The sequence below is a fragment of the Capilliphycus salinus ALCB114379 genome (assembly GCF_047276495.1).
Lineage (GTDB): Bacteria > Cyanobacteriota > Cyanobacteriia > Cyanobacteriales > Microcoleaceae > Capilliphycus > Capilliphycus salinus.
In genome coordinates, this window is the sequence record NZ_CP178543.1 from 3,847,642 (window position 1) to 4,078,327 (window position 230,686).

The 230,686-nt window shown below is 42.9% G+C and carries 189 protein-coding genes, 5 tRNA genes and 1 pseudogene (2 of these 195 running past the window's edge); 96 read left to right on the forward strand and 99 right to left on the reverse strand.

Annotation, left to right across the window (positions count from 1 at the left end; genetic code table 11):
* Positions 1 to 2,313, reverse strand: the 5' portion of a protein-coding gene (locus ACL6C3_RS15970; protein WP_413168224.1) for a GAF domain-containing protein. The gene continues 993 nt to the left of window position 1, outside the view; only the first 2,313 of its 3,306 coding nucleotides appear in the window; the start codon lies at positions 2,311 to 2,313; its stop codon lies beyond the left edge, outside the window.
* A gap of 431 nt (positions 2,314 to 2,744) precedes the next feature.
* Between ACL6C3_RS15970 and purD the strand changes: the two genes are divergently transcribed.
* The 3 genes from purD (at position 2,745) to ACL6C3_RS15985 (ending at position 7,713) form a co-directional block, all read left to right on the forward strand.
* Positions 2,745 to 4,016: a phosphoribosylamine--glycine ligase gene (gene purD / locus ACL6C3_RS15975; protein WP_413168226.1), complete on the forward strand. Its 1,272-nt coding sequence runs from the start codon at positions 2,745 to 2,747 to the stop codon at positions 4,014 to 4,016.
* A 165-nt stretch (positions 4,017 to 4,181) separates the two neighbouring features.
* Positions 4,182 to 6,347 carry an ATP-binding protein gene (locus tag ACL6C3_RS15980; RefSeq protein WP_413168227.1) on the forward strand — a complete coding sequence of 722 codons (2,166 nt, stop codon included), beginning with the start codon at positions 4,182 to 4,184 and terminating at the stop codon, positions 6,345 to 6,347.
* Between the two features lie 163 nt (positions 6,348 to 6,510).
* A complete protein-coding gene (locus ACL6C3_RS15985; RefSeq protein ID WP_413168229.1) occupies positions 6,511 to 7,713 on the forward strand; it encodes an RNA-guided endonuclease InsQ/TnpB family protein in 1,203 nt (400 codons plus the stop codon).
* An 89-nt stretch (positions 7,714 to 7,802) separates the two neighbouring features.
* On the opposite strand, the gene ACL6C3_RS15990 is transcribed toward ACL6C3_RS15985, so the two are convergent.
* Positions 7,803 to 8,162, reverse strand: a complete 360-nt coding sequence (locus tag ACL6C3_RS15990; protein WP_413168230.1) for a zinc ribbon domain-containing protein — start codon at positions 8,160 to 8,162, stop codon at positions 7,803 to 7,805.
* Positions 8,163 to 8,298: 136 nt separating this feature from the next.
* On the opposite strand from ACL6C3_RS15990, the gene ACL6C3_RS15995 reads away from it, so the two are divergent.
* Together ACL6C3_RS15995 and ACL6C3_RS16000 are read left to right on the forward strand one after the other, a co-directional pair.
* Positions 8,299 to 8,625 carry a phasin family protein gene (locus ACL6C3_RS15995; protein ID WP_413168231.1) on the forward strand — a complete coding sequence of 109 codons (327 nt, stop codon included), beginning with the start codon at positions 8,299 to 8,301 and terminating at the stop codon, positions 8,623 to 8,625.
* Positions 8,626 to 8,688: 63 nt separating this feature from the next.
* Entirely contained in the window at positions 8,689 to 9,252 is a 564-nt protein-coding gene (locus ACL6C3_RS16000; protein ID WP_413168232.1) for an FKBP-type peptidyl-prolyl cis-trans isomerase, read from the forward strand.
* Between the two features lie 169 nt (positions 9,253 to 9,421).
* Here ACL6C3_RS16000 and dnaB read toward each other — a convergent pair whose 3' ends face one another.
* Positions 9,422 to 11,344 carry a replicative DNA helicase gene (gene dnaB, locus ACL6C3_RS16005; RefSeq protein ID WP_413159929.1) on the reverse strand — a complete coding sequence of 641 codons (1,923 nt, stop codon included), beginning with the start codon at positions 11,342 to 11,344 and terminating at the stop codon, positions 9,422 to 9,424.
* A 75-nt stretch (positions 11,345 to 11,419) separates the two neighbouring features.
* Positions 11,420 to 11,878, reverse strand: a complete 459-nt coding sequence (rplI, locus tag ACL6C3_RS16010) for a 50S ribosomal protein L9 (RefSeq protein ID WP_413159930.1) — start codon at positions 11,876 to 11,878, stop codon at positions 11,420 to 11,422.
* A 367-nt stretch (positions 11,879 to 12,245) separates the two neighbouring features.
* Between rplI and ACL6C3_RS16015 the strand changes: the two genes are divergently transcribed.
* Together ACL6C3_RS16015 and ACL6C3_RS16020 are read left to right on the forward strand one after the other, a co-directional pair.
* Positions 12,246 to 13,088, forward strand: coding sequence for a DUF1206 domain-containing protein (locus ACL6C3_RS16015; RefSeq protein ID WP_413159931.1), 843 nt, complete (start codon positions 12,246 to 12,248; stop codon positions 13,086 to 13,088).
* A 310-nt stretch (positions 13,089 to 13,398) separates the two neighbouring features.
* Positions 13,399 to 14,199 (forward strand): hypothetical protein, encoded by an 801-nt coding sequence (locus ACL6C3_RS16020; protein WP_413159932.1) that lies wholly within the window; start codon positions 13,399 to 13,401, stop codon positions 14,197 to 14,199.
* A gap of 77 nt (positions 14,200 to 14,276) precedes the next feature.
* Here the strand turns inward: ACL6C3_RS16020 and ACL6C3_RS16025 are convergent, their stop codons facing one another.
* Positions 14,277 to 15,011 (reverse strand): GUN4 N-terminal ARM-like repeat domain-containing protein, encoded by a 735-nt coding sequence (locus tag ACL6C3_RS16025; protein ID WP_413159933.1) that lies wholly within the window; start codon positions 15,009 to 15,011, stop codon positions 14,277 to 14,279.
* Positions 15,012 to 15,092: 81 nt separating this feature from the next.
* On the reverse strand, positions 15,093 to 15,605 hold the full coding sequence (locus ACL6C3_RS16030) for an adenylyltransferase/cytidyltransferase family protein (RefSeq protein ID WP_413159934.1): 513 nt from the start codon (positions 15,603 to 15,605) through the stop codon (positions 15,093 to 15,095).
* Between the two features lie 274 nt (positions 15,606 to 15,879).
* On the opposite strand from ACL6C3_RS16030, the gene ACL6C3_RS16035 reads away from it, so the two are divergent.
* A complete protein-coding gene (locus ACL6C3_RS16035) occupies positions 15,880 to 16,719 on the forward strand; it encodes an HpsJ family protein (RefSeq protein WP_413159935.1) in 840 nt (279 codons plus the stop codon).
* A gap of 137 nt (positions 16,720 to 16,856) precedes the next feature.
* Positions 16,857 to 17,759 carry a glycosyltransferase family 2 protein gene (locus tag ACL6C3_RS16040; protein WP_413159936.1) on the forward strand — a complete coding sequence of 301 codons (903 nt, stop codon included), beginning with the start codon at positions 16,857 to 16,859 and terminating at the stop codon, positions 17,757 to 17,759.
* A 168-nt stretch (positions 17,760 to 17,927) separates the two neighbouring features.
* On the opposite strand, the gene ACL6C3_RS16045 is transcribed toward ACL6C3_RS16040, so the two are convergent.
* The 4 genes from ACL6C3_RS16045 to ACL6C3_RS16060 form a co-directional block, all read right to left on the reverse strand.
* A complete protein-coding gene (locus ACL6C3_RS16045; protein WP_413159937.1) occupies positions 17,928 to 19,118 on the reverse strand; it encodes an RNA-guided endonuclease InsQ/TnpB family protein in 1,191 nt (396 codons plus the stop codon).
* Between the two features lie 163 nt (positions 19,119 to 19,281).
* Positions 19,282 to 20,160 (reverse strand): RNA-guided endonuclease InsQ/TnpB family protein, encoded by an 879-nt coding sequence (locus ACL6C3_RS16050; RefSeq protein WP_413159938.1) that lies wholly within the window; start codon positions 20,158 to 20,160, stop codon positions 19,282 to 19,284.
* Positions 20,108 to 20,464: a helix-turn-helix domain-containing protein gene (locus tag ACL6C3_RS16055; RefSeq protein WP_413159939.1), complete on the reverse strand. Its 357-nt coding sequence runs from the start codon at positions 20,462 to 20,464 to the stop codon at positions 20,108 to 20,110. Before ACL6C3_RS16055 ends, ACL6C3_RS16050 begins: the two co-directional genes overlap by 53 nt.
* A 149-nt stretch (positions 20,465 to 20,613) precedes the next feature.
* On the reverse strand, positions 20,614 to 23,607 hold the full coding sequence (locus ACL6C3_RS16060) for a calcium-binding protein (protein ID WP_413159940.1): 2,994 nt from the start codon (positions 23,605 to 23,607) through the stop codon (positions 20,614 to 20,616).
* Between the two features lie 1,109 nt (positions 23,608 to 24,716).
* Here ACL6C3_RS16060 and ACL6C3_RS16065 point away from each other — a divergent pair.
* Positions 24,717 to 26,495: a glycosyl hydrolase family 28-related protein gene (locus ACL6C3_RS16065; RefSeq protein ID WP_413159941.1), complete on the forward strand. Its 1,779-nt coding sequence runs from the start codon at positions 24,717 to 24,719 to the stop codon at positions 26,493 to 26,495.
* Between the two features lie 91 nt (positions 26,496 to 26,586).
* Here ACL6C3_RS16065 and fba read toward each other — a convergent pair whose 3' ends face one another.
* The 5 genes from fba to ACL6C3_RS16090 form a co-directional block, all read right to left on the reverse strand.
* Entirely contained in the window at positions 26,587 to 27,666 is a 1,080-nt protein-coding gene (fba, locus tag ACL6C3_RS16070) for a class II fructose-bisphosphate aldolase (protein WP_413159942.1), read from the reverse strand.
* Between the two features lie 338 nt (positions 27,667 to 28,004).
* Complete coding sequence (locus tag ACL6C3_RS16075) at positions 28,005 to 29,399, reverse strand: cytochrome c biogenesis protein (protein ID WP_413159943.1); 1,395 nt, start codon at positions 29,397 to 29,399, stop codon at positions 28,005 to 28,007.
* A gap of 32 nt (positions 29,400 to 29,431) precedes the next feature.
* Complete coding sequence (locus tag ACL6C3_RS16080; RefSeq protein ID WP_413159944.1) at positions 29,432 to 30,169, reverse strand: cytochrome c biogenesis protein CcdA; 738 nt, start codon at positions 30,167 to 30,169, stop codon at positions 29,432 to 29,434.
* A gap of 60 nt (positions 30,170 to 30,229) precedes the next feature.
* Positions 30,230 to 30,913, reverse strand: a complete 684-nt coding sequence (locus ACL6C3_RS16085) for a pentapeptide repeat-containing protein (protein WP_413159945.1) — start codon at positions 30,911 to 30,913, stop codon at positions 30,230 to 30,232.
* A 189-nt stretch (positions 30,914 to 31,102) separates the two neighbouring features.
* A complete protein-coding gene (locus ACL6C3_RS16090) occupies positions 31,103 to 32,491 on the reverse strand; it encodes a peptidylprolyl isomerase (protein WP_413159946.1) in 1,389 nt (462 codons plus the stop codon).
* 176 nt (positions 32,492 to 32,667) lie between these two features.
* On the opposite strand from ACL6C3_RS16090, the gene ACL6C3_RS16095 reads away from it, so the two are divergent.
* Positions 32,668 to 33,216 (forward strand): peroxiredoxin, encoded by a 549-nt coding sequence (locus ACL6C3_RS16095; RefSeq protein ID WP_413168343.1) that lies wholly within the window; start codon positions 32,668 to 32,670, stop codon positions 33,214 to 33,216.
* Positions 33,217 to 33,258: 42 nt separating this feature from the next.
* Here ACL6C3_RS16095 and ACL6C3_RS16100 read toward each other — a convergent pair whose 3' ends face one another.
* From ACL6C3_RS16100 to ACL6C3_RS16110, 3 genes are all read right to left on the reverse strand, one after another.
* Positions 33,259 to 33,828 (reverse strand): metal-dependent hydrolase, encoded by a 570-nt coding sequence (locus ACL6C3_RS16100; RefSeq protein WP_413159947.1) that lies wholly within the window; start codon positions 33,826 to 33,828, stop codon positions 33,259 to 33,261.
* A gap of 573 nt (positions 33,829 to 34,401) precedes the next feature.
* The gene (locus ACL6C3_RS16105) at positions 34,402 to 35,886 is read right to left on the reverse strand and encodes a M16 family metallopeptidase (RefSeq protein ID WP_413159948.1); all 1,485 of its coding nucleotides are present in this window, start codon (positions 35,884 to 35,886) and stop codon (positions 34,402 to 34,404) included.
* Between the two features lie 83 nt (positions 35,887 to 35,969).
* Positions 35,970 to 37,553, reverse strand: a complete 1,584-nt coding sequence (locus ACL6C3_RS16110) for a M16 family metallopeptidase (RefSeq protein WP_413159949.1) — start codon at positions 37,551 to 37,553, stop codon at positions 35,970 to 35,972.
* 242 nt (positions 37,554 to 37,795) lie between these two features.
* On the opposite strand from ACL6C3_RS16110, the gene ACL6C3_RS16115 reads away from it, so the two are divergent.
* Positions 37,796 to 38,419, forward strand: a complete 624-nt coding sequence (locus ACL6C3_RS16115) for a TetR/AcrR family transcriptional regulator (protein ID WP_413159950.1) — start codon at positions 37,796 to 37,798, stop codon at positions 38,417 to 38,419.
* 107 nt (positions 38,420 to 38,526) lie between these two features.
* Here ACL6C3_RS16115 and ACL6C3_RS16120 read toward each other — a convergent pair whose 3' ends face one another.
* The 3 genes from ACL6C3_RS16120 to glyS all read right to left on the reverse strand — a co-directional run bounded on the left by ACL6C3_RS16120 (position 38,527) and on the right by glyS (position 42,985).
* The gene (locus ACL6C3_RS16120; RefSeq protein WP_413159951.1) at positions 38,527 to 38,964 is read right to left on the reverse strand and encodes a DUF4332 domain-containing protein; all 438 of its coding nucleotides are present in this window, start codon (positions 38,962 to 38,964) and stop codon (positions 38,527 to 38,529) included.
* A 366-nt stretch (positions 38,965 to 39,330) separates the two neighbouring features.
* Positions 39,331 to 40,707 (reverse strand): UDP-N-acetylmuramoyl-L-alanine--D-glutamate ligase, encoded by a 1,377-nt coding sequence (murD, locus tag ACL6C3_RS16125; RefSeq protein ID WP_413159952.1) that lies wholly within the window; start codon positions 40,705 to 40,707, stop codon positions 39,331 to 39,333.
* Between the two features lie 124 nt (positions 40,708 to 40,831).
* Positions 40,832 to 42,985 carry a glycine--tRNA ligase subunit beta gene (glyS, locus tag ACL6C3_RS16130; protein ID WP_413159953.1) on the reverse strand — a complete coding sequence of 718 codons (2,154 nt, stop codon included), beginning with the start codon at positions 42,983 to 42,985 and terminating at the stop codon, positions 40,832 to 40,834.
* 122 nt (positions 42,986 to 43,107) lie between these two features.
* On the opposite strand from glyS, the gene ACL6C3_RS16135 reads away from it, so the two are divergent.
* The 4 genes from ACL6C3_RS16135 to ureG all read left to right on the forward strand — a co-directional run bounded on the left by ACL6C3_RS16135 (position 43,108) and on the right by ureG (position 45,610).
* Positions 43,108 to 43,740, forward strand: coding sequence for a restriction endonuclease subunit R (locus ACL6C3_RS16135; protein ID WP_413159954.1), 633 nt, complete (start codon positions 43,108 to 43,110; stop codon positions 43,738 to 43,740).
* Between the two features lie 11 nt (positions 43,741 to 43,751).
* Positions 43,752 to 44,189 carry an urease accessory protein UreE gene (gene ureE, locus ACL6C3_RS16140; protein ID WP_413159955.1) on the forward strand — a complete coding sequence of 146 codons (438 nt, stop codon included), beginning with the start codon at positions 43,752 to 43,754 and terminating at the stop codon, positions 44,187 to 44,189.
* A gap of 23 nt (positions 44,190 to 44,212) precedes the next feature.
* Positions 44,213 to 44,911, forward strand: a complete 699-nt coding sequence (locus ACL6C3_RS16145; RefSeq protein ID WP_413159956.1) for an urease accessory protein UreF — start codon at positions 44,213 to 44,215, stop codon at positions 44,909 to 44,911.
* A gap of 102 nt (positions 44,912 to 45,013) precedes the next feature.
* Entirely contained in the window at positions 45,014 to 45,610 is a 597-nt protein-coding gene (ureG, locus tag ACL6C3_RS16150) for an urease accessory protein UreG (RefSeq protein ID WP_413159957.1), read from the forward strand.
* Here the strand turns inward: ureG and ACL6C3_RS16155 are convergent.
* Positions 45,569 to 46,225, reverse strand: a complete 657-nt coding sequence (locus tag ACL6C3_RS16155; RefSeq protein WP_413159958.1) for a hypothetical protein — start codon at positions 46,223 to 46,225, stop codon at positions 45,569 to 45,571. The genes ureG and ACL6C3_RS16155 overlap by 42 nt on opposite strands.
* Before the next feature lie 185 nt (positions 46,226 to 46,410).
* Here ACL6C3_RS16155 and ACL6C3_RS16160 point away from each other — a divergent pair, with 185 nt between their 5' ends.
* From ACL6C3_RS16160 to ureC, 6 genes are all read left to right on the forward strand, one after another.
* Positions 46,411 to 47,052: a hypothetical protein gene (locus ACL6C3_RS16160; protein WP_413159959.1), complete on the forward strand. Its 642-nt coding sequence runs from the start codon at positions 46,411 to 46,413 to the stop codon at positions 47,050 to 47,052.
* A gap of 153 nt (positions 47,053 to 47,205) precedes the next feature.
* Complete coding sequence (locus tag ACL6C3_RS16165) at positions 47,206 to 48,048, forward strand: urease accessory protein UreD (RefSeq protein WP_413159960.1); 843 nt, start codon at positions 47,206 to 47,208, stop codon at positions 48,046 to 48,048.
* Positions 48,049 to 48,072: 24 nt separating this feature from the next.
* A complete protein-coding gene (ureA, locus tag ACL6C3_RS16170; RefSeq protein ID WP_413159961.1) occupies positions 48,073 to 48,375 on the forward strand; it encodes an urease subunit gamma in 303 nt (100 codons plus the stop codon).
* Between the two features lie 40 nt (positions 48,376 to 48,415).
* The gene (locus ACL6C3_RS16175) at positions 48,416 to 48,721 is read left to right on the forward strand and encodes an urease subunit beta (RefSeq protein WP_413159962.1); all 306 of its coding nucleotides are present in this window, start codon (positions 48,416 to 48,418) and stop codon (positions 48,719 to 48,721) included.
* 25 nt (positions 48,722 to 48,746) lie between these two features.
* On the forward strand, positions 48,747 to 49,421 hold the full coding sequence (locus tag ACL6C3_RS16180) for a Coq4 family protein (protein ID WP_413159963.1): 675 nt from the start codon (positions 48,747 to 48,749) through the stop codon (positions 49,419 to 49,421).
* Between the two features lie 118 nt (positions 49,422 to 49,539).
* Positions 49,540 to 51,258 carry an urease subunit alpha gene (gene ureC, locus ACL6C3_RS16185; RefSeq protein WP_413159964.1) on the forward strand — a complete coding sequence of 573 codons (1,719 nt, stop codon included), beginning with the start codon at positions 49,540 to 49,542 and terminating at the stop codon, positions 51,256 to 51,258.
* Between the two features lie 203 nt (positions 51,259 to 51,461).
* On the opposite strand, the gene ACL6C3_RS16190 is transcribed toward ureC, so the two are convergent.
* On the reverse strand, positions 51,462 to 53,042 hold the full coding sequence (locus ACL6C3_RS16190) for an ABC transporter substrate-binding protein (RefSeq protein WP_413159965.1): 1,581 nt from the start codon (positions 53,040 to 53,042) through the stop codon (positions 51,462 to 51,464).
* 300 nt (positions 53,043 to 53,342) lie between these two features.
* On the opposite strand from ACL6C3_RS16190, the gene ACL6C3_RS16195 reads away from it, so the two are divergent.
* Positions 53,343 to 55,019 (forward strand): ShlB/FhaC/HecB family hemolysin secretion/activation protein, encoded by a 1,677-nt coding sequence (locus tag ACL6C3_RS16195; protein ID WP_413159966.1) that lies wholly within the window; start codon positions 53,343 to 53,345, stop codon positions 55,017 to 55,019.
* Between the two features lie 30 nt (positions 55,020 to 55,049).
* Positions 55,050 to 55,121, forward strand: a tRNA-Thr gene (locus tag ACL6C3_RS16200).
* A gap of 39 nt (positions 55,122 to 55,160) precedes the next feature.
* On the opposite strand, the gene ACL6C3_RS16205 is transcribed toward ACL6C3_RS16200, so the two are convergent.
* A tRNA-Thr gene (locus tag ACL6C3_RS16205) sits at positions 55,161 to 55,232 on the reverse strand.
* A gap of 92 nt (positions 55,233 to 55,324) precedes the next feature.
* The gene (locus ACL6C3_RS16210; protein ID WP_413159967.1) at positions 55,325 to 55,705 is read right to left on the reverse strand and encodes a c-type cytochrome; all 381 of its coding nucleotides are present in this window, start codon (positions 55,703 to 55,705) and stop codon (positions 55,325 to 55,327) included.
* A gap of 292 nt (positions 55,706 to 55,997) precedes the next feature.
* Here ACL6C3_RS16210 and petG point away from each other — a divergent pair, with 292 nt between their 5' ends.
* The gene (petG, locus tag ACL6C3_RS16215; RefSeq protein WP_413159968.1) at positions 55,998 to 56,111 is read left to right on the forward strand and encodes a cytochrome b6-f complex subunit V; all 114 of its coding nucleotides are present in this window, start codon (positions 55,998 to 56,000) and stop codon (positions 56,109 to 56,111) included.
* Between the two features lie 309 nt (positions 56,112 to 56,420).
* Here the strand turns inward: petG and ACL6C3_RS16220 are convergent, their stop codons facing one another.
* Positions 56,421 to 56,960, reverse strand: a complete 540-nt coding sequence (locus ACL6C3_RS16220) for a DUF2062 domain-containing protein (protein WP_413159969.1) — start codon at positions 56,958 to 56,960, stop codon at positions 56,421 to 56,423.
* Positions 56,961 to 57,359: 399 nt separating this feature from the next.
* Here ACL6C3_RS16220 and trpS point away from each other — a divergent pair, with 399 nt between their 5' ends.
* The 9 genes from trpS to ACL6C3_RS16265 all read left to right on the forward strand — a co-directional run bounded on the left by trpS (position 57,360) and on the right by ACL6C3_RS16265 (position 63,126).
* Positions 57,360 to 58,370, forward strand: a complete 1,011-nt coding sequence (gene trpS / locus ACL6C3_RS16225) for a tryptophan--tRNA ligase (protein ID WP_413159970.1) — start codon at positions 57,360 to 57,362, stop codon at positions 58,368 to 58,370.
* A gap of 124 nt (positions 58,371 to 58,494) precedes the next feature.
* On the forward strand, positions 58,495 to 59,385 hold the full coding sequence (locus tag ACL6C3_RS16230; protein ID WP_413159971.1) for a methylenetetrahydrofolate reductase: 891 nt from the start codon (positions 58,495 to 58,497) through the stop codon (positions 59,383 to 59,385).
* A 128-nt stretch (positions 59,386 to 59,513) separates the two neighbouring features.
* On the forward strand, positions 59,514 to 60,047 hold the full coding sequence (locus tag ACL6C3_RS16235) for a DUF1349 domain-containing protein (protein WP_413159972.1): 534 nt from the start codon (positions 59,514 to 59,516) through the stop codon (positions 60,045 to 60,047).
* 233 nt (positions 60,048 to 60,280) lie between these two features.
* Complete coding sequence (locus tag ACL6C3_RS16240) at positions 60,281 to 60,568, forward strand: RNA recognition motif domain-containing protein (RefSeq protein WP_413159973.1); 288 nt, start codon at positions 60,281 to 60,283, stop codon at positions 60,566 to 60,568.
* Positions 60,569 to 60,703: 135 nt separating this feature from the next.
* The gene (gene rpsU, locus ACL6C3_RS16245; RefSeq protein WP_413159974.1) at positions 60,704 to 60,916 is read left to right on the forward strand and encodes a 30S ribosomal protein S21; all 213 of its coding nucleotides are present in this window, start codon (positions 60,704 to 60,706) and stop codon (positions 60,914 to 60,916) included.
* A gap of 143 nt (positions 60,917 to 61,059) precedes the next feature.
* Positions 61,060 to 61,323 (forward strand): class I SAM-dependent methyltransferase, encoded by a 264-nt coding sequence (locus ACL6C3_RS16250; RefSeq protein WP_413159975.1) that lies wholly within the window; start codon positions 61,060 to 61,062, stop codon positions 61,321 to 61,323.
* Between the two features lie 261 nt (positions 61,324 to 61,584).
* Positions 61,585 to 62,034 carry a GFA family protein gene (locus tag ACL6C3_RS16255; protein ID WP_413159976.1) on the forward strand — a complete coding sequence of 150 codons (450 nt, stop codon included), beginning with the start codon at positions 61,585 to 61,587 and terminating at the stop codon, positions 62,032 to 62,034.
* Between the two features lie 26 nt (positions 62,035 to 62,060).
* Positions 62,061 to 62,585: a hypothetical protein gene (locus tag ACL6C3_RS16260; RefSeq protein ID WP_413159977.1), complete on the forward strand. Its 525-nt coding sequence runs from the start codon at positions 62,061 to 62,063 to the stop codon at positions 62,583 to 62,585.
* Positions 62,586 to 62,895: 310 nt separating this feature from the next.
* Positions 62,896 to 63,126: a helix-turn-helix domain-containing protein gene (locus ACL6C3_RS16265; RefSeq protein ID WP_413159978.1), complete on the forward strand. Its 231-nt coding sequence runs from the start codon at positions 62,896 to 62,898 to the stop codon at positions 63,124 to 63,126.
* Between the two features lie 449 nt (positions 63,127 to 63,575).
* Here ACL6C3_RS16265 and ACL6C3_RS16270 read toward each other — a convergent pair whose 3' ends face one another.
* Entirely contained in the window at positions 63,576 to 65,534 is a 1,959-nt protein-coding gene (locus ACL6C3_RS16270; protein WP_413159979.1) for an alpha-amylase family glycosyl hydrolase, read from the reverse strand.
* Positions 65,535 to 66,102: 568 nt separating this feature from the next.
* Here ACL6C3_RS16270 and ACL6C3_RS16275 point away from each other — a divergent pair.
* Positions 66,103 to 67,365: a family 10 glycosylhydrolase gene (locus tag ACL6C3_RS16275; protein ID WP_413159980.1), complete on the forward strand. Its 1,263-nt coding sequence runs from the start codon at positions 66,103 to 66,105 to the stop codon at positions 67,363 to 67,365.
* A gap of 202 nt (positions 67,366 to 67,567) precedes the next feature.
* On the opposite strand, the gene ACL6C3_RS16280 is transcribed toward ACL6C3_RS16275, so the two are convergent.
* Entirely contained in the window at positions 67,568 to 68,734 is a 1,167-nt protein-coding gene (locus ACL6C3_RS16280; RefSeq protein ID WP_413159981.1) for a zinc-dependent alcohol dehydrogenase, read from the reverse strand.
* 197 nt (positions 68,735 to 68,931) lie between these two features.
* Positions 68,932 to 69,744, reverse strand: coding sequence for an SRPBCC family protein (locus ACL6C3_RS16285; RefSeq protein WP_413159982.1), 813 nt, complete (start codon positions 69,742 to 69,744; stop codon positions 68,932 to 68,934).
* A gap of 411 nt (positions 69,745 to 70,155) precedes the next feature.
* Between ACL6C3_RS16285 and ACL6C3_RS16290 the strand changes: the two genes are divergently transcribed.
* Positions 70,156 to 71,211, forward strand: coding sequence for an AI-2E family transporter (locus ACL6C3_RS16290; protein WP_413159983.1), 1,056 nt, complete (start codon positions 70,156 to 70,158; stop codon positions 71,209 to 71,211).
* Between the two features lie 269 nt (positions 71,212 to 71,480).
* Here the strand turns inward: ACL6C3_RS16290 and ACL6C3_RS16295 are convergent, their stop codons facing one another.
* The gene (locus ACL6C3_RS16295; RefSeq protein WP_413159984.1) at positions 71,481 to 72,005 is read right to left on the reverse strand and encodes a DUF4112 domain-containing protein; all 525 of its coding nucleotides are present in this window, start codon (positions 72,003 to 72,005) and stop codon (positions 71,481 to 71,483) included.
* 153 nt (positions 72,006 to 72,158) lie between these two features.
* Here ACL6C3_RS16295 and ACL6C3_RS16300 point away from each other — a divergent pair, with 153 nt between their 5' ends.
* Positions 72,159 to 72,935: a DUF1350 family protein gene (locus tag ACL6C3_RS16300; RefSeq protein ID WP_413159985.1), complete on the forward strand. Its 777-nt coding sequence runs from the start codon at positions 72,159 to 72,161 to the stop codon at positions 72,933 to 72,935.
* A gap of 26 nt (positions 72,936 to 72,961) precedes the next feature.
* Here the strand turns inward: ACL6C3_RS16300 and ACL6C3_RS16305 are convergent, their stop codons facing one another.
* Positions 72,962 to 73,429, reverse strand: coding sequence for an ATP-binding protein (locus ACL6C3_RS16305; protein WP_413159986.1), 468 nt, complete (start codon positions 73,427 to 73,429; stop codon positions 72,962 to 72,964).
* Positions 73,430 to 73,612: 183 nt separating this feature from the next.
* Here ACL6C3_RS16305 and ACL6C3_RS16310 point away from each other — a divergent pair, with 183 nt between their 5' ends.
* Positions 73,613 to 74,755, forward strand: coding sequence for a PP2C family protein-serine/threonine phosphatase (locus ACL6C3_RS16310; RefSeq protein WP_413159987.1), 1,143 nt, complete (start codon positions 73,613 to 73,615; stop codon positions 74,753 to 74,755).
* 178 nt (positions 74,756 to 74,933) lie between these two features.
* Here the strand turns inward: ACL6C3_RS16310 and ACL6C3_RS16315 are convergent, their stop codons facing one another.
* The 4 genes from ACL6C3_RS16315 to ACL6C3_RS16330 all read right to left on the reverse strand — a co-directional run bounded on the left by ACL6C3_RS16315 (position 74,934) and on the right by ACL6C3_RS16330 (position 77,010).
* Positions 74,934 to 75,263 (reverse strand): STAS domain-containing protein, encoded by a 330-nt coding sequence (locus ACL6C3_RS16315; RefSeq protein ID WP_413159988.1) that lies wholly within the window; start codon positions 75,261 to 75,263, stop codon positions 74,934 to 74,936.
* Between the two features lie 147 nt (positions 75,264 to 75,410).
* Positions 75,411 to 76,064 carry a helix-turn-helix domain-containing protein gene (locus ACL6C3_RS16320; RefSeq protein ID WP_413159989.1) on the reverse strand — a complete coding sequence of 218 codons (654 nt, stop codon included), beginning with the start codon at positions 76,062 to 76,064 and terminating at the stop codon, positions 75,411 to 75,413.
* Between the two features lie 14 nt (positions 76,065 to 76,078).
* On the reverse strand, positions 76,079 to 76,642 hold the full coding sequence (gene dps / locus ACL6C3_RS16325) for a DNA starvation/stationary phase protection protein Dps (RefSeq protein ID WP_413159990.1): 564 nt from the start codon (positions 76,640 to 76,642) through the stop codon (positions 76,079 to 76,081).
* A 107-nt stretch (positions 76,643 to 76,749) separates the two neighbouring features.
* Positions 76,750 to 77,010, reverse strand: coding sequence for a ParB N-terminal domain-containing protein (locus tag ACL6C3_RS16330; protein WP_413159991.1), 261 nt, complete (start codon positions 77,008 to 77,010; stop codon positions 76,750 to 76,752).
* A 236-nt stretch (positions 77,011 to 77,246) separates the two neighbouring features.
* Here ACL6C3_RS16330 and ACL6C3_RS16335 point away from each other — a divergent pair, with 236 nt between their 5' ends.
* The 3 genes from ACL6C3_RS16335 (at position 77,247) to sds (ending at position 81,557) form a co-directional block, all read left to right on the forward strand.
* Positions 77,247 to 78,299: a hypothetical protein gene (locus ACL6C3_RS16335; RefSeq protein WP_413159992.1), complete on the forward strand. Its 1,053-nt coding sequence runs from the start codon at positions 77,247 to 77,249 to the stop codon at positions 78,297 to 78,299.
* Positions 78,300 to 78,568: 269 nt separating this feature from the next.
* On the forward strand, positions 78,569 to 79,423 hold the full coding sequence (gene murI, locus ACL6C3_RS16340; RefSeq protein ID WP_413159993.1) for a glutamate racemase: 855 nt from the start codon (positions 78,569 to 78,571) through the stop codon (positions 79,421 to 79,423).
* Positions 79,424 to 80,585: 1,162 nt separating this feature from the next.
* Positions 80,586 to 81,557, forward strand: coding sequence for a solanesyl diphosphate synthase (sds, locus tag ACL6C3_RS16345; protein WP_413159994.1), 972 nt, complete (start codon positions 80,586 to 80,588; stop codon positions 81,555 to 81,557).
* A 226-nt stretch (positions 81,558 to 81,783) separates the two neighbouring features.
* Here sds and ACL6C3_RS16350 read toward each other — a convergent pair whose 3' ends face one another.
* Entirely contained in the window at positions 81,784 to 82,263 is a 480-nt protein-coding gene (locus tag ACL6C3_RS16350) for a hypothetical protein (RefSeq protein ID WP_413168344.1), read from the reverse strand.
* A 182-nt stretch (positions 82,264 to 82,445) separates the two neighbouring features.
* Here ACL6C3_RS16350 and hetZ point away from each other — a divergent pair, with 182 nt between their 5' ends.
* From hetZ to nadB, 6 genes are all read left to right on the forward strand, one after another.
* Positions 82,446 to 83,606, forward strand: a complete 1,161-nt coding sequence (hetZ, locus tag ACL6C3_RS16355; RefSeq protein WP_413159995.1) for a heterocyst differentiation protein HetZ — start codon at positions 82,446 to 82,448, stop codon at positions 83,604 to 83,606.
* Positions 83,599 to 84,600 carry a hypothetical protein gene (locus ACL6C3_RS16360; RefSeq protein ID WP_413159996.1) on the forward strand — a complete coding sequence of 334 codons (1,002 nt, stop codon included), beginning with the start codon at positions 83,599 to 83,601 and terminating at the stop codon, positions 84,598 to 84,600. Before hetZ ends, ACL6C3_RS16360 begins: the two co-directional genes overlap by 8 nt.
* Positions 84,601 to 84,738: 138 nt before the next feature.
* Positions 84,739 to 87,105 carry a DUF3488 and transglutaminase-like domain-containing protein gene (locus ACL6C3_RS16365; protein WP_413168345.1) on the forward strand — a complete coding sequence of 789 codons (2,367 nt, stop codon included), beginning with the start codon at positions 84,739 to 84,741 and terminating at the stop codon, positions 87,103 to 87,105.
* 28 nt (positions 87,106 to 87,133) lie between these two features.
* Complete coding sequence (locus ACL6C3_RS16370; protein ID WP_413159997.1) at positions 87,134 to 88,018, forward strand: hypothetical protein; 885 nt, start codon at positions 87,134 to 87,136, stop codon at positions 88,016 to 88,018.
* A 216-nt stretch (positions 88,019 to 88,234) separates the two neighbouring features.
* Positions 88,235 to 88,663 carry a photosystem II complex extrinsic protein PsbU gene (gene psbU / locus ACL6C3_RS16375; RefSeq protein ID WP_413159998.1) on the forward strand — a complete coding sequence of 143 codons (429 nt, stop codon included), beginning with the start codon at positions 88,235 to 88,237 and terminating at the stop codon, positions 88,661 to 88,663.
* 365 nt (positions 88,664 to 89,028) lie between these two features.
* Positions 89,029 to 90,729 carry an L-aspartate oxidase gene (gene nadB / locus ACL6C3_RS16380; protein WP_413159999.1) on the forward strand — a complete coding sequence of 567 codons (1,701 nt, stop codon included), beginning with the start codon at positions 89,029 to 89,031 and terminating at the stop codon, positions 90,727 to 90,729.
* A 33-nt stretch (positions 90,730 to 90,762) separates the two neighbouring features.
* On the opposite strand, the gene ACL6C3_RS16385 is transcribed toward nadB, so the two are convergent.
* The 4 genes from ACL6C3_RS16385 to btpA all read right to left on the reverse strand — a co-directional run bounded on the left by ACL6C3_RS16385 (position 90,763) and on the right by btpA (position 95,964).
* Positions 90,763 to 90,984 (reverse strand): hypothetical protein, encoded by a 222-nt coding sequence (locus tag ACL6C3_RS16385; protein WP_413160000.1) that lies wholly within the window; start codon positions 90,982 to 90,984, stop codon positions 90,763 to 90,765.
* Positions 90,985 to 91,457: 473 nt separating this feature from the next.
* Positions 91,458 to 93,581 (reverse strand): CHASE2 domain-containing protein, encoded by a 2,124-nt coding sequence (locus ACL6C3_RS16390; RefSeq protein WP_413168346.1) that lies wholly within the window; start codon positions 93,579 to 93,581, stop codon positions 91,458 to 91,460.
* 439 nt (positions 93,582 to 94,020) lie between these two features.
* Entirely contained in the window at positions 94,021 to 94,938 is a 918-nt protein-coding gene (locus ACL6C3_RS16395; RefSeq protein WP_413160001.1) for a vitamin K epoxide reductase family protein, read from the reverse strand.
* A 165-nt stretch (positions 94,939 to 95,103) separates the two neighbouring features.
* On the reverse strand, positions 95,104 to 95,964 hold the full coding sequence (btpA, locus tag ACL6C3_RS16400; RefSeq protein WP_413160002.1) for a photosystem I biogenesis protein BtpA: 861 nt from the start codon (positions 95,962 to 95,964) through the stop codon (positions 95,104 to 95,106).
* Positions 95,965 to 96,257: 293 nt separating this feature from the next.
* Between btpA and ACL6C3_RS16405 the strand changes: the two genes are divergently transcribed.
* Together ACL6C3_RS16405 and ACL6C3_RS16410 are read left to right on the forward strand one after the other, a co-directional pair.
* A complete protein-coding gene (locus ACL6C3_RS16405; RefSeq protein ID WP_413160003.1) occupies positions 96,258 to 97,211 on the forward strand; it encodes an SGNH/GDSL hydrolase family protein in 954 nt (317 codons plus the stop codon).
* A 198-nt stretch (positions 97,212 to 97,409) separates the two neighbouring features.
* A complete protein-coding gene (locus ACL6C3_RS16410; protein WP_413160004.1) occupies positions 97,410 to 99,506 on the forward strand; it encodes a DICT sensory domain-containing protein in 2,097 nt (698 codons plus the stop codon).
* Positions 99,507 to 99,710: 204 nt separating this feature from the next.
* On the opposite strand, the gene ACL6C3_RS16415 is transcribed toward ACL6C3_RS16410, so the two are convergent.
* Together ACL6C3_RS16415 and ACL6C3_RS16420 are read right to left on the reverse strand one after the other, a co-directional pair.
* Positions 99,711 to 105,164, reverse strand: coding sequence for an AAA family ATPase (locus tag ACL6C3_RS16415; RefSeq protein WP_413160005.1), 5,454 nt, complete (start codon positions 105,162 to 105,164; stop codon positions 99,711 to 99,713).
* Between the two features lie 69 nt (positions 105,165 to 105,233).
* On the reverse strand, positions 105,234 to 105,371 hold the full coding sequence (locus ACL6C3_RS16420; RefSeq protein ID WP_413160006.1) for a hypothetical protein: 138 nt from the start codon (positions 105,369 to 105,371) through the stop codon (positions 105,234 to 105,236).
* Positions 105,372 to 105,789: 418 nt separating this feature from the next.
* On the opposite strand from ACL6C3_RS16420, the gene ACL6C3_RS16425 reads away from it, so the two are divergent.
* Entirely contained in the window at positions 105,790 to 106,086 is a 297-nt protein-coding gene (locus ACL6C3_RS16425; RefSeq protein WP_413160007.1) for a hypothetical protein, read from the forward strand.
* A 35-nt stretch (positions 106,087 to 106,121) separates the two neighbouring features.
* A complete protein-coding gene (locus tag ACL6C3_RS16430; protein WP_413160008.1) occupies positions 106,122 to 108,749 on the forward strand; it encodes a CHAT domain-containing protein in 2,628 nt (875 codons plus the stop codon).
* A gap of 31 nt (positions 108,750 to 108,780) precedes the next feature.
* On the opposite strand, the gene ACL6C3_RS16435 is transcribed toward ACL6C3_RS16430, so the two are convergent.
* The 7 genes from ACL6C3_RS16435 to ACL6C3_RS16465 form a co-directional block, all read right to left on the reverse strand.
* Positions 108,781 to 109,482 (reverse strand): hypothetical protein, encoded by a 702-nt coding sequence (locus tag ACL6C3_RS16435; RefSeq protein ID WP_413160009.1) that lies wholly within the window; start codon positions 109,480 to 109,482, stop codon positions 108,781 to 108,783.
* A 310-nt stretch (positions 109,483 to 109,792) separates the two neighbouring features.
* Positions 109,793 to 110,515 carry a hypothetical protein gene (locus ACL6C3_RS16440; RefSeq protein ID WP_413160010.1) on the reverse strand — a complete coding sequence of 241 codons (723 nt, stop codon included), beginning with the start codon at positions 110,513 to 110,515 and terminating at the stop codon, positions 109,793 to 109,795.
* 91 nt (positions 110,516 to 110,606) lie between these two features.
* A complete protein-coding gene (locus ACL6C3_RS16445; RefSeq protein ID WP_413160011.1) occupies positions 110,607 to 110,876 on the reverse strand; it encodes a hypothetical protein in 270 nt (89 codons plus the stop codon).
* Between the two features lie 91 nt (positions 110,877 to 110,967).
* Positions 110,968 to 111,177, reverse strand: a complete 210-nt coding sequence (locus ACL6C3_RS16450) for a hypothetical protein (protein ID WP_413160012.1) — start codon at positions 111,175 to 111,177, stop codon at positions 110,968 to 110,970.
* A gap of 45 nt (positions 111,178 to 111,222) precedes the next feature.
* Positions 111,223 to 113,616, reverse strand: a complete 2,394-nt coding sequence (locus ACL6C3_RS16455; protein ID WP_413160013.1) for a CHASE2 domain-containing protein — start codon at positions 113,614 to 113,616, stop codon at positions 111,223 to 111,225.
* A gap of 45 nt (positions 113,617 to 113,661) precedes the next feature.
* The gene (locus ACL6C3_RS16460) at positions 113,662 to 114,789 is read right to left on the reverse strand and encodes a DUF1822 family protein (protein WP_413160014.1); all 1,128 of its coding nucleotides are present in this window, start codon (positions 114,787 to 114,789) and stop codon (positions 113,662 to 113,664) included.
* A 44-nt stretch (positions 114,790 to 114,833) separates the two neighbouring features.
* Positions 114,834 to 116,153: a hypothetical protein gene (locus ACL6C3_RS16465; protein ID WP_413160015.1), complete on the reverse strand. Its 1,320-nt coding sequence runs from the start codon at positions 116,151 to 116,153 to the stop codon at positions 114,834 to 114,836.
* 513 nt (positions 116,154 to 116,666) lie between these two features.
* Here ACL6C3_RS16465 and ACL6C3_RS16470 point away from each other — a divergent pair.
* Complete coding sequence (locus ACL6C3_RS16470) at positions 116,667 to 117,149, forward strand: GUN4 domain-containing protein (protein WP_413160016.1); 483 nt, start codon at positions 116,667 to 116,669, stop codon at positions 117,147 to 117,149.
* Between the two features lie 129 nt (positions 117,150 to 117,278).
* Here the strand turns inward: ACL6C3_RS16470 and ACL6C3_RS16475 are convergent, their stop codons facing one another.
* The gene (locus tag ACL6C3_RS16475) at positions 117,279 to 117,524 is read right to left on the reverse strand and encodes a hypothetical protein (RefSeq protein WP_413160017.1); all 246 of its coding nucleotides are present in this window, start codon (positions 117,522 to 117,524) and stop codon (positions 117,279 to 117,281) included.
* A 92-nt stretch (positions 117,525 to 117,616) separates the two neighbouring features.
* Positions 117,617 to 117,748, reverse strand: coding sequence for a hypothetical protein (locus tag ACL6C3_RS16480; protein ID WP_413160018.1), 132 nt, complete (start codon positions 117,746 to 117,748; stop codon positions 117,617 to 117,619).
* Between the two features lie 344 nt (positions 117,749 to 118,092).
* Here ACL6C3_RS16480 and ACL6C3_RS16485 point away from each other — a divergent pair, with 344 nt between their 5' ends.
* Positions 118,093 to 118,623: a dihydrofolate reductase family protein gene (locus tag ACL6C3_RS16485; protein WP_413160019.1), complete on the forward strand. Its 531-nt coding sequence runs from the start codon at positions 118,093 to 118,095 to the stop codon at positions 118,621 to 118,623.
* A 75-nt stretch (positions 118,624 to 118,698) separates the two neighbouring features.
* Here ACL6C3_RS16485 and ACL6C3_RS16490 read toward each other — a convergent pair whose 3' ends face one another.
* From ACL6C3_RS16490 to ACL6C3_RS16500, 3 genes are all read right to left on the reverse strand, one after another.
* Entirely contained in the window at positions 118,699 to 119,232 is a 534-nt protein-coding gene (locus ACL6C3_RS16490; protein ID WP_413160020.1) for an HD domain-containing protein, read from the reverse strand.
* A 41-nt stretch (positions 119,233 to 119,273) separates the two neighbouring features.
* Complete coding sequence (locus ACL6C3_RS16495) at positions 119,274 to 120,623, reverse strand: TIGR03985 family CRISPR-associated protein (protein ID WP_413160021.1); 1,350 nt, start codon at positions 120,621 to 120,623, stop codon at positions 119,274 to 119,276.
* Positions 120,624 to 120,816: 193 nt separating this feature from the next.
* The gene (locus ACL6C3_RS16500; RefSeq protein WP_413160022.1) at positions 120,817 to 122,694 is read right to left on the reverse strand and encodes a tetratricopeptide repeat protein; all 1,878 of its coding nucleotides are present in this window, start codon (positions 122,692 to 122,694) and stop codon (positions 120,817 to 120,819) included.
* A gap of 349 nt (positions 122,695 to 123,043) precedes the next feature.
* Between ACL6C3_RS16500 and ACL6C3_RS16505 the strand changes: the two are divergent.
* The 3 genes and pseudogenes from ACL6C3_RS16505 to ACL6C3_RS16515 all read left to right on the forward strand — a co-directional run bounded on the left by ACL6C3_RS16505 (position 123,044) and on the right by ACL6C3_RS16515 (position 124,701).
* Positions 123,044 to 123,509: pseudogene (locus ACL6C3_RS16505) on the forward strand (glutathione peroxidase).
* A 148-nt stretch (positions 123,510 to 123,657) separates the two neighbouring features.
* Complete coding sequence (locus ACL6C3_RS16510) at positions 123,658 to 124,302, forward strand: hypothetical protein (RefSeq protein ID WP_413160023.1); 645 nt, start codon at positions 123,658 to 123,660, stop codon at positions 124,300 to 124,302.
* Between the two features lie 168 nt (positions 124,303 to 124,470).
* On the forward strand, positions 124,471 to 124,701 hold the full coding sequence (locus ACL6C3_RS16515; protein ID WP_413160024.1) for a helix-turn-helix domain-containing protein: 231 nt from the start codon (positions 124,471 to 124,473) through the stop codon (positions 124,699 to 124,701).
* 405 nt (positions 124,702 to 125,106) lie between these two features.
* On the opposite strand, the gene ACL6C3_RS16520 is transcribed toward ACL6C3_RS16515, so the two are convergent.
* The 4 genes from ACL6C3_RS16520 to ACL6C3_RS16535 form a co-directional block, all read right to left on the reverse strand.
* Entirely contained in the window at positions 125,107 to 125,601 is a 495-nt protein-coding gene (locus tag ACL6C3_RS16520) for a hypothetical protein (protein ID WP_413160025.1), read from the reverse strand.
* 378 nt (positions 125,602 to 125,979) lie between these two features.
* Positions 125,980 to 128,457 (reverse strand): FG-GAP-like repeat-containing protein, encoded by a 2,478-nt coding sequence (locus ACL6C3_RS16525; RefSeq protein ID WP_413168347.1) that lies wholly within the window; start codon positions 128,455 to 128,457, stop codon positions 125,980 to 125,982.
* A complete protein-coding gene (locus ACL6C3_RS16530; RefSeq protein WP_413160026.1) occupies positions 128,432 to 130,693 on the reverse strand; it encodes an Ig-like domain-containing protein in 2,262 nt (753 codons plus the stop codon). Before ACL6C3_RS16530 ends, ACL6C3_RS16525 begins: the two co-directional genes overlap by 26 nt.
* Positions 130,694 to 130,738: 45 nt before the next feature.
* Entirely contained in the window at positions 130,739 to 131,143 is a 405-nt protein-coding gene (locus ACL6C3_RS16535) for a hypothetical protein (protein WP_413160027.1), read from the reverse strand.
* Positions 131,144 to 131,473: 330 nt separating this feature from the next.
* Here ACL6C3_RS16535 and ACL6C3_RS16540 point away from each other — a divergent pair, with 330 nt between their 5' ends.
* Genes ACL6C3_RS16540 through ACL6C3_RS16550 form a run of 3 tightly spaced genes read left to right on the forward strand, consistent with a single transcriptional unit; the run spans position 131,474 to position 135,470 of the window.
* On the forward strand, positions 131,474 to 132,100 hold the full coding sequence (locus tag ACL6C3_RS16540; RefSeq protein ID WP_413160028.1) for a hypothetical protein: 627 nt from the start codon (positions 131,474 to 131,476) through the stop codon (positions 132,098 to 132,100).
* 53 nt (positions 132,101 to 132,153) lie between these two features.
* Complete coding sequence (locus ACL6C3_RS16545; RefSeq protein WP_413160029.1) at positions 132,154 to 133,074, forward strand: DUF1822 family protein; 921 nt, start codon at positions 132,154 to 132,156, stop codon at positions 133,072 to 133,074.
* A gap of 32 nt (positions 133,075 to 133,106) precedes the next feature.
* The gene (locus tag ACL6C3_RS16550) at positions 133,107 to 135,470 is read left to right on the forward strand and encodes a CHASE2 domain-containing protein (protein ID WP_413160030.1); all 2,364 of its coding nucleotides are present in this window, start codon (positions 133,107 to 133,109) and stop codon (positions 135,468 to 135,470) included.
* Positions 135,471 to 135,562: 92 nt separating this feature from the next.
* Here the strand turns inward: ACL6C3_RS16550 and ACL6C3_RS16555 are convergent, their stop codons facing one another.
* The gene (locus ACL6C3_RS16555) at positions 135,563 to 136,438 is read right to left on the reverse strand and encodes an SHOCT domain-containing protein (protein WP_413160031.1); all 876 of its coding nucleotides are present in this window, start codon (positions 136,436 to 136,438) and stop codon (positions 135,563 to 135,565) included.
* 770 nt (positions 136,439 to 137,208) lie between these two features.
* Between ACL6C3_RS16555 and ACL6C3_RS16560 the strand changes: the two genes are divergently transcribed.
* Positions 137,209 to 138,711, forward strand: a complete 1,503-nt coding sequence (locus tag ACL6C3_RS16560; RefSeq protein ID WP_413160032.1) for a hypothetical protein — start codon at positions 137,209 to 137,211, stop codon at positions 138,709 to 138,711.
* Positions 138,712 to 138,878: 167 nt separating this feature from the next.
* Here the strand turns inward: ACL6C3_RS16560 and ACL6C3_RS16565 are convergent, their stop codons facing one another.
* From ACL6C3_RS16565 to ACL6C3_RS16595, 7 genes are all read right to left on the reverse strand, one after another.
* The gene (locus ACL6C3_RS16565; protein WP_413160033.1) at positions 138,879 to 139,310 is read right to left on the reverse strand and encodes a hypothetical protein; all 432 of its coding nucleotides are present in this window, start codon (positions 139,308 to 139,310) and stop codon (positions 138,879 to 138,881) included.
* Positions 139,311 to 139,701: 391 nt separating this feature from the next.
* On the reverse strand, positions 139,702 to 150,552 hold the full coding sequence (locus ACL6C3_RS16570; protein WP_413160034.1) for a CHAT domain-containing protein: 10,851 nt from the start codon (positions 150,550 to 150,552) through the stop codon (positions 139,702 to 139,704).
* Between the two features lie 369 nt (positions 150,553 to 150,921).
* A complete protein-coding gene (locus tag ACL6C3_RS16575) occupies positions 150,922 to 152,523 on the reverse strand; it encodes a TROVE domain-containing protein (RefSeq protein WP_413160035.1) in 1,602 nt (533 codons plus the stop codon).
* A 27-nt stretch (positions 152,524 to 152,550) separates the two neighbouring features.
* Entirely contained in the window at positions 152,551 to 152,730 is a 180-nt protein-coding gene (locus ACL6C3_RS16580) for a hypothetical protein (protein ID WP_413160036.1), read from the reverse strand.
* 64 nt (positions 152,731 to 152,794) lie between these two features.
* Positions 152,795 to 152,915 (reverse strand) — tRNA-OTHER (locus tag ACL6C3_RS16585).
* Positions 152,916 to 152,954: 39 nt separating this feature from the next.
* Positions 152,955 to 153,081, reverse strand: a tRNA-OTHER gene (locus tag ACL6C3_RS16590).
* Positions 153,082 to 153,135: 54 nt separating this feature from the next.
* A tRNA-OTHER gene (locus tag ACL6C3_RS16595) sits at positions 153,136 to 153,262 on the reverse strand.
* Between the two features lie 163 nt (positions 153,263 to 153,425).
* On the opposite strand from ACL6C3_RS16595, the gene ACL6C3_RS16600 reads away from it, so the two are divergent.
* Positions 153,426 to 156,383, forward strand: a complete 2,958-nt coding sequence (locus ACL6C3_RS16600) for an NACHT domain-containing protein (RefSeq protein ID WP_413160037.1) — start codon at positions 153,426 to 153,428, stop codon at positions 156,381 to 156,383.
* A gap of 76 nt (positions 156,384 to 156,459) precedes the next feature.
* Positions 156,460 to 157,125 (forward strand): SDR family oxidoreductase, encoded by a 666-nt coding sequence (locus ACL6C3_RS16605; protein ID WP_413160038.1) that lies wholly within the window; start codon positions 156,460 to 156,462, stop codon positions 157,123 to 157,125.
* Positions 157,126 to 157,158: 33 nt separating this feature from the next.
* On the opposite strand, the gene ACL6C3_RS16610 is transcribed toward ACL6C3_RS16605, so the two are convergent.
* The gene (locus tag ACL6C3_RS16610; RefSeq protein ID WP_413160039.1) at positions 157,159 to 158,079 is read right to left on the reverse strand and encodes a pyridoxamine 5'-phosphate oxidase family protein; all 921 of its coding nucleotides are present in this window, start codon (positions 158,077 to 158,079) and stop codon (positions 157,159 to 157,161) included.
* A 201-nt stretch (positions 158,080 to 158,280) separates the two neighbouring features.
* Here ACL6C3_RS16610 and ACL6C3_RS16615 point away from each other — a divergent pair, with 201 nt between their 5' ends.
* Positions 158,281 to 159,642, forward strand: a complete 1,362-nt coding sequence (locus tag ACL6C3_RS16615; RefSeq protein ID WP_413160040.1) for a mechanosensitive ion channel family protein — start codon at positions 158,281 to 158,283, stop codon at positions 159,640 to 159,642.
* 283 nt (positions 159,643 to 159,925) lie between these two features.
* Here the strand turns inward: ACL6C3_RS16615 and ACL6C3_RS16620 are convergent, their stop codons facing one another.
* Positions 159,926 to 160,468 carry a hypothetical protein gene (locus ACL6C3_RS16620; RefSeq protein WP_413160041.1) on the reverse strand — a complete coding sequence of 181 codons (543 nt, stop codon included), beginning with the start codon at positions 160,466 to 160,468 and terminating at the stop codon, positions 159,926 to 159,928.
* Between the two features lie 337 nt (positions 160,469 to 160,805).
* On the reverse strand, positions 160,806 to 160,967 hold the full coding sequence (locus ACL6C3_RS16625; RefSeq protein WP_413160042.1) for a hypothetical protein: 162 nt from the start codon (positions 160,965 to 160,967) through the stop codon (positions 160,806 to 160,808).
* Between the two features lie 230 nt (positions 160,968 to 161,197).
* On the opposite strand from ACL6C3_RS16625, the gene ACL6C3_RS16630 reads away from it, so the two are divergent.
* Genes ACL6C3_RS16630 through ACL6C3_RS16650 form a run of 5 tightly spaced genes read left to right on the forward strand, consistent with a single transcriptional unit; the run spans position 161,198 to position 169,678 of the window.
* Complete coding sequence (locus tag ACL6C3_RS16630) at positions 161,198 to 162,547, forward strand: AAA-like domain-containing protein (RefSeq protein WP_413160043.1); 1,350 nt, start codon at positions 161,198 to 161,200, stop codon at positions 162,545 to 162,547.
* 1 nt (position 162,548) lies between these two features.
* Positions 162,549 to 166,451 (forward strand): Swt1 family HEPN domain-containing protein, encoded by a 3,903-nt coding sequence (locus ACL6C3_RS16635; RefSeq protein ID WP_413160044.1) that lies wholly within the window; start codon positions 162,549 to 162,551, stop codon positions 166,449 to 166,451.
* Positions 166,452 to 166,496: 45 nt separating this feature from the next.
* Positions 166,497 to 167,477 carry a TRAFAC clade GTPase domain-containing protein gene (locus ACL6C3_RS16640; RefSeq protein ID WP_413160045.1) on the forward strand — a complete coding sequence of 327 codons (981 nt, stop codon included), beginning with the start codon at positions 166,497 to 166,499 and terminating at the stop codon, positions 167,475 to 167,477.
* 17 nt (positions 167,478 to 167,494) lie between these two features.
* Positions 167,495 to 168,349 carry a hypothetical protein gene (locus tag ACL6C3_RS16645; protein WP_413160046.1) on the forward strand — a complete coding sequence of 285 codons (855 nt, stop codon included), beginning with the start codon at positions 167,495 to 167,497 and terminating at the stop codon, positions 168,347 to 168,349.
* Positions 168,350 to 168,355: 6 nt separating this feature from the next.
* A complete protein-coding gene (locus tag ACL6C3_RS16650; protein ID WP_413160047.1) occupies positions 168,356 to 169,678 on the forward strand; it encodes a vWA domain-containing protein in 1,323 nt (440 codons plus the stop codon).
* 320 nt (positions 169,679 to 169,998) lie between these two features.
* Here the strand turns inward: ACL6C3_RS16650 and ACL6C3_RS16655 are convergent, their stop codons facing one another.
* Entirely contained in the window at positions 169,999 to 170,772 is a 774-nt protein-coding gene (locus ACL6C3_RS16655; RefSeq protein WP_413160048.1) for a ferritin-like domain-containing protein, read from the reverse strand.
* Positions 170,773 to 170,910: 138 nt separating this feature from the next.
* On the opposite strand from ACL6C3_RS16655, the gene ACL6C3_RS16660 reads away from it, so the two are divergent.
* Positions 170,911 to 171,330: a hypothetical protein gene (locus ACL6C3_RS16660; protein ID WP_413160049.1), complete on the forward strand. Its 420-nt coding sequence runs from the start codon at positions 170,911 to 170,913 to the stop codon at positions 171,328 to 171,330.
* A 256-nt stretch (positions 171,331 to 171,586) separates the two neighbouring features.
* Here the strand turns inward: ACL6C3_RS16660 and ACL6C3_RS16665 are convergent, their stop codons facing one another.
* A complete protein-coding gene (locus ACL6C3_RS16665) occupies positions 171,587 to 173,845 on the reverse strand; it encodes a GAF domain-containing protein (protein WP_413160050.1) in 2,259 nt (752 codons plus the stop codon).
* 324 nt (positions 173,846 to 174,169) lie between these two features.
* Here ACL6C3_RS16665 and egtD point away from each other — a divergent pair, with 324 nt between their 5' ends.
* From egtD to trpB, 4 genes are all read left to right on the forward strand, one after another.
* Entirely contained in the window at positions 174,170 to 175,216 is a 1,047-nt protein-coding gene (gene egtD, locus ACL6C3_RS16670; RefSeq protein ID WP_413160051.1) for an L-histidine N(alpha)-methyltransferase, read from the forward strand.
* Between the two features lie 323 nt (positions 175,217 to 175,539).
* On the forward strand, positions 175,540 to 176,100 hold the full coding sequence (locus tag ACL6C3_RS16675; protein ID WP_413160052.1) for a TRAP transporter small permease subunit: 561 nt from the start codon (positions 175,540 to 175,542) through the stop codon (positions 176,098 to 176,100).
* A 282-nt stretch (positions 176,101 to 176,382) separates the two neighbouring features.
* Entirely contained in the window at positions 176,383 to 177,711 is a 1,329-nt protein-coding gene (locus ACL6C3_RS16680; protein ID WP_413160053.1) for a TRAP transporter large permease, read from the forward strand.
* 750 nt (positions 177,712 to 178,461) lie between these two features.
* Entirely contained in the window at positions 178,462 to 179,700 is a 1,239-nt protein-coding gene (gene trpB / locus ACL6C3_RS16685) for a tryptophan synthase subunit beta (RefSeq protein ID WP_413160054.1), read from the forward strand.
* Positions 179,701 to 180,064: 364 nt separating this feature from the next.
* Here trpB and ACL6C3_RS16690 read toward each other — a convergent pair whose 3' ends face one another.
* The 3 genes from ACL6C3_RS16690 to ACL6C3_RS16700 all read right to left on the reverse strand — a co-directional run bounded on the left by ACL6C3_RS16690 (position 180,065) and on the right by ACL6C3_RS16700 (position 182,980).
* Entirely contained in the window at positions 180,065 to 180,214 is a 150-nt protein-coding gene (locus ACL6C3_RS16690) for a hypothetical protein (protein ID WP_413160055.1), read from the reverse strand.
* Between the two features lie 290 nt (positions 180,215 to 180,504).
* Complete coding sequence (locus ACL6C3_RS16695; protein ID WP_413160056.1) at positions 180,505 to 180,762, reverse strand: LysM peptidoglycan-binding domain-containing protein; 258 nt, start codon at positions 180,760 to 180,762, stop codon at positions 180,505 to 180,507.
* Between the two features lie 517 nt (positions 180,763 to 181,279).
* On the reverse strand, positions 181,280 to 182,980 hold the full coding sequence (locus ACL6C3_RS16700; protein WP_413160057.1) for an AAA-like domain-containing protein: 1,701 nt from the start codon (positions 182,978 to 182,980) through the stop codon (positions 181,280 to 181,282).
* A 350-nt stretch (positions 182,981 to 183,330) separates the two neighbouring features.
* Here ACL6C3_RS16700 and ACL6C3_RS16705 point away from each other — a divergent pair, with 350 nt between their 5' ends.
* Positions 183,331 to 183,756, forward strand: coding sequence for a CAP domain-containing protein (locus ACL6C3_RS16705; RefSeq protein ID WP_413160058.1), 426 nt, complete (start codon positions 183,331 to 183,333; stop codon positions 183,754 to 183,756).
* Positions 183,757 to 183,786: 30 nt separating this feature from the next.
* Complete coding sequence (locus tag ACL6C3_RS16710) at positions 183,787 to 184,413, forward strand: ribonuclease H-like domain-containing protein (protein WP_413160059.1); 627 nt, start codon at positions 183,787 to 183,789, stop codon at positions 184,411 to 184,413.
* Positions 184,414 to 184,650: 237 nt separating this feature from the next.
* Here the strand turns inward: ACL6C3_RS16710 and ACL6C3_RS16715 are convergent, their stop codons facing one another.
* Entirely contained in the window at positions 184,651 to 185,121 is a 471-nt protein-coding gene (locus tag ACL6C3_RS16715; RefSeq protein WP_413160060.1) for a hypothetical protein, read from the reverse strand.
* A 220-nt stretch (positions 185,122 to 185,341) separates the two neighbouring features.
* On the opposite strand from ACL6C3_RS16715, the gene ACL6C3_RS16720 reads away from it, so the two are divergent.
* The 3 genes from ACL6C3_RS16720 to ACL6C3_RS16730 all read left to right on the forward strand — a co-directional run bounded on the left by ACL6C3_RS16720 (position 185,342) and on the right by ACL6C3_RS16730 (position 188,286).
* Positions 185,342 to 185,941 (forward strand): phycobilisome protein, encoded by a 600-nt coding sequence (locus ACL6C3_RS16720; protein WP_413160061.1) that lies wholly within the window; start codon positions 185,342 to 185,344, stop codon positions 185,939 to 185,941.
* A gap of 66 nt (positions 185,942 to 186,007) precedes the next feature.
* The gene (argS, locus tag ACL6C3_RS16725) at positions 186,008 to 187,765 is read left to right on the forward strand and encodes an arginine--tRNA ligase (protein ID WP_413160062.1); all 1,758 of its coding nucleotides are present in this window, start codon (positions 186,008 to 186,010) and stop codon (positions 187,763 to 187,765) included.
* 104 nt (positions 187,766 to 187,869) lie between these two features.
* Complete coding sequence (locus ACL6C3_RS16730) at positions 187,870 to 188,286, forward strand: hypothetical protein (RefSeq protein ID WP_413160063.1); 417 nt, start codon at positions 187,870 to 187,872, stop codon at positions 188,284 to 188,286.
* Positions 188,287 to 188,402: 116 nt separating this feature from the next.
* Here the strand turns inward: ACL6C3_RS16730 and ACL6C3_RS16735 are convergent, their stop codons facing one another.
* The 3 genes from ACL6C3_RS16735 to ACL6C3_RS16745 all read right to left on the reverse strand — a co-directional run bounded on the left by ACL6C3_RS16735 (position 188,403) and on the right by ACL6C3_RS16745 (position 190,798).
* A complete protein-coding gene (locus ACL6C3_RS16735) occupies positions 188,403 to 188,822 on the reverse strand; it encodes a hypothetical protein (RefSeq protein ID WP_413160064.1) in 420 nt (139 codons plus the stop codon).
* Between the two features lie 173 nt (positions 188,823 to 188,995).
* Positions 188,996 to 189,862 (reverse strand): zinc metalloprotease HtpX, encoded by an 867-nt coding sequence (locus tag ACL6C3_RS16740; RefSeq protein ID WP_413160065.1) that lies wholly within the window; start codon positions 189,860 to 189,862, stop codon positions 188,996 to 188,998.
* Positions 189,863 to 190,096: 234 nt separating this feature from the next.
* Positions 190,097 to 190,798, reverse strand: coding sequence for a leucine-rich repeat domain-containing protein (locus tag ACL6C3_RS16745; protein ID WP_413160066.1), 702 nt, complete (start codon positions 190,796 to 190,798; stop codon positions 190,097 to 190,099).
* A 177-nt stretch (positions 190,799 to 190,975) separates the two neighbouring features.
* Between ACL6C3_RS16745 and crcB the strand changes: the two genes are divergently transcribed.
* The 5 genes from crcB to ACL6C3_RS16770 all read left to right on the forward strand — a co-directional run bounded on the left by crcB (position 190,976) and on the right by ACL6C3_RS16770 (position 196,131).
* Entirely contained in the window at positions 190,976 to 191,428 is a 453-nt protein-coding gene (gene crcB / locus ACL6C3_RS16750) for a fluoride efflux transporter CrcB (protein WP_413160067.1), read from the forward strand.
* 302 nt (positions 191,429 to 191,730) lie between these two features.
* On the forward strand, positions 191,731 to 193,206 hold the full coding sequence (locus ACL6C3_RS16755) for an alpha-amylase (RefSeq protein ID WP_413160068.1): 1,476 nt from the start codon (positions 191,731 to 191,733) through the stop codon (positions 193,204 to 193,206).
* A 541-nt stretch (positions 193,207 to 193,747) separates the two neighbouring features.
* The gene (locus ACL6C3_RS16760) at positions 193,748 to 194,041 is read left to right on the forward strand and encodes a hypothetical protein (RefSeq protein WP_413160069.1); all 294 of its coding nucleotides are present in this window, start codon (positions 193,748 to 193,750) and stop codon (positions 194,039 to 194,041) included.
* 373 nt (positions 194,042 to 194,414) lie between these two features.
* Entirely contained in the window at positions 194,415 to 195,530 is a 1,116-nt protein-coding gene (locus ACL6C3_RS16765) for an acyltransferase family protein (RefSeq protein WP_413160070.1), read from the forward strand.
* A 217-nt stretch (positions 195,531 to 195,747) separates the two neighbouring features.
* Positions 195,748 to 196,131 (forward strand): endonuclease domain-containing protein, encoded by a 384-nt coding sequence (locus ACL6C3_RS16770; protein ID WP_413160071.1) that lies wholly within the window; start codon positions 195,748 to 195,750, stop codon positions 196,129 to 196,131.
* Positions 196,132 to 196,308: 177 nt separating this feature from the next.
* On the opposite strand, the gene ACL6C3_RS16775 is transcribed toward ACL6C3_RS16770, so the two are convergent.
* The 7 genes from ACL6C3_RS16775 to ACL6C3_RS16805 all read right to left on the reverse strand — a co-directional run bounded on the left by ACL6C3_RS16775 (position 196,309) and on the right by ACL6C3_RS16805 (position 200,442).
* Complete coding sequence (locus tag ACL6C3_RS16775) at positions 196,309 to 197,565, reverse strand: transposase (protein ID WP_413160072.1); 1,257 nt, start codon at positions 197,563 to 197,565, stop codon at positions 196,309 to 196,311.
* Positions 197,566 to 197,812: 247 nt separating this feature from the next.
* Positions 197,813 to 198,040 (reverse strand): hypothetical protein, encoded by a 228-nt coding sequence (locus tag ACL6C3_RS16780; RefSeq protein ID WP_413160073.1) that lies wholly within the window; start codon positions 198,038 to 198,040, stop codon positions 197,813 to 197,815.
* Positions 198,033 to 198,281 carry a hypothetical protein gene (locus ACL6C3_RS16785; protein WP_413160074.1) on the reverse strand — a complete coding sequence of 83 codons (249 nt, stop codon included), beginning with the start codon at positions 198,279 to 198,281 and terminating at the stop codon, positions 198,033 to 198,035. The genes ACL6C3_RS16780 and ACL6C3_RS16785 overlap by 8 nt, the downstream gene beginning before the upstream one ends.
* A 2-nt stretch (positions 198,282 to 198,283) precedes the next feature.
* Positions 198,284 to 198,508 (reverse strand): hypothetical protein, encoded by a 225-nt coding sequence (locus ACL6C3_RS16790; RefSeq protein WP_413160075.1) that lies wholly within the window; start codon positions 198,506 to 198,508, stop codon positions 198,284 to 198,286.
* A 163-nt stretch (positions 198,509 to 198,671) separates the two neighbouring features.
* Positions 198,672 to 198,875 carry a hypothetical protein gene (locus tag ACL6C3_RS16795; protein ID WP_413160076.1) on the reverse strand — a complete coding sequence of 68 codons (204 nt, stop codon included), beginning with the start codon at positions 198,873 to 198,875 and terminating at the stop codon, positions 198,672 to 198,674.
* A 2-nt stretch (positions 198,876 to 198,877) separates the two neighbouring features.
* A complete protein-coding gene (locus ACL6C3_RS16800; protein ID WP_413160077.1) occupies positions 198,878 to 199,627 on the reverse strand; it encodes a hypothetical protein in 750 nt (249 codons plus the stop codon).
* A gap of 239 nt (positions 199,628 to 199,866) precedes the next feature.
* The gene (locus ACL6C3_RS16805; protein ID WP_413160078.1) at positions 199,867 to 200,442 is read right to left on the reverse strand and encodes a hypothetical protein; all 576 of its coding nucleotides are present in this window, start codon (positions 200,440 to 200,442) and stop codon (positions 199,867 to 199,869) included.
* A gap of 152 nt (positions 200,443 to 200,594) precedes the next feature.
* Here ACL6C3_RS16805 and ACL6C3_RS16810 point away from each other — a divergent pair, with 152 nt between their 5' ends.
* From ACL6C3_RS16810 to ACL6C3_RS16820, 3 genes are read left to right on the forward strand one after another with little or no spacing between them, the layout of a single operon-like run.
* Positions 200,595 to 200,963, forward strand: a complete 369-nt coding sequence (locus ACL6C3_RS16810) for a hypothetical protein (RefSeq protein ID WP_413160079.1) — start codon at positions 200,595 to 200,597, stop codon at positions 200,961 to 200,963.
* A gap of 45 nt (positions 200,964 to 201,008) precedes the next feature.
* Positions 201,009 to 201,758, forward strand: coding sequence for a hypothetical protein (locus ACL6C3_RS16815; RefSeq protein ID WP_413160080.1), 750 nt, complete (start codon positions 201,009 to 201,011; stop codon positions 201,756 to 201,758).
* Positions 201,709 to 202,263: a hypothetical protein gene (locus tag ACL6C3_RS16820; protein WP_413160081.1), complete on the forward strand. Its 555-nt coding sequence runs from the start codon at positions 201,709 to 201,711 to the stop codon at positions 202,261 to 202,263. The genes ACL6C3_RS16815 and ACL6C3_RS16820 overlap by 50 nt, the downstream gene beginning before the upstream one ends.
* A 113-nt stretch (positions 202,264 to 202,376) precedes the next feature.
* Here the strand turns inward: ACL6C3_RS16820 and ACL6C3_RS16825 are convergent, their stop codons facing one another.
* The 9 genes from ACL6C3_RS16825 to ACL6C3_RS16865 form a co-directional block, all read right to left on the reverse strand.
* Positions 202,377 to 202,940: a recombinase family protein gene (locus ACL6C3_RS16825; RefSeq protein WP_413160082.1), complete on the reverse strand. Its 564-nt coding sequence runs from the start codon at positions 202,938 to 202,940 to the stop codon at positions 202,377 to 202,379.
* A 302-nt stretch (positions 202,941 to 203,242) separates the two neighbouring features.
* Positions 203,243 to 204,844: a hypothetical protein gene (locus tag ACL6C3_RS16830; RefSeq protein ID WP_413160083.1), complete on the reverse strand. Its 1,602-nt coding sequence runs from the start codon at positions 204,842 to 204,844 to the stop codon at positions 203,243 to 203,245.
* 3 nt (positions 204,845 to 204,847) lie between these two features.
* Positions 204,848 to 205,909 carry a hypothetical protein gene (locus ACL6C3_RS16835; protein WP_413160084.1) on the reverse strand — a complete coding sequence of 354 codons (1,062 nt, stop codon included), beginning with the start codon at positions 205,907 to 205,909 and terminating at the stop codon, positions 204,848 to 204,850.
* Positions 205,906 to 206,358 (reverse strand): hypothetical protein, encoded by a 453-nt coding sequence (locus ACL6C3_RS16840; protein ID WP_413160085.1) that lies wholly within the window; start codon positions 206,356 to 206,358, stop codon positions 205,906 to 205,908. Before ACL6C3_RS16840 ends, ACL6C3_RS16835 begins: the two co-directional genes overlap by 4 nt.
* Positions 206,359 to 206,366: 8 nt before the next feature.
* Positions 206,367 to 208,328 (reverse strand): hypothetical protein, encoded by a 1,962-nt coding sequence (locus ACL6C3_RS16845; RefSeq protein ID WP_413160086.1) that lies wholly within the window; start codon positions 208,326 to 208,328, stop codon positions 206,367 to 206,369.
* Positions 208,329 to 208,332: 4 nt separating this feature from the next.
* Positions 208,333 to 208,890, reverse strand: a complete 558-nt coding sequence (locus tag ACL6C3_RS16850; protein WP_413160087.1) for a hypothetical protein — start codon at positions 208,888 to 208,890, stop codon at positions 208,333 to 208,335.
* Positions 208,890 to 209,249, reverse strand: a complete 360-nt coding sequence (locus tag ACL6C3_RS16855) for a hypothetical protein (protein ID WP_413160088.1) — start codon at positions 209,247 to 209,249, stop codon at positions 208,890 to 208,892. Before ACL6C3_RS16855 ends, ACL6C3_RS16850 begins: the two co-directional genes overlap by 1 nt.
* The gene (locus ACL6C3_RS16860) at positions 209,249 to 209,830 is read right to left on the reverse strand and encodes a hypothetical protein (RefSeq protein WP_413160089.1); all 582 of its coding nucleotides are present in this window, start codon (positions 209,828 to 209,830) and stop codon (positions 209,249 to 209,251) included. The genes ACL6C3_RS16855 and ACL6C3_RS16860 overlap by 1 nt, the downstream gene beginning before the upstream one ends.
* A 280-nt stretch (positions 209,831 to 210,110) precedes the next feature.
* Positions 210,111 to 210,353: a hypothetical protein gene (locus ACL6C3_RS16865; protein ID WP_413160090.1), complete on the reverse strand. Its 243-nt coding sequence runs from the start codon at positions 210,351 to 210,353 to the stop codon at positions 210,111 to 210,113.
* A gap of 107 nt (positions 210,354 to 210,460) precedes the next feature.
* Between ACL6C3_RS16865 and ACL6C3_RS16870 the strand changes: the two genes are divergently transcribed.
* The gene (locus ACL6C3_RS16870; RefSeq protein ID WP_413160091.1) at positions 210,461 to 210,688 is read left to right on the forward strand and encodes a hypothetical protein; all 228 of its coding nucleotides are present in this window, start codon (positions 210,461 to 210,463) and stop codon (positions 210,686 to 210,688) included.
* An 86-nt stretch (positions 210,689 to 210,774) separates the two neighbouring features.
* Positions 210,775 to 211,386 (forward strand): ATP-dependent Clp endopeptidase proteolytic subunit ClpP, encoded by a 612-nt coding sequence (gene clpP / locus ACL6C3_RS16875; protein ID WP_413160092.1) that lies wholly within the window; start codon positions 210,775 to 210,777, stop codon positions 211,384 to 211,386.
* A gap of 157 nt (positions 211,387 to 211,543) precedes the next feature.
* On the opposite strand, the gene ACL6C3_RS16880 is transcribed toward clpP, so the two are convergent.
* Entirely contained in the window at positions 211,544 to 212,377 is an 834-nt protein-coding gene (locus ACL6C3_RS16880) for a hypothetical protein (RefSeq protein ID WP_413160093.1), read from the reverse strand.
* Between the two features lie 445 nt (positions 212,378 to 212,822).
* On the opposite strand from ACL6C3_RS16880, the gene ACL6C3_RS16885 reads away from it, so the two are divergent.
* From ACL6C3_RS16885 to ACL6C3_RS16905, 5 genes are all read left to right on the forward strand, one after another.
* The gene (locus ACL6C3_RS16885) at positions 212,823 to 215,129 is read left to right on the forward strand and encodes a ribonuclease R family protein (RefSeq protein WP_413168349.1); all 2,307 of its coding nucleotides are present in this window, start codon (positions 212,823 to 212,825) and stop codon (positions 215,127 to 215,129) included.
* Between the two features lie 269 nt (positions 215,130 to 215,398).
* Positions 215,399 to 216,013 carry a flavin prenyltransferase UbiX gene (locus ACL6C3_RS16890; RefSeq protein WP_413160094.1) on the forward strand — a complete coding sequence of 205 codons (615 nt, stop codon included), beginning with the start codon at positions 215,399 to 215,401 and terminating at the stop codon, positions 216,011 to 216,013.
* A 52-nt stretch (positions 216,014 to 216,065) separates the two neighbouring features.
* Positions 216,066 to 216,968 (forward strand): hypothetical protein, encoded by a 903-nt coding sequence (locus ACL6C3_RS16895; RefSeq protein ID WP_413160095.1) that lies wholly within the window; start codon positions 216,066 to 216,068, stop codon positions 216,966 to 216,968.
* A gap of 75 nt (positions 216,969 to 217,043) precedes the next feature.
* Positions 217,044 to 217,631 carry a shikimate kinase gene (locus ACL6C3_RS16900; protein WP_413160096.1) on the forward strand — a complete coding sequence of 196 codons (588 nt, stop codon included), beginning with the start codon at positions 217,044 to 217,046 and terminating at the stop codon, positions 217,629 to 217,631.
* Between the two features lie 36 nt (positions 217,632 to 217,667).
* On the forward strand, positions 217,668 to 218,096 hold the full coding sequence (locus tag ACL6C3_RS16905) for an NUDIX domain-containing protein (protein WP_413160097.1): 429 nt from the start codon (positions 217,668 to 217,670) through the stop codon (positions 218,094 to 218,096).
* Between the two features lie 368 nt (positions 218,097 to 218,464).
* Here the strand turns inward: ACL6C3_RS16905 and ACL6C3_RS16910 are convergent, their stop codons facing one another.
* Positions 218,465 to 222,307, reverse strand: a complete 3,843-nt coding sequence (locus ACL6C3_RS16910; RefSeq protein ID WP_413160098.1) for an EAL domain-containing protein — start codon at positions 222,305 to 222,307, stop codon at positions 218,465 to 218,467.
* Between the two features lie 266 nt (positions 222,308 to 222,573).
* Entirely contained in the window at positions 222,574 to 223,434 is an 861-nt protein-coding gene (locus tag ACL6C3_RS16915; protein ID WP_413160099.1) for a segregation/condensation protein A, read from the reverse strand.
* Between the two features lie 266 nt (positions 223,435 to 223,700).
* Between ACL6C3_RS16915 and ACL6C3_RS16920 the strand changes: the two genes are divergently transcribed.
* The 3 genes from ACL6C3_RS16920 (at position 223,701) to ACL6C3_RS16930 (ending at position 228,105) form a co-directional block, all read left to right on the forward strand.
* A complete protein-coding gene (locus ACL6C3_RS16920) occupies positions 223,701 to 226,100 on the forward strand; it encodes an ATP-dependent helicase (protein ID WP_413160100.1) in 2,400 nt (799 codons plus the stop codon).
* Positions 226,101 to 226,842: 742 nt separating this feature from the next.
* Positions 226,843 to 227,415, forward strand: coding sequence for a Uma2 family endonuclease (locus tag ACL6C3_RS16925; RefSeq protein ID WP_413160101.1), 573 nt, complete (start codon positions 226,843 to 226,845; stop codon positions 227,413 to 227,415).
* 75 nt (positions 227,416 to 227,490) lie between these two features.
* Positions 227,491 to 228,105 (forward strand): chorismate lyase, encoded by a 615-nt coding sequence (locus tag ACL6C3_RS16930; RefSeq protein WP_413160102.1) that lies wholly within the window; start codon positions 227,491 to 227,493, stop codon positions 228,103 to 228,105.
* Between the two features lie 259 nt (positions 228,106 to 228,364).
* Here ACL6C3_RS16930 and prmA read toward each other — a convergent pair whose 3' ends face one another.
* Positions 228,365 to 229,255: a 50S ribosomal protein L11 methyltransferase gene (gene prmA, locus ACL6C3_RS16935; RefSeq protein WP_413160103.1), complete on the reverse strand. Its 891-nt coding sequence runs from the start codon at positions 229,253 to 229,255 to the stop codon at positions 228,365 to 228,367.
* A 316-nt stretch (positions 229,256 to 229,571) separates the two neighbouring features.
* Positions 229,572 to 230,686, reverse strand: the 3' portion of a protein-coding gene (serA, locus tag ACL6C3_RS16940; RefSeq protein ID WP_413160104.1) for a phosphoglycerate dehydrogenase. It continues 469 nt past the right edge of the window; 1,115 of the gene's 1,584 nt are visible here — the last part of the coding sequence; its start codon lies off the right edge, out of view; the stop codon is at positions 229,572 to 229,574.

The window sequence follows — 230,686 nt, forward strand, 5'->3', positions numbered from 1 at the left end:
ATAAGCGACTAACAAACCCCAGAGTTTACGCCCTACAAAAATCGGAGTAATCAAGTAAGCTTTTACCTTAAGTTTCTCCAGCATTTCGAGATAACACTGGGAATGTTGAACCTTATAAATATCATTAACCGAGAGGGTTTTTCCTTCTTTAAAACGTCCCCCTTCCGTTTCTTGTAAACAGGTATCTGCCCAATTTGTTACCCCCAGACTCACCAAACTTTCCCAGGGAGAAATCACAAATTCATAATCGTGAATAAATTCCCCGCTCCAGTCTTCTTTAAAGCGATAAACAACCACCCGATCCGCTTGTAAGACTCGTCCCGCTTCTTGAGTTGTTGTCTGAAAGATTTTCTGAATATTCAGAGAATCGCGCATTTTGGTCACGACATCAAACAAGACTTGTTGTTGTTTTAAAGTTCGTTGACTTTCGATGGCGGCTTGTCTGAGTTTTAGGGTTTGTTTGCGAGTTTGAAGTAACAGTTGAGCTTGCTGAATCGCCACTCCTAATTGAGTCGCCACTTGAGAAATAAACTGAACTTCTGACGTTTCCCACTGACGAACATGAGTGTGTTGATAAGCCGCCAAAATTCCCCACAACTTTTGTCCGACAAAAATCGGCGCCGTCACAAATGCTTTGATGTGAAATTGATTGAGAATATCAACATGACAATGGGTTAAACCCGCCCGTTCAACATCATTGACAACAAAGCTTTCACCATTGCGATAACGTCCGCCTTTCGTTTCTTGTAAATAGGTGTCATCCCAGACCGTATTTACCCCAATTTGGAGATTAGACCATTCGGAATCAACAAACTCATAATCCCCAACAAATTCGCCCCCCCAGTCACTATTAAAGCGATAAACGGAGACTCGTTCAGTTTGTAAAGATTTGCATAACTCTTTGGTTGTGGTGCGAAAAATCGTCTCTAAATTGAGTGAATTTCGCATCTTTGTGACCACATCAAACAGCACTCGCTGTTGTTCGGTGGCGGTGCGAAGATTATTCGCTGTTTCTTCTAATTTTAAGGTTCGTTCCTGAACTTTGACTTCTAAACTCGCATTAATATCCTGCATCTGTTGACGCATTTGATATTGATAAATCGCCGAAGAAAACTGATTTCCGAGCGATCGCGCTAATTCCAATTCATTCTCCGCCCATTTCGGGGGTTCAACTCGTCTTTGATCCCGCCAAACTTCAAAAGAAATCTGAGGATAAAGCTGTCTTTTATCATTTTCAACCCGTCCCGCCCAGAGCTTTTCCGTTTCCATTTCCTCGCGAAAAACACTCAAATAACCGAGCAATTCCTGACGATAATGGAGCGGAATCATCAATAAACTGCGTATTTTTGTTTGAAAAAAAGCCGATTGTAAATTTCTGAGTTTATCTTTTTTAAAAATATCTGAAATCGCCCAAATATCGTAATTTCCCGATTGATAATGGTTTTGCCAAACACTATATTGTTCCATCAGCGGATAGAGGGCCAGTTCGGGAATTTGCGGTTGTGTCCCGCTTGTATAAACCTGCACGCTACCACTTTTCAGACAGTCTTGAAAACTTTTAACCGTACCATCTTTGATGTTATAAAAATTTGCTTTAATACACAGCCTTCCGCCCGACCCTTCCAAAGTCGAAATGATTTCTTCTAAAGCGGGTTGCAACTCAATATTGACGCTCGAATGTAAAAAACTATTAATTCGATTAATACAAGCTTGTAAATTCGCTCTTTCTTCAGCTTGAGTCAACAGTTCTGAATGAACAATCGCCACCGAAAGCTGATCGACAACCGTCTGTAAAAGTCGCAATTCGCCATCGGGAATCGTGCGAGATTCACTATGATGAGAAACCAGCAAACCCCAAAGTTCATCTTGGTTAATAATCGGGACGACAACCGAAGATTTTACCCCCATTGCCGTTAGATATTCTAAATGACAAGGATCGAGGGGACGGTAGCGAATATCTTCGCCGCGAGTTGTCCCATCATCGAGTTCCTCAAAGTGACTCTGGCCAATTTCGCGAGTTTCGGTATTCGTAACAGATCGGACTCGCGATTTAATAAACAATTCTCGGGCTTCGGGTGGAATATCTCCAACCGGAAAATTCAACCCCAAAAGCGAGGGTAAACGGTTATTAAAAATCGATTCGGCAACCACCTGACCGCTACCATCGGGATGGAACTTATAAATTTTCACCCGATCCGTTCCCAACAGTAAGCGAACTTCTGCGGCCGTTGCTGCTAAAATGTCAGTCAGCTTTAGCGATTGTCGAATGCGATTGGTAATGCGATGCAACACACTATCGTGTTCTAAATTCACTGGTAGTGTTTGTACCTTTGAAATCTCCACGCCCAACCTCTCAAATTTCTAAAAAGACTAAATTGAGACCTTCCCCGAACATGATGAACTCTAGAATGTTTCGTTGATCGATAGAGACAACTTTAGCGCCCGCGATCGCTTTAAATTTAATCCAATGACGCCACGCTTTCAACCCGCCAGTATCTGTCGTCTACAATCCCATCAACTCCGACAAAACAGTAAGATGCAGAAATCAGGAGTCCACCTGATTAGATTCTAACGTTTCTTAACCTGACCGAAACCGGATTAACATCCCCAAATTGCAGTTTGATTTTTCCATCCTCCGGGTCAAATGTGATCAAACTCTTGAGATCTTGACTCGCACATTCCATCTACCCAGTATCGTATAAGATAATCAAACTACAATCGGTAAATTCTCGAGCCTACGAACAGTGAATGTTTTAGTTGTTGGAAATGGAGGCCGCGAACACGCCCTCGCCTGGACCTTACTGCGCGCGCCCAATGTCAAACAGGTGATCTGCACCCCCGGAAACGGAGGAACCGCCACCCTCAAAGGCTGCCATAATGAACCCGTCGCCGTTGATGACTTTGAGGGCATCAGACGCATTGCCCAAAAGTATAACGTTTCTCTGGTCGTTGTGGGGCCGGAAGTGCCGCTGTCTTTGGGGATTACGGATTATTTACAGCAGTACAATCTGACCGTATTTGGCCCCAACCAAGCCGGGGCGCAACTCGAAGCCAGTAAAGCTTGGGCCAAAGCGTTAATGCAGCAGGCCAATATTCCCACCGCCCAAACTGCGGTTTTTACCGACGCGGCGGCGGCGAAAGCCTACATTCAAACCCTGCCTATTGTGATTAAAGCCGACTGTTTGGCCGCCGGAAAAGGGGTGACGATTGCCGATCGCCCAGAAATCGCCTATGCTGCAATTGATGCTATTTTTGCCGGCGAATTTGGCCGAGAAAATCAAACCGTTGTCATTGAAGAATACTTAACCGGTCAAGAAGTCTCTGTACTCGCCCTCACAGACGGTCAAACCATTCGTCCGTTAATTCCCGCCCAAGATCACAAAGCGATCGGCGAAGGCGATACAGGCCCAAATACGGGGGGAATGGGCGCCTACGCTCCCACACCGATTTTAACCGATTCTCTCAGTCAACGGATTCAAACCGAAATCCTTGAACCCACCCTGGCTACCTTGCAAAAGCGGGGAATTGACTATCGAGGCGTCATTTATGCCGGGTTAATGATTACCCCCGATGGCGAACCCAAAGTTTTAGAATTTAATTGTCGCTTTGGCGATCCGGAAACTCAAGCGGTTTTGGCGTTGTTAGATACGCCTCTCGATGAAGTCATACTGGCTTGCTGTCAACAACGGTTAGCCGAGTTTCCGCCCTTATCCTGGAAGCCTGGAGTTGCCGTCTGTGTCGTTTTGGCTTCTGCTGGCTATCCCGGATCTTATCAAAAAGGTTACGCTATTACTGGAGTTGAACAAGCAACTGCCAAAGGAGCAACCGTTTTTCACGCCGGGACGAAGTTGTCTGGCGATCAAGTCATTACCGATGGCGGGCGGGTTTTGGGCGTCACTGCTGTGGGTTCGACCTTTGAAGCCGCGATCGCTTTGACCTATGAAGCCGTAGACTGTATCGGGTTTGAGGGAATGTATTGTCGGCGCGATATTGGTTTTCGTCTCGCCCAAGGTTAGAACAAAATCGACAATTGGTCCGGCATTGTAAAATAATTATGGCAGTTTAACAAAACTTAACTTAAGATCGGCAGTGGGCATGATAGGGAATAGTTCGGTACACTAACCCTATGATTGGCTGAACCGTCCCAACTTCAAAAATCATAAATCTCAAACCGTCGGGAGATGCTGGCAATTCTGAAAAAAATCGGTGAAATTATCGCGAATTGGTGGTCGGAGTTTACCCTCCAGACCCGGCTAATGGCCGGAGCAACTTTGGTTGTTTCGCTATTAATGAGTGGTTTAACCTTTTGGGCCGTTAACACCATTCAAGAGGATGCTCGTCTCAATGATACCCGCTACGGTCGAGATTTAGGCTTACTCTTGGCCGCCAATGTCGCCCCGCTGATCGCCGAAAATCAACGGGATGAAGTCGCCCGTTTTTCTCGACAATTTTATACCAGTACCTCCAGCGTTCGGTATATGTTGTACGCTGACCCAGACGGGGATATTTTTCTGGGTTTACCCTTTTCCGATTCTGCCGTTCAAAATTCTCTCACCCTCCGACGCCGGATGCAACTCCCGGATAATTTTATTACCAGTGTTAAAGCGGGAGATTTTACTTCAATTCCGATGGTCCGCCAACACACCACCCCCGCCGGACAGGTGACAGATGTGTTTGTTCCGTTGATGCACGAAGGACAATATTGGGGAATTTTAGCGATTGGAATTAATCCGAATCCCACCGTTGTTGTCTCCTCAAATTTAACCCGAGATGTCACTTTGGCGGTGTTTGTGTCAATTTGGGTGATGGTGATTTTAGGGGCGGTTTTTAATGCGTTAACCATTACCCAACCCATTAAAGAACTGTTGAGAGGGGTGCAGAATATTACCGCCGGCAATTTTAACCAACGGATTGATTTACCCTTTGGCGGGGAACTGGGGGAATTAATCATTAGTTTTAATAAAATGGCGGAACGACTCGAACGCTACGAAGCCCAAAATATTGAGGAGTTAACCGCCGAAAAAGCCAAGCTGGAAACTCTGGTTTTAACCATCGCAGATGGGGCTTTATTGCTGGATGCTCAGTTGAATTTAATTTTAGTTAATCCCACAGCCAGACGTCTGTTTAATTGGGATGGAAGAAGTGTGATCGGGGAAAATGTGATTCATCATTTACCCCAACAAATTTTACAAGAAATTTCCCAACCGTTACAACAAATCGCCACCGGACATCAAGAAGGCGGAGAATTTCGCTGTTCTTTGAATGAACCCACCAACCGCACCCTGAGAATTCTGTTAAATACCGTTTTATTACATAAAGCACCCGGACTCGATCCCTTGTGTGCCACTTGCATTCACCAAGATAATCATACTTGCAGTTCTCCCGAACATCCCAACGCTAAAGAATGTACTTTGTATGAAGAAAATGATCACTTAAAATTAGACGATAAATATCGGGATAGTCTCAAGGGAATTGCGATGACCATTCAGGATATTACCCGAGAAGTCGAGTTAAATGAAGCAAAAAGTCAGTTTATTAGCAATGTCTCTCACGAACTGAGAACCCCGTTATTTAACATAAAATCTTTTATTGAAACCCTCCATGATTACGGCGAAGATTTAACCGAAGCCGAACGTCGAGAATTTCTGGAAACCGCCAATCACGAAACCGACCGTTTAACTCGTTTGGTTAATGATGTACTTGATTTATCCCGCTTAGAATCCTGTCGAATTTATCACTTTGAACCGATAGATATTGCCCAACCCATTGAACAAACCTTACGCACCTATCAACTCAACGCCAAAGATAAAGCCATCGAATTGAGTCAGGACGTTGAATCAGACTTACCCCCCGTCGTTGGTCATTACGATTTATTGTTGCAAGTTTTTGCGAATTTAGTTGGGAATTCTCTGAAGTTTACCGAAGCCGGAGGACGGGTGATTATTCGCGCCTATCTTTTGAACGACCAACCGACATTTGTCAGTAAAGAAGCCGAAGAAATTGAAAAAGGAGGTTGGATTATTTCACCACCCCCACCCCGGCCGTTAGATGAAAAAATTGGGTTAGAAATTCCTTCGCCACTTCAATATGTGAGAATCGAAGTTTCAGATACCGGAAGTGGAATCGCACCCGAAGATCAAGAAGCTGTATTTACTCGGTTTTATCGGGTCGAAAATCGGGTTCATACCCTAGAAGGAACGGGTTTGGGATTATCGATTGTTCGTAATATTATGGAAAAACATCACAGTCAAGTTCACCTGATTAGTGAATTGGGAATTGGAACCACATTTTGGTTTGATTTGGCCGTTTATCAAGAAAGTTTAGATTCCCATGTTGTTAATAATTAAACATTTTTATCCTCGGGTTGAATTGTACTTGAATTGTACATTTACCGAAAATTGCCTTATATCCCCCAGATTTATCTGTGGGGATATAAGGCGAGTGAGCGTAGCGAACAAATCTTGCACTACCCAATGTTTTATCTACATTTTTCTGTGATAAGATAGCAGAATGCTAGTAAGAGAAGCCAAGCTATTGACGGGGCTAAAGGAGCAATACAAAGCTCTTGATGAAGCCATTCGCACCGCACAGTTCATTAGAAACAAGTGCGTTAGATACTGGATGGATAACCGGGGAGCAGGAAAACCGTCTTTGTACGTTCACTCCAAAGACCTAGCCAAAGAGTTTGATTTTGCTAAAAAACTCAACTCAACAGCCCGTCAAGCCAGTGCAGAGCGTGCTTGGAGTTCTATATCTAGCTTTTATTCTCGTTGCCGTAAAGGAGACAAGAAAAAGGGGTATCCCCAATTCAAAAAACATTGTCGCTCTGTTGAATACAAGCAATCTGGCTGGAAGTTATCTGGTGATTGTATGCAAATCACATTCACCGATGGCTTCAAGGCTGGAACATTTTCTGTATTCTGTAACGGAGAAACAAGGGAAGACCTACACCGATTAAAAATTAATCGTGTCAGGGTAGTCCGTCGTGCCGATGGGTATTACGCTCAATTTTTGTTTGATGGAGATCGCAAAGAGGAAGGCGATTTTACCGGAAATGTCATCGGACTAGATCTGGGTTTGAGATATTTTTATAAAGATCAAAATGATAACGCCGTTGAATATCCTAAGTTTTTGCGGAAAGCTGAAAAACGGTTAAAGCGTCAACAGCGAAGACTTAGCAAAAGGTTCGCTCTAGGTGCTAAACCTCAATCAAATAACTACCATAAAGCAAGAATTAGACTGGGTAAATGCCATTTAAAGGTTCAACGCCAACGCAAAGACTGGGCTGTGAAGTTAGCCCGGTGCGTAGTGACATCTAACGATGTTGTGGTATATGAAGACCTCAAGATACAAAACATGGTCAAGAACCATCATCTAGCTAAGTCAATTTCAGACGCGAGTTGGTATCAATTCACCCAATGGTTAGACTATTTTGGAAAAATCTGGGATAAAGCGGTAGTCTCTGTTAGTCCAAATTTCACATCTCAAGATTGTTCTAACTGTGGATTTCGAGTAAAAAAAACACTCAGTACCCGTACTCATAAATGTCCGAAATGTCATACAGAAATTTGCCGCGATACTAATGCGGCACTTAATATTCTGAAGAAGGGCATGAGTATTCTGGGTAGCGAGTATCAACAATACAGTACCCAAGGGCATTGGGAAACTGCATCGAAAGATGAAACGCGAGGGCGTGACTTCCGCCTCTGTTAATGAGGAGAAATCTGAATTAATAAGTGGTGTCACTGAACCAGGAATTAACTGTAGTTAAGAATCCCCTAGCTTTAGCTATGGGGAGTATGTCAAAAAACAGATAACAGCAAACTGACGCCAAGCAAACCCAACAGCACCAACCAAACCCCATGATTTTGTACCCAGTATTTTATTCCTGCGAAACCTTGACGAGAAGATTTCACAGGGGAAGGCGGTAAAATTGGTTCAGAGCGATCGTGGTATAATGTGCATTCTTTAGCATAGGGACGTTGAGGAAAATTGCAAGTATCATCCTCATGGTAGAGACAACTGCTACACAAATAACTATCTTGACTCGCTCGATGTAGGGGGATACCCGGATGACCAAACGCTTTAAGCTGATATTTACAATGGGGACAGGCGATCGCCTGAGAATCAACGGGTTGATGACAGCGGGGACATTCTGACATTGTGAATTTTAGATGATATCTAGCAGGAGATGGAGGCGAAAGATCGCACAATAGAAGATGAGCCAGGACAAATTACAGTATAGAGTTGAATGATTTCACTCTCACTGACCATTTTAGCGAAACACCAATTTAAAAGATGGACAATAACAACAACCTACTCAAGCAACTCCTAATGATCGGTATCGGAACCACTTCCCTGGTTGCGGAGAAACTTCAGGAAGTCACCGATCAGTGGGTCAAAGAGGGTACGCTCAACTCCGATCAAGCTAGAGTGTTTATGGATGACATGATGCAGCGACTCAAGCTAGAACAAGGAAACTTTGAGGAACTGCTTCAGCGACAAATGCGAAATGTGATGCAGGATGTCGGGGTTCCCCGTCAGTCGGAACTCGACGAGTTGCGGGGAAGACTCGATCGCTTGGAACGTCAAATTCGAGATTTAGAAAATCGTCTCTGGCGTTAGGGACTCCCAACAGGGTAAAGTAAGGGGTGGGTTTGTTCTGATGCAGACTGAGGAGAGTTAACCGTGAGAGAAATATTAGTTAGTCTGGGTATCGCTGTTGTTTGTGCTTTTGTCTTGCTGGTTGCTCAAATCACAACCGGTGGAAAACAAGCAACAGCATCCAATATCCAAACCACTCAACAGAGTAGCGCTCTGGAGGTAAAAACTTCGAGTAACCCTCTGTTATCCCAAGGCATTGCTCCCAAAGCTAATGTCACTGTAGCTCAAAATATGGATAGTGAAAACAAGATGGTGACAACTGACTCCGGTTTACAGTACGAAGTGATCAAAGAGGGAGATGGCGCCTCTCCTCAAAAGGGTCAAACGGTTGTAGTTCACTACACGGGGACTTTGGAAAATGGCAAAAAGTTTGACAGTTCACGCGATCGCGGTCAGCCGTTTTCCTTTAGAATTGGTGTCGGTCAGGTGATCAAAGGTTGGGATGAAGGCGTCGGTTCGATGAAGGTTGGCGAACAACGCAAACTGATCATTCCCCCGGATTTGGGTTACGGTGCGCGCGGCGCCGGCGGTGTGATTCCTCCCAATGCCACTTTGGTTTTTGATGTGGAATTGTTAGATATTAAATAATCGCTTTTCTGCTTCTCAAAATCAGGGGAAAGGGGAAAGGAGCAGTTATCAGTTTACACTTATCAGTTATCAGTTATCAGTTTTCTTGGTACTCTTGACTGGTCACTGGTCACTGGTCACTGTAAACTGTTCACTGTCTCCCCACCTCCCCCTGCACCCGATTTGCGATTTAATGAGCGGGGGGTAAACCATGAGAAGATTGACTTCCGGGTAAATAGCGATCGCCTCCCGCCAAGTTTCGGAATTTGGTAAACTGAGGATCGAACAGGAGTTTAATGGTTCCGGTCGGTCCGTTGCGGTGTTTGGTAATAATCACTTCGGCAATTCCGCGATCGGGTGAATCCGGGTTATAATAATCATCTCGATACAGCATAATCACTAAATCGGCGTCCTGTTCGATTGAATTATGAACAACGATATTATTAGCAATAAAATTATGTAACCCCGGAACGGTTAAATCATAGACTTCTGTTTCTCCAATCGGTTCAATTGCAACAATTTCATCCCAATAAATATCACTTTCTGCAAGCAAGGCTACTGTTTTGGATTTAACAACTTGAGCTAATTTTCCTGTTCGTTCAGCTAGAAAACCTAACTCAGTATCGCTCATCAATTGTAAATCAGAACTCGCCAAACATCTGGGTACAGCAATAGCACAACCCAAATTTAACTCATCTAAACGTTGCCAACCGTAAACGGTTAAAAATTGATGATTTCCCGTCGCTTTAACAGTACGACCCAAACGAGTTTTTAATCTAAAAACGGGCTTAATTCCTGTTGAAAAAGCATTGCTAACAACTGCCTTTTCTAACTTGAGAGTTGCTTGATTAATCGCCCAAACTAAAAAGCCAGATTTCCCGACTAATTCCCGAATAGGAACTTGTAAACCCCGATAGGCCAATGTGATTAAACTATCTCCTGCTAAACAGCCAGATTCTCTTAAATCGGACATCATCGGGCGCTTATTTGTCCGAGATTCAACGCTCCGACTCAACTGAGAAAGGGCGATCACCGGGGTGTTTAATTCCCTCGCCAACCCTTTCAATGATCGCGTAATTCGTGAGAGTTCCTGCACCCGATTATCGCTATTACTCCCCTCCATTAATTGCAAATAATCAATTAAAACTAACCCCATTGCGCCCCCCTGTTCCGCTTGTAAACGGCGCACCTTTGAGCGCATTTCTGTTACCGTAATATTGGGCGTATCATCAATAAAAATCTGCAATTCTGATAGCGTACCAATGGCAACGGTTAAAGGTTCCCATTCGGTTTGACTAATTCGCCCGGAACGTAAACGATTACTTTCGATTTTTGCTTCGCTAGAAAGCAATCTTTGTACTAGCTGTTCTTTTGACATTTCCAAGCTAAAAATCGCCACCGGCAGCCGATGAATTTTAGCAATATTATAGGAAATATTCGTACAAAGTGCCGTTTTTCCCATCGAAGGGCGACCCGCAACAATCACTAAATCCGAGCGCTGAAATCCCCCCGTCATCGCATCCAAATCATAAAAATCGCAGTTTAAACCGGGAAGGGCGACGCCTTCGTGACGGTCTTCAATATCCTGAAACGTATTAATTAGTGTTTCAGCAATAGAAATCAAATTTTGTTGCGGACGAACTTGAGTAATATTAAAAATCTTTTGTTCGGCCCGATCTAATACATCTTCGATATCAATGGTTGTATCGTAACCCAAATCAATCGTTTCGTGTCCGGCTTGAATCAAATTCCGGCGCATCGCTTTTTCGATCACCAACAGCGCATATTGATCGATATTTACCGCAGAAACCGTGCGATCGACCAACTGCGCTAACTTCATTTGTCCGCCCACTTCTTCTAACTGATTGTGATCGTCCAGCCAAGTGGTAACGGTCATTAAATCGGTGGGTTTTCCTTGAAAATGTAAATTTAATGTTGTCCGATAAATGGTTTGATGGGCTTTGATCGCAAAACAACTCGGATCTAACAATTCGGCGACGCGACTAATGGCTTCGGGGTCGAGTAAAATCCCCCCCAAAATTGCCTCCTCCGCTTCAATATTTTGGGGCGGTAGGCGATCGCTCGGCAGTTGAAAGTTAGATCGATTCGTCATAATTTCAGGATGGATAAAAACAATCCTTTTTAGCCGCTTCAGACGTTCATCGGGAACGTCTGATCGCCATTTAAACTAGCTAGGAACAACGTGAACTTCAACTTCTGCGGTAACTTCAGGATGAAGCTTAATTTGCGCTTTGTAAAAACCAATGCGACTGATATCGGGTAAAGTAATACCCCGACGATCGACTTCTTGGTTGGTCGCCGCTTGAATGGCTTCCGCCAATTCGCGATCGGTTACGGTACCAAAAATCGCTTCATTTTCGCCCACTTGTTTTTCAATGGTAAACCGTCCAATGGTTTCCAGAGCGGTTTTCCGCGCCATCGCTTCTTCCTTAAGAGCGATTTGTCTTTGACGTTCTTCTTCCCGACGACGTTCAACCTGTTTGAGGACCCCCGGAGTGGCGCGAACTGCTAAACTTCTCGGTAACAGATAGTTACGAGCATAACCCGGAGCGACTTCCACTAAATCCCCATTTCGACCGAGTTTGCTAATGTCCTGTCTGAGGACGACTTGCACACGCTTTGCCATGATCGTTCCTAATTATCTTTTAACCCAAACACTCTATAATAGCGAGATTTGTTATGCGATCGCAAGATCAACACCCGGAAAATTTATGCAGTCACTCATTACCACTGTGGTAGGGGCGGGTTCAAAATCAATGTTTGTCATCTTACACACAACTTCTGTAAACCCGCCCAACTGATCAGTTTTTTCTCGACTCCCACCTCCGGGGCGGGTTTATGGGGGTTATTGGTCAGAAGCATAAATCAATGCGGAGGCGCGCCCCTACATCGCCTGGGCGGGTTTATATCAGTTATTGCTGGGAAACATAGATTCATTCCTGAACCCGCCCCTACTGAACTTCTGAACTCCTTTCCTGTCAACTCCTAACTTTATGTCTAAACAAATTAATCTTCTTTCTGAAATTAAACAACGAGTCAAACCAATCATAGTTTATCGGTGGATTATCGGTCTAATTCGCTTTGGTTTTGTGGCCAAAGGTAGCATCTATGGAACCATTGGGCTAGTTGCAGTATTCGCCTTAGTTAACAGGGATCAAGAAATTCTGGGAACTCATGGAATTTTAGTAGAAATTGCGGAAGAACCCTTAGGAAGATTGCTGATTGGGATTTTAATGATCGGTTTAATGGGTTATGTTTTGCGACGGTTTATTCAAGCCGTATTTGACCCCAAACATCCGGGAGAATTTAATCTAAAACGCCTGATTCATCGCTGCGGTTATTTAATGAGCGGGTTGACCTATAGCGGTATAGTTTACACAGCCAGTCAATTGTTTATTGGTTTAGATGCAGAAGATGATGATACGATAGAAGATTTTGCCGATCAATTATTCGAGCATCCTTTTGGACTGTGGTTGATTATTATCGCCGGAATCTTTACCGTTGGGGTCGGACTTTCTTACCTGTACGGTTCCGTTAGCGAGAGTTATATTAGCGAGTTGAAGTCCGATCTCAATCCCCACCTGAAAACCTGGGCGACGGGTCTCGGTAAAGTTGGAATTGCAGCCAGAGGAATTAGTTTTATTATTATTGGAATTTTATTACTAGAAGCGGCGTTTCTGCTGCGATCAGATTTTGCAGGTGGACTCGCAAACGCATTAAAACACCTGGACAATCTACCTTTCGGTGAGTTGGGGTTGGCTGCGATCGCCTTCGGTTTCATCGCTTATGCTATTTATATGTTAGTGGTGGCATTGTATGGGCGAAATTGGATTTAATCGCTGTTTGTATGGCTTGGGAATACATCCCAAAAACTCGGTCACTTTCGCGCAACCGGGTTTTAAATCAAATCAAAATCAAGTCAATACCAGAAAGACAAAAAACAATCTCATCCTTTTGAAAGAGTCAAATCCTTCTTATGAGAGAAGCATCTGTTTAAATAAAATTGATACACTTACCTATAATTAACGTTTAAAAACAACTTTGCACCCGTTGAGGATCTCTCTTAATTCTCAAGCTGAGTAAGAAGTGAATTAACCGGTGTAGATGGCGTTAATTAAGTTAATGTAATTGAAAAGAATGATTCCTATGTTACACAATTCCAGTTTAAAAAATCCTAAAAACATTCGTTTAGGAGCGATCGCATTATCCTTAATGGCTATATTGCTACCGGCTTGTACAAACGAAACCACAACGAGAGAACAAGCTTTAGAAAACGTCACCACCCAACAAGTTTCCGAGGAAACCTCCAATTATGTTGGTCAAACCGTTACCATTCGAGGCGATATTAATGACGTGGTTGGCGACGCATCATTTCTAATGGATGATGAACAACTCTTGGGCGGCGAAGAAATTCTGATTGTGAATGCTTCTGGCGAAGGAATTACCCTTCCTCGAGGAGAAGGAAGCCAAGTACAAGTAACCGGAGAAGTGCGGAATTTTGTGATCGCCGACCTCGAAAGAGAATATGGTTTAGACTTCGATCCAAATCTTTATGCAGAATACGAACAACAGCCTGCGGTAATTGCCCAGTCTATTGCATTGTCCCCCGATCCGGGTGAGATCACCGAAAACCCCGAAAACTACTACTATAAACGGATTGCGGTACAAGGAGAGATCGAAGAAATCAGACAGACCGGAGTCTTTACTATCGATGAAGAAGAACTTTTCGGCGGCGAAGATTTATTAGTAATTACGAACAACCCCGATCCGAGAGTGAACGAAGATGAAAGCGTGACCGTTGTCGGAACGTTGCGTCCTTTTGTTAAAGCCGAATTTGATCGCGATTACGATCTAACTTGGGATTTAGATTTTCAACAAGAAATCGAAGCCGAGTATCAGAATAAACCGGTATTTGTAGCCGACGAAATTTATCCTTCCGCCCTATAAACCTTGAGAAAACACTCAGTCTTTGTCAAGATTTCAGACGAACCCGCCCGGAAAATCAGGGCGGGTTTTCACTCAAATTAACCTTGTTGATTTGACCAAGCCGGATGAGAGAAGATCGCCTCAATCACCCGTACTCCTCGAAGCTGGTTTGATAGAGGTAAATGACCAACCGGGGCGGTTAAATCCCAGGTAAACCCTTGAGGATAGCGAGTCCAAGTTCCATTTTGACGCCAGCCAATTTTCGGCCAAAGTTTCTCCCAATTTCTGCCGACGCCAAGCCAAAGTTTTCGCTGTACAGAATAGCCAAATTTCCCTTCTGAATAAATTTGCCACAGCAGATCAATTGTCTGTAAATCGGTAGTCGAGAAGCGTTTGACCTCAGAAAAATAGATCCATTTGCGATCAATTGCAGTCTCTCCTGCAAGTTCACACAACTTTTGTAGGGTTAATTTGTCAGCTTCGAGAAAATTTTGTTCGGCGAGGAGTTGTTGTAGAGGAGAATAGTCCACCTCAGCTTCAGAAGCAACAGAGAGTAAACCGTCTTGAAAATGGGTTTTGAGAAAATCCTGCACCGGTTCGGAATTAACCCGATAAAGGATCTGATAAACTTTACCCTCAACGGGGGTGATCGAAGCCGATCGGCGTTCTAGCAAAAACTCCATTAACACGGGTAAACCGACTTCCCCCGCCTCGGCTAATGCTTGAATGAGTTTGAGTTTTGTTTCTGTCGTTCCCGAGTTCAGTTGAGAACGAACTTCATCCGGGTTGAGAGAGGCATCCTCAGCTTTGAATGTTGTGATCGAATCAGTCATAGGAGGCGTTTGGGGGTGAGCAAGCGGCTGAATACTGGTGTGCAGATCCTCAACTATTGTACAGGTCATGGGTCTACAATTCTACGATCGCCCTAAAATCCGATTGACAATAGCGGTTGTGGAGGCGGGAACTTCGATTTTGATCAAACTCACTTGACCGCCATAGGCTAAAATTGCAGGGGTTTCGGGTAGGGTTTCGAGGGTGTAGTCGCCGCCTTTGGCGTAAATTTCCGGCTTTAAGGTTTCGATCAGGGTCGTCGCCGTCGCTTCAGTAAAGATGACTACAGCATCGACCGGTTTGAGGGCGGCTAAAACTTCGGCTCGCTGCATTTGCGGTACAATTGGACGGGGAGGAAGTCCGGGTTTGGCAGGTTTGATCGTTTGAACTGAAGAATCGCTATTTAACCCAACGACCAGCGATCGCCCTAAGCTTTTAGCTTGTTGTAAGTAGCGAATATGTCCGGCGTGGATCAGATCAAAACAACCATTGGTCAAAACCATTGGACGCCAAGCCCCCGGATCGGCAGCGATCGCCTGTTGTAACTGTTCTAAGCTGTAAAGATTTTTAATCTTTGAGAAGTCGAGATCGGCCATGAATTTGTATCTGCGATAATCAGAGTCTGAAGTTTAAATTTCATCAGGGAGTTCAAATTGGTATGCTAGGCTAGCGTTAATAAACTCATACGGTTAGCTAATGCCATTGAACCCCGACATTAAGCTAACACGATAGATTCCCCTGTCGATCTCCAACCCCTTAAAAATCAGCATTCTCCTCCTGCGGGTTTGAGAAGCCAAAACCTGTCTTGACTCGCCCTTTTTTATTTAACCCTGCTGTTTACGCAGATGATCACTGAGTTCACTCAATCCTATGAAAGCAACTACTAGCCGTCAATTTCCTTCGCTCGCCGCTTGGAGTGTTAAACTGATCGGGACAATTTTAATTGTTTCTTCCTTAGTAGACTATCTGATTTTATTAATTCCGCCCAATTTACTCAATCGCGGATGGCAACTCAATGTTACCAGCCAATTGGTAGACCGGGGTATTGTCCCGATGGTTGGAATGGGTTTGATTTTGATTGGTTTTTGGATGGATAGCGTCGCTTCGGGGGGAAGTCAAAAGCCGAGTAAACCTTTAACTGATTTGAGATTTTGGGTGGGAATTTTAGCCAGTGTACTGGGATTACTTTATCTGTTGTTATTCCCCCTGCATCTCAATAATACTCGCATCGCCCGGGCTGAAGCTTTATCCCAAATTAATCAACAGGCGACCCAAGCCGAAACTCAACTCAGCACTCAATTGGGAAGCGATCAGTTTCAACAACAGGTTGAACAGCGGAAAAATCTGCTGAGAAATCAGTTTGGTAGTTTGATTCAAAATGAAGATCAGTTGAATCAATTATTAGCCCGAGAAGATCTTCCCGAACAAGTCAAACAAGTTCTCGAAGAATCGAAAACAAATCCTCAAGCTCTCGACCAGTTTTTAGAACAACAAGCTGATAATTTACCGACTCAGCTTTTAACTCAAATTCGCGAACGAAAGCAAGAACTCGAAGAACAAGCCAAAACTCGTTCTTTGAAGTCTAGCTTACAAACCGGAATTAGCAGTTTATTACTGGCGATCGGTTATATTGGAGTCGGTTGGACTGGCTTGAAAGGGGTCGGAATTTTGGGTGGTGGCGGTGGTCGTCGCAAACCTTCTGCGGGTTAACCCAACAGGAGTTTTTCAACAGTAATCAGTATCGGAATCTTTCTTTGAGAACCGATCGCTGATTACTGAAGATTCCCTCGGATTTTTCAGTCGATTTTCTGGGCGAATTTACGAGTTTTTAACTTTTTGACAAACCGATGTTTTCAATTTATATTCTGACCTATAATGATGAAATTGATATTGCCGCTTGTATTGAGTCGGCAATGCTTTCGGATGATATTATCGTTGTAGACTCTTTAAGTAGCGATCGCACGGTTGAAATCGCCAAAAGTTATCCGGTTCGAGTCATTCCCCACGCTTTTGAAAGTCACGGACGTCAGCGAACTTGGATGCTGCAAGAAGTTCCAACCAAACACGAATGGGTTTATATTCTCGAATCCGATGAACGCATGACTCCCGAACTTTTTACCGAATGTTTGTCAGCGATGAAAAGTTCAGAATATGTTGGTTATTATGTCGCCGAACGGGTAATTTTTCTGGGGTCTTGGATTCGTCGCAGCACCCAATATCCCCGCTATCAAATGCGTTTATTTCATAAGGAAAAAGTCTGGTTTAGCGACTACGGTCACACCGAACGGGAAGAATGTCTCGGACCGACCAGTTTTTTAAAAGAAACCTATCCCCATTATACCTGTAGTAAAGGGTTATCTCGCTGGCTGGAAAAACATAACCGTTACTCGACCGACGAAGCCAATGAAACCGTCAAACAGTTAGAATCGGGAACAATCAACTGGCGAAATTTATTTTTGGGAAAATCGGAAGTTGAACGCCGACGAGCCTTAAAAGATCTTTCTCTGCGCTTACCCTTTCGACCGCTAATCCGGTTTATTTATATGTATATCATACTCGGGGGCTGGATGGACGGTCGTTCGGGCATTGCCTGGTGTACGCTGCAAGCCTTTTATGAATATCTAATTGTACTAAAAACCTGGGAAATTCGCAACCTACCCGTTCCCCAATTAACCCCATCCAATGTTCCTCCGGTTGAGATGAACGAAACCCCAGTTTCTTCTCAAGTTGTTACCTCCGAAGAACAATAACCCGGTGAAGTTGGATGAGTTAGCACTCTGGCTAACCCACCCATTAGCAAAAACCAATTGATGTTAGATCGGTTGTTGTTCTGCTGAGTGACATCCTCCCGACGCTGACCCTTCGGGTACAGCGCGGGCTTCCCAAGATCGCTCTTGATTGACACTCCTCGCAATAAATTACGAGGATTCTTCTTTCAACGAGTCGGCTTTCATTGACTGGTTAAAACCAGCCAACAAAGAGGTCGTCTCTCCAGAAGCGTTTTGCTCCGAAAGCAAGGTTCCGATATGACCTACCGTACCTAATCCTTTTTTCAAAATATTCAATGCCGCATTGTGGTCACGTTGCAATTCACATCCACAACTGCATTTATGAGTTCGAGTTGAAAGAGATTTTTTGATTATCTTTCCGCAACTTGAACATTCTTGCGAAGTGAAATGAGGTTCGACAGCGACAGTAATTTTGCCAAACTTTTTACCAAAATATTCTAACCAACATCTAAATTGATACCATCCAGCATCACTGATTGACTTGGCGAGACTGTGATTTCTTATCAAGTTTCTGACCTGCAAGTTTTCATAGACAATCACATCGTTAGAGTGAACTACGCAACGCGCTAGTCTCTTAGCGTGTTCTATACGCTGTCTACTTATCTTAAGGTCAAGTTTAGCCAGTTTTTTTCTGGCTTTAACTCTATTGTTTGAACCTTTCTGAGTTCGAGAAAATCTTCGATTTAGGCGAGAACGTTTTTTCTCGTTTTTGCGATAAAATCTAGGATTTTCTTCGTGATTACCATTAGAGTCGGCGTAGAAATATTCTAGCCCTACATCTAATCCAATTACCTGTTTAGAGGGTTCAATTTCTTCGGTCACATCAATCTTGATGCAGAACTGAATGTAGTAGCCATCAGCGCGTCTAACAACTCTGACTCGCTTTATTAACTCGGTTGAGTAAAAAGCTAAGTCGTAGGTTCCGAGAAGTTTAAGTGTCCCAAATTCTTTAAAATGAATTCGCTTAGGACTCAACAACTTCCAACACTGAGTTTTATATTCGACTGAGCGAGAATGCTTTTTAAACTTCGGATAACCAGTGGGTTTTATACCCTTTTTACAGTTGTTATAAAAACGTGCGATAGCAGACCACGCTCTTTCAGCAGAAGCTTGACGTGACATCGCATTTAAGTTCTTGGCAAAGGTAAATTGCCGAGCCAACACCTTTGTATATTTACTCAAATCAGCTTTGCTCACGCCTCTGTTATCCATCCAGTAACGAATACATTTGTTTTGGATGAATTGAGACGTGCGAATCGCTTCGTCAATAGCCTGATATTGACTGGCTTTTCCTTTTGCTTTGAACTCAAGTACAATCATAGTAGCTATATCCTAACACACTGCGGATATACACAGCAGATTAAAATCTGCCGTGTCGCCTTTCTACCATGCCTTCAAAGGCATGGCTATCATGCTCCCGCGTCCTTTTCCTGTATTCCTGCCCCACGCCACTTATCTAGGTCATAGACCCCCGACAGTTCGACTAATTGACAAGCGGTTTCCGTTCCCCAAAGCCCTTGGGTACTAATTCTAATCCTCGTAATCTGACTACACGCGCCGCAGCATGATCTCTGTGCGTTTTGTAGCCACATTCTGGACAGATATGCTCTCTTTCTTGGAGAGGTTTCTGTACAGTTGCACCACACTCTGGGCAGGTTTGACTGGTTCCGCGAGGGTCTACTTTTTGAAAGTAGTTTCCTCGCTTCCAACAGACCCACTTGAGTAAGTCGAGAAACTGACCAAACGAAGCATCAATACACTCTTTTCTGAGCATTCCTCTGTTGAGCGCGACTGTATTGAGATCTTCTGCGAAAATGGTTTCTGCTTGGTCACAGAGAAGATGTGCAGTTTTCAGGTGGAAATCTTTACGAGTATTGGCTATTTTTAGATGAAGTCTTGCCACTTTGACCTGAGCTTTTTCCCAGTTTTTAGAACCCTTCTGTTTTTTAGAAGCCCTATGCAGCAGCAATTTAAGCTTGCCTTTAAGATCTTTTAAAAACTTGGGGCGTTCCACTGTGAAATTGTCAGATGTTGTCAAGAACTTTTCCAGTCCGACATCTATTCCGATTGCACGACCAATTGGAGGGTTTTCAGGGGCTTCTACCTCAAGGGCAATCGTGATAACCACATACCATTGAGTGTGCCTAGCTCTTGATAAAACCCTAACCTGCTTGATCGTAAATCCATCTGGGATTGGTCTATGCAGATTGATTGTTACCTCGCCTATTTTCGGAAGCTTGATACATCCATTTTTTAATGGATTCTCTTTGAACTGAGGATACAAAAATGATTTGTATTGCCCAAACTTCTTAAAACGAGGAAACCCAAAACCACGAGAGCGAAAAGCGCACCCTCGTATCATGCAACCTTCTTATAGTTGTCTGTAACACTTGGGAGTGTACCTCTTTCAGTTTTGGGTTTATTTTTTTTGCTTTAGGTAGGTTGTTTTGCTGAAGATGATAACTGGGAAATGGCACGTCAGACGGAATAATATACTCCCTCGATAGTGAACATCTATCCACATCACATTTTCGACTCGCAATCCAGTCTTTCAACTCCCGCAAAGCGTAGTTATAGACTCCCCTGCAAGTCTCCAACCACTCAAGTATCTTCGCTTGCGCTTCTGTGCTTGGATAGATTCGGTATCGATAGTTCATTATCAGCATACACAACAGTCTACCACAACTTTCTAGAGTTGGTAGATGTATTTTTATCGCCCCATAAAGGGTTCAAAAATACCTGGGGAGTCCATGTATCCCGACACCAAAACTTCGTCTATGGTGCGGGACTTATTGCTCCCCAAGCCCCTCGTTAGTTAAATCATAGAGGCAGAAACAAAGCTAAAACCGCTATTAAAGTCACCGATCTCAACACCCATCACCAGACCCACCCGGTCGGAACCGAGAAGAATCTCCGTATTGCCATCTACGGCGTTGAGGGTATAATCCGATTGAGAGCCAGACAGTTGAATGATGTCTTCGGCCGCATTAAACGTGCGAACCTCAGCATAATCGGCCGCATCACCCCCCAAATAGTAGGCGGTGAGTTCATCTCCGAGAACAAAGAGATCGGCACCTTCACCGGCTTGCAGGGTATCAACTTCTCCGGTTCCGGGATTAGCAGCATCGGGGTCAACGCCGATAATGGTATCGTTACCATTCCACCCCGTGACCAAATCATTACCGCCACCGCCAATAACGGTATCATTACCGCCACCGCCACCAACGGTATCATTACCCTCGCCACCGTTGAGAACGTCGTTTCCGGCCTGTCCTTCGAGGAAGTCATCGCCGCCATCGCCGTTGAGGGTATCGGCATCATTACCGCCTCGGAGGGTGTCCGCATCATCCCCACCGTTGAGGAGATCGTTACCATCGCCCCCCTGTAGGATATCATCCCCAGAACCGCCATTAACCACATCGTTACCCGTCCAGCCGGTGAGGAAGTCATTTCCGCCATCCCCATTGAGGATATCGTCACCTTCGCCCCCGCCAAGCGTATCGTCACCATCGCCGCCGAAGACGGTATCATTTCCGGCCAAAGCTTTAATATCCTCAGCAACAGAAGTCCCGGTGAGATTATCATCCCCATCGGACGGGGTAGAAGGGTTCACCGCTTCGGTTTCATTGCGATCGCCAGACTCAGAAGCCGATTGTAGGGGAATAAACTTAATCGTGTCAATGCGAGCGTGTTCCCCCTGACGACCTTGACCAAAAATTTCAAAAGCATCTCCCGGTTGCAACTGTATCGCTTCGTGGGTCACGCGGCTCATTAACGAGGACGGTTCGGCGCCAAAAGAAGGGGAATCTGCATCCAAGTCGAAACTGCTGCTTTCCCCTGCAACGGTAACGCTCACGGAAGAAACGCCATCTTTTTCATCAAAGTAACTGACTTCTACCCGATAGGTTCCCGCTTCACCCTCAAAGGTTCCCGAAGCCGTTCCCCTTCGACCAGAAACGCCTTGAACGGTAATATTTTCACCGCCAGAAGCGCCGGAACCGCTCACCGATTCGACCTTGTAACCGGCCAGTTGAAGGTCTTCGGCTTCGATTACGATCGCTCCGGAATTAGAACTATCGGGAACTTCTGTATCTCCATTATCGGGGTCAGAAGTCGAATCATCTGGCTCGTCTGGGGTGTTGTCCTCATCGGGGTCAGAAGTCGAATCATCTGGCTGGTCCGGGGTGTTGTCCTCATCCAAATCGGGATCGTCAACCACCACATCGTCGCCCGAGTCAGAATCATCAGGGTCAGGATTATTGGGGGTAGAACTTCCCGTTAAAAGGGCTTGAATGGCGGCAAATTTGGGAGAACTTTCCTGATAAATACTTTCTCTGGCGCCCCAACTTCCCCATCGGGTCGCAGTTCCCACATCGCTGAAGTGAGCAAACAAACCTCCGCCGAGTTCAAACCATTTTTCAAAATATTCGGTGTAAATTTCTCCCATGCGAGGATCGCGGTTCGCCGTAATAAACAAATCGGCGATCGCTTCGTTATTCAAAACGCTGCGAACTCCCGCCAAGTGCTGTCCGCCTTCGTAAGCGACCATCTTCAAGCCTTTTTCTTGGGCGAGTTCGGCGTATTCTTCCATCCACTCGTAGGCTTTCCCCAAAGCGCCGCCTTCTGGTCCGTTGGTGAGAACTCCGCCTTGTGTAATTTCTTGGAACAGTTTACTCAAACCGCCATCGGGTTCTTGTGTCCAGCTTTGGACTTCGGCTTCATGTTCGGCGCGACCTATATAGCTCCCAAAATAGGGCGCCATTGTGATCGCATCAATTCCGACTTCTTCAAAGCTTAAGCCGGTTGATTCGATCTGTTCTAAGGACTTAGCCGCCGTCCAAACATTCGCCCCCTGAGCGCCCAAAACTCCGATGACGCGCTCTTTGTCGGCGCCAAAAACATCATCCCAAATTTGGGTAATTTCTGCGGTTCGTTTTCCAAACCAACGACGACCTTTTTCGTTATCGGTGACGTTCAAATCGGCGAATTCTTCTTTTCCCCGTTCGATCACATAATTCGCCTGAGTAAACATCGGGTTCCAAACTTCGTTGGAAAACTCAACGTAAACATTGAGATTGGGGTTGAGATTTTCTTTGACGTATTCGGCGAAGTTGCGAACGTATTCGTCTGTTGCTTGATGGGGTAGGGTAAACCAAGGATCGATTCCGGTAACGTTTGCTAATTCTACCAAAACTTCGACGGCTACTCCTTCGTCACCAAAATAGTTCGCATCTTCGACTTTTGGGCGATCGCTCCATTCTTTTTGCGGGGAATCATTCGTGTTCATCCAGTCCATAAATCGCAGGACTTTATAATTTTCCAAACTTTCGATAAAGTCGGGGTTAAAGGTTTGGGTTTCGTAGATGTCGAGATACTCTTCTGGAATGACGCGAATGTTGCGAATATAGTCGCCCGTGTTGTTGGGATCGGTTTCGGTAATTCTTAGGTTTAATTTGGCGCCGGGTGGAGCGTAGAAAACATCTCGTCCGGTTTGGGATGCGGCTTCATCTTTTTTCGCTCCCAATTGGTACTCTATCGTTCCTTCTCCGTCGTAGAGAACAACAAATCGACGTCCTTGATCGTCGTTGGGAAGCATGGTTCCTACACTGGTAAATTCACCGCCATTGAGCGACTTTACCCAACCGTTTTCATCGAGATCGAGTTTCTGATCTTCGTTGGTATCCCAAGTTTTAGAACCGTGAGTGATCCAATCTCGGGTACTTTTGAAAAAATCGATGAATGGATATTGTGTAGACCAATCGTTGATTCCGTTGAGATTGGTTCCGATTTGAGCGGTGTTATTCTCCATGTTTTGCTGCTTAGGGTTTAAGTTTGGAATGGTTTTTGTAGAGGCTCCCTTGGTTGAAATCTAAATGTTTTTGTCCGGACTTGACAATGGTTGAATTGACAAGTTTTGTACTTCTAGAGAAATACATCGTCAATTATTTACCATCATACAATACCTCAAGCTTTTGGATTTTGTCAAAACAAAATCTTTACAGATTTGAACTCATATTTTATGAGAACGCACTTATTTTAAGCTTAAACGATGAAGCCATCAAATTTAAACTGTGACGGTATTTTATCTGGAACATATTGTTTTTTGTTCAGCATAATTTACATGGCTTTTTTGAAAAAAAGTCACGGGTTAATTAGAAGTATTTGCGGAAATACTTCAAGACTTACTGATGTTTGGGTTGCGGGTGATAGCCGCAGTTTTTTCACCCAAAATTCATGGGTTTTACGTTGATTTTTTCATGTTTTGACATCATAAAATCTGAGTAGTTACAGGTGAAAAACTACCCGGTTAGATGTAATCGTTTTGTGTTCGAGTCCGACGAGGACAAGAATCCCCCTAAAATATAAGCAAAACCCAGATTTTATGTAGCGATAGGACGTGGTTAAAATCTGATTGGTCAGGATTCAAAATACCGCAAAGTATTCTCGTACCGCTATCGAATATTGAAAAAGTTTGACTCGATGAACAATCTTGGTGACAAGATTGATTTGAAAAATTCCCAAAATTTGGTTGTTGGTTTTCATGCTAAAATCACCTCAGCGATTGCTTACAACAACTTTTCAGCAACCCCCAATAAAGATGAGTCAAACTTTGACTCACCCTTATGTGGAAATGTTTCTCAGACTTCCCTCGGTCAAGGGATGAACCCGATTCTGAGGGTCTGACTTTCCAACACCCAACTCTCTCTACAGAGATATTTTCTCGGTTCCGGAAAAATTCAACGATTTTGTGAGAAGTTCTTAAACTACACCGCAGACAGAAGTGAAGATTGTCCCAGATGTTTGGTTTTCGGGTCCGCTCCTTCCCCCTGGGAAAGAACAGTTAGAGAAGTGTCCCGCTGAATTACTCCGATCCGGATCTAAAATAGAGTTAGGGTAGTTTACCAATAATTATTATACATGAATAAACGCAGAACAATCAACCCCCGATGGAAAAAGTTCTCGATAGTGTTTCTGGGAACTATTGCTGTTATTGGTTTTGCGGTTTCTGTCTTTGCTTTTATCGGAATTTTTACCGTACAACCTCCCGAATCTGCTGTTAATTCTGTCTCGGTTCAAAACCCAGTAGAAACGGCTGTTTCTCCCGACAATTCCGAGTCTGTTTCTGACAATCAATCCTCTGAAAATAAACAACCTGAAAATAAACCCACACTTTTTTCTCAGGTGAATCGTTCATCGGGTTGTAATCCAACCCAGGGGGAACCTGTAGATAATCCCATCGCATCTTTTTATGGAAAAGAGGCTTATCCTTGGACGAATCAACTTCGTTGGGATTGCGTTTATAATATTAATAACTTCTCCGGTTCAAATTTAATTGAAAAATTCAATAAAGCCAGAGATGCAGCCGCAGCCAACGGAGGCGGTGTGGTTTATTTTCCAGCCGGAACTTATACTTTTTCCGATAATATTAAACTGAAAGACGGCGTAATTCTCCGGGGGGAAACTCCCTCAGTAAAAGATGCAAAATCGGCGAATTATTCTCCGCCTTCTAAATTCGTTTTTCCGAAATACGAACCCAAATTATCAGGAAATGGCACCCCAAACGATACAGCTTTCAAGAAAATCTCAACAGAAAACCCCTTGAAAGATAGCAATTTTGGCTTGGTTAATTTAGATATAAATCGGGCGTCAATTTCCATTTTAGCAGAGATGGATAACCAGAAAAATAAAAATATTGTCGTGTTTGGAATTCGCAGCAATAACGTCGCAGAACCCGATCCAAACGTTCCCGATATTTCCTTTCAAGAACCCTGGCAAAGATACAGTTATCGGTTTGCAGCCAATATCGAATTAACGGCATCTGAGAATATTTTAGCCGCCAATAATCGCGTTAACGATGAAATTACCGATAATTTTGAACAGCCCGGATATAAACTGAAAACCCGAGATAGAAAATCAGTTTTAACCTATACAGACGGCAAAAAAGCCATCTTTCACTATGGCAATCATTACGGTATTGTTGTCAACCGTTTTGGCAAAGGAGGCGAAGGATTTCAATTAGCGGCAACCCCCCAAACCGAACCCGGATTATTTCGTCCTGGGGTTGTAATTCGAGATAATTGGGTTTATCATACCATGAGAGTTGCAATTCACGCTTCCGGTCAAGGTTTAATCATTAAAGACAATGAAATTAAAGACCAAGCCAAGAAACAATGGTGGTTACATCCAACGGGAATGCTAGAAGCAAGCGGCGCCGTAACCCTTGAAAACCGGGGAATTGATTGGTCGGGATGGGATGTTTTAGTCGAAGGAAATAATTATGAAGTTTACCGTCATTTGGTGGGAGAGACGGGGTATTTAAGCGTAGATGGCGAAGGAATTTTAATTCAAGAATGTTGTGGGGGAACGATAGTAAAGGGGGCGACCATTCGTAACAATCAAGGCAATGCTTATATTGGCTTTTATAAAGTTCAAGAGATGGAAAATGTCACCATTGAAAACAATCGGGTAAACAACGCCGATATTTTAGTTCTCGCGGATACGAATAACCGCCCCTACGCCATGAAAAATGTAAAAGTGTTGAATAATAACATCGGCGGGAATATTGTGGCGAAAGCCAGCGCCGGGGGGAACGGAAATATTATTCAAGGAAATGTGGGGAATGGCGGAAAAATCGAACATACTTGTTCGGTTGAGGTGAAGAATAATCAAGGTTTTGACGTGAAACCTTGCCAATAAAAAGCCCGGTTTCGCTGTGAAACCGGGTTTGATGCTGTTGGTTGGGTTGGGCTATCGCTTCACCCAACAAAGGCAATTTCTACTTCAGATGTTATACTGCAACAGTAGACTTGGTGCTAGCGCTGAGTTCGCCTTTAGCGTACTTAGCAGCGAAGTCATCAAGCGTAACAGCCTTGATTTTGCTTGCATTTCCAGCAGCCCAGAATTGCTGATAACGTGCTGCACAAACTTCTTGCATCTTGGTGATGGAAGGCTTCATGAAGTGGCGGGGGTCAAAGTTAGAAGGATCTTTAGCCGCAGCTTCACGGATAGCAGCCGTAATTGCTAAACGGTTGTCGGTGTCGATATTGACTTTGCGAACACCACTCTTGATACCTTTTTGAATTTCCTCAACGGGTACACCGTAGGTTTCAGGAATTTTACCGCCGTACTGGTTGATAATGGCGATCAGATCTTCGGGAACAGAAGAAGAACCGTGCATTACCAGGTGAGTGTTCGGTAAGCGGCTGTGAATTTCTTCAATGCGGCTAATGGCCAATACTTCACCAGTCGGCTTGCGAGTGAATTTGTAAGCGCCGTGACTGGTACCAATAGCAACCGCCAAAGCGTCTACTTGAGTTTTTTCAACGAACTCAACCGCTTCATCGGGATCGGTCAACAATTGATCGTGAGAAAGCTTTCCTTCCGCACCGTGACCATCTTCTGCTTCACCCATTCCAGTTTCGAGAGAACCTAAGCAACCCAGTTCTCCTTCAACACTTACACCAATGGAGTGAGCGACTTTAACAACTTCAGCCGTAACATTAACGTTATACTCAAAGCTGGCGGGAGTCTTTGCATCTGCTTCGAGAGATCCGTCCATCATAACGCTGGTGAAACCATGACGCATGGCGGAGTAGCAAGTTGCAGGAGAGTTACCATGATCTTGGTGCATGGCAATGGGGATGTGGGGATAGGTTTCAATCGCCGCCAGAATTAAGTGGCGCAGGAAGCTTTCACCCGCGTACTTGCGAGCGCCGCGAGAAGCCTGTAAAATCACGGGGCTATCGGTTTCGTGGGCAGCCTGCATGATCGCGATGATCTGCTCCATGTTGTTAACGTTGTATGCAGGAATACCGTAGCCATTCTCTGCCGCGTGATCCAGTAGCAACCGCATGGGTACGAGCGCCATATAGTCTCCTCCTAAACTGTGTTGTCTGTGAGTTTTTTCTTAGACTGTCTTCTTGAGATAATCTTAAGACAAAATCTTAAGTTATTGTGAATTGTATCAGAATTAGGCACCCAGGAAAACAGGCAAGTCAGTGATCCTTGAAATTTTTTCTAGGCAAGAGGCAAGAGGGAATAGGGGACAGGGGTAAGGGGACAGGGGTAAGGGGGAAGGGGTAAGGGGCAAAAGGCGCTCTTGCAAAAGGTAATTCTGAACTCCTGAACACAGCAACTCCTGAACTCCTGAAATTCTGACTTCTTTCCTCCCCACCTCCCCATTTCCCGACTGCTGTCTCCTAAAGGTTAAACGTTGGCGGTTTTTGATTGGGCTTGGCTGTCGGATGTCGGTTGAATTTCATCTAAAATTGCAATCACTTCTCGTTCAAATACCACTTTGGCGCGATTGGTTTTTCCTCCGAGATAGAGACGATTATCCGCTTCTAAAACCCAAATTTGGGAGTGAGAAACATAACTCATCAATACACTCACCATCAACAACCCAAACCCCAAATAAACAATAGGAATTCCGGGGTCGGCTTTAATTTGCAATCCGGTACTTCCGACGACTTCATCAACAAATAACGTCACGCCGTTGACTTCGGTAGACATTCCGGGGCGCAAGGTTGACACCAGTTGACCTTCATTATCATAAAGTAATAAAGTTCCTTGTAAATCCCTCGCTAACAAGGAAACCCCCGCACTTAAATCGGGTTTTGTGGGAATCCAAGTTCCCCAAATACGACCGTTTCCGCCCGGATTTAATTGCGCCATTGGCAGTTGTAAAACGGGACTTCTATTAATCCGAATTCTGATGCCGGCGATTCCCCAATCGGCTTGATAAAAGGTTACGCCGTTGTGTTTGAGGGGTTTATTAACGTGAATGGTTTGACGGTCAACTTCCGAACCGTTATTATCCAAAACGGATAAGTCGGAATAAAATTGATCGATTGTTCCATCGGGAGTGTAATCAATCCAAAATTTATTGACTCGCACCGACCAATCTTGAGGAATTTGAGACGCCGCAAATGGCCCCGCATCAATAATTCTTCTAACTTGAAAGGTTTCTCCACTGGGTACTATTTCTTGGGCGATAAATCCCGTTAAGGAACCAACTGTTGAACCGATTAAAATTACAATCATACTCGCGTGAACGATAATCGGTCCGATGCGTCCAATTAATCCTTTTCGCGCATAGAGTTTATGGTCTTCTTGAAAAATTCGATAGCGACGTTTTTCGAGTAGCGTTTTCAAGGTTTCTAGGGAACCGGTTTCTATTTCTGCACTTAAAGCCAGGTTTTTAAATTGTTTCGGACTTTGATAATAATTCCAGCGTCGGGCCGATTTTAAGTTGGGGAGTTGTCGGGTAAAGGTACAGGCGATTAAGCTACTCCCAAACAGCAACAAAAGCGCGAGAAACCACCAAGTTCGATAAACATGATCTAAGCCTAACAGCAGAATGACTTTCCAGGTGAGAAAGCCAAATAAAGCCGGATGTTCGGGGTAGTTTTGTTGATAAAATTGCAGGGATTCACCCTGTTCGATAACGGTTCCAGAAACGCTAAAAACCGCGATAACCAGCAATAAGACAATGGCTAATCTTAAGTTGGCGAGTAGGGGTAAAACTTCTTTTTTCCAAAGGTTTAGAGGCTTGGTTCCCCAATCAGAAAGTTTAGATAAAAATAATTCTTTTGCCGTCATTTTAGATTTTTTTTCTGTGTTTGAATATCAAGCTAAACGATAGGAACGAATCGAGATAACAGCGAAAATACACCAAATCCCACCAATAACGCCCCGCTCACCGGAGTAATCCAACCCGACCACTGTCGCAGAGAAAGCAGTTTTTTGATGCTGGCGGTAAAGGTTCCGGCTAACACTAAAGGCGCTACATATCCGGCTGCATAAGCTAGGAGTAGAACCCCTCCTAAAACCCAATCTTTTGATGTAGAAACCCAGGCTAACAATGTTGCTAAAACTGGAGTGCTACAGGGAGACGCGACTAAACCAAAGGTTAATCCTAAAAAATAGGAACGAACTCCATTGGGAATGTTTTGAGGAATCCATTTCATTGTATCAAAAGCGGGTAAAGGAATCGGCAAAGCTTCCAATAAATTTAACCCCATTAAAATCGCAATAATGCTGACAATTATGGGCAAGCCGATGCCAATTTGACCGTAAACTTGTCCGACAACGGTTGCTAGAATTCCCAAACCCGCTAATGTTGTCGCCAGTCCCAACGCAAACCAAGTGGATTGGGCCGCCGCTTGTAGGCGATTTTGGGTTTCGTAGCCGCCAATATAGCCGATGGTAATCGGTAGCATAGATAGCATACAAGGTGTCAGGCTCGTCAGCAAGCCCGCCAAGAAAATAATCCCCACACTCACCCAACTGAGTTCCGTTAGTTGGGTTTTGACGAGGGTGTTGGCGTATTGGGCAATCTCGTAGAGTTGGGTTTGCAGGGTATCAAACATGAGTTCGGATGCAGTTCGCGCTTCATCACAAATTGTAACGCTTTCTCAGTCTGACTCTGCCTATTCGTTAACGTGACCGTCTGGCATAATGGTTCCCCGCAGCAGGACGCCTCTTAAATTTGTGTCTTTTAAATTTGCCCCTTCTAAGTTCGCATTGCTGAGATTGGTGACTTTTTTATCTTCTCTAAAATAATAGCTATGTAGGTCAGCTTTACTGAGGTTACTATTGGCTAAATTCGCATATTGTAGATTGGTTCCGTGTAAACTAGCTTGACTTAAATTGGCTTTTTTTAGGTCGGTTCCCCAGAGTTTTGCTTCTAATAAATTGGCATTTTCTAAGTTAACTTCGGCGAGGTTGGCTAAGGTTAAATCTGCCGCCCACAACCCGGCTTCTCTGAGGTCTGCCCCTTCTAAATTTGCCCGACGCAAGTTGGCTTTAAATAAGTTGGCTTTGGAGAGTTTAGCGCCTCTTAAATCGGCATCGGATAAATCTGCATATTTGAGGACGGCATTGGTTAAGTCTGCGCCTCTTAAATTCGCCCCGGAAAGTTGGGCTTTCGATAACGCTAAACCTCGCAAATCGGCGTTACTCAAATCGCAGGTTTTCCACAGAAAGGTTTGACAAGAATTGGTTTTCAGCAGTCGATTGATATCTTGAGAATTTGAGGCGCGAACGGATGTCATTCCTCCGCCTAGAAATCCAATGACTAACAATAGGATGATTGCCAATTTCTTCAGATTCATACCTTTTCTCAACTGGGGCTATTGAGGACTACCGATTTCAAAACCTGCTGATTTTACCCGAAATAAAATAGTTGGTTTGTCGTTGGGCTTGAGCGCCTTAAAGAAGGGCTAAAGCCCAACTACAAGCTTTTGGAAATTGAGTTGTTGACTTAGATGGGATTTTAAATCTTTACTAAGTTTACCGAATGTCTATCCAATTGTCAAACCCAAATCGTTGGCAGAAACGACAAAAACTGAGTTTTGAACCGCATCCGGGGCGACGTTCTCCACCACACCTAAAAAGTCACCATTGTTGCCCAAAATCTGGGTATTCTGACCGACGAGATTAAAGCTAAGTTCCGATATACTAATCTCGCCAATAATAGCAATGCGATCGCCTTCACCCGCATTAAAATCAAGAATGCGATCGGCGAGATTAACATCTTGAACTCCAACGGATTCATCAACTCTGAACATAAACGTATCGGCGCCGGTTCCACCCGTTAAAGTATCGATTCCTAAATCCCCAATTAAATAATCATTTCCTGCACCCGCATCAATCAAATCGTTATCTTTTCCACCCCGAAGAAAATCATTTCCCGCTCCTCCAGAAATCGTATCATTGCCTTGATTTCCATTAACAATATCATTGCCATCACCGCTATCGATCAGATCGTTATCTTGATCGCCAAAAATATAGTCATCTCCCGCATCTCCGGTAATGGTATCATTGCCTTGATTGCCATTAACAACATCGCTACCAACCGAACCGATAACGCTATCATTTCCCCCGCCCACAAACACTCCCGAAGGCGCTTGTTGAGCCAATTCCGGTGTCAAAGTGACCGTATTATCCGCATCAAAATCCCGAGTCACTAAAAATTCTAAGGGCAAGTGGGTGAGATTAATTGTATTAATAAAAACGTTTAACAGCCCGACATCACCAATTAAATCGGATTCGCGACCCGGAATAATTCCCCCGACAATTTCTGCATCTTCAATGCGATCGCCCTGTTGAATTTGATCGACGACTTCAAACCCTTGAACGACCTCACCAAAAACGGCATAACTCCCGTCCAAAAAGTCAGAATCGGATAAATTAATATAGAATTGTGAGGAGGCGGAATCGGGGTCATTTGTGCGAGCCATTGCGATGGTTCCCTGAGTATTTTGTAAGAGGGGGGGAACCGTAATTCCGGCTTGCTGAAAGGTTTGACTATAAATCGGTTCTGTCGCACCTTCGGGTTTAATTTCTAGGGGAATTATTCGTTCTTCACCCGTCGCCGGATCGATAAAACCGCCACTTCCAAGCTGTTCGGGTGGGAAATTTGGATCTAAACTATTAGGATCTCCCGCTTGCACAACAAACGGATTCGGTTCGCGGACAACCCGATGAAATGAAATTCCGTCATAAAAATCTCGCTCAACTAAATCGACAAAATTTCCCGCTGTAATTGGGGCGTTATCACCATCAATTTGAATATAAATTGGCTGTCCATTGACAACCATAACGGCAACAGCAGAACCAGTTAATAGAGGTAAATCTTCCATTTTTTCAGATGAATTGTTTGCAGTTTCACTCGTAAATTTGTTCAGCATTCCCAAGTTGCAAAAAAAATCAACTTGATAGGGTTAACGCCAGGATTCTGACCGTAAACAGAGCGATTAAGTTCCTCAATTCTGGAGAAACGATCATCAACCGCAAAATTCGGATTGAGTTTGTTCTCCTGAATTATGTAAACTTATGTAAAGTACCCTGATCATTTTTAGTGATGATGTCCCGTCGAACCATAATCCGTTTATTTCTAGCCGCTTGTTTGGCGCTCTTAAGTTTCAGTGTAACTTCTCCTGCGTTGGCTTTGGGAGGAACCCTACCCCCGTTAAACCAACCCGCACCCGATTTTACATTACCCACGAATACCGGAGACGGAGAAATTTCTCTTTCCGATTACCGGGGTCAGTGGGTGGTGGTGTATTTTTATCCCAAAGATTTTACCTCAGGATGTACATTAGAAGCCCAAAGATTTCAACAAGATCTGCCAAAATATTTGGATCGAAATGTACAAATTTTGGGAATTAGTGCCGATGATGTTGATTCTCATGCCGAGTTTTGTGATGCGGAAGGGTTAAAATTTCCCTTGCTTGCAGACACGGATGGTACTGTGAGTAAAGCTTACGGTTCTTGGCTGAACTTTTTCTCGATGCGACATACTTTTATTATCGATCCTGAAGGTCAATTACGAGAAACTTTTGTAAAAGTTAGACCTGCAATTCATAGCGCCGAAGTTTTAGCGCGTTTGGAAGAATTGCAAGCCGCATCTTAATTGAATTGAATCCAATTTCTTCACTGGGTCAAGTCTATCTGTTTAGATAGGCTTTTTTTTTCTCCGATATTTTTCCCACAGCCAGGTTAACCAAATACAGGGGGCTAAAATGACAATTTCCTGCAAGATAAAAATCAGATTTTGAAACGTAAACAGGGAAAACAAAAAGCCAAATAATCCCGAACCTCCATAATTAAAACCGCCAAAAATAGTTAGGGGAAAAATGAAGTAATCGGAAGTAAACGGCCAAAACGCTTGCACTCCAAACGGTGAGGAATCATCGGCAACCATTAAATCTAAGAAAATATGGCTGGCGTAGACTCCACCTGTCCAGAAACCGAGCCAATTCCATTCTTTTAATTTCACAGAACGAGCGATCAAAGCGGTTAATAAACCGATCAGGATTGCTACAATTAAACTGTGAGTGGCTTGACGATGAAAAATTCCCGGATCTGCGCGTAAAAGGATTCCCGCAAACATATCTAAATCGGGTGCATTGGCAATAAAAACGGAGGCAAATAAAACAGAAAGCCGATGACGTTTGGGGATGTGGGGTTGGGCGAGAATATATCCACAAACGCCTGCAAGTGAATGTCCGACGGGTGATGGCATTGGAAAGACTAGGCAACAGTTAAACTACAACAGAGTGGAATCAATATTCCTGCTCTGAATATAAGTTAACAAAAATAATTCATTATATGAAATACAGAAAATAATCCTACACAAGGCAAGAGGCGTTAGTGATGTAGGGGCGGGTTCTGCAAAAATCTATATCTCTCATCAATAATTGATATAAACCCGCCCCATCTTTCCCTGAACCCTATAAGGGCGGGTTAATTAAGGTAGTTGGTGGGAAATCTATATTTATTGCAGAACCCGCCCCTACAAAATTCCCCAACGATCATCTGTAGTGATGACAATTTTTTTTCAATTGGGAAAAATAAAGATAAAAAAAGAGGTAGAGACGACACAAGAAAAGAGGCTCTAGTGATATGATATCCGCTTGATTAATTCTGTTATGGGGGGGCGAACAACAGTGAACAAGTACCGTGCAGCGAACAGTTATAGCAGGTAAAACTCACGCACTGATAACTGATAACTGTAAACTGATAACTGTAAACTGTAAACTGTAAAAACCCGCCCCATCTTTCTGTGAACTACTCAGTTCAAACCCGGTATTTACTGTTAACTGGGTTCGGGAATGCTAATATCAATCGAAGTAATTTTGGTATCGCCATCTAAAGCCGTTAGCGGGGGCTGAATTTCGGCTTCATTTCCTACCACTAAAGTCACCATTTGGTCGGGTTTGAGATACTTTTGGGCGACCCGTTGAACATCCTCAATTGTTGTGGCTTCCACCTGACGCTGATAGTCAAAGATAAAATCTTGAGGATAATCATAATATTCATACAACATCAGACGGGATAAAGTTTGATCGGGGGATTCAAAATTGAAGATAAACGAGTTCAAGGTTGACTCTTTGGCGTAGGCTAATTCTTCGGGTTTAACCGGTTCATTGCGAACCCGATCCAATTCAACCCGAACCGCTTTTAAAAAGTCAACCGTTGCATCGGATCGAGTTTGTCCGCCTGCAATAAATACACCGGGATAGTCATAATTTGCGTTCCAAATTCCATAGACCGTATAAGCCAACCCTTTATCGGATCGAATTTGGTTAAACAACCGCCCACCAAAACCATTTAACACCCCATTCAGCACGCTTAATTCGGGAAAATCGGGATTATTTCGTTCTCCTCCGATGTGACCCATTTCGATATAACTTTGGGTTAATTGAGGTTGATTAATGAAATATATTCCGCTTTGATGGGCTTGGGAGGCGTTGGGTTGGGGCGGAATTTCGGCGGTGTTTGCGGGTTTCCAATTGCCAAATTTTTCAGCAATTAACGCTTTCATTTCATCGGTTTCAAAATCTCCCACAATTCCTAAAATCATATTTTCGGGGTGGAAAGATTTCTGATAAAAATCAACCAAATCTTCTCGTTGAATATTGTTGAGCGTCTCATATTCAACGGTGCGAGCGTAGGGACTATCTTCGCCGTAAATTAACTTCTGAAATTCTCGTCCGGCGATCCGTTCGGGGCTATCATTTCGCCGTGCAATTCCGCCTTTTTCTTGCGTTTTGGCTAACTCCAATTTTTGAGCATCAAAAACGGGTTTCTTTACCACTTCTGCAAACAGTCCGAAGACGGTTTCTAAGTCTTCACTCAACGCGCTAAAACCCGCACTTCCGGCGGTTGTACCAATTCCCGTTTCAACGGCTGCGGCTTTTTTTTCGAGAATTTGATTTAATTGATCGGCGCTATGATCGGCTGTTCCTCCGGTTCGCATCACTTCCCCGGTTAAGCTGGCGAGTCCAACTTGATCGGCGGGTTCGTATCGGCTTCCGGTGCGAAATAATGCGGTTCCTCCAACTAAAGGAAGTTCGCGATCGGGCATTAAAAAAACGGTAATCCCATTATCAAGTTGATAGCGGGTGTATTCGGGCAATTCGACTTCGGGTAGAGGCGGAAAATTCAATTCGGTGTAATGTTTTGCAGTAGATGCGACTGCGGGCGATCGCCAGGTTGTCAATAAAAACATGGTGGCGAATAGCAGTCCGAATAGAATTCGTTTTGATTTTCTCAAGTTAAATCTGGCTTGGGCTTGCATAATTGATGAGTCGTCGAAATCTGTTGGGTGAGTCTGAGTTATTTTTTAACCCAAACTGGGGGTAAATTGTGGCTGTGAACGGCCTAAGAATCTTGGGATAATAATTTACCAATGGTGCGATTTTCGGGGCGAAACGTTTCTTGGGCGACCCGTTGAATATCAGCCGGAGTAATTTTAGAAATCGCATCCAACTGCTTAAATAAATTCATCCAATCTCCGGTTTTCACCTCGTATTCTAGCAAAGCAAAAGCCATCCCCATGTTAGAATCTAGCGATCGCAATAAACTCGCCCGAGCCTGAGTTTTCACCCGTTCTAATTCCTCTGGAGAAACGGGTTCAGTTTTCAACCGTTCGATCTGATTTCGCAGGGCCACCGCCACTTCTTCGACGGTATGACCGGGAGCAGTTAGGGCGTAAAATAACATTAAATTGGGATATTTATCACCGGGATAACCGCTAAACCCTTCGGCTGCCAAAGCGATTTGTTGCTTTTGAACCAAACTTTGATAAAGGCGGGAGGTGCGACCATTGCTGAGAATGCTGGCGATCGCTTCATAAATAACATGATCGGGGTGAGCCAGTGCGGGTCGATGATAACCCTCAAAATACCAGGGTTGAGAGGGCAATTTCATCGTCACTTCTCGGGTTTCCTGTTGAGGCGGTTCTACCTCTTGAATTTTAGGCGGTTCGGGGCCTGCTTTGTAGCGTCCGAAATAAGTTTGGGCGAGTTGTTTAACTTGAGTCGGGTCAACATCGCCAACGATCGCAACGGTGAGATTATTCGGAACGTAGTAAGTCTCAAAGAAATCTTGTACATTATCTCGATTAAGACCCTTTAAATCTTCTACATAACCGATCACAGGACGGCGATAAGGATGAACTTTAAACGCTTCTGCGGTAAATTTCTCAATCATCTGACCGACGGGTGAATTATCAGTTCGGAGCCGTCTTTCTTCTAAAATTACCTGTTTTTCTTTAAAAAATTCTCGGAAAACCGGTTCGAGAAAACGTTCGGATTCTAAAGACATCCACAGTTCCAATTTATTGGCAGGTAAACTGTAAAAATAAACGGTTGAATCTGTAGAAGTTGCGGCATTTAATCCAACCCCGCCCGCCCGTTCAACAATTTTAGAAAACTCATTCGGTTCAACCAACTTTGAAGCTTCAGCTTGTACCTTTTCAAATTCGGCAACCAACTGAGAAACTTCTTCAGATTTTCCTTGTTTTTCGGCCGCTTGAATTTGGGCAAAAAGCCGATCCATGCGTTCAAGTAACGGCTGTTCTTGCTGATAATTGGTTGTGCCGATCCGCTTGGTTCCCTTAAAAGCCAAATGTTCTAAATAATGAGCCACTCCGGTTTGACCAACTGGTTCGTTGGCGCCGCCGACATCGGCATAAATTAAAAACGAAACCACCGGGGCTTTATGACGTTCGAGGACAATAAATTTCATCCCATTATCAAGGCGAAATTCGCTCACCTCATCCATCACCCGATCGAGATAGGGCTGAATGGAACTTTGAGGACGAACGGGCGTTTCATCGGCCAGTAAAGGGTTTGTAGAAATTCCCCAAAATAAACAGATCAATAGGGTTAAAATCAATCCCCGCCAAATTCTCCGGCCTAAGATATGCTGAAGATCGGGGGGAACACGCCAACTCGGAAACATAGGCTTCAGTCTCGTGAGGAATACTTTCAGACGAATTTTAACATTCAAAGCATGAAGACTTTTGTCATTTAAGCGATCTGCCCGATGACAAATGATAGGCTAAGACAGCCAACTCAAACCTTGAGAACACAGAACCCTAGCTGAATGCGCTCGTCGGTATCATTCGATCTTGACTGACCGCGACTGATAACGGTTCCGAATCTCTCCTTGGACAAAACATCAGATATTGAACGGTTAGAACGATGAAAACTTTAAATCACACTCCTCACTTGGAAACGGAAACTTCTGCTCGGATTTTAAAGGCCGCACAGCGATTATTTGCCCGTAAAGGTTATGATGGCACAACGACTCGCGATTTGGCACAGGCCGCCGGTGTTGCTGAAGGAACCATCTTTCGCCATTTTCCCAACAAAAAGGCGATTTTAATTGAAGTGGCAACGGAAGGATGGATTGAAATTCTCACCGATTTGTTGACCGAATTGAGTGAAATGGGCAGTTATAAAGCGGTGGCTCAAGTGATGCGCCGCCGAATGTTAAGTTTACACGAAAATACCGATTTGATGCGGGTTTGCTTTTTAGAGGCTCAATTTCACCCGGAATTGCGCGATCGCATTCAATCGGAAGTGATTGCAAAAATGACCGATGTTGCTGAAGCTTTTTTTGAAACGGCGATGGAAAAAGGGGTTTATCGTCAGATGAATCCCCGGATTGTGGCTCAGGTGTTTTTGGGAATGTTTGCCGTATCTGGATTTAGTTACACGACGTTAATTGAACCGGGAGCGCGACCAAAAGCCATGCAGGAAATTGCCGAAGGTTTGGCCGATATTTTTCTCAATGGGGTGTTAAATACTGAAGCCAATTCTTAACGGATTTTTTCATCGAAATCGTCAGGAAATATGGGATCAATTTTGGGCAACCCAAACGGGTAAAATTGATGACTCAGGTTCAATGCGTTGGGTTTGCCCCGAATTGTTTAAAATGATTGCGCTTCCCGCACCCATCGTTGCACGAGGGCTACAGACGGACACAAATCGCGCCGTTGCATGGTGATGACGTGCAGGCGGAGAATTTGTTGGTGCAGTCGATGAACGGGCATTTGAGCTAACTGAGTCACCGATCCAATTCCGGCGTGAAGCAACAGTCCGCAATACTGACATCCGACGCTGGGAATTCGTGCTAAATCAGCCATTGCTACCCATTTACTGACTTCTCTGAGGGTGGTTTGCAAAAGGTTCGCCAGCATCATTTTTTGGGCTTGGGTGCGGCCTTTTTTCAGCAATTCTGCGGTGGTGGTAATTTCACATTTTTCGCTGAGAAGTTTTTGATTGCTTGAGGTTAGTCCCGGAAGTTGAGAAATCGGCCAATCACAAGCGGAAATTGAACTTTGGGGTTTTGATGGAGATATTGCCATAAGATCATAAATCAATGCGAGAGAACAGCAATTTTCTGAGCAGACCGTTTGACACAGATGTGTTTTGGCTGTCCGTTCAGTTTGAGCATCATCCCTCTATCTCGAAAAGAGTTTTTGGGGTGGCGATGCGGGTTCTTTATTGTAGCAGTCTGTTCTGGGGGATTAAGGTATAGGGAGACACCGGGAAATTGTTACAATTATTCGCAGAATTTTAATCGGATTTGTCTAGATGAATTTTTCCTGTTTTTCCCGAGTTGCTTTTATTCGGATCTGGTAATTGAAATTATTCATCACAGTTCACGCTTTTCAATTCCGGCGAACGGTATGAAGTTTTGCAAATCTTACGAAAGATTGGAAACTTGATGATTAACCGATGAATTCCAAACACAATTGACGAAAATGATCGCCCCGATGTTCAAAGCTTTCATATTGATCAAAACTCGCACAAGCCGGCGACAATAACACCACTTTTGCCGATAAATTCCGGGCTAATTCTGCGGCTTTAGGAATGGCTTTTTCCATCGTTTCTACAATTTCCACATTTTGATAATTCACCTGTTGGAGTCGTTGCGAAAACTGTTCGGCTGCATCTCCAATTAATAAAACGGCCGCGGCTTTTTCTTGAATCTTTTGCAACCATTGGGAATCATCTCCTTCTTTTGCTTCCCCTCCCGCAATTAAAATAACCGGGGCTTCTACGGCGACCAAACCCACTTCTGCCGCATCATAATTTGTCGCTTTGCTATCATTAATCCAGTCAATTCCTTGCCAAGTTCCCACATATTCTAAACGGTGAGGAACACCCGGAAAGTTGGAAATCGCCTCTTGAATAGCCGGGGGTTCAATTCCCGCTAAACGGGCGGCTGCAACCGCCATTAACAGGTTTTGCCGGTTGTGAGTTCCCACCATTTTTAAAGCAGTTAAAGGCAAAATTTTCTGATGATTTTGGCAAACATAATCCCCTTCAATATAAACGCCCAAATCGGGATTGCCAATCAGTTCGGATTTACCTTTAACACTCGTCCAACAGGCATCTTTCCACTGTTGAGAGGCATTTTTCCGCAGGTAAGTATCGTCACCATTTAACACTTGTATTTCCGAATTTTTTAGTAATTTAGCCTTGATATTATAGTAATTTTCTAACGTATAGTGGCGGCTTAAATGATCGGGCGTAAACGTTGTCCAAATGCCGATTTTTGGGGCAAGGGTTGAGGAAGATTCGATTTGATAACTGCTGACTTCTGCAATTACCCAATCTACCGATTTATCCACTTTTAAAGCTCGAATTTCTTGCTGTTGTAGGGCCAATTCACAAGCCGCATTTCCAATATTTCCACAGGCGGGGGCGTTAAAACCTGCGGCTTTAAAAATGGCTGCGGTTAAAGCGGTTGTTGTGGTTTTACCGTTGGTTCCGGTAATTCCCACCCAAGGAACAAAGTCAAGATTTCGCCATGCGAGTTCCATTTCTCCAACGACTTCAATTCCCCTTTGACGGGCTGTTTCTAAAGGGGGAATATCCCAGGGAACACCGGGACTGACAACGACTAAATCTGGAGAGGTTTTAGGGTCAAAATTTTCACCTAAATTAACGTTAATTCCTTCTGTGATTAATTGCTGCTGTTGCTGATGCAATTTGGGTGAGGTATTGCGATCGCTAACCGTGACTTTCCAGCCTTGAGATTTCAGCAGTCGGGCTGCTGCATTTCCTGATCTTCCTAAGCCGATAATATGAGCGTTTGGCATAGATAAAATGGTAGTTTCCCTGGAGAAGTAATCCTTATTTTACCCGGTTTGGGGCTTCGGGGTAGATTGTTCGATTGGAGTTTGTCCAGAAAACGCCCTCCAAATCTTGCAATTTTGACTCGATTTAACTCTTAACAATTGCTCCAAAATCCGCTAACACTCTAGCATGATTTCGCAACAATCCCAACAGATTTAAACGGTTTTGTTGAATGTCGGGATTTTCATCCATCACCAACACACTTTCTGGCCCATCAAAAAAGGTGCTAACCGTTGGGGAAATTTCCGCCAAAGCATCAACTAACTGTCGATAATTGCGGGTTTCTTGGGCGGCTTCTGTTTTCGGAACTAACCCAATTAACGCTTGATAAAACGCTTCTTCAGAGGATTTTTCAAACAATTTAGGATTAACAATTTTCTGCGGTTCTAATTGTACCGTATCCAAATCTCCCTGTTTGGCTAAACGAGTCGAACGGTTGACGGTTTCATAGATTTGATCCAAGCTACCATCTTGGCGAATGGTTTGTAAGAAAATCGCCCGTTCGCGAACATCCAACAAATCTTTTAACGCCCGTTCGGTATATTCGGGATCATCTTCTCCTAAAACGGCATTGACCAAATCATAATCGATGTTCTTCTCATCTTGCAACAGGGTTCTAATTCGTTGTAAGAAAAAGTCATAAAGCTGCGACAACAAATCGGGAATTGCTTGGTCGTAGTTTTGAGTAAACTCAGCTACCAACTGTTCGAGAAGTTGATGTAAATTAAGGGTTAGATTCGCAGACCAAGTAATATTAACCACCGCATTCGCCGCCCGACGCAACGCAAAGGGATCGGAAGAACCGGAAGGAATCATTCCCAAGCCAAAAATACTGACCAAAGTATCCAATCTATCCGCCAAACCGACAACTTGACCCACCAAAGTTTGCGGTAAACTATCGGTCGCCCCACGCGGTAAATAATGTTCAAAAATTGCCGTAGAAACGGCTTCGGGTTCGCCGCATTCTCGGGCATATTTTTCGCCCATTACCCCCTGTAATTCGGGGAATTCATAAACCATTTGCGTAACCAAATCCGCCTTACAAAGTAAAGCCGCCCGTTGAATTTGAGTTTTTTCGGTTTCGCCAACTTCTAGCTGTTGACTAATTAAATTTGCGGCTTTACCAATGCGATTAACTTTATCGCGAACCGAACCCAATTTTTCCTGAAAAGTGACCGTTTCTAAATCGGGTAAATAAGCTTCTAAAGGTTGCTTTAAATCCGATTTGTAGAAAAACTGACCGTCCGCCAATCTCGCCCGAATTACCCGTTCATTTCCCGCAGCAATAATATTAGATTTTGCCGGATCTCCGTTGGAAATTGTGATAAAATAAGACTTGAGCGGAGATAGAGTCGATTTCGCCGTTTCTAATACGGGAAAATAACGTTGATGCGTGACCATTACCGTTTTAATGACTTCCGGGGGTAAATTCAAAAATTCCTCCTCAAATTTCCCCACAACCGCAGTCGGCCATTCCACCAAGTTAATCACTTCTTCTAACAGTTCCTCGGGAATTTCTGCCTCTCCGCCGATACTTTTCGCCGCCGTTTTTATTTCTTCTTCAATTGTCGTTTTTCGCCGTTCGGGGTTAACTTCAATAAACCCTTGACGCAACGCCTCTAAATAATCCGTTGGGGTGGAGATTTCTATGGGTTCGGGATGCAAAACTCGATGTCCTTGAGAAATGCGATTACTCTCAATTTTGTCCGAACCGCTAACCAAAGTTACGGGTAAAATTTTGTCATCCAACAACACCACCAACCAGCGTATCGGGCGGGGAAATCTCAACTCTCCATCTCCCCACCGCATGAACCGTTTTCCTTCTAATTTAGTAATCCATTCGGGAATTAATTCTGTTAAAATATCGGAGGTTCGACGACCTAAAATTTTCTTTTGAACAAATACAAAATCCCCTTTTTCTGTGGGGCGAATTTCCAAATCATCCAGTTCAACCCCTTGTTTTTTTGCAAACCCTTCTGCTGCTTTTGTGGGTTTATCATTCTTAAAAGCAGCCGATGCGGGTGGGCCTTTAATTTCTTCCTCACGGTCGGGTTGCTGCTTCGGGAGTCCTTCTATCACAACCGCCAACCGTCGGGGAGTCCCGTAAACCTCGATAGACTCAGACTTGAGAAATTGTTCATCCAGCGTGGTAGCAATGAGGTGTCGCCACTGTTGGAGGGCTTGTTCAACAAAAGGGGCGGGAAGTTCTTCGGTACCGACTTCGAGTAAAAAATTAGGCATAACAGCGATCGCAGAATGGGCAGATTACTAATTTTAGATGACTTAGGTATACGTTAGCACCTTTGGTGGTTATTCTTTCAAGTTTTATACCATAATTAAATGAAAAGATACAGAGTCAACCCATGAGTCAAACTATTTCGGCTGCAAAAATAAACCTGATTGACTTGAGAGAAAAATTTGGATTAGAACGAGTGAATGATTCTGATTTTTTCCAAGAATGGCAGGAAAATTTACCGAATCTTTCAGCCGAAGCACAGCAATTGATGGATGAAGTTAAAGCAGATTATCTTCATTTATTTGAGTATCCCCTCTTAGAATCGGTTGTTAAATTAGTGGTACTTTCCCCTTTGCTCAAACAAGCGGGTTTTTATCGTCCTCCCTTTTATATTATAGGTGAAAAAGAGGTAAAAGTCTTATCTCAAGATGAAGAAGTGATGATTCAAGGAAGACTGGATTTGTTGATATTTACCCCGCCATTTTGGGTCTTGGTCATTGAAGCCAAAAAAGCACAATATTCATTAGATGTGGGAATTCCTCAAGCCTTAACTTATATGTTAGCTCATCCTCATCCCGAAAAACCTTTATTTGGGTTAGTAACCAACGGAACCGATTTTATCTTTTTAAAGTTAACTCAACAAGGAACGCCTAAATATGCAGAGTCCGATGTATTTTCAATGCGACGCAGAGAAAACGAACTCTACACCGTTTTAAGAATACTCAAACGGTTAGCTGAAATTGTTACTTCACAAAATTAATTATTGTTTTTATGATGATTTTTACCCAATATTTCCAACAAAACACCAACCCCAATATTGATTTTATCATCCCGTTAACCGCCGAACAACGCTATCGCAGCCGTCAAACAATCGAGTTATCATCCGGTCAAAAACTCTATTTACGTTTACCCCGAGGAACGGTGTTAGAAGATGGGGATTTATTGCAGTCCGAAACACAAGAACACATTGCAAAAATCGTCGCCCAACCCGAATCCGTAATTACCGTTAAAGCCAACAGCGAACTTGAGTTAATCCGGGCGGCTTATCATCTCGGAAATCGTCATGTTCCCTTAGAAATTACCTCAACTTACTTAAGATTATCGCCCGATTCTGTGTTAGAGTCAATGTTAGTAAAATTGGGCTTAGAGATGATCGAAGAAATAGCGCCCTTTTATCCCGAAAAAGGAGCCTATGGACATCATCATTAGCTTTAATTCAGGAGAATAACACCTTGATTCTCAATCTTTTACAACTGGCGAGTCCAGCTTTACCTTTGGGTGCCTATAGTTACTCAGAAGGTCTGGAAGCCCTGATTGATAATGAAATCATTACCGATGAAAACAGTTTAGAATCTTGGCTAATTCAAGAGATAAAATACGGTTCAATCCGACTAGAAACTGCTATAATGTTAAGGGCGTACCGTTGTTTTATGGCAAATGAACTCATGGGGTTAACCGACTGGAATCAATGGTTAAGTGCGGCCAGAGAAAGTTCAGAATTGCGAAAACAAAGCTGGCAAATGGGCAACAGTTTAATGAAATTATTGTTAGAGTTAGAAGGCATTCAAAAACCCTCATCAACTCAATCGGATATTTTCAAACTCGAAACCTGTGCGGCAATTATTGGTAAACCTTGTAATTATGCGATCGCCTTTGGTTTGGGGGCGGGTTATTGGCAAATCGAACAAAAAAATGCCTTACTCGGATATTTACACAGTTGGGCAACAAATCTCATAAATGCCGGAGTTAAACTCATTCCTATCGGTCAAACACACGGACAAAAACTCCTCCTAAAACTCCATCCCGAAATTACCAAAGCCAGCGAAGAAATTTTTATCTTAGAAGATGATGAATTGCTTAGTTGTAGTTGGGGTTTGGGACTGGCAAGTATGCAGCATGAAACTCAATATACTCGTTTATTTAGAAGCTAATTTGGTAGGTTCCAACTGCATGGCCCCCAAACCCCCAAATCTGGGGGCTTAAATTGATATAATTCAGAAAAAATATCCAATAAAATTAGGGAAAAATTAACCATGACAGCCTTTAGAATTGGAATAGCCGGGCCAGTGGGTTCGGGGAAAACCGCCCTTCTCGATGCGTTGTGTAAGTCGATGCGAGATCATCATCAAATTGCCGTTGTGACCAACGATATTTACACTCAAGAAGACGCCCAATTTTTAGTTCGTTCCCAAGCGTTAGAAACCGACCGAATATTAGGCGTAGAAACGGGCGGTTGTCCTCACACGGCTATCCGAGAAGATGCCTCAATTAATTTGGCGGCGATAGAAGATTTAGAGTTAAAATTTGGCAATCTTGATATCGTCTTTCTCGAAAGTGGTGGGGATAATTTAGCCGCCACTTTTAGCCCAGAATTAGTCGATTTAACGATTTATGTTATCGATGTCGCCGCAGGAGATAAAATCCCCCGAAAAGGCGGCCCAGGAATTACAAAGTCCGATTTATTGGTGATTAATAAAATAGACCTAGCCCCGTTTGTTGGGGCAGATTTAAACATTATGGAACGAGACGCTAAAAAAATGCGAGGGGAAAAACCTTTTGTATTTACGAATTTAAAAACCAAACAAGGTTTAGAAGATGTGCAGGAGTTTATTCAAAATAATTTGATTTAATTTTAATTGATATTTTGATCGCTCTGTCGGGTTCATCAAACTACTCAAACCCATTAATCTTTCTGTAGGGTGCATCAAACCTGTTAATCTTGTTGGGGAGGGAAAAGCGTTAATCATTTGATGCACCATGCTACTCAAACCCATTAATCTTTCTGTAGGGTGCATCAAACCTGTTAATCTTGTTGGAGAGGGAAAAGCGTTAATCATTTGATGCACCATGCTACTCAAACCCATTAATCTTTCTGTAGGGTGCATCAAACCTGTTAATCTTGTTGGAGAGGGAAAAGCGTTAATCATTTGATGCACCATGCTACTCAAACCCATTAATCTTTCTGTAGGGTGCATCAAACCTGTTAATCTTGTTGGAGAGGGAAAAGCGTTAATCATTTGATGCACCATGCTACTCAAACCCATTAATCTTTCTGTAGGGTGCATCAAACCTATTAATCTTGTTGGGGAGGGAAAAGCGTTAATCATTTGATGCACCATGCTACTCAAACCCATTAATCTTTCTGTAGGGTGCATCAAACCTATTAATCTTGTTGGGGAGGGAAAAGCGTTAATCATTTGATGCACCATGCTACTCAAACCCATTAATCTTTCTGTAGGGTGCATCAAACCTATTAATCTTGTTGGGGAGGGAAAAGCGTTAATCATTTGATGCACCCTACAACTTCAGTATTTTCACTGAGGAAATCGTTTAAAAAAGTTCCGTATTTCCACTGTGGCTTTTACAGTTGGCTTGAGGTTAAGCTGAAATCAAATCTACTCAGGCTGAAGAACGCCAAGGACAAACACTCATGTTGAAGCGACTCATTGTAGGGTTAATTAGCATCACACTTCTATTTCAGAGTTTAGTATTCAGCAGTCCAGTTTATGCGAGTCCAGTTATTACTACTGAAAACTCTCAAGCAGTCTATGAAATTCCCTTCTCAGATACAATACTCTTTTATAAGAAGCTAGATCAAGCTTTGAAGTCAAACGAACCAATCGTAATTCAAACTAATTTTAAGAGTTATGAAGAGTTTCCAAAAGAGTTGAAAAAGATTGTTAAAATTGATGACCCAAGTGATTCTATGGATACAGTTGCTTCTACTCCGGGAGGGACAGCCACTACTCTCTTAATTGGGGGTGCTGCTATATTCGGAGCTGCTACTGGCTTAATTTTACCTCTTATTGGAGTAAGTGGTGCTGCTAGCTTAATTGCATCTGGAAAAGTTGATAACCATGCACTGAACTTTATGATCTCCACAGCTACAGGAGCAGTCGTGGGAGGTATGATAGGCGCACTTCCAGGCGGTATTCTTGCTCTCCCGGCGGCTGGAATAGGTGCGGGTACTGGTGCTATGTTCTCATTAGTATCTCAAGCATTCAGCGACTCTACTCGTCAATTTTTTCTAATAGATGGAGTTGATAGAAGAATCCAAATTGTTATTGCGTAAGCAGACTTTGCTTGCTAAACTTCAATAAATTAGAAATAATATTCTAGAGGTAGGTTAAAGCTTTAATCTACCTTATTTATTTTGGGGTTAAAATTTCAAAACTTATCCAACTTCATTTATAATAACTGCATTGAACCAGAGTTAAACATTCTAATGACCCCTGAAAAATCAACCGGATGGCAAGGAATTCTGCGGTTAAAATACGCCAAAGATAACAATTCAACCAAACTCATAGAAGCCTACAGCCAAGCCCCGCTAAAAATTCAACGTTCATTTTATCCCGAAGCAAAAGACATCTGTCATAACGTTATTTTACACACAGCCGGAGGAATAGTTGGAGGCGATCGCCTGTTACAAGAAATTCATTTACAACCCCAAACCCAAGCCCTCATTACCACCGCATCCGCAAGCAAAATCTATCGCAGTACCGGAAAACAAGCCAAACAAACGGTTAAAATACAAGTCGATACGGACGCAATTTGTGAATATTTACCCCGAGAAACAATAGTATTTAACGGTGCAATTTATCGCCAAGATTTACAGGTAGAATTAGGACAAAATGCGACGTGGTTGGGATGGGAAATTACCCGGTTTGGACGCACAGCCAGAGGCGAACAATTTAACCAAGGAGAATGGCGATCTTGTACCGAAATCTGGCAAAATGGAAAGCCATTATGGATAGATCGTCAGTGGCTACCGGCGAGTAATGAAATACTCACCAGTCCTCACGGTTTGGCGGGACAAGCGGTGGTCGGAACTTTGGCTTGGGTGGGACATTCGGTTTCTGAAGAAATGTTAAAAGAAATTAGAAAATTGTGGAATCAGCACGACACTTTAGGAGAAGCCGGAGTCACCCAACTTTTATCGGGTTTGTTGTGTCGTTATCGCGGAAATACAACCCAAGAAGTGATAAACTGGTTTACAACGGTTTGGCAATATATTCGCCAAAACTATCAGGGACGAGTCATCACTCAGCCCCGAGTTTGGAAGATTTAACTCAAAATAAGGTGTGCAGAAATTATGCAATTAACGCCTCAAGAAAAAGATAAATTATTGATTTTTACGGCCGCATTACTTGCCGAAAGACGCAAAGATAAAGGCTTGAAACTTAACTATCCCGAAGCGGTTGCCTATCTTTCTGCGGCAATTTTAGAAGGGGCGAGAGAAGGGCGAAGCGTTGCGGAATTAATGAGTTATGGTAAAACCTTGTTAACCCGTGATGATGTGATGGAGGGTATACCGGAAATGGTGGAAGAAGTGCAAGTCGAAGCCACTTTTCCCGATGGCACCAAGTTAGTGACAATTCACAATCCTATCGTTTAAAATAGGAAGATTATCCCTAGATTTTTAGAGAAAAATATTTATGATTCCCGGTGAAATTTTTGTTAAAGAAGGTGAAATTGAACTGAATCCGGGTCGCACTACCCGAAGAATAAAAGTGTCGAATACCGGAGATCGTCCCATTCAAGTGGGTTCTCATTTTCATTTCTACGAGGTGAACACCGCCCTAGAATTTGAACGAGAAGAAACCAAAGGAATGCGATTGAATATTCCCGCCGGAACAGCAGTTCGGTTTGAACCCGGAGACGAACGGGAAATTGAGTTAGTTTCTCTGGCGGGAAGTCGTCAGGTTTATGGCTTGAATGGGAAAATCAACGGTCAACTTTGATGTAAAGTTACAACCAGGAAAAGCCATGTTATTTCAAGAATTGAATCGTCTCAATCTGGATTTTGTGAGAACTTTAAAAGGATTTGTTTCTATCATTATAAATCCCGGTAACACCGACTCGGTTTTTGATATTAGTCAAGGAATACGGAATACTGAAGCTAGTAATCTAGCCTTAGAATATCTTAAATCTCAACCGGGAGTTTCTGAGATTCTTGAAGAACGTTATCTTCCTCCTACTCCCGATTTAGATCTTCTCATTACTTATCCCAAAGATTCACTCGGATATGTCTATGCCTCGAAGATGAAACAGGATAATTTTGACCCAGAATTCTACCAGAAAATCGAGGTAAAAGATGATCTGAGTTATATTATTTTACGTCAACGCCAAAGCCATGATATTTGGCATACTGTCACAGATTTTGGCACTGATGTAACAGCAGAATTGGGGCTACAATCATTTACTTTAGCTCAAACTCGTTTACCCTTGCCAATTATCCTGATAGCGGGTGGGCTACTGAAGACTTTACTGCAATCTCCAGCAGAAATGAGTCGATTATTAGATCAAATTGCTATAGGATATCGTATGGGGTCGAAAGCCAAACCCTTTTTAGCCCAAAAGTGGGAGGAACATTGGGATAAACCCCTGGCAGAATTGCGGGCAGAATTGGGAGTTGAACCCACGACCGTTTATCTACCGTGATCATCTATTAAAGCCGAGTGTAGAGGCGTTAATTTTGTTAAGATTTTAATGTCTCTACCTCCGATGAAAGTTCGTTTTAAACCTTTGAAATCAAACAACAAGGTGAGGAAAAATTAAGATGAGTTATCGAATGGATCGTCGCGCCTACGCTGAAACTTTTGGCCCAACCGTTGGCGATCGCATTCGCCTCGCCGATACGGAATTAATTATTGAAGTTGAACAAGATTATACAACCTACGGCGATGAGGTGAAATTTGGGGGCGGAAAAGTGATCCGGGATGGAATGGGACAGTCTCCTATTTCTCGCGAAGAAGGCGCCGTCGATCTGGTGATTACCAATGCGTTAATTTTAGATTATTGGGGAATTATTAAAGCCGATATTGGCATCAAAGACGGCAAAATTTTTAAAATAGGAAAAGCGGGAAATCCCTATATTCAAGACAACGTTAATATTATTATCGGCCCCGCAACCGAAGCCATTGCCGGCGAAGGAATGATCCTCACCGCAGGCGGAATTGATACCCATATTCACTTTATTTGTCCTCAACAAATCGAAACCGCGATCGCATCAGGAATTACGACAATGATCGGGGGAGGAACAGGCCCCGCTACCGGAACAAACGCCACCACTTGTACACCCGGATCTTGGAATATTTATCGAATGCTGCAAGCCGCCGATGCTTTCCCGATAAATTTGGGGTTTTTAGGAAAGGGAAATAGTGCGAAACCGGAAGGATTAATAGAACAAATTGTTGCGGGTGCTTTGGGATTAAAATTACACGAAGATTGGGGAACAACTCCGGCTGCAATTGATACCTGTTTAAATGTTGCCGATCAGTACGATGTTCAAGTTGCCATTCATACCGATACTTTAAATGAAGCGGGATTTGTGGAAACGACTATTTCTGCTTTTAAAAATCGCGTTATTCATACTTATCATACCGAAGGCGCAGGGGGAGGACACGCCCCGGATATTATCAAAGTTTGCGGTCAAAAAAATGTCTTACCCTCCTCAACAAACCCGACCCGTCCCTACACCGTTAACACCCTAGAAGAACATCTCGATATGTTGATGGTTTGTCATCATTTAGATCGAAATATTCCCGAAGATGTTGCCTTTGCCGAGTCAAGAATTCGCCGCGAAACGATTGCCGCAGAAGATATTTTACACGATTTGGGCGCTTTTAGTATGATTTCCTCCGACTCGCAAGCGATGGGACGGGTGGGAGAAACGATTATTAGAACTTGGCAAACTGCCCATAAAATGAAAGTACAAAGAGGGTTACTTCTTTCCCCTGAAAATACTCAAGAAACCCATGATAATTTTAGGGCTAAACGTTACATTGCAAAATATACCATTAATCCGGCAATTACGCACGGAATTTCTGATTATGTTGGGTCAGTCGAAGAAGGAAAATTAGCCGATTTATGTTTGTGGAAACCGGGCTTTTTTGGCGTTAAACCGGAAATTGTGATTAAAGGCGGATTCATTGCTTGGTCACAAATGGGCGATGCAAACGCCAGTATTCCCACGCCTCAACCCGTACATATGCGCCCGATGTTTGGCAGTTTTGGCGGGGCGATGACTGCTACTTCTTTTACCTTTGTTTCTCAGGCGGCTATAGAAGCAGGAATCAAGGAAAGAATTGGTTTACAAAAACCCACAGTCGCCGTAACAAATACCCGCAATTTAAGTAAAGCGGATATGAAATTAAATGATGGGTTACCCCAGATGGAAGTCGATCCGGAAACCTATGAAGTTCGCGCAGATGGTGAACTTTTAACCTGTGAACCTGCGGAAAGTTTACCGATGGCGCAACGTTATTTTCTGTTTTAATAACACTTGTTTTCTAAACAGATATGGTGGTTTTCTATCGCCATAACTGTATATCCCCAAAACCAGGTTTATCAATAGTACATCACCGGGCGGGTTTATGTCAGTTATTTCTGGGCAACATACATATGAGGAGAACCCGCCCCTACAAAACTGGTAACTGGTGACTGTAAACCTATTCCCTTTCCCTATTCCCTATTCCCTAACTAATTACACTCTATTCTTAAACTTTGACAATAGGCTTTTCGTTGACGTTCACGGCCTAATTCATTCGTCTTTTGTTCCCAACGGGACTCGATGGTAAGAATCGCTTCTGACAATGAAATTTGATTGTCTAAAAAATCCATTAAAATCGGATGTAAAAGGTCTTGTTGATAAACTTCAGACTGATAAACTGACAAATCTAAAACCATATTCTGACTATTCAAAGACATATAAATTGCATTTAGATATCGAGTCGCAAATTGCTGATTCATTCCCGCTTCTATCCAGAGTTGACGGTCAGTTAACTGAGACATTCGATAAGGATTAAAGGCGGTTTTTGAAGTAATCACATCAAGATTGGATTGTTTTGGCTGACTCATATAAGACAAAAAAGCGTAGGCTGCATCCAGAAAATTCCCATCTAAATCACCATTAATCGTCCCCACCCAACCGCCCAAAGCTGCATAGGGTGCATAATTAATCCCTTCTTGACTATAAGGACAAATTAACGGATCGCAAACCACTAACTGACCTGTTTCTCGGTCTAAAACTTCAGAACTTCCCGGTAAAATAGCAGTTCCCAATTGGTTTTTAATCGGAGAGTCTGACTCTATTGCTAAAGTGCCTAAATTTCCCCAGTCGAGAGTCAAAGCACAACGACCCGATAAAAATAGCGCTCGGATTTTTTCCTCCGAGAAATTATCTTGGAATTCGACTGATGGCCCGTAGCTAACTGCTTCTTTATAAATCGCTAACGCCTTAGCAAAAGCCTGATTATTTACTAAAGGTTTCATGGTTTCCGAGTCAAAAAAAGCCCCCTGTTGAGTTCCCCGAGTTTGTAACAACGAACTCGCCACCGCCCACAACATTCGGGGGTTAGTTTGAGGAGTTTTGATCAGACAAGAACCATAGTCGGGTTCTCCATCATTATTGAGGTCTTGACCGTCAACTTGTCGGGCTAATTGTAGATATTCATCCCAAGTGCGTGGCGGTGTAATTCCTTGCTTTTCTAAGATATCACTGCGATAATAAAGAGTGAGTAGATCCCCATCGAGAGGAACCGCATAAATTGCACCGTTATAAATCGCGTGGTATTCTCGAAAATAGGCGGCAATATCCTCCCATTTAATCGCTTCATCGGCTTCTACCAGGGGCGTTAAATCTTGCAAATATCCCTGTAGAAGATAGTCGGCTTTCCACTGAGGAGGAATAATCACCACATCGTAATTGTGAATACCCCTCCGGAAATCATTCAAAATTTCTTGATAGAGTAGGTCAAAGGGTGCCGTAATAATTTTGATTTCCAAACCCGTGAGCAGTTCAAATTGTGCGGCATGATCGATAATTGCCTCCGTTATCCCACTACCGGGTGTCAGGCTCAATACCGTCAGGGTAACTCCGCTAAAATTCGGCTGTAGTGTTGTTTTTTCCAGACTCGAAGACGAATCACTCCGGCTTTCATTTACAGCAATTCCGTGACAACCAGCGATCGCCAAACTTAGACCAACGGGGAGCCATCGAGTGAATAATTGAGGAATTAGAAATTGTCTAACACTCAATAGACAATCGCCGATCGGCATCATAAATTTTAGTCCTCCAACAATTCAGTTTTCTGAATTAAGCACCCGATGATGATATCACTATGAGTTTAACTAACCACGATTTTGTCAATCGGTCAATAGAATCAAGTCCAATACCAATTTAGCGAATCTCTAAATTTTTAGAGATTTGTGAAAACTCTACTTGTAGGATAACATTTTTATTCAGTTGAGTGTATAAACTCAACACTTTAACACTAAAACTCAAGTCAAAACAGGGGTCATCCATTGAGTCACAAAATCTGTGATTTTTTGATAGTATTTCTGAGTTTATGGGGAACAGGGGTGTCCCCGTCTATTGCTTCGCCTTTGGTCCCCGTATCCGTGCCGCTAACTCAAAATTCTTACCCTCAACCGGTGCCTCCTGATGCCACCATTCCCGAACCTCAATTTCCCCCAACCTTACCCCCTCCCGAGGAACTTTTTCCCTCTCCTCTCCCCAATTCTACCCCTACAGAACCCGATGTAGAACCCTCACAAACTCTTGTAATCGAACGATTTATTTTTGAGGGAAATACCGCCTTTACCGATGAAAAATTAGCAGAAATTACTCAATCTTTTCTCAATCGTCCGATTACATTTTCCGAACTTTTACAAGCCCGTTCTGCCGTCACCGATTTATATGTAAGCAACGGCTATATTACTTCCGGGGCATTAATTCCTCCGCAAACCTTAGAAGCCGGAGCCGTAACCATTCAAATTGTTGAAGGAGAAATTTCCGAATTAAATATCAAAGGAGATGAAAAACTCAATTCCAATTATGTTCGCTCGCGATTAAAACCCGCCCTTTCTAAACCCCTCAATCAAAATCGCCTTTTAGAAGCGCTCCAATTGCTGCAATTAAATCCGGTAATCGCCACCATTTCAGCCGAACTTTCCGCCGGAATTCGTCCGGGTGAAAGTATACTCAATGTGGACTTTCAAACGGCCGATACCTTTACAGTTAGAGTTTTTAGCGATAACAGTCGCCCGCCCAGCGTCGGCACTTTTCGGCGGGGGGTAGAAGTGCTAGAAGGCAATTTATTCGGACAAGGCGATCGCTTTGATGCCGTTTATAGTAACACCGATGGCAGTAATATTGTTGATGTTAGTTATGATTTCCCGATTAATTCTCGCAATGGAACCGTCGGATTTTATTTGAACTATACCGACAGTCAAGTGATAGAATCGCCCTTTGAAGATTTGGAAATAGAAGCCAATAGTTACACCTATGAATTGCGCTACCGTCAACCGATTATTCGGACGCCCCAAGAAGAACTCACTTTGGGTTTAGCCCTGAGTCGTCGAGAAACAGATACCTCAATTTTAGGGGTGGGTTTTCCCCTCTCCAGGGGGGCAGAAAATGACGGAGAAACTCGTTTATCGATTGTTCGTTTTTATCAAGAATATGTCAATCGGGGAGGAAAACAAGTGTTGGCGGCGCGATCGCAATTTAGTTTGGGAGTCGGCGCGTTAGATGCCACAATTAATAATAATGACGAACCCGATAGTCGATATTTGGCGTGGCGGGGACAGGCGCAGTGGTTGCGATTGTTGGCACCGGATATGGTATTATTAATTCGGTCGGATATTCAACTCTCCAACGAAGAATTAATTCCCCTCGAACAAATCGGGCTGGGGGGATTTGAGACGGTGCGGGGATATCGTCAGGATTTGTTATTGCGGGATAATGCGGCGTTTGCTTCGGTGGAGTTGCGCTATCCCATCCTGCGAACTTCTGATGGAGAAGGGGTTTTACAACTGACTCCCTTTGTCGATCTCGGTCGGGCTTGGAATGCTAACCCCGAGTTGGAAATTGACTCTAGGACCCTGTTTTCGGTGGGTTTGGGCTTGCGTTGGCAATACAGCGATCGCCTCACGTTACGCTTTGACTGGGGGATTCCCCTGTCTGATACCGAGTCGCGAGAACGAACCTTACAAGAACAGGGGATTTACTTTTCACTCGATTGGAATTTGTTTTAGATAGATCTCTGTGCTATAATCGTTTATTGTGCCGATGTAGCTCAGTGGTAGAGCGGCGCACTCGTAATGCGTAGGCCAGGGGTTCAAATCCCCTCATCGGCTTCTTTCTAGAACTTCGCCTTCATTGCCATTCAGTTAAAAAGCTGGCGGTCGGATTTGAACCCACAACCTTCCGATTACAAGTCGGATGCACTACCGTTGTGCTACGCCAGCAACAGATCATTAATTTCTTGACCTTTACAACTATAGCAAACAAAATCCAACTTGTGCAACTAATTCGTTTAAATTTCCGAAAAAATTTGAACTTAGAGCTTCTCCAGATAACTCAGCAGATCAGCCATTTCTTGAGGACTGGGCTGAAACTGAGGCATAGGGGGCGTTTGACCGCTAGTCACCTGATGAATAATTCCCACTTGAGATTTTCGCTGAGAAACGTCTACCAGGCTAGGCCCAACTTGATGGCTGGCGTTTTGAAAATGGCAACCTGCACAGTTCATTTGAAAGATGGCATGACCTTTAACGGGATCTCCATCGAGGGATAAGACTTCCTCAACATAGGGATCGGAAGCCAGAAGCAAGTTCAGCCCCAACACCCACAGAAGAATGAGCAGCATGATCCCGACGGCGAAGAGGGAAACCCGTCTGAGCAGGACATCGATTTCAATGCTAGCAAGCTGGTTATTCAAAGCGTCCTTATCTGTTTGAGAAATATCTACAAAAAACTTTACGTATTAAATAGCTTAATCCTTTCAGGCGGTCAGAGCAAGTCATCTTGAGCGAAAATGTCCGGTCCGGCGCCTGTGACTGTCGCTATCAGGGGAAAAACCCGACTCACAAATAATTTTTAGAGAACAACCCCCCGATCGCGATAAGCTGGAATCGGCAACCTCTTGTCTGGAGTTTAAATGTTTGCCACTCATCAGCAATATGCGATATTAATAAGATTGATATCTTGCCATCATATCAAGGAGAATTAACGTGATCGAACCTTTACTTTCCGGTATCGTACTCGGTCTGATAACAGTTACCCTCGCCGGATTATTCTTTGCGGCTTATCAGCAATATCGCCGAGGCAATGAGTTAAACGGTTAAAACCCAAGCCGGGACAGGGAACTGAGAACAAAAATCCATTCTTTGTCCCGACTGCCATCTGATTCGTGCAGACCACTTCCAACTGATTATTCCCAAAAGGCGGAGTGGGACTGCCTCTACCCGCACGACCCTAACCCTAATTTTCATCGGGGAACGGCTTAACTCTCAATTAACGAGAGATTAAACGTTAACAATAGAATCGGTAAATCTTCCTTTACAGTTATAGAGATTTTAGCACTTTTAAGCGGTAAATCGCCAGAAAAAGGGCTTTTTTTAGCAAATCTTGCCAGTTTTCAGAAAAGTTTCTATCTAACTTTCGCCCAATTCCGGCTTTCTCGGTTTGGGAGAAATTTGACGTAAATTCCAAACTTGTTGTTTAACTTGTTGTTTGCGCCAATGTCGAATCATTCGCAAGCTGGCAAAATAAGTAAAAACCGCACTGATTACCCCAACAACAAAACACCCAAATAACAAACAAATCGCAAATTCAGCCCCAACCGCTAAAATATCATCCATCGAGTGCAAACTTCCCCAATCCTCAAACAAAGGTTGTTGAGAACCGAGTAACCAGCGACCTATTTTATAATTAAATAGAAAAATCGGCACATAAGTCAAGGGATTACTCACCCAAGTTCCCGCCGCCGCTAACAGTTTGTGACCTCGAAACAATACCGCTAAAGACAGACCAATCAACATCTGAAACCCAAAGAAGGGAAAGCATCCGGCTAACACGCCCACCGCCAACCCTCTGGCGAGATATTCGGGAGTTCCTTTCATCGCCATCACACGCCAATAGAGACGACGCAGCCAACGTCCCCAATATCGATAAAGCAATTTCAGTCTTCGCACTACAGACTTTTTAGATGGGCGTAGTGACCTGTTAAACCGGAACACGGGTGATTTCTCCTGGTTTTTACTGAATCTTATTTTTATAATTTTAAAAAAATTTTCATTATTCTGCCACTTCAACTCAAAAATCTGAGCAACTGTAAGCAAATTTTAAGACATTATCAAGAAAATACACAATTCACTGTCAACAGGTCTCAGGTGTCGGGTCTCAGGTGTTGGGGATTGGGTTTTAGGTGTTGGGGATTTGGTGTTGAGTCAATCAGCTAAACCCTAACCCCTAACCCCTAACCCCTAACCCCCCTGTCTCCTGTCCCCTGTCCCCCATTCCCCATTCCCTATAAATAGATTTCGGGGTCATAACGTGCCAATATAGTATAAGTTCAGTCCGAAATTGACCTTATGGGTAAACAGCGAGTTCTCTCAGGCGTTCAACCAACAGGAAACCTTCATCTCGGTAACTACTTAGGCGCGATTCGCAACTGGGTTGAGGGTCAAAGCCAGTATGATAACTTCTTCTGTGTGGTCGATTTACACGCCATCACCGTTCCGCACAACCCCGCCACCTTAGCGGCTGATACCTACACCATCGCAGCTTTGTACTTAGCCTGTGGTATCGATTTAGACCATTCTACGATTTTTGTACAGTCTCACATTAGCGCTCATAGCGAGTTAACTTGGTTGCTCAACTGTATCACGCCGATTAACTGGCTACAAGATATGATCCAGTTTAAGGAAAAAGCCATTAAACAAGGCGAAAATGTGAGTACAGGTTTGTTAGATTATCCGGTGTTAATGGCAGCCGATATTTTACTCTATGATGCCGATAAAGTTCCCGTCGGAGAAGACCAAAAACAACATTTAGAATTAACTCGCGATCTCGCCGCACGGTTTAATCATCTGTTTGGTCAGCAAGAAGAAGAAATTCTCAAAATCCCCGAACCTCTAATTCGTAAAGAAGGCGCTCGCGTAATGAGTTTAACCGATGGAACTCGCAAAATGTCAAAATCAGACCCTTCTGAGTTGAGTCGGATTAATTTACTCGACCCTCCCGAAACCATTACTAAAAAAATTAAGCGGTGTAAAACTGACTCGGTTAGAGGTTTGGAATTTGACAATTCCGAACGGCCAGAGTGTAATAATCTTTTAACCCTTTATGGAATTTTATCGGGTAAAACCAAAGATCAGGTTACAACCGAATGTCAGGATATGGGTTGGGGTCAATTTAAACCGTTGTTAGCAGAAGCAACCGTAGAAGCATTAAAACCCATTCAAGAAAAATATAAAGCCGTAATGAGCGATCGCGCTTACTTAGAATCTGTCCTCAAAGACGGTCGAGAAAAAGCAGAAGCGGTTGCCAATGCAACTTTAGCCCGAGTGAAAACAGCTTTGGGTTATTCAACTCCGCTTTAACTGATAAAAAACTCAAAAAAACGAGTACATGAAATAGAAGCATCCGGGTAATTTTCGATTCGATGCTGAATTTTTCGCATAACAATCACACTCAATCAATTAAACATTCATTCACCATCAATTAATGAGTTATTTTCGTACAGCCTGTTTAAACCCTCAAGAATTTATTATTACAGCGGAAATAGCACCCCCGAAAGGTGCCGACCCCTCTCACATGATTGAAATGGCAAACACCCTTAAAGGTCGGGTTCATGCGGTTAATATTACCGATGGCAGTCGCGCCGTTTTGGGCATGAGTTCCCTCGCTTCTGCTATTATCTTAAAAGGTCATGGTATAGAACCGATTTGTCAAATGGCTTGCCGCGATCGCAATCGCATCGGTTTACAAGCCGATTTGTTGGGGGCGGATGCGTTGGGAATTCGTAATATTTTAGCCCTCACAGGCGATCCGGTCAAAGCGGGCGATCATCCCGATGCAAAATCGGTTTTTGACTTTGAATCCGTGCGATTATTAACAGCAATTCAAAAGCTAAATAACGGAACAGATTGGAATGATAAAGCTTTACCGCACGGCGCTACAGATTTATTTGTCGGGGCTGCGGTCGATCCTCAATCTCCCAGTTGGTCGGGGTTAAAAAGTCGATTTGAACGCAAATTAAAAGCCGGAGCGCAGTTTTTTCAAAGTCAACTGATTACCGATTTTGACCGCCTTGACAAATTTATGACAGAAGTCGCTGCGGGAGTAGATCAACCGATTTTAGCCGGAATCTTTTTGTTAAAATCTGCAAAAAATGCCCGATTTATTAACAAGTATGTTCCCGGTGTTAATATTCCAGAATCCATTATTGAACGCCTAGAAAAAGCACCAAAACCCCTCGAAGAAGGGGTGATGATTGCAGCCGAACAAGTCAAAACAGCCCGTCAACTTTGTCGGGGCGTTCATCTGATGGCCGTCAAACGAGAAGATTTGATTCCTAAAATCCTAAATGTGGCGGGAATTGCTCCTTTATATTAACTGTAATTAGACCTAATTTTTAGGCAGACCAACCCGTTTTCTTGGAGAAAGCGGGTTCCTTAAAAAATTGGGTAAAATATCACTAAAAATGGGTTATTTTTGAAAAAACATAGCTCGGGAGCAACACAATGCAATGGTACAACGAACCGCCTAAATGGACAGAAAAAGAAAATAGAATTCAAGTGGTGTCGGGCGCGAAAACCGATTTTTGGCGAAAAACTCACTATGGTTTTATTCGGGATAATGGACACTTTTATTATCAAGAAATAACCGGAAACTTCACCGCAGAAGTTAAAATAATCGGAGAATATCAAGCTCTTTACGATCAAGCGGGGCTGATGATTCGCCAAGATGAAAAAAACTGGTTAAAATGTGGGATAGAATTTGTTAATGGCGTTCAACAGGCGAGTGTGGTTGTCACCAGAGATTATTCAGACTGGTCAGTTCTTCCCTTACCTGAAAACCCCGCATCGATTAAACTGCGGTTAAAACGCAACGCAGAAGCCGTAGAGGTAGAATATTCAGTTGATGGCGATCGCTATACCCTGCTACGATTAGCCTATCTCAGTACCCAAGAACGGCTACAGGTGGGATTAATGTGCGCTTCCCCCGACGGAGAAGGGTTTTCAGTCGCCTTTGAAGACCTAAAAATCTCGGGATAGAGTAGATCCCAACGGGATGGGTGAACCGATGGAAAGAAATTCCAGCGATCGCCGGGACAATGATCAGTTTGTTATATCAAAGCTTCAGCGACCCGTGTTAAAATCAAGTCGAGAAAAGGTATTCGGTCGGTAGCAGTTTGCTTTCAGTGCTGACCTTCGTGTTCTGTATTCATGGGGCATAGGTTGCCTTCCGAAATTTCTCTCTACAAGCATTCCGATTTAGGAGGTATCAGATGTCCGTTTATATCGGTAACCTTTCTTACGAGGTTACAGAAGATGATCTCAAATCCGTTTTTGCTGAATATGGCGACGTCAAACGAGTTCACATCCCCACCGATCGCGAAACCGGACGCTCGCGGGGATTTGGATTTGTAGAAATGGTCAATGAAGCCGAAGAAGACGCGGTAATTGAACAGCTAGATGGCGCCGAATGGATGGGACGAGATCTCAAAGTCAATAAAGCCAAACCCCGTGAGGACAACAATAATTCTCGGGGTGGAAATCGACGCGATCGCTATTAGAAAGCTGACCGAAATTTCGAGATGATCGTGTAATTAATTCTCAGATCAAGACGGGTATCATTCCTGTCTAATTCTAGTTAGCTGAACGACGCTCTATTGACTGAGTGAAAAGCAAATTATAAGGGAGGATCGTGAATGGCTCAAGTGGTCGTCGGAGAAAGCGAGCAGTTGGAGTCAGCCCTGCGTCGATTCAAGCAGAAAGTCTCCAGGGCGGGTATTTTTGCGGACATGAAAAAAAACCGTTATTTTGAAACGCTCGCCGAAAAACAAAAACGAAAAGAAATCGCCAGACATAAAGAACGTCGCCGAATGCGAAACTCTCGCAAGCGATTTGAGCAGGTGCGTTAACAATTTGAATCGGGAATGTGCATACAAATTCATTCAACCATACAAGCTAGTTGTCAAAACCATTAATTGGATTCGTCCTCAGATGTGGAACCCAGAAGAATATGCAAAACATTCCGATGCTCAACTAAAGTTGAGCGAAACAATTGCGATCGCATCTTAAATTAAAAGGTAGCGAGTCGGTTCTTGATGTTGGCTGTGGAGATGGAAAGATAACTGCCGAGTTTGCAGTATCTCTACCTCAAGGAAAAGTAGTCGGAGTTGATAATTCTCCAGAGATGATCGCCCATGCAGTTCGCACTTATCCACCCTGTGAATATGCCAATCTTTCCTTCGTTTGTCTGGATGCTCGTTTGCTGAGGTTTACAAAGGAATTTGAGATCATTTTCTCAAACGCTGTACTGCATTGAGTCGATGATCATTTGGCATTTCTGCGGGGAGGTTATCAGGCTTTAAAAAACTCTGGGCGGTTAATTATTTTTTGGGGAGTCAATGAAATACTGTCAGTTTTGTTGAGAGTTCTATCGAACGTTTTCCCCTCGATGAACGGGGGTTAGTTCATGTTAAAATGGTCAGATTAGAAGTAGATGCTGTTAAAAACTCTACCCTTTGACAGATAGAATAAACAGGGATAAGAAATATATAAATTAATAACATCAGCAGACAAAAATATGACCGCTCTATACACCGGAGGATGTCAATGTGGAAGTATTCGATATGAAATCCGCAGTCAACCTCTAACGCTCTATGGCCATTGTACAGAATGTCAGAAGCAGTCTTCTAGTGCTTTTGGGATGTCTATGGCTGTTCCTCGGGAGGCTGTTATTATCCGCCAAGGACAACCTAAAGAATGGTCGAGAGTTTCTAACAGTGGTCGTCAAGTCACTTGTTCATTTTGTGGAGAATGCGGTACAAGATTGTTTCATTCTCCCGCTCGTAACCCCCAAATTATTAATGTTAAACCCGGAACACTTGATGATACTCGTTGGCTGCAACCGGTGGCGAATTTATGGACTCGGAGCGCTCAAAAATGGGTAGTTTTGAATGAACAAATGCTCAATTATGACGAACAACCCCCAGACTTCTCTCAACTGTTTGAACGATTTCGCGATCGCCAGTAAAATAGAATGCAAATTTAGGACTTAACATGACTTCTTTTAATACTCATTTTAACATCTTCCTAGAAAACGCTATCTTTTTTGTACTCGCGACCTCGTTTCTGGGAATCGTCGGTTGGGCGTGGAGAAAAGCCAAACCCTACAGTTTACCGACACCCTTACCGGGATGGTTTAAAATTTGGTTTGGTAGCGTTCAGATTTTAGGAATATTACCCCCTTTGGGCGCGATGCTGGTGTGGGGAATTTGGAAAGATTACCCGCTTGTATTGACTGTATTTGTCTCTTATTTTTTGATGCTTGGTTTACAAGTTATATCCGAGTATTTAACCTTGAGACAATTTCCCTCTGTCGTCTGGGTAATGGTTCCTTATTTGTATTTACCTTATCGATTTTATCAACTTTACGAAGGTTTAAACCTGTTTAATTCTGAACCCGAATTGTTTTGGGTGAAAACCGTCCTCATTCTTGAAATTGTTGTTTGGATTATCAATTACGGATTAGATTTAGCACAGCTTCCCCGTTTATTTCGTTGGGAAATCTCAGAAAATCAATAAACGGTTTCAGGATTGACATTCCATGAATTACAAATCGGCTAACTTCATAGAAATCGGGGTTTTGGGGTGTCATTGTTATGGTTGCGGGCGGGTTTATATCAATCTCGGAGTAGTCGTCAACATCAATGCAGAACCCGCCCCTACGTTTAGGATTATTAATTAGTCGGACATGATATCAGTTCATTACTCCGTAAATTTACGCAAATTTACTAGAAATTGATCACACAAAAAATTTTCAAAGTTCCGCAGAATTGCTGTGGGCTTTTCGGGGAAAATTGGATATCTTGAAGATAGAGTATCGAAGATTCCAATGCCAGTTAGCAGTTCCGACATTCCCATTCTGATCCGAACCCTCAGACAACGCCTCGGCTTGTCACAGAGGAAACTTGGGGAAAAGTTTGGGGTTGTATTTCAAACCGTTAATAACTGGGAAAATGGGCGCACCAAGCCAACTCGTATGGCGATGATGCTGATCCAACAACAATTGGAACAGATGGGTGAGGAGGGAAGTGATTTGTTAGAGAAGTATTTTGGGAAGTAACTCGGTCCAAAATACTTCTATCTCGTCAGCTTGAGTTAGATTTGATTCCTAAAACACGACAAAAACACCATTTTATAAGTTGAGGTTGTTCATCATGTTAGCATTTACAGGAAGATTAGTTCTGTTTCTTTCTCTGTTAGTTTTTAGAATTGTAGAATCACTTTTGAGTCTGACGATTAGATTAATCCTCTTATCCTTAAGTTTAGCTTGGAAAAATTTGAGTCTTTTCATGGTTCATTTTAAATCTTCCTTTGTTCCTAGTAAAGTCGAGATCTAGTTATAATTCTCTAAAAACTCTCTGCAAGTTTGAGGGCGCAACTGTTGCGCCCTTCTGTTTTCAAAATTAATTCTACAACATCGTAGGGGCGGGTTCGTCCGCGATCTTTACGACTACTCAAAAATTGAGATAAACCCGCCCCACCCCATAACACGCATTAATCAACCGGATATTATATTAAAGTCCAGATGCGCCCGTAGTTACTGGGAATGGTTAGGTCATATTCCTCTCCAACCGAAATATCTTTTAAGTCTTTTTCTCCATGAAGTTGTTCTTGAAAACTTACCTTACCGTTTTCTGGAATCGGAAAATGTTCGGGAGAAAATTGAAATTTAACGGTGTGGTCTTGGTCGGAAAAATTCAGCGCAATTAAACTTGCATGGTTCTCATGTTTTCGCGATAACATCAGAATGCCACGAGACTGATAATGATCATGATGATTGTGAAAATAAAAACTTTCATCATTTAAAGACCGAAACTGAGGTTGGTCTTGGTCGCGGCGAATTTGAATGAGTTTTCGGACTAAACGAATCATTTTTTGACCAATTTCATCATAGAAATACTCCCAACGAACCGGTCGAAACAGCATCACCCGAATGGCACCTTCTGGGGGAATATGATAGTTTTCTGCAAACTCTTGACCTTGCCAAATTAAAGGAATCCCTTTGGCGGTTAACGTACCAATTAAATAGGGCTGAACCTTGTACCAGTTCTCCCGATGACCTTCTCTTAAAAGGTGTTCATTCCGAGAAGGTTTGCAACCCCAATTACAAAGAAATCGGGAATGATCGTGAGTTTCAATATATTGTAATGCGGTTTTGGTTTGAGTATCCCCGTTCTGACTCACTTGATGGGGATAGCGATACAAACTATAACTTAAAGCCAGATTATCCAAAAAGTTAAAATTCCCTTCCGTGACTCTTTTTGAGATGTACAGCGTGTGATTTTGCCAGGTACAATTGCTATAGCTTTCATGTAAAATTCCTTCGGGATTTTCTAACTGTTCCGCACATTGAATCAGGTTGATTGTATCCCCACTAAAAAATCGTTGCCAGTCCTGCCAATTTTTCTCTTTGTTTTCAACAATCTTGGCTTTACTTTTCACCTCTTGATAGGTATTATAGGTTAGATTCGCATAGCCTTTTCCTTCCGGCCCGTCCCAATAGCCCGGAACATAATCATACCGAAAACCATCGAGATGATATTCTTCTAATAAGTAACAATTGACCGTAAAAAAGAAATCTCGAATAAACGGATGATTAAAGTTTGTGCATTCATCATCCGGGCCGAACCCATCCTTGCCAAATTTACCCATCACGGGATTGGGCTTTCCGAGTTTTCGATAAAGATAAGAATAGGCAAAATGTTCTTCTGTATGGGCATAAACCACATCCTGAATAACAGCAATTCCCCTTTGATGGGCCTCATCAATTAACTTTTTAAAATGTTTCGATTTGCCAAAGCGGTCATCAACTCCAAAGTAACCGATGGGCTTGTATCCCCAGTCAATCGTATTGACAACATTGGAAATCGGCATTATCTTAATACAATTGATTCCGAGATCCGCGAGATAATCTAATCGATTAATTGTTGTTTTGAGATCGATCCCAAACTCACTAATCATCATCTCGTAGATCATTAAATCATTTAAGGCGGGTGTTTTCCATTCCTTTTGTTCGTTTTTACTCCATTCGTAGTCTTTCTCTCCGATGGTGAAAGCCGAGAGTTTAGCCATCCCAAATTCTCGCGCAAACGGATCGATAATCCAATCAATTTCATCTCGGTCGGGATGTTTCAGACAATAACGATATAAATACTTTCCTTTTTTACCCCAACTGGAATTAGAATGGAATTTATCACAATCTTTGAGATTGACTTTAGCTGACCAATAGTCCAAACAATTGACATAATTAGACTGGTCAAAGGGTTGATAATTTAACTCAAATTTATGGGGTTGAATCTCCTGTAAAAACTGGTCGTGTTCGTGGATAACTTTAACAAACACCTGATAACCTTCGGGACCCGAAATTTCAGGAATAAACAATCCAAACTCTATCAGAAAAGGATTTTTCGAGTTTATTCTTGCACCAAGTAAGCTTAAGGGTAAACGTTCCATCGTCTTCAAATTCATGGGATGATTTGTGGCCAATATCTAAACAGTTCTCTATCTTTATAAACGTTGGAAAAATGAACTGATGCAATTTCAATCCATTTCATCTAATTAATCTCAATCCGAACATCGTCAGAGGGTTTTAGGAAAAACTCAAGCTTGCATCAATCACGCCGGGTCAAGATCCCTGCTGTCCCCGTTCGGTCCAAATCAATTTGGGGAAAAAAGAAACAAACCGGAGTCCAGTTTATCATTATCCGGTGAACTTTAACAGAAATTATACAGGAATTGATAATAAAAAACACAAGAAAATTAGCAGCAAAGTCCAATTCAATAGAAGTTGGGATGAGTTGAAAACGCTTGGCGATCGCCCCGGATCTAGCCTAAATTCTCCCTTGGCGAAAGGGGGTTAAAGAGAATCTAATGTTTAAATTTAAACAAATTGATAGCGACTTTCTCTGCTAGAATATACCTTTTAATGTAAACTAACTTAATATTCTCTTTAGCAAGTTAAAAGACTTGCTGGCAATTGTAAATCATCAAGGCCAAGCCTTGGTGCAGTTGGGACGCTCATTCACCATTGAACTCCATGAAATTGCGTTTAACCTCTAAAAGTTGGTCTTCGGTTCGGATTAAACAGGCACGGCGAGCGCTAAAATATCTATTGCTCGTCATTTTAGCCGGCTGGTTCGCCATTTCCGGGGCGATACCCGGTCAAGCCGCAGTCGATCCTCAACCCTTTCAAGAAATTCGAGGCGTTTGGATGACCAGCAACGACAGCGATATACTGCGAGATCGTCCAAAAGTCCAAGAAGCAGTAAGCCAACTGGGGCGGTTGAACTTTAACACCATTTATCCCGTCGTCTGGAATTCCGGTTATGCGCTGTATCCGAGCGCCGTCGCCCAACTCGCGGGAATTCAACCCTTTATCCATCGGGGTTTACAAGGACAAGACATCTTAAGAGAACTCAGCGAAATTGCTCATCAGCAAAACTTATTAGTCATACCCTGGTTTGAATTTGGGTTTATGGCGCCTCCAACCTCGGAATTGGCTTTAAACCATCCCAACTGGCTAACGCAAAAACGGGATGGAAGTCAAACCTGGATCAGCGCTGCGGGAGAAGTCGTTTGGTTGAACCCGTTTCATCCCGAAGTTCAGAAGTTAATCACCGACTTAGTTTTAGAAGTGATTACTCAATACAATATTGATGGCATTCAGTTTGACGATCACCTCAGTTTACCGAACGAATTTGGCTACGATCCTTATACGATTTCCCTCTACAGACAACAAATGAACGCCAGTCCGCCCGCCAACCCCCAAGATCCAACCTGGATGCGTTGGCGAGCCAATCAAATTACCGCCTTTGTGAAAAAACTCAATAAAGCCATCAAAGAAAAGCAGCCCAATGCTATTTTTTCCGTGTCTCCCAACCCCTATCATTTGGCCTACAATACATACCTACAAGATTGGATCAATTGGGTAAAACAAGATTTAGTTGATGAATTAATTGTACAGGTTTATCGTCCCGATCTCAATAGTTTTCTTTCCGAAATAGTCCGACCCGAAATTCAAGACGTCCGCAAAAAAATTCCCACAGGCGTCGGCATTCTCACCGGTTTAAGAAATCGACCCGTTCCCATGCAACACATCCAAGCCAAAGTACAAGCCGCCCGCCAACAGGGTTTGGGGATGTCTTTCTTCTTCTTTGAAAGTCTCTGGGATGACGCGCCCGAACCCATTCAAGAGCGAAAATCTAATTTTGAAGTGTTGTTTAATCAACCGGCTACACGTTCAGTTAATTCGGTGACTTCTTCGGTATCTTCTGAAAATTCCCCGCCTTCAACCAATTAAATTACCACTGTTGTAGGGGCGGATTTTTACAGTCAACAGTCACCACTGTTGTAGGGGCGGGTTCTGTGTAAATCTATATCTTCTCATGCAAAACTGTTATAAACCCGCCCCGCCCTACCAAATATCCGGGCGGGTTTATATTAGTTATCGGCTAGGATTTGAGCAATTAATTCCGAACCCGCCCCTACAATCTGGTTTTTTACTAAGGCTTCAAAACAACCTTAATACAATTATCTTTCTTATGTTTAAAAATCTCGTAGCCGCGAGAAGCATCTTCCAAATTGAGACGATGAGTAATCACAAAAGAAGGATCAATATCGCCGTTTTGAATCCGTTCCATCAAAGGACGTAAATAACGATGAACGTGAGTCTGTCCCGATTTTAGCGTTAAAGCTTTATTAACAACAGCACCCATCGGCATTTTATCAACAAAACCACCATAAACACCGGGAATAGAAACCGTTCCGCCCTTCCGACAAGCAACGATCGCCTGTCGCAACGCATGGGGTCGTCCCGTTTCCAGACGAACCGCCTGTTTCACCTTATCAACCACCCCCATCGCATCCATCCCGTGCGACTCCATACCCACCGCTTCAATACAGCGGTCGGGGCCGCGTCCGCCGGTCATTTCCTTCAGCGCAACTCCGGCGTCCACTTCTTCAAAATTGATAATTTCGGCGCCGGCCTTTTCGGCCAATTGTAACCGTTCCGGGACGCGATCGATAGCGATCACCCGTGCCGCCCCCAACATGAAAGCGCTGCGAATGGCAAACTGTCCAACGGGACCGCATCCCCAAACCGCCACCGTATCCCCCGGTTCAATATCGCAATTTTCCGCCGCCATGTAGCCCGTCGGAAAGATATCGGTTAAAAACAGAACTTGTTCGTCGGTCAAGCCATCGGCCACCTTCATCGGGCCAACATCCGCAAACGGTACCCGGGCATATTCGGCCTGTCCACCCGCATAACCGCCCAACAGATGAGAATACCCAAATAAACCCGAAGGAGAATGACCGTACATTTTCTCAACCAACCCACTATTCGGGTTAGAATTATCGCAGAGCGACCATAAATCCCGCTTACAAAAGAAACAATTTCCGCAAGAAATCGTAAACGGCACAACAACGCGATCGCCAACCTTCAGCTTTTTAACACCAGGGCCGACTTCCACCACTTCTCCCATAAATTCATGGCCTAAAATATCCCCGGATTTCATTGTCGGAATATAACCATCATAAAGGTGCAAATCTGAACCACAAATAGCTGTAGAAGTAATTTTAATAATCGCATCACCGGGATTTAAAATTTTAGGGTCGGGAACCGTATCAACCCGCACATCATGGGAACCGTGCCAACAAACTGCTTTCATACTTTTTTGTCTCCGTAACTGTTGATTAATCTTTTGGTTTTGTCGCGTCTAAAGGGCGGGTTGATGTCAGTTATTTTGTCGGTAACATCCATCATTGAGAACCCGCCCCTACAGGAATGATGAGGTATAAAATCCCTCTCAATTTCCCTGCTGTAGCTTTATTTTTTGGACTTTAAATCAAACAAAAAATGAATTGACTAGCCTTGCGGTTGCCCTTCTGTAGTGGCAAATTCTCCCGCTTCCATCAGTTGTTTAAAACGACTCAACATCTGACCCAATTGTTGTTCGGGTTCGGTACCGAATAACTTGGCAATATTCGCCGTCATAGCGCCGCCAGGGGTACTGTATTCCATCACCACTTTAACTTCGGTTCCCCGTCCGCCGCTTGCGGGACGAAACCGGACAAACCCCGACTGATCGATGTCCGCATTCTCAACCGAAGTCCAAGCGATCAACTCGTTGGGGCGATCCTGAACGACGATCGCATCCCATTCTACAGCCTTATCCACAACGGGGGTTTTGGCCACCCAGTGGGAGCGCTGTTGGTCGTAAACCGTCACCGACTCCAGATAATCTGCTAAATTCGGTAAATTCTCGAAATTGCGCCAGTAGTTGTAAAGTTCTTCGGGCGACTTGTCTATGGTTACGGTTTTCTCTGCGGTAATGCGCTGGTCTTTGCTGGCTTCTGCCGCCTCGCCGAGTTTCTGCTGAACCTGCTGGACGGTGCTTTGATTTTTCACGCCTTGATAGATCAAACCGCCCCCAACTAATGAGGTTAGTATGCCGCGAAGCGATCGCTGTTTTAAACCCATTAATACGAGTGCGCCCCCGCCGAGAAGGGAAGCCCAACGTTCGATATCGCCCGCTTCATTTTCGGTCGTTTGATTGGCGCTCGTTTGATTGGCGCTCGTTTGATTTCCGACCGTTTGATTTCCGGTCGTTTGATTTGCGATCGTTTGATTTTCGGTTTCGCGCTGAACGCCGTCACCATCAATTATTATCTTTTCCATCTCATTTATCTTTAACCCTGTTTTATGTATCTGATTTTCAGCATATAAAACTCAACTGCGAATGCAATCACCCATATGGTAGAAACACAGGAAAATACAACTCTACTCGTCCTCGGGTTGAGCAATTGCTGAACTATTCTTCTCTCAAAAATAGATAGTCCTATCTTGGGGGGGATGTTAACTTGTTGCCAATCGAGTATGAGTAATAAAGGTTGGGAAGTAGTAATATCATGTTCGATGAATTCATTAGAATTTTTTAATGGGCGGGGATTTTCACCGAATCCGTCATGTAGGGGCGGGTTCGGAATTCATTGATGTTTTCTCACAGACAACTTATATAAACCCGCCCCTCAGCAATGGTATTAGCGCTTTGCGATCCGCTCAACAAATTAAGAAAATATTGTCCTAGCCATGCAAATTTCCGGCACAACAACGAAAACGTTAATGGCGATTATTGCTACAATTTTAGTTGTGGCTGCGCTGCAAGCCACCCGATCAATTTCTATGCCTTTGGCGTTTGCGTTTTTTATTGCTGTTTTGGTTTATCCTTTGCAAGCATGGCTACAACGTCGTTTACCCCGATGGTTAAGTTTAATTTTGGTGCTGCTATTACTCCTGGCATTTCTGGGGGTGGCGGTTGGCGCTTTAACGCTGAGTGCAGAAATTATTGAACCGAAAATTCCTCAATATATTGATCGCTTACAACAAATGGGAGAAACTTTGCGATCGTGGGCGCAGACGCGAAGTATACCCGTCCCCCAGTTTAACGCCCAAGATGGAATTAATCAAGTCACGAAGCAGGCAATTGGCGGCATAAAGACTTTGTTATCAGCCGCGAGTTTGTTTATCTTAATTGTATCTTTGCTCGTCTTGTTATTGTTGGAAGTTAATCAATATCAGGAAAAGGTTAAACAGGCTTTTCCCTCCCGATCTAGTTATCGAATTATTGACGCGGTTAGTAATACCAGCGAAAAGCTGCGACGATATTTGTTAGTGATGACATTTACCTGTTTTTTGACGGGAATTTTAACCTCAAGCTGGTGTTTTATTTTAGGGGTTGATTTGGCTTTTGTTTGGGGATTAGTTGCTTTTGTACTTAACTATGTACCCACTTTAGGATCGATTATTGCGGTGATTCCTCCGACGTTGGTTGCTTTGATTTTTCAAGGGGTTCCTCGCGGAATTGCAACTTTGTTAGGATTGGCGGTTATACAGACAATTTTGGGTAACTTTATCGATCCTCGCTTGCAAGGAAAAACGCTACAGTTATCGCCTTTTGTTGCTTTAATTTCTATCGTATTTTGGGGATGGGTTTGGGGAATTCCCGGCGCAATTTTGGGCGTACCCATGACCATTTCAATTGTCTTGATGTGTCGGGAGTTTAAAACAACTCGCGGCGTGGCTATTCTGTTAGGTGAGGTTGAAGAATCACCGGACAACAAGCCGACTGAAAACTCCTTCAAATAAGCATATATAGAAATTAAAAATGATTGGTTAAAAATATAAAAACAGATAAAAATTATGATAAGATTTTACCCAAGAGTGCCTTTTGATATCGGGCGGTTTTCAATTTTTAGAGGTGCCGTTAGATTAAAAACCCGGCTTCTCAATAGAAACCGGGTTTTTGGGATTTACCCGATCGCAAGCGGCGCCATAACATTTTTATACACAACTCAAATCGGATTGCTAGATTTAGCATTCAATCCGAGCGATCGCCAAATTTTTTACAATAACTTTTAACCCGTCAACAAACCTCTCAAAACTTGATAAATCAAAGTCAACATCGTAATTCCCACAACCGAAATTAGCAAAATAAACAACATTAACCCGCCCACCAAAATAATCACAAATAACCGATCCGCTTTCTGTCCCATTTCAGGCGCGTTAACATGGGCTTCCAACAGATCCACATTTTTGACATTGGCTTTCCAAGCCACATCAAAAACATCCCCCAACACCGGTACCGTTCCCACCAACGTTTCAGTCGCAATATTAGAAGCCATGCGAACTAGCGTTTCTTTGGGAACTCCCAGTTGAAAAGCACGCAAGATAATGTAAGCTGAAAACAGACCCCCGAGCAAATCCCCACCACCCGGTATCAGTCCAATAATCGGATCGAGACCTATACCGTAAGTCGTACCCGGAACTCGAATCGCATTATCAAGAATATTGCTGTATTGGCGCAATTGTCGGACTAGAGAGGCTTTGGACGGATCGTCCTTGGCGGGAATAGAGCGTTTAGGAGAGGATTTCTGATTCATATGAGTTGCAATTGTGAGAAATTCGACATTTTTGTATCAACTTATGTAACATACAATTAATGATTTTCCATCAACTTAACTTCTAGCCAAGGTTAGAAGCTTTAGTTTTGATCTTGTTCATAAAATAAAACATTTAATTTATTTAAAACTGTCATGGAGTGGATAGAAGTTTCTAAAAATTGGGTTTTGATTCCTCCCCGACCAAAAGCAATTGTCCACTTTTTGGGGGGAGCGTTTGTGGCGACCGCACCGCAAATCACCTACCGATGGCTATTAGAACAAATAGCACAACAAGGATACATCGTGATCGCCACCCCCTTTATCAATACCCTCAATCACGGGATTATGGCGAAAAAAGTGCTGTGGACCTTTGAGGATGGTTTAGAAGACTTGTACTCCAGTCGGCGTCTGCGTCAACGGGGTTTACCCATTTATGGAGTCGGGCATAGTATGGGGTGTAAACTTCATTTATTGATTGGTTCATTATTTCCCGTCAACCGAGCGGGTAATATCTTGATATCCTTCAACAACTACGCCGCACGGGAGTCTATTCCGTTGGTTGAACAACTCTCCTCGATGATGGAGGTCGAATTTACCCCCTCACCAGGCCAAACCAACTTGATTGTACAGGAACGCTATCAAATTCGTCGCAACCTTCTGATCAAATTTACCAAAGATACTATCGACCAAACCCTCATCCTCAATAAGATTTTGCAACGCCGCTTTCCGGGAATGGTTGCACTTCAGCAGTTGGGGGGAGATCACTTAACCCCAGTTAATCAAGATGTTAGCTGGTCGGTGGGGCAAACTAATACACCCTTTGATGCGATTAGTCAATGGATTAAACAAGAAATTTACCGAGACTTATATCGATTAAAACAAGAAGTCTTGCACTGGCTCGACCCAATAGCCCAAGCCCAACAGAAATGATCCTTACTCAATCAGATTTGCAAGTGCTATCCTGGATCGAGAGATTGGTAATTCTTAACGATCAATAGACAATTGCGACCATCCCGACAGGGTTCATAACTCAAGTAATCTGCAATATCGCGCATCAGCTTCAAACCTCGGCCACCGCCTGAGGCTTTATCAATCTGAGGGGGCAGTTGTTTGAGTTTCTCGATTAAATTGAAGGGAGGGCCACAATCCCAAACTCGAATTTCAATTTGGCTGTCGGAAACAGTAACCTCAATCTCAACCGTCACCTCTTGTAAAGGTAGGTTGCGATGAGCGTGACGAACAGCATTCGTAAATGCTTCAGCCAACGCCAGTTGACAGCGAATCCATATCGAACTCGGAATCGAGGGATGCTGTAATCGAGCAAACCATGACAAAATATCGGATAAGGCATCAAGAGTATTGGGGGCTTGAAGCTGTGCCTTGCAGGGAAGAAGCAGCGGTTCGGAACCTGAAAATTCAATCACACTTAGTATGTATGAGAACCTACATCTACGATCAATTTAACACGACCGATAACTGATGCCACAATTAGTTAGCCAACTCGGTGAGAGGGGTTATACGCTTTGGACTATACTCTATTTAAGCTAAGGATTGACTCAAACTCTTGTTGCTGCACCCACCCCTCGCAAATCTATACCTGAGCGTCCATGTTTAAAATTTTGGTGATTGATGATGACACGGTCATTCGGGAACTGTTAAGGAGAACTCTCAAAAGGCAGGGTTATGATGTTTCGGTCGCCAGTAATGGTGAGGAAGGCATCGAAAAGGCTCAACTCTTACGTCCCGCTTTGATTATTTGTGATTGGATTATGCCCCGCTTGAGCGGTATTGAGGTCTGTCGTCAGGTGAAAGCCAATCCTGAACTCTCGACCACTCAATTCTTTCTGCTGACCTCTCTCGGGTCTATTTCTGACCGGGTTAACGGTCTCGATGCCGGCGCCGATGATTTCATTTCTAAACCCATTGAAATGAACGAGTTGTACGCCAGAGTCAGGGCGGGGTTGCGCTTGCATCAACTTAGTCAAGATTTGCAAACTCAAAAGCAACTTTTAGAAGCGGAGTTGGCAGAAGCGGCCGAATATGTCCAATCTTTGCTTCCCGAACCCACTTTAACCCCGTTAAAGATTGAAGCCAAGTTTATTCCTTCCCGTCAACTTGGCGGAGATTGTTTTGACTATTGTTGGTTAGATTCCGAATATTTATCGATTTATTTAATGGATACGGCCGGACATGGTTTGAGGGCAACTTTGCCTTCGATTTCGGTTTTAAATTTATTGCGATCGCGTACACTTCCCAATATTGATTATTACCAACCGAGCGATGTTTTAAAAGGGCTTAATAGTACCTTTCAAATGTCCTATCAAAATGACAAATATTTTACCATTTGGTATGGGGTTTATAACCGAGTTACCCGTCAACTGACCTACGCCAGCGCCGGTCATCCTCCGGCGATTTTGGTTTCCGGTCGAGAGCAAAATAATCTCCAAGTTCAACGCTTAAAAACCCCAGGAATGCCCGTGGGAATGTTTCTAGAAGCTGAATATATTGATGAAAGTTGCGAAATTAAAAATTCGAGCGATTTATTTATCTTTAGCGATGGAGTTTATGAAATTCATCTGCCCGATGGTTCCCTGTGGGGGCTAGATGCTTTTATCCGTCTTCTCACGGACTCCAATCGAGATCCTCGGGCTTCCTCTCACCTCGATGCTATTTTTAATTCTATTAAAACCTTAAATTCCGGCAATCCTTTTGAGGATGACTTTTCTTTACTAAAAATTCACTTTGACTAAATCCATATCCCTCAATTCTCCGCAACGTCTCCCGCTTTTCGGGTAGATATTCAAGCTGAAAATCGAAAAATCAGATCGGGGAAGAACTCCCAAAAACGCCTAACTTTTTAGCTGCGCGAACGCTCACCCAGATCAATGACAACAGCCAGAGTCTTCCCCTTCAGATTTGCCTCAAAAGTTAGCTACTTTGAGCAGCATACTTGCTTTCAAAATCTTCTCGATCCTTAAAAATCTCGAATACCTTATCCATACTGGTTAGCTCAAACAAAATTTTAATTTGCTCATTAATGGAGCAAACCATCAACTTACCACCAGCCGCTCGAACTGTTTTCAGAGCCAAAACTAAAGCACCCAAACCTGAACTGTCCATAAAAGTGACACCTTCAAAATCTATCAGGATGATTTTGGCGCCTTGATCAACAAGATTGCTAATCTCTTGACGGAATTGACTTGCTTTCGTTCCGTCTAAAATGTTTTGGGGTTGAAGCACTCGAATATCAGAACTCATAATTTATTAACAGTGAAGCCTCAAAATTGACTCGCCAGTTTCCGCTAGTATAGCCTTGAGATGAACTCATCGCCAAATTCTCAACTGGGCAACCCCTGGTTATCGGTTAAAAATTTGCCCTCAAAGGGTTTTTTCCGGGAAAATGAACTACTGCCGATCTTCAGATCGCCCAATCACTTGAGCGCGATGGAGGAGTTGGCCTCGATATCGATAGCCCGTATAGCGCACCACAACAGTTTCCCCGGTTTTAGCGGTTCCTTCTAGAAGCTGGTGCATCTGCGGATTGTAAGGAACTTCCGAACCCACAGGTGCGATCGCTTCTACTCCCCATTGTTGCACAAGCCGTTCAATTGGACGCAACAAAGGCAACAATTTAATCGCCGGCAGTTTGGGACTCTGTTGCACTTTATCGACCGCTCTCGGCCATTGCAGCAACCAAGCCTCCAAAATCTCCAGACTGGAACGCTCAAACTCCTCTAAGAGCGACTCTCGCTGCTGTTTCATCTCGGTTTGCAAGCGTTCATACTCCTGTTGCAGTTCTTCCACAGAAGGCCCCGCAACCGGAGAACTCACCGACTCGGGAGCAAAGGTCGCCAACAATTCGACCAAAGAAATATTCAGCCCTTGACTGATCTTGATCAATATCTCGACTCGCATTTGTCGGGCCAGTCCCCGCCGCAGCCGAATAATTTGCCACTGAGAAACATCCGCTTTCAGACTCAAGTCCTGCACGGTAGAAAGCCCCGCCTGTTGCAATAGGCGGTGCAACTCGGGGCTATAGTCCAATGAAGATCGGTTCATTCACGCCATAGATGCTATTTCACCTGAGCAGCCGTTTTTGTTGTACTGCTGCTACCATTGGTAGCACTCCCGTCGCTTCCTTGCAAGTGGGCTTCGAGGAACCACAGGCGCATATCGACGGTGCGGGAAATTTCGGTGTATAAATCTGCCGTATCTGCATCTCCCAACTCATCGGTTTTACCAATGGCTTCGCGAACGTGTTTGGCGTAGATCGCAAACCGATCGGCCAAAGCGATCACGTGATCTTTTCCATCGACGATATCAAAGGGATATTCTGGCAAAATTGAATCGCTGGCCGCTACCCGGGCGGTTCCCATCGCAAACCCTCCCAGGGCGGTCACTCGTTCGGCCACCATATCAACATAGCCTTCGAGTTCACCGGCGATTTCATCGAATAGGTTGTGCAGGGAATAAAAGTGGATTCCCTTAACGTTCCAGTGGGCTTGTTTGGTTTGAGTTTTTAGGTCTAATGTGGTTGCTAATGTCGCATTGAGAATAGCGGCCACTTCTTGACGGGTTTCTTCGGAAAAATCAATCCGAGAAGGATACAGGCGGGTTTTCAGGTTGTTGTTACTCATCGATGTGTTCTCCTTTAAGGTTGATTGAATTGCCGATTCAGCAGACTTATAAATTTTTAGAATCTCTGACCGGATTTTACTCCTTTATGAACTGCCGTTAATCTATCTCAGGCTAGATGCTTTTGTAGAACAGAACGGGGTGCTTTGCGGACTTTACAGCGAATGGTTTCATAACCCAAGTTTGTACAGGCTTCAAACCGATGACAGCCCGAAAATCCATAATATTGGCCGTCTACTTCTAAAACTTCTATGGGTTCTTGTAAACCAATTTCTTGAATGGATTCCATTAACGCCTTGACTTTGGCCTGATCCGTTGCCCGAGGCAGGGGACGCCGTATCTGTTTCAGGGGAATCTCCTGAACTTGCATGGAAATAATTTCTCCTTGATTGACCTTCTTCTTAAATCATACTCATAACGAGTTCGTTTTAGCAACTCTCGTTAAGAAATTCTGATATCATTTCCCCAGGCCCAGGAGCCGGAGGACGGATGAGGGACCACGCCAAAAACCCGGTTGGTTTGAGAAGACCCATCCGACCACTTCGGCGATCGCTTTTAGAAACGGGGTTTTTCAGAGTTTACTATTACGCCAAAAACTAGGTTGGTTTGAGAAGACACATCCGACCACTTCGGCGAACGCTTTTAGAAACGGGGTTTTTCAGAGTTTACTATTACGCCAAAAACCCGGTTGGTTTGAGAAGACACATCCGACCACTTCGGCGAACGCTTTTAGAAACGGGGTTTTTCAGACTTTACTATTACGCCAAAAACCCGGTTGGTTTGAGAAGACACATCCGACCACTTCGGCGATCGCTTTTAGAAACGGGGTTTTTCAGAGTTTACTATTACGCCAAAAACCCGGTTGGTTTGAGAAGACACATCCGACCACTTCGGCGATCGCTTTTAGAAACGGGGTTTTTCAGACTTTACTATTACGCCAAAAACCCGGTTGGTTTGAGAAGACACATCCGACCGCTTCGGCGATCGCTTTTAGAAACGGGGTTTTTCAGACTTTACTATTACGCCAAAAACCCGGTTTCTTTTAGAAGACCCATCCGACCACTTCGGCGATCGCTTTTAGAAACGGGGTTTTTCAGACTTTACTATTACGCCAAAAACCCGGTTGGTTTGAGAAGACACATCCGACCACTTCGGCGATCGCTTTTAGAAACGGGGTTTTTCAGACTTTACTATTACGCCAAAAACCCGGTTGGTTTGAGAAGACACATCCGACCGCTTCGGCGATCGCTTTTAGAAACGGGGTTTTTCAGACTTTACTATTACGCCAAAAACCCGGTTGGTTTGACAAGACCCATCCGACCGCTTCGGCGATCGCTTTTAGAAACGGGGTTTTTCAGACTTTACTATTACGCCAAAAACCCGGTTGGTTTGAGAAGACACATCCGACCGCTTCGGCGATCGCTTTTAGAAACGGGGTTTTTCAGACTTTACTATTACGCCAAAAACCCGGTTGGTTTGAGAAGACACATCCGACCGCTTCGGCGATCGCTTTTAGAAACGGGGTTTTTCAGACTTTACTATTACGCCAAAAACCCGGTTTCTTTGAGAAGACCCATCCGACCACTTCGGCGAACGCTCTTAGAAACCGGGTTTTTTACCCTCTTCCCAAACCTTGATCTAAAATCCTCAACCTTTTAAGTCGATGGCAAGCGATACTATCCGAAAGAAAAGTTGTAGTCTATTGTCGGGTACCCAATGACTCGCAGAAGACAGAAATATATAAATCACCTCTATTCCTGATCTGTTGCAGTCGGGGAACTATAGGGTGAGATATCTGATTTTCCGGATAGCTGTTGAGTCGAGTGTAGTATCCCTTGTTCTCTGACAGGGGGAACTCACGCAAAATTGAGTCAGAGATTTACCCGTATTACGGACAACCAATAAACAATCACCAGACATTTGAGTCTATGACAACGGATAAAAAAGCACAAAGAATTGCAGTATTTGACAGTGGTGTGGGAGGGTTAACCGTTTTAAGAGAGATATACCGACAACTCCCCAACGAATCGATCCTGTACTTTGGGGATACGGCCAGATTACCCTATGGAACGCGATCGCCAAGTGAGATTTTACAGTTTGTCCGTGAAATTATTCTCTGGGCGATCGATCAGGATGTGAAAATGATCGTGATGGCCTGTAATACCAGTTCCGCCCTAGCACTCGAAACGGTACAATCGGAATTTAACGTGCCGATTCTTGGGGTGATTTTGCCAGGGGCGAAGGCGGCAGTCCGTAAGGGTCGGCGGATAGGGGTGATTGCTACACCGGCTACAGTTACCAGTAATGCCTACCGTCAGGCGATTCAGGAAATGGATGCAACGGTTCAAGTCTGGCAGGTGAGTTGTCCCGAGTTTGTCCCTCTCATTGAACAAAATCGCATTCACGATCCTTATACTTATCAGGTGGCGCAGGAGTATTTGGCTCCTTTGATCGATCAGCGCATTGATACTTTAATTTACGGGTGTACTCATTATCCTCATTTGGCGCCGGTTGTGCGATCGATTCTTCCTCACAGTGTTCGTTTGGTTGATCCGGCTGTCTATCTGGTTAAGGCCATTACTCAAGAGTTGGAACTTTTGGGACTGCGAAACCCCCATCTTCCCAAACCGACTCGCTTTTGTGTGAGTGGTTGTCCCGAACAATTTGCCAGTTTATCGGTGCAGTGGTTGGGTTATACTCCCCTCGTTGAACCTACGGTTTTACCCACGATTGAAACTTCTGAAATTTCCCCTCTGTCTGTGAGAGAGGGATTAGGGGGTTAACGGTTTTTAGTCAATGGGTCTAGCTGTTAGGCCCATTTCAGAGCCAATTTCAGTTTTAACCTTTTTCTGTTCGCGATCGCCTGTTTGATTGCCAGAAACAGAAATTAAAAGTCCTAAAATAGAATAATCCCACCCCCATCTGGGAATGGGACAATCTCCCACCTAAGTGAAATGCGACAACATTTTCAAATCTTATTTTCACAAATTTTCCTTGACACAGCATTTAAACTGTGGTAAACTATCAAAGCTTTCCTGGAAATTTGAACCTGTTGCCCTTAGTTTATTCTTTGCTAAGATCGAAAGCGAGAGATTTTAGCGGTACGCTTGGCAAGCATCAATAACAAATAAACGGTTAAAACGTAACCGGCGGCCAAAACGGGAATTATTAGTGGAGTATCTTGGTACATCATAGTTGGTATAGCCAAACAAATAATAGGGAGGAGCATACAGAGGAGTTTAATACCAGCTACATCGGGCTAGCATACAGAGCCTTGGTCTAACTTTGATCACTCTACTTCAAACTCACTTCTGGGAACTTCAGAACCCAGAAAACGTTGTCAGGACTTTACTCGAATTACAGACTGAACAACTGAAAAATTAGATTGTACTTTGCAACCTAAAGTTCAGCATCCGTCTACCTACATATGGGGCTAGCCTGTTCGCTTTGGTGAGCTTTGAACATTTTGTCAATTTTCAGCAGAGATCCATTTGCCGACGGATCAACCCTGCAACGACAGGCAGCTAATACTTCAGTCGTTAGACCAATAGCCCTGAATGTGTAGAATTGTTTAAACTCTTACTCTATAAAATAACATAAAACGCACCATTGTGAGAGCCTGAAAGCGGATTTCCTTAATAATTTGATAGAATTCTCGCCGATCGGGGATTCGCGATCGCCAATCCCTTGACCGCCAACCCTTGGCCCACCGTTGGGTCTTGCTCCCGGTTGAGTTTTTGTGAGTGTTAAACCGGTCGGATTTGTCCCGGTGAAGAATTTTCGGCTTGGTTGTCTTTTGGGTCTGGTTGGCAGTTTAACCGGTGCAAAGGGGGTGGTATTTTGAGGTTAAACCGAGTTTGACTTCCCTATCAAGGAGGGTGCCGCTTAAAATAAAACTATAATATGTAAAATTTTGTTAAACCCATTGCCAAAGTCGGCGAATCCATGACCTCTAGCACTCTTTTATTTTCTCCGGTTGAAGCAGACCTACAACTGTTGACAGACAACCTCAAACAGTTAGTCGGCGCTCGTCACCCTATTCTATTTGCAGCAGCAGAGCATCTTTTCAGTGTTCAAGGGAAACGGGTGCGCCCGGCGATAGTTCTGCTGATTTCGCGCACAACGATGCCCAACCAGGAGATTACTCCCAAGCATCGGCGGTTAGCAGAAATTACCGAAATGATTCATACAGCCAGTCTGGTCCACGACGATGTGGTGGACGAGTCGGAACTCCGACGGGGAGCGCCCACCGTCCACAGTTTATTCAACAACCGCATCGCAGTCTTGGCGGGAGACTTTCTGTTTGCCCAATCTTCTTGGTATTTAGCCAACCTGGATAATTTGGAAGTGGTCAAACTGCTGTCAAAAGTGATTATGGATCTGGCTGAAGGCGAAATTCAGCAAGGACTCAACCGCTTTGACACCGGAATGTCCATTAACGCTTATCTCGAAAAAAGTTATTACAAAACCGCTTCTTTAGTGGCCAATAGTTCTAAAGCCGCAGGTTTATTGAGTGGCGTTTCGAGCGAATTAGCCGAAGATTTGTACAGTTACGGACGTCATCTCGGTTTGGCTTTTCAAATTGTCGATGATATTTTAGATTTCACCGGTTCAACCGAATCTTTGGGAAAACCGGCCGCCTCCGATCTTCAAAGTGGGAACTTAACCGCTCCGACTTTGTTTGCTCTCGAAGAAAAACCTTACTTAGAAACGTTAATTGAACGGGAATTTGCTCAAGAAGGAGATTTAGAACAAGCGCTCGCTATCATTAAAGAAAGTTCGGGAATTGAGCGTTCAAGAGAACTGGCAAGCCATCATGCTAAACTGGCGGTCGAACATATTTCTAAATTTCCCGATTGTGATTCTCGCCAAGCTCTGATTGAATTAACCGATTATGTATTGAGTCGATTGTATTAGGAATTAGCGATTAAAGAAGGCAGGATTTTATGACAGAAGAACAATTTCTCGGTCAATTTAGACCAATAGAAATTGAAGAATTGTCATCTAAAATCTAGAGAGAGAATGATCGAACTTCAGTTTTAGGTGTCAGTCGTTAGCTTTTTAAGACTATTGCTCGATTAATTGGGATAAATCGACTCAAAGCAATAAATTTCTAACAACTGACACCTCATCTGTAGGGGAATTAAGCAAAATTTGGAGGAATATTGCGGGATTGAACCGCCCGATAGCGCTCCAAATAAACACGAATTAAATCTTGAACCTCACTGCGCTTAACTTCAGTTCCTTGATCTAAATTCCCCGGAACTTCAAAAAAGATAATACTGTCAAGCGGTTGAATCGCCACCATTTGAAATAAAATATGGGTGACGGCGATCGCAGTCGCCACCACATCGGGAGGTCGAGAAATCGGAGAACGATTAGAAGCATCTTCTAAAGTCGGATAAGCATAAATTACCCGCTTTTGTAAATTCGGCTGATCGAGATGACCTAAAGTCGTCAAAACCCAACTTTTATCAGTCCCCTGCAAAATATAGTAATGATCGCGCTGCAATTGTTCGGCGAGAACTTTCAACGCCGGGGCGATCGCCTGTATTACCCCTGGAGTCGTACCATCTTGAGGGGCATTATCAATTAAAATTTGAATTTGTTGATCTAAATCCATCATTTCAGCTAAAAAATTAGAGATCGGGGGTCAAAAAAGCGGTTTTCAACTCATAACTCATCGTAACAAGTGACCCGAACAATATTATTTTCTATCCCGCTCAACTGGTAAGAGTCTCCGGAAATCAATTGGTTTTGCTCGAAAGCTGGTGTTAGGGTCACTGTTATTTAAGTATTCAAAATATGGGGGAAATCTGCCAGAGCGAGACTATATATCAACGGCTGTTTAACGAACTGAAGCAGTCCACCCGTGCCTCTGAGCAGAATTGCCGGGATGTTGCCCAACGTTTAACCTCTGAAGCCATACGCATTTGCACCGAAAGCAGACGCATTCAGGCTTCTGGCGAGGTCGAAACCTGGGCGATGACACTAGCTCAACATCGCCTTCAGCAATGTCTGCACTATTACAGGTTGGGGTCAAGACAGGCCCCAGTGGAACTGCACAGCACCTTAAGTGCGATTGTCTACCGCTATATTACACCTCCCCAAGTCCAATCGAGTTATCAAGCGCGACTGGAATTAATTCGGGATTTCTTGCAAAGCTTCTATGTTGAAACCTTAAGTGCTTTTCGCAAAGAGGCCCAATTACCTGCAACCTATCGTCCTCAAACGATATTAGAATTAGCGGAATATCTAGCATTTACAGAACGCTACGGGAAAAGACGGATTCCATTATCTCGGGGTCGTAGTCAACAACTGGTGATTTTACGCGCCCAGACCTTTTCTCAGCAGCAGCCGAAAGAAACTTTTGTCGATTTGGATCAAGCCGCAGAAGGATCATCTCAAGACTCGGATCAAACTTGGAATGACTCAGCAATGCAACAGGTGCGAAATGCGATGGCCTCCGAATCGACCGAACCGGAGTTAGACTCTCTACGCCAAACGGTGGTTGAAGAGTTAATGACTTACCTCGAAGAACACAATCAACAAGATTGTGCCGATTATTTTGCCTTGCGCTTGCAAGATTTACCAACTCGGGACATCGAAGAAATCTTGGGGTTAACCCCCCGTCAGCGGGACTACTTACAGCAACGATTCAAATATCATTTGCTGCGGTTCGCCTTCGGACATCGGTGGGAACTGGTCCACCAGTGGTTAGAAGCTGATTTAGAAAAAGATTTGGGATTAACCCCCCAACAATGGCAACTTTTTCAAGAGCAACTCAGCCCTGAGCAGTTACATCTGCTAAGGTTAAAACAAGAGGGTTTATCGGAGCAAGAAATTGCCCAAACCCTTAACTGCAAGGTCACTCAAGTCCAAAAACGGTGGTTTAAAGTATTAGAGTTGTCTTGGGAGATCAGAAATAGTTCAGTATCCGGAGCAGGGGCATCTAGCGATGAATAACGAAACATACCGAGATGATCGATCATTCGAGTGCCACTTTTTTGACTGGCTGATGGAAAAGTCAGTCAAAAATCCTTCCTCTTTTGAGAATGAATCAGAAACGGTAGCGAATGTTAACGATCAATCCAGGGTGGAGCCAGAAGAATGGGAAGAACTTGACCCATTAGACTCTGAAGAGATTTATGACTCCGACTACCCAAGTCAACCTTTTACATTGGGAGAGATACCAACCGTGAAAAGCAGGTTTGAAACGGTTTTGAAAAATCGGTTAAAAGCCGAAATGGAACGCAACCCCCCCCTATTCCCTTGGGAAACAAAAGCATCTGATTTCGCTAGTTATCCAGACGTAATCGAGGAACAGCGAGTTCCCTGGATCGCTCACAAGCAAAATCTGCGCTGGTCTGTTCCCATTCCCGATCCCGTTTTTGCTCAATTGCTGAGTCCCTGTCAAGAAGCGATTCAGTCTTCTTTGCGCGAAGGGGCCAAATTAGTTCAAGTGGTCGAGACTTTGTTTCCCGGTCAGGGCGAACCCCTCAACGAGTTGACCCATCGGGTGATGCTCGGTTGGGCCAGAAACCCCGGCGATGTGGCGCTTCCCGAATATGAAACCGCTACTCCCACTCAGCAGATGTTGATGACGCTTTTAGCGGCGCGAGAAATTATTCAGGCTTTGACTTTAACCTGCCATCTCAATCAACCTGCAATTAAGCAACAATGGCTCACCAGTGCGGGTGTACTGACCCTTGAGGCCGAATATATTCAACAAGACGGTCAAAGTCCTTCTTTGAAAGTAACGGGTCATTTACCCGATGGCGGACATCTATGGCTGACCGGTTCGGAGGGAGAAGTTACAGCCCAACGCAGCGATCGCGGATATGTCCGACTGGAGTTAGTCGATCCGCAATGCGATCGCACCTACCGACTCAATGTTATCCTACACAACCAAGATCAGCATCCCCTCAGTTTTGCGATTTGTCCGCAGTCCCTCCAATAAAATCTCCTCAATTGTGCCTTGTGACAGGACGCTCCCGGGTGTCTGATCGGTCGATCGCAGGTGTTGATGTAGCTTGGTGATGGCAGATGGGGTAAAGTGTTCATAGCACTTACAGATCATCCCTCCACCGACTCAGCCATGACCGACCGCAGTTCGACCTTGACTCAACTCTGGCATCGGATCGAAGCAACGCCGAAGCCCGAACCCGAAGATTCGATTACTCTGCGAATCTTAGTCCAATTGCTCGTGATTGTCGGAATTATCGCGACAGATGTGGCGATCGAAGAACCTCTCAATCTCTGGGCAATTCCCGTGAGTCTGGTCGGAGCGACTTGGAGTTATTTTCGCCGCCGCCATCGTAATGTGCCTGTGAAATTTTGCATTGCCATCGCAATGCTCGTCGCACTGGCTGCATTTTTTGGGCGACTGGTGGGAGAACTCAATGATACTCGTTTGGTGCTGGCTCAATTACTGATTCATCTGCAAATTCTGCACAGTTTTGATTTACCCCGTCGCAAAGATTTGGGATACTCGATGGTGATCGGGTTAATCTTATTGGGTGTGGCGGCTACCCTCAGCCAAACGCTTACTTTTGGGCCTGTTCTTCTTGTCTTTTTAGCGATCGCATTACCGACTTTAATTTTTGATTATCGCTCTCGTTTGGGCTTTGCCAAACTCAATTTAAAAACCACCGATCAATCTAAACCCTCTAAACTTTTCTCTGCATTAAATCCAAAATTTTTAGGCGTTAGTTTTATTCTCGTTGTTGTCCTCGGACTGCTCATTTTTGCTTTATTACCCCGTTTTCCCAGTTATCAACTTCGCTCTTTTCCGGTGAGTTCTCCCATCGATTTACCTCAGGGTCAATTTGATGGGACTCAAGTTTTTAACCCCGGTTATGCTTCGGAAGATAACCCCAATAATGACTCGGAAAATGGCGGTACGGGCGGCAGTCCTCGCCGGGGTGCGGGTCAACTGGATACGACTTTTTATTATGGTTTTGATACCCAAATCAACCAAAATTTACGGGGTCAATTAATCCCGAAAGTGGTGATGCGTGTGCGATCGCAGGCCCGAGGGTTTTGGCGGGTTGTTGCTTTTGATGAATATACGGGTCAGGGGTGGGAAATTTCCCGAAATGATGAAGATCAAATGTATGTGGTGAACCGTCCGCCTTGGTCTTATCAATTTCTGCTTTATCCTCAAATTACCCCCAATGAAACCCGAGAAATTGTTCAAACTTATACGATTATTTCCCAACTTCCCAACTTAATTCCTTCTATGCCTTGGGCAAAAGAAGTGTATTTTCCGACGCAAGAATTAGTGATTGATGAGGAGCGAAATTTGCGATCGCCTTTGGATTTACGCGAGGGAATGACCTATAGTGTTGTCTCTCAAGTTCCGTTTCGTGATCGCTCTTTGTTGCAACAAGCTTCGACGGAATATCCCAAAAAAATTACAGAACATTATCTGGATGTTCCCGAAGAAATTAGAGAAAAAGTTCGTCAAAAAACTGAAGAAATCCTCCAAAATATTAATCAAGTGGCTCAAAATAAAAAGCCCCTTGATAATCCCTATGAAAAGGCTCTCTATCTCGCCCAATACCTGAAACAAAATCCGGTTTATCGTTTGCAAGATTTGCCGCCTTTTTTAGAAGATAATGAAGATTTAGTCGAAGCCTTTTTATTTGGGTATAAAAACAGTCCAGACGGCGAAACAATAACGGGAGGATATCCCGATCATTTTGCCACTGTATTAACGATTATGCTGCGTTCTATCGGCATTCCAGCCCGATTAGTTGCGGGATTTGATTCGGGAGAATTTAACCCGTTTACGGGCTTATATGTCGTTAAAAATACCGACGCTCATGCGATGACTGAGGTTTATTTTCCTCAATATGGTTGGTTTGCTTTTAATCCGATTCCGGGTATGGAATTAATTCCCCCTTCCATTGAAGAAAACCAAACGTTTAGTGCATTGCGTTCATTTTGGGAATGGGTGGCGGGTTGGCTACCGTCTCCGGTAACGGGTCTTTTACAAACAATTTTCGGAACGTTATTTATTTGGGTAGCCCGAATTATTCGCTGGTTTTTAAGGTTATTTACTCAAGGATGGGTGGGTTTATTTAGCGGGATATTAATTGCACTTCTGGTTGGTTTTGTGGGATGGTTGGGGTTTGATCGTTGGCAGGTTTGGCGTTATCATCGGTGGTTATCTAAACTGCCTCCTGAAGAACGTTGTTATCAACAAATGCTAAAACTTTTAGATTCTCAAGGATATAAAAAATCTCCGTCGCAAACGCCTTTAGAATATGCTTATTCTATGCAACAATATCATTCGCTAGATGAAGCCGAAGTGATAGAGGAAGTTTCTCAAACTTATATGCGGTGGCGTTATGGAGGAAAACCCGCAAATTTAAGCCAAATGAAAGCTTTAATTCAAAACTTGAAAAAAGCTCACATCAAACGTTTGAACCGACAAAGTTTTAAACTGTTAAAACGATAAAAACAGGGTAGATGAGGAGTGAAAGCAGATGAAAAAAACTCTAATTACAACCGGATTGATTTTAAACTATTTCTTTGCATTTCCCCTAAATGCCACACCTTTTAACCCGTTTACCAAAGTCGAATATGACCAAATTCGGCACGGAATGAGTTACGAAGAAGTGAAAGAAATTATGGGAGGAAATCCCGGAGAAAAAGATCGGGGTTTTCGCGAAAATTCCGGTCAAGAAGATTCTCCAGTTATGTATCATTGGATTAATCCCGATGGTTCATCAATTACGGTGGTTTTTAATGGGGAAAACCAAGTGATCAATTTGGGTTCTTATAATTTAACGCCTCCGTTGCACACCAATTTATCGAGAACAGAAGACAATCGATTGAGAAATTTATCTCAAAGTCCGATTACTATCGATTATTATAATAAACTGAAAATCGGGATGACCTATGATGAAGTGAAAACTATCATGGGTTCGGAAGGAAAAACAGAGCAAGAATTGTACAATAGTCAGGGCGAGAGTTCACAACGCCGCTATCACTGGTTAAACCCGGATAATTCTGGTATTATTGTTGTTTTTGATGGAGAAAATCGAGTTCGTTCGATTGTCACCCGCAACTTAAACGAGTATACAATCGGAGGAGATCCCGATGTCTCTCGAACTCCCGAAGGCCAGACCCTAGCCACCCGTCAACAGTATTATCAACTGCAAATGGGAATGACTTACGATCGAGTCAAATCGGTTATGGGTTCAGAGGGGACACCCAATCCTAATTTTAACCCGGATGGAGACGAAAATTTTAAAACCTCCTATGAATGGATGAATCCCGATGGAACCGGAATAAAGGTGGTGTTCAATACCGAGGATCAAGTCACAAAAATTTACGGTTTGGGTTTGGGTGTTGGATTAAGATATTAACTCGAAGCGTCTTGTCAAAAAAAACGGTTTTTATTAAAGACAGAACCCCAACAGGTGTTCAAGGTGTCAATAGTGCGGTATATTACCATAACAGTAGGGTAATGACTGCATTAAGGTGATTGCAACTCACCTTAAATCAATCCATTGCGAATGGGCGTGGAGTGGGTCACGAAATACTTGTCAATGCTGTTTAGATCAGTTGGGAGAAAAATCTCAATGAAACGATTAGGTCGTTTGTTAGTCCTAGTAGGTTTATTAATAAGTTGTTTGGGATGGACGGGACATCAGAATGCTTATGCAGCCAATTTGAGTGTGAATAAGTTACCTGTTGTTTCTCCCATTTTGGCAGTTGAACAACGAAGAAATCGTGCGGACGAAAAGTTAGGTCAATTTGGAGATAAAATCGATCTTAACAATAGTTCCATTCGAGAATTTAGACAATTGCGGGGGATGTATCCGACTCTCGCTTCGATGATTGTCGATCAGGCGCCGTTTGATTCGGTTGAGGATGTTCTGGAAATGGAAGGATTATCAGAGCGCCAAAAACAAATTCTCGAATCTCATTTAGATGAATTTACAGTCACTCCAGTCGCTTCTGTTTTACAAGAAGGAAACTTCCGTTTAAATACAGGAACCTACGACTAGACCGGCTGAAATTTTCAATTTCCATAGTTATCTGTAGACGACTCCCGTTATAGCCTGTCGGTTGTAACGGGAGCGATAAAAATCTCAGTTCATACCTAAATTCAATAATTGATAATTAATAATGGATAATGGATAATTACCTCGACCATTATGTATAGGATTGATAGAGAGGAAATAATTTTTCTTTTTTCTCCTTGAAAGGAGAGGTGTTCAACCTGATTAATTAATTATCAATTATCAATTGTCAATTATCCATTGATAAGACTTATTATAGCCGTCTGCATAGGAATGAGTACACTTAAGAAACCGGGTTTCTCTTACGAAACCGGGTTTTTTGGCATTATCGTGACCCAAAATTTGAATCCATGACCCATTTTGAACCCTTATCTGCTGCAAATCTACCCGATCATTTTGATGTATTGGTTGTGGGAGCGGGCGCCGCTGGTTTATACGCGGCTTTGTGTTTACCGACTCATCTCAATGTCGGTTTGGTCAATAAAGACATCCTTTCCCTCTCCGCTAGTGATTGGGCGCAGGGGGGAATCGCCGCCGCCGTTTCTAGCGATGACTCTCCGAAGCTTCATTTAGAGGATACCTTAAAAGCCGGAGCCGGTCTTTGCGAACGGTCGGCGGTTGAATTTTTGGTCTCTCGGGCGCCGGAATGTATTCATCGTTTGGTGGAAATGGGGGTCTTATTTGACCGACACGATCAAAATTTAGCCCTAACCTTAGAAGCGGCTCATTCTCGCCATCGGGTGCTTCATGCGGCGGATACGACCGGACGAGCGGTGGTCAGTATCCTCGCCGAACGGGTTCTCGAGCGCCAAAATATTCGGCTGGTTTGTCCGGCTTTTGCTTTAAACTTGTGGCTCGATCCCCAAACCCAACACTGTCTCGGTTTAAGTGTAATTTTTGACAGCCAAGTGCGCTGGATACGGGCCTCGGCGGTGGTGTTGGCTACCGGAGGGGGCGGACAGGTCTTTTCTCAAACCACAAACCCCAGCGTCAGTACCGGAGATGGCGTGGCGATGGCTTGGCGCTCGGGGGCGCTGTTGCGGGATTTGGAGTTTTTCCAGTTTCATCCGACGGCTTTGAAAATACCGGGAGCGCCTCGATTTTTGATCAGCGAAGCGGTTCGCGGAGAGGGCGCTCATTTAATTGATGAAGAAGGGAAACGGTTTGCGTTTGAGTATCATCCCGATGGAGAACTCGCCCCCCGAGATGTGGTCAGTCGGGCGATTTTTAATCATTTACAAAAAATGCGCTCGGAAGCGACCGCCAACGGTGAGAATGTTTGGCTGGATTTGCGTCCCATTCCCCCGGAAAAAGTTCGCTCCCGCTTTCCGAATATTATTCAAGTTTGTCAGCAGTGGGGGGTTAATGTGTTTGAACAACCGATTCCTGTTTCTCCTGCGGCTCATTATTGGATGGGCGGAATTGCGACAGATACTCACAATCAGACTTCGATTCCGGGTTTGTACGCCGTCGGGGAAACGGCTAGTACGGGGGTACATGGGGCTAATCGTTTGGCGAGTAATTCTCTGCTGGAATGTTTGGTCTATGGCGCTCAAGTCGGTGAACTGCAAGGCTTGAACGGTCAGAATTTAGATTTGCCTGTTTCTAAAGAAGTGATTAAATTTTCTGCCCCTTCGGATTGGCAAGAAGAATATGATAAAATTAAAGACATCAGAATTAAATTACCCGATCTCGTTTGGCAAAGTGCCGGGATTTGTCGGAATCAACAGATGTTAGATCGAGCGATTTCTCAAGTTGCAGCTTGGCGTCAAATGTTTCTCAATCTCGATTTGAGTCAAACTTTATTCAGTCTAAAACCGCAACAAACCCTGACGTTTGAACCGAGCAAAATTGATCCTCTCCAGTTAAGAACCTGGGGAGAAACTTGCAACTTGCTTGATATTGCCTATTTAATTTTAAAAAGTTCTGCTTTCCGACAAGAAAGCCGAGGCGGTCATTATCGTCAAGATTATCCTCATACGGAACAATCTTGGCAAGTTCACACTTTAGCCAAGCACGAGCAGACTTGGAAGGCGCCTGTTAGCCCCTAGCATTTCGAGAGTCCGAAGTGGTTCTGTTCGTCCTTAACGCGCTCCGCCAGTACCATTGGTGTTTGGCGGTTGTTCCTCTGCGGTTTGCAGAAAAGGACCGATCACGGGATCGAGATCGCCGCTTCTGACCTCTGAGGAATTAGACTCATTGGTTCGCGGTTCCGGTTGAAAGCGAGCTTGAGCCGTTTCTACTAGCGTAAACTGCACACCTGCAATCAGTGTAACAGCCGTTGTCAATCGAATAAAGCACCCCATGGAAGTTATACCTCTGATTAACTCAACTTACCCACAAGAATTATCAATAGGTTTTCCGTTGCTTTCAGTATATCAGTGTTTTTACGGATTGGTAAAAACTTAATTAATCCAATCGGTAATTTTTCCGCAAATATACGGAGAACCTTCCCCCTTCCCTGATCCTCGGTTGGGGGAGCGAGCGCTCTCACCCCGAAAAAATCCTTGTCAAATGGGTATTTGAGAGGAATTTTACCGAAAAACTCGACGATTGACTTGAGATCGAGCCGAAGGATCGTTATAATGGCAACAACCCCTAAAGGTAGAAGTACCCAACTGGTGATTCTACATCTTACCCACAATCTTACCCACACAAAACTTTCCCGATTTTTCGGGAAAAATGTTGTCAACAGTGGTCAACCCTGTTGTCCGTTTTTCTAATAGCTGATTGGGGTGGCGAAGTCTAAAAGGGAGTTCGAGACTGGTACTGTCGGGATCTAATTTCCGTTAACCGAATTGATGTTAGACGGAGTTGATGTAGCGGCGAACTGGTATCTATTTTTACCCAAACGTTTGGCTTGGTACATGGCATCATCAGCCTTTTGAATCAGAATCTCCAGATATTGAGTATCAAGAGGATAGATACTGATTCCAATACTGGTTGTCACCGATACCGTGTGTCCTTCCAATTCAGCCTGTTGATTAATGGTCTGAAGGATTTTTTCGGCGACTCTAGCCACATCCGCTTTTCGAGGAACCCCCGGTAAAATCACCGTAAATTCATCTCCTCCCAAACGGGCGACAGTATCGCTACTGCGTAAACAGGCGTTCAAGCGTTGGGCGACGGTTTTCAACAGCAAGTCACCGATATGATGCCCGAGTGTATCGTTAACAATTTTAAAATCATTTAAGTCTAAATAAAATAAAGCGACTAATTTATTATTATTTTTCGCCCATTCTAAAGATTGAGCCAGACGTTCGTGAAAGACTTTACGATTGGCCAAACCGGTGAGCGGATCTTGTTCGGCGTGAACTTTAAGTTGAGCATTATAATGTTCCAATTCCGCCGCAATTCGTTTGAGTTCTTCTTCTAAACGCTTGCGTTCGGTAATATCGCGAATCACACCGACTAAAAAGATATTTCCCGCTCCATCCCGATGAATCGAGCGCTTGGTCGCAATAAAATGAGTTTTACCTTGAGCATCGGTCAATTTTTCTTCGTTTTCCTGTTCTCCAACTACATAAAACGCCAGTTCATCTTGTTGCCAAACCAGATCGGCTTCGGGTTGGGGAAATAACTCATAATCCGATTTACTCATTAAAGTATTCATCGGATAACCCACCAACTTACAATAAGCTTGATTAATAACAATTTTCTGATGCTGTTTATTTTTAACATAAATCGGATCGGGAATCGTATTAATCACACTGCTCAAAAAATCCGTAGAGCGTTTAAATTCCCCTTGTAAATGAGCCAAATAGCCGACAACCACCGCCGCCGACCCCATCAGAGTCATTAAAGGAGGAACCACCGGAATCCACCATCCATAACAAAAAATCAGATAAGCACTCGCACTCAACCCCCCACCCAACAATAAAACCAAAGCCGTTGAGCGATAAGGCGCTCGCAACTTCCAACATAAACTCGCTCCCACCCAAGACCAGCCAAAAATCCACAACCACTCCACCGGATCTGACCAAACTTGAATGGGAGTTCGACCATCGAGAGCGGTACTGAGAATTTGGCTGACAAAATTTGCCATCAGTTCCACCCCATACATTTTTTCACGAGGTTGCAATAATCCCCCACTGTAGGAGGTGAAGTGAGTATCTTTCACGCTCGGAGCCGTCGGGCCAATCAGAACAATCCGCTCGCGGATTAAATCCTCGGGAACTCGACCTTCTAAGACTTCCGTCATCGAGACTCGACGAAAGTGATCGACCGGCCCGCGCAGATTGGCCAGAAATTGATAACCCCCCGCATCCGCCCGGACATAAGCGCCGTCATTTTTACGAAACCGGATAATGTTACCTTGTCCGACGGGAAAATTAGAAGCCGGTGCCAACGAGGGGAGAGGAACCCCTTGACTATTAAGATAAATCGTTGCTAATTTGAGGGGAAAGCTTTGAAGAATTAGATTGTCGGCGGGGAACCAAACATGAAGCAATCCCCGGCGCACCACCCCATCGGTGTCGGTCATAAAGTTATTGAAGCCGACCATCTGTTTTTCGGAGAGAACCGGAGGAGGATGAACGGCGCCTTCATTTCCGCTTTCAAAGGTTTCAATGCCCACGATATTGGGGATGGTTTCAAAGGCTTTGACTAATTCGGCGTGACCGGGTTCGGTGGGTAAATCTCGATAAAGATCGAGGCCAATGGCTCGGGGTTGGGCGGCATTGATTTTTTGGAGCAACTGAGCGAGTTTGTTATCGGGAATGGGGAAACCATAGGCTTGTAGGTCAGATTCATCAATTCCGATAATTAAGATCCGCTCCGAGGCAGGTTCTAACGGTCGCAAGCGAAAAAATAAATCCAGCACCGACCATTCTAGGGGTTGTAATAGCCCTAAAGCACGCATTGCAATTACCAGCGCTGCGATACTTGAAGAGGTCAAGATCACCCGACGTTGTTGGGAGAACCATTTCGTCAGGGGTATTGAGATGAGCTTGTATTGGCGAAGTTTTTCAACTCTTGTTCTCAGTATCCAAAGCAACCGTCTAGCTCCTGTGTTGATAATCTAACCCATTGAATCCAGGCATTAACGAGGTTGAGCTTTTGATAAACTCATGGGTGAATCTGGTGTGATGTGTCGAATCACAAAGAAGAGGGTTCTTCTGTTGAACACAAACACTCCCATAGTCAGATTCGGCTTGCTCAATTATACGGGTATAGAACAAGGTATCCAGGAACATTTGCCAGTCCAAAAGTGTTCCTGCACAAGTTGAAAACTTACGGGAAAGTAGATGTCTGCTCAATTCTTCTAATCGTTGACCCCTGACCTCACCGTAAGGGGGTTAACCGTCGTTGTCTTGACGATTTGCTACTGAGCGAATTTCACCCTAATTTTGAAAATCACGCCGTCCTTGATAACCCGATAAATCAGCCAATTTTTCGAGCGATGCGACACCGGGATAGAATTGACCGTTAATTTCCCAGGTTGGATATCCGGTTATTCCGGCATCTTTACAAAGCTGAGGTCGAGCATTGTTACCTTTGGCATCGCATTCTACATAATCAATAATAGCAAATGCTTCTTTCCCAAACAGTTGTTTTTGTTCGTAGCAGTGAGAACACCAATAAGCGCCGTATTCTTTGGCTTTGACTTGCTTGAGATGACGGGCGAGTTCAATTTCAGCAGGTCCGGATGTTGTGGTAATTTGGTACATCTCAGCGGGATTGCTGGCGGGAATAGAGGTCTGGGAACTGTTGATGCTGCTATAGATCCCCAAAACCCCAATGAGCGTGACCATACCAATGGTTAAACCGGTCAGCAACAGTTGTCCGAGATCTTCCCAGTCGTGACCCCAAATACTGAGAACAAACAAACTGACCGCAAATACAGCAGAAGCGATACAGTAAGGACACCACTCTCCTATCTCGAACACCATGATGTTCATCAGGTAGCCGCTAAACACGACCATCGCCGTGGACAGGGCAAACATCAGCAGTCGCGTTTGTTCTTCGAGATTGGCCCGCAGAGACTTTTGAGCATGAGGATCGACCAATAACGGGACAATGGCGATCGCTCCCATTGTTAGATAAGCCAGCAAACCAAACAGAGTCAGGGGTAAACCAAAAACACTCGCATAAGGGCTATTGAGAACTTGGTCGCACCCCGCCGTCGGACAAGCGGCCGAACCGCCCGTGAGTTTGACCCAAGTCAGATAGGCAGTCTCGACTGCACCGACGCTGGCGATCGCCGCCGTTATCGGGCGAGACCAACGATGAATCCAAGGATTAGAACGTTTGGCAATCATCACTTGATTTCCACTAGAAGGACTATCTATTTCGATCTTAGTGATTCGATCTCAAATTTGAGAAGTCCAACCCTTAGAATTGACTAAAATCCTCTCGTAACAGTGGAAATCTCTGGTTTACTCTGGCAGTTTTTGAGAACGGCGATCGCTGCAACTCGGAATTTTTCAGAGGGGAAACTCAGACTTTGGTTTGTCTAACTTCCAATTTTCCGGCTCGCAAGAGGCCGATAAACTGCGCTGCATCACTTCTACAAATTGCCGCACCCGACTGGGGTCGATCGGTTGGTCGATCCGTCCGTGTCGCTTGAGAGAACTCGAAACTATCACCCCATCGGCCGATTGAATCAATTTGGGGATATTTTCCCAATTGGCACCGCTGCCGATCAACAGGGGGGTCTGACCGCAGGCTTGGCGTGCGAGTTCGAGATCTTCCCAACTCGGCGGACTTCCGGTCGATACACCCGAGAGAATTATCCCATCGGCTAAAGCTCGTTCGATGGTTTCTTTGACCACCGCACTCAAATGGGCCTCACCCAAAGGAGTGGCGTGTTTCACCAAGACATCGGCTAAAATTTTGACATCGCTACCGAGTTCTCTTCGATAGCGCAGCAGGCGGTGGGCATTTCCTTCGATCAGTCCTTGATCGGTTGCCATCACTCCATTGAGGACATTAACGCGAATAAACTGCGCCCCCACACAGGATGCGATCGCCATCGCACTTTCGGCATCATTGCGTAATACATTTATGCCGATCGGTACCGTGACCAAGTTCATCAGCCGATGGACGATCAGGGTCATGGCGCTGACAATGGCCGGATTGACCCGATCTTTGGCAAAGGGAGCATCAAAAAAGTTCTCCACGATAATACCGTTCACACCGCCCGAGGCCAGGGCTGTGGCCTCCTGTTCGGCTCGATCCATCACTGTTTTGAGATTGCCTCCCCAACGGGGAGAGGTCGGTAGAGGGAGTAAATGTACGACACCAATAATCGGATTGGATGTTTGAAAAATTTCCTTTAAGTCCACAGGGTTTACCTTATACCACCTTTGATACTAAAAGCTACATCCGAGGCATTAAAGCCCAGGATTTAGGCGACAGTGGCAATTGAATAGACAACGGTTTGAGACGGTATACCATAAGATTTTATCGGTAACGGTGACACCATAACCAGGGTTGATTAAAATTCGCCAGTGGGAAGACCGTCATCAGTCCACACCTGAACGCTAACCGACCAACTGACCGGTGAACCGTAAAATTATAGGTTGGGGTTTGGGGTCTTCGGAGTTTTTAGTCGTTATTGAGTTCGGGAGGCAAATTCGTGAAAATTGTCCTGATTATATTAGCGGTTTTTCTAGGATTGCTCATTCTAGCTGAATTTGGGTTAAGAGTCATTTTTGGTTTTGGTCGTCCTTTAATTTATCAGGCCGATGAGGATATTGGGTATCTGTTGGTTTGCGATCAGAAAACTCGACGGTTTGGCAACCGCATCGAGATTAACCAGTATTCTATGCGAAGTTCCCCGATTACTCCCGTTCCCGACTCGACAACCTTAAGAATTTTGTTACTCGGTGATTCAATTGTCAATGGGGGATGGTGGACTGATCAATCCCAGATTATCTCGGAAATGCTCGCCCAACAACTTAACTCAACTTTCGATCAACAAACTCCCCCCCAAAAAATAGAAGTCCTCAATGTGGCGGCCAACTCCTGGGGGCCTCCGAACCAACTGGCTTATTTGCGAAAATTTGGCACTTTTCAAGCCGGGGGTTTAATCCTAATTATCAATACCGACGATTTATTTACCCAACCCCCCAACCCCCAAATTGTGGGGCGCGATCGCAATTATCCGGATCGCCAACCCCCGGCGGCTTTAGTGGAAGTCTTCAACCGTTTTCGTTCACCGGCACCACCGCCCCCGAGTTCTCCCCCAGCTAACGATCTGGTCGGGTATAATCTAGAAGCCATTCAAGAGATTCGGGCGATCGCGGCCAAAAACGAAATCCCCTTTTTATTGGCCATGACTCCCCTGTTGCGGGAAATTGGCAGTCCGGGTCCCCGCGATTATGAAATTAAGGCTCGCCAACGGTTAACCGAGTTGACTGAAAGCTTGCAAATCCTTTATATCGACTTTCTACCCCGGTTTAATTCCACTTGTGATCCCGAAACTTTCTATCGAGATCATATTCATCTGAGCGTTAAAGGCAATCAATTCGTCACCGACCAATTGAGTGAAAGCTGGCAAAAACAGTTAAAAATTCCAGTTGATCGTTAGGTTAAACTTTCGGTTCGCTGACAAACCCCCAACCGGAGAACTTCGCGATCGCCTTTGATCCCCCGACAAAAAAAAACCGATCATTCCCTTTTTGGATACTCTATAATTACGTGATACACTGCTCAATAGAACACCAGAGCAGTTTCGCTTGGGATAGCCAGGACTAGGGCCAATCCATCCTTTAACCCTAACCACCAGATGAGTATCTCGACCTCGGTACTGGCAGATTTGGTGCAAATTATGCCCCAACTGCGGCCTCAAATTTATTTTAAATCATCCTTAACGGCGCTCTCTCATGCGATGGAAGATCAGGTTTTAGCAGGAACCGATCGGCCTCTGGTGATCGCCACTTTTCAGCAAGAGCGTTTTTATCGGCAAGAGGCTCAACGCTATCGACGCATCGCTCAACGCAGCGATCAGGTCTACGTGATGGCCGCACCAGAAACGGAGTTTAAAAACTTGTCGAGCGATCAGGAAATGGTGGCTTTTGGGCCGGAAGACCCGTTGAGGCAAGAGTGGAATTTGGTGGTTCTCGGATCTCATTATTCGACGGGTTTGGCCTGCGTAGAACGGCAAAACTCGGCCAAAAATTCCCCGGTTCCCGAACAGTTGGCGATGGATCAGGCCCGACCTTTTGAGGGGATTTGGACCAGCGATCGCCAGGTGTGTATAAAGATCGCCGAACTGCTGCTAGAGCGAATTTTATATTATCGGCCCGAATTGAAGGAGAAAATCGAACAGGCCCTCAAGGTTTATGGTATTATTCCGCCCTCGGGAAAAAGTCGGAAATCTTCATCGAGTTCCGCGAAAAAACAACAGTCTTTGGCTCAAACGAACGGAAAATCTGATTTATCTGCTTCTCAATTTAGCGATGCCTTTGCTCACCGCCTGGTCACGTATTTACAAGCGGGTCAACACAAACTACTGCGAGTTTACCGTTCTCTAGCCGCACAGGAACGCAAAGAACGCTTGGTCAACTCGATCACCCACGCCATTCGACAATCTCTCAATCCCCAGGAAATTATTAAAGTCGCCACCCAGGAACTCGGGGAAGCGATGGGTGCCTGTAGATGTTTAATTTATCGCTGCAAGTCCACCGATGAAGTCGTTGTTATTAGCCAGGAATATCTGTGCTGTGACTCAACCGACGACTTGGGGAGCGGGGTAGACTCTTTAATCCAACAAACCTGGCCCCTGCAAAGTAATCCTCTGTTTCAAGCGGTGGTTAAACATCAAGATCGAGTGTATTTATCCGATACGTCTTTATCTGTAGAAGAGGCTGTAAACTCTCCAAAAAATCGCCATGTTTTGCCGGAATTGTTGAAACCGGAAGTGCAGAAAACCATCAAAAAACTCGCCGTTACTCGGCAGATTCGCGGCTGGTTAATGGTGCCGATTTTGTATCAGGGGAAATTATTGGGGATGGTCGAGTTGCATCAATGTTTGCCGGAAAGTAGCAGTTGGAAAGAAGACGAACTCTCCTTGGTCGATGCGATCGCCACTCAACTGAGTGCGGCATTAATTCAAGCGCAAACCTACGCCAATCTCGAAGATCTCAATCAGCAATTAGAAGCTTTAGAACGAACTCGGAGTAACTTAATTGCGATTACCGGCCACGAACTTCGCACGCCTTTATCGACGATTCAAGTCTGTTTAGAAAGCCTGAGCCAAGAACCGGATATGCCGCTAGAAATGCGACAAGTGATGTTAGAAACTGCCTTAACAGATGCGGAACGGTTAAGAAAATTAGTGCAGGATTTCTTGACGCTTTCTAATCTCGAAAGTGGGCGAGTAGATTGGCATCCAGAAACTTTACCGTTAAGAGAATGTGTGGATTTGGCAATTAGTGGGCTTCGTTCCCGTTTTGCGGATCGGGTTTTACCGGAAATTGACACGGAAGTTCCCGACGATTTACCGTTAGTTAAAGCGGACGGGGAATGGTTAGTGGAATTGCTCTCAAAATTATTAGATAATGCTTGTAAGTTTACCAGTCCTGAAGGTAAAGTAACCATTCGAGCCAAACGCAACGGCAATCAAATGTTAGAAGTGACGGTAGCCGATACCGGACGGGGGATCGAACCGAACCGTTTAGAGGCGGTTTTCGATCGCTTTTATCAAGAAGAAGGTTCCCTCAGGCGCACCGTTGGGGGAACGGGTTTAGGATTGGCGATCGGTAAACAAATTGTTACCGGTTGGGGCGGAGAAATTTGGGCAAACTCTCCGGGAAAAAATCAAGGCAGCCAGTTTCATTTTACCGTTCCTTTTGTCGAAGTAGAATCAGAAGTAAATAATTAAAAAACAGGTGTCGGGTTTGTCGGGGAGAGAGGGTGCAGGGGGAGGTGGGGAGGAAAGAACTCAGAACTCAGAAGTCAGAAGTAAGCCCTCGCGCGCGTACAGGAGTTCAGGAGAAACTGTTTACTGACTACTGTTATCACTGGTGACTGATAACTGATAACTGATAACTGTAAACTGCCCCTTGCCCCTTGCAAGAGTGCTAAACTAATTCACGGGTAGGGAGATTGTAAATTCAGTTCCCACACCCATTTCTGAATGAACGCTGATGCTACCTTGATGTTTTTCTACTACAATTTGTTTGGCGATCGCCAAGCCCAACCCCGTACCTTTTCCGACGGCTTTTGTAGTAAACAAGTGATCGAATATTTTAGCTTTCACCTCTTGGCTCATTCCTTTACCATTATCAGCAATTGAGATTTGAACCCGATTATTTTCAAATAATGTTGTCACGGTAATTTGATTAGGATTCGCTTTCATCTCATCCACAGTTTTTCCTTCATTACTTTCTTCTAACGCATCAATCGCATTGCTCAAAATATTCATAAAAACCTGATTCAACTGTCCGGCATAACATTCAATTTGCGGCAAATAACCATAATTTTTAATCACCGGGATTTCCGGGCGTTTTTCCTTCGCTTTGAGGCGATGTTTGAGAATCATAATTGTACTATCAATCCCCTCGTGAATATTGTAAGCAACGGGATAATCTTTATCCGCACGGGAGAAAGTTCTAAGGCTAGTGCTAATCTCTTGAATCCGCTTAACGCCTTCCCGCATTGAACCGACTAAGTTGGGTAAATCTTCCCGAATATAATCCAATTCAATCGCTTCGATTTCTTCCTCAACTTCCGGGTCTAATTCGGGATATTTTTCTTGAATTAAATCGAGCAATCCAAATAAATCCGTGAGATAATCTAGAGCGGGTTGAATATTACCCCCGAGAAAACCAAGGGGATTATTAATTTCGTGGGCGACCCCGGCAACTAAATTACCAAGCGCCGACATTTTTTCACTTTGAACAATTTGTAATTGAGCCTGTTGTAAATCCTGCAATGCCTGTTGTGCGGCTTGATAAAGACGGGCATTTTCTATCGAAATTGCAGCTTGAGCAGCCAGCAGATTTAACACATCTACTCGTTCTGTCGTAAACGCCCCCACCGTTAGATTATTTTCCAAATACAAAATCCCAATTAACTGCCCTTGATTCAAAATCGGGCTACACAAAACACTTTTTGGCTGACGTTTTTGGAGATAACTATCGCCGATCAACTGAGGATGAATTCGCGCATCCGCGAGTACCACAGGAGTCAAATTGCGCTTAACCTGATTCACGACAGCCAGGGGGATATCTTCACTCGAAGATAGGGGAATAGAGGGTAATTGTTGCGGTTGTTTCCCCGACTCTAACAAACCGACTAATTTCAACTCATTCTCTTGTTTGAGAAGCAACACACATTTATCCGCCCCCGCATTCGCCACCACTATTTCTAACAACATTGTTAGCAGTTTATCGAGTTCAATTTCTCCAGAAATCGCCTGAGAAGCTTTCAGCAAAGTTGCCAAATCTATCGCTTCACAAATGCTGGTAGAACTGTGAGTCGAAGTAATCTTTCCTCGGGTGTTACTAAATCTTACCGTCGGTATTGTTTCTTCAAATAAGTCAGTCGGGCGAGGTTGTTGCAGGATGGGGGCGAGAAGTTGGGGATAACGTATTTCTAAATCAATCACTTTCGCCAAAGCTTCCCAACGAGAATAACAATAGTAAGCTGACTGCATATAGCCGCTCGCGACTTTTTCTTTACCCCAATTCAAATAAAATTTAGCAGCCAGTTCGTTTGCCAATCCTTCCTCTTGAACATAACCGTTTTTATTCGCCCCTTCAATTGCCAAATCATAAAACTCTATAGCTTCCGTTTTGCAATTGAGAACCCGATATTTTTCAGCTTCAACTAAATAATATTTGTGCAAGTAATTCATCGGACCATAATCGGCCCATTCTTTCAACTTCGCTTGATTTTCTTGGATTCGCTGCCATCGAGAGTCCGACTCCGCTATCAATTCGGGAAGACTGGCCACCACCGTCAAAGAATCATAAAAATAGAAGACGGGTTCAACAATATTTCCAATTCCCCCGGCTAAATACTGTCGATTTTGAGCGGCATCGTGTTCGGCTTTGGCAAAATTTCCCAACCAATAATTCAATGTAAATCGATACAGATAAAAGTAGGATAATCGATAAAAATCATTCGATGCTTTGGCTTGATCCAAGACTTTTTCTTCATAGGAATCTTGACGCAAAGGAACCTGATTTTCTGACTCGCCTTCTGGCTCACCCAAAAGAATTTGAGCCGCTTGCCAGTAAGCCAAAACACAGTTAGCCGCCGTGAATTGGTTGAAGTCGCACAACTGTTGATAATAAGCGCTAATTTGGGGTTCAAGTTCGGTAAGCGGTTGACCGCACCAATAGGCATTTAAGCAGTACAATTGTGCATCATAGCCCATAAATTCTAGATTGCCCGTTTCCAATCCGGTTTGATATCCATCTAAAAGAATGGGCAGCGTTTCTTTTAGATGAGTCGTCCAATGACCCACATATCCTCCCATTAACAACGCTGTTGCCGGTCGAATATTTTTAGCACCCATTTCTGAGGCGAGTTTGTATCCCAATTGCCCAAACTGAGTGACCTTTGTCATGTCTGACCACAGCATCCGAAGTTGGAAGGCGTAACCCGCATAACAATAGGCGGAAACCGGACTATTTCCAAATAGAATTGACAGCTTGACTTGCAGCGCCACGATGAGAAAATAAAGCTTTGAACCGGTCATATAACAAACCGGCGTCAGGCGAGCCGCATTTTGCATAATCGCCAATTGTTGGGGATCGGTCATTGCCGGCAGATGAAAGAATGACTCAATTGAGCGATTCTTAATTAACCCATCAATTTCTTGTTTGATCGGCCGAATATCTTCTAGAGTTGGATTGTCTGGCAGGTTCACGCCTAACATTTGAAAGACCGATTGACCGATAGCAATTGCCTCTAAAAATTGATTTCGGGCGACCATTGCCTGAATTCTAACTTGATAAACTTCCACCCGTTCTAAAGGCGTTTTTGCATGATAAATTACCGCTTCAATCCACCGATCCATCTGCTCAAAATCCCCAACCAAAAAAGCAACTTCGGCCGCTAAATTGTGCAAAGATAGGGTCATTTCATACTGCCTAGCCCAAGCGTTTTCTCCGAGCAATTTCAGCCCGACGGTGGCATATTCCTGGGCGGCTTGATAAGCGGTGGCGGCTCTCGCTTTTTGGCAAGCATTCAGGTTGAGTTGTGCGAGTTCGTCTTTTTCTTGTTGTTTCTCAACCCGTGTAATTCCGTAGTTTAACTGATTGACGAGTTCAAAAATGCGTTCTTCTCGGGCTTCGGGCGAAATTTTTTGTAGCAGCAATTGACCGATTTGATAGTGAGCAACTGCCCGTTTGGTTTCTGGAATTAGGGTGTAAGCGGCTTGTTGAACGCGGTCGTGCAAAAATCGATAATCAACGGTGTAAGATGTGTTTGTTGTTAGGTTCTGTTGCGTTCCCACATAAAATTTATACACTTCACTTTGGGGGAGAATTAACCCTTCTTGTAGCGCTTTCCACAATGCTGTCGCGGTTTCAGTTTCGGAACTCTCAGAAACAATTGCCAATGTGCTTAAATCGAACTGATTGCCGATGCAAGCTGCTAATTTTAAAACCTGTTGGGTTTGTGTCGGGAGTTTCTGCAACTGTTGAGCCATAAATTCGACGACATCATCGGTTAGTGCAGCAGAGCGAACTTGGGTAATATCACACTGCCAATATCCGGCTTTGGCGTCAAATTCAATTAACCTATCCTGATGCAATGCTTTGAGAAATTGAGTGGCAAAAAACGGGTTTCCCTTGGTTTTTTGATACACTAATTCTGTCAGGGGTTGGGCGATTTCATCCGTGCAGGTTAGGGTATCTGCAACGAGATGATTTAAACTGGTTGGGGTTAGGGGTGTTAATGTAATGGTGTTGGGAATTACCCCGGTTTTGCTGATTTCATCGAGGGTTAATATTAAGGGGTGGCTGGCTGAGACTTCGTTGTCTCGATAGGCTCCAATGAGTAATAAATAGCCAAGCTCGGACTCGCCCATGAGCAACTGAATTAATTTCAGCGAAGCCGAATCTGCCCACTGTAAATCATCCAGAAACAGGACTAAAGGATGCTCTTTTGTGGTAAAAACCGAGATGAATTTTTGGAAGAGTAAATTGAAGCGGTTTTGAACGGCAGCACCCGATAATTCCGGCGCCGGAGGTTGTTGTCCGATAATGCGTTCTAGTTCGGGAATGACTTCAATTACAACCTGACCATTTTCTCCGAGAGCCTCAAGTATTTTGGTTTTCCAAATTTGGAGTTCGGCGTCGCTTTCACTGAGCAATTGTCCCATTAAATCGCGGAAGGCTTGGACAAATGCCGAAAAGGGAATATTGCGTTGAAATTGGTCGAATTTACCTTTGATAAAGTAGCCCCGTTGTCTAACAATGGGTTTATGAACTTCGTTAACTACTGCGGTTTTACCAATCCCTGAAAAACCCGCCACTAGCATTAATTCGGATGTGCCATCGGCAACGCGATCAAAAGCCGTTAGTAGGGTTTTAACTTCGGTTTCTCGTCCATAAAGTTTTTCTGGAATGATAAATCGGTCGGCAATATCTCGCGTTCCCAGTTCAAAAAACTCGATTTTACCTGTTTGTTGAACTTGGGTTAAACAGTGTTCTAAATCAAATTTTAATCCCAATGCGGTTTGATATCTATCTTCGGCATTTTTTGCCATTAATTTCATCACAATATTTGAAAGAACCTGTGGGAATTCTTCCGGGTTTTCTAAGGCTTCACTCTTCCCTAATGCCTCTTGCCTTTTGCCTAACTCGTTCGGCATTTTTGCAATATGATAATGCACTAATTCGATTAAATCATTGGATTGAAAGGGTAATTCCCCCGTGAGTAATTCGTAGAACGTTACCCCCAAAGAATAAAAATCCGTCCGATAATCAATTCCTCTATTCATTCTTCCGGTTTGTTCGGGAGAAATATAAGCCAGTGTTCCTTCTAACACATTGGGATTGATTAACGTTTGGGTTTCTCGGGGAAGTAGAGATGCTATACTAAAGTCAATCAGTTTAACTTGTTTGGTTTCGGGATGAATTAAGATATTACTGGGTTTAATATCTTTATGAATAATTCGCTCCCGATACAAGATTTCTAGGGCATCACAGAGGGAAATTGCTATTTTTAAAAAGTCTTGTAGCGATGTTAATTTTCCCGCAGTTTCCCATTCTTTTAAGGAAATTCCGCCAAAGTCTTCCATCACCAATACATAACTATTTTTGTAGGATTCTAGGCTATAGGTTTTGATAATCAGGGGTGAATTGAGATTTTTGGCAATGGTATATTGATTGCGAAACTGTACCAATTCGTTAAAACTGGGATAGGGATTGTTTAGCAGTTTAATGACTACAGGTAACTGGTCAACATGACGAATAGCCCGATAAACTAATGTTCGACTCCCCGAATAAACAGTTTCGGTGATTTCATAGCCGGGAATTTGAATCGTTGTATTGAGATTGGGGTTTTGAGAGAGGTTCTTCATTGTTATCATTGTTTTAAAATTCTTGATTAGTTCGTTTTTTTGGGCTTGTCAAGAACAATTTACTTTTCTTTATATTTGTTGGGAGCAAGCAATAATAAATTTTGTTCCTTCTCCTAGTATAGAGTGAACCGGAATCGAACCGCCATATTTTTCGACGAGAATAGACGATCGCGATCGCCAACCCCAACCCCGTTCCTTTTCTGACATTCCTATGTAGAAAATATCGATTTTTTGCCGTTCGACGGGTAAAACTTGACTCGGTTCGCGATCGCGATCAATAATAAATATGGTTGTTCAGTAGTTATTCTGCGGGAAGTTGAGGAGTTTTGATTGAAGCTAAACAGATGATTTCTTGAACATCAATTGAGAATTGGTTCAAGATTAAATCTAGCCGTTCTCATCTTGGTGAGGTACAAAACTTTATGCTTTAGGCAAGAGGCAGTTTACAGTGATCAGTCATTAGTTATCAGTTATTAGTACCATGCTACTGTTGACTTTTTATCTGATTTCCGCCCCATTTTTGCTCGCCGTTTGTTCATCGGACGCCCCCCAACTGCATAACTCCAACCCCCCCAAAAATAGGTTAAAAGTGAAGTAATACCATTTCTCTAAAGTTGAGATACAGATGATTGGGCTCAAACCCTTAGCCTATATACTTCTGACGACTGACATCACGACTTCTGACTTCTGCGATCGCGCTATAACATCTACCCCAAGGGAAACTCCCATGCTGAACCCGAAAGCCCTAACCCTGGCGGTGGTAATTGGTGTGTTGAGTCCGATTCTACCCCCAAACGTTCTCTCTGAGTCGCCTGTTCTCGCCCAAACTCAACAGCAACACCAAGCCGAAGCCAACCGCGTTATCTCAATGAAACCGCCATTATCCGGTTTACTGAAATGTTCTTCTCAAGCAATTTGCTAGACTAACAATGAATCAAATTAGTTGGGAGTTTATTAATGTATTCCAAACCCTTTAGCCAACTTTTTAAAGCTTACTTAATCATATTAAGCACAACTTTTTTTATATTAGAGTTTACTCAAAAACCTGTTGATGGACAGTCTTTGATTGCCGAAATATCTGAAGCGAACTACAACTTATGCGATCAACTTCCTCAAAGTTCAAAGTTAACTTCTGAGTTTCAAGCGAATAATCCCCAGTTGAGTGAAGCACAACGCCTCAACGAAGAAATCGAACAGTTATTTAACCAGGGTTTGTATGCCAGAGCAATTTCTGTAGCCGAACGCATTTTATTAATTTATCAGAAAACTCTGGGGGATAATACTCTCGAAGTTGCAACGATTCTCACTCGACTGGCTAGTTTAAATTCTAGAGTTAATAATATAGAGAAGGCGGAGGCTTTTCTGAAAGAAGCGTTGAAAATTCGCGAGTCAATCCTGGGAGCAGATCATCCCGCAGTCGCTCGCATTATAAATGGTTTAGCAGAGAACTATAAAAAACAAAAAAAATATTCCGAATCCGAATCTCTTTATAAGAGAGCTTTATCAATCTATGAAAAAAATTGTGGAGAACATCTTTTGGTTGTCGTTACTTTGAATGACTTGACTCTTCTATACATCGATCAAAGACGATTTGAGGAGGCCGAGTCTATCTCGCAAAAAGCGCTGAAGATTTATGATAAAATTCCTAAACACGAGATGTTGATCGATTCTTTCTTTCTAAGCTCTATTGAAAACAATATTCTCAACAGCTTGGCGGTTATTTCCTTAATTAAAAAAGACTATAATCAAGCTACTTCACTTTTCATGCAGGTGATAGAAAACTATCAGCAGGAACAGAGAAATGAGCATCCTGAGTTAGCAATTGCTCTAAATAATTTAGCCTTTTCACAACTCGCTCAAGGAGATGTAGAGCTTGCACTAACTTCTTTAACCCGAGGAATGGATATTGAAGAGAGGAACCTCAGTCTAAACCTAACGATTGGTTCTGAGGAAGAAAAGCAAGCTTATATGAATACATTTACAGATACAACTTATAGGGCAATTTCTCTTCATTTCCAAAAGGCACCAGATAGTCAGGATGCTGCTCGCCTCGCACTAACAACTATACTACGGCGTAAAGGTCGTGTTCTGGATATAATGGCAAATAGTATCGGATTACTTCGTGAAACTTTGACTTCCGATCAGCAACGTTTATTCGATCAACTCGAAGAATACCGCAAGCGGCTGGCGATGTTGAAATTCAATTCAGTTCCATCTTTAAGCCTCAGTCTGATCGAAGAGTTAGAGGCTCAGGAGAAAGAATTGGAAGGGAAACTTTTGCAGCAAAGTGCTGAATTTCGTGCGGAAGCGCAGCGGGTAGAAATTCAGGATATACAACAACTCATTCCCTCGAATTCTGCATTGGTTGAACTGGTGCATTACCAATCTTTTGATGCCAGAGCAACCCCCGATCAACGGTGGGGAAATTTTCGGTATGCCGCCTATATTTTGATGTCAAATGGACAGGTTCGTTGGGTGGATTTGGGAGAAGCCGAAGCGATTCATTCTTTAATGTATTCATTTAGGAGAGCTTTATCTCGAAGCAGTGCGATGTCCGGGGAAACCTCTTTAATCTCAGAAGCTGCCCGGACTTTAGATGAGAAATTAATGCAGCCCATTCGTCAACAACTGGATGAAAATATTCGCCACCTTCTTCTCTCCCCCGATGCGAGACTCAACCTGATTCCATTTGCAGCTTTAATGGACGAACAGGGTGAGTATTTGGTCGAAAACTACACCTTGACCTATTTGACTTCTGGGCGGGATTTACTCCGCCTACAAATTGATAATTCTGCCCAACAACCTCCTGTTATTATTGCCAATCCAAACTTTGAAGATAGAGGCGATCCGGGGTCTAGAAATTCCCTCGTTCAAACCCGCAGTAGCAACTTGGTTTCTAGAGGAATGAGAGCATCGTATAAACCCCTACCCGGCACCAAAAAAGAAGCCCAAGCCATCAGAAATTTGCTACCCAATGCTATTGTGCTGACGGAATCTCAAGCCACCGAGAATGCCATTAAAGCTGCAATATCTCCTCAGATTTTACACCTTGCCACTCACGGTTTTTTTCTACCTGGCGATCGCGATCGGCGTCCGGAAAATCCTCTACTCCGTTCAGGTCTGGCTCTGGCAGGCTACAATCAACGCAGTAGCGGGGGTGAGGACGGAGTGTTAACGGCTCTGGAGGTTGCCAGCTTGAATCTGCGGGGAACTCAACTCGTTGTCCTGTCTGCTTGTCAAACGGGTCTGGGAGAGATCGCGCGCGGAGAAGGAGTTTATGGATTTGGAGAGGGAGTTTATGGGTTGCGACGAGCTTTCGTCATTGCAGGGGCAAGAAGTCAACTCTCTAGTCTCTGGGATGTCGATGACTTCGCAACAAAAGAACTCATGGAAAAATATTACCAGCGTTTGATCGCAGGCGAAGGAATGTCTCAGGCATGGCGACGGACTCAGCTTGAGATGTTGCGAAGCAATAAATATCAACACCCTTACTATTGGGCAGCGTTTATTTTATCCGGTGACTGGACAGAAATTTCTCAACCGGGACTCCTAACTTCTCGATTTGAATTGAGTCAAAATCCCTAGCAAATATGGGTTGGTCTTAAGGTTTTATAGTCTAGCAATTCTGACTACCCATTTCTTTCAGCGTTGCATGAGGGATATCTAGTCCATTAAGCCGACGATTTTGATTGATAAATGAAGTAAATTTTGAAGAAACTTTGGTCGGTAGTTTGCTCACAAAATCGCTGGCAAAACTTATCAATCTATTCCAGGTTTCATTAATAAAAGACAAATCCGATGAATTCATATTTTCTCCTTTATCAATAATATTCTCTGGAGGATTTCCAACTTCGTTGATTTCTTCTAAGGATTCCGAAACACTTTCATTTCCAGAACTAATGACTCCGGTTGGAAATTGATTGGGGTGGAAAATAGTATTAGGTTGATTAACAGTAGTAAACTCATTATTGAAATGGTCATTGATCTGACCACCTATTACTCGTTCATTTAAAGAGCCATTGATCTGACCACCTATTACTACTTCACCTGTTAAGGTATCACGTTCTGGTAGCTCCAAATCAATAGGGGAGAAGCCTGGAACAACACTAGCAAAATCATTATAGGGAACAGGATCAGGATTCTCATTACTGATTGGGGTAATATCAATATCTTCCAAGCCGGAGGAAACAATAGAATTAAAATCTTGGGAATTGTCATCAAAGCTGCCCGAGGTAAAATTAAAATTAAAATCTGAGAAATTGTCATCAAAGCCAGGGAAAGTACCCGCGATCTTTTCCGTATCGTCAAAGAAGTTCATAACACTCAACACCTATCTAAGTTTGCAAAAGCAGTAAGCTGTTAATCACTTAAATAACATCGAGCATAAGCCCGAAACCTTTATAGTGCAAGCGTCTCGCTTGCTGGACCTATGCAATATAAATGAGTAACAGCTTAAAACTGCGCTATCTACTCAAACTTATTTCTTGCCCTATCTCACTTATGCAGTTTTTGGTGTAAATTACTTGGGAAAATTCATTTCAAGGCGGACAAAACCAAACAGAGAGGCGGGTTTCAGACGTTTGAGCGGTTTTTCTTTGATCTGAACCCATCCCTCTGTTCAGAGCATCCTACTGGCAAAGTTGATCGATAGTGGAAGCGAGCAGAGCTTTCAAATCCTCCGAAGGAGATTCCATCGACAGGACTTCTTGCCAAAACTCTAACCAAAGGTTTTGACTGGCAAAAAAATCAGCCCGACGCAATTTAGCTGCATCTCCGGTAATATTTTCTGCGGTTAATTCTTGTTCTAATTGTTGTAATTCTTGAACAATTGAGTCTCGCTCTTGAGCGGTCATCACCGTGAACTCAACGGGTAAGTATTGATCATATTCACCCGAAGGATTATTAGAAAAATACCACTCGTAGATTTGACCGGGCTGAAGATCAGTTTCGACAGTCACTTGATATAATTCAAGAGTATTTGAAGATAGGGATTCCACTTTATTTCTAGAAGAAGTTCTTTGATTCCAAAGATCGGTTCTACTGTCAAGCTCTCGAATTTCCAGTTTGGTGATTTCTCCACTCCAGGTTAACGTGGGGCGAATATTCCAAACTTTTAAAGCACCCAAATTGTTGGGAGCAATCGGACAAATATCATCATCGCCTCTGGTTCCTGCTTCTCTATCATTTCCTTTCGGTTCGGTGGGCGGTTCGCTGCTTTCAAAAAAACGACGCCAGAAGGCTGTTGACGAATCCTGTGCTAAGGCTGGAAAGACAAGATAAAAAGAGAAAGAAAAGGAAAACAGTAAGCCCAAAAATTGCGGAAAATTATTCGGTTTAGGCTGATTTTTCATTGATGATACCCCCATAACTTTTGCTTAGGAATTATATGGTGACAGAACTTGCTTCAGTGGCTTTTTAGTTTTTAAAACCTATTGCCACAAACTATCGACTACCACCACCTCCCTCACCCTCTTTTCCTTTCGGTTCGGTGGGCGGTTCGCTGCTTTCAAAAAAACGACGCCAGGAGGCTCCTGCTTCTCTATCATTTCTTTTCGGTTCGGTGGACGGTTCGTTGCTTTCAGGAAAACCACGCCAGGACGGTGTTGATGAATCCTGTGCGAAGGCTGGAAAGACAAGATAAAAAGAGAGAGAAAAGGAAAACAGTAAGCCCAAAAATTGCGGAAAATTATTCGGTTTAGGCTGATTTTTCATTGATGATACCCCGATCAATTTTGCTTAGGAATTATATGGTGACAGAACTTGCTTCAGTGGCTTTTTAGTTTTTAAAACCTATTGCCACAAACTATCGACTACCACTATCACCCCCACCTGCTTCGCCCGGACTTCCTCCGGGTTCGGTAGGCGGTCCGCTGTTTTGAAAAAACTTACGCCCCTGTGGTGAGTCCTCTGCTAAAGCGATTTGAGAATTGACGGTTAAAGCCGAAAGCAGAACAACGGAACTAATAAAAATAGAACCAACTCGAACTAGCGCGATCGCCGAGTAAAGTTTCATTGGAAATCTCCTTATGAATTAGGTTTCAAAGAACAAATTAGATGATCAAGATTTTCTCAGGTTAACTTCGGGTATAAAGTAAATCCAGACCAGAGAAACTGGAATGACAATCGGTAATAAAACCGAGGCATAAACATAAACTTGTAAACAGACTAAACCGTAAAAAAGCGTACCTCCAAAAATAAAAAAAATAACTTTTTTTTGATCGATTTCGTATTGCTCTGCGGCAACTTTTAAGCCTTTTGCGGCTAGTGCAAACAGCCATAAAAACCAGAGGTCTGGAACGGGTACGACCGACTTTTTTTCTAGGAAATGATGAAACAAGTAGGCGTGAATTTCTCCGCCCAACAGAATGCGACAGCGGTGGTTCGGTTGGGATTTGTTTTGCCAGTAGCAGAAAGCGGGAGGGACGGGAAAATTATCTTCTCCGGGGCGGTTAATTCCGGCATTGGCGTATCCTCCGGGTACAATCATAATCACAGATTGTGGGTATCGTTTTTGAAGTTGTTCCGGTTGAGTGTCCAAGAATTCCTGAGCCGAAATGCTTTCATAAACCCGACTTGGAGGGATAGAAAAGTCTACAATCGGATGCAACCAGTATTGATAATATTGGTAAAAATACCGGGTGAAAAGTAGAGGACGCATCCAGGGAGAAAACCAGTTATCTCTCAGCAAATTCGGACTCATTTCCCCCAATGAATCGGTTTGATATTCCCGAGTTTTATGAGACAATGCCAAGAGATAACTTAGGGGAAAAGGTCGTTGTTCGTGTTCCAAGGGTAGCAAAGTCATATAGCGTCCATTTTCCCAAACTCGGCTATCTCCTTGCCATTTTTTATCCGCAAACTTGGGAAGTGTCCAGCGACGTTCATTTTTTGAGTCTCGACTGGTGATGAAAATAGATTGAATTTTCTGCTCGCTTTTAATCGCCATCAGGGATTTTTCTAAGGCTTGATCTTCTTCGGGCCAGCTAATATTTAATAAGTAATCGATACCCAGAACATTAACATCAAGTTTGGCGGCTTGATCAATCAAACGAGCCAAGTATTTACGACTAATAGGTTCGGGATCGATCAATTCGCCTTCTTCCAAAGAAGAATTATCGATTTTAACTAAAAAAAGCGCCGGAGAGTTGTCCGGGACTTGACCCGTGTGATCGCGATAAATAGCTTGTATCATTACTCTTTGTTCGAGTAGGTGATACTGAACAAAAGGAAACAAACTCAAGACGGACAAAGTAGCCAGGGCAATGATTTCGTGGGGCTTTGGACGAAAGAATTGTTTGAAAAAATGTTTCCATCCCGAAGGTTTTAGTCTAAACCATTGGGTGTCGGGATAACAAAACAAAGAGGGAATTAAATAGGCTGAGGGATAGGTGAAGGATTTATCAAGCTTTAGGAGTTTACAAGTTGTTGATAAAGACTCTTGAACATCCTTGTACTGGGCTAAATTTTGTAAGAACTCCAAGAGAAACTCCTGAGCCACTTTATTATGAATGGGTTCTCGCATCACTGCAACTTGATTTAATCCCAAATCAATTAATGCCTCGGCGATATCCAAGCCGTTACAAGAGTTAAACAAAGCAAACTGCAACCCCCGATCTTTTGCCACTTTTAACTGTTCAGAAATATCTGTAATTTGCAGATGGTGATCGGGCGTAATCCCCAATTCTCCTCCGGCCATTTTTCTTTCATTACTGTGTCCGGCAAAGAACAATATATCCCAGCCTTTTTCATCGGTAATGGCTTGCTTAATTTCTGCTTCCAAATCCGACTGAGATTTGCCCGGTTTCCAACCCACAGTTTCTATCGTGACTAAAGGTTTGAGTTTTTCTTGCAGGGTTTCCACGTCGGATTGAAAATTCAAAGTCTGGTCTTGACCAATAATTGCTAAAATGCGAGCGCGAGAACGTTCGGAATGAATCGAAGCGGGTGGGGTGCGAATATTGACCGGCATTCGAGTAATTTTAATCCGACCTGTGGTTCCAAATTCCGCTCCAATTTCCCAAACTTCCCAAGGTAAACGGGCAAGTTCAAGGGAGCTACAAGCTATCATTAAGTCAACGGATTTTGATTCCGGCTCGGCTCGACAAACCTGAGATACAGTTGCTCGAATTTCATGCAGTTTATCGCTCCGCAGCCACTTTTGAAAGTCCTGTAAAAGTTGAGTTTCTGCATCGGCGAGACGGCTGTGCCAATCCATTTTAGAAGAATTAATCGTCCCACTACTGGCTGATTTTCCCCGCAGAGTCTGATCGGTATTTCCAAACTTATTTACTGATAAAGTTTGATAAAAGTTCCGATAGGCTTCGACCCATACTTTGTATGAACTGATTGTGTTTTCGGGAAATGAAACTGAAGTTGAGAGTCGCTGTCCTTGCCCCCAGGATAAATCAAAGAGGCAGGACTGTTCCAGGTGTTGAACCCGCAGTTGGAGCATGATAATTACAAGTTAGAGGTTGATGTGAAAACTTAATCTTAAAGTTTAACCGACAAAAGTAAAGGGAGGCAAGATAATTCCGTTACCATCGGGAAAACTGATGCTCACGTGCAACTTTTCATCGTAGGCTCCAATGACTTGTGCATAGATATAATCTTGGGTCGAGTCGGTGAGAACCGGGGCTTCTAACACTTGCAATTCATCCCTAACTGTGAGTTGAGTTCCCACAGGTAAATTTGAACTGGGTTGAGCGGCGAGCAACAGCAATAACGCCCATTCTTGCGAGTTTAGTTCGGTGTCTATCCGCCAAATTGTCGCGTACAACCGCATGGGAATTTCACCACAAATCAATTCTTTGTATGCGGTTCTGGCCTCAAAAGGTATGACCAATTGAGCCTGATTTTTCAACTCGGTTACGGCATCGCTAAAGAGTTCTATTGGACTTCTCAACTCTCGAAATGCCGAACTATAGGCAAGGGGAGGTAATAGCGTCCATGATAATTCTTGTGCGATTTCACCCAACTGATTTGTCAACCAATTGGCAACATTTACAACCGATTGAACGGCTTGAGATAACTGCTGTTTACTGCTAACAGTTTCGGGTTCAAAACACCGCAAATACAGCAACAATTTATCGGGTTTTAATTCAAACCAATCTGTTGAAAATAACGCCAGTTCGTCATCGAGAACAATTGGACTCTGTTGGTTGAGTTGTGCTTGGGTTAAATATCCCAATACGGAAACATTAACCTGTTCTTCCGAGTCTTCGACAACGGGTAAATCTTCTATCACTTCCACCAACAGATAAAATTGGGATGGATTGATAGAATCTTCGAGAAAAACTCGGGGAACACAAACTTCAGAATTCATCGAACTATCGGTAACAATTAAATTGAGTCTGAAGTTGCCAACTTGAACCTGATTAACGGATGGGTTTGATAACTGAATTGAATGATTTTGTATGAACTCCGGCGAACGCATCCGCAACCATTCAATCGTTCCCAATTTTGCTAAAATATTCAGATAAACTTGCCATTGTTGGCGGGGACGGGTTGCTAAAGTTTGGCTCATATCTGCTGCTAAATTTACCTGTTCTAAGGTTAGCGAAATACTGTCTTCTGCGAAGAAGTTTCCGAAATTTAAGCGGTTAGATTCCATCGTTGTGTTTTTCATGGCTGTTGTTTCCAATTATAAGTTTATCGGGTTGAAATACAAAACTATAAATGACGAGAGAGGCGGCGATAAAATAAGCTGTCGCGAGAACAATTTGGGTTCATTGTGTCCCGTTGGGCTTCTTCCATCATTCGGTCAATTTCTGCGGCTATAGCCTGTTCTAAACGTTCTAGTGAAATCAAATCGGTGTAGTAACCTGCGAGTTGAACAACTTGGTCTTTCAAGGTACTCAGTAACCGTTGCTGGATATCTTTTCGCAGCCTTTTTAACTGCAATAAACGGGTAATTTCATATTGTTTATTAAGTCCAATTTTTTGGGCTATTTCGCCCATATTTTCACCCTGACAATATAATCGTAACCCTTGAATAAAGATTTTATCTTTTGGGGGTCTTCGCCTTTGAAAGTAACTCAAACGGTCTTGTAAAACTTGTACAATTGCTTGGTCAAGTTGAGTCATCAGTAATTGACGATAACGTTGCAAAAACTCCTGTATTTCTGTCTCGCTTTCATCGGGAGGAGGTAAAATATAGTTGTTATCATCTGGAATGGGTTCTTGTTTCGGTTGACGCGATTTCCGAATTAATTCGGCTAGAGATTCTAACTGTTCTAAGAGGTAATTTCGCGTGTAATTTGTGATTCCCTTTTCTTCTAAATCCGCTAGAATTCTCTTTAACTGTTCCGGCGTTGGCGGTTGACAGCGAGAACGGGAACGGGAGCGGTTTTGTTGCAAACGGTCGCTCAAATAAACGGCTTGATAACTGTCTAGAATTTCCCTGGCTTTTAGAGCTAGAGTTGAGCTATAGTTGTAGAATTCCGTGAGTAACCGTTCTAACTGTTGAGGATAAAAATTATTGAGAATTGACCAGTCAGTTTCCAGATAAATCCCGCAGTCTTCAAGAAACTTTCGTAATTCCGGATGAGATTTGACCAGTCGCGCCGTCCAGGTGCTAAGTTGACCTTTTTCCGGGTTGAACTTTTGGATAATTTTGTCGGCGAGGGATTCATATTTTGTCTCTGTTTGTGGGTTTGAACCTTGAAGCAATTTAACATCATCGAGAACAAAAGGAAGTAAATCTATTTGATTAAAACCGCCCTTTTCTCCGAACCGTCTCGCCAATTCTAAACAAGTCTGATCGATTTGGTGAGAAATAAAACACCGCAAACACAATTCGGCTTGTAGTTGACTTTCTGAACCTATAAAATCAACTAATTTTCGTTGAATGGCGGCGTCTGGAACATCATCGTTCATCCACCGGGAAAACTGTTGTTGAAAGAAGGCTTTAGCGGTGGGAATTTCTTCCACCCGACGTTGACCACCTCCGTCCAACCTCACCCAACACCAATATCGCAATGCAGAACCCATGATAGTATAAAGTAACCTCCAATTTAACTCTATCCGTTTTCCCTGCCACTTCTACATATTTAGGGACGACTGAACTTATGCAAGTTACAGTTACAGAGTTACAGAGATTAAAATCTCTGTCTGAAAGTTCAAGTCCTCTTTAGAGGACTGGGTAAGGTTTCAACGGACTTTTGTTATCGGTTCTTCCGGACAAGTTTAGCCAAACTGTTAGTAAAAACGATATCTTCAATCTAGTTAGAGTGCGATAAGCTGTTACGCATCTAAATTATAGGAACTTCATCTCTAATAACTTCAGCTAGAAACAGTTGAACTGTTCTGTTTGATCATTTTCTCGATTTTATCGAGAACCTCCATCTTCTCGGATTAAAAACTTCTTTTATCTTTAGATCTTGATTGTCTTCTCAAGTTAAACCGGAAGCAGAGTCTTCCAGTGCGTGATAAGCTCAAATAAGTAATCGCTCAAAATTAGTGAAAACTTGAAATCTTACCAACCGAAATCCCACCCCAGAATCTATGATTAACTACAACTCCCTACGCTCCCTTCTCGCCGAGGCTAAATGGCGGGAAGCAGACGGTGAAACATTGCGACTGATGCGGAAAATTGCAGGTAAAGACGAGAGGGCTTGCTTAGATATCCAAAGCCTTGAAAAGTTTCCCTGTGACGACCTGCGTATCATTGACCAACTCTGGATGACACATAGCAATAAAAACTATGGCTTTTCTAAGCAAAAGCAAATCTATCAAAACCTGGGAGGAAGCCTTGAATATAACGAGAATATTTGGAAGATTTTTGGTGATACGATGGGCTGGAGAAGGTCAGGAAAATGGTTAGAATACAATCAATGTCGGGACGCTGAATTTCCATTCGCACTATTTTGTCAGCTTCATATTGATATCGAAGGGTGGGATATATTGCAAGAATGGTCCTGTGAAGGTAGACAGTCTGCAATGTTATTTTCTACTCTGGTATCCCGATTGAAAGATTGCGGTTTGTAGAGCGCTTAACTCATCTGAAATCGCCCAAATTAGTTCTTGTAATCTGATGTCCGGTTAATTAAGATTGCTAGGGCTTGCCCTAGTTAGCCGGACATCAATTCGCGGATCTATTGTCCGATTACTGAAAGATTACTTCGGGGAAATTTGAGAGACAAAAATCGCCGAACCTGTTGTCTGATCTGTCATTTCGTAACGGTCAATAAAGACTTTTTTGGCTTTGATCAGATTAACTTCTTGATTTTCATTACTCTTAAAAGAAATTGGCGGAGTTTGATCTGTTGTGCCGATCAGACTCATCGTTATTAACGCGACCGTAGCAGAAAGTTTGAAGGCGATGTTATTTTGAGGGGCGAATCTGACGGTTTTACCAAGCATGATCAATTCTCCTAAAAATAATGAAATCGAGAGGATTAAATCCTGAACTGCTTTGGAATGAAGAACTTTTTCGAGATTTCAAAACGCTTTCTTTATCGCCTGACTTGACCGGAAATTGTCATCCGATCAACGCTGCACCCGGTTAAGGATGAAAGGTTTTGTTCGATGCCCACTGTCGGTTGAGGATGTTCAAATTCAGTTTGAACAACTATTGCGGTAATCATTGCAATTGCCGTTATGCAAGCTTCTGTGAAACTTGGGTTTGAAGTCTGGGAAACGGGTGATTTTTGCAGTGGGTTCATGGCGGTTCAATATAAATTTGATCAGTTGGGGTTCATTTCGGGGGATAATCCTTATATAGAACGGTCTGTATATTTCTATTATGTAGACAGGTCTGTATATTTGTCAAGCGGGTTTGGAAAATTTCTTTGGTTTTCGATAAACTCCCGCTCTCGGCGTGGCCTTCAAAATGGTCTCTGTGGCTATTTCCAGGGGGATTGACCGGATATCCCCTCCTCGGGTGTTGCTAAAATGTCGCTGTACAACCAATTTCAATCCGAGAAATTCAATGGCAAGATATGTATACATAGCAACCAGCTTAGACGGATTTATTGCGACCAAAGATGGCGGGCTAGATTGGTTATTCGACATTCCCAATCCCGAAGGGAGCGATTATGGATTTACCGAGTTTATCAGTGGTATGGATGCTTTAGTCATGGGAAGAAACACCTTTGAAAAGATTTTAACCTTTGAAGAATGGCCCTACCCAAAGCCCGTTTTTGTCTTAAGTAATCATCTCAAAAATATTCCCTCATCCGTTGAGGGTAAAGCTGAAATTATCCGGGGAAATCTCAAAGAACTCGTTGCCCAATTGCAAGAACAAGGATATCACAACTTATACATTGATGGGGGTGGTGTTATCCAGAGTTTTCTGGAAGAAGATCTCATTGATGAGATGATTATCACTAGAGTTCCTATTCTTTTGGGTGAGGGATTCCCTCTATTTGGAAAGCTTTCCCAAAGCCTAAAATTTAGACACCTGAAAACCCAAATTTATAACAATACTCTGGTTCAGAGTTTCTACAGGCGGGAGCGATAGGGCTTGCTAAAACCGAAGTCAGAGCGGGGAGCCGCTCTCCCAAAAATTTATCCACTAAAATCTATAAACTAAAATCTATAAAAACGAGTGCAAACCGCTAACAACTTTGCGAAACTCGTCCGCCAATTTAAGATAGGAAGTGCGCTGATAAATTGGCAATAGCGAGTCATAAAACCAGAGGATTTCTGTTTTGCCAACGGGAAAAAATTTCCACATTTTATCACCCAATTTATCGCACTCTAACAAAAGCGATCGCCCGTTGTGTAACTTATCCGCCAATGAGACTAACTGCACCGAAGGATTCGCCGTTTCAATTTGGGCTAAATAGCGTAACTTTCGTTCTTTCCAAGGCGGTTTAGGAAACGTTTCCGACTCGGTACATCCATCAACAATATTGACAACAGACTCCCCAAAGCGTTGACGAATTTCTTCGCGAGTTTTTTCACCGCCTTGATCTTCAATACTATCGTGAAGCAAAGCCGAAATTGCCTCATCTTCAGTTCCTCCCGCTTCTAAAACCAAAGCGGTAACACTCAACAAATGAGAAATATAAGGAATATTTCCAACTTGGCGAGTTTGATGAATGTGCAAGCGGTGGGCGTAAACCAAAGCTTGTTCAAAACGTTCGGTTAATTGGGGTTATTTCATAATTATTGACTCCAATTTTCCGAATAAAGTTGGGCTTCTTGCATCACTTCTTGAGCGATTTTTTGACGAAGTTGGAGGGGAAAAATTACTTCTACTTTCGGCCGCCAAGACCGCAGACGCAATTCAACGTTAGTGTCTCCCTCCCGATAATTTACCCGATAATAAGCGTCATTTTTTGAGCGAGAATGAAGAATTTTTAGTAATTGTTGCTTCTCCCTTGCTCCTAGTTCTAGAATTAATTGTTCCGCTTCTTGATAGGAAATCGGTTGAAAGGTTTGATGGCGAAATGTTCCCTCAATGTAATAATCATTAAACTGGCGGTCGAACCGCAACAGCATTACCCGACGTTCTAAATAGAAATCAAAACCCCAAGCCACTCCATCCATTTCCATCTGAATATCATCGGGAGTCGGTAACTTCTTTTTTTGATAATATTCCCACAACAATTGAGGCAAATCTAAATCATCCCAAGATAAAACCTCAATCTCCAAAATTTTATCCAAGCGGTAATTGTACCATTGACCTTTGCCATTGGGTGTTTGCCCAAAACCGCACAAATAAACCGCTCGTTGGGCGTAATAAATACAGACCGGATACACAATACAGCGAACGGTTTGTTTGACCCGAGAACTATCATAAATTAATCGCACGGGCGGTACAGGATTCTCTTGCCAAAGCAGTTTGAATTGTTCCTGCCAATCTTCAACCCGCTCCTGTTTTTCAGGAGAAACAATATACACGACTTCCATAAAAAATCGCTGCACGCCGTTGAGGGGTTGAGAGAGATTTTGAGCGATTAATTCTAAGTCGGGGTTGAGAACGGGAAGGGCTTGCGGTTGATATAAATTCGAGGTTTCGCTAACGGGTAAGGTCGGAAATTCTTGCACCCGATAATATTTGGTTTCCAGTCGTTTTAACCATCCCAATTCCGCCAAAATATGCAAATCGGTTTGCAGGGAACGGCGGGTGACTCCAAAAAGTCGCTGCTGCAACAATTCATCTAATTCGTTGCTCGCAATTTCATCGTGTTGTTGCAGGGTTTTTCGCCATTGGAATTCCTGCAGGTTCCAGTGAGGATCGAATATCCATTCTGCAACGGTTTTTGCACAAGCACAGTTGGGATCGTGTAAGGGCGGTACGGTTTCTCCTCGGGGATGATTTCCACTAAAAAAAGCATTGCGCCAGTCGGCAAAAGTAAAGGGTTCATCTAATATCAAACGGTGCTGTTTGTTGCCATACAAACTGTGCAGCCACGCCCACAAACGAATCGCTCTCAATAAGTTTTGTTTGAGGGAACCTCTGGCTAACCATTGCAAGAGTTCGGGTTGGGGACTGGCTTCAAACTGCAACATTCAACAATTCCAACTTGATGTAATTTGAGCTTATCATGGACTGGAAGACCTAACTTCCTATTTCCAGTTCCGATGGTTTCAAATTTTGGAAAAATCCGCTTCCCAGAGTCCGACGGGGACGCACTGCCGATATTTTAGCGAATCACTTGCCAACAGATGAATCTTCAATCCCCAAGCCGTATGATAATTTTCATCAAGTTTCTTGTCGATAACGTTCGATCAAACTCGGTAAATAATCGTAACCATCAATGCCGATTTGAGCGATGAATTGAGAACGATATTGAGAGAGAAATTTTTGAAAATTTTCTGCTCCGAGTTTCCCCTGTAAAATCGTCACTAACGCCGCCGCTTGTCGCCATTGAATATTCCCTCGCTGTTCGAGCAAATACATTCCCAAACTAGCATAATAAACCGCCAAATCTTCCCGCTTGAGTTGATAATAAGCTTCGCCCAAATAAGCACAACCCAAAGCTTGTAAATCCCGATCTCCAGCCTGTCCGACAACGGATAATCCTTGTTCTAAAAACGGTACAGCTTGGGTCGGTTTTTCCACCGTTACATAGGCAATTCCCAAACCGATCGCGCTCAAAGCTTGATTGAGCAAATCTTGAAATTTTTCCGATAATTTTAAACCTTGTTCGAGATAGTTTATGGATGATTCTAACTCCTCAAACGTAACCGCCCGTTCTTGTCGGGCGATGAGAACTTCACAAAAACCCAAACTAACCAAACAATGGGCTTCCCCAAAGCGATCGCCAATTTGTCGGGATAAAATTAACGCCCGTTGAGCAAAAGTAATCGCTTGAGAATAGTCTTTTTGTCGCAAATTTAACCGACTCAAATGATTCAAATTCGCCACTTCACAGCCGCGATCTTCTGTCTGACGAGCCAATTCTAAAGCCTCTTGATGAAAACTTAACGCCTGTTTGAAGTTGCCCATCCACTGCTGAGAATAACCTAAAACGGTCAGAATCCGAGCTTTTTCTTGAACATTTTCCACATATTTTAACGGTTGGTCGAGGTAATGAATGGTTTCTCGGAAACTCTCGCCGGAAAATGAAGCAAATACACCGCCATAAAGGGGAAAATTATCCCGTTGAGCAAAAGCCCGTAAAATTTGCAAACTCATTTGAAAACAAGCCTGAGATAAACGTTCTTTTTCCCCTTGGGGGGATGCCGTTTGAAAACCCCGACTGAGTTCGCACCAAACCATCGCAAACACCATAAAAGTTACACCGGACAAATTCTGTCCCGCTTTGGCGCTGTAGGCTTGTTTATCGAACCAAGTCACCAAACCGGTTTGTAAGTCGCGCATCAACACCATTAACCCGACCCAAGCCTTCCAATCTATGGTATGATCCGCTTGAGCGACCAGAGCCGCCGATTGGTTTTGAGCTTGTTTGGTAAATAATTCTTTGGCCAGCGGATTGCTGACTTGTTTCGCCCAACGGTTCCATGGGCCATTAGTGGCGGAAACCTCTCCAAAACCGAGGGCGCTGTTGGGAAGTTCATAAACCCAACTGATTAAATGGGGTTCTAACTCGTTGACGGAGGTTATACCGAATAGCAGTCCTGAGGCGTACTGGCGCAGTTCAAAGGCTTCCGACTCATCCGTTAACCCCTCGGCTTCTTGCTGAAGGGATTGAGCCAGTTGTCGAATTTGCGGATGTTTGAAAACATAGGATTGATTGGGGTCGAGAATTTGGAGGAGAACCCCAAGTCGTTCGTCGGCTTTGGCGTCTAGAATTTGTCGAACGGCGACGCTACATTGATTTTCGGCTTGATGGTTTTTTTGCCATTGTTCCCACGCTTGTTGTAACATTTTAACAGCACGGAGTTGTCGGGTGGCTTTTGCTTGTTTGAGTTCATCGGATTCGCTTTGAACCACCGACTCAAAAGAAGCGATTTTTTCCATCAAGCATCGCTCAAAAATTTCTCCGGTTCCGGGTTTGACTTCATCGACTAAACGCCGGTAGATTAATTCTTTAGAAGCAATTTTTCCTTTGAGAATACTGGCGACAATATCTTCGATAAAGGTGATATAGCGATCGCGATCGGTTGGGGAATTCATTGTCGGGTTAACCTCGTTTTTAGCAACTAAAAATAATGGGAGTTGGTTTGTACTGTTGAGTTGGATTTGCGGCTTTGAGCGGACAACCTGGCTCTAAGGGCGGTTAATTTTAAATTAGAGCAACTTCGGGTTGAAACGGGTCGGTCTTCATTTTCAAACCAACCAAATCTTTAAAATGTCCCTGATTCAGTTTACCAGATTCATCAGCCCGCGTCGATTGAATTTTACTCCATTTTTAACCCTGCATTCATCTCGGGCCTTTCCTATCCGTCAGTGAGAATTCAAACTTTCGTTATTTTGTCCCCTCAATAGCTGATAATAAGACCTGTAGTTAGAGATCTAATAAGATATGCCTTTACCCACCGATCTAAGAACGCTCGAAGGAAAACCGCTTTCGCCCGAACTTCTGGCAAATAAAGTCGTCCTTTTTGTCAATGTTGCCAGCAAATGTGGCCTCACACCTCAGTATAAAGGTTTGGTGGCACTCCATCAAGAATTTAGCGATCGGGGCTTGGAAATTGTCGGTGTTCCCTGCAATCAATTTGGAGGTCAAGAACCCGGTAGTCCTGAAGAAATCAAAACCTTTACTCAAAAGAATTATGAGGTTGATTTTACCTTGCTAGAAAAGCAGGATGTTAACGGTTCCAAGCGGAGTCCGTTGTACAAGTTTCTCATCGGTGAAGGGGCCGGATATTGCCTGGAATTTTGGCAAGTTTTTAGTCGGACGCACGGGTGAAGTTGTGGCTCGTTTTGAACCTCAAGTCGCCCCAGATGATGCCCATTTACGAGCCGAAATCGAGAAAGCATTGGGCTAGATTTAGTCTTCGACATACGGGGAAGCGGCGATCTACAAACAAGTTGATTGGGTTTGTAGGTCGTTGTTTTGATTTTTTCGGGAACATTCCAGGAATTCCGCTGCTGGAAATTTAGACAAGTTCGTGAGATTTGTAAGCCTATTTTGGGGTGAAAGTTCACAAGTTCTCCGGTTTGCCATTGGCTGACGAGAATTCTAAACTGGGAATAGAAGTTAATTCGCTATCGTTGGGAGAACTTTTGATGATGAACGCTCATTTGAGTAAAACCCTGTGGAAAAACCGAGTCTTTACTTTTTTAGCCGGTTTAACTTTTGTGGTCACGCCTTCATTATTTTTTTCTCCATTAGTTCGAGCAGATCTTGAATTTCCCGTCGAAGAAATGACCGAACAATTTAAACCCCAAGTCGCCGTTCCGATTTTACTCCCCTCCAGTATGCCCTCCCGTCGTGGCAGTATGTACTTTGAGGGACAAGTTCATCCCACGGGTTATTTTATCAGTTTTTCAGCCAACGAAAACTGTCGGGCTACGGCTTGTATTCATGGGGGAATGAGTGCGGAGTCTTCGGGGTTCTTTACTCCACGTCCTCCTGAGTCGGACTCGAGAAACAAATATCAAACCGTGTCGCTGGCTAATGGTATTGAAGGGTTTTATTATAAGAGTTGTAAAACCTACTGTTCGGGTATAGTTGAGTGGAAATATGAAGGGGTTCTCTATCGGATCGTCCTGACGAATAGCTCTCTAGAGGAGTTGAAAGCCATTGTAAATAGTGCGATCGAGGCCGGCCCTCGTTAGTCTGCGGTGGCGGAGGTAGTCGTTTATTTGGACTTCGGGAAGATCTTCCGTAATTTTACTGAAAATATTCTTGTTTTGAAATTGCTAAAGCTTCAAAATATTAGTGAAACTACGGTTGACTTTATCCGTTTAAATTGTCTATCTTGAAGATAGAGTTTGTCTATAGCTATGTCAGTAACTACCTCCGAAATTCCCGTTCTTATTCGCACGCTCAGAAACCGTTTAGGCTTATCACAAGAGAAGTTTGGGCAAAAGTTTGGTGTTGTGTTTCAAACCGTTAACAATTGGGAAAACGGACGCACAAAACCGACTCGAATGGCTTTAATGCTGATTCAACGCCAGTTAGAACAAATGGGCGAAGATGGGGAAGATTTGTTAGAAAAGTATTTTAACAAATAAGATGATTCATCAAAGATACAGCATAATTATTCGGCATTTTTTCGCTGTTTTTGGTGATTTATTCCCGCTTCAACACTCGCCAGATCTTAACGGTTAAAATTCCCCAGAGGAGATTGATCGATTGACCGAAAAGCCGATCAATTCTCCAAAGAGGGGCGAGCAGTCTTGAATGATATTTCCGATTAATCCGTTGTAGATGAGCCTTTTTTTTGCTTTCAAAAGCTGTACCCAAAAGGTTTTGAGTTGAGGGTTTTGGGGAACAGTTTGTTGTAGAGTCGCCAACAGATTAATAGCATTATATTACAAACCGTGTTTAGCATAAATGGCAACTTTTTCGAGGGGAGTCGCCTCGCTTAAATCCGCCTAAAAATTATGAAGATACACCCGTTAGACTCCGGACAAAATTTAGCTAAAAAACCCCGCGATACTTTTGAGCGACTTGCAAAGCTTTGTGAGGTTTGGGAAAGGGAATTCTAACAATTCCAGGCGGTTGAGGAAGCTGAAAACAAACATTTCCAAGAGGTTATTAACTTGTGTTGTATCAATTGAAAACAGACTGAAGTCAAGCCCAACCCCCGGATAAAGTACATCCACAAAAAAACCGGAAGGATAAGCCGTTAAAGCCAGAGAATTCGGTTGACAAACTAACCCATTTAAGCCAAGATCTACAGCCACACAGGGGCTTCTACCGCTAGAACCTGTTCCCTCAGATGTTGGCGTTCCATTGTCTGCAACATCCGAAGTTGAACGGGGTGCTTGAAAGTGAATTTTTAGGTCAGAAGTTGAGGCGGAACGACTAGAAATAGACGGTATAGATTCAGCAAAAACAGCCGTAGAATTAAGCAAAAAAATGCCAACTAAGCCCAACAACCCTGATGGGAAAAATTTCGTAATCTTCATCTGAAAGTTAAGTAGATGGATGACTGTTGGGAAACGCAGAGATTTAGCGATTTCCAAGTCAACATATCTCCGAAAAACATCCACTTATGCAAGTGATACTCGCTCGGGTTAATTAATCCGTGTTATGGGGTAGGGGCGGGATTATTGATGAGTCGGATATCATCTCAACAGGTCATCAGCTTGGGTTTAGGGCTGTTGCCAGTTGAAAATTGCGAATACAGTTCAACCTTAATCTCAATCCTAAATAACAGTGCTGTGGCTCGGGAAAAAACCGGATTGCAGAATTTTAGAAACTCAATAAAATAAGGGCAATCTTCAACAAGATTACCCGAAAAAGTTATTTAAAAGTTAAGACGACCGAACTCGATCTCAGACCGCTTAAGACTGTAAGTAAACCGTTACATCCTGACTGTCAAAGTTGGATGTGGCAATATCGAGCTTACCGTTACCATCGAGATCTTCAACGATCAGTCCAACCGGTACTTCTCCAACGGTAAAACTGAGGGGAGAGTTGAATGTAGCATTGCCATTATTGAGAAGAACAGAAATGGAGTTTCCTTCGCGATCGCCATCATCAAAGAACACCGAATTTCGCATCACCAGATCGAAGTCGCCATCTCCATCAAGATCGGCTGAACTCATGGTACTTGGAAACTCATTGGTTTCAAAAGTAGTAGCCGGAGCAAAGAAGCCATTGCCACTATTTCGTAATACAGAAACGGTATCCGAACCAAAGTTAGACGTCGCCAGATCGATGGTACCGTTGCCATCAAAATCATCGGCTACAATACTCACCGGTCGATCTCCGACATCGAAGGTAAACGCTGAAGTAAATCTGATATTTCCGAGATTGAATAGTACCGATACGGTATCCTCCACTTCGTTTGCGGTCGCCAAGTCTACATCGCCATCGCCATCTATGTCAGCCGCAACCACATCAGTAACCCCTTCGCCTGCTGTCAAAGTCAAAACACTATCATCGGTTCGGTTAAACAGCACCGATAGGCTGTCTCCCTCGTAGCCAACACCAAACTCATTAAATTCGGAGTTGATCAACACAACGTCGGTGTTACCATCGCTATCAATATCAGCCGTTTCGGTAATAACCGGGCGATCGCCTGCATCAAAGGTTGAAGGACTTGATAAGTCACCCTCACCGTCATTAAAGTAGATGGAAACCTCATCGGTGTCTGGGTTAACAGCAATCAAGTCCATGTTACCATCCCCATCAATATCACCCACATCTAAGGAAGGATCATCTCCCGCACCGGATGAGAAGAAATCGGTTGTAAAATCAATCGGTCGTTCAAAGGTCCCATCTCCTTCATTAAATAGGATAGAGAAACCGCTATCAAAATCGTCAGTATTGGCAACAATTAATTCATCGGCGCCATCATTATCTAAATCCCCATTCACCATACGTCCAGGTTCGCTATTGGCGGGATAGTCGGTTCGGGTAAAGCGGGTGTTACTAAAGATCTGCTCAACTCCGTCAGCCTCATAAAAATCTAAACCAAAGTCGTCGAAGGTTCCATCTTCTAAACTGATGAAATCCCACTCGCTACCCAGACCCTCTAAGCCGGAAGCAAAGCCGTTTTCAAAGTAGAACGGTGTGTAGACTTCGCCGCTAGCATCTCGATCAAAGTAAGCCTCTACATAAACCTCATTTAAGATAGCATCGCCTGAAACTTCGCCGCTATCATCAAACACGAAATACAAGCCGTTAGAAGCTGTTTCGTTATTTTCAGAGAAGACATCGTAGTAGGTGTTGAGGTTAAAGGTGCCGGGTTCGGCGTAGGTATAACCGAGGTAGTAATCGTTATCAAAGCTTTCGCCATCGTAGAGGTAAGCAAAATCATAACGAACTAAACCGAGTTCTTCTGGAGGTTCTGTTGTCGGATCGAGTTCTAAAATTGCTTCACCCAAAGCCAACACATCAACCCGTTTGTATTCTGCTCCGGTATTGAAAACGTTATCATCCTCATCATCCCCGTCAAAGATCGTCTCACCTGTATCTCGAATTAACGTGCGGAATTCCTCAAAAGTTAAACGGCGTCCGAGTTCTTGCACTGCTAATTCTTGAGCCAGAGCCGCAATTCCCGCAATGTGAGGCGCCGCTTGACTGGTTCCTCCTTGAGTGACGATTCCGCCATTCGCATCGGCTCCCGTACTAAATGGCCCTGGCGCAAAGATATCAGTTAATACTGGGTCGCGTTGAGAGAAACTGGCAATGCGATCAACATCGGTGGTAAAGTCAACCGCACCACTAGCCCAGGATATAAAATCATTTTGACTATCCCAGACTGCACCGACTGACAGAGAGTTAATATCTGCCGAAGGATAAACTACACCCGGTATACCGCCAAAGTCAAAAAAGCTATTACCTGATGCGGAAACAACAATAACATCCTTGGCAACAATTTGTTCTAAAAGTTGTGAAGTCCCCACAAAGTCTTCAGCCCTTTCTCCTACAGGGTTTGGTCGAGTTGGATCGCCAATGGCATCAGACAATAATTCTGGTGTTATGGTATCTGACAGATTAATGGTACTACCCAGCGACATATTGACACTGGCAATGTTGAACTCCTCTGTGTTCTCTACTACCCAGGATAAGGCTTGTTCAAGATCTTCATACAGATAGCTGCCAGATCCATCTTTGAAAACTTTGAGGTGAATAATATTCGCTCCCGGAGCCATTCCGGTATAGGTACTATCTTGAGAAGCGACAATACTTGTGACATTGGAACCGTGTCCATTTGTATCAGAGGCATCGGGATCGTCATCTGCAAAGTCATACTGATAAACAATGCGATCTGCAACACCATCTCCGTCATTGTCCGGCCCCGAAGAACGGATGGTTTACATCAATTCCAGTGTCGATCACGACCACTGAGAACCCACTTCCATCAATACCTGCGAACCGGGGATCGGTGCGGAAAGTATTGGTATCGGGATTGCTCGGAGGGGGTTGTAAACCGATCAGTGAACTGGAAGTATCAGTAAACAATCCTCCCTCCGCCTCTGAACCCGTCAGATCAACACCGGGAATGCGAGAGGTAAAGGCAACGTTGAGATCGTAGTCTGTTGTCTCTCCGTCAAAGGATTTGACTTGAATATAATAGGTTCCGGCTTCGAGGGGTCGAGTAATGGACTCTGGAGTAATTCCGATCGCCTCGGAACTGTCAAGAATGGTTTCATTACTATCCAATAAGAATAGATCGGCGTCGCCACTCAAACCGTTCAGGTCTATGGAAATATTGCTTGACGCTCCCAATGTGAAAGCATAGATGTCTTCGGAATCACCCTCGCTGACTTCCTCGCTGTATACCAGAGTATTGGAGCTAACCGCAATACCGGCAGCATCTTCCACTGTATTACCCGGATCTTCGGTAACTTCCCGCTCCTCCATTTCCATTCTAGGAGGCATTTCATTGTCATCATCATCGTTGATCATCTCAACTTCTTCGGGAGGCGGAAGCTCAATTTCTGGGATTGTTTCGTCTGGGATATCTGCGAATGTGAAACTAACTGTGGTTTGAGAAACCAGACCAAACTCATCTTCGGCTTCGAGTTTTAAGGTGTAAGTGGTGTTCTCAACTAAAGTTTCTCCTAAGAAGGCTTCGACCTGCAACGGGTCAAACTCGAAGCGTCCGTCTGATTCTAATTGATTGGTGACATTTAATAAATTATTATCTGTTCCTGCTCGTAAAGCGACGATTTCATTGTCATCGCTAACGGTTCCGATAATGGTTGCGTCGGTGGTTACGCGATCGCTATTACTATCGCCGGTATCGTTGGCTAATTGGGCGGTAATTGTTGGCGGTTCGTCATCTAAGGTAAAGCTGACTTCTGTGAATTCTCGCGATCGCAATCCTGAGGTATCAACGGCTCGTAAAAAGAAGCTATAGCTGCCATCTACTAAGGAAGTATTGAATGTGGATTCTAATTGGTCTTTCGTTAGGGTAAATGAACCATCTGCGGCGATATTGGTTTGTATGGGAACGAATTCTTCTCCAATACTAACTTCTATTCCTCCAATGCCAAAGTTATCGCTTGCTGTTCCTGTTATTGTCGGGTCTGAGGTGATTCCATCGCTATCGTTTGTTCCGGTATCGTTGGCTAATTGGGCGGTAATTGTTGGTTCTAGAAAATCTGTTCCGCGTGGGATCAATTCTCCGGGGAGAATATTGTTCTCATCGGGTGCAATCACAACTCTAATTTCGGCTATTTCTGGCGATGGCAATCCCGAAAGATCGACGGTTCGTAATTGTAGGTTATAAATGCCGTCGGTCAAGGAAATATTTAAGGCTTCTTCTAGCTGGTCTGGAGTCAGCGTAAAGGAACCATCCTCAGCAATTACGGTTTCTATGGGAACAAATTCTTCACCCAAACTGATTTCTAGTCCGGCAATTTCCTGAGGATTGAGGACTGTTCCGGTTAGGGTGGGATCGGATGTAATATTATCGCGATTATCTCGTCCGGTATCGTTGGCTAAAGAGAGGGTAATCGGTTGATTAATGTTGACCGGATCGGGGGGTTGAATAAAGATTTCTTCGCTTAAAGAACTAGAATCTACCCCTTGCAATAATACCAACATTTCCCCGGAGTTGGTGTCTCGAATTAGGGTATCTCCTGCGGGGGTTCCTTCTAAACTGAGATCTTCAAAGGTGAGTCCATCCCGCAACTCGATCTGGTCTTCGGCGACGTTAAAATCAATAATGAGGTCGGTGGTTGTGACGCTAAAGTTACCGGAGCCAATTTCTAGAACAAATATGTCTTCTCCTTCGCCCCCGATGAGAATATCTGTTCCTTTGTTTCCATAAATGATGTCATTTCCGGCATCCCCAAAGATGATATCATTGCCCTGTCCTCCAAACAGAAAATCATCTTCAGAACCGCCATAAATTCTATCGTCGTCTTGGTGTCCGTAAATGGTATCAAAGCCGGAATTTCCAAAGAGTTGATCGGCTGCTTCTCCCCCAAAAATGAGGTCGTTGCCTTCTAGTCCTAAAAGTTGATCGGAACTGGAAGTTCCCACTAAAATTCCCGTGCTTTGGGTGTCAAAAAACACATTTTCTTGAAGACTCGTCATAAGTTTGCCCCTGGAAAGTTGAAGGTTGATCGAATAGAATTGAGTTTATTCTTGGTTATCGGTGAGGAAATTAAGCTTGACTTGTAGGTTAATTCGTTCGAGTTCAAGCTCGGCGATTTGATTGATAATCGCGAAAATTTCCCGAGAGATTTCTTCTCGTTCTATGTCTAGAGATACCCGATAATTTTCTTGATTTTGTAAGGAAATTCCATCAAATTCCTCACAGAGTTGGCGATAGAGATAACAAGCCCTCGCTAGTTCAGATTCAATGGCTTCTAAGCGAAGTTGAGTCAAAATTAGCTCGGGGTTTGAGGTGGAATTTGAGTTCAATTTTGGTGATTGGAATTGACCCCAATTTTCCCCAGACCAAGTGTTAGTTTTCGCCCCAGAAGATAATGGGGGGTTCTGTTGTTGGCGGGTTGAGTAGATGTTAAGTACAGATGGCCTCATCGGTCTAAACTCCTTTTGCTCGCATAAACGAGAGTGCATCAGAGAGTCAATGCACCCTGAACCCCCTGAGAACCGGTTATGGCTCGGAAGGTTTTCCGGCTTTGTCTTCTCTATCGGTTTGGCTTCCGTATTTTTACGGATGAGGCGGAATTTTTTTGGCAACTTGGGGCTGAAAACAGTTCAGGGCTTGGCTTTGGTGCTTACCGAGGACATCTGAGATCAAATTATGTTAATCTCTGACTGACTTGACGTAAAATCTGCCTTTGCTTTTTGATAGAGAAGTAAAAGACCGTAGTGGTGGCGGTCAACCTCAAAGGAGTAACACGAATTGTGGACTCACGAGATCACTATCTAGAGCAGGACGAATATCTCAAACAGTTGGCTTTGACAGCCCAGCAACACCCTCGTCGAAGTCGTTCTCGACGCCTTGCGCTGACTCGACTGACTCAAGAACTTTTAAATTCGGGTCGGTTGTGTCACCCTCGTCCGAGTCAATTTCCCGATCGTTATCAAGAAATTTATGAGATTGCGGTTCAAAATCTTATGCTTTATATTTGCACTAATATTGATCGGTATAACCCGGATAAGGCTCCGGTGATGCGATGGGTAAATTTTCTTTTAGAAATACGATTTTTTCCGGAAGCGGTGAGGGAAGTCATGGGAAAAAAAAATCAAACTATTCAACCCAATTGGGATGGGGGTAATACTTCTCCGAGTTTATCGGATTTAGTTCGAGAATCGATAGAGGAAGACTCCAATGGGATTTTTGCCAGCAAATCGATTCGGGGTTATCCTCAAGCCAATTTTAAAGAACTATTCAGGCGTCGTATTGTCGAAGAGGAAAGCTGGGAAAAAATTTCGACGGATTTGGGGATAAAAATTTCAACGCTATCGGATTTTTATCAACGATGTATCAAGCAGTTCTCGGTTGAAATAAAAAACCAAATTCAAGGATGATCGTGTTCTGATTTAAACTGAAAAATTCAAAAGCTATGAACTCATTGATGACTATGCCACTAACAAACAAAGACAGAAAGATTGCGGAGCGTTTTTCGGAAAACCAATCTCAACCGCAAAAACGGGAGCAAGTTTACTACAATAGTTTGGCGGTTTTAGCCGTTAATAATTATTGTCGGTGGATGGAAATTTCGACGGATATAACCGGAAGTGATAGCTGGAATCCCATCGCTCAAACTTTAGGAAATGTGGCCGATTTATGTCTGGGAAGTTTAGGAAAAATTGAATGTCGTCCGGTCAGGTTTGATGCTTCTGTTGTGGAGGTTCCGGCTGAGGTTTGGCACGATAGAATCGGTTATCTGGCCATTCAGTTTGATGAAGGCTTTACTCAAGCGAAATTTATCGGCTTTCTGGAACGGATTGAACGGGAAAATATTCCTTTGAACGAATGGCGATCGCTGGATGATTTTTTAGATTTAATTGAGCGATTAGAAACGGTTGAGTCTTATAATTATCAGGTTCATCTCGGGAATTGGTTACAGGGAATTTTTGAGGGAGCTTGGGAAGGAATTGAAACAATTACCCGACCTTATAATCTAGAATTGGGATGGAATTTTCGTCAACGTTCGCGAAGTTCTTCTGTGACTTCCAACTCTCATACCTCTGAAATTGAACGGGTGAAAATAGTCTCTCTCGAACCACCGGGAACAGAAATGGCGTTGCTGCTGGGAGTGACTCCTACAACCCCGTCAGAATTGGATATCTCCGTCGAACTCTATCCGACTCAAGCTCACAGCCACCTCCCCCAAGAACTGCAACTGATGATACTCGATCATAGCGGAAAATCGGTGATGCAAGCGGAAGCGGGAGGGAGTGAAAGGCTATTATTTAAGTTTAGTGGGGAGTCAGGAGAACAATTTAGTATTAAAATAGCATGGAGGGAAATCAGTGTGACTGAAACTTTTGTGATTTAATAGAATCCAATTCATGTTTAGGGTGTTTGGCTATGAGTAAATCTGTGATCTTAAAATTAGAAGGAGATTTAACCCAAGGCTTCCGCGTGACGCTTGAAGTCCGTTCGTCGGAGGGTCAAACGCTGTTTGAAAAGCAAGCATCTTTACCCGAAAATCCGGATTTAGCTGAACATTTGCAATCCCACTGGACAGAAAAATATCGCAGTTTAGCCGCACCCTATCGCCTCAAACCTCAGGCGATTATTCGTCAACGTTCTATTCCCGAACGGGTTCAAGACTGTCAAAATTCGGCTAAACAATTACGCGATCTCATCAGTCAGTGGTTAGATGCGGATAGCTTCAGACTGATTGATAAACGATTGCGAGAAGAACTCAGCCGAGACGAAGAAATTAGGGTTTTAATCCGCAGCAAAAATGCGGAATTGAGAAAATTACCCCTGCATCTTTGGGATTTTTTTGAAAGTTATCAAAAGGCGGAAATTGCTTGGAGTCCGATTGAGATTGAAAAGATTAAAGATCTTAAAAATTATCCGGCTCATTCCCGGGTTAGAATTTTGGTGATTCTCGGTCATCAAGAAGGAATTGACATCAAAAAAGATCTGGAAATCATTCAAAGTTTACCCGATGTTGATGCGGTGGTGTTGGTTGAACCGGAAGCGAAACAAATTAACGATCGCCTTTGGAAACAGCCTTGGGATATTATCTTTTTTGCGGGACACAGCGAAACGGAAGGGGAAACCGGACGAATTTATATTAATCCCCAAGAAAGTTTAACGATAAAAGAATTGTGGTACGGTTTGAGAAAGTCGGTTGAACGGGGTTTAAAACTGGCAATTTTTAACTCTTGTGATGGTTTGGGACTCGCACACCAACTTGATGATCTGAATATTCCTCAAGTTATTGTCATGCGGGAGTTAGTTCCGGATCGCGTTGCTCAAGAATTTTTAAAGCATTTTCTGACCAATTTTGCTTCAGGAAAACCTTTTTATGTCTCAGTTAGAGAAGCCAGAGAACGATTACATGATGATTTTGAACGAGAATTTCCCTGTGCGAGTTGGCTTCCGGTTATTTGTCAAAATCCGGCTTATGTTCCTCCTTCTTGGGAAGATTTAGTCGGAAATAAAGCGAAGATTTCAGATGATAATGTTATTAAAAAACGAGAGTTTAATCAGGTAAAATCTCTATCTTGGCGATGGCGGGAGTTTCCCAAAGTTTTGTTATCTGCAATCACAATCACGGGGATGATTTGGGGAGTGCGATCGCTAGGTGGGTTACAAGCTTGGGAACTGAAAGCCTACGATCATCTCATGCAAATGCGACCCGATCCGGGGATAGATGAACGGTTATTACTGGTGACAATTACAGAAAATGATGTGCAGGAACAACCCGCAGAAGAACGAAAAGGAGGTTCACTTTCCGACCGTTCATTAGCTTTATTATTAGAGAAGTTAGAACAATATCAACCGAGAGTTATTGGCTTGCATTTGTTTCGAGAAACTGCGGTTGAATCCCCATATAATACCCTCAAAACTTCCCTCGAAAAAAATGATCGGTTGTTGGCGACTTGTCGATATGGAAATCATCAAGAAATGGGTGTTGTTCCCCCTCCTGAGGTTCCCTTAAACCGTCAAGGGTTTAGTAATGTTGTGACCGATACTGATGGGGTGATTCGCCGTCATTTGTTATCGGTGGGGTTATCTTCTGATTGTCAAACTCGGTTTTCTTTTAGTTGGAAATTAGCCGAACGGTATTTAGCCGATGAAAATATAGTCCCTAAAACGACATCCAATGGAAGATTAAAATACAGAAATATTGTTTTTAATATTTTAGAACAGGGAAGCGGTGTCTATCAAGCCGGTTTGGATTGGCGCGGACATCAAATCATGCTAAATTATCGCAGATCGGGAGAAATTGCACGTCAAGTAACGCTCTCTCAAGTGTTAGCCGGTCAAGTCGATCCGGAGTGGATACGCGATCGGATTGTGATTATCGGAACCACTGCGCCGAGTTTCAACGATCATCATTGGTTGACGCCTTATAGTTATCAAAAACAACCGCTTCAAAACATAACCGGAACCGAACTTCAAGCCCAAATGGTCAGTCAAATTCTCAGTACAATTTTAGACGATCAACCTTTAATTTGGTGGTTTCCTGACTGGGGAGAAAGTATTTGGATCTTGAGTTGGTCGATAGTTGCAGGTCTGATCGGTTGGAGAGTGCGATCGCCTAAAGCTTTTTTAACGACGACTGGAACAACTTTAATTATTCTGTATGGATGTTGTTGGGGATTGTTTCTAAAAGGGGCTTGGATACCGTTAGTTCCCTCCGCATTGGGGTTAGTTGGAACCGCAAGCTATGTCTACCTAAAAAACCCGTTTAAAAGTATAGAAATATAATAAAATCGGGGTGACAAATACTGTGTTATCTAACCGAACATTGTCACCCCACCTGCAATTCTGTTCAAATCTTTTCAGATAGTAGAAACAATTTACAGAAATTCTACTTTTTTTGCGTATTCATCAGGTGTCAAAATCCCGCTATCTAACGCCGCTTTTAATTTCATCAAAACTTGCTCTTTTTCTTGTTCAAGCCGTTGATGAATCACCTGATTTTTTACATCTTCTTCCACTTGATGAACTTTAGCTTCAAATTCATCTGCTGTTAAAATCCCGTCGGTAAAAGCTTGCTGAAACTTCTCCAGTTTTTCCTCAACTAAAAACTCGATTTCATATTCATCAATTTGATGTTCTAAGCGTTGCTTTTTCGCTAAAAATTCTGCTTCTGTTAGAATGTGATTGGCAAAAGCTGATTCAAGTTTTTTCAAGTCTTGATCGGCTTTTGCTACGGCTTTTTCCCGAGCAGAATAATTTGCAGATCCGGAAGTTTGAGCTTTTTCTTGAGTGCTAAAATAATTTGACGATTCTAAGGGTTTATCTTCGGATAGAGGCGCGAGTTTTTGAACCTTTTTAAATTGTAGATTTTCTTCAATATAAGTGATAATTTCATGTTCGATGACTAAAGCCCAACCCGCTCCCGCCAAACCTGTAAATACAGTAAATCCTCCGAAAAACATTGCAGTTACGCCAGCACCCGCAATATTTTGTATCCATTTACCCGTGCTAGTTTCTACAATAAATTCTCGGGGATTTGTGAAATCCTTTGACTTTGATATTTTAACTTTAAAAGCCAGATTGGTTCCCAAGACTGTGCGAAGTTTACCCACTTTTTGAGCTTGAATTAAGTAAAGACCATCGGCTTCGGTTCCTTCCACTTGGTATTGCTTCTCTTTAAACCAAAGCAACAGATTTTTGTAAACGAAATTTAGAGAGTTTGCATCGGTTTCTAAAAAATAATTAATCGCCATCTTTGTTTCCTTAAAGTTAATTGGATGAGAAGTAGATTGAGAAAGTTAAGGAGAAATTTCAGAGCGGTTATGCCGATAATAATTCTGTCTAATCAGTGCGATCACTTTGCTTGAAAAACAGAGTTTATCGGGCGGGAAACTTAAATCTCTATCTTTAAGATTAAACTGATTTTCTGAGATTGGCAATCGTAGAATTACTAGACTTTACAATTTTTATATGTATTGAAAATCTCAGAGAGATCGGTAATTTTACGAGTTGATTTTTCCGACAGGTTCACCCCCCGTTAAACTCCTGGATTGAGAGAAGCTTTCCGGCGAGCTAGTCCCCGGAGACGGTAGGAGGGACGCCAGAAACCTGTTGAACTTTTGATCAGTATGTCCCTGAATAAACTCTTGCTGAAATTAGCGGATACTGGAGAAGATTGCCACTTTTACAACTGTCTAAAGTATAGCACTACTTGCTTCGGAGGTACATCCCAAGAACCCGGTTTCTATTGATCAACCGCGTTTTTAATCGAACTGTGTCTCATGGAATTGAAAACCGCTATAAAAATAAGAACATCATTGATTGAGGAAAAATTCATCTTTTGAATCGGTGAAAGCAACTCAATTTTCAGGGGGTAAATTGTCATAATTAGGACTGAGGGACTGAGCCAACTTTTAGGATGACAATTGAAAGATTGGCTGAATAAGCGATCTAATTTTAAGAGAAGTTACTGATAATGAGGGTAATCTATCTGTACTCAATGATCAACCCAGGGAAAAATTTTATGGCTAACTTAACTGGAAATCGTCCGATTAGTGAGTGGGCTAAATTCTACATTTTGAATGAAAATCAAACCCTCAAAGAACTGGAAGATTCTGATATTACTCCCAACCGTCCTACTTATGTGATTACTCATGGCTTTCGAGATAATCCGGGAATACCCAATCAGGTTGATCCCAATAATTGGATGCGGAAAATAGCGGAGGAAATCTCGACACAAGAAGATGATGCGAACGTTATTTTGGTCAGTTGGGATGCGGGTCAGAAAATTAGCGATTTTTTCACCTATCCTCAACAAGCTGAAAAGACAGAATTTGTCGGAAAAGCGGTTCAAGAAATGCTTTATCGATATGTTGATTCTGATATAATTCAACCCGAAACTATTACATTAATTGGTCATAGTTTGGGCGCTCAAGTTGCAGGTTTTGCGGGACAGTATTCGCCGGATGATGAAAAGATTGGAACGATTATCGGTTTAGATCCCGCAGGGCCAGGATTTGAAAATGCGAACTTTAATCAGAGAACGTTGGCGACGTTTCAATCTCTACCAGAACGCTTAGATAAAGCGGATGCAACCCGAGTTATTGCCATTCATACAACCAGCAATCTTGGCTATCAAAATCCTCTCCCTGTACTGCATTTTGATAATGAAAATACCCTCGATATTTATCTCAATCAAGGGGAGGCTTGGAACCAACCGGATTCTAACCGATTTAATGATTGGTTTGGAGCAAAAGCACATAGTTATGCTCACGGTTTTTTAACTCAGTTACTTGCGGGTCAGGGGTTTAATTTACCTTCACAGCCATCAGTTAATGGTTCTAAAGATTTAGATGAACTTGATAATCCGTCGCTCAAAAATCAGCCCGAATTGAGCTATCCTTTAGTGTCTCTCAATACCCTGCGACAGGGCGTTAAAAGTGAAGATGAGGGCGTTAATCAGGGTATTATTGATATCAATACTAAAAACCAAAAATCGGGGGTTTTATTGGATGATATTTTAAGTTTTCAAGGAACGAATGACAGAGATAATCTGGCTGGAACTTATCAAGCAGATGAATTAATTGGATATGCGGAAGATGACTTGATGAGCGGTTTATCGGGGAATGATTCGCTGTGGGGAGGTGAGGGAAATGATACGGGTTATGGAGGCGTTGGTGATGATATTATTAACGGAGAAGCAGGTCGTGATGTTTTGATTGGCGGCTCTGAAAATGATAATTTATTGGGGGGTTTGGATGATGATACTTTAAGGGGTGGTCCGGGTTTTGATACTTTGTTGGGAGGTCAAGGGGTAGATGTTTTTATTCTGGCTATGAATGAAGGAACGGATTGGATTGAAGATTTTGAAATGGGTATTGACTTGATTGGTTTGACAGATAATCTAACCTTTGAACAGTTGACTATCGAATCGATTTTTGAAGGAACTCAAATTAGTTTTTCCGATCAGATACTTGCGGTTTTAGATCCGGTTGTACTGACAGAAGACGTTTTTACTTTGGTCTAGTTAAAAAATTTTTAAAGAATTTATATTATGTCCGGTTGATTAGTTCTATTATGGGGCGGGTTTATCTCAATCTCGGAGTGAGTAGTATAGATTTTGTAGAACCCGCCCCTACGCTTGGAATTATTGATTAGTCGGACATGATCTTACAACCAGTAGGATGGCGTAGATTATACAACTCCTCTACGCTTTAATTCCTTCCATAAGCGATCCGTTGAAATTTTATCCCAATCAATTAAATCTTCATAGGAGAAACGGTTTTCATTCACAATTTCAGCAATGGGATCGCGCACCGACAAAGCCCAAGAACGGTTCCAATTTCGATTGGCTGTTTTCCCACTCCAACTATATCTTTCTTCGAGGGGAGATTCTGTATCGCCTCGAACTTGATATAAACAAACTTGGGGATACCAACGTTTAATGGAACCGATTTCATCGTAGGTGAGTAAAAAACTGCCAATTTCCAATTCAATCAGTTGATCGGCTTCAACTCGATATCCTTGAAAAGCGTATCCTGTGGTTTGATTGAGATCGACAAAATCAATCACTCGCCGCCAATATTTTTTTCGTTGACCTGCTTTAGAGGGGACATGAATAATCATTCTAAAATTTAATCGGATCGGACTTTATTTTAATTGTTTTGGCTGAATTATCCCCTCAATATTTTAGCACATCTTCCTATTCTTATAGATTTTAATCTCTCAGTCGAGATCCCATAATCAAGTAAACTAGCCCAACCAGAAAACAACCTATCACAATGACAGTCAATCTTTCGGTACGAGCGGCTAATTTGATCAGAACGCCGAGAATTCCTAGAGCGATGAAAATCGAAGCTGCCAAATAATAAGTTTTTCTATTCATTGTCTTTTTTTCTAATCTTTCAACTGCAATAATTAGAAACAATAGAGAGTCTCCAATACGCGCTTATTATAAATCTATCCATACGGAATTATCTAAATTTATGAAAAATTTAATGTTTATCAGAATTGGCAGTTACCAAGGGCTACCCACAATTGTAAATGAAGCCCAATAGTAAGGGTCTGAAAAAATCTCATTTCCCGAGTTAGCTAATTCTGGGGGTAAAATGATTTCTCGATCCGGTAAAATTAAACGCGAATTTTCTATCCGAACTTCTCCTTTTAATAAAGCAATTTGAGTTTGTCTTAAGGCTTCGGCTTTAATGGGTGCTTGGGTTAATTGTTGATAAAAATCAGACATTAATACAAAAGTCGCTTCATCGTTTACTCTCCACAAACTCGCGACCACTGACTCGACTCCGGCTTTCGCCGCAAATCCTGCAAAACCTAACTCGGCTTCCCGATTTCCTAATGCGGTTCGACAAGCACTTAATACTAATAATTTTACCGGGGGTTGATTCCATCCCAAATCTCGCACTTGATCGAGTCTTAATTTATCATCCCAAAATTGGATATAAGAGTTCTCAGGTTGTCCGGCGCTAAATTCGGCATGAGTCGCCAAGTGAACGATACCAAAAGGTGTAGTTTGTCGTTCTTGTTTTAACGTTTCTATTGTGAAATTTTCATTTAAAAATAATTCTCCATCCCATAAATTATCAGCAATCAAATTGACTTCTGCTGACACCGCTGGTAAGTCGCTTAAGGTCGGGTCAGCCGGGAATTTTGTTGCACCCATCGCTAAAATACGAGCTTGTTTAACATCGCTGTAACGAGTTTCCATTAAAGTTAAACTGGGTGCGAGTCCCACGCTATATTTTTCGATGATAAATTGTTCTCCATCATGTAAAACCGCCAAGGGTAAAGAACGCAATCCTTCGTCCATAATAAAGACTAAGTTTTCAATTTCTTGAGCTTCTAACTCGGCTTCTAAGGGTTGAATGAACCATTGATAAAATTGTTGAGCATGGGGTAAGAAACTATCTTGTCTCCGTCGGGTTGATGGAAAAATTTCTCGGAATAAAGCATTACGTTGTTGTAAAACTTGCTGACGAGTTACACCTGAAATTCGCTTCCGAATCGGTTGGCCTTCGGCAGTAATCATTACTAATTCGAGTTGATCGTTTCCTCGGGGAGATGAAACTTTGGATGAATTTTCAGCAACATCAAGCTGATTTTGTTGATTTTCTATTTCATATTCAACCGGAACAAAATTCACATAAATAACAGCAGGTTTAATTCCTGTAATTCCGGCAATTTGACTCAAAGCATCGCAGGTTTCCACTAAACCTTTTGCGGATTTACTCGCTGACATTCCCCAATATTCTTCAAAATCTTGGGTGTATCCTTGTTCAACTGCTAAAATTCCAGCATCAACCGGACTACAAGGGAGATTAGCAGAAATTGATAAAGGTTCAATAGGGTTTTGACGGGGTAAAATTTCATCGGGAAATTCTGGTTGAGTGGGTTCAGTTGGTGTAGGAATTGGTGTAGGAATTGGTGTAGGAATTGGTGTAGGAGTTGGTGTGGGAGTTGGTGTTGGTGTGGGAGTTGGTGTGGGAGTTGGTGTGGGAGTTGGTGTAATATCATCAGTTTGAAGAACGATATTTCCGCGTGTAAAAGATTCGGGAAAACTCTCCCCAGACTCAAGCGTAGATTCACCTGTTGTAATGGCGCCTGCTGTTCCATTTTCATCATCAGTTAGGTTAGTATTTCCTATTTCAAAACTAGCAATCGGTTCCTCGGCTAACCCACCTCGATGTCGAATCGTAATCGAACCGCCTCCCTGTCCGCCTGCGGTAGAAATGCTGGCATTTATGTTATTTTGGTCGAGAAAAGATTCAGTCACTCGCACAAATCCGCCTGTGGATTCTAAAAGTACATTTCCCCCTCGACCATTCGGCCCACCTTGGGCGTCAATAAACTCAACTTCAACATCACCAACCGGGTCAAGAATCACGTTTCCACCATCCCCAACAGTACCTCTACTATTGATTTGACCTGTGATAATTGCAGTGGGAGCGATAACAGTAATATCACCCCCTGTTGAACCGGAACTATTCAAATTTTCGGTGGAAATTGTTCCCTCTGTTGCGGTTAAATTAATGTTACCGCCTTGACCTTGAGGATTGTTAGAATTGAGGTCTATTTCACTATTAATTTCGGTTCCTGATAGGGTAATATTTCCTCCGGTTGTTTGAATATTTCCACTTCCTAAGAGTTGAATAAAAGAAGGACTATTTATGTTAAAATTCCCGCCATTAGTCTGAACGTTGGGATTGTTTAAAGAAAAGTTTTGATTAAAATTGAGAGTAATATTACCTCCTCCTGTGGTTAAATTCACCGAACGACTAACCAAATCATTAGCATTAATTGAACCGTTGGTTGTAGTTAGGCTAATATTACCGTTGAGATTGATAATATTACTGACACTAATATTTTGATTTGCATTAAATGTAATGGCGGCGTTATCCGTTCCTGTAATTGTAAATCCTGTGGCTTCAATAGAACTTGTACCAGATTGAAGATTAACAGTATCTTGGAACAATACATTTCCAGCAGCAGTAATTGTTCCTGTATTCTCGCCACCTATTTGAATTGAGTTGAAACCATTTTGCAATAAGTTTAACTCGGTATTCGTTAAATTTAAAACACTCTGATTGTCATTGCTACTTCCTCCGATTTCAATCGAAAAATTGGAACTAAAAGGCTGTAACGTTAAGCTGGTATTCTCACCGGAGACATTATTATTAAAGTTAATTTCGTCACCCGTTAAGGTAATATCACTTAAGAGGTTAACTGCATCACCGTAGTTTTGACCGTTCTCTCCCGTTGTGGTGATATCAGCGTTAAGTTCAGTTGTTCCTACTGTATCTGTGGTTAAACTATTGGCGTTAACGGTAGCATTAAATCGACTAATTCCACTACTATTAACGGTGATTTCACCTAACGCATTCTCACTGGTTCCAACGGTATCTAGAGTAATATTTCCGTTGGGTGCATTGAGTGTTAAATTGTTACCTGTTCCTGAAATTGGACTATTATTAAAGTCAATATCGCCATTATTACTACTAATTTCAACATCAGTATTTAGTACAGTTCCACCCGTTGCTTGAGTAAAGTTAATCCTATTATTTGTCGTAATATCACCGTTAAGCGTTGTTATTCCTGTGGTTTGAATATCCAGTAAATTCAGAGTCTGATTGTCTCCGAATGTACTCAAAATAATATTACCATTACCCGCACTCAGTTGTAAATTAAAATTACCATCAACCGTTCCAGTTCCAAAATTAATAATTCCATTTCCTAAACTTGTATCAATCTGAACGTCATTGGTTAAAACAACATTGGTTGCATTTTCAAAGGTAATTCCATCAGTTCCACTGATTCTAATATTACCGCCTAAATTCGTTAATCCACTGGTGTTAATGGATAAAATATTTAAAGGAATATTATTTCCAACTGTTCCCAATGTAATATTACCAGTTCCCGCATTAAGTTGTAAATTAGAATTACCATTAATGGTAGCATTATTAAAGTTTATACTGCCATTTCCTGAAGCGGTATTGATAATCACATTATCTAACAAAATAATATTTGTAGCGTTTTCAAAAGTAATTCCATCAACCCCATCAATATTAATATCACCTGCTAAACTCGTTTCACCAGTAGTATTAATCAATAAAGAATTTAGAGGAATATTAGTTCCTACTCTGTTTAAAGTAATATTACCATTTCCCGCATTAAGAATCAGTTGATTTACGGGTTCTGTGGCTTCAATTGGAACACCTGAAAAGTTAATATTTCCATTGACGCTATTGGTTTGCAGTGTTACTGAACTCTCCGCAATATTAACAGTTGATGCACCTGTAAAGTCTAGATTATTATTGGTAAAAATATTACCAAATAAATCTACAATATTGGCGTTACTAATCGTTAATTCTCCTAATTCATTCCCCTCTTGACCAACATTATTAAGTGAAATATTCCCTGATGTATCTAGAGTTAAGCTATTTCCTGTTCCCGTTATCGGACTATTCTCAAACGAAATATTTCCGGTGTTGCTGGTAATATTAACATCTGTATTAAGTTGGGTTCCACCTGTGGCTTGAGTAAAATCAATATTATTATTAATGGTGAGATTTCCATTGAGAGTGGTTAAGCCAGATGTATTAATGGTTAAACTTTCAGGGGGAATACTATTACCAAAAGTACCTAAATTAACTTGACCACTTCCCGCATTAATAATTAATCCGCCACTTCCTTCAACCGAAGCATCCGAAAGGTTAATATTTCCATTATCGCTATCGGTTTCGAGGGTAACTGTTTCATTATTGAGGTTAATTGTTGTTACACTGGGGAAGTTTATACCCCCATCTGTATAGATATTACCCAACAAATTAACAATATTCGCATTGGTGATAGTAACGCCTCCAATTTCATTATTATTCTCACCAACATTATCCAGAAAAATTTCTCCCCTTGTATCCAGAGTTAAGCTGTTTCCTGTTCCGGTTATCGGACTATTTTCAAATGATATATTCCCGTTATTGCTGGTAATAACAACATCAGCATTGAGTTGAGTTCCACCCGTTGCTTGAGAGAAGTCAATATTATTGTTTGTTGTTATATTACTATTTAAAGTCGTTAAGCCAGTGGTTGTAAGGCTTAAAGAATTAAGCGGGGTATTATTTCCCACTGTTCCTAAGTTTATCTCACCGTTACCTGCATTAAGTTCTAGGTCAAAATTTCCGTTTACCGTTCCATTTCCGAAATTGATGATTCCGTTTCCAGAACTTGTATCAATGGTAATACTGTCCGTTAATTCAATATTTGTAGCGTTTTCAAAATTAACACCATCGGAACCATTAGTTGTAATATTTCCCCCTAAATTAGTTTGACCTTGACTGTTAACGGCTAGGGAAGATAGAGTTTGATTATCTCCGACAGTTCCGAGTGTAATATTACCACGACCGGAGTTGAGTTGTAAGTTAAAGTTTCCGTCAATTGTTGATGTAAAGTTTAGATTTCCATTTCCATTACTACTATCTAATGTCACATCACCCAACAAGTTCACCGCATCGTTATAGGTTTGGTTATTTGTGGTGGTAATATTTCCATTGAGTTGAGTTGAACCCCCCGCATCTGTGGTTAAACTATTGGCGTTAACCGTTCCGCTAAATTCGGTAATTCCGCTACTATTAGCGGTAATATTTCCAACGGGTTGAGTTTCGCCAATTGTCCCCGAAAAGCTAATATTTCCCGTTCCTGTTGTTAGGGTAAGGTCAGAATTTCCGTTAACATTTCCGTTAATACTAATATCGCCGCCACCTGTATTATCAGTATCCAGTGTTGTGTTTCCGTTGAGGTTAATTTCATTACCTTGAATGGTAATATTTTGGTTGTCCGTTGTAATGGCTTCGCTGAGATTAATTAAGTTAGCATTGAGGGTAATAGAAGCATCCTCCCTTCCGGTGATTATCCCGCCAATATTAATCGAACCCTCGGGAGATTGTAGGGTTATCGGGTCATTAAATGTCACCCTATTTCCAATGGTAATAGTACCGGATGAGTCGGTTCGTCCGATGGTAATTGAATTAAATCCGTTTTCAAGTAATTCAAATTCACCGGAGGTTAAATCAAGGGTTGTAGATGCTTCGCTGTCTGTTCCATCAATCGTAATATTTTGATTGGCGGTAAAGGGTTGTAGGGTTAAATTCCCATTTCCTGAAATTGTCCGATTATTTCCACTAATATCAAAATCAATCTCATCTGCGGTGAGGGTTAAATTATTATTTTCGGCGACAACACCGACATTATTAAAGGTAATTGTTTCGGTTCCCGCGTTAATGGTTTGGTTGCTATTTAAAGTTAAATTTGCACCATCTGGACTCAACACTTCTTGTTCCCGTCCGATAAAGCTACTGAAGATAATATTTCCGCCAATACCGCCATTAACAGATGAATTAATATTTCCGACAGTGATGTTACTCACTCCCGTATTTTGACCCGCATTTAGGTTAACAACTCCTCCGCTTCCACTAATATAATTTGAGTTAATTTCACCCGTTTGGAGAGTGGCTGTTCCACTCCCTGACTGAACATCTAGATTAACATTTCCGCCATTTCCACTGTTAGATGAGGTATTAATTGTTCCGGTTGTAATCGAATTTGGAGTTAAATTTTCTGTAGAGTTGTTCCCCGCTAAAATATTAAGATTTCCGCCATTTGTAGTAATATTTCCTGTGGTGACTTGTCCAGTATCACCAATTGAGGTTAAGTTAATTGCTTCGCCTTCTGTTGAGAGTTGACCGACATTAATTTCACTATCTGCATTCAGAGTAATAGAAGCATCATCGGTTCCGATAATTCCTGCATTATTATTTGAAATGATTAAACCACTCCCCGCTTCTAGAGTAACGGAGTCGGAAAATTGAGCGTTATTTTCAATTAAAATATTACCATTAAAATCAAACCGTCCAATAAAGATAGACTCGAAATTATTTAAAGCAGCTAAGTCAGTGGTTGTCAGGTTGAGTGTTCCTGTCTCGGTATCCGTTGAACCCGCAATGGCTATATTGCTAACGGTATTGGGTTCGAGAGTAATAAAGTTTCCGGTAACTGAATTATTACCGCCTTCAAAGTTAATTTCATCACTGGTTAGAGTAATATTATCTGTGGTTAACGCATTACTAAATGTTACATTAGCTGCACTATTAATTTGCAGTATAGAGAGAGGAATTAAATTGCCAATTGCATTGTTAAAGTTAACATCTCCAACCCCTGCGGTGAGGTTTAATGTTTCTATATTTGGATTCGTTCCATTGACAGTTCCAAGAATGGTAATATTTGCACCCGGTTGATTCAAATTATTAGTCGTATCGAGATTAACAGTATTTACTCCAACAACAACGCTATCATTAATTGTAATGGGATTTCCAGCGGTAATAATATCAGCATTGAGTATGGTTGTTTCCCCTGAACCTGTTAAGGTAATCGAAGCATTATCTAATCCGGTTAAAGTCCCATTAACAATAATATCACCCAATGGTGTTTGTAGGGTTAAAGGGTCATTAAAGGTAACGGGATTAACAACAGTAATGGTTCCACTACTGTTATCACGTCCGATAGTAATTGAGTTGAATCCATTTTGAATTAAGTCAATTTCAGCTTGAGTTATATTCAGAGTTGTGGTGTCAGTGTTATCAGAATTTGCGATATTAATTCCTCGGTCTGGGGTAAAGGGTTGTAGGGTTAAATTTTCACTTCCTGAAAGGGTGCGATTATTATCAACATCAAAGTTAATTTCATCTGCGGTGAGGGTTAAGTTATTATTTCCCGCAGCAATACCGACATTATCGAGGCTAATTGTTCCCGTTCCCGCGTTAAAGATTTGATTGTTATTTAAAGTAACAGTTGAACCATTTTGAGTCTGAGTTATAGTACCATCATTTGCAGTAATACTGGTGAAAGAAATATTCGCACCCTGACCCGTTAGAATTGCAGGATTAATATTACCAATTGTTATCGTACTATTTCCACTATCAGAACCAGCATTGATGGTAATAAAACCTGTCTCACCATTCGTAGAAGTGGAAATTAAATCATCGGTTTGTAGGGTAGCTGTTCCACTCCCTGACTGAACATCTAGGTTAATATTTCCGCCGTTAGTTGTTGTTGATGAAGTGTTAATATTTCCGGTTTGAACTAGAGTTGATTCGGTTGTAAATCCATCACCAACTTCGAGATTAAAGTCTTGACCATTCGTGAAAATATCTCCTGTGAGAATTGCACCATTATTAACATTTAACTGAATAACTTCTCCATTGGTTTGAAGGTTGCCAATATTAATTTCACGGTTAGCATTTAATGTAATTGAAGCATTATCTGTTCCGGTAATTCCACTATTATTACTTGATAAAATTGAACCGTTACCCGCCTCTAATATTACTGGGTCAGAAAATTGAACATTTCCCTCAATATTAATATTCGCATTAAGGTCAGTCCGTCCAATCGTAATCGAACTAAAACCATTTTCAATTAAGCTGAGGTCATTTTGAGATAAGTTGAGACTGGTATTATTTGGGTCGTTTTCTGTTCCCAGAGTAATTTCTTGATCTAAACTAAAGGGTTGTAATATGAGGTTTCCACTTCCAGCAATTAATCGATTATTTCCACTAATATCAAAATTAATTTCATCTGCTGTTAGAGTTAGAGTGTTAATTCGCGCATTGACTCCAACATTATCAAATTCTATAGTACCCGTACCCGCATTATAAGTCTGATCGCTATTAAGATTAACAGTTGCACTACTATCAGTCAATGTTGTTGAATTTTGACGACTCCTAAAAGTAATATCGCCTCCAATACCATTGTCAGAGGAAGTATTTATATTACCAACAGAAATATTACTGTCACCTTCAGAAGTTGCTGCATTAATTGTGACTGTATTACCATTAAAAGCTGATGCTGTAGTAATTTCTCCTACCAAAATTTCTGTACTTCCTGTAGCGGACTGTGCATTAATATTAACTGTTCCTCCACCACGAGTTGTATTGTTAGTTGTGCTAATATTACCTGTTTGAATTATAGTGTTTTGGTTTGCAGTTTCACTCCCAACTGTAAAGTTAAGGCTTCCTCCATTGGTATTGATATTTTCTGTTGTAATTATCCCTCCATTACCCAAGGCATTGAGGCTAATATTTCCCCCAAGAATTTGATTTTCCTCTGCCAAGGGATCAAAATCAAATTCTCCGATAATGAATGTTGTACTAATTTCACCTGTTTCAATTGAACTCGCTTGGCTAGCGCTATTACTCCCAACATTAATCGTAACGTCTCCTCCACCTGTTATTAGTGAACCTGTTGTAACTTCACCATTATTTCCCAGAACTTCTATCGTAATATTTCCTCCATTTGCAATACCAGGTGTTGTTCTATCAACTGTATTGATTTCACCATTAACTGCAATAGAACTAAGTTGAGTAGCTGTATTGTTTCCCGCAGTAATATTAATGTCTCCGCCACCTGTAAATATAGAAGGAAAACCAGTAATAATAGGATTATTATTATCATCGACTTGAATCTGAATTATGCTGTTATTTCCTAAAGACTCTAGAGTGACATCTCCTCCTCCTGTATTGATGACAGTACCTTCAGGATTTTGAAGATTTATTGTACTACCATTTCCCTCAGCCGTCAGAGTAACATTTCCCCCCTCAGTAAATAACCCTCCAGTTCTAATTTCTACTCCTGAAATCGTGAGATCTCGTCCCGAAGTATTAATGGATTGAGTTTGATCCATTAAGAAGTTACCACTGTTATTATTGTCTGCATCTGCTGTAAAAGTAATTGAACCTTCCCCTTCTGCAAAAGTGAGAGAAATTCCATCTACAACTGTTATGTTTTCAGTGGCTTCTAAAATAATATTTCCGGTTTGATTTTGTAAGGCATCTATACTAACTTCTATATCTAAATTTGCAAAATTTTCTTGAAAAATATCAGGCAATTCTAAATCGCCTAAATTACCAACAGTTGGATCTAGAGTAGTAATAGTAATGTTTCGAGGGTCTAGTAATAGTGTTCCTAATTCTCCATTGACTGCCGAAGTATCAACAATCCCATCAAAAATTAAACTTTCTTTTCCCGAAACTTCAACAAATCCCCCATTCCCTAACTCACTCCCCCCCCGAAGATTAACACTCCCATAAAACCCCGTTACTTCATCGGCCCAAACAATAACCCGTCCGCCATCTCCGCTTAATAAACCATCCGCATTAATAATCGTATTGCGATTAACAAACGTCCTCAACGCATTGGGAACCTCTCCCTGTCCTTTATACTCTCCGCCTATTAAAACCGTACCGCCCCCATTGGTTCCGGAGGCGTTAATATTAGCATCAATTACCCCAATTCTTTCTCCAAAAACCCCAACGGTTCCGCCTGTTTCTCCCGAAACATCCACCTCTCCAGATGCAATAGTTGTCCCAGAATTGACGGGAACGGTGGTATTAGAAACGGTTAAGTCTACACTTCCATCGGCGTTAACTTTCGCCGCCATATCATAACCACTCGCCCCTCGGGTTAATAAATCGGGTAAACTGGTAATCGGAATTGACCAATTATTCGGTTGGCTGCTACCGGGAACTATCGGTTGAATTTCTAAACTTAACAGTTGTCCGGGTTGACTAATTCTGACAAAACTTTCACCGGGAACGGAAGTAATAATTACCTGTCCTTCTGGCGCGGAAAGTTGTCCGGCGTTAACAACTGTTCCGCCCAATAATGTTAGATTTTGTCCCCGTTCAACGGCTAAGGTTCCTAAATTAATGACGCTTCCGGGGTTAGTCATGGTAAAAGCAAACCCTGTCGGATTTCCGATTAATATTTCGTAGTTATTTAACCCTTCGGCGTTGAACCATTCCTCCCCAAACTGCACCCCGTTGGCTGTGGTTGCAGTAAAATCCCCCGGAAGATTTAACTGGGAATTTGGCCCGAATAATATTCCCGATGGATTGATTAAAAAGAGGTTAGAAGTGCCTCCCGTCATCTCAATTAAACCGTTAATAAAAGAGGCATCACCCCCAATAACCCGACCTAAAATATTGCGAATTTCGGGATTAGATAAAAAGTTGGCAATTTGACCTTCATCGAGTCCAAACTTTTCAAAACTATGAAATAAATTTTCTCCATCTCCTGAACGAGTTCCGCCTTCAATATTAAAGCGATTTCCCTCGGGTGTAACCACCGTACCCGTACCATCATTTGCGGGGGTAATGGCTTGGGCGAGGAGAACTTCAGAACCATAAATTGGAGAAAGTTTAGAAAAAGTTTCTGTTGATTGTGAGGAAAGTGAAAATGCAGGTAAACTGCTTAAAAGTGTAATCGGTAATACAGAGAACGCTGGATAAAAACAGCGAATTAAAATCATAATACCCCTCACTCACAACAACACCAAATACTTTGGCTCAAATCTTACCTTATCAAGTGCAAAACTGGTCAAGGATACACAAAACTTTAATAAAGTAAGATGACCTCTCCCTAGCCCTCTCCTACGAGGCGAGGGAACAAGAAAAATGTTTTGAAATGACCTCTCCCTAACCCTCTCCTACGAGGCGAGGGAACAAGAAAAATGTTTTGAAATAACCTCTCCCTAACCCTCTCCTATAAGGCGAGGGAAAAGGTGTTCTTGGCGGGACTATTAATTAATGGAGAGGAACAATTTTATCTCCCCTTGTAGGGGAGATTATAGAGGGGTCGAAAGAGGTTAGGAGAGAGGTCAGTTTAAAACCGAACGTCGTTAAAGTTCACCTGTTGCTAACATTTGAATCAGTCGCGGAGTACCGGGATCAAATCCTGCAATATCCCAAGAATGATGATCATTTGGATCAACTAATGTGATATTGTATGGTGCCAATGTAATATAAACCGCCTTGATGTTTGGATTAATTTTTTGACGGTATTCTGCTAACGCTCGACTCGTGTGTTTAATTCCCGCCCAAGTTTCGTTATCCGTCCAAAAACAAATCATATCCGCTTTGAACTTATGACGAATCATCCAATCATAAGCCACGCTAGCATTCGTTCCTCCAAAGTTCTGATTACTTGCTTTTTTCATTGCCGTTTTGAAGGAATCTTTAGCCGTAATTTCTAAATCGATGAACTCAGTAGAAAATCCACGAATGACATAGTTTTTTTCCGCTTTTGCGGTCACTAAAGCCATGACCGTTGCAATTTCACAGCAGGTTAAACCGATGGAAGAAACGGTATTCCAAGACATCGAACCGGAGATATCAATAGCGTGTAGAAACACTTTATTTGTGGGTTCAATTACATCAAAACATAACTCAACAGCCTTTTCCAAAATATCCACAATTCGAGGAACAGGAGTCCATGTTTTTTTACTCTGTCCTAAACGTCCCCCAGATTGATAAGTTTTTAGAGCTTTTAAGACATCTATCGGGTGAATTCGTCCTTTTTTCAAATGTTCACGGTTATTTAAAACGTGAGCAACTCGTTTGATATTTTTACGTTCATTATAAGTTAAAACTCCTAATTCCGTGAGAGAACCCAAGTTTCTCAACATTGCTCCTATCGGCATTTCATCGAATAGTAACTGCCAAGCTCGTTTATCCATTTGTCCTACAGGAGCCGCCATTTCATGGGTTAAATGACCTTGAGAAACTGCTTTGTGAGTTTGGTCGGGATGACGTTTTAACCACTCATACCACCAAATTTGTTTTAACGCTTCAGATGGAATCCCTGACGGCAATTCATCCCAACCATTCATTACCCAATTAAACAGGAAATCATGGTCTGATGTTGGGGGTTTAACATGGAATAAACGCAACGCATCACGGTGAGAAAATCCTTGACGTTGTTGATACTTTAACAGTTGATAAGCGAGTCCTTTTACATCCTCATTAGATAGCCAAGTTTTCCCCGCTTCTCGGACAATTTTTCCAAATCCTCGCAGGGCTTTCGTATAGCTTAACCATTCGTAGAAATGGCTTCCAGTACGCACAACTTGCGGAAAGATTTCTGTAAAGGCAAGTTTCGCTTCAGGGGTTTCTCCCATTGATAACAAAACCAGGGCTAAAATCGGAGCGCTATTATTAATAGAACGTCCATCAGAAGCATAAAGAATTTCATCGGCAACTCGACGAGGATCGGCTTCAATTGCAAGTTGAATTGTATCTACAAATTCTTGCGTTAATTCATGTTTTCCGGCGTAATAAGCGCCATTTGCGGTTCCAATTAATAAGCAACGCCGTAAGATTTGCCAGATATCTGCTTTGAACATCCATCCGCCCGAACGTCCTTGAGTCATTTCCGCTTTACGACCCGGAAGCGGTTGATTTTGAGGGGTTTTGTTTTGAGAGACAAAAAAGTTATATTTCATGGTTTTCCTCCCTTGATTTTTGAAAAATTATTCGTTATAATTACACTCATAAAAACGCGAACCACCATCATTAAAAACCGGAGGCTGACGTTTAGATAAATGAGATTGACGATGATTGACATAAGCCCAGACTTGACCGAGATTAAGAGTTAAGGCGATCAAACTGACTTCAAATATTATTCGCAAAAAAATAGTATGATTGAACATTTTTTCCTCCGGCCCCTAAAGGCAAATTGGTTTGAAAAAACTTCTGTTTTGGGATGAATCCCAATTGGCAGGGCGGGATTTGAACCCACATCTCTCGCGGGAAAGCGATAACCCTCATTCTTCGGTCTTTTCAGACAAGGAGTGAATAAGGAATTGTTAGTGTTCTACCGTTAAACTACCTGCCAAAAATTGTTGAAATTTTGATTTTAATTTCAGAATTTTTTTGGTGTAGCGGAGCGGGATTTGAACCCGCATCTCGGCGATTAAGGGGGGATTCGTAGTACAGACGATAACCCTCAATCTGCGTCCCAAAGGGCAAAAGTGCGCTTTACCATTTAAGCTACCCGCCACATGAATTCTCATAAATTAAGCTTGATTTTCGGACAGAAACTATTGAACTTTATTTGGTGTAGCGGAGCGGGATTTGAACCCGCATCTCGGCGATTAAGGGGGGATTCGTAGTATAAACGATAACCCTCAATCTGCGTCCCAAAGGGCAAAATTGCGCTTTACCAATTAAGCGACCCGCCACATAAACAATTAGGTTGAAAACCTGTGTTATTTCTAACTTTTGGTTTGCTTCCCGTTTGCTATGTTTATAAGATAAAGTGACAAGATTCCCCCAATCGAATTTTCAGCTTGACGCCGCCAAGCCAGATATAGACTACACTTGAGAGATAGGGGAAGTTGTTGAGATGGGGGATTCCCCCAACTTTGTTGAAAAAATGCCGCGAACCAGTTATGGCCCTCAGGCCAAAAAACGCACGAAACAGCTACTCGCCGCTTTGCTAGACTATGCAAACGATGAGTTAGACTGTGATGAAATCGCCCTGGAACGCTTGCAACGAGAGATTAAAACCGATTGGAAAAATGACCGACAATTAATCGTACAAACGAAGCTGCGGTTTCTCGAAGCGTTGATGACACTGACGGAAAATCCTCTAACTATTCCTCAAATTAAAGAAGCTTTAAATCGTCTAACGGATTTTTTAGAAATTTTAGAAGATCATCGTCCGGTGCGACGGGGTTCGGAAACTTGGCATTTTACCCTAACATTTTGGTACAAACGACGCGATCGCACAGCTATTTTACAACAGTTTGATCAAGAATGGCAACAACGACATCCTCAAAAATACAAACGAATTTATCCAGAAGATCAACCGCCTCAAACCCCGAAAATTTCTGATGATTCTTTCCCTCAAAACCCGATCAAAAATCAACAGTTTTATCGTTGGTTTCAATGGGTTAAAGACAGTCTGGAGACGCAACAAATTCAACGTTTAACAACAAATCCGTTAACGGTTAGTGATGGTGTTACCTTTGAACTTCAGGAAGTTTATGTTCCTCTCTGTTTGGTCAAATGGCGATCGCAAACGGAACTACAAAGTGATGGCAGTTGGGAAATTAATGATGTTGAGAATATTGACAGTATAGATACAATCAACCCCGAGTTATTTGTACAACAATTACTTTCGGTAAAAAACACTCAACGCATTGCTATTATTGGAGAACCGGGATCGGGAAAAACGACCTTATTACAACGAATAGCGAAAGAATTGTTAGAACATAAATTTTTACCAATTTGGATTAGTATGGCAGATTTACAAGGAGAAAATTTAGAAGATTATTTACTCAATGATTGGTTAAAAGCTGCCACGCGCCAAGTTATTATTTCTCCAGAATTACAACAAGAGTTTGCGGAATTATTTCAACAAAAACGGGTTTGGTTGCTGTTAGATGCAATTGATGAAATGGGGATTGAATCCAGTTTAGCTTTAAGTTCAATTGCCCGTCAATTGCGGGGGTGGATAGCAAATGCTCATATAATTCTCACCTGTCGGATTAACGTTTGGGAAATGGGTAAAAATCCCCTAGAAGATTTTGTAACCTATCGGAATCTTAGCTTCTGTAATCACAATTATCAATCGGATAATCAAGTTGAACAGTTTATCAAAAAATGGTTTCAAGAACAGCTTTACCGGGGAAATAGTCTTTGTGTTGAACTTGAAAAACGGGAACGTCACCGAATTCGGGACACGGTAAAAAATCCCCTGTGTTTGGCGCTTATTTGTCGAATTTGGACGGTGATGCAAGGTAATTTTCCCAGTACAAAAGCTGCACTCTATAATCAATTTATACAGGCACTTTATGAGTGGAAACAGGATAGATTTCCGACCAGTCTAGCCGAGCGTCAACGATTAAATCAAGTTCTCGGAAAGTTAGCATTAAACGCATTTTATCAAGTTGAGATGAAGTTTCGTTTCAGTCAATCTTTTATCGAAAGCGTTCTTGATACCGATGAAATTGACTTATTTGCTTTAGCTTTACAACTCGGTTGGTTGCATCCTGTCGGGATTTCTTCGACAACAGGAGATCGAGTTTATGCTTTCTATCATTCAACGTTTCAAGAATATTTTGCGGCTCAAGCGGTTGAAAATTGGCAATTTTTCATGGATAAATCTTCTCCTCAACTGCCGATTTTTGAAACGCAATGGCGAGAGATTATTTTACTTTGGATCGGTCGGTTAGATATAGACAACTCAGAGAAAGAAGAATTTCTCCAAGCCTTAATAACCTTTGATGATAATTGTGGGCAATTTTATCAATATCAAGCCTACTTTTTGGCTGCTTCTGGATTGCCAGAATTTACCGAATTTAGTCAAGCCGATCAAATTATTCATCAATTAATTTGCTGGTGCTATGGTGAATTTGATCCGACGCTACGAAAAAGAGTAATGTTACCTGGGCTGATTGTAGAAAGAGCAAAAAATACCCTATTTTCTACAGACAGACAGCGAGTGATTAAACACCTAGAAAACTTTGTCCAATCCATCAATTATCGGCCGCTTTCTTGTTGGGCTGCTTACAGTTTAGGTAAAAGTTTTGACCGGGGTAACAAAGTTGCAGAAAAGACTTTATTAAAATTATTAGAAACGGCATCGGAGGATACGACTCGGATGGAAATTGCTTACAGTTTGGGACAGGTGAATATTGCTCATCCTGTCGCGATCAATACTTTAACAGACATTTTACATTCTGCTTCCCAAGATAGTCTTCGTCGTAAAGTCGCCTATCGACTGGGAAAAATAGACCCCGGAAATACAACTGCAATTAACACTTTAGTTAATCTGATTCAATCTCCTTCAACCTCAAAAAAAATCCGGTCGCGTTTGTTCAAAGATTTACGAGAAATTAAACCCGAACATCCTCTTTTAAACTGTTACTTTACCGGGAATAAATCTTCCTCTCAATCCTCTAAAATTAAAGGTAACAAAAGACAAAATAATCTCGATAAAACCCGGGATATCTTAGAAAATAGACTGGCTACAGCATCCGAGATGACATTAAAACGAAAATATGCAATTTCTTTACTTAAACTACAACCCGGACATGAACAAGCTATCTTAATTTTAATTGAAAGTTTACAGATTTCTGAACAAACACCAGGAGTTTATAAACGCACCGTAGAAATTTTAATAAATGGACTGATTTCCGAACAGTTTTCTCAAGTTGTGACAGCATTAAAAAATTACGCAATTGCAGCCAATCAAGGCGAGCGTTCTCCGCAAACCCTAGAAATTTATAAATTGTTGTGGTATGCTGCTCAACAGATGTCCTATGCTGATTTTTATGCAGCTTGGCATCAGGTTTAAATTAGATTTGACCTCTTTCCCGAATCAGTTTAAACTCTAACAAACAGATACTTTTCTGATTTGGAGAGAATTCAAAATGGCAACTTATCTGGTCACGGGATCAAATCGAGGAATTGGTTTAGAATATTGTCGCCAGCTTCAGCGTCGAGGAGATGATGTCATTGCGGTTTGTCGTTCAGTTTCCGATGAACTAAAAGATTTAAACGTGCAAATCGAAACGGATGTAGATCTGACTTCAGAAGCTTGTGTTTCTGACTTGGTTGAACGTTTGGGCGATCGCAAAATTGATGTATTAATTAACAATGCGGGAATTGTCGAAAGAATTAGCCTTGAAAACCTTAATTTTGAGAGTATTCGCAAACAATTTGAAGTCAATGCAATTGGGCCTTTACGGTTAACTCATGCGTTACTCCCTAACCTAAAAAGCGGTTCAAAAGTAATCCTAATGACCAGCAGAATGGGTTCAATAGAAGATAATACCTCTGGGGGTTCTTACGGTTATCGAATGTCAAAGGTAGCCTTGTCAATGGCGGGAAAATCCCTATCCCTTGATTTAAAACCTCGTCAAATTGCAGTGGCAATTCTGCACCCCGGATTGGTCAAAACTCGGATGACAAACTTTACAGACTCGGGAATTACTCCCGAAGAATCCGTCAAGGGGTTACTGGCTCGAATTGACGAATTAAACCTAGAAAATACCGGAACATTTTGGCATTCCAATGGCGAAGTGCTACCCTGGTAATTCATTTTTTATTGAGTTTATCCACAAAAAAAACTAGGAGGGATTGTGAGGAGAATAATCAATAAATTCCCAATCAAAGGATTGGGTGAGTTGAGTCTCTAACCACTGTTTAACGGTAAAATTCCAATAGCGTTTTGTCCCTCCAGTTTCGTGAGTCGGATCGTCTAATTCCCACAAGATTTCAGCCTCACCTGTGAGTTGTAAAATCCGATTATTCTGAAAATCTAAAAACACCAATCCCGCCCGAGGATTAACGGCAAAATTTCCGAGTGTGTTAAACATACTATTCCCCACATAGTCAGGAATTCGCAAAGTTTTATCATCCAAAACTCGCACAAAACCCGGATTTCCTCCTCGGTGAGACGTATCAACACCTCGACTCGGATAAGCGCTGACAACAAAGAATGTATCTGATGAATTAATCAAGATTTTATGAGCGGCTTCTAATTGCTCTCCTTGACGTTTTATTGCTATCAAATTAGAGCTTTTTGTCTGAACTAAATGTCGCCGTTGAATGTACTTTGAACAGTTGGGATAGGACTCCTCAACCGCAATTTCTAATTGTTCATGGTCCTGTTTAACAATGCGTCCGTTAATTCGCACTCGGCGACGATTCTCTAAGTCAATCAACAGCAAACCCACCCGAGAATCATGTTGAATATTCGTCCAAAAGGGATCGTAAAAATTGCGAAATATCCGAGTTAAATTAAGTTGAATTTTTTGTAAATTTACCACGTTTACAAAATCCGGAGATCCTAATAATACAGACGCCCACAAATTTTGTTGAGGATCAATACTTCCGAGTATCACCATCGGTTGTTGTTCAATAAATTTGATAGCATTTTCGGCGATCGCCGACGCAATAATTCGACCATTTTTTTGGGCTGACTGGGTTTCCCCAACCCGTTGCTGTACCTCAAGTTCACCCTCGTGAAATGGAGACTCTGAATTCATGTGTTACCTCTGGTTAACCAGCCAAATCTCAATAAAAATGAGAATACCTCTCAATGCTGAGTAAAGCCTGATAATTGGGTTTGAAGCGTCTCAGACAATTATCTATCTTAGGATAGAAGTAAAATCGCTCCAAATAACTTATCTTATTTGTGTTATTTTTTAAGCTTTGATTAGACTTGACTGTTAATTAAAATTATATAGATGAGACATTTAAAGTTATTATTGCGTCGAAAAATTTGGCTACCCTTAACTCTTTTTATTGCTGTAACAGCATTGTTTTTCATTACTCCCCTGACTTTGGCTCAAACTGAAGATGTTGCCGTTCCTACCCCGCAACAATCACCCGCGAGTCCAGCCAATCAAAGTCAAGACGGTTTATATTTTTCCGATGTTTTAGTGCGAGGAAGACCCATTTTTCAGGTAGGAAGTTTAGCCGAAGTTAGTGCTACAAATCGCGCTCAAATTATTAACCGCAGAATTACGAGTTTAATCTCTCAAACGGATACTGTTCCCCCCGTTACAGTTAATCTCAATCCCAATCAAAATATTGCGACGTTACAGGTTAGAAATCGCATTTTAATGACCGTAACTCAGCAAGATGCTGAAGATTTTGGTTTGGAATTAGAAGCCCTCGCGAAAAGATGGGCCGATCAACTCAATGAAGCCTTTGATAAACGCCCCTTAGCTATCGATGTCGGACAGCGTTTGTATGAAACTATCCGTCAATTTTTCAGAGATACGATTAGCAATTTACCTGCATTTATCGGCTTTTTAATCGTTATTCTGTTCACTTGGGGAATTGCTAGCGGTGTTCGCTACGCTGCTTTTAAATGGGCGCAAAAAACCGAAGGCGATTCGACCACCGAAATTTTAATTGGGCGATTAAGTTATGGCGGGGTTTGGGTGCTGGGAACTATTGTGGCTTTGGCTGTTTTAGGATTGGATTTTGCCGCCCTTTTGGGTGCTTTGGGACTAACCAGCGTCGCCATTGGTTTTAGTCTCAAAGATGTTTTAAGTAACTATATTTCTGGGGTAATTTTACTCGCGGCTCGTCCATTTAGAATTAACGATCAGGTAGTAATTGAAGATTTTGAAGGAACGATTACTCAAATTCAACTGCGGGGAACAACCCTAAAAACTTATGACGGGCGTTTGGTTTATATTCCCAATCAAGAAGTCTTCCAAGCCAGTATTATAAATAATACCGCTTCTCCCCGCCGTCGCAGTTCAGTAATTGTGGGAATTGATTACAGTGAAGATCTCAGTACCGCCCAGAAAATTATTTTAAATGTTCTCAATAAAATGTCGGATGTCGAAAACAATCCCGAGCCTGATATTTTAGTCAAAGAATTAGCACCCAGTACCGTTAATTTAGAGGTGCGGTTTTGGGTTGATTCTCGACGGGCGGGCTATTTAGCAACAACTTCCAACGTCACTCAAGCCATCAAGGAAGCCTTAGAACAGGCAAATATTGATATGCCAACTGATATTTATACCCTGGTTTTTCGCAATTTACCCAATCAAGTTAATGGTAGTGTTACCGCTCAATTAAATCAAGAATAAAGCGGTCTTTTTTCGGGCGGGTTCCGAATAAATTGGCGGCTGAAAAGCACTGCTGATATCATCGCTATTCAACCTTTTGGCAGATTGGCAACTCTGACAAAGGCAGCTATATTAATCTACGGTTTGGATTCATTTTTTATCAGGATAATTCAAAGGATATGACTTCAACCTTGCTGGCGAGCAATACTATTGAAGGTACTGAAGGAGAGATAATTAATCCTCGAATTTTTGCTCGCCTTAATTGTATGAGAGGAGAAATGATGACAACTCAGAAATATTCCCATCACTTCAACTGTAGAGATTGGTCGAGTGAATAAACTTTAGTCTGTTTTTTTGAAGTTCTTTTTTTGGACACCACCGGAGCTTGACCATCAACCCAATCAAAAGAATTAAGAAATTGGGCGACATTGGACGATTTGGCAAGTGAAGGCGTCGGCATTCGTACCATGAGTACATAAAGACGGGAGTTCGCCAGAAAAACTCTCACTTTCATTAATGAACCATTGGAAATTTCTATGTCCGTTTCTTGACCGACAACACCCTTTAAAGTAATTTGACGTTTGGAAATAACTTTCGCTTCCGGATTGTTAGTAAGTATACCTTCATTAAATTTATCATAGAAGATTTCGGCTTGCTCGGGAGTCAAAGATTTGGGGACAAAAGAAAGATCGTTTGTATAGGCAACTAAGTAAGAAATTCCGTTTTCATCGGAGAGAATATACCTTTGAACTTTAAACTGATATTGACCTTCGGAATTGTCAAGAGTTTCTTGTTGGGGATTTCCCGGAGGCATCAAAACGGTAAAATTAGCCTCTTTTGAAGTCATCTTTTGCCATTGTTTTGGGTGTGATGAAGAGGTAAACACCGTTTGCGCTTGCGCCGCAGATTCTACAAACGGAAATCGATGGTTGCTGAAAGATTCCAGGAAAAAGGGATTGGAAAACAATAGAGTCAGCGTAGCTACTTTTAGAAATTTGGGGAAAAACATAATCTAGAGCCATTGTAGAAGTTAAACTGGAGCGAGCCTATCAAGTGGGTTTTAACATTTGTTCGCTCACAATAACCTATTTCCCGCTTTGAGGAGCTTATGCAGGTTTGATGGAAATTGAAACCGGATCGGGAGTAGCCCAACCGATAAATTACCAAAACTTGGGGGAGAATTCTTAAACTTTTCTACCAAATCCCAACGGTAAAGGCGTTGTGCGCGAAAATTCACAAACCCCATACACGGCGATCGCGTGCTTGCAGTCGCCTCCGCCCTTTCCAGGCGGACTACCTGCGACTTTTGGAAAGATTTTGCCGCCTCCAGTCTTGAGCGGTATCATCCTTGTACAGGGCGATCGCCATACTTACTGAAGTTTTTATTCATTTGTAGTACAGAGACTAAACAATTAAACTGGAAAAACAATGTAAAATTGATGAATTAGAAAAGATATTTTAAGAATTGTAGGCATTGACAACAAATCTATCTTGACCCACAATCAAATTTAAGGGTTGCTCGGGTTAATAGAATTAAAATACAATCAACTGTAACCGTTCTCAGTGTTATAGGAACATGAATGATCGTTCTAACAATCGCATTTTACTAAAAGAATACATCACCAGCCTAAGTGATGACGAACAAAAATGGTTTGAAGTTTTAGCGCAGTATTTAATTCAGAGGGGATGGACTACCGATCTTCCGGTTAGCCAATTTTTAAAAATCTTGGAGGGGAATCAACTTCATTTTTCCGATGAAAACAAACCCAGACATTTTTTAAATAATCTCGAAAAACAGGGATTAATTGAAATTCAACGAGGAAAAGGTAGACGACCCAACCGAGTCACCCTCAAATACTATACCTATAGAGGGCCTTCTTTAGAAGGATGCGTTCCCCTAGACAGTCCTCTTTATGTCAAAAGAAGTGCAGACTCTCTTTGTGAACGCTATTTAGACCAAAGTATGAAACCGGAAAAAACGGCTGCTTTTTTAAAAATAAAGGCGGCCAAACATACGGGTAAAACCTCTTTGCTCATCCGATTACAAAATCATGCTAAAAACAAAGGATGGTCTGTCGGTTATGTAGACTTAGAAAGCAGCAAATTTTCCGGGCATAAAGAAATATTTGATAACATAGACCGCTTTTTAGATCGGTTTACAGAAATCGTTTCTCAAGCTTACCAATTAGAAATCAGTTCAAGATCGAGTTTGTTAGATAAATTAAGTTCGGGTGAGCGATGTACCCGTTACTTAGAACAACAGGTTTTTAAACCCATTAAAAAACCCAAATTATTATTAATCGACGGCATCGACCAAATTTATGGAAAAGAAGTTCAAGACGACTTTCTCTGGCTATTGCGGACTTGGTTTGAAGAAAAAATGAAAAATTTGTACGGACAAACTGTGGAATGGCCGAGTCTTGTCATTGCTTATTCTACAGAACCCTATTCCCAACATAATTTTAGAGAATCTCCCTTACAAAATGTGGGTACATCAATAGAATTAGATGATTTTACAGCAGATCACCTGTTAGGATTATCTGAAATTTATGGTTTGGAGTGGTGCGAAGGAGTAGAAAATGCAAACAAACTGATGAACTTATTAGCAGGACATCCTTATCTGGTGAATCTGGCGCTTTATGACATGGCGACGCACAACATTAATATCAATGATTTTCACACTCAAGCAACCTTTCTCCCTTACAAGCCGTTTAATAACCATCTACAAAGATATTTAGAGATTTTGAATGAAAGCCCAAATTTGCAGGGAAGTTTGATAAAAATTATTCGAGGTGAAACGGCAGACTTTGATCGCTTAAACCTGGAAAAATTGGCAAAATTGGGTTTAATTAAATTTGAACTGGGTCAACCGAAGATTCGCTGCGAACTGTATAAAATTTACTTTGAAAATAATTTGGGAGTCTAAAATGATGAATATTGAAAACTACTTTTGTTGGAAAGGTGGCACTTTAGAGGACGAGCAAACTTATGTTGAAAGAAAAGCCGATCAAGACTTGTATAATTTTGGGCAAATTATCCACCGAGAAAAGCGCGTTTGTTTTGTGTTAGCTCCCCGACAAATGGGAAAGTCCAGCTTAATGAACCGCACCGTTAACCATCTTCGTCAGGACAATATTGCTTGTGTTATGGTTAACCTTCACGGTTTAGGAAAAGTGAATGCTGAGGAAGATTTTTGGTTTACTCTTTTATACCGAATCTGTGTAACTAGACCCGACTCAGAACCTTTAACATCACAACTGTTAGACTTTTGGGAAAGCCACAAACAATTACTGTCCAGCGAGATTTTTACTCTTTTTTTAGTCCGGGTAATTTTATCGAACTTAACCGAAGATAAGCTCGTTATTTTCTTAGATGAAGTTCAATCTTTAATTCGCTGGAATTTACAAGATACATTCATCAGATATGTGAGAGCAATTTCTGATAACGTTGAAAATCCCGCCCTTCAAAAGTTGAGTTTTGTGTTACTGGGAGTCGCAAAACCTTCAGAATTTACCCAAGATAGCGATGCGAATCTCAATCTGGGAACCAAAACCGAACTCGATTATTTATCAGGAGATTGTATCCCGCTACAAAAAGGATTAGAACCGATTGCATCAGAACCAAAAAAGTTAATTGATAGAATTCTCTACTGGACGGGAGGACAACCGTTTTTAACCCAATTTTCCTGTCAATTATTAATTGAAAATTTGCGTTCTCCCAGTCCGAATTTAGAAGATGATATTGATTTTATTATCCGCAAACATTTGTTGAATCAATGGAGAAATAACGATCCCCAATATCATTTTCAAGGAATAGAAAACTTATTTATCAAAATCAATCCCGAGCAAATTTCTAAAAAACTTGAAGTTTTAACGCTTTATGAAAAAATTTTAAATCAAGATAACATTAAATTTAAGCCCCACGATGAAAGTCAAGCGGACTTACTGATGTCTGGATTGGTTGTTAAATCCTTTAACGGTCCGGTGGCTCAATTAAAAATAGCCAATAAAATTTACCAGCAAATTTTTAATTATGAGTGGATTGATGAAATGCGAGAAAAACTAGCCGGTGGAACCGGACAAACAGAGGATGAACCAGCAGACGAGATAGAAAATACCAATATTCAAGAATTAGAAAATTCGGCGATTGTCAAGAAAGGTCTGAAAATACTGGCAAAAAGTCTCAGACCTTTTGTTAATAAACAAATGTCTAAATCTTTGGGGAAAGAATGGAAAAATCTTCCGGAAGTCAGAAAAATTATTCGTCCCGATGAACAACAATATCCTCTAAAAGTTCTCGACTCTCAAAAACTGCTGAAATTAATTGTTCAGAACTGGAATACAGTTTTCAGTCAAGTGTTAAACATCAAACATAAAAACTGGGTTTACGAACTTCTCACCACCCGAAACCAAGAAGCACACGAAGTAGAATTTGATGACAAAATGACTGAACGGGCGCTCGATACGATAGAGTGCTTGCTTAGAGCAATCGGGGCGACGGATGAAGCCGCCAAAGTTGATGGAATAAAAATGAATAAGTTTCCTCGAATGATGAAAAACCCACAACCCAACAGGATGAAGGATGGGATACAGTTTGAAAAGAAGGCGAATACAAACCAACAGGATAATAATTTTATGGATACCGCCACCCGAATCGCTACTATTTTGGAAAAGCGTCAACCAAGAGGGAAAAAAGTTCGTTCTATTATTACCCATCTGGAATCTCTAGATTCACAGTTGAATAACATGGAGGGCTATCGCAATCGAATTTTAACTCAAATTGATGATATCGCCGTCATTGAAAAACTGCGAATACTTCAGTTTGACCCGATGAAAAACAAAGTTAAACAAAATATTCAACAGCTAGAAAAGCTCCATAAACGATTTTCCCGCCAGACTTTAACCATTGCCTTTGTTGGTCGTGCCGGACAGGGTAAAAGCCGTTTTATTCAAACCTTAACAGGACTGACTGACGTTGAAGTTCCTGATGGTAATATGAACAACTGTACCGGGGTGCGCGTCACCATTTCTCACGCTCCAAATCGTTCCACTTCTGGAGAGGTCTACTTCCACACGGAACGCTCATTTTTAGAACATAATATTTATCCCTACTACGATTTTTTAAACCTGGGAAATAAGCCGAAAAATTTTGCAGAATTTATTAACACATCCCTCCCCCCACTAACGCTGAATACCTCGGAAGCGAAAGCCCTCTACGCTCATTTGGACAAGTGCCACACCAATCATAGCAGCTACAGCCATTGGCTACAACAATCATCGCCCAAGCAAATTTCGCGGGAAGAAATCAGAACCTATGTGGCTCAAACGGATGAAGCAAACCATCAAAATTTATTTAACTATTTGGCGGTTCAGGAAGTTAAAATCTTCTGTCAATTTCCCTGCGAAGATGTGGGTAAAATTTCTTTAATTGATTTACCAGGATTGGGAGATACCGTACTCGGAGATACAGAAAGGCTGCGTCAAAGTCTCGGACAAGATGTAGATTTTGGCTTGTTTATTTATATGCCTGACAAAAGATTGTTGCAAGAACCGGATTATAAACTCTACGACACGGCGAACTCTGCTTTGGTGGAATTACCGATCAAAAAATGGTCGTTTATGGTGTTGAATCGAGTCAGCAATCCCAAACCGGGAATAGCAGAAAATGGCATACACTGCGAAGAAGCGAAAAATAGAATTGATACTGAAGGGCGGATTCAAGTGGCTCGTTGCGTGATTGCAAATTGCGCCGAAACTAACGAAGCGGCAGGGGTTTTAAGCCAAGTTCTTGACTATTTAGAAACCCATATTTTAGACCTAGATGGAGAATATGCCGAGCGGGTTAATCGGGAGTTAAAACAACTGCAAACCGAAATTAATACGTTCTTGGATAAAGCCCGTCACGCTTTCATTTCCAGTCCTAAATCAATCACTGAAGTTGTCGCTTTTCGCAATTTATTTAAAGAGTTTGACAACTCGATAACCTTTGGTTTGAGGAAACTCGTTCAAGAACTCTGTCCGGAAGAATTAGATGCCGATCAAAATCAAAAAGATGCCGATTTCTTTGGAACAATTATTGATTCGCTGATTCAAAAATGCAATGAAGACACGGGCATTCCTTCCCAAGAGGAAATTTGGCAGATGTACTATAGTTTGGGGGCAGGCGCCACCTGGGGCGGAGTTTTCCGAAGTAATTTGAATGCGATCAGAACCCATTTAAGAACTCACTTTAGATCGGTTGACAACGGTTTAAAAGACTATGTAGATGCGGCCAAAGCTAAAGTCGCCGATGTTTTTACTCAAACCAGCTTGGGAAATTTAACTTCGGCTAGAGGGATAGAATTTATTGATTTTATGGCCAAAGAAATTCCCGAACATTATCCCGTTCTTAAATCTGCATTTCAAACCCTTGTATCTTTTGAAATGTCATACCGTTCCAATTTTCAACATAGAATTCTCAAAGCCTTAGAACAACTCAATCCCGACCGGGCCGGCGATGTTTTCTCGGTCAAAGACAAAACTGAGGAGGAACTGGTTAAATTAATTCATCAAGTGCTGACAACTTTTCATAGAAATACAGTTTGTGCTTGTCGGGAAGCGCTAGAAAAATTTGAAGGAGAACCCAGTTTGGCCGCCTTTGCCGTGATTGATGAATTTGTCGATGAAGTTGTTCGTTCTCAAGATATCGATAAACAATGGGAGGATTTTATGCGGGAGAGAAGTACAGAAATTTGGCCGAATAATTTCGGAGAAAAAGTCGGTTTGGAAAAGCGGGAATGGGAACAATTAATTGAACAAGCGATGGCGACTAATCAAGTCGAATTCATTTAGCGATCCCGATTGTTAAACTGTCTAAAAAACGAGGAGAGTAATTCAATGCCAAACTTAAAATTAAGAGTAGCTATGCTCGGGCCGGCCGCCGTCGGAAAGACCAGTCTTTTGGCGGTGATGTACAAATTCTTTAATCAAACCACCGCCCCGACGGAACTGAGATTATCAACCGATCCGGAAAGTGAAGCCATTTTAGAAGCCCGTTATCAAGATCTTCTCAAACTCATTGAAAATTTTGATGCAACCGATCAGGGAATAACAGCAACGGAGGAACCGAGAGATTTTAGTTTTACTTTGGATCGAAAAGATTGGTTGGGTAAGCGGGAGTCATTAGAATTAGAATTTATCGATGTTCCCGGAGAATATTTGGCTCCCAACGCCTCAGCAAAAAAGCAAGAATATTATCGAGATGTTGTCAGCAATAGCGGGGCCGTGATTGTCACCATTGACACTCTAGCTTTAATGAAGGGGGGAGGACGTTTCAACGAACAGGTGAATCAAGTCAAATACATCACCGAATTGATTGAAACCGCCTATCAAAACATTTCCGAACCTCGTTTGGTTATTTTTGCCCCGGTCAAATGTGAAACTTTTTTACAAGCGGGTAAAAATCAGGCCGAATTGGGAAAAGCGATCAAAGCAGAATACGAAAGGTTAATCACAAAAATTCTCGCACCCAAAGTTAAAAATGTAGCGGCTGTTATTACTCCGGTCGAAACAATTGGTTGTGTTGTTTGTGGGGGATGGGAAGAAGAAAAGGGGCGGTTTAAAAGATGGTATCTGAATAAAATTCATGTCGATGATCCCATGCAAACCCGATATGCCGATCAACCTTTGCGATATTTATTGCTGTTTCTAATTAAGCAATACATTGATAACCAAAAGGGGTTATGGTCGAAATTTAATGACTTCTTACAAAGATATGATGATCTTAAAGAAGCCCTGCGAAGATTTGCTTCCGGTTGTCGCAAAGTTACACCCTTTGAAATTTTACAGGGACATGATTTTTTCAGAATTCATCGTTAAATTGAGACGAGGAGACAATGGTGGAAATTTATATTCGTAGTCGCGGCTTTGAACAAAATAATGGTTACTGTTGGTTGCAGCTTACCGATACAGGCGAGGAACGAGTTGATGGACTTCCGACTCAATTTGAAGATGAATCAATTCATTTAATTTACAGCGAAAGTCCTTCGGTTGTTCTCTCGCGAAAACAGGGGCTTTTACTGCTGATTATTACCGCCATTCAACCGGATGGACGCAAGGATTTTTCGGCCAGAACGATTCGGATTTCTGTTGCTTTTATTGCGGAAGATTCTGAGGAGATTGAACGGGTATTTCGGATGTTGGCGGCTAATGCTTTGGATGAGGAAGACAACCCAAAATTAACTGAAAAAATTGCTCAAGCTGTAACGTTGGGAGGCGAAAACGGTTTTCAAGGCAATTTTCAAGAATTACTCGGTTTGGTCGATTCTCAAAATACGGAAGAAAGGATACAAAATCAACCCCTGTCGCCCGAACAAACCTTAAACAAGTTGGCTAAAATTTCCCCGGATATGAAGCGGTTACTCGCCGAAGAACTGCGGGAGTATTGTCTTCCCAAAACAGAGGGCGTTCTGGTCGTATCTACGGGGATAAAAAAAGAGGAAACTTTCAGGAATGCACGGGTTTGGCGGGGTCTATCTTCCCTGGTAAAATCGGAGGATCAATGGTGGATTTATTATCCCATTCCTGATTTTTATCCTTTTCCCGAACCGGAAGGATTTTGGGAATCTTTGGATTTTAAATTCAAAATACGTTTGTTTAAGTTTCTCTTGGGAATTACCAATTTTTGGGAAGCGTGGTTGATCGATTTAATTGAGTCAAAAGTTAATTTGAAGGCTCAAGACAGGAGATAATCTTTTGTGAAAAAATTTTTGAGCTTTTGGAAAACCCTGATAGAATCTATTAAACGCCCGAAAATTTACTCCGACTATTATACTGAAATTAAAGGAGTTGTTTCACCCGTTAATCCGGTAATTTTTGATGAGAGCCAACATCTAAAAAAACGGGCGGAAATCAGCATATTTTTAGAGCATCTTTGCACTGCGAATTTTGTTATTGTACTCTTAGCAAATGCCGATTCTCGTAAACTTTTCCCCGCTACAAACCGTTACGCCAATCAAATGATCGTGTTTGAGATATCACGGCTTCGGGGTGAATGTCCCGCCTTGCAAAGCCAACTGACAGTTGTGACTCGAAATCCCAACGCTTTATTTCAAGAGATTCTGAGTTTGACCGGGGAGCAACCTTTCTTAACACAAATTTTGTGTGATTTTGCGGTTAAATGGCTTAAAATAGAAGATGAAAATATCAGTCAAGAACTCAAAAAGTTAGTTCAAGAAAGGATCGTTCAAAACTGGAGAACCCAAGATGTGCTTGTCTCTCATTTTCGGGCGGTCGAAAAAATACAAGACAAATTGAATTCTGGGAGATTGATGATGGATCAGAATTTATCGATTTATGATAGAGATTGTTTCTTCTTAGTTTCCAAGGGGGGAACAATGACCAATCAAATTACGGCTAGAGATCCGAGAGAACGTTATTTTGCGATTAAGAACTCAGTTAAAGGACATATTGCCAAAGTTCTAAGAGTTCGTGAAGGCGCCGAATCGAAACGAGTAACCGATCAAGTCACCCTGGCTTTTTTTAATACAAATCGACCCGCTCGGAATCTTTACAAGATTACCGATCATGGGGAAGTTGACGCACGTTTTGAAGCCAACGATCCGACTGGCGATTCTTTTATTACCCCCACGTTTAAGTCTTTAATGGATAAGTGGTTTGAAGAACGCTCCGAAGATCGGGGAGGTCTCGTATTTATTTATACTGATGGAGAATTCATTGATTTTAATTTATTTGTGGAAGAAATCAGAAAGCAATGTAAAAAACTCAACCACCACAGTTATTTAAAAATATTAATTGTTGGAGTTGGAGATGCGATTCAATCTCCAAAAGCGGTTCAAAAATATTTTGAACTCGACCTCAACGGTTATGGTTTTGAAGATGTTCATCACAATCCCTGTAACGTGGTAATATTTAACCGTCTTGATGATGTTGATGATATCGGTATTTTTGATGCTATCATTCCACAGCTTGAATATCCCGAGCAGGGATTACCCGATTGGTTAGAAGAAGAATATCCTGAGATTTATGCGGAGTTAAGACAGAAATATAATCTTCTTTAACTTGGGGTTTTCAACTGCAATCAACAGCGAGAATTGTTTCTTCAACAGCTTCATATCTTTCAGGAACCGCGAAAATACCGGGTCGAAAAATTATATAATGTGCGCTTGATTAATTCTGTTATCGGTGCGGGGCGGTTTAAACAGTGAACAGTGAACAGTGAGTGAACAAGTACCGTGCAGTTTTTAGTGACCTGTTACCCGTTTTTCAGCGATAACTGTAAACTGTAAACTGTAAACTGTAAACTGTAAAAAACCCGCCCCTACAGAACGATTGTTGATTAGTCGGACATGATATGAATATCGCCTCAGCTAAGTTCTCTTTATGCTGCGGTTAATTCTGTTAATTGGGCTTCCTCGTGAGTTTGAGAAGGCGCCGCATCTTGAACCAACGATCGCATTTGGCCCTGACGTTCGACAAAATTACCCACCATCGCCAACAACGCATCGACTTTGCGAGAGCGCCACTCATCGATAACGTTCGCAACCTCGGCAGGAGTCAAACGACGGTGTAAGGCTTCTAACAGGTAAGCGGCGTGGCGGGTTTCATCTTGGGCGACGCTGAGAATGCCTTTTTTCGTGCTGGCCGTCACCCCATCCTCATCGGGTAAAACCTTCGCCATGCGTGCAAAGTCCTTGCTGGCGTCGAGTTCGAGGATGTAGGTACTCCCCATAAACACGATCCAGTCGATATTTTCCGCTTTCAGTTGTTCGGAGGTATAATCTTTGAAGTACGCATCAAAAAACGGACTGCGCTCACGTTCTTTTTTCTCCGGTTGGTCGGCAATTTGTTCGGCTTCCGACTGTTTTTTGAAGTCGATCACTTGTTTGTGATGGCGTTTGAGCGCCTGGGCGAAAATTTGACCGTGACGTTTTTCGTCGTTGGCGTGACGTCCCAACTGTTCGGCGAGCCAGGTGTCTCCTTCGGCAAAAGCGCGATCGCGGAGTTTCTCCAAAAAGGGAACTGAACCCGACTCCGCCAGTTGAAAGCCGGCCAGTAAGTTGGGGCGAGTTTGGGCGTCCCGAAGGTTACGAGCAGTAATGTAGGCACTCGCGCCACTGCCAACAATGTGAAGAACTTGAGTCAAAAGGTTCATATCAAATCAACTAAATTTGTATTAGTACAACTTATCTTTAAGTATGACAAGTTTTACGAAAGTTGGTACAAAAATCTACTGCAAAATTTTAGGAGTTGTATTAAGATATTACACTAAATTATCAGACTTAAAATAACCATGACTCAATTTAAATTCTTGATGACGGCTCTTTCAACGGTTACTATCGCTGGAAGCGTGATTTTAGGTTCAACTTCTGCGGAAGCTTGTCTATACAATAAGTTGAAATCCGGCTCAAATGCCTTCAACTCGCCCGATCAAGTCGGTTTCGGTTGGAAGGACTTATTGACTTCAAATGATGTCGCTAAAGCGGCTGGAATTGCCGTGGCTACGGGAACTGCGGGTTTGTTCGGCCTGGGTTTTTGGTCTTACCGTCGGCGCGAAGCTGAATTGGCCGCGATGTCATTTGAGGGCGAGGATCAAGTCAATGATGAGGTGAAACTGCATCCGGAAGCCCCTGGCGGCGAACTAGAAGTTAAAGATAATACGGCGACTTCCGATCGAGAATCTTCTCAAAAACAAGTGGTTTTAACCAAATAAATCAAAGATTTGAGTAACTTATTTGTCCGATATCATTTCGTTAACTCAGTGGCAAAATAAGTGCTTGAATGTCCTTTTTTTACTGTTAAGTTTCCTTTATCCTTGATTTAAGGATTTCCCATTTTGTGAAGGTTGATTTTGCAATGAAGTATCTGTTAAGGTAGAGACCTTAACTCCTGATTAAGGGTTTGATGAGTGAATGCTACTCAGGATGAGGGGTGTATAATTTTTGATAATCATGCACCCCTTCTTCTTTTTATTCTTCTTCTGAACCGGCAATCACTTCAACCCGAGCATATTTCAAACCATTAACACCCGGTAGAGGCGCAACAGAACCCATTTCAAGTTGAGACTCTACCCAATTTTCACGGGCTAAATACCGTAAATATTGCTGATATTCCTCCCATTCTTCCTCTGTGGAATAAACAACCGTGAGTTTTCCGGTTTGGGTAATTCGTTCTTGAGTTTCTAAATCAACCCCTTTATCAATCCGCTTTTTAACAATTTCGTAGCGAATATCCCGAGTTCCTCGCACATCAAAAACTCGTTCGGTATTTTCATCGTGAAAAATATCAATCGTGGTATGCTGAACTAAAATTAGATGGGCTAACTCCAAACTAATTTCTCCTTTCCTTTTCAATTTTAACGCCGTTCTCGCACAATCACAAACCGCTCTTAACTGTTCATAACGCAAACTTTTGAGATGAAAAAAACTAAACCGGGAATCAATTGATTTCCCCGCATAAAGCATATGATCGATCCCATCGCTGCACTCGACATCGCAGTAATGAGGAATAATCTTTTGCATCTCATCTTGCCATTGATTCCATCTTTTTTGTAGACTAATTGTAATTAAATTCAGCATTTCATCATAACGCGATCGTTCGGTATAAACACAACCGTGCTGATTATCACAAGCTTGGCGATACGCCTGAACCGCCGCTTCAACCTCAGCCGAACATTCACAAAAATAATCAAAATAAATTTCTAAATGAGTCTTTAAATAATCCGTCGCCCGAACTTCACCCTCAACGGTTATTTTTTCTTCAATCTGAGTAATATATTCGATGATATCTTCTCGCAATTGTTCGCCGAGCGCCGTCTGTTGAGCCTGACAAACCGCTTCAATCACCGCCAACCCCAAATGAAACTGAGCGAGTAAATCGGCTTGAATGGCGCGATTTCGTTCCTCTGACGAACCCCGAATATCGGAAATTCCGTAGAGGGGAAAAACCTGTTCAAAAACAATCGGTTGCGGTGAAAGTCCCCAACTGCGACGTTCAGCTTCTTGTAAAAAACGCCATTCCACAGAAGGATGAAGATTGCGAATATTACTCAACCGTTGCTGAGTTGAAAAATGAAAAGCGGTAATTAAAGCCGGAATTAATTCTTGGGCGAGTTCAAGATCATCGGGATGAAAATGATCGTTTTGATCGCTTCCCAGTCCAATAATTCCTAGAATTTGTTCCTCTGGAGAATGACTAAAATGAGATTGAATCACCAACGGAATCAGCAACAAAGAGCGAAGATCTTGATTGTAGAGTTGACGTTCACATTCTGTAGGACAATCCCGCTGTAATTCCGGGATAATCATCACTTGATTGCGGCGAGCAGATTGAAAGAAATAAGAATCTTCTAAAGCTTCAACGTTATAAACCGTCGGGGCTGCGGCTTTGGTATCCAAACTAAAAGATAGCTTGGCTTTGTTGCCTTTAAACCGCAACAGAATCCCATAATCTGCCTTGAATAACCCTCTCAAACTTTGTTCGATTTGTTCCCAACCCTGACGCTGACGAATTAAATTCCGGTTGAGAAGTTGATTGACCAAACGACGTTTTTGTTCGCCGCCAGTGACCTCAATTCCTTCTAAAACAATCATCCCTTCAATCCGATAATTTTCTAGGGGGAATTGTTGGGCGATTTCCGCCAGTTTACCCGGCCGTTTCAGTTGGGAAAGTTGTAGGCGATCGCGGAGTAGATCTCCTTCATCAACATTCGGATCGATGGGATGAATTTCGCAACCTTGGGTATTTAACCAAAAGCGAATTAATCGCTGTTTTTTTTGTTTCAAAAATAGAGGTTCAACGAGAACAGTTTGCTCGGAAATTGCTAAAGATTCTAAATTGATTTGATAATATTTTTCCAGAATTTTTTCAACTAAATGATAGCGATAAAGTTGTTCTAGACTGATTCCTTCGATCGCTTGAAATTGATCGAAAATGTTCAGTTGATGATCCCCAGAAGACAAGTAAGCGCTGTCAAGATCGAGTAACTGACAAAAAGAACGATTTCCATAAAGCAACCTAAAGCCACAAGGTTCAACAACAGCCAGTAAAGTTCGGCTACAATGCTGAAGATGAAATGGAAGTTGCCATGCTTGCCGTTCAGCTTCGGGTTCGGGAGTAACCGGGGGTAAGGGTGACAATTCAGTAGAAGACTGGGTTTTCAAACGTCTAGATGTTTTCGGAGTAAAAGCAGTTTTTCCTGAGTCTGAACCAGACGGAGAGACGCACATGAGCGGGTTTTCCACAGCAATAGCGGACTGTCATAACAGGGTGTATAACATCAGGGATGTCACTCCCTATTCTGTGGCGATCGTAGCACAATTCCTCCGATAGCTGTTACCCTCCCATCCGCAGATAGATGTCAGAGTGCGTTTTACCCATTATGGAGTTCACCAAAAGAAATAACTTTCAGTTGGAGTGAATCAAACCAGTGCAACCCTCGCTCCTGATTATGAGACAATATCAAACGGGATCGTCTGAAATTTGTCCGTCAAATCTGATTCGGACCGGACAAGTCGGCGTTTTTCTCAATTGCTGCGTCTAGCTAAGTTGCAATGCAAATTTCAAACCCATTAACTTCCGCTCAAAGCGATCGCCCGTTACTCGAAAAACGGCTGTGGATCGAAAATTTGGTCAGTGAAACCGCTTCTCTCGAATCGGAAATTGCTCAAGCTACTGATGTAATTCACGGGTTAACTCAAACCCCGAAAACCCTCTCGCCTAAATATTTATACGATGACCGGGGTTCGGTTTTGTTTGAGCAAATTTGTGAGTTACCCGAATATTATCCGACTCGCACAGAAACCGCGATCTTGAAAAATTGTGCTTCGGAAATTGCTCGTTTAACCGGGCCTTGTGAACTGGTAGAATTGGGAAGTGGGAGTTCGACAAAAACGCGAATTCTGCTAGATGCTTACCAAAATCTCGGTCATCCTCTCCGCTATTTACCCATTGATATTAGCGGGGGAATGCTCGAAAAAAGTGCTTATGAATTGTTAGCAGATTATCCTTCTCTGCACGTTCACGGTTTGGTTGGAACCTACGAACAAGCGCTCGCCAAACTTAATCCCCCTCCTTTACCCACTCGGATGATTGGTTTTCTCGGGAGTACCTTGGGAAATCTTTCCCCCGCAGAAACCGATCAATTCTTTTCTCAAATTACCGCCGCTTTACAACCGGGAGAATATTTTCTTTTGGGGATTGATTTACAAAAACCTCTCCACATTTTAGAAGCGGCTTATAATGATGCTCAAGGGGTGACGGCTGCGTTTAATTTGAATCTGCTACAACATCTCAATCGCCGTTTTGACGGCAATTTTAATTTACAGCAGTTTGAACATTGGGCTTTTTATAATCAACAAGATCATCGGATTGAAATGCACTTAAAAAGTCGGCGATCGCAAACGGTGCAGTTACGCAGTTTAGACTTAACGGTTGAGTTTGAAGCGGGAGAAACCCTTCGCACCGAAATTTCCCGCAAGTTTAATTTAGACCAAATGCAAGCTTATCTGAAGTCTAAAGGGTTAACGACTTTACAGGTTTGGACTGATTCTCATCCCTGGTTTGCGGTGTTGTTGTCTCAGGTACAAACTAACGCTTAACTCTGTTTTTCCCCCGAGTCGAGTCTATTAAATCATTGGGATTGTAGAGTGCATCAAATCGTTCAATCTGGGTTGGGTTTCCACAGATTCATCTGTTTGATGCACCCGACTTCTCGAGCAAATCCTTAAATCTGGGTTTGCTTTTTACAAAACTTTGTGTTTGATGCACCCTACAGTCGTCCTGTGCAAATCCTTAAATCTGGGTTTGCTTTTTACAAAACTTTGTGTTTGATGCACCCTACAGTCTTGAAGCCGAAGTGATTTTAATGATATAAGATTAAGGAGAGTCTATCTGTTAAATTGATTACAAATTGGAGTCAACTGTGCAAGTTCTGTTGCAGATTTCTCGACTGATTGACCGAGTTAATGAATATATTGGTCGGATTGTTTATTGGTTATCCCTATTGATGATTGCTGTCGGAACTTGGAACGTTGTAGGGCGTTATGTGGGGCGGGCTATGGGTCAAAACCTCAGTTCAAACGCCCTGATTGAAACCCAATGGTATATTTTTGATGTCCTGTTTCTGTTGGGTGCTGCATACACTTTAAAACATAATGAACACGTTCGGGTTGATGTGATTCAAAGTCGTCTCAATACAAAATATAAAGCCTTAGTTGATTTTTTGGGAAGCGTATTGTTTCTGATTCCCTTTTGTGTGATGGTGATTTTTTACTCTTGGGGTGCAATTAGCAATTCTTGGGCAATTTTAGAAACTTCACCCGATCCGGGAGGTTTACCCCGTTATCCGATTAAAACCTTAATTATTGTTTGTTTTGTGCTATTAATTATTCAAGGCATTTCGGAAGCCATTAAAAACTTTGCCATCTTTAAAGGGATTATCAACCCCGAAATTGAAGACCCGAGTCGCCGAGCAATAGAATAAATGCAAAAAATACGTTTATTCAAGAACCTATTGCTACACGTTGAGATCCCCCCAACCCCCTTGATCCCCCCTTAATCCCCCCTTAATAAGGGGGGTGGCGAAGCCGGGGGGATATTTTCGGGAGTGGCGTAGGCGTTGCCTATCCGAAGGATATAGCCGGAGGAATCAATAATTATGTAGAAAACATTTTTTTGATGGGTAAAATCTCAGAAAACTTTGCCAACTCACCCAAAAAAACCTCAAGTTTTTGAACATAAATCAGATTAAACATTATCGCATTCTATGAACCCCGATTTACTCAGTCTGTTAATGTTTGGGGCGGTGTTAGTCTTCCTCGCCGTTGGTTATCCCGTCGCTTTTTCTCTGGGAGGAGTCGCCCTCATTTTTACCTTTGTTGGGATGGCATTAGGAATATTTGACCCAATTTTGTGGTCGGCAATGCCCCAACAAATTTTCGGGACAATGAATAATTTTACCCTGCTTGCCATTCCCTATTTTATCTTTTTGGGGTCAATGTTAGAAAAATCCGGCATCGCCGAAGACCTCTTAGAAACGATGGGGATTTTATTCGGACGGTTGCGGGGAGGGTTGGCGGTTGCGGTGATAATTGTTGGTGCCTTACTCGCCGCTACAACGGGCGTTGTTGCCGCTACGGTGATTGCAATGGGATTAATTTCTCTGCCCACAATGCTGCGATATAGCTACAACAAAAAGTTGGCAACCGGAGTGATTGTTGCATCGGGAACCCTCGGACAAATTATTCCGCCCAGTGTGGTTTTAGTCGTCTTAGGAGATCAACTCGGCGTATCGGTTGGGGACTTATTTATCGGGTCTTTAATTCCCGGTTTATTAATGACGGGAGTATTTTTAGTTCACGTGTTAATTGTAGCATTTTTGCGCCCAGATATTGCCCCCGCTTTGCCCCAAGAAGTGTTGGAACAACCCGGACTCGGAGGCAAAATTGTTAAGGTTTTAATTCCGCCAATCTTGCTAATTACCCTAATATTAGGAACGATATTTTTTGGGATAGCCACCCCAACAGAAGCGGGTGCCGTTGGTTGTGTGGGGGCGATGATATTAGCCGCAGTAAACCGCCGACTCAGTTGGGAAAATCTCAGCCAAGTTTGTGACGCCACCCTGCGAACAACTTGCATGGTTATCTTTATTTTAATTGGTTCAAAAGCCTTTAGTTTGGTGTTTCGAGGACTCGGCGGCGAACAGTTAGTTAGAGATTCCCTTTCCAATACACCCGGAGGAGAAATCGGCTTTTTATTGATTACGATGTTATTGATTTTTATTCTGGGATTTTTTATCGACTTTTTTGAAATTGTGTTTATTGTCGTGCCGTTACTCGTTCCCATCGCCCAAAACTTTGGCATGGATTTAGTTTGGTTTGGGGTGGTTATCGGTGCGAATATTCAAACTTCATTTCTCACTCCTCCGTTTGGGTTTGCGTTATTTTATTTGCGGGGAGTCGCACCGCCCGAAGTCAAAACCGAAGACATTTATCAAGGGGCAATTCCGTTTATTCTCCTGCAATTACTTGTGTTAGTCCTGATTGTTGTCTTTCCGCAAATTGTCAGCTTTTTACCCTCGTTGGCAACCGGTTAACGGCATTGTAGGGGCGCAAGGCCTTGCGCCCCTACAGGAGTCCTCTTGGTTTACCGAGAGGAGGATGTCAATCGGGAAGCGAGTCATCCGCAGGCACCGCCTTTTCAAGGCGGTGAACGGATGACCTGAAGTTAATCTTTGAGAAACCGGGTTTTTTATTGAGTTTTTCATCGAACTGTTCAATTGAAAATTGGTAGATTTTTACGGTCTGGGCGGGTTTATATAAATTATTGTTGGGAGACAGAGATTGTTTGAGAACCCGCCCCAAAAAAACTTTTTGATAAACCCGCCCCCACCCATCAACCCACCCCAAAAAAACTTTTCTATAAACCCGCCCCCAACCCATCAACAAACAAAAACTGTAGGGGCGGGTTCTGTCAAAAATTGGGTGAATTAGCAATTATTTTTCTAAACCCGCCCCCACCCATCAACCCACCCCAAAAAAAACTTTTTGATAAACCCGCCCCCAACCCATCAACAAACAAAAACTGTAGGGGCGGGTTCTGTCAAAAATTACGTGAATTAGCAATTATTTTTCTAAACCCGCCCCCACCCATCAACCCACCCCAAAAAAACGGTCGGGGCGGGTTTATATAAATCCTGAATGAGAGACAGAGATTGTTTCGGAACCCGCCCCTACAAAACTCTTTTCTAAACCCGCCCCCATCTCAAATAAATTCTAAAATCAGTTAACAGCCAGACGGTTGGATTCTATAATAATAGAAATCGTTCAGTTAACGTTTTGAGCCAGTGACCACAACACCCATTCGCCCGGATTCTCAACCCACCTCCAGCCAACGCCCCGACCACCTCGGACGCTTCGGCCAATTTGGGGGAAAATACGTTCCCGAAACATTAATGCCGGCTTTGGCGGAACTAGAAACCGCCTTCAAACAGTACCGCAGCGACCCCGAATTTCAACAAGAATTACAACAACTGTTGCGGGACTATGTTGGCCGTCCGAGTCCGCTGTACTTCGCCGAACGTTTAACCCAATATTACGCCAAACCCGACGGCACCGGGGCGCAAATTTACCTAAAACGGGAAGACCTCAACCACACGGGCGCCCATAAAATTAATAATGCCTTGGCTCAAGCGTTATTAGCTGTCAAAATGGGGAAACAGCGGATTATCGCCGAAACCGGGGCGGGTCAACACGGCGTCGCCACAGCTACGGTCTGTGCGAGGTTTGGCTTGAAATGCGTGATCTATATGGGGGTTCACGACATGGAAAGACAAGCGCTGAACGTGTTTAGAATGCGCCTGCTGGGGGCGGAAGTTCAACCGGTCGAGGCGGGGACCGGCACCCTCAAAGATGCCACCTCAGAGGCGATTAGAGACTGGGTAACGAACGTAGAAACAACACACTACATTCTCGGTTCGGTGGCTGGACCCCATCCCTACCCGATGATCGTCCGGGACTTTCACGGGGTGATCGGCGTTGAAACTCGCGCCCAATGTGTCGAAAAATGGGGCGGTTTGCCGGATATTTTAATGGCTTGCGTGGGCGGGGGTTCTAACGCGATGGGACTGTTTCACGAGTTTGTCAACGAACCCTCGGTGCGGTTAATTGGCGTTGAGGCCGCAGGTGAGGGCATCGAGACGGGGAAACACGCCGCCACCCTCACCAAAGGACGGGTTGGGGTGTTGCATGGGGCGATGAGTTATCTGTTGCAGGATGATGACGGACAGGTGATCGAACCCCATTCTATTAGTGCGGGGTTGGACTATCCCGGTGTTGGGCCGGAACATAGTTTTTTGAAAGACAGCCAACGGGCGGAGTATTATAGTGTCACCGACCAACAGGCCTTGGATGCGTTTAAACGGTTGTCGGAGTTGGAAGGGATTATTCCGGCGTTGGAAACCGCCCATGCGATCGCTTATTTGGAAACCCTTTGTCCGCAGTTGGAAGGGAGTCCCCGCATTGTTTTAAATTGTTCGGGACGGGGTGACAAAGATGTTCAAACCGTTGCCAAGTTCCTCGGTTAAGATCCCCCCTAGCCCCCCTTAATAAGGGGGGAAAAGAGTAATTAAGTCCCCCTTTCTAAGGGGGATTTAGGGGGATATCCAAGGGGAATTTAGGGTAATTAAGTCCCCCTTTCTAAGAAGTTATATCAAGTCCGGTTGAATACCCATCAGATCAATGGATAATGGATAATTGATAATTGATAATTAATTAATCAGGTTGAAGACCTCTCCTGATCAATGGATAATGGATAATGGATAATGGATAATTAATTAATCAGGTTGAAGACCTCGACTTTCAAGGAGAAAAAAGAAAAATTATTTCCTCTCTATCAATCCTATACATAATGGTCGAGGGAATTATCCATTATCCATTATTAATTATCAATTATTGAAAGGCACCTCGGACTCGGCTTGCGCTCAGGAGAACTCGCAGTCGAGCGGTAGAGATTTCTAAAATACGGGCTGCTTCTTGAAAAGTTTGGCGGGACGGAAACCGACACCGCCAACTTTCCGCTTCTGTAGTACCTACTATCATTGGACTATAAGGGAATCGCAATAGTTTTGACAACTGTAAAACCGAATCAGCATTGATCAATGATCTGCTATTGGGTGTTGGCAGTAACGTGGTTCAGTGGAAGGTTGTTCACCGGTTGTGGTACTGGTCCTGTTATTTGTTGATTATACACCCGGATTTGATATAAATTGAAATGAAAGTCCCCCTTCTACCCTCATTATCAAAGCCCCCAATCTACCCCCAAAATAGGGGGTCACGGGGGCGGGGGTTTGGGGGCGGGGTCACGGGGAATTTAGGGGAATTTAGGGGGATTATTCCAAGGGGAATTTAGGGGGATTAAAGCAGATAGATGATCGGTAGCATTTTTTGTTGTATTTCGTATTAGTCTCATTTTGATCCGATAAACTTGGAATCGTAATATATTGACCCGGTTTCACATTTTCCGGTAACATATCGCCATTAGCCGCAGCAATTTTAGTCCATAAATTGCCATCACCATAAAATTGTTCGGCAATTTTGAATAAAGTGTCACCTGCTTTGACAGTTTTGATGACATAAGTTTGAGACATGGGTTTTCCTTCCTGTGGTCATTGAGGTAGATGTTTTGTCGCTTAAATGAGCGACACTAACATAAACATCACCATTTTTTAGAGATGTTTCTTTTAGGATATTCCGACTTACTGCACCTAAGCAAATGAACAATTTCAAGGCTGAATGCTTCTTCAGTATTGGGTTTAAGCAGTGGGGGAAATGATTTAACTTCGGGGAATCCCCGAACTTTATAAAGTCGCGTTGGCTAACAATTTTCGCGCTTCAATTCGATTTCTCTAATCTTAACATTTTTTAGCGATCAGCCAATAATTTATTTGAAATATATTTAATAACATCTTTAAATACTTGTTACTACAAATGATTGATAGTATTACTGTAGGGGCGAGTTCGGTCTAAATGTATATTTCCCGCAAGTAACCTATATCAACCCGCCTATTGCTGTTTATATTTCATCAATACCCTTGGGTGGGTAACAGCAAATAGTTAGTTTTCAACAGTTAAGCGCTCAAATGTCACCCACCCTACAGGGTATTATTATTCTGCAAAGCGATCGCTAAAATAGAGACGATAAAGATTACAAAGGGGAACCACATCATTTCCCACCCGTTTAACTAAACCCATACTTCGCAGTTGAAAGGCTTGGCTTTCTTCGAGTCGAACCGGTTCATTTGTTGAGACAACTTCCTTCATGGCTTCTGCCAATTTTTCATTATCTTGCAAGTTCAACAAATGTCGCCGCAAATGATCGTTGTAGATTCCGCTTTGGGTGGGTGCGGTTTCGATAAATTCGGCAAAACTTAACTCGTGTCGCGTCATTTCATAGAGCGCTTTTCTGACCAAATACGGGTGTCCGTCTACCATTTCCATTAACGAGTTTACCTCCCGCACCGACCAGTTTAACCCGTGTCTTTTCACCAACTCGCTAATTTGTTCAAAGGTTAATTCGGGTAACTCTATCGGTAAACCAACGTTAAAAGGCGATTGATTGATATTAAGCGGAATATAAACTTCTTTGGAATGAGCAATCACCAAACGGAGTTTTTTCCAGCCGGGTTGGTTCTTGCCGTTTTCGTGCCAAACTCGCAGCAAAGCAAAGAATTCTTGGGCAATTTCTAAGTGTTGAAAAACCTGATCGACTTCATCCAAACCTAACGTTATCGGTTGATTGATGGCTTTGAGAAGATAACGGCGAAAATAGTTATTACATTTATTTTTACTTCCGAGATTACCTTTCCACAAGTCTTCGAGACGATCTTCGAGTTCTAATTCTTCGGTAACAGTTCCACAAAACCACCGCAAAAAATCATCAATATTGCTGAAAAATTCGCTATCGGCTGACTGAAAATTTAGATAGGCGGTTTGGTATTCGTTTTGTTTGCTGTGAGCAAGAATGCGCTGCATTAAAGAGGTTTTTCCCATCTGTCGGGGTGCTTTTATTCTGATTAATGCTCCCGGTTTTAAAATAGTTTCATAGCAGTCTGATTCTATGGGCGGACGTTCGATATAAAAGGGAGAATCCAGACTTACCGAACCTTCTGGGTTCTCTAATTCATCAAGTGAAAGAGTAGAGGTTTCGTGGGAACGGGGATTTTCTACAACTGTATTTTCGGGCGTTGAATCTTCCTCTATTTCCTCAATATCTTCGGCGTTTGATTCATCGGATTTTGATATAATAACTGGTGTAAGTTCTTCAGGAATTCCCGCCATGCTGATACTTGTACAACCATATTTATAGGCAAATTCGATATCTCTACCATTCCCTAACGCATCATAAAATCCGATGGCAAATTCTTGAGCGGCTCGATCTCCGACTTGCTGCTTCATTCCGATCACATAGGGAATATGATGGACAATTGCTTTAGCTTGAATTTCTGAATAACAAGCATTCAGAAGAACGCATTCAATATCAGTTTTAAACAACTGAAATAAATCCGCCAATCCCTTCGCGCTAACAAACTTAACTTGTCCGGTTTCATCTTCTAAAACCAAACCATTTTCTCCCGCACCATGCCCAGAAAAATGGACAAATTGAGGTTGCAATTCTAATACCGCCCGTTGCATTTCTCTGGCGGTAACAGCCAAGCGATACTCTAGATTAAATTGGCTGCGTTTTTTGGCTCTTTCTAATCCATTTTGAATCTCTTTTACTTCTTGATCTAGCCGCAAATGGTTTGTTTGTTTGGGGTTTGCAGCTAGAAATAATATGGTTTTTTTCTTTCGGCTATAACTACTCATAAATTGATAGATGAAACACTCCCTAATTAGCACTGAGTTTAAGCTTTATAGGCGATCTTACCATATTCTATTAATTAATACTCTGAAAACGCCTTGAAAGATTTAGGGTAAGTTGAGTTGGGATTGGGAGATTTTCTAACCCCTCTAAAGGCTGAAGACTGTTATTATTAACCCCGAACAGGAGAAAATTAATTACAATAGAGAATAGAATTGATTATGATTACAAATCCATGCCCAAACCGCGATCGCATATTCTTCCTTTTGCCATTCCCGCAATTGTGATAATTGTGTTATTTTTAAAAGAACAGGGTTTCAAAACCTCTATTGTTCCTTCATTGTCTATCCCCAAAATGTCCTCTTTTCCTGTCGCTCAGAATACCTCTAGTCTCGATGAATTAAAACAATCTGTTCATCAACGAGTAAATGAATATCGCGCCTCACAAAACTTACCCCCCCTCAAACTCGATCCGCGTATTAGCCAGGAAGCAAAGCAACATAGCGAGGCGATGGCGAGTGGAGAAGTTCCATTTAGTCATGCGGGATCAAAACAACGATTTGACACCATTGGCGAGATGATTCCTTATCAGAAGATTGCCGAAAATGTCGGGTACAATATGGGATATTCCGATCCCGCTGAAAAAGTAGTCCAAGGTTGGATCAACAGCGAAGGTCATCGCCGCAACATAGAAGGAAATTTTGATTTAACCGGGATTGGGATTGCCAAAAATGCCAAGGGAGAGTATTATTTTACTCAGATTTTTGTTCGGACTCGATAATCCGGTTCGGAGTTTAATTTTACTTTTCTTATGAATAATTTTCAAGTTTGCGATCGCGATATTTCCGAAGAGATTCTATCAACTTATTTGACAGCCGATCGCTTGGCTGTCGATACCGAGACAATGGGTTTACTTCCCTGGCGCGATCGCCTGTGTTTGGTGCAACTTTGCGATCCAAAAGGTCAAGTCACTGCGGTTAGAATTGCCAAAGATCAAACCGAAGCGCCCAATTTACAAAAGCTTTTAGAAGCGACAAACACCCTAAAAGTTTTTCATTTTGCCCGGTTTGACATGGCAACATTGCTGTATCATTTAGATATCGATGTTAATCCGGTTTTTTGTACCAAAATCGCCAGCAAATTGGTGCGAACCTACACCCAAAAACATGGCTTAAAAGAACTCGTTCAAGAACTCGAACAAGTCGAACTCGATAAAACCTCTCAAAGTTCCGACTGGGGAAATGTAGGAAATCTTTCCGATGATCAACTCAACTACGCAGCCAATGACGTCCGATATTTGCTGAATGTACAGCAAAAACTGGTAACAATGCTAGAGCGAGAAGAACGGCTAGATCTCGCTCAAAATTGCTTTGAATGTTTATCGACAATCATCACCTTAGATTTATTGCATTTCAAAGATATCTTTGAGCATCATTAACCCCATCGGTGACAGTCTCCGTATATTTACGGAGAACTCTAGCCTGGTCTTAATAATTTGTAATGTTTTTTCAACCGTTCAAGTTGAAAGGAAAGGTAAATTTGAAGCGATCGCCGAGATTTTTGTCAAAATAAGTCTCAAAGAAAGACACCCGGTTGAAGATAGCTAACTTAACGAGTCGATGTCAGCCACAGGGGGTGCATCTTCTCGGGTTGTTCTTCAATAGACTTGATTCCCTCACAGTTTAGAACGGAGGGGAAAAACAATAATATTTTTCAAAGGAAAAGGATTAGAAGTTTGAAGGGTCATCACCCGTTGAACCAGCCGGGTTAAACCATAGCCTGCCAATCCAATTGTTGCACCTGCGGCAACGATTGGAGCCATACTTATACCTACGGCGGTTTCTGCAACAGCCAAACTCATCCCGCTCAAAACCGCCGAAATTCCTGCGCCTGTAAATGCACCGCCAGCAACCGAAATTAGGGCGCAACAATCTTTTTCTTGAATGGCTTTTTTCGCCCCATAAGCCGCCACGCAAACCACCGCTCCCGCAACGGTTACAGGCGTACTCACCGATGCACCTCCCAGTCCGCCCAGGACTCCCAATCCGCCAATTACTGCTAAATTAGAGTCGGTTATTTTTTCTGATGTATCCGGGGTTACATTCTCTACAGTTTTCACGTTTTCTTTGGTATTTGGGGAAGTCATTCAGTCCTACCTTTTCCTGAGATTTATGCTTAACTCAAAGCTATCATAGCGTCGAGATTATGATATTCGTATATTCACGGAATTAATTGTTAATTTTCTTAAACTTTCCCGAACCTAAGTTTTACTCACTCAGACTTAAACTTGAATCCGATCAATTAACCCTTCTAAGAAAGAATAAAAATCTGATAATCTAGAATAGGATTTACAGCTAAAAAAAACTATGCTCACCGAACGAGCCAAACAACTGATTCCCAAAGCCCGAATTGTTAGCTTTGCCCACTGGGAGGCGACAATTCCAGAGGCGACAATAGCCATGTTTCAAGCCGCAGACGACGAGGGACGCTATCCGAGCGATACCGATCTCGATCAATTGGTCGCCACCTTTGAAACCTTCCCCGACGCCGAAAAATCAGCCGCCCTCGCCCGAGTCGGTGTTGCTCGTTTGCTGCGCGATCGGGCCGATACAATCGTTACAGACGCCCGCGAAACCGTTTTGGCACAATATCCGGGTATTACCGATCCGGGGGGCGATCTGTATCCTCCCGAGCGGGCTAAGGCTTGCTGGCGGGACTTTTGGCATTTTCTGCGCTGTATTACCTACGGGATCGCCGGGGGCCAAACCGAATACACCAGCGAAGAAGGCTTGCATTATATGGAATTACTCTATCAAGAACTCAATGTACCTCTACAGGCGATGGTTTGCGGGCTGGAAGGGTTGAAAGCCGCCAGTTTGAAGCGTTTACCCGCCAGCGACCCCGAAGACATCGCCCCCTATTTCGATCATCTGATTACTCAAATGCGCCGCTTTTCCAACTCATAGACAGTTTTGAGCAAGATTCATTTATCATAAAACTGTACTCGCTTAATCTTAAGTTGATCATTTCCAATGCCTTCTACCGTCCAAGAGCTTAGAGCTAAATTTGATCAAGCCCTCATCGCTGCCTTTGGTGAGGAAATGGCGGGAACTGACCCGATGTTAGTTCCGGCGAGTAATCCCAAATTTGGGGATTATCAATGTAATGTGGCGATGTCTCTGACGAAGGCATTGAAAAATAATCCGCGAGCGATCGCAACTCAAATTATAGAACAGCTTGATGTTAGCGAAATTTGTGAACCGCCCGAAATAGCCGGACCGGGGTTTATCAATCTCCGTCTGAAACCGGAATATTTAGAAACCGAACTTAACACAGTTTTAACCGATGAACGTTTAGGAATTCCAAAAGTTGACGATCCGCAAAACGTAATTGTTGACTTTTCCAGTCCAAATATCGCCAAAGAAATGCACGTCGGCCATTTACGTTCGACAATTATTGGCGATTCTATTGCTCGGGTTTTAGAATTTTTAAATCACGAGGTTTTGCGTCTCAATCATGTGGGAGATTGGGGGACGCAATTTGGAATGTTAATTACTTATTTGCGAGAAGTTTATCCCGAAGCGTTAACAACAGCCGATGCTTTAGATTTGGGGGATTTAGTGGCATTTTACCGAAAGGCAAAAATTCGCTTTGACGAAGACGAAGAGTTTAAAGAAGCTTCCCGAAAAGAAGTGGTAAAATTGCAAGCCGGCGCCGAAGATAGCCGTCGGGCTTGGGGGATTTTGTGCGAACAATCTCGGCGAGAGTTTCAAGTTATTTATGATTTGTTGGATATTAAATTAGAAGAAAGGGGAGAATCTTTTTATAATCCGTTGTTGCCAAAAGTTGTTGAAGATTTGGATAAAACCGGGTTGTTAGAAGAAAATCAAGGCGCGAAATGTGTCTTTTTAGAAGGGTTTCAAAATAAAGAAGGCGAGGCGTTACCGTTAATTGTACAGAAGTCGGACGGGGGATATAATTACGCCACAACCGATTTAGCGGCGCTGCGATATCGGATTAATAAAGATGGGGCGGATCGGATTATTTATGTGACCGATGCCGGTCAAGCGAATCATTTTGCTCAAGTTTGGCAGGTGGCGAGAAAAGCCGGTTGGATACCCGATAATGTGGAAGTGGTTCACGTTCCTTTTGGCTTAGTTTTGGGGGAAGATGGGAAGAAATTAAAAACACGTTCGGGGGAAACGGTTAGGCTGCGGGATTTGTTGGATGAAGCCATTAATCGCGCCAGAAAAGATTTAGAAATGCGCCTCAAAGAAGAAGGGAGAACCGAGTCGGAAGCGTTTATTAATAACGTGGCGCAGGTGGTGGGAATGAGTGCGGTGAAATACGCCGATCTCAGCCAAAATCGCACCAGTAACTATGTATTTAGTTTTGATAAAATGCTTTCCCTGCAAGGAAACACGGCGCCTTATTTACTCTACGCTTATGTGAGAATTCAAGGGATTCGTCGCAAAGGAGAAATTGATTTTAAACAGGTGGGAACTGAGGCGAAAATCAAGCTTCAAGAAGAAGCAGAATTGACCTTAGCCAAGCATTTATTGCAGTTAAACGAAGTCATCGAAACGGTTGAAAAAGAGTTGCTTCCTAACCGTTTGTGTCAATATTTATTTGAACTCAGTCAAAAGTTTAATCAATTTTACGATCAGTGTCCCGTGTTGAAAGCAGAAGATGTTCAAAGAATCTCTCGTTTAGCGCTTTGCGATCTGACCGCACGCACGTTAAAATTAGGATTATCCCTGTTGGGGATATCTGTCCTAGAGCGGATGTAAGTAGACCATAATTTAGCTAAAATTCTAATTGGAATATTTTAATGGAATTTTAACTAAAAAAACTGTAGAGATTCGTAGATTAAACCATACAGAGGAGCAATTTTATGTCGGAAGTTCAACCCGAAAGCACAAAAAAGATTGAAACCGTCTCCGAAACAAAAACGACAGCCCCCACAGTCCCCCCGCCTCGTCCTTCTACAACCCCCGATAACACGGGTGGAGTTGGAGGATTCCTCAACAGTTGGAAATTTAAACTCGGGTTGGCGGTGGCGGCGATATTGGCGCTGGCGACGGGTCTTTTTATTTTCTACTATCCCCACAACATCGCCATGATTGGTTTAAAAAGATGGTCTGCTGAGTCGGGCGCCCAACCGATTGATTGTATGATGCAAGATACTGATGATAATGGTTACGTTAGTTGTAGTGCCAAACTTGACCAGAAAATTTTTCCGCTTGAATGTGGTGCAAGTATTTTCAATACTGGATGTCGAGTCTTTAAAGAGGAAATTCTCAGACAGTAATTTCCCAGATTGTAGGATGGGTTAGGATTGCGTAACCCATCAAATATCTAAAAACATATCAACTAAAAACCCGGTAACGTTTAAGCGCTCCGGGTTTCTTTATTTGAGGATTTAAACTATTTAGATTCTGAGTCACGGGGAGCGGTTAAGACATCCCAAAACGCTTGAGTCGCCTTAGTTAACCGTTCACCTAAATCGGCTAAATCTTTAACAATTCCTTGGAAATTGTTCTCAGCATCCGCCTCAAACGCTTTAAAAGAAGACTCAATTTGCTCTTTATCAATCAATCGAATCTGCTCAATTCTTTCTCTAACATTTTTCACCGCTTCTGTATAAACATCGCGATTGATTTCCGCTGCGGTTTGCAGTTCCACTTTAACTAAATTCTGAATCGCTTCGAGTAAAGCTTCCGTTTCTTTCTGGGGTTGGGTACCCGAAGGTTTTTCGGAATTCGGAACCACTTCCGCTGGCGTCACTTCCGTTGAAGATGTTTCTACCAAAGCAGATTCTTTCGGTACATTTTGTTCTTCAGCCATTAATTTATCCTCAACTACGGTTAATCGATCTCTTTTTGCGGTAATTCTCGGTTCATTCAGGAAAAAGTCGATCTTTTTCTCCAGTGTATCGTATCGTAAGGCGTGAGTTTCTATCGTTACCCCATATACGAACTGTTTTCAAAAATTCCATCAGTTTGAACTTAAACAATCAATCAAATTGATGGCAAATTAGACATTTCTTGTTCAATCTTCAATAACGCTTGTACGCGAGCTTCTGTAGACGGATGAGTCGAAAACAGATTCGCCATTTTTTGACCGGAAAATCCATTCATAATCAAAAGCGGTTCAAAAGCGGGGTTTGTTCTCAGGGGAACCTGTCGCGCCCGACTATCCAACCGTTGCAACGCCCTCGCCAGTCCTCGCGGATTTTGCGTTAACTTCGCCGCCCCCGCATCTGCGGCATATTCTCGGGTTCGGGAAATCGCCATTTGAATGACGGTAGCCGAAATGGGAGCCAACATGACCGTCAACAACAGGCCGATCGGATTCCCCCGACCGTTATCCCGCGAACCCCCGCCAAACCACATCGCATAAGTCGCAAATTGGGCGATCGCACTAATTGCACCGCCGATGGTCGCCGCCACCGCTTGGGTGAGGGTGTCGCGGTTTCTGATGTGGGTGAGTTCGTGAGCAATTACCCCTTCGAGTTCGTCTTCGGGTAAGATGTCCAACAGGCCTTGGGTGACGGCAACTGCGGCATTTTGGGGGTCGCGCCCGGTTGCAAAAGCGTTCGGCGCCGCAGTCGGGACGATGTAAACCCCCGGCATGGGTAAATTCCCGCGATCGCACAGTCGCTTGATCATGTTGTGCAGTTGGGGCGCTTGTTCATAGCTGACCGGTTGGGCGCGATAGGCCGCCAATGCGATTTTATCGGAATAAAACCAAGAACCGAGGTTGGTGATCGCCGCCAAACCCAATCCTATAATTAAACCTGTGGTTCCCCCGATCGCCCAAAAGCAAATCGCCACCAGTAAACCGCTGAGTATTCCTAATAAAACAACTGTTTTTAAGAGGTTCATTTGTTTCTCTCCTCTGGCTGTCGATAACCCAGAGTTTTTTTAGATTGCCTCTATTTTATCGGGAAATGATTGCTGACAGTTAAGATTGTTTACCGACTTTTTAATTACGGTTTATTGGGGCGGGTTCAGCTTCATTTCGGAGTGGTCGCAAACCTTTTGTAGAACCCGCCCCTACATCAGTGATTCTTCGGAAATCTGCCCTACAAAACTTGTAGTTAAACGGTTGGGCTAAATTTAAAACTGACAAATATACTTGGGAGTCACCGGACAGGTTTCGTCTTGGATCGGATTATCGCGAACAAATAAATAGGTTAATCGGTCTAAGGGTTGAAGGGAACTAATATCGACCACTTGATTGTTGTTGAGATTCAGTTCGTTCAGTTTTTTTAACGACTGTAAAGGACTGACATCTTTAACTTGGTTGTAACTGAGGTTTAATAAGTTTAAATTTTCTAGGGATTGTAAGGGGGTCACATCGGTGACTTTGTTGTAGCTTAAATTGAGTTCGGTTAAATTCGTTAAAGATTGCAGGGGGGTTAAATCCGTGATTTGATTATTAATTAACTTCAGTTGGGTAATTGTGGTTAGAGATCCTAAGGGACTAATATCCGAGATTTGACTGGTACTTAAATCGAGTTGAGAAATATTCGTTAGATTTTCTGAGGCGCGAGCGCAGTTAAAAGTTCCCGCCCGTTGTAAAATCATACTCATCGTCCGTCTGGCTGCGGGGGATAGTTTTTCTCGGTTCATACACCAGTCCATAAAGCTTTTATATTCCCCCTCCGCTTGCGAGGGACTGCTTGAATCTTCGGTTAATTCCGCTTCCGGTGGTGAGTCGGTTTCTGGCGATTCAGACTGAGCGATTCCTGTATGTGGATAAGCTAATACTGCGATCGCCAATAAGAGATTGATTAGGAATGGCAACTGACGTTTCACGAGTAGTTTCTCTTTTATTTTTACTCATTTGTATTCTTTCTAGTATAGCATTTATCCGGTAATTTTATGTTGGGTTATTGCGGGAACTTTCTCGAAGTTTTTTGGGGGCGATGACTTTAGTGGTATCATAACCCAGTCCCCTCTGTTATTCTCAATTCCCACCCGGATTAATCTGCAATGTTCAGAACTTTAATTCATCTTTTCTTCTCCCTCTCGACTTCCCTCTCCGATGCTTTGACTCAACCCGTAATTCGCAATCCGATTGCGATTGCTTTTGGGGCGGTCGCCGGGGCTTTAACCCGTTATTATCTAACGCTATGGTTTGCCGCTTCTTTCGGCACAAACTTTCCCTACGGAACGTTTTTTATCAATCTGACCGGATGTGTGGGAATGGGGTTTTTTGTACCGTTTTCCGAACGAATTGCCGCGTTTTCACCGGAACTTATTTTATTATTAGCCGTCGGTTTTTTGGGGTCTTACACAACTTTCTCAACCTATGAGTTAGACACCCATCGATTGATCGGAGATAGCCGTTTAGAAATCGCTCTATTTTATTGGATGGGAAGCGCAATTTTTGGAGTTTTGGGCATTTACATCGGAATGAGTTTGGCTCGTTTATTGATGCGGTAAAATTAACCGAAATATTTGGAAAAATTCCAACTCGGATGATTTTTCGGTTGAACTTCCTTCCGGTCCGCCGGCAACGTTATACCAAATTATTTTATTAAAAAATTATTTTGACTCAGTTGAACTACTCTAAAAGAAGTAGTCGCCATGAAAATCAAGGAAGTTTTTGTAAAAATATTCGGTTTGTGCCGTAAAAGAGTTGTAAGAGATTGCAGTTTTTGTGAAATAGTAGATGAAGTCAGGGTAAATTAGTGATAATTTGCCCTTGACTTGTGACCTTAAAATCAACACAAGGAGCAATTTTCATGTCTATTAACGGCGTAATCATGCAATATTTTCACTGGTACATCCCTGGCGATGGTACTCTGTGGGAACAGGTTAAAAACAAAGCCCAAGAATTAGCCGATGCGGGAATTACCGCCCTCTGGCTTCCTCCCGCTTACAAAGGCATTGGCGGGGGTAATGATGTCGGTTACGGGGTCTATGATATGTATGATTTGGGCGAATTCGATCAAAAAGGTTCTATTCGCACAAAATACGGCACCTATCAGCAATATATGGACGCCCTGCAAGCGTTAAAAAATGCCGGAATTGAAATTTATGCCGATGTTGTTCTTAACCACAGAATGGCGGCCGATTTTTCCGAAACCGTGAAAGCAACTCCCTTCCGAAAAAATGACCGTCTTCATCCCATTGGTTCCCAGCAAGACGTTCAAGTTTACACTCATTTTACCTTTCCCGCTCGTCAGGGCAAATATTCCAAATTCGAGTGGCGTTGGTGGCATTTTGATGCGGTAGATTACAATAAAAACGACCCCCACAACTACGATACCATTTATCTGTTTGAAGGGAAACAATTTGATGATTATGTTGCCCTTGAAAATGGAAACTATGCTTATTTAATGGGGTGCGACCTCGACTTTCAAAATCCCGAAGTCCAAAAAGAAGCCATCGACTGGGGAAAATGGTATCTGGATACGACCGGCGCCGATGGTTTTCGCCTCGATGCTATTAAACATATTTCTTCTTGGTTTTTCCCCATTTGGATTGATGAATTAGAACGTCATGTCGGCAAAGATTTGTTTGTTGTTGGGGAGTATTGGCAAAACAGTATTAGTACATTGCATTGGTATGTGAATTCAGTTCAAGGTAAAATGTCGGTGTTTGATGTTCCCTTGCATTACAACTTTTATTATGCAAGTAAATCCGGGGGTCATTACGATATGCGAAATATCCTCAATGGGACGATGATGAAAGAACGTCCGACCCATGCGGTGACTTTTGTTGAAAACCATGATTCTCAACCCTTGCAAGCCTTAGAAGCCCCGGTTGAACCCTGGTTTAAACCTTTAGCTTATGCCATAATTTTATTGCGGCGAGAAGGATATCCTTGTATTTTTCATGCGGATTATTACGGCGCCCAATACGAAGATTATGGTCGCGATGGGAATCGTTATTCGATCTTTTTACCCGAGCATCGTTGGATTATTGACAAGCTTCTTTATGCTCGCCAACACTACGCTTATGGTGAACAATATGATTATATCGATCACTATAATACCATCGGTTGGACTCGTTTGGGAGATCGCGAACATCCCAAAGCAATGGCAGTGATTATGAGCGATAGTGTTCCCGGTTGGAAATGGATGGAAGTGGGTAAACCCAATGCTAAATTTGTCGATATTACCGAACACGTTAAAGAACCCATTTACACCAACGAATGGGGTTGGGCTGAGTTCCGTTGTAATGGCGGTTCCGTTTCGGTTTGGGTACAAGAATAGTTGATCCCATGTCCGATTAATCGATTAGGATTATGTAGGGGCGGGTTCTAAACCATTTCTGACACCTATTACTAAATTAAAAAAACCCGCCCCGCCTTCAGAACACGCATTAATCAACCGGACATCGTATGAAGTTTGACAGGTCTGTTCCCTTTTCCGGTGCGAGCGCATGATTTTTTCGAGATAGTATGATTGATTGTCAATACTGAAGGATTCGTTTGATGTCGAGAAGAATTTTTTACTTCACCAATAGACTAAATTTCCTCAAAATGTGAGACACTTAATAAGGGTTTGAGCGGTTCTCGACGAGAAAGTTAAAACTTGGCCAGATGTCCAAGAATTCCCTCTCTCAATGGCCTAGAATCATCCAAAGCTAACCCTCAATTTATATAAGGAGTGTCCAACTATGTCCACTTAAACTCGTCCCACTGAAGTTATTGATTTAGTTGTTAACAGTAAAGACAATTGCTATCTGATCAAAGATCATATTGAAGCCATTCAAAATACAGGCGTCAAACAAGAATTAACGCCGGGAATTTGGGTGGTTCGCATTCGCAAAGGTTCCTTTGATTATATCAAAGATGACCCTCAAGGTCAAAAAGGTGAACCTTTAGTTATGCTGTGGATATATGGCGGGAAGTTCAAAAATCTCAAAACAAATCAAACAGTTCCCGCCGGTTGGTCAACTTTAAATGGTTTTGATGATACTGTTACTTTAGCCGTATCAGAACCCATCACCCTTTGCGCCTTTTTCTTTGATATTTATCTCGAAGATAACGAGGGAGATGTTACCGTTTCCGCCGTTAAAGTTGGCGAACTCAGCGACATTGAATAATTTTAACCGTTTGATTTTTAATCAATTCTTTCCGAGTTAAAACCCAAGCTATTCTCAATTTTTAGCCTCGGTTTAACTCAACATCACCATCAAATTATTCGCGCCATTGCCTAAAACAGTGGTACGATTTCAAAAACCCGGTTTCTGTCAGAAACCGGGTTTTTCATCCCCATTCTCTAAAAACCGATATATTATAGACTTTTAAGATGATACAATGTCCGGTTGATTAATGCCTGTTCGGGGTTCGGGCGGGTTTATGTAAATCTCTCAGTAGTCGTAAAGATATTGAAGAACCCGCCCCTACAGAATTATTATTCATTAATCGGATATCATATAACAAGTTAAAATCAAAAATTAATATCAACCTAAACGAATGCGACTCACTTCTCTAGATGTTTTCCGAGGAATAGCAATTACCAGCATGATTTTAGTCAATAATCCCGGCAGTTGGAATCATGTTTATCCCCTGTTAAAACACGCAGAATGGCACGGTTATACCCCCACCGACTTAATATTTCCCAGTTTTCTGTTTATTGTCGGGGTTGCGATGGCGTTTTCCCTGGCAAAATACACCCCAGAAAAGCAAAACGATGAGGACAATATTACCTCTAAAATTTATCTTAAAATTTTGCGCCGTTGTCTAATATTATTTCTCCTCGGACTCCTGCTAAACGGCTATCCCAACTATGATTTAGCCAATATTAGAATTATGGGAGTCTTACAACGAATTAGCCTCGCTTACGGACTCTCCGCGATCGCGATTTTACACCTCTCCCGCCAACAAATAATAGGTTTATGTGTTATAATCCTACTAGGATACGCGATCGCCATGCAACTGATTCCCGTTCCCGGTTATGGAGTCGGAAACTTAAGCCCAGAAGGAAATTTAGGCGCCTATTTTGATCGCCTCATCTTGGGAGAAAATCATCTGTTAGGCGGGGGAAAATACGACCCGGAAGGATTATTAAGTACACTTCCGGCTGTGGTAACGGTTTTAATGGGTTATTTAACCGGAGACTGGCTAAAAAAACAACCCGTAAACAGTCAAACCAGCCTAAATTTAACAATCATCGGTTTATGTAATATTATTATCGGTCATTTCTGGGGATTCATCTTTCCCATCAATAAACCCCTGTGGACGAGTTCCTACGTTGTCGTTACCGCAGGTTGGGCGTTAATTTTACTCGCTATTTGTTATGAACTTATCGAAGTTCGTCAGCGAAGAAAATGGGGATTTCCCTTTGAAGTAATGGGATTAAACCCCATTTTTTTATTTGTTGCTTCCGGGTTCGTGGCGAGAATTTTAATTTATACAAAACTTCCTCAAAATAGCGAATTAATGAGTTTTAAAACTTGGATTTATGAAAATATGTTTGTGTCTTGGGCGGGGGAAATGAACGGTTCTTTGGTGTTTGCGATCGCCAACGTGTTAATCTGGTGGGTGGTGTTGTATGGGATGTATCGGAAACGTTGGTTTTTGAAGATTTGAGAAAGCATCCCCCTAAATTTCCCTTGAAAGAATCCCCCTCAATCCCCTGCCCCCGTGACCCCCAATAATGGGGGTAAAAAGGGGGACTTTTAAGCCGATGTCTTCCTCTGATTCCCCCGTCTTTTCCCCCCTTACAAAGGGTGGCTAGAGGGGATAAAGGGGGGCTAGGGGGGATAAAATAGAGACTAAGAGAGACCAAATAAAACTAGGAGGAACAATGACCAACCTCAAACAAGGTAAATACTTTTTACCTTACAATCCAAAATTAGTCGATCAAGCCAAAGAAATGAGAAAAAATCCCACATCACCAGAACGAAAGCTTTGGGATTTTTTGAAAAATTTTCCTTGGAAAATGTGGAGACAAAAGCCGATTTATAATTTTATTGTTGATTTTTATTGTCCAAAATTAAAATTGGTGATTGAGGTTGATGGTGATAGTCATTTTTCATCGGAAGGGATGGTTTATGATGCAGAAATAACTAAGGTTTTAGAAGGGTATGGGTTGCAAGTTGTTCGCTTTACTAATCATCAGGTTTTGTGTGAGTTTGAAGGGGTTTGTCAGGTGATTTTGGGGTTTATCCCCCCTAACCCCCCTTTGTAAGGGGGGAATAAGATTTAATAGTTTTTGCGGTGGTGACATGACTCTTAAAATTCTATTTCAGCGACGCCGTAGTTTTGTATTCCTTGAACCGGACATTTAACCAACTGAGAAAACTCTTTTTTCTTCAGTTGAACAAAATCTTCATCTTGATCGCCTTTCCCTTCAGAGGTAGTGATTTCACCCTACGGTCATCTTGACCAAATTTTTATAAAGTTCGGCTGTAGCGGTGAACAGCAGGCGAATTAAAGCGTCATCGCCCCCGATTGCACCCTCTCCAGCCTGCCAGATTGTCTGTTCTGCATCCAGAGGAAACAACCGCCGAAGCTGCTTGTGTTTTTCCCAAAGCAATCGACCCTGGTCCGATGTCATTCGCGACCCGCGAGATTTGTCAAATTCGGTTTTTGCCCACATATACAGATTCGCCCGACAAACTTTAGAGCCGTGAAACTTCTTTTTGGTCTGACCCGATTTCCCGGATTGCTCCAAGGTGTAGCTCAATCCCAGAAAAGCCTGAAATTGTCTCAGGCTGCGATCACATTTTACTCGCTTGCCTGAACGAGAAATGCGGCGTTCAACCCAAGGTTTACCATCCACCAAGAACTTATCGAAGGGATAGCATTGAACGAGCAATCCGACTTGATTTTTAACCCCAAACTTAAACGGTTTCATCGCTTCTAGGTAGGGTTTAAATTCCGGTTGGGCGATGAATTTTAAGCACTTTGCTTTGAGAACTTCGACCTGCTGTAAGTTCTCGCAAACCCATTGGGCGTGTTGGCGGGTGTAATCAGAAATTCCGGCACCGCAGGTTTTTTCGTAGGCGCGATCAAACTGCCAATAGCTGTGAATTCCCGCCAAAGCCGCAAAAAAGGGAACGCAATTCAATTCCTTGTTAACCTGATCGTAGCTGATTTTTATTTCGGCTCGTTCCGGGAATTCGTAGCATAAACGCTGCTTAATATGGTTTACCAATGCAACCCGAATTTTTATTAACTGTTCCCACTCGTAAAACCAGTCTCTAAGCTGGTCAATTTTGGTATTGAAATTTAGAAATCTTTTTCGGCCCAATACATCAATAAATCTATCATCGAAATAACAGGCAGCTAGTGAAAGCGCATCTTCCCTATCTCTCTTTGACTTAAACCCGTAAGATTCGCGTTGGGCTTTTAATTGAGCGTGTCCAACCCAGTACACTTGTATACCTTTTTCTGTACACTTTTCCGCGACCAATCGACTGTACCAACGCCCCGAAGGTTCCATCACTACTCCATCCGGTAACATCTGCCAAAGCAGATCAAATCCGTCACCGTTCACAAAGTTTAATTTGATAAATTCTTTTTCGTGGTCGCGATAATATCGCTGCATATTTTGAGGAAAACTTTCCAATGCAGCGGCTACGACATGGTTTGCTCCCACGTCTAAACCGATTATTTTCATATTTATTAGATCATTTCGCTTATGAATTAATTGAAGGCAATCCAATCGGTCGCCTAATTCACCCTTGAACCAAAGATGATCTACTAATAAAACCTTGCTTGACGCCTAAGAAATCACAAAAGCATTGTCCACAACGGTCAACGCTTACTTCCCTAAGGAGGCATTCGATGCAAGATTTTTTTGCGGAAAGGGAGCGACCCAAACCGCCAACGCTTCACCAACAATTAAACTGATGAAGCGTAAGCGATTAAGGTTTCTGTTTAACTACTACATCCCACAACCTCATTATCTCTTCTATTTCTTGACCATCAGCGTAATAGGGGTGTTTTTGCTGTATATCCCATAACATACGCATCATCTCATCCGGTGTGCATAGATAAAATACGGCTAAAATTGCAACCGCGTTTTCAAGCATTCCCACCTGAGAAGCTAAAAGCTTTTTGTGAGCCAAATCTAAGCTTTTAAAGTTACTCAATTTTACTTTTCTCCTGTTTTTTACTGCTAATTTCTTCGTCTACCTTGCTAATAAAATGTTCTAACTCTTGAATTGTAAACTGTTCAACGTAATTAACGCCGTTAGAACAAATTTCTTCTTGCACTTTCTCTAGTTCGTTCCCTGACAAACGGACAATTACGTGAGTAGCAATTCTAAGAGATTGAATCACTTCGGCGAGAAACTTCTTGTGAGGGATTTCTAAGTCTTCAAATTTTGCCATTGTTAGTTTTTCCCTCCGTTAATAATTTCTGATTCAGGTTCCAACGGATTATTTTCTAAATCGTCCGGCCCTTCTAATTTACAATCAAGGTTCATCAAAGCATTTTCAATTTTAAGCAGCGTTATTCTAATGTGATTAAGCTGTTTAACGCCTTCCTCCATTTGTTTTGCAATTTGAACGATTGCATCGGTAATTCTGGTTAGTTGCTGAAAGAATTTTTCAATCATAGTAACTTCCTAACTTGACAAAAACAGTCCCACTCAAGTATGATGACAAAACCCCTTAATGTTTTGAGTTTACTTGGTTCTCTGTACATTGTGGGAGTTGTGGTTAATTGAAACCTAAGGAGGGTAGGTGCTGTGCATCTTCTCCTTAGATTAACGAAACTAACTAAAACAAAAGACGTTTTAGTTTTGAAAGAATTAAAGCGTTTAAGCTGATTTTGTGTTTAAATACGGGTTCCATTTCAACAATGCAACCGTAAACCATTTCATCAAAAGTTTGACTGTTGTTACACTTAATTTTTTCCAACAGTCTTAAACAAACGAGGATTTGTTCAAAAACGGTTAGGGTTTGAATTTTTTTAGGACTCATACTTAACTCCTGTCAAATTCAGAATGCCAACCCATTTCTAGGTACTGTCGAGCCTCCGGAACCTGCGACGAAATGGCATCAATCAAGTCTTGGGCGAACTGCTTCATTCGTTTGCTTGACTCGCCCTCGTTAGCCGGATGTCTCAACGCCAGTTGCAACTGACCGACCATCACGAAAGAGTTGATCAGGTTGATTTCAAGCTTGACGAGAAAATCGGAACTTTGCAGTTTTCCAAAAAGTTGGGCAAGCTCGCCGACTGTTGCCTGTTCGGACTGGGGGCGAACTATTTTCATCAACTCTTGATTAACTTTTTCAGCCTTGGATTTTTCCTCCAGTTCGGATGCAAGCGGGTCATTTGGCAACATTGCAACCGGGTAATATTGGGATAAAATTCCCGCTATTGTCGGCTCGTTATCAACATACTTGTTGTAGGCGTAAGTGTATAACCGCTGCAACCAGCGCTCGGTTGTAACATCGGTATAATTTGATAGAAATTTTGCAGCAACAATAAGGGAGTATTGAGTCATCACGTACTGACGTTGAAACTCAATTTCTTCGCTTTCGTCGGGAACGATATCGACCATCAATCCCCTCTCTTGAACTGTTGCTTGAATTTCGGGAGATGTCAGAGCCGTAGCAAAGGTAAACACATCTTCTGGCAGACAGTGAAATTCAATCAGCGCTTTACCGGGCGGACACTTGGAGATCATCTCCAAAACTTTCCGCCTTGCAGCTTCAAAACTTATTGGCATTGGAGTAAAGCGGGGAACGAATCCCCGCAGAAAACATCACATTTGAAAACTATGCGTAACAAGGTTATGCAGGGATTAAAGACGGATAGACTATAAGCATTTCCTCCAATTGAAATGTTGAACGTTTAACTGTCTAGAAAGAGGGCGGCTCGGTTGCAGTATGACCGCCCCAGTAAATCTCTCGTGTAATAACCAACGATTTCGACCAATTTAAACATTGATAATAGGCATCACCTCCTTTATGTGAATGGAACTGCTGAAATGCTCTCCTTTTTGGGAACGAGCGAGGGGAATCGTTCCGGCAATTTTGGATGAGCAAATGTTTCGGTTTGAGGGTTTAGTTTGCGATCGCGTGGTTGGCGCTTCACCGGGGGGAGAATTGTCTTATTGAAGTCCCTCGCCCGAGTTGGGAAAATTATCGATTCTTGTTTCGGCTCTGGTGAACTTCCGGCAGTTTCGATCAGAAAGTTCATCATCGATTTTTCCCGTGCAATTTTCGGGCTGACGCTGGAGGGAATTACTTCGGCTAAGTCCCATTCTTCCCGCTTGAGGATGTCCCAAATGTCGCGCAATTTTTCATACCACTGCTTGCAGCGGCCCATCGCCACAACAAACCCTTTAACCGAATGGCGGGTTACGTCAAGGAATGCCTCTTTTGCCAGCCTGCGAACCCGGTTAAGTGTTGGGCGTTTTACGGGTCGAATGTCCTTGGCTTCGGCTATGGTTTCCTTGGCTTTCCGCAACTCGGATTGAAGCCGCTCGTTCTCGGCTTCCAACTCTTCTATTCGTCTAAGCAGTTCCTCCTGCTGGTTCATGGTTAGTAAAGGGGGAAATCTCCCCCCGCTTGTGTCAGGGTAATTTGACGATTTAGCTTTTCTCCCGTGAGAAATAGCTATACTATAATTTTACACGGGAGAAAACATATGTCAAGATTTCTCCCGTGATAAATTTAAGGAGTACATTTCTTATGACTGCCAATGACAGACAAACCGAAACGGGGGCGGGGGAGACCTCGAAAAAACCGGGAGGATGCGACAATCAGAATCAATCCTCACCTGTGGGAACAGTTCCAGGAAGCGGTGAAACCGTTGAGCAAGGACCGCTCGGATTTGATAGAACAGTGGGTGAAGGATTTTTTGCTGGGGGCGGAACCCTTGACGAGGCAATTTTAATCCAACTTTGGGAAGTTGCCGACAAAGGCCTCCGAAATGCAGAAGCCTGTCTTGATTGGTACAACCAAGAGAAACAGGAGTTTCAAAATCAAAAAGAGAAGCTGGAACAGCTTATAGTTAAAGCTCGCGAACAGCGTAATCAGTCTAAATTTGAAGAAGAATAATCGTTAATTTTTAGCGCGACTCCATACGGGGTCGCTTTTTTCATTATGTCCGAATTGAGTGAATTGTACCAAGTTCCGGCACCCGATGAAGTGGAATCATTGCTGCGAGGGGATTTCACTAAGGATGAAGCTGCACCCAAAGATTCCCCCGGTCGTGATCGAGCGGCCGCTCAAGTCGGCGATCGCGAAAATCCCCCCGGCGCAAATTCCAAAGTGCTGGAAGTTCGCGATCGCAAAGATTCCAAAGTGATGGAAGTTCGCGATCGCAAAGATTCCAAAGTGATGGAAGTTCGCGATCGCCAAAAACCCTCTTTAAGCGATCAAATTACCGAGCTTCTCCCAATGGATTGGGAAACAGCCCTAGAAATTATGGCTGACCAGTTTTTCGATACTTCGATTTCGACCGCTTACGCCGGCGAGATTCACGAATTTCTCGATCTCTGCGGAGTCATCGAGGATATTGGCGAACAGCGCGAAGAAGCCTATCGGGAGTCGGTTCGAGAAATTCGACGGGAATCGAACGAGCGGATCGAAAAACTATCGAAACTCGTAACCCGGCTTTATTTAGACCTCTACCACATCGAACAGATCGCCGGTGCATTGATGCAGGTTGCCGATCGCTACTCCCCAGATGAACTGAAAGCGATCGCGAGCCTAATAACTCACCAGAGCATCGAAAGCAGAAATCACATCAGTTCTCACACCGAAACCGATCACTATCCTCAAGCGATTATCAAGATTAACCATGAACGCTCAACAACTAACTCTGTTCAAACAAACGCTTCCAAAGCCTGACCCGGACACACTGCAAGCTGACATTTGCAGCGTTAAAAGTGCTATTGAATCTTCAAAAATCCCCCTAACTTCTCCCGAAATTTCTAAGATTTCCGGGATTAGTAGAAGTCGCGTTTTTGCTGCTTTGGTTGAACTCCATAAACAAGGAGAAATTGGTTGGGCTAGTCGGGCTGAACCCGAGGGCAGTCGGGCTACCGATGAGCCAGAACAACCAACTGTAAACACTTTTGAGGTAGCCCGACCGGATGAAAATGGGGGTAGCCCGACCGTCAAAGTAAAGGCATTTAAAAAGTCTGATTCCGAACTTTTCTACAACTACGTTTGTTGGGGGAAAGAGAAAAGTGATCGCGCATACTTGGGGGGCGGAAATGTTGATACCCACCTCGCCAAAATTTACAAAGCAAAAGTTGAAACTGCGATCGCCACCGGAAGGTTTGACGGCTGCGTTACCCGGTCGGACTATTACCAGGTGATCAACCAGTTAAAATCTGAGGTAGAATTTTAAGGTCTTAAAAAAAAATAACTACTTTTGAGCGATCGTTGGGTGAATCCTGGCGATCGCATTTTAATAGTAAAACCCGCTCTCGCTGCGGGTGTCTATCAGGGTACATCTACTTACTACTTCGATTGTATTCTGCATCGGTGTCGGCTCCATGTCATTCGGCTAATTCCAACCAACTTACAGGCTGCGGTAATCGACTTCCCTTGATCAATGTAAGCCTGAACTGCTAAAAGTTTACTCTCAGCAATTGGGGAGTTCCCCCCTAAGCTAACACCCCGTTTTCGAGCGGCCGCTATTCCTTCCCTTTGGCGATCGCGAAGTTGCTCCCGTTCCATCTCAGCAAACCCGGCCGCCATAAGCATGAATATCTTTCCAAATGGAGAGCGGTAATCAAACCCCTCTTTCAAACTGCGGAAGTTAATGTCGCGTTTGTCTAGCTCGTCTAACAACGTGGCGACTGCTAACATATTTCGCCCAAGCCTATCGATTGACGCAACCAGTAAACAGTCCCCCGGCTGCAAACTCTCTAGACACCGGTGTAACTGCGGACGGTCGTTGGTTGCCCCGCTCATCTTATCCGTGAAAATCTCATCACATTTGTGTTTTTTTAATTCGTCTAACTGCCTGTTTAAGTTTTGCTCTTTGCTCGAAACTCGCGCATAACCAATTAGTCTTGACATGATAATTGTGGGTGTTATACTAACAAGTATATTCGGCTAAAACACCTTCTGGGAGAAATTCTCAGTTAAAAGTTACAAAAATAATACAGATGTAGTATATGCACCTGTATTATACTCAAATCCTGGCTTAACTTGTCACATTTGGTAGACCAAGAGTTACAGGTTAATCATAACAGGAAATATGGGGGTCGTGCTGTAACTGATGACTGTCACCGATGGAAGTTTCCAAAGTGCTGGAACTTCAGCCCGGTTGGAAGTGCTGGAAGTCCCCCAGAAAAGCCCTAGAAAGCCGCTAGAAGGCTCTAAGGGTTAGCAGTAGCCGATTCTCCATCTATGGCAATTCGAGTGACTTCGGCGATGTCTGAGTCGAAGGTTGAAAGCTTGTTCTCAAAGTGCATCTGAAACTTTTTTTGAGAGGATTTGCGATCGGTCGGGGTAATTTGCCCCCGAAATCGCTGAAAACGAGTAAGGCGGTTCCAGTTCGTTACAACCATCCGGCTAAGGTACTGAGGTTCGTTTCCTCGTTTTTTCATCCGGCCGTTGGATCGGTTAACGTTGGTAAGATGGGTAATCTCCAGTGGGTAGACAATGCTCGCATACGAGAAGCTGGCGAGCGCCTCCAAAATTTTCTCGCCCTCAGCTTCACTTGAGCAGTAAACTTTCAGCGTTCGACCGTTGGAAAGGGTGCATTTGGCAATGTACATCCCTTTGAGAAAAGCGATACCCTTGAACGTGGTTTTTATGTAAGCCCAATCGAGTTTTTGAGGTCGGCAATTAGGAATAGTTAGACGGGAGCGGACAAGTTTCGAGCGCCGGTCTTTGCTCCAGTAAGGTGGCTTTGGAAAATTATAAAATTCAAGCATCACCTCTAAACCGTTGGAGTCGGTGATCGGAATTTCATCCCAGTCGCCGCTGGAAACAACCATTCCCATATCGCGATTATTCAGCAACTCTGTCGTTGCTAAAGTCTGAGTAACAGTAGCTCTGAGTTGTTGGGTGTTACCCGCGAGATAGAGTCTTTCCGGCCCGTCTCTATCCGGTCGAAGTTCGATCAGTCGGGCTTGGTTGTCTCCAGTTTGAATGTCGTTGGTAGCCTCCTCAAAAAAGTATCGGTCAAGCGCACTGGCGATCGTGTAACCGGTTTCGGTGACGCCCTCGCCCAAACCTTCGAGAAATTCTTCTACTCGGTTTCCCAGTTTTTCGGGCAGTTTGTCGATTTGTTTTTGAATCCAACCCGATATAGTCCAATTACCCGATCTGACTCCCCAATCTTGGATCGCCTTTTCTCCCCAAATCGACTTGGCAATCGGTGCCAGAGGTGAAGCCGGATTTAGCGCGACGGCCTTAAGTAAGCGACGGGTTTTGATATATGTTCGGATAAAACGCTTTTGTTTTTGGACATCGTTCCACTGCATGAAATAGCTGCTGACTTCCCCTGCAAAGTCCTGCAAAATTTCCTCACCCGCTTCCTTGAGCAAGTAAATTCCCGCAGCTTCGTTGATGGCAAAAGTGGCACCCAGTCCAACCGTTGCAGTGATTGCCGTTCCGAGCGTGTACCCGTACAAATTCCACCTCCGCAAAGCAAGCTGTTCTTCGAGTGCCATAATTTGCTTTTCTAAATCAGCATCGCTGGCTGCAAAGTTAAAGTTGAGAAGGAAAATAGTCCCCTGTACAATAGCTGTCCAAATCTCCTGAAAGTTAGGGATTCGTGACTGGATAAACTCCCAAACCTTTTGACCAATCCATCCGGCGTTCGCGCTCAACCAGTTAATAATTCCTCCAAGCGGCCCAGATTTTGTAATGCCGCTTGTTGAAATGCGCCGCACCATCTTACTACCGGCAATTTGTTTTCTAATTCCGGTTGACGTTAAAGTTGAAATTTTATAAATGAATCCGGCTGTCATTTTTTAATACAGTTTCATAGCGACAATATAACTCAGACTGGACGAACTAGCTATTTCAATGTAGGGACAAAGTTTGTTGTCTGATGCGCTGTAAGCCCCGCCTTTTACTCCTGTATCTGGGTTAAGTTGCTTAAAGTTGCAGATAAATTCTCCAGTCCCGATTTGACTCCAATCGTAACTTAAACTAGCTCTAGAATAGGCTACTATTTCAACTTTATCGGCTGGATAATAGTCTATAGCTATATGAATGTAGGAGTTGTTCCAGTTGTTCCCCGTCACAAATTGTTTATTGTAATAAGCTCCATTGCGACTAGCATAATAACTAGACGACCAAGCTCTGTTCTCTAGCGAAAATAAAGCCGTAGCGTTACTTTTTATATTTTTAGTCCAGTCAGCATCAATAGTGCCAAATCCTCCGCTTACAACATAGCTACCACTCCAAAACTGAAGAATAAACTCTAACTTAAATGGACTATTTACCGGAATTTGTAAATTTGTAAAAATAGCTTGAAAGTTATTGTAGGCTGTGGAACTGCGGGTTAGTCCTGAAGAATTTTGTAACAGTCCTGAATTTGAGAAAGTTTTATCAGGCTGTGTGTAGTTAGCTGTTGTTACGACGTTTTGCGGTTGATAGCTTCTAAAGTCTAACCAGCCATTCACCCCAATTGTTTGTATTGGTTCAATAATTCTTAGAAATTTATCACCCCACTGTTCGCTACTTCCGTTAGGAGTTGTTACAGTTATTTTTTTTAAACCATATTGTCGAATTAATAGTGTTAACTCAATTTCAATAAAAGATTTTACTTTAACGTTAAAGATTTGATTATTAACGACATCACTTTCATTGAAAGAGAAAAAACCATCAATATTTACACTTGTTCCTGATGGTGAAAAGCCAAAGCCATGTACAGTGATTGTTACAATATCTTCATTTGATAACCCCAAGTATGTGTAGAGGTCGATGTCTTCTCTTATATAGGGAGGATAAACAGTTGATTGGGAAATTACGGCTTCGGTTGATTGTGTTGAAAGCAGCGCGATCAGTTCTTCATCGGATAAACTCATTCTCCTATTACCGTATATTCATAACTTAAGATAACGTTTATTTTATCATCTCCTGTTAGCAATCCGTGTCCGGTGTTAACCAAATTAAACGTTAAAGAGTCGGTAAATTCTATTGGGATGTTAAACTCAACTTCATCGGTTAATATAATGCCGTGATTTAACAGGTACTCCGAAGCAATTGCATCAGCCCCCATAAAAATATCTAACCGAATGTGAGGGTAATTGCGAACAATCACCGCAAAATCTAATTTTTCATCGCCAAGGGGTAAAGGCGCCTCATCCAAGTTTTCAAGTTTTTTGTACAAACGCAACTTGTTGTAATTAAAATTTATCCGGTAACTCGCATAAGGAATTGTTCCGACGGTTGTAGCAATATTGGGAGTTACAATTGACGTAACTGCACTGGTTAGAGCTAAAGTTTGAGTTCCGCTTGATTTTAATAACTTCATTTCTTTAATCAATCATTTTCTATTTCTCGAATAACAGGTAAATCCGACTTATCGACGACTTCCCCCGGTTTTGTCTGACCATAACCATTTTCAACCATCTTTTTAAACTCATCCCAATCATCGCCTTTTTTGTCTTTCACCTCCCGATAAATATCCAATCCCAGTCGGGCGTAATCTGCAATTTGAGAGGCGACGTTTCCGTTGGGGTTAATTTTTCGCCAGTTAACTTGCTTAACAATTGCAGCGGCTTCCAGCAATACTTCCATTATCTGATCAAAGGCGGGGTTGTCTTTATCGATTTTTCGGTCAATTCGTTTGACTTCAAGCTTTGAACGTTTCAACAACTCGTCATAGTTTCCTTTGTTGGGAGTGTAGGGGATATCTATTTCTGTTGTCGATTCCTTAACGTCCCAACCGAAGTATTCTATAAACTCATCCAACACATTCTCAATTCGTGTTAGTGCAGCTTTCTGCAATCCATTTTCAATTAATAGGTTTGTAATCATTGTTTGATTAACTTGAGAATCCAAGGCGGTTTTCATTTGTAAACCGTAGGATTCGGCTAACATTTCGGCAATGTTGGGAAATGTTAATACTTCAGATTGCTTTCCTTTTTTAAGAGGGTCAACGTCTTCTATTTCTACATCAATCGGATATTTTCCTAGTCGTTCGTCTAAAGACTCCATCAAGTAAAGAAGTAAATCAACTAATGTTTCAATTTTTCTCGGTGGTTTATCTTCTGTATCTAATAAGCTTGGTGGAACTTCACCGGGGAATTTATCCAGTCCCAAATTAGCCATTAACTTTTTACAGCAGTTCATGTCGTCTCCTTTATCTTCTCCTTTGAACGGTGGTTTTCTTCCCCCTGGCGGTTTTCTTCCTTTTGGATCATTGGGCGGGGGAGGTTTGCCTTTTCCCCTACTACCTTTACTACAACCTTCATCACCTTTAGGGTTACAAGACGCGCCTAAAGGGTCATCAGTGACAGCTATTACCCAAGCACTCGACTCAAATTTTCTTGGGTCTATCCAAGTATTCCCAATGTACCCGCCGTCATTTCTTGAAATACTTCCGGGAACACTTTGTGCTATTGTTTGATTCCAGTAAACGGAGGTTCTCTGCATACCCGCCTCAAAATCTTCTAATGTTCCCCTGTATCTGTTACTACTACCAATCTGACTAAAAGTTCTTGTTACACTTTCTGTTTCGTCAGCGTCACTATTAACTTTATCTGCTGCAATCCTGTAATCTCTTCTTCTTCTTGTGTAAGTCAATGATTTATTTGGTAAATCCATTTCTACACTTTCAAAAATACTTTTTTGTTCCGATTTATGTTTTTTTCCGTTTTTGTCATCACCTTCTGCATCATATTGTCGAGATATAAAGTAAAAAAAATTAACTACTTTTCCCGTTCCTCTTAAGCATTCGGGTATCAATCCGGCTGGCGATCCTTTACCCCCGCAATGAGGCGGATCATTTTCATTACTATTACCATCGTTACCACCGCCATCATCATCACAACCGGGTTTTCTATCAATATCTGAATAAGAGTATTGACCGAAAATATAAAATAATTTAACTACATAACAGCCCTTGTTTACAACCTCCATTTTCATTCCGCCAGGAAAGCTAACCGACCCGCCCCCGCCCGGATTTTTTGTAACTCCAAATCCACCGCCTCCAATTCCAAACCCAACGCCATCTTTTCCAAAAGACAAGGAAAACGGGGATGTTTTTCTTCCTAGTTGACCAACCCCTCTCCCCTCTCCAATGCCGCGTTTTCTGTTGTCTGGCTTGTAAGTAACCCGCTCGTTGATATCAATAGAGTCAGATACTTCTTGCCTAGCTTCTCTTCTCATCTGCTCAATTTCACGGCGAGTTAACCCGGTTCGCTTGCTGATGGCACTAGCCGTGTAAGCGTATTTAGTCCAGTCATTTTCGCCGCTGACAACCCCAACCCGTTTCCCCATTTATTTAAAGCACCGCATCGACTTCTAGATCAACTCTAACAGTTGCCCCGGCAATAATACTAAAATAATCGCTAACGCCAAGAGTCCGATTGGTTGGAATAGTTAAGTTCATCTCTAAAATATTTCGCTGATCGGCTAGGAAAACGTCGTTAACCGTCAGGTTGGGAGTAATCAAGTCTTCCGAGCGTTCTAATCCCGGATTGTAGAATAACTTTTCAGTCTTATAATCTCCACAGTTGATTTTCAGTTTAACCGCGTGGCCGGTCGTTTCGTTATAAGTCGATTGAAACTCAAGTTCTTGATAGATAATATCAGCAGGTTTGGCAATTTCGGGATCGTAATCGGGTAATTTTAGGGAGCGATACAAAAATGGAAGTTTCCAATTAACCTGTAACATCTCTAGCGCGACAGCCGAAGAAACTGGACGAGGGTTTAAATAGCTCAAGGTGAAATAATCAATAATCGCCTGTCTAATATCAACTGAATGGTTGGCGATAATGGTGCTGTCTTCAAGGAACTTAAACGTTCCAAGGTGTATAGTAAGGCTGTGGGTTCGTTGCACTAAAGTTGACCGTCGAAAAACTCAATTTTAACATTCATCCACAAAAAGCGGCTCATAGGTTGAAATTCCAAGTAAAATCGACTGGTCAAGTCTTGTAGGTTCACCAACTGCCGAACGTTTACCTGTATCGAGATATTTTCGGCGATGAAGGGGTTGGTGGTGAAGTTGTCAAGTCTATGAATTAAATATCCCGCATATTTCCAGTTTTTCGGGATTTTATCGGCGGTAATCTGCACTCGAATAACGTGCTTATAAAATTCCTGTTTAAATTGAATGGGAGCAAGCGGATTTTCTCTATCTTCAATCCGCTTGTTATAAATTGGAATCCATTTGGCGTCGGAAAGTAGCTGATCATTCATTAAGGGGCGGTTTCTCCCTCGGCTCTAATTGACTTGATGTTACCCAAAGCAGCAGCGTCAAGCTTATCAGGAATAATCACTTTTGATTTTTTCCCCTCAGTAAACCAGAAAACCGGAGCTTTTTTGGCGTCGCAGTTTAACTTGAGAAACAGGCTCACCGCGTCCCGACTTGCAACTTGAGGAACCCGGAGGGAAGTCTGTCTAACCGTTACTTCCTTAGTCCCTCGCTTTTCTTTTAACGGCGTTTTCAACGGAATATAAATCACCTTGCCGATAGCCTGACCTCCTGTCAAAGTGATCAGATCAGATTTCTGATTGCGAACGTTGCTGTCACCTGTTCCCGTTTTCTTTTTCTTGCCAAATACCGCTTTTTTAGCGCTGCCATTTGATTTATCCTCTGAAAAATCAAACAGCAGAATGATTCTAGCCGGAACTCTAAATTTTGTTTTGGTTCCCGATTCCAAATCTATCCACATATCGGCGTAACCCGAAGCGGTTCGCGGACTTTTGTTTGTACTTGTATCGGCGGCGTAAGCTGCTTTAACCGCATCAATTTCAGCTTTTACGGCTGCGTCAGGCATGATAAATTAATCTCCTTCAAATGTTCTGAGTGTAGGGGGGTGATAATCGGAAGTTCGAGAGCAATGTTCTTGGATGTGGGAAATTTGGGACTGTAGCAGATAATCTTGATTTCTAATTTGTGAACGGAGAGTATTAAAAGCGTTGTTTAAATCGTTTCTATTCGATTCGATTCCGTGCTTTAACTCTCCGTACTTTGCCGCTACTTTCCAAATAAATCCCAAAATAACCAAACCCTCTGCAACTGCCGTAATTAGCAATCCAAGGGTAATTAAATCCACATTAATCAATAAACAAGGGAGTAGCCGTGACCTGCAAATTTCCCGAAGGGCCTTTGGTTGTGGTGATTGGAATGGTCAGCGAAACCGTAACAGTGCCAGCCTCCAAGTTGGAGTTCATCGAGTTGATAATCTCACTGGCGTCAGGGTTATTGGCTTCGGTGTTCTCTAAATCAGCAATGTTCTTGACGCATTCGAGAAGTTGGCCTTCTGCGGTAGTAGAAGACAGGGTGATCGCGGTTGCCATAGGTTTTACCGTCTGGAGGACAATTCCCGTTATACTCCGTTCTGACGGGCTTTGAGCGTCCGTAGAAATGCGTCAATATTGACGCAAGTTTTCGGAGGATTTTTTCAATGGATGAATTTCCCATTCAAACGGCTATCGATTTCGGGACTAATGCCCTGGTTCTTTACCTTTTCTGGCAAATCCAACAAAACCAGAAGGAGAGCAGCGTCTTAATCCGCGAACTGCTCTCGGAGTTGAGAGAGTACAACAACAACCAGATGCAAACCTTCAACTCGATCCTCGACCGACAGCATCAACTGGTTGAGCGACTTCTTGGCGGCGATCGCGAACTTTAAAGGTGCTAATAATTCCCTAACCTGTGACTCCTACCCTCCCAACAGTCGCTACAATCAATGAATGTGAACTTGATTGGTGGGTTAGTATGATTCCAACCGTTATTGAACAATCGGGTCGAGGCGAACGCGCCTTTGATATATATTCCCGACTTCTACGCGATCGCATTATATTTCTAGGACAACAAGTAACCGCAGATCTAGCCAACCTGATTGTTGCTCAAATGCTGTACCTCGATGCAGAAGATCCCGAAAAGGATATTTACCTGTACATCAACTCTCCGGGGGGTTCAGTTTCCGCAGGATTGGGGATATACGATACCATGAATCATATTCGCCCCGATGTTAGCACCATTTGTATTGGGTTGGCGGCGAGTATGGGCGCATTCTTGCTGAGTGCGGGCGCCAAAGGAAAGCGGATGAGTCTACCCCATTCTCGGATTATGATTCACCAACCGTTAGGGGGCGCCCAAGGACAAGCAACCGATATTGAAATTCAAGCCAAAGAAATTCTTTACTTGAAAAAACGCCTCAACGAAAGTCTCGCCGATCACACCGGTCAACCCCTGTCTCGCATTGAAGAAGATACCGAACGGGATTTCTTTATGTCCGCCCAAGAAGCGGTTGACTATGGTTTAATTGATAGCGTTTACGATCGCAAAGCCATTCCCGCCCACGTCGGGGCGAACAACGGCGGCTAATTAGTCAGTCACCAGTCACCAGTCACCAGTCACCAGTTTTTTTCCGTGAAAAGTGATGATTTCACCTGAGACCTGTTGACTGTGTACTGGTCACTGTTGACTGAAAAAACTATTCCCTGATCCGGCGTTCCCTGATCCGGCGTTCCCTGTTCCCTGTTTAACTGTCTGCGTGGGGTGTGGGAGTGGGAAGACATTCGAGATAATGCAAAAAGTCCAACAACTCATCTTCAGTAAGCTGATGGCGCGATCGCTTTCCGTAGGTTTTCTGTAAATGTTCGACGCCTTGTTCGGTTGTCCAACCCAAACGTTTGAGTTCGAGATCGGTTCGGGCAATTTCCGAAGAAAAATCGGTAGACTCAAGGGGGGGTTTGGACTTTCTCTGTTTGGAGGTTTGAGAAGCGCCAGACGTCACCGAATGGTCTTCGGAGTAGAAGGGAATGTCATTATTAGTTTCCTTGGAAGCATCCGGTATGGGAGGTAAAGAGGCGCTTCGTCCCTTGGTTGAGTTAGTCGAACTTACATCGGTTGTTGAGGATTTTGGGGAAGAACTGGGTTTAATATAAGTAGCAGACAGCCAATCGTCTGAAGAACTCGCCCCAGAAGACCAATCTTCTTGTGAATCAGAAATGGTCAGAGAAGGTTCAACCGGGGACTCTGACGAAGAAGACGCTTCGGGAAGTTCGGCCGGTTCGGGAGAAGAATTAACAGAAGAATTGAGTTCAAATTGAGTAGAATTGCCAGGAGTCGCAAAAGAACGGGTCGTCGAAACCTGAGGTACAGCCGTAGACCCTTCAATCGCGAGAACTTGAAGCGCACGCAAGCGGGCGTTATCTTCTGCCAATTCAACGGTATTCGCCGCAGCCAACGCCGATGAAACAATTCGACGATCAACTTCTACAACCACCCGAACCACATACAAGCCATGATCGATCGCCAGTAACTCCGAGATTAAACTTCCTGTAGGGTAGCGAGATCGAAATTGAGCAAACATAATAGTAACCTAATATGGGGTATACTGACTAAAGCATTTGTCATTGACGCAGCAGTTCCTAATGCTACCGTCTCGATGAATCAATCTACTTTCAGGTGGACATCATCCAGATGAAATTACGCCGTAGCTAGGGAAATCAATTGTGAAGACAGTCCTCAATCTGTTGGGCATCTTCTACGCCCGAGAGGAGCAGTTGCCCTCAATTGTATCATTGTCTTTTCAGACAAAGAGTTAGGGTGTAGTTCCACCCATCGTCAACTCGGTTTAGGCAATCTCCAACATTCTCCTCGAACCTTGCTCAAATGGCGGCTGTATTGTTTCAATTTCATTGAATTGTTCGCCGTTTGCGATCGTCGAGGAGAATCGCGCCGAGTGACCCCAACAGATGGAGATGCGTGTCAAGACAAGTGAACCGATCGCACAGACAACAAGGAAAGACCGCTACATGGAATTTTCAATCGCTACACTGTTGGCTAATTTTTCAGAAGATAAACTGGTCGCCCCCAAAGCGTTAGAAAAAAAACTCGCTCCGGATGACGACAGTTTACGGAAATTTCAAATCGCTTTAGATGCGTTAGAGCGAATTGGCATCTTAGAAAAAGATAAAGGCCGTTATCGCCGAGTCGGACAAGAAAACGTGGTTGAAGCCAAACTGCGCTGTTCGAGTAAAGGCTTCTGCTTTGCCATTCAAGACGCAGAAGGCGCAGAAGATGTCTACATCCGAGAAAGTCATCTCAGCAGCGCTTGGAATGGCGATCGCGTCTTGGTGAAAATCATCAAAGAAGGAAGCCGGCGTCGCTCTCCGGAAGGAGAAGTTTATCTGATTCTCGAACGGGCCAACCCGTCGGTACTGGCACGGATCAAACACACGACAAAAGGATTTCGCGCCGTACCCCTCGACGATCGCCTCCTGTTTGAATTGGATTTGATGGAACAATCCCCCGAACTACAAGAAGCCATCGATCACTTAGTTCATGTGGAAGTGGTTCGTTATCCGTTGGGAATTCATCGCCCCGTCGGTCATGTGGTGCAGATTTTAGGATCGGATGCCGAAGAAGCGGATGATTTGGATATCGTTTGCTGCAAACATGATTTACCCCGGGCTTTTTCCCAGTATGCTCGAGTCGAAGCCGAATCTTTGCCCACTCAAATTAAAAAATCCGACTATAAAAACCGGGTCGATTTACGAAAACTGTTCACGATTACATTTCAACCGGATTTAGGAAATCCCGAATTTTCGGTTTTAGATGAAGAAGAAAAAGAATCCGCCCAATATTGCATCGATCGCGCTTTTACCCTCGAACAAGAGGATTCTGGCGACTGGAATTTGGGGATTCACATTGTCGATGTTGCCCACTATGTCGCCCCCGATACCGGACTCGATCGCGAAGCCCGCAAACGGGGAACCGCGATTTATCTGGCCGATAAATACATCCCGATTATTCCCAAAGAACTCAGTTGCGATCGCCTGGCGCTGTTACCCGATGCCGAACGTCTCACCCTGTCGATTCTGATCAAACTCAATCCGACCGGAAGACTGCTTGAGTTTGAAATTCAGCCCAGTGTGATCAAAGTCGATCATCAAGTCGATTATAAAACCGCTCAGGCCATTCTCGATGGCATGGAAGCCGGTCCGCCTGAAATTGTTCCCATTTTAGAAAATCTCTTAGAAGTCAGTCGGGCGGTGCGACAAATGCGGTGGGCGCGAGGAGGATTTGAATTAAACCTGCTTGATACTCACTGTCATTTTGATGATGAGGGAGAAATCGGGCCGATTGTCGTCGCTTCGGTTTCCGTCGCCCAGGCGATGGTGTCGGAGTTGATTGTCTTGGCCAACCAAGTGGTCGCCAGCCATCTCCAGGCGTTGAGTTTACCTGCGATCTATCGGGTGCAACCGTCCCCCGATCCGGCGGATGTGACCGAATTGGTGAAACTGGCCACCCACTTAGGCTGTGAAATGGAGCTTGAAAACGAAGAAGAAGTTCGATCAGCCGATTTTCAGTCTTTTGTGGAAGATTTGGCTGGCTCAAAATCGGAACGGGTGTTAACCTATTTGCTGGAAGATAGCCTCAAACCTGCCGTCTACAGCACCACCGCCAAACCTCATTTTGGCTTGGCTCTCGACTGTTATACCCATTGCACCGCACCGCTATCTCGCTATACCGATATTCTGATTTCGCGAGTGTTAAAAGCGATTTTTGAAGAAGGACGCGACCGCCGTTCGACTCGTTCTAAAGATCGGGTGAATTTGGGTCATTCCTCCTGTCACGGTAAAATCGCCTGGAACGTGCTTCCCCCGGATTTACAAGCCGAATTAGATTCTCAGTTTGCCCAGTTGGTGGTACATTTGACCGAACGCGAAAGCGTGGCGGTTGATGCCGAAGAAGACTTAGAAGGGTTGAAGAAAACCGGATTTATGAAAGCCCGCACCGGTCAAACCTTTATCGGATTGATTACCGGGGTGCAGTCTTACGGGTTTTTTGTCGAAATTGAAGTTGAATCTCCTGGCGGTTCGTTGTTGCGGGTCGAAGGGTTGGTTCATGTGTCTTCTCTCAAAGATGATTGGTACGAATACCGCTCCCGTCAACAAACTTTGGTGGGTCGCAAAAACCGCAATCAGTACCGTTTGGGTGATAACGTCGAAGTGCAGGTCAAGAGTGTAGACTACTATCGCCAACAAATTGATTTGGTTGCTGTTGGCGGCGGTAGTGAAGCCGGTGATGATGCCGACGATCCCTATAACAATTATTAAAAGGGAAAGGGGGAAGGGGTAAGGGGTAAGGGGGAAGGGGTAAGGGGGAAGGGGTAAGGGGTAAGAGTTTTTTCGATGGCTTCTTTCCTCCTGAACTCCTGAACACAGCAACTCCTGAACACAGCAACTCCTGACTTCTTCTGACTCCGGGGCGGGTTTATATCAGTTGTCTGTGGGAAAACATACATTAACACCGAACCCGCCCCTACATGACACCTTTGACCTGACACCTGACACCGGATACCTGTTAACTGTTAACTGTTTAATCCATGAACCAACAAAAACCCCTAATTATCGGTGTCTCAGGCGCATCTGGACTCATCTATGCGGTGCGAACGCTAAAATATCTACTGGAGGCTGACTTTGCCATTGAGTTGGTATCTTCCAAATCGGCTTATATGGTCTGGCAAAGCGAACAAAGTGTTCGGATGCCTCCCGACCCCTCTGGGCAAGCCGAATTTTGGCGAGAACAGGCGGGAGTTCCCACTTTGGGAAAATTGCGCTGTCACGCTTGGCAAGATGTCGGCGCCAATATCGCCAGCGGTTCTTTCCGCACTTTGGGAATGGTCGTGATTCCCTGTAGCATGAGTACGGTCAGTAAACTTGCCAATGGGTTAAGCTCGGATTTACTCGAACGCGCGGCCGATGTCCAACTCAAAGAAGGGCGGAAATTGGTTGTCGTACCCCGAGAAACTCCCTTGAGTTTGATTCATTTACGCAATTTGACCACACTCGCCGAAGCGGGGGTTCGCATCGTTCCGGCTATTCCGGCTTGGTATCACCACCCTCAAACGATTGAAGATTTAGTAGACTTTGTGGTAGCGCGTACTCTCGATCAACTCGAGATCGACTGTGTACCTCTCAAACGCTGGAAACAGGACTGAATACTGTTGATTTTCTCCCCGGCTGTACACCTAGCAACTGACCTCATTATCCATGTCTGTAGCGAATCTGGTTATTTTTTTGATTGCTGTGGCGGGACTGGCTTTGCTCGTCGCCCAGAATCTCTCTCCGTCTTTGTCCCTGGTTTTTTTGGGGAGTCAGTCGCCTGCGTTTCCCCTGTCGTTTTGGATAGTCATGGCGATCGCGGTAGGGGTATTTTTATCGCTGCTGATCTGGGGTTTGTTTCAGTTGTCGGGTGCCGGTGCCGGGGTTGCTAGCAGTTCTCCTCCGCCCCGTTCCCCTAAACCGCCGGTTCAACCTACGGGTTTTACTTCCGAACCGACTCGCGAACCAAAATCTTCTTATTCTCCTTTCGGCAAGGGTTCTAGCACTGCAAGCGCTTCTACAAGTGCCTCGTCTGCGGCGAGTTCCCGTTCAACGGTTTCGGGTAATGATGATTGGGAAACCGAAGTTAGACCGATTCCTCAATCTTGGGATGAGGAAGATTGGGGATTGGACGAAGAAGAAGAACGGCAATCTAGTTATTCTACACCTTCTTCGGCCGGTTGGAATGAGCAAGAAACTTCTTCTTCTTACAGTGAACCTCGATCTGAAGCTTCAGAGGTGAGATCGTCGGAGAATTCAGAATCGGAATATTCTCGCCGAGATCACTATGAAGTTGAACAAAAACCTCAACGGGAGTCTTGGACGGGTTCGGTGTATTCTTACGGGTATCGCGAAGGCGCAGATACGGGCGCCGGAAAATCAGAATCGGTCTACGATGCCGATTATCGCATTATTACGCCTCCGCCTCCTCCGGTTACGGAAATTCAAGAGGAGTCAGAAGAAGACTGGGAACTCACTGAAGAAGACGACACAGAAGAATCTTCAACCGGTTCGAGTGATTCGAGCGATTCGAGCGATTCAAGCGATCGCCGTCCTTCTACTGAATTGTAGAATATTTTTGGGGCGATTAATTCCTTTTGTACCGCTGAGTTCCTATAATAATTAAAGTTTTTCAAGACAAGTCCCGTGAATGATTTATTGAGAGGAATTAATCTTTATCTCATCGGTATGATGGGTGCAGGTAAAACGACTGTGGGAAAATTGTTAGCTCAACAGTTGGGTTATGGTTTTGTTGATACGGATGAGGTGATTACTCAAGTTGCGGGTCAGTCAATTAATGAAATTTTTGCCGAACAGGGCGAGGAAGCCTTTAGAACGTTAGAATCTCAGGTATTGTCTCAGTTATGCGCCTATCAACGGTTGGTGGTGGCGACCGGAGGCGGTATTATTCTCCAACGGGCGAACTGGAGTTATCTCCGTCACGGTTTAATTGTTTGGTTGGATGTTTCTCCCGAAGACCTTTACCACCGCTTAAAAGGAGACACTTCCAGACCTCTACTTCAACACGATAATCCTTTGGGTCGCTTGCAAGAGATTGTTACACAGCGACAGCCTCTTTATGCCCAAGCGGATGTGAAATTGAGGGTTACTGTTAATGATACGCCTGAACAGGTGATGAACGGTATTTTAGAACGAATTCCGACGGTTATCAAGACTGAATCTCCTCAGCCTCCCGAATCGGATTTTGAAGCGGTTGAGGACGAACAGAACTAACAGAATTAAGTTTGTTAATTTTTGATTGTTATTCCCATGACCTATCGTAACCCGACTCCGACTGTTGATATTATTATTGAATTAATTGATCGGCCCGCCCGACCGATTATTTTGATCGAACGTCGTAACCCGCCCTACGGTTGGGCGCTTCCGGGGGGTTTTGTTGATTACGGAGAATCTGTCGAAACCGCAGCCAAACGGGAAGCTCAAGAAGAAACGGGATTGGATGTACAATTAATTGAACAATTTTATGTTTATTCTGACCCGAATCGCGACCCGCGTCAACACACTTTATCTGTGGTTTTTTTAGCAACCGCAAAGGGAGAACCATCGGCCGCCGATGATGCGAAAAATCTAGAGTTGTTTGAACCTTGGTGCATTCCCAATAATCTTTGTTTCGATCACGATCGCATTTTAGAAGATTATCTCCGTTATCGCCATTTTTCCCTCAGACCAAGGCTTTAACAGTCACCAGTTATCAGTTATCAGTTACCAGTTTTACAGTCACCAGTCACCAGTCACCAGTCACCAGTTTTCAGGAGTCACCGAGTCAGAAATCGTGAGGTTACTGATATTATATTCGACTAATCAATGATTGTGATGTAGGGGCGGGTTCTGCATTAATTTTGACGACCACTCCGAGATTGAGTTAAACCCGCCCCATCCCCATAACAGGCATTAACCAACCGGATATTATATGATAACTGCTAACTGAAAAAAACGGGTTCGGTGGTGACGGGTTCGGTGGTGACTGAAAGGGGCGGGTTTATATCTGCTGTCTGCGGGGAATGATAAATTAATTCGGAGGCGCGCCCCTACATTAGACACCCGACTTATGGCTTAGACGTGGTGTTGTATTGCCAATTTTGTTGAAATAAAGCGGTTAAAGCTTCTACGGTTAAAGGTTTAGCAATTAAATAACCTTGGGCAAAGGGACATCCGATCTGTTTTAAATATTCGAGTTGGGCTTGGTTTTCTATGCCTTCTGCTACCACTTCTAACTTTAACTTGGCGGCTAGGGTCATTATAATTTCGATGATTTCGCTTTGCTGTCCCGGTTCTCCAATACAATTGATAAAAGAGCGATCTATTTTGATAGTATTTAAGGGTAATCGTTGTAAATAGCTCAGAGAAGAATAACCCGTTCCAAAATCATCAATACTGAGTTGAATCGAATGCGATCGCAGTTGATTAAAAAGCCCGATCACATTTTCAATATCATCTAATAGTATACTTTCGGTCAGTTCAATTGTCAAATATTCGGCGGGAAAATTGGTTAAAGCCAAAAATTCACAGATCTGTTTAATTAAAGTTGGTTCTCGAAGTTGTCGGACGGAGAGATTAACACTGAGTTTTAAATTTCGAGTCTGGGGAAATTGTTGATGCCAAACTTTCATCTGAGAACAAGCGGTTTTTAACACCCACATTCCCATCGCAACAATGAGTCCGGTTTCTTCAGCAATGGGGATAAACTCCGAAGGCGGAATTAACCCTTTTTGCGGATGTTGCCAACGAATTAAAGTTTCCATCCCGGCAATTTTACCGCTTTCTAAAGAAACAATGGGCTGATAATATAAAACAAATTCTTCTCGGTCTAAAGCCTGACGCAAATCATTTTCTAAGTATAAACGTTTGAGGGCTTGTAGGTACATATCGGGGTCAAAAATTTCGTAGCGTTCGCCGCCTTTGGCTTTGGCCCGATACATCGCCGTGTCCGCATCCCGCAACAAATCAATCGCTTGGCTATAAGCACGAGAACCGTAAACAATCCCAAGACTTGGCGTAATAAAAACTTCTTGGTGATTTAATTTATTTAATAAAAATGGAGATTGAAATTCTGTTAAAATACGTTTGGCGACCCGAACCGCTTCGTTAATATTGTCAATTTCTTCGAGTAAAATTACAAATTCATCGCCGCCAAAACGGGCCGCCAGATCGACGCTGCGAATTAATCCCTGTAACAGATGAGCAACTGTAATTAAAAGTTCATCTCCCGCCAGATGACCGAGACTATCATTAATAATTTTAAAGCGATCAAGGTCTAAAAATAAAATCGCAAAATTAAAGTCGGGATAACGTTTTAAACGTTCGAGTGCAAGTTCAATCCGATCAATTAATTGATTGCGGTTGGGTAATCCCGTTAAAGAATCATGTTTGGCATCATATCTCAGTTTTTGTTCGACTTGAACGCGATCGGTAATATCCCGAGAAGTGGTCTGTAAACGAATAACTTGACCGCTCCGATCTACAATAGGTTTGGTGAGGGTTTCTAGCCAGATATAATCCCCCGATTTTTTTCGCATTCGATAAGTCATGGGGATCGGCTGACATTTGAGGGCCGCCAGATGAGAGGTTTGCAAAATGCGATCGCAATCTTCGGGATGAAAGAAATTATAAGGATTTTGTCCGAGCAGTTCTTCGCAGTTATATTCTAGCAGAGATTTGCAGGAGGGACTAACGTAAAGATATCGCCCTTCGCGATCGTGAAGACAAACCAGATCGCTCATATTTTCGGCTAATAATCGATAGCGTTCTTCCGTTTCGCCCAATGCGATTTCTGCTAGAATACGCTGGCAAAGTGCAGCTTGGCGATCGCTAATATCGAGAATTAATCCATCCCAAATTATATCACCATTAAGTTGTTTCTCGGGTTTGGCGGCCGTTTGCAGCCACTTAATTTTACCGGAGGGGGTGACAATTCGCCATTCATAAAACCAGGGTTGTAGAGTCTCCGCAGACACCCGAAGCGACTCTTTCATTCCCGATAAATCTTCGGGATGAACAAGATCCCAAAGGACTTTAACATTTTGTACAATGTGGTCGGGTTCAATTTCCCAAAGCGTTCGGCTACCAGGACTAACATAGGTGATCGCATCAGACCCGTCAGTATGCAAGACGTAACGATAAATAACTCCCGGTATATTGGCGGCTAGATTTTGCCAACGTTTTTCCGCCTGTCGGAGTTCGGTCACATCAATAATGATCGTATCCCAAATAATATCACCGTTGCTTTGTTGTTCGGGTTTGCCCGCCCCTTGCACCCATTTTTGAGTACCGGAAACTGTCGTAATTCGCCATTCGTAAAACCAAGGCTGTAGAGTTTGAGCCGATACAAGTACCGATTCTTGCATACCCGGTAAATCATCGGGGTGTATGAGGTTCCAGAGAATTTCGGCACTTTGTTCGACAACTTCCGCTTCGACTTCCCAGAGGGTATAACAGCCCGGATTCATGTATATTACCCCATTGGAGCCATCGCTACGCAAAGTATAGCGAAAAATTGCTCCGGGTACGTTTGCGGCTAGATTTTGAAAGCGAGTTTGTGCTTGTTTTAAGGCTGTTATATTGGTTGCTGTCCCGACAATGCGATCAATTCGTCCGGTTTCGTTTTTTAAGGGGGCTAAACTCGTCAGCCACCAAAAATCTTGTCCGCGAAACGGAACAAATTCTTCGTAGGTAATTACGGTTTTTGTTTCGATGCAGCGACGATAATTTTGTTCTAGGGTTTGGGCAATATCTGGTGGTAGAATTTCCTGGGGGGTTTTTCCTTCGATTTCTTCGGTTGAAAATCCGGTGAGTTGTTCGTGAATGGGGTTGAGTTTAACATATTGAAAGGTTCCATTTTCCAACACATCTACAATAAAGATGCCGTACTGAGCGTTATCGTAAATGGTTTGAAGAAATTCTTGGCTCTCTTTTAATGCGGTTTGTGAATTTTTGGGTTCGGTGATATCTCGAAAGTAAACTGAAAGTCCGTTTTCGTCGGGGTAGGCGTGAACTTCGTACCAGCAGTTTAAGGGCGGATAAAAAGCTTCAAAGTGAACGGTTGTATTGGTGTTTAAAGCTTTGTGATATTCGTGATAAAATATACTGTCTAAGGCTTCGGGATACATTTGCCAGAGGTTTTGACCGATTAATTCTTCTTGCTTTTTTCCGATTAATACCCCTCCAGTCGTGTTTAAATAGGTAATATTCCACCGACGGTCTACCGCAAAAAAACCATCATTGATTCGCTCTAGAATTTTTTTGATTTCCGATTTTTCGGCTTGTTCTTGTGCCAGTAAATTTTCCCGTTCTCGTTCGTTTTTTTTTCTTTCAGTAATATTGGTATTTGCAACCAAACATTCGCTAACTTGTTGTTGATCGTCCAGCAATGGATAAAAACGCGAAATGGCAAAATGTTGGATTTTGTCTGCACTTCGATAAACCATTTCAATCCCACTAAATGACTTTTTTTGTTGAAAAACTTGGGTAAGTAGATCTTCAAATTTAGAAAGAGTTTCCTCGGGGACTAGGGTTTTCCAAGACTGACCAATAATTGTTGGACTATAACAATAGATTTGCTGACAGGCTAGATTCCAAATTTTGATTTTACCTTGTCTATCGACTGAAAATATAGGGTTGGGCGAGTTTTCGACGGTTTGGCGATAACGTTCTTCAGTTTGTTGACCTTCTTTAATTTCTCGTTTTATTTTTTGATTGGCTCCCCAAAAAATAGCCCCTTTTTTTTGATAAATCAAGTATGCTAATATTATCAAAATTGAGCAAACTGATAAATAAATTAAAGGCTCAAAGACAGCAAAACTTGATAATAAACCGACGGGCATAAGATCACAAAAGGCATTTATTATAAGATAGGGTAAATCAATTTTTGATAAACCAAACCAATCATACATGGGTTACTCCCCGGAATATTGAGTTTCATCTGGTTTTAACATTTTACCCAAAATCTCATCAACTTGACGGTTGGAAGTCAAGCCAAGTCACACCCAACACAAAACCAAGCTAGATTCCCATGAACCTCTCTCAAGACAAGGGTTTTGCTAAAACAATCCTAGTTTTTGGTTGCGGGTGATACTCTTCCTAGCCTGCGGCTAAAAAGTTGAAGTATAAATCAGTCATCGCGGTGATTATTGTCAACCGAAAAATTAGAAATTTTACCTCAGACAGAATCCGACGTGGGTAAGGTGCGAACTTTAATATCTTTGTAAAATTCTTCTTGAGTTAATTCTACTTTAGATTGGGCGGATAATAACAATAAAGCCCAGAAAACTCCCACCCGCTCGTTGCGAGGTTGATGAACTAAATTTTCGGGATTGTTGCCATCATCGGAAGACTCAGAAGCCAAATTTTCGGGAGAAATCGCATTAGACCACAACACCAAAAGTTGTTCTAAATCTAACCATTGATCGCTCAAATTTGACCACCGATCGCTGAGTAACTGTTCTAATTTAGTTGCGGTTTCGGTTAAATTTTCTTGGTGAGCAAGTTCGGCGATCGCTTTAGCCGCTTGTGCTTTGGCTGTCGAACTGGTCCGCCGACGCTTGGGACGGGTTTTTTGTTCGGCGATCGCAGTTGCCATTAATTGTAACTGATCGATCAACTCTTGCAACGTTACCCGACGTTTTTGAGGGGTTTTTCCGACAGTTCGCCGTCGAATTTGACGTTCAAGATTTTGGGGACGTTGAAGCCCATTTAAACCGTCTTCCCCCCCGACAAATTCTTCTTCTACAGTAATTTCTGCATCCGCTTCTAAAGGATCGACCGACATTAAACTATCAGCTTTCAGCAAAACCAACATCGAAGCGTACAAAAAAGCTTGACCGGACTGAGACAATTCGGTAAAATTTTGACCGGGAGAAGAATAGTTTTGTTGAGGTGTCAGTTGACTCAAGTAACGATCGATCACTTCAATCACCTGTACATCCCAAGGGTCAATTTCTCCTCGTTTCGCCAAGTCAATCAACAAAGCGATTCCTTCAGAGAGTTTATTCAAAGCCGATTGCGGGGTTTCAACATTCATTGAATTTCAATAGCTCAAATGCAGCGATTTTTTACAGTTACCAGTCTTTTCCAGTCACTCATTACCCGTGAGCCGTCAGCAGTGTTTACAATTAACAGTGTTGACAATTAACAGTTTACTGAACTTCTGACTTTTGGCATAATTGACTTGACGGTTGATAACAATTAACGATATTGTAGTCAAGAATCGACATTTGGTAAAAGTTTATCTATTTTGTTCGCCCGAATCAATCAACCCCCTCAACATTCTAAAATTCCTATCCAACCTTGACAGACGATTTTGAACCCCCATTTAACTCAACTTCCAGCCAGACGCCAACCCTCGATCCGGCGTCACTTTCGTTGAGATCAAACGGTTTGGACTCAAAAGCGATCTCAGCCTCTACAGAAGCCGCTTTGCAGAAAATTCGCTCCACTTTGCGTCCCGGACAGCAACAAATGGCAGACTGGAAAGGTGGGCTTTTGGCGGTGTCGGCGGTACCGGGGGCGGGAAAGTCTACGGGAATGGCTACAGCCGCCGCCATTGCGATCGCCCGTTATGGTCTAAGTAGCCGCCGTCAGTTGGTGGTGGTCACGTTTACTCGGGCGGCGGCGGCGAATATTCGCTCTAAAATTAATGAAAAACTCAAAGATCTCGGTTTACCAACGGGCGGTTTTGTGGTCTATACCTTACACGCCCTGGCGTTAAATATCGCCCGTCAACATCCGGAATTATCGGGTTTAGATTTAGAAAATTCGACGCTAATTTTACCGACTCCGAGCAACCGTTTAACTCGAACTTGTGTAGAATTGTGGATCAATGATTATCCTCGCCACTATCAACGGTTAATCGAAGGAATGCAGTTTGATGGGGAAGAAACCGAACGTTTGCGGCGTCAGTCTGTATTGAGAACAGAAGTTTTACCGGACTTATCTTGGAAAGTAATTCAAGAGGCAAAAAGTTCGGGGTTGACGCCTTCTGACTTGCGAGATTTAGCGACGAGAATTCCCAATGAATATGAGATTTTAGCGATCGCTGCGGGACTGTATGAAAATTACGAAAAACTACTGAAACAACGTCAGTTAATTGATTATGATGAGATGATTTTAGGAGCGTTGCGAGTCTTAAAAGACGATCGGGTTCGTCAACAGTGGCAACAGCGAGTGTTTGCGGTGTTTGAAGACGAAGCCCAAGATTCTACCTTTTTACAAACAAAATTATTAAAAAAATTAGCCCAAGATTCTAATTCAGAAGATGTCTTCAATTTAGTTCGGGTTGGCGATCCAAATCAAGCCATTAATTCCACCTTTACTCCCGCCGATCCGATTTATTTTCGCGACTTTTGTCAGGACTGTAAAAATCAAGACCGTTTGGCAACAATGGATCGGGCCGGTCGAAGTTCTCAAATTATTATTGAGGCGGCTAATTATGTGTTAAAATGGGTGAACGATTCTCAGGTTTCCGGAATAGAAAAACCGTTTCAAGAACAAGAAATTCATCCCGTTTCTGAAGACGATCCTCAACCGGATTCTAATCCCGCCCCGACGGGTTCCGGTTTGGAACTTTATCGACCTGTTGATATTTATCATACTGTTCAATTAATAGCCGAGCGAGTCATTCAATTAATTCAAGAAAATAAAGAGGGAAAATTTGCCATTTTAGTCCGGGAAAATAAGCAGGGCGAATTCATTTCAAACTTATTGAATAACCCGCAAGAATCAGGCTTTAAAGTCGATTTAAGCGAATATCCTATTAGAATTTATGATGTGTCTTTAGCCGCCCGACAGTCGCGCATTCCCGCAGAACTTTTATCCCTATTACAATTTATTGATCGCCCCCATTCTCCAGATTATCTCAAAGCCGCCTTAAAAGTATTTAGCGATCGCCAATTAATCCCCAATCAAGATTTTAACGCATTAGCGATTCAACCGGAAGAATTTCTCTATCCCGGCCCCCTCGATACTAAACCATCGGATGATAAAATTCACAAATGTCGCCGTTTTTGTCGGAGTTTATTACAAGCCCGTTTGGAGTTAGCCCCCTTTCAACTGATCTCATTTTTAGCGTTAACCTTGCAATACGAAAAAAGCGAGTTAGCCACCGCCGATAAATTAGCCGAAAGAATTGTTAAACAAACTGCGGGGAATAATTCAATTCCAGCTATTGTTAACGTGTTGAATGAAATTGTTAGTTCAGAACGATTTGAAACCGTTGATATTGACGAAAATGAATCCAATGAAAGCGTCTACACTCGCCCCGGACAGCTAACAATTATTACCATGCACAAAGCCAAAGGTTTGGACTGGGATTATGTGTTTTTACCCTTTTTACACGAACAAACTATACCCGGAAATTTGCGGGTTTTACCTCAAAGTCGCTTCTTAGGAGAGTTTACCCTTTCAGAAGTCGCACGGGCGCAAATTCGGGCTTATTTACATGACAAAAATACCTTGCTGGATGTAATGACCGCTTGGGAACAGGCGGGGTTTTTAAAAACCGCAGAAGAATACCGTTTATTGTATGTTGCGATGACCAGGGCGAAACGGTTATTGTGGATGTCTGCGGCGACTAAAGCCCCTTATTCTTGGCACAAACCGGAAAATTTACAAGACCAAAAACCCTGTCCAATTTTACCCGCGTTAAAAGCCCGTTTTCCCCATCATTTTTTAGGGTCGGGTTCCGAATAGATTTATATCCTCTCACAAATAACTTAAATAAACCTGTCCTATCCCCGAATTCAATAAAATAGATTAATTCTGTAGGGGCGGGTTCCGAATAGATTTATATCCTCCCACAAATAACTTAAATAAACCCGCCCCACCCCGAAAAAAATTGATAAGAACATCCCGGAAACAACATAAATAAACCCGCAAAACCCCTAAAAAATTGATAAAAACACCCCGGAAACAACATAAATAAACCTGTCCTATCCCCGAATTCAATAAAATAGATTAATTCTGTAGGGGCGGGTTCCGAATAGATTTATATCCTCCCACAAATAAGTTAAATAAACCCGCCCCACCCCGAAAAAATTGATAAGAACATCCCGGAAACAACATAAATAAACCCGCAAAACCCCGAAAAAATTGATAAAAACATCCCGGAAACAACATAAATAAACCTGTCCTATCCCCGAATTCAATAAAATATATTAATTCTGTAGGGGCGGGTTCCGAATAGATTTATATCCTCCCACAAACAACTTAAATAAACCCGCCCCACCCCTAAAAAATTGATAAGAACATCCCACAAATAACAGAAATAAACCCGCCAAACCCCTAAAAAATTGATAAAAACACCCCAAAAATAACGTAGAACCAAAATGATATATTATTCAGATTATTGTATTTGGCGATCTTCGCACAACAACGAACTTGAGGATAATGCTATAATTTCAACCAGCAAAATTCAATCATTGAAAGTAAAGTTATGGTTTCTCGTTCTCAAGACTATTCTATTATTTCTCATAAAGATTATCTCGAAGGCGAAAAAGTTAGTCCCATAAAACACGAATATATTCGCGGACAAGTTTATGCAATGGCGGGGGGAAGTGATGCCCATGAAACCATTGCGGGGAACTTGTTTGTTTTATTAAGAAATCATGTTCGGGGTCGGGGTTGTCGTGCTTATATCGGCAATATGAAAGTTTACATTGAGGCGGCAGATGTTTATTATTATCCCGATTTATTTGTAACTTGTGATTCTCGCGATCAAAATCCTGATGATTTCAAAAAATATCCTCGTTTAGTCGTTGAAGTGTTATCACCGACTACAGAAGCGTTTAACCGGGGGGGAAAATTTGCAGATTATCGATTAATTGAAACTTTAGAAGAATATGTTTTAATTAGTCAAGATGAAATTAACGTCGAATGTTTTCGCCGTAACGAACAAGGACGATGGGTGCTTTATCCCTACAATAGAGAAGATGAACTCGAACTTACCTCTATTGGCTTTAAATGCGCGATTGCCGAACTGTACGAGGACGTTTTGGGGTTAAACTAATTTCAGACTCGATACTTTGTGATTTCTCAAGACACGCTATGATAATAAACTGAAGATTAAGAAATGTAAAGAACTTTGACTGCTAGCTTACAATCAACGGACCCCATTAAACCGCCAACCGCTTGGCACCGTCTTCATACCCACTGGGAAGGCGGAGAAGAAAAAGTTCGTCAGGGTTTACCCCACAGCCAACTGTCTCCGGCGTGGCAAATTTTGTTACTGGGGGATGGTTCGCCGACTCGTCACTTGCAACTGTTGACGACCGAACCCACAGAAGTCGATGTGATCGATATGTCCCCCGTCGGGATGGATAGAGATGGCGCCCCGGATGCGATAGAATTAGTACCGGGACCGCGACTGCGACGACAAGTTTGGCTAAAAACCGCTTCGGGACAACGGCTGGCTTACGCGGCGTCTTGGTGGGAAGCCAGTCATGTGGATGAGTATTTACAAAACCGTTCCCTACCGATATGGGCGAGTTTAGCCCGTCTGAGAACAGAATTATACCGGGACGTTCAGGGGTTGTATTATGGAGAGTCAAAAGCGTTAGAATTGGCGTTTGGAGAAAAGGGGCCGTTTTGGGGCCGTCATTACTTATTTTGGCATCACGGCAAACCCCTAACATTAATTTATGAGGTATTTTCTCCCTATTTAACCCGATATTTAGGGCCGATGAAAAGAGAAGAATGAATACAGTGATCAGTGATCAGTAAGCAGTTAACAGGAGTCACCGAGTCACCGAGTCACCGAGTCACCGAGTCACCGAGTCACCGAGTCACCGAGACAGGAAACAGGAGTTGCTGTGTTCAGGAGGAAAGAATTGCCTATTACCTCTTGCCCCTTACCCCTTGCCCCTTACCCCTTGCCCCTTACCCCTTGCCCCTTGCCCCTTGCCCCTTCCCTCTTGCCTTTTGCCTATTCCCTGTTCCCTGTTCCCTGTTCCCTCTATTTAAGACCGTCTGATATTAAAACAGCACCAGTCTTGACGTTTCCAGAGTGTGGCGACGATCCAGCCATGCTGTTCTAAAGTGTCGGCGATGGGTTTGGCTTGGTCGAGTAAAATTCCGCTGAGAATTCCCCAAGTTTGCGGTTTGGCGATCGCATCAAATTTAGGCACTAAATCAATAATAACTTCTGCTAAAATATTACAAAGAATCCCATCAACAGGCCCGTTAACCAACTGAATAATTTCCTCAATACTCCCCTGTTCAACTCTCATTTGTTCGGAAGAAATATTATTGAGTTGGCGATTTTGACGGGCCGATCGCACCGCCATCGGATCGATATCAACCGAGTAGGCTTGGGTCGCCCCCAACAATAACGCCCCGATGGATAAAATCCCGGAACCGCAGCCAATATCTGCAACAACAATATTTTCCGGCTTGACACTCAGCCGCATTTCAACCGATTCTAAACAAAGCTGAGTTGTAGCGTGGGCGCCCGTCCCAAAAGCCACACCGGGATCGAGGTGTAACAAAATCCGATCGGACTTGGCGGGGGGTTCCAACCAAGCGGGATAAATCAAAATGCGATCGCCAATTTCCGTCGGTTCCCAGTGTTTTTTCCAACTACTCGCCCAGTCTTGTTCATCGATGAGACTCCATTGAACAACCGGAAGGGGGCTTTCCATACAGAGTGCATCTTGACGCAACCATAAAGCCAGGGCTGACAAGTCCAACAGATGGGCTTGTTCTTCGGGAAGATAAGCCGAAACCAAACAGGAATTATTTTGACTCTGACTGGCTGTTCCCCGACAGCCAAAACTTTCCAGACGCCAGAAGACAGACTCTTCTAACACGGGATCGCATAAAACTTCAATTTCCCACCAGCTATGTATCATGTCAATCCTTAAAAATTCGGAATTCGGGATAGTAATTGGTTTACAAACAGATGTTTAAGTAACCCTGAACCGTGCTACCGTTAGCTTGTTTTCATGGTACAGATCATCAATTACCGAGGAAAACCAATGCTTTCAGTGTTAAGTTTTGCGGATCGGGTGTTAAAAATCCTCAACCCTCTTAACTATCCCCTATTCACTGGTGAGGCCGTCCCGGAATAACTGCGAACTGTTAACTGAAAACCTGATAACTGTTAACTGATAACTGGTCACTGTTTACACCTTCCGAACTCCGAATAATTTTTATCGCCAATTCGACCTATAGGGTAACGGTGTAAGCATCCCGAATTCCAGGTACTTTCATAATCTCACTTAACAGACCTTCCGGTAAGGGATCATCGATACTTAAAACCATCACCGCCTCGCCCCGGACAATTTTTCGGCCGACTTGCATACTGGCAATATTAACGTTAAAACTGCCCAACAGAGAGCCAATTTTACCAATAATTCCCGGCATATCCCGGTGCAAGGTAAACAGCATATGGTGACTCGGCGGAACGTTAATGGGGAAACCATCAATATTGGTAATTCGCATTTCGCGATCGCCCAGTAAAGCCCCGCTTACCGAATGGGTTCCCAAAGATCCCTTCGCTTCCAAGTGTAACGATCCGGTGTAGTCATTGGCGGCGGCGTCGCGAGTTTCGATCACGTGAATCCCCCGCTCTTTGGCCTCTATGCTGGCGTTAACGTAGTTCACCCGCTCCCGCAACGCTTGAGAGAGTAAACCCTTGAGAGAAGCCACCACGACGGGCTGACTGTTGTTGGTGGCGAGTTCCCCTTGCAGACGAACATCCAAGAAATCCACCCGCCCGCCGGCCAACTGACTGACGAGATTTCCCAACGTTTCCGCCAACTGGAGATAGGGCTTGAGTTTTTCCAGGGCGTCGGGATACAGGCCCGGAATATTCACCGCCGACCGTGCGGGTAAACCCAGTAACACGTCTCTAATTTGTTCGGCGACATCGACGGCCACGTTAACCTGGGCTTCTTCAGTCGAGGCGCCTAAATGGGGAGTGAGAACCAATTTTTGGCCCAATTCTCTCAGGGCTGAATCGGCCTCTAGGGGTTCATTTTCGTAGACATCCAGCGCCGCCCCCGCGATTTTACCTTCTTTGAGGGCTTCCACCAAAGCCGCCTCATCGATAATTCCACCCCGGGCGCAGTTGACAATTCTGGCAGTGGGTTTCATCATATCGAAGGCTTTCGCATCAATCATATGATACGTTTCCTTCGTTTTGGGCATATGCAGGGTAATATAGTCGGACTCTTGCAGCAAGATATCCATGTCTACCAAACGGCAACTGAGTTGATCGGCCCGTTCTTGGGAAATGTAGGGATCAAAGGCCAGAAGTTTCATTCCCATTGCTTTGGCGG

What these genes read in the sequence shown, in the direction of transcription:
- ACL6C3_RS16655 (WP_413160048.1), bottom strand. Translation starts at nt 170,772, where the DNA reads ATGAACCTTTTGACTCAAGTTCTTCACATTGTTGGCAGTGGCGCGAGT.
- ACL6C3_RS16240 (WP_413159973.1), top strand. Translation starts at nt 60,281, where the DNA reads ATGTCCGTTTATATCGGTAACCTTTCTTACGAGGTTACAGAAGATGAT.
- ACL6C3_RS16050 (WP_413159938.1), bottom strand. Translation starts at nt 20,160, where the DNA reads ATGATACGAGGGTGCGCTTTTCGCTCTCGTGGTTTTGGGTTTCCTCGT.
- hetZ (WP_413159995.1), top strand. Translation starts at nt 82,446, where the DNA reads ATGGGGGAAATCTGCCAGAGCGAGACTATATATCAACGGCTGTTTAAC.
- ACL6C3_RS16720 (WP_413160061.1), top strand. Translation starts at nt 185,342, where the DNA reads ATGCTCACCGAACGAGCCAAACAACTGATTCCCAAAGCCCGAATTGTT.
- ACL6C3_RS16430 (WP_413160008.1), top strand. Translation starts at nt 106,122, where the DNA reads ATGTATTCCAAACCCTTTAGCCAACTTTTTAAAGCTTACTTAATCATA.
- ACL6C3_RS16260 (WP_413159977.1), top strand. Translation starts at nt 62,061, where the DNA reads ATGACTTCTTTTAATACTCATTTTAACATCTTCCTAGAAAACGCTATC.
- ACL6C3_RS16855 (WP_413160088.1), bottom strand. Translation starts at nt 209,249, where the DNA reads ATGAATGATCAGCTACTTTCCGACGCCAAATGGATTCCAATTTATAAC.
- ACL6C3_RS16365 (WP_413168345.1), top strand. Translation starts at nt 84,739, where the DNA reads ATGACCGACCGCAGTTCGACCTTGACTCAACTCTGGCATCGGATCGAA.
- clpP (WP_413160092.1), top strand. Translation starts at nt 210,775, where the DNA reads ATGATTCCAACCGTTATTGAACAATCGGGTCGAGGCGAACGCGCCTTT.
- ACL6C3_RS16795 (WP_413160076.1), bottom strand. Translation starts at nt 198,875, where the DNA reads ATGAGTCCTAAAAAAATTCAAACCCTAACCGTTTTTGAACAAATCCTC.
- ACL6C3_RS15995 (WP_413168231.1), top strand. Translation starts at nt 8,299, where the DNA reads ATGGACAATAACAACAACCTACTCAAGCAACTCCTAATGATCGGTATC.
- ACL6C3_RS16470 (WP_413160016.1), top strand. Translation starts at nt 116,667, where the DNA reads ATGATTAACTACAACTCCCTACGCTCCCTTCTCGCCGAGGCTAAATGG.
- ACL6C3_RS16085 (WP_413159945.1), bottom strand. Translation starts at nt 30,913, where the DNA reads ATGAATCTGAAGAAATTGGCAATCATCCTATTGTTAGTCATTGGATTT.
- ureA (WP_413159961.1), top strand. Translation starts at nt 48,073, where the DNA reads ATGCAATTAACGCCTCAAGAAAAAGATAAATTATTGATTTTTACGGCC.
- ACL6C3_RS16495 (WP_413160021.1), bottom strand. Translation starts at nt 120,623, where the DNA reads ATGTTGCAGTTTGAAGCCAGTCCCCAACCCGAACTCTTGCAATGGTTA.
- ureC (WP_413159964.1), top strand. Translation starts at nt 49,540, where the DNA reads ATGAGTTATCGAATGGATCGTCGCGCCTACGCTGAAACTTTTGGCCCA.
- ACL6C3_RS16845 (WP_413160086.1), bottom strand. Translation starts at nt 208,328, where the DNA reads ATGGGGAAACGGGTTGGGGTTGTCAGCGGCGAAAATGACTGGACTAAA.
- ACL6C3_RS16695 (WP_413160056.1), bottom strand. Translation starts at nt 180,762, where the DNA reads ATGTCTCAAACTTATGTCATCAAAACTGTCAAAGCAGGTGACACTTTA.
- ACL6C3_RS16915 (WP_413160099.1), bottom strand. Translation starts at nt 223,434, where the DNA reads ATGAATGTTGAAACCCCGCAATCGGCTTTGAATAAACTCTCTGAAGGA.
- rpsU (WP_413159974.1), top strand. Translation starts at nt 60,704, where the DNA reads ATGGCTCAAGTGGTCGTCGGAGAAAGCGAGCAGTTGGAGTCAGCCCTG.
- ACL6C3_RS16370 (WP_413159997.1), top strand. Translation starts at nt 87,134, where the DNA reads ATGAAAAAAACTCTAATTACAACCGGATTGATTTTAAACTATTTCTTT.
- ACL6C3_RS16775 (WP_413160072.1), bottom strand. Translation starts at nt 197,565, where the DNA reads ATGAAAATAATCGGTTTAGACGTGGGAGCAAACCATGTCGTAGCCGCT.
- ACL6C3_RS16455 (WP_413160013.1), bottom strand. Translation starts at nt 113,616, where the DNA reads ATGCTCCAACTGCGGGTTCAACACCTGGAACAGTCCTGCCTCTTTGAT.
- ACL6C3_RS16810 (WP_413160079.1), top strand. Translation starts at nt 200,595, where the DNA reads ATGACTGCCAATGACAGACAAACCGAAACGGGGGCGGGGGAGACCTCG.
- ACL6C3_RS16055 (WP_413159939.1), bottom strand. Translation starts at nt 20,464, where the DNA reads ATGCTGATAATGAACTATCGATACCGAATCTATCCAAGCACAGAAGCG.
- ACL6C3_RS16865 (WP_413160090.1), bottom strand. Translation starts at nt 210,353, where the DNA reads ATGGCAACCGCGATCACCCTGTCTTCTACTACCGCAGAAGGCCAACTT.
- ACL6C3_RS16890 (WP_413160094.1), top strand. Translation starts at nt 215,399, where the DNA reads ATGAACCAACAAAAACCCCTAATTATCGGTGTCTCAGGCGCATCTGGA.
- ACL6C3_RS16280 (WP_413159981.1), bottom strand. Translation starts at nt 68,734, where the DNA reads ATGAAAGCAGTTTGTTGGCACGGTTCCCATGATGTGCGGGTTGATACG.
- ACL6C3_RS15990 (WP_413168230.1), bottom strand. Translation starts at nt 8,162, where the DNA reads ATGTCAGAATGTCCCCGCTGTCATCAACCCGTTGATTCTCAGGCGATC.
- ACL6C3_RS16385 (WP_413160000.1), bottom strand. Translation starts at nt 90,984, where the DNA reads ATGGGGTGCTTTATTCGATTGACAACGGCTGTTACACTGATTGCAGGT.
- ACL6C3_RS16360 (WP_413159996.1), top strand. Translation starts at nt 83,599, where the DNA reads ATGAATAACGAAACATACCGAGATGATCGATCATTCGAGTGCCACTTT.
- ACL6C3_RS16665 (WP_413160050.1), bottom strand. Translation starts at nt 173,845, where the DNA reads ATGTGCGTCTCTCCGTCTGGTTCAGACTCAGGAAAAACTGCTTTTACT.
- ACL6C3_RS16300 (WP_413159985.1), top strand. Translation starts at nt 72,159, where the DNA reads ATGGAGTGGATAGAAGTTTCTAAAAATTGGGTTTTGATTCCTCCCCGA.
- ACL6C3_RS16820 (WP_413160081.1), top strand. Translation starts at nt 201,709, where the DNA reads ATGAACGCTCAACAACTAACTCTGTTCAAACAAACGCTTCCAAAGCCT.
- ACL6C3_RS15985 (WP_413168229.1), top strand. Translation starts at nt 6,511, where the DNA reads ATGCTAGTAAGAGAAGCCAAGCTATTGACGGGGCTAAAGGAGCAATAC.
- ACL6C3_RS16100 (WP_413159947.1), bottom strand. Translation starts at nt 33,828, where the DNA reads ATGCCATCACCCGTCGGACATTCACTTGCAGGCGTTTGTGGATATATT.
- ACL6C3_RS16645 (WP_413160046.1), top strand. Translation starts at nt 167,495, where the DNA reads ATGGTGGAAATTTATATTCGTAGTCGCGGCTTTGAACAAAATAATGGT.
- ACL6C3_RS16925 (WP_413160101.1), top strand. Translation starts at nt 226,843, where the DNA reads ATGGTTTCTCGTTCTCAAGACTATTCTATTATTTCTCATAAAGATTAT.
- ACL6C3_RS16835 (WP_413160084.1), bottom strand. Translation starts at nt 205,909, where the DNA reads ATGAGTTTATCCGATGAAGAACTGATCGCGCTGCTTTCAACACAATCA.
- ACL6C3_RS16575 (WP_413160035.1), bottom strand. Translation starts at nt 152,523, where the DNA reads ATGAAATATAACTTTTTTGTCTCTCAAAACAAAACCCCTCAAAATCAA.
- ACL6C3_RS16620 (WP_413160041.1), bottom strand. Translation starts at nt 160,468, where the DNA reads ATGACTTCAAAAGAGGCTAATTTTACCGTTTTGATGCCTCCGGGAAAT.
- ACL6C3_RS16135 (WP_413159954.1), top strand. Translation starts at nt 43,108, where the DNA reads ATGAGTCAAACTATTTCGGCTGCAAAAATAAACCTGATTGACTTGAGA.
- crcB (WP_413160067.1), top strand. Translation starts at nt 190,976, where the DNA reads ATGTTCAGAACTTTAATTCATCTTTTCTTCTCCCTCTCGACTTCCCTC.
- ACL6C3_RS16660 (WP_413160049.1), top strand. Translation starts at nt 170,911, where the DNA reads ATGACTCAATTTAAATTCTTGATGACGGCTCTTTCAACGGTTACTATC.
- ACL6C3_RS16860 (WP_413160089.1), bottom strand. Translation starts at nt 209,830, where the DNA reads ATGCCTGACGCAGCCGTAAAAGCTGAAATTGATGCGGTTAAAGCAGCT.
- fba (WP_413159942.1), bottom strand. Translation starts at nt 27,666, where the DNA reads ATGGCGCTCGTACCCATGCGGTTGCTACTGGATCACGCGGCAGAGAAT.
- ACL6C3_RS16485 (WP_413160019.1), top strand. Translation starts at nt 118,093, where the DNA reads ATGGCAAGATATGTATACATAGCAACCAGCTTAGACGGATTTATTGCG.
- ACL6C3_RS16045 (WP_413159937.1), bottom strand. Translation starts at nt 19,118, where the DNA reads ATGATTGTACTTGAGTTCAAAGCAAAAGGAAAAGCCAGTCAATATCAG.
- ACL6C3_RS16415 (WP_413160005.1), bottom strand. Translation starts at nt 105,164, where the DNA reads ATGAAGAACCTCTCTCAAAACCCCAATCTCAATACAACGATTCAAATT.
- ACL6C3_RS16265 (WP_413159978.1), top strand. Translation starts at nt 62,896, where the DNA reads ATGCCAGTTAGCAGTTCCGACATTCCCATTCTGATCCGAACCCTCAGA.
- ACL6C3_RS16705 (WP_413160058.1), top strand. Translation starts at nt 183,331, where the DNA reads ATGTCCTCTTTTCCTGTCGCTCAGAATACCTCTAGTCTCGATGAATTA.
- nadB (WP_413159999.1), top strand. Translation starts at nt 89,029, where the DNA reads ATGACCCATTTTGAACCCTTATCTGCTGCAAATCTACCCGATCATTTT.
- ACL6C3_RS16095 (WP_413168343.1), top strand. Translation starts at nt 32,668, where the DNA reads ATGTCCCGTCGAACCATAATCCGTTTATTTCTAGCCGCTTGTTTGGCG.
- ACL6C3_RS16570 (WP_413160034.1), bottom strand. Translation starts at nt 150,552, where the DNA reads ATGATTTTAATTCGCTGTTTTTATCCAGCGTTCTCTGTATTACCGATT.
- argS (WP_413160062.1), top strand. Translation starts at nt 186,008, where the DNA reads ATGCCTTCTACCGTCCAAGAGCTTAGAGCTAAATTTGATCAAGCCCTC.
- ACL6C3_RS16905 (WP_413160097.1), top strand. Translation starts at nt 217,668, where the DNA reads ATGACCTATCGTAACCCGACTCCGACTGTTGATATTATTATTGAATTA.
- ACL6C3_RS16815 (WP_413160080.1), top strand. Translation starts at nt 201,009, where the DNA reads ATGTCCGAATTGAGTGAATTGTACCAAGTTCCGGCACCCGATGAAGTG.
- ACL6C3_RS16450 (WP_413160012.1), bottom strand. Translation starts at nt 111,177, where the DNA reads ATGAAACTTTACTCGGCGATCGCGCTAGTTCGAGTTGGTTCTATTTTT.
- ACL6C3_RS16350 (WP_413168344.1), bottom strand. Translation starts at nt 82,263, where the DNA reads ATGGATTTAGATCAACAAATTCAAATTTTAATTGATAATGCCCCTCAA.
- murI (WP_413159993.1), top strand. Translation starts at nt 78,569, where the DNA reads ATGACAACGGATAAAAAAGCACAAAGAATTGCAGTATTTGACAGTGGT.
- sds (WP_413159994.1), top strand. Translation starts at nt 80,586, where the DNA reads ATGACCTCTAGCACTCTTTTATTTTCTCCGGTTGAAGCAGACCTACAA.
- ACL6C3_RS16465 (WP_413160015.1), bottom strand. Translation starts at nt 116,153, where the DNA reads ATGGGTTCTGCATTGCGATATTGGTGTTGGGTGAGGTTGGACGGAGGT.
- ACL6C3_RS16545 (WP_413160029.1), top strand. Translation starts at nt 132,154, where the DNA reads ATGCCACTAACAAACAAAGACAGAAAGATTGCGGAGCGTTTTTCGGAA.
- ACL6C3_RS16640 (WP_413160045.1), top strand. Translation starts at nt 166,497, where the DNA reads ATGCCAAACTTAAAATTAAGAGTAGCTATGCTCGGGCCGGCCGCCGTC.
- dnaB (WP_413159929.1), bottom strand. Translation starts at nt 11,344, where the DNA reads ATGACGAATCGATCTAACTTTCAACTGCCGAGCGATCGCCTACCGCCC.
- ACL6C3_RS16065 (WP_413159941.1), top strand. Translation starts at nt 24,717, where the DNA reads ATGAATAAACGCAGAACAATCAACCCCCGATGGAAAAAGTTCTCGATA.
- ACL6C3_RS16445 (WP_413160011.1), bottom strand. Translation starts at nt 110,876, where the DNA reads ATGAAAAATCAGCCTAAACCGAATAATTTTCCGCAATTTTTGGGCTTA.
- ACL6C3_RS16165 (WP_413159960.1), top strand. Translation starts at nt 47,206, where the DNA reads ATGACCCCTGAAAAATCAACCGGATGGCAAGGAATTCTGCGGTTAAAA.
- ACL6C3_RS16040 (WP_413159936.1), top strand. Translation starts at nt 16,857, where the DNA reads ATGTTTTCAATTTATATTCTGACCTATAATGATGAAATTGATATTGCC.
- ACL6C3_RS16075 (WP_413159943.1), bottom strand. Translation starts at nt 29,399, where the DNA reads ATGACGGCAAAAGAATTATTTTTATCTAAACTTTCTGATTGGGGAACC.
- trpS (WP_413159970.1), top strand. Translation starts at nt 57,360, where the DNA reads ATGGGTAAACAGCGAGTTCTCTCAGGCGTTCAACCAACAGGAAACCTT.
- ACL6C3_RS16425 (WP_413160007.1), top strand. Translation starts at nt 105,790, where the DNA reads ATGATTGGGCTCAAACCCTTAGCCTATATACTTCTGACGACTGACATC.
- ACL6C3_RS16030 (WP_413159934.1), bottom strand. Translation starts at nt 15,605, where the DNA reads ATGGCCGATCTCGACTTCTCAAAGATTAAAAATCTTTACAGCTTAGAA.
- ACL6C3_RS16115 (WP_413159950.1), top strand. Translation starts at nt 37,796, where the DNA reads ATGAAAACTTTAAATCACACTCCTCACTTGGAAACGGAAACTTCTGCT.
- rplI (WP_413159930.1), bottom strand. Translation starts at nt 11,878, where the DNA reads ATGGCAAAGCGTGTGCAAGTCGTCCTCAGACAGGACATTAGCAAACTC.
- glyS (WP_413159953.1), bottom strand. Translation starts at nt 42,985, where the DNA reads ATGCCTAATTTTTTACTCGAAGTCGGTACCGAAGAACTTCCCGCCCCT.
- ACL6C3_RS16080 (WP_413159944.1), bottom strand. Translation starts at nt 30,169, where the DNA reads ATGTTTGATACCCTGCAAACCCAACTCTACGAGATTGCCCAATACGCC.
- ACL6C3_RS16480 (WP_413160018.1), bottom strand. Translation starts at nt 117,748, where the DNA reads ATGATTACCGCAATAGTTGTTCAAACTGAATTTGAACATCCTCAACCG.
- ACL6C3_RS16635 (WP_413160044.1), top strand. Translation starts at nt 162,549, where the DNA reads ATGATGAATATTGAAAACTACTTTTGTTGGAAAGGTGGCACTTTAGAG.
- ACL6C3_RS16275 (WP_413159980.1), top strand. Translation starts at nt 66,103, where the DNA reads ATGAAATTGCGTTTAACCTCTAAAAGTTGGTCTTCGGTTCGGATTAAA.
- ACL6C3_RS16270 (WP_413159979.1), bottom strand. Translation starts at nt 65,534, where the DNA reads ATGAATTTGAAGACGATGGAACGTTTACCCTTAAGCTTACTTGGTGCA.
- ACL6C3_RS16310 (WP_413159987.1), top strand. Translation starts at nt 73,613, where the DNA reads ATGTTTAAAATTTTGGTGATTGATGATGACACGGTCATTCGGGAACTG.
- ACL6C3_RS16680 (WP_413160053.1), top strand. Translation starts at nt 176,383, where the DNA reads ATGAACCCCGATTTACTCAGTCTGTTAATGTTTGGGGCGGTGTTAGTC.
- ACL6C3_RS16615 (WP_413160040.1), top strand. Translation starts at nt 158,281, where the DNA reads ATGAGACATTTAAAGTTATTATTGCGTCGAAAAATTTGGCTACCCTTA.
- ACL6C3_RS16625 (WP_413160042.1), bottom strand. Translation starts at nt 160,967, where the DNA reads ATGATACCGCTCAAGACTGGAGGCGGCAAAATCTTTCCAAAAGTCGCA.
- ACL6C3_RS16420 (WP_413160006.1), bottom strand. Translation starts at nt 105,371, where the DNA reads ATGTCAGAAAAGGAACGGGGTTGGGGTTGGCGATCGCGATCGTCTATT.
- ACL6C3_RS16805 (WP_413160078.1), bottom strand. Translation starts at nt 200,442, where the DNA reads ATGAACCAGCAGGAGGAACTGCTTAGACGAATAGAAGAGTTGGAAGCC.
- ACL6C3_RS16840 (WP_413160085.1), bottom strand. Translation starts at nt 206,358, where the DNA reads ATGAAGTTATTAAAATCAAGCGGAACTCAAACTTTAGCTCTAACCAGT.
- dps (WP_413159990.1), bottom strand. Translation starts at nt 76,642, where the DNA reads ATGAGTAACAACAACCTGAAAACCCGCCTGTATCCTTCTCGGATTGAT.
- ACL6C3_RS16090 (WP_413159946.1), bottom strand. Translation starts at nt 32,491, where the DNA reads ATGCTGAACAAATTTACGAGTGAAACTGCAAACAATTCATCTGAAAAA.
- ACL6C3_RS16580 (WP_413160036.1), bottom strand. Translation starts at nt 152,730, where the DNA reads ATGTTCAATCATACTATTTTTTTGCGAATAATATTTGAAGTCAGTTTG.
- ACL6C3_RS16160 (WP_413159959.1), top strand. Translation starts at nt 46,411, where the DNA reads ATGTTGAAGCGACTCATTGTAGGGTTAATTAGCATCACACTTCTATTT.
- ACL6C3_RS16690 (WP_413160055.1), bottom strand. Translation starts at nt 180,214, where the DNA reads ATGATAGTAGGTACTACAGAAGCGGAAAGTTGGCGGTGTCGGTTTCCG.
- ACL6C3_RS16330 (WP_413159991.1), bottom strand. Translation starts at nt 77,010, where the DNA reads ATGCAAGTTCAGGAGATTCCCCTGAAACAGATACGGCGTCCCCTGCCT.
- ACL6C3_RS16395 (WP_413160001.1), bottom strand. Translation starts at nt 94,938, where the DNA reads ATGATTGCCAAACGTTCTAATCCTTGGATTCATCGTTGGTCTCGCCCG.
- ACL6C3_RS16610 (WP_413160039.1), bottom strand. Translation starts at nt 158,079, where the DNA reads ATGAATTCAGAGTCTCCATTTCACGAGGGTGAACTTGAGGTACAGCAA.
- ACL6C3_RS16410 (WP_413160004.1), top strand. Translation starts at nt 97,410, where the DNA reads ATGAGTATCTCGACCTCGGTACTGGCAGATTTGGTGCAAATTATGCCC.
- ACL6C3_RS16710 (WP_413160059.1), top strand. Translation starts at nt 183,787, where the DNA reads ATGAATAATTTTCAAGTTTGCGATCGCGATATTTCCGAAGAGATTCTA.
- ACL6C3_RS16910 (WP_413160098.1), bottom strand. Translation starts at nt 222,307, where the DNA reads ATGTATGATTGGTTTGGTTTATCAAAAATTGATTTACCCTATCTTATA.
- ACL6C3_RS16735 (WP_413160064.1), bottom strand. Translation starts at nt 188,822, where the DNA reads ATGGCTGAAGAACAAAATGTACCGAAAGAATCTGCTTTGGTAGAAACA.
- ACL6C3_RS16870 (WP_413160091.1), top strand. Translation starts at nt 210,461, where the DNA reads ATGGATGAATTTCCCATTCAAACGGCTATCGATTTCGGGACTAATGCC.
- ACL6C3_RS16175 (WP_413159962.1), top strand. Translation starts at nt 48,416, where the DNA reads ATGATTCCCGGTGAAATTTTTGTTAAAGAAGGTGAAATTGAACTGAAT.
- ACL6C3_RS16155 (WP_413159958.1), bottom strand. Translation starts at nt 46,225, where the DNA reads ATGCACCCTACAGAAAGATTAATGGGTTTGAGTAGCATGGTGCATCAA.
- ACL6C3_RS16520 (WP_413160025.1), bottom strand. Translation starts at nt 125,601, where the DNA reads ATGAAGATTACGAAATTTTTCCCATCAGGGTTGTTGGGCTTAGTTGGC.
- ACL6C3_RS16740 (WP_413160065.1), bottom strand. Translation starts at nt 189,862, where the DNA reads ATGAACCTCTTAAAAACAGTTGTTTTATTAGGAATACTCAGCGGTTTA.
- ACL6C3_RS16320 (WP_413159989.1), bottom strand. Translation starts at nt 76,064, where the DNA reads ATGAACCGATCTTCATTGGACTATAGCCCCGAGTTGCACCGCCTATTG.
- ACL6C3_RS16435 (WP_413160009.1), bottom strand. Translation starts at nt 109,482, where the DNA reads ATGAACTTCTTTGACGATACGGAAAAGATCGCGGGTACTTTCCCTGGC.
- ACL6C3_RS16730 (WP_413160063.1), top strand. Translation starts at nt 187,870, where the DNA reads ATGTCGGAAGTTCAACCCGAAAGCACAAAAAAGATTGAAACCGTCTCC.
- ACL6C3_RS16565 (WP_413160033.1), bottom strand. Translation starts at nt 139,310, where the DNA reads ATGATTATTCATGTCCCCTCTAAAGCAGGTCAACGAAAAAAATATTGG.
- ACL6C3_RS15980 (WP_413168227.1), top strand. Translation starts at nt 4,182, where the DNA reads ATGCTGGCAATTCTGAAAAAAATCGGTGAAATTATCGCGAATTGGTGG.
- ACL6C3_RS16255 (WP_413159976.1), top strand. Translation starts at nt 61,585, where the DNA reads ATGACCGCTCTATACACCGGAGGATGTCAATGTGGAAGTATTCGATAT.
- ACL6C3_RS16035 (WP_413159935.1), top strand. Translation starts at nt 15,880, where the DNA reads ATGAAAGCAACTACTAGCCGTCAATTTCCTTCGCTCGCCGCTTGGAGT.
- ACL6C3_RS16880 (WP_413160093.1), bottom strand. Translation starts at nt 212,377, where the DNA reads ATGTTTGCTCAATTTCGATCTCGCTACCCTACAGGAAGTTTAATCTCG.
- ureE (WP_413159955.1), top strand. Translation starts at nt 43,752, where the DNA reads ATGATGATTTTTACCCAATATTTCCAACAAAACACCAACCCCAATATT.
- ACL6C3_RS16765 (WP_413160070.1), top strand. Translation starts at nt 194,415, where the DNA reads ATGCGACTCACTTCTCTAGATGTTTTCCGAGGAATAGCAATTACCAGC.
- ACL6C3_RS16235 (WP_413159972.1), top strand. Translation starts at nt 59,514, where the DNA reads ATGCAATGGTACAACGAACCGCCTAAATGGACAGAAAAAGAAAATAGA.
- ACL6C3_RS16560 (WP_413160032.1), top strand. Translation starts at nt 137,209, where the DNA reads ATGGCTAACTTAACTGGAAATCGTCCGATTAGTGAGTGGGCTAAATTC.
- ACL6C3_RS16025 (WP_413159933.1), bottom strand. Translation starts at nt 15,011, where the DNA reads ATGACTGATTCGATCACAACATTCAAAGCTGAGGATGCCTCTCTCAAC.
- ACL6C3_RS16885 (WP_413168349.1), top strand. Translation starts at nt 212,823, where the DNA reads ATGGAATTTTCAATCGCTACACTGTTGGCTAATTTTTCAGAAGATAAA.
- ACL6C3_RS16550 (WP_413160030.1), top strand. Translation starts at nt 133,107, where the DNA reads ATGAGTAAATCTGTGATCTTAAAATTAGAAGGAGATTTAACCCAAGGC.
- ACL6C3_RS16290 (WP_413159983.1), top strand. Translation starts at nt 70,156, where the DNA reads ATGCAAATTTCCGGCACAACAACGAAAACGTTAATGGCGATTATTGCT.
- ACL6C3_RS16015 (WP_413159931.1), top strand. Translation starts at nt 12,246, where the DNA reads ATGTCTAAACAAATTAATCTTCTTTCTGAAATTAAACAACGAGTCAAA.
- ACL6C3_RS16535 (WP_413160027.1), bottom strand. Translation starts at nt 131,143, where the DNA reads ATGAGGCCATCTGTACTTAACATCTACTCAACCCGCCAACAACAGAAC.
- ACL6C3_RS16295 (WP_413159984.1), bottom strand. Translation starts at nt 72,005, where the DNA reads ATGAATCAGAAATCCTCTCCTAAACGCTCTATTCCCGCCAAGGACGAT.
- ACL6C3_RS16755 (WP_413160068.1), top strand. Translation starts at nt 191,731, where the DNA reads ATGTCTATTAACGGCGTAATCATGCAATATTTTCACTGGTACATCCCT.
- egtD (WP_413160051.1), top strand. Translation starts at nt 174,170, where the DNA reads ATGCAAATTTCAAACCCATTAACTTCCGCTCAAAGCGATCGCCCGTTA.
- ACL6C3_RS16500 (WP_413160022.1), bottom strand. Translation starts at nt 122,694, where the DNA reads ATGAATTCCCCAACCGATCGCGATCGCTATATCACCTTTATCGAAGAT.
- ACL6C3_RS16700 (WP_413160057.1), bottom strand. Translation starts at nt 182,980, where the DNA reads ATGAGTAGTTATAGCCGAAAGAAAAAAACCATATTATTTCTAGCTGCA.
- ACL6C3_RS16770 (WP_413160071.1), top strand. Translation starts at nt 195,748, where the DNA reads ATGACCAACCTCAAACAAGGTAAATACTTTTTACCTTACAATCCAAAA.
- ACL6C3_RS16515 (WP_413160024.1), top strand. Translation starts at nt 124,471, where the DNA reads ATGTCAGTAACTACCTCCGAAATTCCCGTTCTTATTCGCACGCTCAGA.
- ACL6C3_RS16105 (WP_413159948.1), bottom strand. Translation starts at nt 35,886, where the DNA reads ATGCAAGCCCAAGCCAGATTTAACTTGAGAAAATCAAAACGAATTCTA.
- psbU (WP_413159998.1), top strand. Translation starts at nt 88,235, where the DNA reads ATGAAACGATTAGGTCGTTTGTTAGTCCTAGTAGGTTTATTAATAAGT.
- ACL6C3_RS16830 (WP_413160083.1), bottom strand. Translation starts at nt 204,844, where the DNA reads ATGACAGCCGGATTCATTTATAAAATTTCAACTTTAACGTCAACCGGA.
- ACL6C3_RS16180 (WP_413159963.1), top strand. Translation starts at nt 48,747, where the DNA reads ATGTTATTTCAAGAATTGAATCGTCTCAATCTGGATTTTGTGAGAACT.
- ACL6C3_RS16285 (WP_413159982.1), bottom strand. Translation starts at nt 69,744, where the DNA reads ATGGAAAAGATAATAATTGATGGTGACGGCGTTCAGCGCGAAACCGAA.
- ACL6C3_RS16630 (WP_413160043.1), top strand. Translation starts at nt 161,198, where the DNA reads ATGAATGATCGTTCTAACAATCGCATTTTACTAAAAGAATACATCACC.
- ACL6C3_RS16600 (WP_413160037.1), top strand. Translation starts at nt 153,426, where the DNA reads ATGGGGGATTCCCCCAACTTTGTTGAAAAAATGCCGCGAACCAGTTAT.
- ACL6C3_RS16555 (WP_413160031.1), bottom strand. Translation starts at nt 136,438, where the DNA reads ATGGCGATTAATTATTTTTTAGAAACCGATGCAAACTCTCTAAATTTC.
- ACL6C3_RS16460 (WP_413160014.1), bottom strand. Translation starts at nt 114,789, where the DNA reads ATGAAAAACACAACGATGGAATCTAACCGCTTAAATTTCGGAAACTTC.
- ACL6C3_RS16895 (WP_413160095.1), top strand. Translation starts at nt 216,066, where the DNA reads ATGTCTGTAGCGAATCTGGTTATTTTTTTGATTGCTGTGGCGGGACTG.
- prmA (WP_413160103.1), bottom strand. Translation starts at nt 229,255, where the DNA reads ATGATACATAGCTGGTGGGAAATTGAAGTTTTATGCGATCCCGTGTTA.
- ACL6C3_RS16440 (WP_413160010.1), bottom strand. Translation starts at nt 110,515, where the DNA reads ATGAAAAATCAGCCTAAACCGAATAATTTTCCGCAATTTTTGGGCTTA.
- murD (WP_413159952.1), bottom strand. Translation starts at nt 40,707, where the DNA reads ATGCCAAACGCTCATATTATCGGCTTAGGAAGATCAGGAAATGCAGCA.
- ACL6C3_RS16605 (WP_413160038.1), top strand. Translation starts at nt 156,460, where the DNA reads ATGGCAACTTATCTGGTCACGGGATCAAATCGAGGAATTGGTTTAGAA.
- ACL6C3_RS16190 (WP_413159965.1), bottom strand. Translation starts at nt 53,042, where the DNA reads ATGATGCCGATCGGCGATTGTCTATTGAGTGTTAGACAATTTCTAATT.
- ACL6C3_RS16315 (WP_413159988.1), bottom strand. Translation starts at nt 75,263, where the DNA reads ATGAGTTCTGATATTCGAGTGCTTCAACCCCAAAACATTTTAGACGGA.
- ACL6C3_RS16475 (WP_413160017.1), bottom strand. Translation starts at nt 117,524, where the DNA reads ATGCTTGGTAAAACCGTCAGATTCGCCCCTCAAAATAACATCGCCTTC.
- ACL6C3_RS16715 (WP_413160060.1), bottom strand. Translation starts at nt 185,121, where the DNA reads ATGACTTCCCCAAATACCAAAGAAAACGTGAAAACTGTAGAGAATGTA.
- ACL6C3_RS16110 (WP_413159949.1), bottom strand. Translation starts at nt 37,553, where the DNA reads ATGTTTCCGAGTTGGCGTGTTCCCCCCGATCTTCAGCATATCTTAGGC.
- ureG (WP_413159957.1), top strand. Translation starts at nt 45,014, where the DNA reads ATGACAGCCTTTAGAATTGGAATAGCCGGGCCAGTGGGTTCGGGGAAA.
- ACL6C3_RS16120 (WP_413159951.1), bottom strand. Translation starts at nt 38,964, where the DNA reads ATGGCAATATCTCCATCAAAACCCCAAAGTTCAATTTCCGCTTGTGAT.
- ACL6C3_RS16825 (WP_413160082.1), bottom strand. Translation starts at nt 202,940, where the DNA reads ATGTCAAGACTAATTGGTTATGCGCGAGTTTCGAGCAAAGAGCAAAAC.
- ACL6C3_RS16060 (WP_413159940.1), bottom strand. Translation starts at nt 23,607, where the DNA reads ATGGAGAATAACACCGCTCAAATCGGAACCAATCTCAACGGAATCAAC.
- ACL6C3_RS16020 (WP_413159932.1), top strand. Translation starts at nt 13,399, where the DNA reads ATGTTACACAATTCCAGTTTAAAAAATCCTAAAAACATTCGTTTAGGA.
- ACL6C3_RS16800 (WP_413160077.1), bottom strand. Translation starts at nt 199,627, where the DNA reads ATGCCAATAAGTTTTGAAGCTGCAAGGCGGAAAGTTTTGGAGATGATC.
- ACL6C3_RS16790 (WP_413160075.1), bottom strand. Translation starts at nt 198,508, where the DNA reads ATGATTGAAAAATTCTTTCAGCAACTAACCAGAATTACCGATGCAATC.
- ACL6C3_RS16530 (WP_413160026.1), bottom strand. Translation starts at nt 130,693, where the DNA reads ATGACGAGTCTTCAAGAAAATGTGTTTTTTGACACCCAAAGCACGGGA.
- ACL6C3_RS16230 (WP_413159971.1), top strand. Translation starts at nt 58,495, where the DNA reads ATGAGTTATTTTCGTACAGCCTGTTTAAACCCTCAAGAATTTATTATT.
- ACL6C3_RS16785 (WP_413160074.1), bottom strand. Translation starts at nt 198,281, where the DNA reads ATGGCAAAATTTGAAGACTTAGAAATCCCTCACAAGAAGTTTCTCGCC.